The 228,145-nt window shown below is 66.1% G+C and carries 204 protein-coding genes and 10 pseudogenes (1 of these 214 running past the window's edge); 94 read left to right on the top strand and 120 right to left on the bottom strand.

All coding sequences use genetic code 11. The features are described from left to right. From QE394_RS14375 to QE394_RS14365, 3 genes are all read right to left on the bottom strand, one after another. Positions 1 to 62: the beginning of an acyltransferase gene (locus QE394_RS14375; RefSeq protein ID WP_349034884.1), read on the bottom strand. 1,111 nt of this gene lie to the left of the window's left edge; the window shows 62 of its 1,173 coding nt (coding positions 1-62); the start codon lies at positions 60 to 62; its stop codon lies off the left edge, out of view. Positions 63 to 209: 147 nt separating this feature from the next. Beyond that, entirely contained in the window at positions 210 to 2,291 is a 2,082-nt protein-coding gene (locus QE394_RS14370; protein ID WP_349034883.1) for an acyltransferase family protein, read from the bottom strand. A gap of 98 nt (positions 2,292 to 2,389) precedes the next feature. After that, positions 2,390 to 3,337, bottom strand: a complete 948-nt coding sequence (locus QE394_RS14365) for a hypothetical protein (protein ID WP_349034882.1) — start codon at positions 3,335 to 3,337, stop codon at positions 2,390 to 2,392. Between the two features lie 109 nt (positions 3,338 to 3,446). Between QE394_RS14365 and QE394_RS14360 the strand changes: the two genes are divergently transcribed. The 6 genes and pseudogenes from QE394_RS14360 to QE394_RS14335 form a co-directional block, all read left to right on the top strand. Further along, complete coding sequence (locus tag QE394_RS14360; RefSeq protein ID WP_349034881.1) at positions 3,447 to 4,991, top strand: O-antigen ligase family protein; 1,545 nt, start codon at positions 3,447 to 3,449, stop codon at positions 4,989 to 4,991. A gap of 398 nt (positions 4,992 to 5,389) precedes the next feature. Continuing rightward, entirely contained in the window at positions 5,390 to 6,871 is a 1,482-nt protein-coding gene (locus QE394_RS14355) for a polysaccharide biosynthesis tyrosine autokinase (protein WP_349034880.1), read from the top strand. 132 nt (positions 6,872 to 7,003) lie between these two features. Further along, positions 7,004 to 8,521, top strand: coding sequence for an oligosaccharide flippase family protein (locus QE394_RS14350; protein WP_349034879.1), 1,518 nt, complete (start codon positions 7,004 to 7,006; stop codon positions 8,519 to 8,521). Positions 8,522 to 8,554: 33 nt separating this feature from the next. Beyond that, positions 8,555 to 9,589 (top strand): polysaccharide pyruvyl transferase family protein, encoded by a 1,035-nt coding sequence (locus QE394_RS14345; protein WP_349034878.1) that lies wholly within the window; start codon positions 8,555 to 8,557, stop codon positions 9,587 to 9,589. Further along, complete coding sequence (locus tag QE394_RS14340) at positions 9,586 to 10,605, top strand: glycosyltransferase family 4 protein (RefSeq protein ID WP_349034877.1); 1,020 nt, start codon at positions 9,586 to 9,588, stop codon at positions 10,603 to 10,605. Before QE394_RS14345 ends, QE394_RS14340 begins: the two co-directional genes overlap by 4 nt. A gap of 275 nt (positions 10,606 to 10,880) precedes the next feature. After that, positions 10,881 to 11,906: pseudogene (locus tag QE394_RS14335) on the top strand (IS481 family transposase); the annotation flags it as partial. 765 nt (positions 11,907 to 12,671) lie between these two features. Here the strand turns inward: QE394_RS14335 and QE394_RS14330 are convergent. Both QE394_RS14330 and QE394_RS14325 read right to left on the bottom strand, forming a co-directional pair. After that, entirely contained in the window at positions 12,672 to 13,961 is a 1,290-nt protein-coding gene (locus QE394_RS14330) for a hypothetical protein (protein WP_349034876.1), read from the bottom strand. Positions 13,962 to 14,584: 623 nt separating this feature from the next. Beyond that, the gene (locus tag QE394_RS14325; RefSeq protein ID WP_349034875.1) at positions 14,585 to 15,730 is read right to left on the bottom strand and encodes a glycosyltransferase; all 1,146 of its coding nucleotides are present in this window, start codon (positions 15,728 to 15,730) and stop codon (positions 14,585 to 14,587) included. A 367-nt stretch (positions 15,731 to 16,097) separates the two neighbouring features. On the opposite strand from QE394_RS14325, the gene QE394_RS14320 reads away from it, so the two are divergent. The 4 genes from QE394_RS14320 (at position 16,098) to QE394_RS14305 (ending at position 20,809) form a co-directional block, all read left to right on the top strand. Then, on the top strand, positions 16,098 to 17,534 hold the full coding sequence (locus QE394_RS14320) for a sugar transferase (RefSeq protein WP_349034874.1): 1,437 nt from the start codon (positions 16,098 to 16,100) through the stop codon (positions 17,532 to 17,534). Positions 17,535 to 17,685: 151 nt separating this feature from the next. Beyond that, positions 17,686 to 19,440 carry a DUF4012 domain-containing protein gene (locus QE394_RS14315; protein WP_349034873.1) on the top strand — a complete coding sequence of 585 codons (1,755 nt, stop codon included), beginning with the start codon at positions 17,686 to 17,688 and terminating at the stop codon, positions 19,438 to 19,440. Positions 19,441 to 19,612: 172 nt separating this feature from the next. After that, the gene (locus tag QE394_RS14310) at positions 19,613 to 20,212 is read left to right on the top strand and encodes an LPXTG cell wall anchor domain-containing protein (RefSeq protein ID WP_349034872.1); all 600 of its coding nucleotides are present in this window, start codon (positions 19,613 to 19,615) and stop codon (positions 20,210 to 20,212) included. A gap of 150 nt (positions 20,213 to 20,362) precedes the next feature. Then, positions 20,363 to 20,809 (top strand): VanZ family protein, encoded by a 447-nt coding sequence (locus QE394_RS14305; protein WP_349034871.1) that lies wholly within the window; start codon positions 20,363 to 20,365, stop codon positions 20,807 to 20,809. Positions 20,810 to 20,855: 46 nt separating this feature from the next. Here QE394_RS14305 and rfbB read toward each other — a convergent pair whose 3' ends face one another. Continuing rightward, complete coding sequence (gene rfbB, locus QE394_RS14300; protein WP_056085037.1) at positions 20,856 to 21,854, bottom strand: dTDP-glucose 4,6-dehydratase; 999 nt, start codon at positions 21,852 to 21,854, stop codon at positions 20,856 to 20,858. Between the two features lie 63 nt (positions 21,855 to 21,917). Here rfbB and rfbA point away from each other — a divergent pair, with 63 nt between their 5' ends. Beyond that, positions 21,918 to 22,787 carry a glucose-1-phosphate thymidylyltransferase RfbA gene (gene rfbA / locus QE394_RS14295; RefSeq protein WP_349034870.1) on the top strand — a complete coding sequence of 290 codons (870 nt, stop codon included), beginning with the start codon at positions 21,918 to 21,920 and terminating at the stop codon, positions 22,785 to 22,787. Positions 22,788 to 22,860: 73 nt separating this feature from the next. Here the strand turns inward: rfbA and galU are convergent, their stop codons facing one another. From galU to QE394_RS14260, 7 genes are all read right to left on the bottom strand, one after another. Next, positions 22,861 to 23,751 carry a UTP--glucose-1-phosphate uridylyltransferase GalU gene (galU, locus tag QE394_RS14290; RefSeq protein ID WP_349034869.1) on the bottom strand — a complete coding sequence of 297 codons (891 nt, stop codon included), beginning with the start codon at positions 23,749 to 23,751 and terminating at the stop codon, positions 22,861 to 22,863. Between the two features lie 79 nt (positions 23,752 to 23,830). Beyond that, positions 23,831 to 24,736 (bottom strand): nucleotidyltransferase family protein, encoded by a 906-nt coding sequence (locus QE394_RS14285; RefSeq protein ID WP_349034868.1) that lies wholly within the window; start codon positions 24,734 to 24,736, stop codon positions 23,831 to 23,833. A gap of 8 nt (positions 24,737 to 24,744) precedes the next feature. Continuing rightward, a complete protein-coding gene (locus tag QE394_RS14280) occupies positions 24,745 to 26,304 on the bottom strand; it encodes a polysaccharide biosynthesis tyrosine autokinase (protein WP_349034867.1) in 1,560 nt (519 codons plus the stop codon). Positions 26,305 to 26,379: 75 nt separating this feature from the next. Beyond that, positions 26,380 to 27,576 carry a hypothetical protein gene (locus QE394_RS14275; protein ID WP_349034866.1) on the bottom strand — a complete coding sequence of 399 codons (1,197 nt, stop codon included), beginning with the start codon at positions 27,574 to 27,576 and terminating at the stop codon, positions 26,380 to 26,382. 23 nt (positions 27,577 to 27,599) lie between these two features. Next, positions 27,600 to 27,884: a PqqD family protein gene (locus QE394_RS14270; protein ID WP_349034865.1), complete on the bottom strand. Its 285-nt coding sequence runs from the start codon at positions 27,882 to 27,884 to the stop codon at positions 27,600 to 27,602. Continuing rightward, a complete protein-coding gene (locus tag QE394_RS14265) occupies positions 27,881 to 28,174 on the bottom strand; it encodes a hypothetical protein (protein WP_349034864.1) in 294 nt (97 codons plus the stop codon). Before QE394_RS14265 ends, QE394_RS14270 begins: the two co-directional genes overlap by 4 nt. A 644-nt stretch (positions 28,175 to 28,818) precedes the next feature. Then, on the bottom strand, positions 28,819 to 29,232 hold the full coding sequence (locus QE394_RS14260) for an Hpt domain-containing protein (protein WP_349034863.1): 414 nt from the start codon (positions 29,230 to 29,232) through the stop codon (positions 28,819 to 28,821). Positions 29,233 to 29,450: 218 nt separating this feature from the next. Between QE394_RS14260 and QE394_RS14255 the strand changes: the two genes are divergently transcribed. Next, positions 29,451 to 30,695 carry a glycosyl hydrolase gene (locus tag QE394_RS14255; protein ID WP_349034862.1) on the top strand — a complete coding sequence of 415 codons (1,245 nt, stop codon included), beginning with the start codon at positions 29,451 to 29,453 and terminating at the stop codon, positions 30,693 to 30,695. A gap of 65 nt (positions 30,696 to 30,760) precedes the next feature. On the opposite strand, the gene QE394_RS14250 is transcribed toward QE394_RS14255, so the two are convergent. From QE394_RS14250 to paaA, 8 genes are all read right to left on the bottom strand, one after another. Next, on the bottom strand, positions 30,761 to 30,919 hold the full coding sequence (locus QE394_RS14250; protein WP_349034861.1) for an LPXTG cell wall anchor domain-containing protein: 159 nt from the start codon (positions 30,917 to 30,919) through the stop codon (positions 30,761 to 30,763). Between the two features lie 4 nt (positions 30,920 to 30,923). Next, positions 30,924 to 32,144 carry a glycosyltransferase family 2 protein gene (locus tag QE394_RS14245; RefSeq protein WP_349034860.1) on the bottom strand — a complete coding sequence of 407 codons (1,221 nt, stop codon included), beginning with the start codon at positions 32,142 to 32,144 and terminating at the stop codon, positions 30,924 to 30,926. 234 nt (positions 32,145 to 32,378) lie between these two features. After that, entirely contained in the window at positions 32,379 to 33,161 is a 783-nt protein-coding gene (locus QE394_RS14240; protein ID WP_349034859.1) for an enoyl-CoA hydratase-related protein, read from the bottom strand. Positions 33,162 to 33,190: 29 nt separating this feature from the next. Then, positions 33,191 to 34,429, bottom strand: coding sequence for a 1,2-phenylacetyl-CoA epoxidase subunit PaaE (gene paaE / locus QE394_RS14235; protein WP_349034858.1), 1,239 nt, complete (start codon positions 34,427 to 34,429; stop codon positions 33,191 to 33,193). Between the two features lie 9 nt (positions 34,430 to 34,438). Further along, the gene (gene paaD / locus QE394_RS14230) at positions 34,439 to 34,972 is read right to left on the bottom strand and encodes a 1,2-phenylacetyl-CoA epoxidase subunit PaaD (RefSeq protein ID WP_349035413.1); all 534 of its coding nucleotides are present in this window, start codon (positions 34,970 to 34,972) and stop codon (positions 34,439 to 34,441) included. Continuing rightward, positions 34,966 to 35,880: a 1,2-phenylacetyl-CoA epoxidase subunit PaaC gene (gene paaC / locus QE394_RS14225; protein WP_349034857.1), complete on the bottom strand. Its 915-nt coding sequence runs from the start codon at positions 35,878 to 35,880 to the stop codon at positions 34,966 to 34,968. Before paaC ends, paaD begins: the two co-directional genes overlap by 7 nt. After that, positions 35,877 to 36,272, bottom strand: coding sequence for a 1,2-phenylacetyl-CoA epoxidase subunit PaaB (gene paaB / locus QE394_RS14220; RefSeq protein WP_349034856.1), 396 nt, complete (start codon positions 36,270 to 36,272; stop codon positions 35,877 to 35,879). Before paaB ends, paaC begins: the two co-directional genes overlap by 4 nt. Beyond that, a complete protein-coding gene (gene paaA / locus QE394_RS14215; protein WP_349034855.1) occupies positions 36,269 to 37,291 on the bottom strand; it encodes a 1,2-phenylacetyl-CoA epoxidase subunit PaaA in 1,023 nt (340 codons plus the stop codon). Before paaA ends, paaB begins: the two co-directional genes overlap by 4 nt. 621 nt (positions 37,292 to 37,912) lie before the next feature. On the opposite strand from paaA, the gene QE394_RS14210 reads away from it, so the two are divergent. Beyond that, on the top strand, positions 37,913 to 39,736 hold the full coding sequence (locus tag QE394_RS14210) for a BCCT family transporter (RefSeq protein ID WP_349034854.1): 1,824 nt from the start codon (positions 37,913 to 37,915) through the stop codon (positions 39,734 to 39,736). Between the two features lie 91 nt (positions 39,737 to 39,827). On the opposite strand, the pseudogene QE394_RS14205 reads toward QE394_RS14210, so the two are convergent. Beyond that, positions 39,828 to 40,173 (bottom strand): annotated as a pseudogene (locus QE394_RS14205) (transcription initiation protein). A gap of 229 nt (positions 40,174 to 40,402) precedes the next feature. Here QE394_RS14205 and QE394_RS14200 point away from each other — a divergent pair. From QE394_RS14200 to QE394_RS14160, 9 genes are all read left to right on the top strand, one after another. Continuing rightward, positions 40,403 to 41,614, top strand: coding sequence for an alcohol dehydrogenase catalytic domain-containing protein (locus QE394_RS14200; protein ID WP_349034853.1), 1,212 nt, complete (start codon positions 40,403 to 40,405; stop codon positions 41,612 to 41,614). Between the two features lie 167 nt (positions 41,615 to 41,781). Continuing rightward, the gene (locus QE394_RS14195) at positions 41,782 to 43,062 is read left to right on the top strand and encodes a hypothetical protein (protein ID WP_349034852.1); all 1,281 of its coding nucleotides are present in this window, start codon (positions 41,782 to 41,784) and stop codon (positions 43,060 to 43,062) included. Positions 43,063 to 43,279: 217 nt separating this feature from the next. Continuing rightward, positions 43,280 to 43,984 (top strand): hypothetical protein, encoded by a 705-nt coding sequence (locus tag QE394_RS14190; protein WP_349034851.1) that lies wholly within the window; start codon positions 43,280 to 43,282, stop codon positions 43,982 to 43,984. Positions 43,985 to 44,032: 48 nt separating this feature from the next. Further along, a complete protein-coding gene (locus QE394_RS14185) occupies positions 44,033 to 44,794 on the top strand; it encodes a hypothetical protein (RefSeq protein ID WP_349034850.1) in 762 nt (253 codons plus the stop codon). A 39-nt stretch (positions 44,795 to 44,833) separates the two neighbouring features. Further along, entirely contained in the window at positions 44,834 to 46,156 is a 1,323-nt protein-coding gene (locus QE394_RS14180; RefSeq protein ID WP_349034849.1) for a hypothetical protein, read from the top strand. Between the two features lie 2 nt (positions 46,157 to 46,158). Then, positions 46,159 to 47,730 (top strand): hypothetical protein, encoded by a 1,572-nt coding sequence (locus QE394_RS14175; RefSeq protein WP_349034848.1) that lies wholly within the window; start codon positions 46,159 to 46,161, stop codon positions 47,728 to 47,730. A 3-nt stretch (positions 47,731 to 47,733) separates the two neighbouring features. Beyond that, positions 47,734 to 48,807: an aminotransferase class I/II-fold pyridoxal phosphate-dependent enzyme gene (locus QE394_RS14170; protein WP_349034847.1), complete on the top strand. Its 1,074-nt coding sequence runs from the start codon at positions 47,734 to 47,736 to the stop codon at positions 48,805 to 48,807. Further along, positions 48,807 to 49,484 carry an amidohydrolase family protein gene (locus QE394_RS14165; RefSeq protein WP_349035412.1) on the top strand — a complete coding sequence of 226 codons (678 nt, stop codon included), beginning with the start codon at positions 48,807 to 48,809 and terminating at the stop codon, positions 49,482 to 49,484. Before QE394_RS14170 ends, QE394_RS14165 begins: the two co-directional genes overlap by 1 nt. A 102-nt stretch (positions 49,485 to 49,586) precedes the next feature. Next, positions 49,587 to 50,210, top strand: a complete 624-nt coding sequence (locus QE394_RS14160) for a hypothetical protein (protein WP_349034846.1) — start codon at positions 49,587 to 49,589, stop codon at positions 50,208 to 50,210. Here QE394_RS14160 and QE394_RS14155 read toward each other — a convergent pair. Beyond that, positions 50,207 to 51,595 (bottom strand): sigma 54-interacting transcriptional regulator, encoded by a 1,389-nt coding sequence (locus QE394_RS14155; RefSeq protein WP_349034845.1) that lies wholly within the window; start codon positions 51,593 to 51,595, stop codon positions 50,207 to 50,209. The genes QE394_RS14160 and QE394_RS14155 overlap by 4 nt on opposite strands. A 169-nt stretch (positions 51,596 to 51,764) precedes the next feature. Continuing rightward, positions 51,765 to 52,715 carry a BTAD domain-containing putative transcriptional regulator gene (locus tag QE394_RS14150; RefSeq protein WP_349034844.1) on the bottom strand — a complete coding sequence of 317 codons (951 nt, stop codon included), beginning with the start codon at positions 52,713 to 52,715 and terminating at the stop codon, positions 51,765 to 51,767. A 412-nt stretch (positions 52,716 to 53,127) separates the two neighbouring features. Here QE394_RS14150 and QE394_RS14145 point away from each other — a divergent pair, with 412 nt between their 5' ends. Genes QE394_RS14145 through QE394_RS14130 form a run of 4 tightly spaced genes read left to right on the top strand, consistent with a single transcriptional unit; the run spans position 53,128 to position 56,281 of the window. Then, a complete protein-coding gene (locus QE394_RS14145) occupies positions 53,128 to 53,889 on the top strand; it encodes a phosphatase PAP2 family protein (RefSeq protein ID WP_349034843.1) in 762 nt (253 codons plus the stop codon). Between the two features lie 10 nt (positions 53,890 to 53,899). Continuing rightward, positions 53,900 to 54,610: a VTT domain-containing protein gene (locus QE394_RS14140; RefSeq protein ID WP_349034842.1), complete on the top strand. Its 711-nt coding sequence runs from the start codon at positions 53,900 to 53,902 to the stop codon at positions 54,608 to 54,610. A gap of 4 nt (positions 54,611 to 54,614) precedes the next feature. Then, on the top strand, positions 54,615 to 55,298 hold the full coding sequence (locus QE394_RS14135; protein WP_349034841.1) for a response regulator transcription factor: 684 nt from the start codon (positions 54,615 to 54,617) through the stop codon (positions 55,296 to 55,298). Next, complete coding sequence (locus QE394_RS14130) at positions 55,295 to 56,281, top strand: HAMP domain-containing sensor histidine kinase (RefSeq protein WP_349034840.1); 987 nt, start codon at positions 55,295 to 55,297, stop codon at positions 56,279 to 56,281. Before QE394_RS14135 ends, QE394_RS14130 begins: the two co-directional genes overlap by 4 nt. Before the next feature lie 118 nt (positions 56,282 to 56,399). Here the strand turns inward: QE394_RS14130 and QE394_RS14125 are convergent, their stop codons facing one another. Both QE394_RS14125 and QE394_RS14120 read right to left on the bottom strand, forming a co-directional pair. Continuing rightward, positions 56,400 to 56,744 carry a transcription initiation protein gene (locus QE394_RS14125; protein ID WP_349034839.1) on the bottom strand — a complete coding sequence of 115 codons (345 nt, stop codon included), beginning with the start codon at positions 56,742 to 56,744 and terminating at the stop codon, positions 56,400 to 56,402. A 207-nt stretch (positions 56,745 to 56,951) separates the two neighbouring features. Next, positions 56,952 to 57,368, bottom strand: a complete 417-nt coding sequence (locus QE394_RS14120; RefSeq protein ID WP_349034838.1) for an MmcQ/YjbR family DNA-binding protein — start codon at positions 57,366 to 57,368, stop codon at positions 56,952 to 56,954. A gap of 100 nt (positions 57,369 to 57,468) precedes the next feature. Between QE394_RS14120 and QE394_RS14115 the strand changes: the two genes are divergently transcribed. Together QE394_RS14115 and QE394_RS14110 are read left to right on the top strand one after the other, a co-directional pair. Continuing rightward, positions 57,469 to 57,726: a hypothetical protein gene (locus tag QE394_RS14115; RefSeq protein ID WP_349034837.1), complete on the top strand. Its 258-nt coding sequence runs from the start codon at positions 57,469 to 57,471 to the stop codon at positions 57,724 to 57,726. Further along, a complete protein-coding gene (locus QE394_RS14110; protein ID WP_349034836.1) occupies positions 57,723 to 58,214 on the top strand; it encodes a hypothetical protein in 492 nt (163 codons plus the stop codon). The genes QE394_RS14115 and QE394_RS14110 overlap by 4 nt, the downstream gene beginning before the upstream one ends. A 36-nt stretch (positions 58,215 to 58,250) precedes the next feature. Here the strand turns inward: QE394_RS14110 and QE394_RS14105 are convergent, their stop codons facing one another. Continuing rightward, positions 58,251 to 58,628: a hypothetical protein gene (locus QE394_RS14105; RefSeq protein WP_349034835.1), complete on the bottom strand. Its 378-nt coding sequence runs from the start codon at positions 58,626 to 58,628 to the stop codon at positions 58,251 to 58,253. A 118-nt stretch (positions 58,629 to 58,746) separates the two neighbouring features. Continuing rightward, entirely contained in the window at positions 58,747 to 59,646 is a 900-nt protein-coding gene (locus QE394_RS14100; RefSeq protein ID WP_349034834.1) for a helix-turn-helix transcriptional regulator, read from the bottom strand. 93 nt (positions 59,647 to 59,739) lie between these two features. Between QE394_RS14100 and QE394_RS14095 the strand changes: the two genes are divergently transcribed. The 3 genes from QE394_RS14095 to QE394_RS14085 all read left to right on the top strand — a co-directional run bounded on the left by QE394_RS14095 (position 59,740) and on the right by QE394_RS14085 (position 62,397). Continuing rightward, on the top strand, positions 59,740 to 60,624 hold the full coding sequence (locus QE394_RS14095) for an aldo/keto reductase (protein ID WP_349035411.1): 885 nt from the start codon (positions 59,740 to 59,742) through the stop codon (positions 60,622 to 60,624). 34 nt (positions 60,625 to 60,658) lie between these two features. Beyond that, on the top strand, positions 60,659 to 61,489 hold the full coding sequence (locus QE394_RS14090; protein WP_349034833.1) for an oxidoreductase: 831 nt from the start codon (positions 60,659 to 60,661) through the stop codon (positions 61,487 to 61,489). Between the two features lie 161 nt (positions 61,490 to 61,650). Further along, positions 61,651 to 62,397, top strand: a complete 747-nt coding sequence (locus tag QE394_RS14085) for an ABC transporter permease (protein WP_349034832.1) — start codon at positions 61,651 to 61,653, stop codon at positions 62,395 to 62,397. A 142-nt stretch (positions 62,398 to 62,539) separates the two neighbouring features. Here QE394_RS14085 and QE394_RS14080 read toward each other — a convergent pair whose 3' ends face one another. Then, entirely contained in the window at positions 62,540 to 62,896 is a 357-nt protein-coding gene (locus QE394_RS14080) for an SPW repeat protein (RefSeq protein ID WP_056076052.1), read from the bottom strand. A gap of 207 nt (positions 62,897 to 63,103) precedes the next feature. Between QE394_RS14080 and QE394_RS14075 the strand changes: the two genes are divergently transcribed. The 5 genes from QE394_RS14075 to QE394_RS14055 are packed head-to-tail and all read left to right on the top strand — an operon-like array spanning position 63,104 to position 66,014. Continuing rightward, positions 63,104 to 63,433: a PadR family transcriptional regulator gene (locus QE394_RS14075; RefSeq protein WP_261620175.1), complete on the top strand. Its 330-nt coding sequence runs from the start codon at positions 63,104 to 63,106 to the stop codon at positions 63,431 to 63,433. A gap of 1 nt (position 63,434) precedes the next feature. Continuing rightward, positions 63,435 to 63,806 (top strand): DUF1048 domain-containing protein, encoded by a 372-nt coding sequence (locus tag QE394_RS14070; protein WP_349034831.1) that lies wholly within the window; start codon positions 63,435 to 63,437, stop codon positions 63,804 to 63,806. After that, positions 63,803 to 64,573 carry an ATP-binding cassette domain-containing protein gene (locus QE394_RS14065; protein ID WP_349034830.1) on the top strand — a complete coding sequence of 257 codons (771 nt, stop codon included), beginning with the start codon at positions 63,803 to 63,805 and terminating at the stop codon, positions 64,571 to 64,573. The genes QE394_RS14070 and QE394_RS14065 overlap by 4 nt, the downstream gene beginning before the upstream one ends. After that, complete coding sequence (locus tag QE394_RS14060) at positions 64,573 to 65,337, top strand: ABC transporter permease (RefSeq protein WP_349034829.1); 765 nt, start codon at positions 64,573 to 64,575, stop codon at positions 65,335 to 65,337. The genes QE394_RS14065 and QE394_RS14060 overlap by 1 nt, the downstream gene beginning before the upstream one ends. Positions 65,338 to 65,384: 47 nt before the next feature. After that, positions 65,385 to 66,014 carry a CDP-alcohol phosphatidyltransferase family protein gene (locus QE394_RS14055; RefSeq protein ID WP_349034828.1) on the top strand — a complete coding sequence of 210 codons (630 nt, stop codon included), beginning with the start codon at positions 65,385 to 65,387 and terminating at the stop codon, positions 66,012 to 66,014. A gap of 41 nt (positions 66,015 to 66,055) precedes the next feature. Here QE394_RS14055 and QE394_RS14050 read toward each other — a convergent pair whose 3' ends face one another. The 3 genes from QE394_RS14050 to QE394_RS14040 all read right to left on the bottom strand — a co-directional run bounded on the left by QE394_RS14050 (position 66,056) and on the right by QE394_RS14040 (position 68,840). Beyond that, on the bottom strand, positions 66,056 to 67,045 hold the full coding sequence (locus tag QE394_RS14050) for an alpha/beta hydrolase (protein WP_349034827.1): 990 nt from the start codon (positions 67,043 to 67,045) through the stop codon (positions 66,056 to 66,058). Positions 67,046 to 67,079: 34 nt separating this feature from the next. Further along, complete coding sequence (locus QE394_RS14045) at positions 67,080 to 67,454, bottom strand: cupin domain-containing protein (protein ID WP_261620181.1); 375 nt, start codon at positions 67,452 to 67,454, stop codon at positions 67,080 to 67,082. A gap of 192 nt (positions 67,455 to 67,646) precedes the next feature. Beyond that, positions 67,647 to 68,840 carry a glutamate--cysteine ligase gene (locus tag QE394_RS14040; RefSeq protein ID WP_349034826.1) on the bottom strand — a complete coding sequence of 398 codons (1,194 nt, stop codon included), beginning with the start codon at positions 68,838 to 68,840 and terminating at the stop codon, positions 67,647 to 67,649. Positions 68,841 to 69,084: 244 nt separating this feature from the next. On the opposite strand from QE394_RS14040, the gene QE394_RS14035 reads away from it, so the two are divergent. Continuing rightward, on the top strand, positions 69,085 to 69,369 hold the full coding sequence (locus QE394_RS14035) for a DUF1540 domain-containing protein (RefSeq protein WP_056076081.1): 285 nt from the start codon (positions 69,085 to 69,087) through the stop codon (positions 69,367 to 69,369). Between the two features lie 116 nt (positions 69,370 to 69,485). Here QE394_RS14035 and QE394_RS14030 read toward each other — a convergent pair whose 3' ends face one another. Both QE394_RS14030 and chrA read right to left on the bottom strand, forming a co-directional pair. Then, positions 69,486 to 70,223: a GAF and ANTAR domain-containing protein gene (locus tag QE394_RS14030; RefSeq protein ID WP_349034825.1), complete on the bottom strand. Its 738-nt coding sequence runs from the start codon at positions 70,221 to 70,223 to the stop codon at positions 69,486 to 69,488. A 131-nt stretch (positions 70,224 to 70,354) separates the two neighbouring features. After that, positions 70,355 to 71,565: pseudogene (gene chrA, locus QE394_RS14025) on the bottom strand (chromate efflux transporter). A 119-nt stretch (positions 71,566 to 71,684) separates the two neighbouring features. Here chrA and trxB point away from each other — a divergent pair. The 3 genes from trxB (at position 71,685) to QE394_RS14010 (ending at position 73,411) form a co-directional block, all read left to right on the top strand. Next, the gene (gene trxB / locus QE394_RS14020) at positions 71,685 to 72,662 is read left to right on the top strand and encodes a thioredoxin-disulfide reductase (protein ID WP_349034824.1); all 978 of its coding nucleotides are present in this window, start codon (positions 71,685 to 71,687) and stop codon (positions 72,660 to 72,662) included. A 201-nt stretch (positions 72,663 to 72,863) separates the two neighbouring features. Beyond that, positions 72,864 to 73,088 (top strand): hypothetical protein, encoded by a 225-nt coding sequence (locus QE394_RS14015; protein ID WP_056076092.1) that lies wholly within the window; start codon positions 72,864 to 72,866, stop codon positions 73,086 to 73,088. Positions 73,089 to 73,177: 89 nt separating this feature from the next. After that, the gene (locus QE394_RS14010; protein WP_314214411.1) at positions 73,178 to 73,411 is read left to right on the top strand and encodes a hypothetical protein; all 234 of its coding nucleotides are present in this window, start codon (positions 73,178 to 73,180) and stop codon (positions 73,409 to 73,411) included. A gap of 70 nt (positions 73,412 to 73,481) precedes the next feature. Here the strand turns inward: QE394_RS14010 and nhaA are convergent, their stop codons facing one another. Beyond that, on the bottom strand, positions 73,482 to 74,855 hold the full coding sequence (nhaA, locus tag QE394_RS14005; protein ID WP_349034823.1) for a Na+/H+ antiporter NhaA: 1,374 nt from the start codon (positions 74,853 to 74,855) through the stop codon (positions 73,482 to 73,484). A gap of 193 nt (positions 74,856 to 75,048) precedes the next feature. On the opposite strand from nhaA, the gene QE394_RS14000 reads away from it, so the two are divergent. After that, a complete protein-coding gene (locus QE394_RS14000) occupies positions 75,049 to 75,489 on the top strand; it encodes a hypothetical protein (protein ID WP_349034822.1) in 441 nt (146 codons plus the stop codon). Positions 75,490 to 75,494: 5 nt separating this feature from the next. Here the strand turns inward: QE394_RS14000 and QE394_RS13995 are convergent, their stop codons facing one another. Both QE394_RS13995 and QE394_RS13990 read right to left on the bottom strand, forming a co-directional pair. Continuing rightward, complete coding sequence (locus QE394_RS13995; RefSeq protein ID WP_056076104.1) at positions 75,495 to 76,331, bottom strand: alpha/beta hydrolase; 837 nt, start codon at positions 76,329 to 76,331, stop codon at positions 75,495 to 75,497. Positions 76,332 to 76,427: 96 nt separating this feature from the next. Further along, positions 76,428 to 77,252: a PAS and ANTAR domain-containing protein gene (locus QE394_RS13990; protein ID WP_056076107.1), complete on the bottom strand. Its 825-nt coding sequence runs from the start codon at positions 77,250 to 77,252 to the stop codon at positions 76,428 to 76,430. A gap of 299 nt (positions 77,253 to 77,551) precedes the next feature. On the opposite strand from QE394_RS13990, the gene QE394_RS13985 reads away from it, so the two are divergent. From QE394_RS13985 to QE394_RS13955, 7 genes and pseudogenes are all read left to right on the top strand, one after another. Beyond that, positions 77,552 to 79,720 carry a heavy metal translocating P-type ATPase gene (locus tag QE394_RS13985; RefSeq protein WP_349034821.1) on the top strand — a complete coding sequence of 723 codons (2,169 nt, stop codon included), beginning with the start codon at positions 77,552 to 77,554 and terminating at the stop codon, positions 79,718 to 79,720. Between the two features lie 57 nt (positions 79,721 to 79,777). Next, on the top strand, positions 79,778 to 80,398 hold the full coding sequence (locus QE394_RS13980; RefSeq protein WP_349034820.1) for a DUF305 domain-containing protein: 621 nt from the start codon (positions 79,778 to 79,780) through the stop codon (positions 80,396 to 80,398). A 178-nt stretch (positions 80,399 to 80,576) separates the two neighbouring features. Next, entirely contained in the window at positions 80,577 to 81,233 is a 657-nt protein-coding gene (locus tag QE394_RS13975; RefSeq protein WP_349034819.1) for a low molecular weight phosphatase family protein, read from the top strand. Positions 81,234 to 81,331: 98 nt separating this feature from the next. Beyond that, positions 81,332 to 82,471, top strand: coding sequence for an LCP family protein (locus tag QE394_RS13970; protein ID WP_349034818.1), 1,140 nt, complete (start codon positions 81,332 to 81,334; stop codon positions 82,469 to 82,471). A gap of 83 nt (positions 82,472 to 82,554) precedes the next feature. Then, positions 82,555 to 84,253 (top strand): annotated as a pseudogene (locus tag QE394_RS13965) (alkaline phosphatase D family protein). 146 nt (positions 84,254 to 84,399) lie between these two features. Beyond that, positions 84,400 to 85,176, top strand: a complete 777-nt coding sequence (locus QE394_RS13960; RefSeq protein ID WP_200937682.1) for a histidine phosphatase family protein — start codon at positions 84,400 to 84,402, stop codon at positions 85,174 to 85,176. After that, positions 85,154 to 86,152, top strand: a complete 999-nt coding sequence (locus QE394_RS13955) for an NAD(P)H-hydrate dehydratase (RefSeq protein WP_349035410.1) — start codon at positions 85,154 to 85,156, stop codon at positions 86,150 to 86,152. The genes QE394_RS13960 and QE394_RS13955 overlap by 23 nt, the downstream gene beginning before the upstream one ends. 228 nt (positions 86,153 to 86,380) lie before the next feature. Here the strand turns inward: QE394_RS13955 and QE394_RS13950 are convergent, their stop codons facing one another. Further along, positions 86,381 to 86,803 (bottom strand): Hsp20 family protein, encoded by a 423-nt coding sequence (locus tag QE394_RS13950; protein ID WP_349034817.1) that lies wholly within the window; start codon positions 86,801 to 86,803, stop codon positions 86,381 to 86,383. A 630-nt stretch (positions 86,804 to 87,433) separates the two neighbouring features. Here QE394_RS13950 and QE394_RS13945 point away from each other — a divergent pair. The 3 genes from QE394_RS13945 (at position 87,434) to QE394_RS13935 (ending at position 91,241) form a co-directional block, all read left to right on the top strand. Further along, the gene (locus QE394_RS13945) at positions 87,434 to 89,671 is read left to right on the top strand and encodes a S9 family peptidase (RefSeq protein WP_349034816.1); all 2,238 of its coding nucleotides are present in this window, start codon (positions 87,434 to 87,436) and stop codon (positions 89,669 to 89,671) included. Positions 89,672 to 89,833: 162 nt separating this feature from the next. Then, complete coding sequence (locus QE394_RS13940; RefSeq protein ID WP_015938198.1) at positions 89,834 to 90,040, top strand: DUF2945 domain-containing protein; 207 nt, start codon at positions 89,834 to 89,836, stop codon at positions 90,038 to 90,040. Positions 90,041 to 90,044: 4 nt separating this feature from the next. After that, the gene (locus tag QE394_RS13935) at positions 90,045 to 91,241 is read left to right on the top strand and encodes an FAD/NAD(P)-binding oxidoreductase (RefSeq protein WP_349034815.1); all 1,197 of its coding nucleotides are present in this window, start codon (positions 90,045 to 90,047) and stop codon (positions 91,239 to 91,241) included. Here QE394_RS13935 and QE394_RS13930 read toward each other — a convergent pair. Continuing rightward, positions 91,225 to 91,851: a GNAT family protein gene (locus QE394_RS13930; protein WP_349034814.1), complete on the bottom strand. Its 627-nt coding sequence runs from the start codon at positions 91,849 to 91,851 to the stop codon at positions 91,225 to 91,227. The two genes, QE394_RS13935 and QE394_RS13930, sit on opposite strands and share 17 nt — an antisense overlap. A gap of 8 nt (positions 91,852 to 91,859) precedes the next feature. After that, positions 91,860 to 93,020 carry an acetate kinase gene (locus tag QE394_RS13925; RefSeq protein ID WP_268156273.1) on the bottom strand — a complete coding sequence of 387 codons (1,161 nt, stop codon included), beginning with the start codon at positions 93,018 to 93,020 and terminating at the stop codon, positions 91,860 to 91,862. 140 nt (positions 93,021 to 93,160) lie between these two features. On the opposite strand from QE394_RS13925, the gene QE394_RS13920 reads away from it, so the two are divergent. After that, on the top strand, positions 93,161 to 93,448 hold the full coding sequence (locus tag QE394_RS13920) for a hypothetical protein (protein ID WP_056076141.1): 288 nt from the start codon (positions 93,161 to 93,163) through the stop codon (positions 93,446 to 93,448). A 67-nt stretch (positions 93,449 to 93,515) separates the two neighbouring features. Here the strand turns inward: QE394_RS13920 and pta are convergent, their stop codons facing one another. Further along, positions 93,516 to 95,585 carry a phosphate acetyltransferase gene (gene pta / locus QE394_RS13915; RefSeq protein WP_349034813.1) on the bottom strand — a complete coding sequence of 690 codons (2,070 nt, stop codon included), beginning with the start codon at positions 95,583 to 95,585 and terminating at the stop codon, positions 93,516 to 93,518. A 282-nt stretch (positions 95,586 to 95,867) separates the two neighbouring features. Between pta and QE394_RS13910 the strand changes: the two genes are divergently transcribed. The 5 genes from QE394_RS13910 (at position 95,868) to QE394_RS13890 (ending at position 99,804) form a co-directional block, all read left to right on the top strand. Next, positions 95,868 to 96,338, top strand: coding sequence for a hotdog fold thioesterase (locus QE394_RS13910; protein ID WP_056076147.1), 471 nt, complete (start codon positions 95,868 to 95,870; stop codon positions 96,336 to 96,338). A gap of 7 nt (positions 96,339 to 96,345) precedes the next feature. Continuing rightward, positions 96,346 to 97,719, top strand: coding sequence for a phenylacetate--CoA ligase PaaK (paaK, locus tag QE394_RS13905; RefSeq protein WP_056076150.1), 1,374 nt, complete (start codon positions 96,346 to 96,348; stop codon positions 97,717 to 97,719). Between the two features lie 63 nt (positions 97,720 to 97,782). Then, positions 97,783 to 98,451, top strand: a complete 669-nt coding sequence (locus QE394_RS13900; protein ID WP_349034812.1) for a TetR/AcrR family transcriptional regulator — start codon at positions 97,783 to 97,785, stop codon at positions 98,449 to 98,451. Positions 98,452 to 98,540: 89 nt separating this feature from the next. Then, positions 98,541 to 98,846: a hypothetical protein gene (locus tag QE394_RS13895; protein WP_056076156.1), complete on the top strand. Its 306-nt coding sequence runs from the start codon at positions 98,541 to 98,543 to the stop codon at positions 98,844 to 98,846. A 208-nt stretch (positions 98,847 to 99,054) separates the two neighbouring features. Then, entirely contained in the window at positions 99,055 to 99,804 is a 750-nt protein-coding gene (locus QE394_RS13890; protein ID WP_349034811.1) for a hypothetical protein, read from the top strand. A gap of 263 nt (positions 99,805 to 100,067) precedes the next feature. Here the strand turns inward: QE394_RS13890 and paaZ are convergent, their stop codons facing one another. After that, positions 100,068 to 102,176, bottom strand: coding sequence for a phenylacetic acid degradation bifunctional protein PaaZ (paaZ, locus tag QE394_RS13885; protein WP_349034810.1), 2,109 nt, complete (start codon positions 102,174 to 102,176; stop codon positions 100,068 to 100,070). A 114-nt stretch (positions 102,177 to 102,290) separates the two neighbouring features. Between paaZ and QE394_RS13880 the strand changes: the two genes are divergently transcribed. Continuing rightward, positions 102,291 to 102,785, top strand: a complete 495-nt coding sequence (locus QE394_RS13880; RefSeq protein WP_349034809.1) for a hotdog fold thioesterase — start codon at positions 102,291 to 102,293, stop codon at positions 102,783 to 102,785. Positions 102,786 to 102,828: 43 nt separating this feature from the next. Then, complete coding sequence (locus QE394_RS13875) at positions 102,829 to 103,536, top strand: DUF4397 domain-containing protein (protein ID WP_349034808.1); 708 nt, start codon at positions 102,829 to 102,831, stop codon at positions 103,534 to 103,536. A 67-nt stretch (positions 103,537 to 103,603) separates the two neighbouring features. On the opposite strand, the gene QE394_RS13870 is transcribed toward QE394_RS13875, so the two are convergent. Then, positions 103,604 to 105,760, bottom strand: coding sequence for a S1 family peptidase (locus tag QE394_RS13870; protein WP_349034807.1), 2,157 nt, complete (start codon positions 105,758 to 105,760; stop codon positions 103,604 to 103,606). Then, entirely contained in the window at positions 105,757 to 106,476 is a 720-nt protein-coding gene (locus QE394_RS13865; RefSeq protein ID WP_349034806.1) for a tyrosine-protein phosphatase, read from the bottom strand. The genes QE394_RS13870 and QE394_RS13865 overlap by 4 nt, the downstream gene beginning before the upstream one ends. Before the next feature lie 158 nt (positions 106,477 to 106,634). Between QE394_RS13865 and QE394_RS13860 the strand changes: the two genes are divergently transcribed. Next, positions 106,635 to 107,522: an SGNH/GDSL hydrolase family protein gene (locus QE394_RS13860; RefSeq protein ID WP_349034805.1), complete on the top strand. Its 888-nt coding sequence runs from the start codon at positions 106,635 to 106,637 to the stop codon at positions 107,520 to 107,522. A gap of 25 nt (positions 107,523 to 107,547) precedes the next feature. Here the strand turns inward: QE394_RS13860 and QE394_RS13855 are convergent, their stop codons facing one another. Then, the gene (locus QE394_RS13855) at positions 107,548 to 108,156 is read right to left on the bottom strand and encodes a GNAT family protein (protein ID WP_349034804.1); all 609 of its coding nucleotides are present in this window, start codon (positions 108,154 to 108,156) and stop codon (positions 107,548 to 107,550) included. Positions 108,157 to 108,230: 74 nt separating this feature from the next. Between QE394_RS13855 and QE394_RS13850 the strand changes: the two genes are divergently transcribed. Then, a complete protein-coding gene (locus tag QE394_RS13850) occupies positions 108,231 to 108,464 on the top strand; it encodes a DUF6480 family protein (RefSeq protein WP_056076498.1) in 234 nt (77 codons plus the stop codon). Between the two features lie 24 nt (positions 108,465 to 108,488). Here the strand turns inward: QE394_RS13850 and QE394_RS13845 are convergent, their stop codons facing one another. The 5 genes from QE394_RS13845 to QE394_RS13825 all read right to left on the bottom strand — a co-directional run bounded on the left by QE394_RS13845 (position 108,489) and on the right by QE394_RS13825 (position 112,676). Then, on the bottom strand, positions 108,489 to 109,385 hold the full coding sequence (locus QE394_RS13845) for a 3-hydroxyacyl-CoA dehydrogenase family protein (protein ID WP_349034803.1): 897 nt from the start codon (positions 109,383 to 109,385) through the stop codon (positions 108,489 to 108,491). A gap of 7 nt (positions 109,386 to 109,392) precedes the next feature. Further along, on the bottom strand, positions 109,393 to 110,196 hold the full coding sequence (locus QE394_RS13840) for an enoyl-CoA hydratase/isomerase family protein (protein ID WP_349034802.1): 804 nt from the start codon (positions 110,194 to 110,196) through the stop codon (positions 109,393 to 109,395). After that, positions 110,196 to 111,422 (bottom strand): thiolase family protein, encoded by a 1,227-nt coding sequence (locus tag QE394_RS13835; protein ID WP_349034801.1) that lies wholly within the window; start codon positions 111,420 to 111,422, stop codon positions 110,196 to 110,198. Before QE394_RS13835 ends, QE394_RS13840 begins: the two co-directional genes overlap by 1 nt. Before the next feature lie 121 nt (positions 111,423 to 111,543). After that, the gene (locus QE394_RS13830; protein WP_268156242.1) at positions 111,544 to 112,218 is read right to left on the bottom strand and encodes a pentapeptide repeat-containing protein; all 675 of its coding nucleotides are present in this window, start codon (positions 112,216 to 112,218) and stop codon (positions 111,544 to 111,546) included. Continuing rightward, entirely contained in the window at positions 112,215 to 112,676 is a 462-nt protein-coding gene (locus tag QE394_RS13825) for an SRPBCC family protein (protein WP_261620204.1), read from the bottom strand. Before QE394_RS13825 ends, QE394_RS13830 begins: the two co-directional genes overlap by 4 nt. A 152-nt stretch (positions 112,677 to 112,828) precedes the next feature. On the opposite strand from QE394_RS13825, the gene QE394_RS13820 reads away from it, so the two are divergent. Then, positions 112,829 to 113,005: a CsbD family protein gene (locus QE394_RS13820; RefSeq protein ID WP_045729318.1), complete on the top strand. Its 177-nt coding sequence runs from the start codon at positions 112,829 to 112,831 to the stop codon at positions 113,003 to 113,005. 125 nt (positions 113,006 to 113,130) lie between these two features. Here the strand turns inward: QE394_RS13820 and QE394_RS13815 are convergent. Beyond that, positions 113,131 to 114,187 (bottom strand): annotated as a pseudogene (locus QE394_RS13815) (DNA polymerase IV). Between the two features lie 81 nt (positions 114,188 to 114,268). On the opposite strand from QE394_RS13815, the gene QE394_RS13810 reads away from it, so the two are divergent. Then, positions 114,269 to 115,003: a dienelactone hydrolase family protein gene (locus QE394_RS13810; protein ID WP_349034800.1), complete on the top strand. Its 735-nt coding sequence runs from the start codon at positions 114,269 to 114,271 to the stop codon at positions 115,001 to 115,003. A 92-nt stretch (positions 115,004 to 115,095) separates the two neighbouring features. Here QE394_RS13810 and QE394_RS13805 read toward each other — a convergent pair whose 3' ends face one another. Next, a complete protein-coding gene (locus QE394_RS13805; protein ID WP_268156237.1) occupies positions 115,096 to 116,556 on the bottom strand; it encodes an amino acid permease in 1,461 nt (486 codons plus the stop codon). Between the two features lie 271 nt (positions 116,557 to 116,827). Between QE394_RS13805 and QE394_RS13800 the strand changes: the two genes are divergently transcribed. After that, positions 116,828 to 118,078, top strand: coding sequence for an Nramp family divalent metal transporter (locus tag QE394_RS13800; RefSeq protein WP_268156235.1), 1,251 nt, complete (start codon positions 116,828 to 116,830; stop codon positions 118,076 to 118,078). Positions 118,079 to 118,182: 104 nt separating this feature from the next. Beyond that, positions 118,183 to 118,944 carry a lysostaphin resistance A-like protein gene (locus QE394_RS13795; RefSeq protein ID WP_349034799.1) on the top strand — a complete coding sequence of 254 codons (762 nt, stop codon included), beginning with the start codon at positions 118,183 to 118,185 and terminating at the stop codon, positions 118,942 to 118,944. Here the strand turns inward: QE394_RS13795 and QE394_RS13790 are convergent, their stop codons facing one another. Genes QE394_RS13790 through QE394_RS13775 form a run of 4 tightly spaced genes read right to left on the bottom strand, consistent with a single transcriptional unit; the run spans position 118,945 to position 123,908 of the window. Further along, complete coding sequence (locus tag QE394_RS13790; protein WP_349034798.1) at positions 118,945 to 120,741, bottom strand: hypothetical protein; 1,797 nt, start codon at positions 120,739 to 120,741, stop codon at positions 118,945 to 118,947. A 4-nt stretch (positions 120,742 to 120,745) separates the two neighbouring features. After that, positions 120,746 to 121,681 carry a carbohydrate ABC transporter permease gene (locus QE394_RS13785; RefSeq protein ID WP_349034797.1) on the bottom strand — a complete coding sequence of 312 codons (936 nt, stop codon included), beginning with the start codon at positions 121,679 to 121,681 and terminating at the stop codon, positions 120,746 to 120,748. 3 nt (positions 121,682 to 121,684) lie between these two features. Then, the gene (locus QE394_RS13780; RefSeq protein WP_349034796.1) at positions 121,685 to 122,632 is read right to left on the bottom strand and encodes a sugar ABC transporter permease; all 948 of its coding nucleotides are present in this window, start codon (positions 122,630 to 122,632) and stop codon (positions 121,685 to 121,687) included. A 4-nt stretch (positions 122,633 to 122,636) separates the two neighbouring features. Further along, positions 122,637 to 123,908: an extracellular solute-binding protein gene (locus QE394_RS13775; protein WP_056076207.1), complete on the bottom strand. Its 1,272-nt coding sequence runs from the start codon at positions 123,906 to 123,908 to the stop codon at positions 122,637 to 122,639. A gap of 228 nt (positions 123,909 to 124,136) precedes the next feature. Here QE394_RS13775 and QE394_RS13770 point away from each other — a divergent pair, with 228 nt between their 5' ends. The 4 genes and pseudogenes from QE394_RS13770 (at position 124,137) to QE394_RS13755 (ending at position 127,731) form a co-directional block, all read left to right on the top strand. Next, positions 124,137 to 124,577, top strand: coding sequence for a VOC family protein (locus QE394_RS13770; protein WP_056076210.1), 441 nt, complete (start codon positions 124,137 to 124,139; stop codon positions 124,575 to 124,577). Between the two features lie 22 nt (positions 124,578 to 124,599). Next, complete coding sequence (locus tag QE394_RS13765) at positions 124,600 to 125,568, top strand: 1,4-dihydroxy-2-naphthoyl-CoA synthase (RefSeq protein WP_349034795.1); 969 nt, start codon at positions 124,600 to 124,602, stop codon at positions 125,566 to 125,568. A gap of 14 nt (positions 125,569 to 125,582) precedes the next feature. Beyond that, positions 125,583 to 126,774, top strand: a pseudogene (locus tag QE394_RS13760) (AMP-binding protein). 75 nt (positions 126,775 to 126,849) lie between these two features. Then, complete coding sequence (locus tag QE394_RS13755) at positions 126,850 to 127,731, top strand: 1,4-dihydroxy-2-naphthoate polyprenyltransferase (protein ID WP_056076218.1); 882 nt, start codon at positions 126,850 to 126,852, stop codon at positions 127,729 to 127,731. Between the two features lie 47 nt (positions 127,732 to 127,778). Here QE394_RS13755 and QE394_RS13750 read toward each other — a convergent pair whose 3' ends face one another. Beyond that, complete coding sequence (locus QE394_RS13750) at positions 127,779 to 128,093, bottom strand: DUF4229 domain-containing protein (RefSeq protein WP_261620213.1); 315 nt, start codon at positions 128,091 to 128,093, stop codon at positions 127,779 to 127,781. A 62-nt stretch (positions 128,094 to 128,155) separates the two neighbouring features. On the opposite strand from QE394_RS13750, the gene QE394_RS13745 reads away from it, so the two are divergent. Beyond that, entirely contained in the window at positions 128,156 to 128,545 is a 390-nt protein-coding gene (locus tag QE394_RS13745; RefSeq protein WP_056076225.1) for a PLD nuclease N-terminal domain-containing protein, read from the top strand. Between the two features lie 5 nt (positions 128,546 to 128,550). Then, entirely contained in the window at positions 128,551 to 129,168 is a 618-nt protein-coding gene (locus tag QE394_RS13740; RefSeq protein WP_349034794.1) for a hypothetical protein, read from the top strand. On the opposite strand, the gene QE394_RS13735 is transcribed toward QE394_RS13740, so the two are convergent. The 10 genes from QE394_RS13735 to QE394_RS13690 all read right to left on the bottom strand — a co-directional run bounded on the left by QE394_RS13735 (position 129,165) and on the right by QE394_RS13690 (position 143,252). Beyond that, positions 129,165 to 130,655: a dynamin family protein gene (locus tag QE394_RS13735; RefSeq protein WP_349034793.1), complete on the bottom strand. Its 1,491-nt coding sequence runs from the start codon at positions 130,653 to 130,655 to the stop codon at positions 129,165 to 129,167. The two genes, QE394_RS13740 and QE394_RS13735, sit on opposite strands and share 4 nt — an antisense overlap. Next, entirely contained in the window at positions 130,652 to 132,502 is a 1,851-nt protein-coding gene (locus QE394_RS13730) for a dynamin family protein (protein WP_261620231.1), read from the bottom strand. Before QE394_RS13730 ends, QE394_RS13735 begins: the two co-directional genes overlap by 4 nt. A gap of 136 nt (positions 132,503 to 132,638) precedes the next feature. After that, a complete protein-coding gene (locus tag QE394_RS13725) occupies positions 132,639 to 133,808 on the bottom strand; it encodes an IniB N-terminal domain-containing protein (protein ID WP_349034792.1) in 1,170 nt (389 codons plus the stop codon). 163 nt (positions 133,809 to 133,971) lie between these two features. Next, entirely contained in the window at positions 133,972 to 136,059 is a 2,088-nt protein-coding gene (locus QE394_RS13720) for a LuxR C-terminal-related transcriptional regulator (protein ID WP_349034791.1), read from the bottom strand. A gap of 1 nt (position 136,060) precedes the next feature. Continuing rightward, the gene (locus QE394_RS13715) at positions 136,061 to 138,136 is read right to left on the bottom strand and encodes an Hsp70 family protein (RefSeq protein ID WP_349034790.1); all 2,076 of its coding nucleotides are present in this window, start codon (positions 138,134 to 138,136) and stop codon (positions 136,061 to 136,063) included. 201 nt (positions 138,137 to 138,337) lie between these two features. Next, positions 138,338 to 139,420: a c-type cytochrome biogenesis protein CcsB gene (ccsB, locus tag QE394_RS13710; RefSeq protein ID WP_261620219.1), complete on the bottom strand. Its 1,083-nt coding sequence runs from the start codon at positions 139,418 to 139,420 to the stop codon at positions 138,338 to 138,340. Continuing rightward, a complete protein-coding gene (locus tag QE394_RS13705; RefSeq protein WP_349034789.1) occupies positions 139,420 to 141,186 on the bottom strand; it encodes a cytochrome c biogenesis protein ResB in 1,767 nt (588 codons plus the stop codon). The genes ccsB and QE394_RS13705 overlap by 1 nt, the downstream gene beginning before the upstream one ends. Further along, positions 141,186 to 141,941, bottom strand: a complete 756-nt coding sequence (locus tag QE394_RS13700; protein ID WP_056076245.1) for a cytochrome c biogenesis protein CcdA — start codon at positions 141,939 to 141,941, stop codon at positions 141,186 to 141,188. Before QE394_RS13700 ends, QE394_RS13705 begins: the two co-directional genes overlap by 1 nt. A gap of 15 nt (positions 141,942 to 141,956) precedes the next feature. Beyond that, on the bottom strand, positions 141,957 to 142,535 hold the full coding sequence (locus tag QE394_RS13695) for a TlpA disulfide reductase family protein (protein ID WP_261620232.1): 579 nt from the start codon (positions 142,533 to 142,535) through the stop codon (positions 141,957 to 141,959). A gap of 36 nt (positions 142,536 to 142,571) precedes the next feature. After that, positions 142,572 to 143,252 carry a histidine phosphatase family protein gene (locus QE394_RS13690; protein ID WP_261620221.1) on the bottom strand — a complete coding sequence of 227 codons (681 nt, stop codon included), beginning with the start codon at positions 143,250 to 143,252 and terminating at the stop codon, positions 142,572 to 142,574. Between the two features lie 202 nt (positions 143,253 to 143,454). Between QE394_RS13690 and QE394_RS13685 the strand changes: the two genes are divergently transcribed. The 3 genes from QE394_RS13685 to QE394_RS13675 all read left to right on the top strand — a co-directional run bounded on the left by QE394_RS13685 (position 143,455) and on the right by QE394_RS13675 (position 145,634). Continuing rightward, entirely contained in the window at positions 143,455 to 144,003 is a 549-nt protein-coding gene (locus QE394_RS13685) for a YceI family protein (protein WP_056076251.1), read from the top strand. 154 nt (positions 144,004 to 144,157) lie between these two features. Then, positions 144,158 to 144,622 carry a hypothetical protein gene (locus QE394_RS13680; protein WP_261620222.1) on the top strand — a complete coding sequence of 155 codons (465 nt, stop codon included), beginning with the start codon at positions 144,158 to 144,160 and terminating at the stop codon, positions 144,620 to 144,622. A gap of 112 nt (positions 144,623 to 144,734) precedes the next feature. Then, positions 144,735 to 145,634: a hypothetical protein gene (locus tag QE394_RS13675; protein ID WP_261620223.1), complete on the top strand. Its 900-nt coding sequence runs from the start codon at positions 144,735 to 144,737 to the stop codon at positions 145,632 to 145,634. A 46-nt stretch (positions 145,635 to 145,680) separates the two neighbouring features. Here the strand turns inward: QE394_RS13675 and QE394_RS13670 are convergent, their stop codons facing one another. After that, positions 145,681 to 146,385 (bottom strand): redox-sensing transcriptional repressor Rex, encoded by a 705-nt coding sequence (locus QE394_RS13670; protein ID WP_056076263.1) that lies wholly within the window; start codon positions 146,383 to 146,385, stop codon positions 145,681 to 145,683. An 89-nt stretch (positions 146,386 to 146,474) separates the two neighbouring features. Then, the gene (locus tag QE394_RS13665; protein ID WP_056076266.1) at positions 146,475 to 146,729 is read right to left on the bottom strand and encodes a glutaredoxin family protein; all 255 of its coding nucleotides are present in this window, start codon (positions 146,727 to 146,729) and stop codon (positions 146,475 to 146,477) included. Positions 146,730 to 146,817: 88 nt separating this feature from the next. Between QE394_RS13665 and QE394_RS13660 the strand changes: the two genes are divergently transcribed. Beyond that, the gene (locus tag QE394_RS13660; RefSeq protein ID WP_349034788.1) at positions 146,818 to 147,636 is read left to right on the top strand and encodes an HAD-IB family hydrolase; all 819 of its coding nucleotides are present in this window, start codon (positions 146,818 to 146,820) and stop codon (positions 147,634 to 147,636) included. Between the two features lie 77 nt (positions 147,637 to 147,713). Here the strand turns inward: QE394_RS13660 and QE394_RS13655 are convergent, their stop codons facing one another. The 11 genes from QE394_RS13655 to QE394_RS13605 form a co-directional block, all read right to left on the bottom strand. Beyond that, a complete protein-coding gene (locus tag QE394_RS13655; protein WP_003792170.1) occupies positions 147,714 to 147,812 on the bottom strand; it encodes an AURKAIP1/COX24 domain-containing protein in 99 nt (32 codons plus the stop codon). A gap of 192 nt (positions 147,813 to 148,004) precedes the next feature. Further along, entirely contained in the window at positions 148,005 to 148,217 is a 213-nt protein-coding gene (locus tag QE394_RS13650) for a helix-turn-helix domain-containing protein (protein ID WP_056076272.1), read from the bottom strand. A gap of 182 nt (positions 148,218 to 148,399) precedes the next feature. Next, a complete protein-coding gene (locus QE394_RS13645; protein ID WP_349034787.1) occupies positions 148,400 to 149,503 on the bottom strand; it encodes a 3-deoxy-7-phosphoheptulonate synthase in 1,104 nt (367 codons plus the stop codon). A gap of 296 nt (positions 149,504 to 149,799) precedes the next feature. Then, a complete protein-coding gene (locus QE394_RS13640; protein ID WP_261620976.1) occupies positions 149,800 to 150,819 on the bottom strand; it encodes an acetylxylan esterase in 1,020 nt (339 codons plus the stop codon). 9 nt (positions 150,820 to 150,828) lie between these two features. Continuing rightward, a complete protein-coding gene (locus QE394_RS13635) occupies positions 150,829 to 151,482 on the bottom strand; it encodes an LUD domain-containing protein (protein ID WP_082497297.1) in 654 nt (217 codons plus the stop codon). Then, positions 151,479 to 152,951 carry a LutB/LldF family L-lactate oxidation iron-sulfur protein gene (locus QE394_RS13630; RefSeq protein ID WP_056076280.1) on the bottom strand — a complete coding sequence of 491 codons (1,473 nt, stop codon included), beginning with the start codon at positions 152,949 to 152,951 and terminating at the stop codon, positions 151,479 to 151,481. The genes QE394_RS13635 and QE394_RS13630 overlap by 4 nt, the downstream gene beginning before the upstream one ends. Further along, on the bottom strand, positions 152,951 to 153,754 hold the full coding sequence (locus tag QE394_RS13625) for a (Fe-S)-binding protein (RefSeq protein ID WP_349034786.1): 804 nt from the start codon (positions 153,752 to 153,754) through the stop codon (positions 152,951 to 152,953). Before QE394_RS13625 ends, QE394_RS13630 begins: the two co-directional genes overlap by 1 nt. Before the next feature lie 4 nt (positions 153,755 to 153,758). Then, positions 153,759 to 155,258: a rhamnulokinase family protein gene (locus QE394_RS13620; protein WP_349034785.1), complete on the bottom strand. Its 1,500-nt coding sequence runs from the start codon at positions 155,256 to 155,258 to the stop codon at positions 153,759 to 153,761. Then, the gene (locus QE394_RS13615; RefSeq protein WP_349034784.1) at positions 155,255 to 157,291 is read right to left on the bottom strand and encodes a bifunctional aldolase/short-chain dehydrogenase; all 2,037 of its coding nucleotides are present in this window, start codon (positions 157,289 to 157,291) and stop codon (positions 155,255 to 155,257) included. The genes QE394_RS13620 and QE394_RS13615 overlap by 4 nt, the downstream gene beginning before the upstream one ends. A gap of 5 nt (positions 157,292 to 157,296) precedes the next feature. Then, a complete protein-coding gene (rhaI, locus tag QE394_RS13610; RefSeq protein WP_349034783.1) occupies positions 157,297 to 158,463 on the bottom strand; it encodes an L-rhamnose isomerase in 1,167 nt (388 codons plus the stop codon). Positions 158,464 to 158,591: 128 nt separating this feature from the next. After that, positions 158,592 to 158,948, bottom strand: coding sequence for an L-rhamnose mutarotase (locus tag QE394_RS13605; protein ID WP_261620980.1), 357 nt, complete (start codon positions 158,946 to 158,948; stop codon positions 158,592 to 158,594). Between the two features lie 151 nt (positions 158,949 to 159,099). Here QE394_RS13605 and QE394_RS13600 point away from each other — a divergent pair, with 151 nt between their 5' ends. Further along, positions 159,100 to 160,113, top strand: coding sequence for a LacI family DNA-binding transcriptional regulator (locus tag QE394_RS13600; protein ID WP_349034782.1), 1,014 nt, complete (start codon positions 159,100 to 159,102; stop codon positions 160,111 to 160,113). A 6-nt stretch (positions 160,114 to 160,119) separates the two neighbouring features. Here QE394_RS13600 and QE394_RS13595 read toward each other — a convergent pair. The 7 genes and pseudogenes from QE394_RS13595 to QE394_RS13565 form a co-directional block, all read right to left on the bottom strand. Next, positions 160,120 to 160,371 (bottom strand): annotated as a pseudogene (locus tag QE394_RS13595) (DUF1961 family protein); the annotation flags it as partial. Continuing rightward, positions 160,331 to 160,783: a DUF1961 family protein gene (locus tag QE394_RS13590; protein ID WP_349035409.1), complete on the bottom strand. Its 453-nt coding sequence runs from the start codon at positions 160,781 to 160,783 to the stop codon at positions 160,331 to 160,333. The gene QE394_RS13590 and the pseudogene QE394_RS13595, both read right to left, overlap by 41 nt. A 12-nt stretch (positions 160,784 to 160,795) precedes the next feature. Continuing rightward, entirely contained in the window at positions 160,796 to 161,497 is a 702-nt protein-coding gene (locus tag QE394_RS13585) for a rhamnogalacturonan acetylesterase (RefSeq protein ID WP_349034781.1), read from the bottom strand. A 25-nt stretch (positions 161,498 to 161,522) separates the two neighbouring features. After that, positions 161,523 to 162,395, bottom strand: coding sequence for a carbohydrate ABC transporter permease (locus tag QE394_RS13580; protein ID WP_015938269.1), 873 nt, complete (start codon positions 162,393 to 162,395; stop codon positions 161,523 to 161,525). Further along, on the bottom strand, positions 162,395 to 163,372 hold the full coding sequence (locus QE394_RS13575) for an ABC transporter permease subunit (protein ID WP_056076307.1): 978 nt from the start codon (positions 163,370 to 163,372) through the stop codon (positions 162,395 to 162,397). Before QE394_RS13575 ends, QE394_RS13580 begins: the two co-directional genes overlap by 1 nt. Continuing rightward, positions 163,373 to 164,905, bottom strand: coding sequence for an extracellular solute-binding protein (locus QE394_RS13570; RefSeq protein WP_261620984.1), 1,533 nt, complete (start codon positions 164,903 to 164,905; stop codon positions 163,373 to 163,375). It abuts the gene before it with no gap. A gap of 178 nt (positions 164,906 to 165,083) precedes the next feature. After that, positions 165,084 to 165,761 (bottom strand): DUF624 domain-containing protein, encoded by a 678-nt coding sequence (locus QE394_RS13565; RefSeq protein ID WP_349034780.1) that lies wholly within the window; start codon positions 165,759 to 165,761, stop codon positions 165,084 to 165,086. A 239-nt stretch (positions 165,762 to 166,000) separates the two neighbouring features. Here QE394_RS13565 and QE394_RS13560 point away from each other — a divergent pair, with 239 nt between their 5' ends. Both QE394_RS13560 and QE394_RS13555 read left to right on the top strand, forming a co-directional pair. Then, positions 166,001 to 167,263 carry a Gfo/Idh/MocA family oxidoreductase gene (locus QE394_RS13560; protein ID WP_349034779.1) on the top strand — a complete coding sequence of 421 codons (1,263 nt, stop codon included), beginning with the start codon at positions 166,001 to 166,003 and terminating at the stop codon, positions 167,261 to 167,263. Beyond that, entirely contained in the window at positions 167,263 to 170,595 is a 3,333-nt protein-coding gene (locus QE394_RS13555) for a family 78 glycoside hydrolase catalytic domain (protein ID WP_349034778.1), read from the top strand. Before QE394_RS13560 ends, QE394_RS13555 begins: the two co-directional genes overlap by 1 nt. Before the next feature lie 58 nt (positions 170,596 to 170,653). Here the strand turns inward: QE394_RS13555 and QE394_RS13550 are convergent, their stop codons facing one another. The 6 genes from QE394_RS13550 to QE394_RS13525 form a co-directional block, all read right to left on the bottom strand. Continuing rightward, positions 170,654 to 171,940: a sugar ABC transporter substrate-binding protein gene (locus QE394_RS13550; RefSeq protein ID WP_056076320.1), complete on the bottom strand. Its 1,287-nt coding sequence runs from the start codon at positions 171,938 to 171,940 to the stop codon at positions 170,654 to 170,656. 90 nt (positions 171,941 to 172,030) lie between these two features. Continuing rightward, positions 172,031 to 173,317 (bottom strand): MFS transporter, encoded by a 1,287-nt coding sequence (locus QE394_RS13545; protein ID WP_349034777.1) that lies wholly within the window; start codon positions 173,315 to 173,317, stop codon positions 172,031 to 172,033. A 60-nt stretch (positions 173,318 to 173,377) separates the two neighbouring features. Next, entirely contained in the window at positions 173,378 to 174,010 is a 633-nt protein-coding gene (locus tag QE394_RS13540; RefSeq protein ID WP_349034776.1) for a Poxvirus protein I5, read from the bottom strand. A gap of 23 nt (positions 174,011 to 174,033) precedes the next feature. Beyond that, positions 174,034 to 174,951 carry a carbohydrate ABC transporter permease gene (locus QE394_RS13535; protein ID WP_056076330.1) on the bottom strand — a complete coding sequence of 306 codons (918 nt, stop codon included), beginning with the start codon at positions 174,949 to 174,951 and terminating at the stop codon, positions 174,034 to 174,036. Next, positions 174,948 to 175,901 (bottom strand): sugar ABC transporter permease, encoded by a 954-nt coding sequence (locus QE394_RS13530; RefSeq protein ID WP_056076333.1) that lies wholly within the window; start codon positions 175,899 to 175,901, stop codon positions 174,948 to 174,950. Before QE394_RS13530 ends, QE394_RS13535 begins: the two co-directional genes overlap by 4 nt. Positions 175,902 to 175,931: 30 nt before the next feature. Beyond that, positions 175,932 to 177,221 carry an ABC transporter substrate-binding protein gene (locus QE394_RS13525; RefSeq protein ID WP_056076336.1) on the bottom strand — a complete coding sequence of 430 codons (1,290 nt, stop codon included), beginning with the start codon at positions 177,219 to 177,221 and terminating at the stop codon, positions 175,932 to 175,934. Positions 177,222 to 177,397: 176 nt separating this feature from the next. Here QE394_RS13525 and QE394_RS13520 point away from each other — a divergent pair, with 176 nt between their 5' ends. Together QE394_RS13520 and QE394_RS13515 are read left to right on the top strand one after the other, a co-directional pair. Continuing rightward, the gene (locus QE394_RS13520; protein ID WP_349034775.1) at positions 177,398 to 179,413 is read left to right on the top strand and encodes a beta-galactosidase; all 2,016 of its coding nucleotides are present in this window, start codon (positions 177,398 to 177,400) and stop codon (positions 179,411 to 179,413) included. A gap of 523 nt (positions 179,414 to 179,936) precedes the next feature. After that, the gene (locus QE394_RS13515; protein WP_349034774.1) at positions 179,937 to 181,301 is read left to right on the top strand and encodes an HNH endonuclease; all 1,365 of its coding nucleotides are present in this window, start codon (positions 179,937 to 179,939) and stop codon (positions 181,299 to 181,301) included. A gap of 236 nt (positions 181,302 to 181,537) precedes the next feature. On the opposite strand, the gene QE394_RS13510 is transcribed toward QE394_RS13515, so the two are convergent. The 3 genes from QE394_RS13510 to QE394_RS13500 all read right to left on the bottom strand — a co-directional run bounded on the left by QE394_RS13510 (position 181,538) and on the right by QE394_RS13500 (position 185,034). Further along, positions 181,538 to 182,893: an extracellular solute-binding protein gene (locus tag QE394_RS13510; RefSeq protein ID WP_056078313.1), complete on the bottom strand. Its 1,356-nt coding sequence runs from the start codon at positions 182,891 to 182,893 to the stop codon at positions 181,538 to 181,540. Positions 182,894 to 183,158: 265 nt separating this feature from the next. Next, on the bottom strand, positions 183,159 to 184,100 hold the full coding sequence (locus QE394_RS13505) for a carbohydrate ABC transporter permease (protein ID WP_015938286.1): 942 nt from the start codon (positions 184,098 to 184,100) through the stop codon (positions 183,159 to 183,161). Then, on the bottom strand, positions 184,090 to 185,034 hold the full coding sequence (locus QE394_RS13500; protein ID WP_056078309.1) for a sugar ABC transporter permease: 945 nt from the start codon (positions 185,032 to 185,034) through the stop codon (positions 184,090 to 184,092). The genes QE394_RS13505 and QE394_RS13500 overlap by 11 nt, the downstream gene beginning before the upstream one ends. Positions 185,035 to 185,401: 367 nt before the next feature. On the opposite strand from QE394_RS13500, the gene QE394_RS13495 reads away from it, so the two are divergent. From QE394_RS13495 to QE394_RS13480, 4 genes are all read left to right on the top strand, one after another. Beyond that, positions 185,402 to 186,670 carry an extracellular solute-binding protein gene (locus tag QE394_RS13495; protein ID WP_349034773.1) on the top strand — a complete coding sequence of 423 codons (1,269 nt, stop codon included), beginning with the start codon at positions 185,402 to 185,404 and terminating at the stop codon, positions 186,668 to 186,670. A gap of 81 nt (positions 186,671 to 186,751) precedes the next feature. Further along, positions 186,752 to 187,900 (top strand): acetylesterase, encoded by a 1,149-nt coding sequence (locus QE394_RS13490; RefSeq protein ID WP_349034772.1) that lies wholly within the window; start codon positions 186,752 to 186,754, stop codon positions 187,898 to 187,900. Between the two features lie 27 nt (positions 187,901 to 187,927). Then, entirely contained in the window at positions 187,928 to 189,994 is a 2,067-nt protein-coding gene (locus tag QE394_RS13485; RefSeq protein WP_349034771.1) for a DUF6807 family protein, read from the top strand. Continuing rightward, the gene (locus QE394_RS13480) at positions 189,991 to 191,103 is read left to right on the top strand and encodes a M24 family metallopeptidase (RefSeq protein ID WP_349034770.1); all 1,113 of its coding nucleotides are present in this window, start codon (positions 189,991 to 189,993) and stop codon (positions 191,101 to 191,103) included. Before QE394_RS13485 ends, QE394_RS13480 begins: the two co-directional genes overlap by 4 nt. A 103-nt stretch (positions 191,104 to 191,206) precedes the next feature. On the opposite strand, the gene QE394_RS13475 is transcribed toward QE394_RS13480, so the two are convergent. The 5 genes from QE394_RS13475 to QE394_RS13455 are packed head-to-tail and all read right to left on the bottom strand — an operon-like array spanning position 191,207 to position 197,135. Further along, entirely contained in the window at positions 191,207 to 192,658 is a 1,452-nt protein-coding gene (locus QE394_RS13475) for an aldehyde dehydrogenase (NADP(+)) (RefSeq protein WP_261620293.1), read from the bottom strand. A 58-nt stretch (positions 192,659 to 192,716) separates the two neighbouring features. Further along, entirely contained in the window at positions 192,717 to 193,820 is a 1,104-nt protein-coding gene (locus QE394_RS13470) for a mandelate racemase/muconate lactonizing enzyme family protein (protein WP_349034769.1), read from the bottom strand. Further along, a complete protein-coding gene (locus QE394_RS13465) occupies positions 193,820 to 194,722 on the bottom strand; it encodes a 5-dehydro-4-deoxyglucarate dehydratase (RefSeq protein ID WP_349034768.1) in 903 nt (300 codons plus the stop codon). Before QE394_RS13465 ends, QE394_RS13470 begins: the two co-directional genes overlap by 1 nt. Next, positions 194,719 to 195,684, bottom strand: coding sequence for an NAD(P)-dependent oxidoreductase (locus tag QE394_RS13460; RefSeq protein WP_349034767.1), 966 nt, complete (start codon positions 195,682 to 195,684; stop codon positions 194,719 to 194,721). The genes QE394_RS13465 and QE394_RS13460 overlap by 4 nt, the downstream gene beginning before the upstream one ends. Before the next feature lie 38 nt (positions 195,685 to 195,722). Beyond that, entirely contained in the window at positions 195,723 to 197,135 is a 1,413-nt protein-coding gene (locus tag QE394_RS13455; RefSeq protein WP_349034766.1) for a Gfo/Idh/MocA family oxidoreductase, read from the bottom strand. A 359-nt stretch (positions 197,136 to 197,494) separates the two neighbouring features. Here QE394_RS13455 and QE394_RS13450 point away from each other — a divergent pair, with 359 nt between their 5' ends. Further along, positions 197,495 to 198,529, top strand: coding sequence for a LacI family DNA-binding transcriptional regulator (locus tag QE394_RS13450; protein ID WP_261620297.1), 1,035 nt, complete (start codon positions 197,495 to 197,497; stop codon positions 198,527 to 198,529). A 6-nt stretch (positions 198,530 to 198,535) separates the two neighbouring features. Here QE394_RS13450 and QE394_RS13445 read toward each other — a convergent pair whose 3' ends face one another. Further along, complete coding sequence (locus QE394_RS13445) at positions 198,536 to 199,228, bottom strand: FCD domain-containing protein (protein ID WP_349034765.1); 693 nt, start codon at positions 199,226 to 199,228, stop codon at positions 198,536 to 198,538. A 67-nt stretch (positions 199,229 to 199,295) separates the two neighbouring features. Here QE394_RS13445 and QE394_RS13440 point away from each other — a divergent pair, with 67 nt between their 5' ends. Further along, complete coding sequence (locus QE394_RS13440) at positions 199,296 to 200,663, top strand: alpha-hydroxy acid oxidase (protein WP_349034764.1); 1,368 nt, start codon at positions 199,296 to 199,298, stop codon at positions 200,661 to 200,663. A gap of 3 nt (positions 200,664 to 200,666) precedes the next feature. Here the strand turns inward: QE394_RS13440 and QE394_RS13435 are convergent, their stop codons facing one another. Together QE394_RS13435 and QE394_RS13430 are read right to left on the bottom strand one after the other, a co-directional pair. Then, positions 200,667 to 201,353: a metalloregulator ArsR/SmtB family transcription factor gene (locus tag QE394_RS13435; protein WP_349034763.1), complete on the bottom strand. Its 687-nt coding sequence runs from the start codon at positions 201,351 to 201,353 to the stop codon at positions 200,667 to 200,669. 77 nt (positions 201,354 to 201,430) lie between these two features. Beyond that, positions 201,431 to 202,600: an acetoin utilization protein AcuC gene (locus tag QE394_RS13430; protein WP_261620336.1), complete on the bottom strand. Its 1,170-nt coding sequence runs from the start codon at positions 202,598 to 202,600 to the stop codon at positions 201,431 to 201,433. A gap of 146 nt (positions 202,601 to 202,746) precedes the next feature. On the opposite strand from QE394_RS13430, the gene QE394_RS13425 reads away from it, so the two are divergent. Further along, a complete protein-coding gene (locus QE394_RS13425; RefSeq protein WP_056078261.1) occupies positions 202,747 to 204,180 on the top strand; it encodes a potassium transporter TrkG in 1,434 nt (477 codons plus the stop codon). A gap of 40 nt (positions 204,181 to 204,220) precedes the next feature. Further along, on the top strand, positions 204,221 to 204,859 hold the full coding sequence (locus tag QE394_RS13420) for a TrkA family potassium uptake protein (RefSeq protein ID WP_171059109.1): 639 nt from the start codon (positions 204,221 to 204,223) through the stop codon (positions 204,857 to 204,859). Here the strand turns inward: QE394_RS13420 and proC are convergent. The 5 genes and pseudogenes from proC to QE394_RS13395 form a co-directional block, all read right to left on the bottom strand. Continuing rightward, positions 204,856 to 205,690: pseudogene (proC, locus tag QE394_RS13415) on the bottom strand (pyrroline-5-carboxylate reductase). The gene QE394_RS13420 and the pseudogene proC overlap by 4 nt on opposite strands. A gap of 234 nt (positions 205,691 to 205,924) precedes the next feature. Further along, complete coding sequence (locus QE394_RS13410) at positions 205,925 to 206,914, bottom strand: Ppx/GppA phosphatase family protein (protein WP_015938304.1); 990 nt, start codon at positions 206,912 to 206,914, stop codon at positions 205,925 to 205,927. A gap of 7 nt (positions 206,915 to 206,921) precedes the next feature. After that, entirely contained in the window at positions 206,922 to 207,341 is a 420-nt protein-coding gene (locus QE394_RS13405) for an SseB family protein (RefSeq protein ID WP_056078254.1), read from the bottom strand. Between the two features lie 52 nt (positions 207,342 to 207,393). Beyond that, positions 207,394 to 210,141 (bottom strand): type I DNA topoisomerase, encoded by a 2,748-nt coding sequence (gene topA, locus QE394_RS13400; RefSeq protein WP_261620299.1) that lies wholly within the window; start codon positions 210,139 to 210,141, stop codon positions 207,394 to 207,396. Between the two features lie 134 nt (positions 210,142 to 210,275). Then, positions 210,276 to 211,926, bottom strand: a pseudogene (locus QE394_RS13395) (methyltransferase). 44 nt (positions 211,927 to 211,970) lie between these two features. On the opposite strand from QE394_RS13395, the gene QE394_RS13390 reads away from it, so the two are divergent. Further along, entirely contained in the window at positions 211,971 to 212,474 is a 504-nt protein-coding gene (locus QE394_RS13390; RefSeq protein ID WP_056078245.1) for a hypothetical protein, read from the top strand. Positions 212,475 to 212,550: 76 nt separating this feature from the next. Then, positions 212,551 to 213,123: a hypothetical protein gene (locus QE394_RS13385; RefSeq protein ID WP_349034762.1), complete on the top strand. Its 573-nt coding sequence runs from the start codon at positions 212,551 to 212,553 to the stop codon at positions 213,121 to 213,123. 78 nt (positions 213,124 to 213,201) lie between these two features. On the opposite strand, the gene QE394_RS13380 is transcribed toward QE394_RS13385, so the two are convergent. Next, positions 213,202 to 214,095 carry a rhodanese-related sulfurtransferase gene (locus QE394_RS13380; RefSeq protein WP_349034761.1) on the bottom strand — a complete coding sequence of 298 codons (894 nt, stop codon included), beginning with the start codon at positions 214,093 to 214,095 and terminating at the stop codon, positions 213,202 to 213,204. A 116-nt stretch (positions 214,096 to 214,211) separates the two neighbouring features. On the opposite strand from QE394_RS13380, the gene QE394_RS13375 reads away from it, so the two are divergent. Continuing rightward, complete coding sequence (locus QE394_RS13375) at positions 214,212 to 214,904, top strand: GNAT family N-acetyltransferase (RefSeq protein WP_056078235.1); 693 nt, start codon at positions 214,212 to 214,214, stop codon at positions 214,902 to 214,904. A gap of 84 nt (positions 214,905 to 214,988) precedes the next feature. After that, positions 214,989 to 217,376 carry a DEAD/DEAH box helicase gene (locus QE394_RS13370; protein WP_349034760.1) on the top strand — a complete coding sequence of 796 codons (2,388 nt, stop codon included), beginning with the start codon at positions 214,989 to 214,991 and terminating at the stop codon, positions 217,374 to 217,376. A 25-nt stretch (positions 217,377 to 217,401) separates the two neighbouring features. On the opposite strand, the gene QE394_RS13365 is transcribed toward QE394_RS13370, so the two are convergent. The 7 genes from QE394_RS13365 to ssd form a co-directional block, all read right to left on the bottom strand. Next, on the bottom strand, positions 217,402 to 217,767 hold the full coding sequence (locus QE394_RS13365) for an Rv3654c family TadE-like protein (protein ID WP_349034759.1): 366 nt from the start codon (positions 217,765 to 217,767) through the stop codon (positions 217,402 to 217,404). Between the two features lie 126 nt (positions 217,768 to 217,893). Beyond that, positions 217,894 to 218,103, bottom strand: coding sequence for a TadE family type IV pilus minor pilin (locus tag QE394_RS13360; RefSeq protein ID WP_349034758.1), 210 nt, complete (start codon positions 218,101 to 218,103; stop codon positions 217,894 to 217,896). A 119-nt stretch (positions 218,104 to 218,222) separates the two neighbouring features. Next, on the bottom strand, positions 218,223 to 218,567 hold the full coding sequence (locus tag QE394_RS13355) for a DUF4244 domain-containing protein (RefSeq protein ID WP_261620307.1): 345 nt from the start codon (positions 218,565 to 218,567) through the stop codon (positions 218,223 to 218,225). A 178-nt stretch (positions 218,568 to 218,745) separates the two neighbouring features. After that, on the bottom strand, positions 218,746 to 219,354 hold the full coding sequence (locus QE394_RS13350; RefSeq protein WP_261620308.1) for a type II secretion system F family protein: 609 nt from the start codon (positions 219,352 to 219,354) through the stop codon (positions 218,746 to 218,748). Continuing rightward, positions 219,351 to 220,166, bottom strand: coding sequence for a hypothetical protein (locus QE394_RS13345; protein ID WP_349034757.1), 816 nt, complete (start codon positions 220,164 to 220,166; stop codon positions 219,351 to 219,353). The genes QE394_RS13350 and QE394_RS13345 overlap by 4 nt, the downstream gene beginning before the upstream one ends. Further along, positions 220,163 to 221,461, bottom strand: a complete 1,299-nt coding sequence (locus QE394_RS13340; RefSeq protein WP_261620310.1) for a TadA family conjugal transfer-associated ATPase — start codon at positions 221,459 to 221,461, stop codon at positions 220,163 to 220,165. Before QE394_RS13340 ends, QE394_RS13345 begins: the two co-directional genes overlap by 4 nt. Further along, positions 221,458 to 222,657 (bottom strand): septum site-determining protein Ssd, encoded by a 1,200-nt coding sequence (ssd, locus tag QE394_RS13335; RefSeq protein WP_349034756.1) that lies wholly within the window; start codon positions 222,655 to 222,657, stop codon positions 221,458 to 221,460. The genes QE394_RS13340 and ssd overlap by 4 nt, the downstream gene beginning before the upstream one ends. A gap of 129 nt (positions 222,658 to 222,786) precedes the next feature. Here ssd and QE394_RS13330 point away from each other — a divergent pair. Continuing rightward, positions 222,787 to 224,515 (top strand): annotated as a pseudogene (locus QE394_RS13330) (bifunctional 3'-5' exonuclease/DNA polymerase). Between the two features lie 167 nt (positions 224,516 to 224,682). Next, the gene (locus QE394_RS13325; protein ID WP_056078207.1) at positions 224,683 to 224,874 is read left to right on the top strand and encodes a DUF1508 domain-containing protein; all 192 of its coding nucleotides are present in this window, start codon (positions 224,683 to 224,685) and stop codon (positions 224,872 to 224,874) included. 74 nt (positions 224,875 to 224,948) lie between these two features. Here QE394_RS13325 and QE394_RS13320 read toward each other — a convergent pair whose 3' ends face one another. The 3 genes from QE394_RS13320 to QE394_RS13310 form a co-directional block, all read right to left on the bottom strand. Beyond that, positions 224,949 to 225,626, bottom strand: coding sequence for a CoA pyrophosphatase (locus QE394_RS13320; RefSeq protein WP_056078203.1), 678 nt, complete (start codon positions 225,624 to 225,626; stop codon positions 224,949 to 224,951). Then, on the bottom strand, positions 225,623 to 226,456 hold the full coding sequence (gene nth / locus QE394_RS13315; RefSeq protein ID WP_261620314.1) for an endonuclease III: 834 nt from the start codon (positions 226,454 to 226,456) through the stop codon (positions 225,623 to 225,625). The genes QE394_RS13320 and nth overlap by 4 nt, the downstream gene beginning before the upstream one ends. A 68-nt stretch (positions 226,457 to 226,524) precedes the next feature. After that, positions 226,525 to 227,931 carry a hypothetical protein gene (locus tag QE394_RS13310; RefSeq protein ID WP_349034755.1) on the bottom strand — a complete coding sequence of 469 codons (1,407 nt, stop codon included), beginning with the start codon at positions 227,929 to 227,931 and terminating at the stop codon, positions 226,525 to 226,527. Between the last annotated feature and the right edge of the window lie 214 nt (positions 227,932 to 228,145).

Here is a 228,145-nt window from a genome sequence, read left to right as displayed (position 1 = left end):
CCGCGTATCCCGTCCAGCGAATGAATTCGGCCCCCAAAGCTAGTTCTTGTTCTCGAATTCATACTGTGATGTTAGGCGAACTCCAACTGAATGCATTCCTTCCGAGTTCCCACTCGCAGGTAGGCCGAGTTTTGTTACCGAATGAAACGCAACAGCGCCCGCCCAGATAGTGTGGGCGGGCGGTGTCACGGGGAAAGGGGCACCGGGGTCTAAGGGGCTGTGAAGCCCGCTGCGACGCTGATGTCTTTCGCAATGTAGGGCCCGAGAGTTTTGCTGTAGGTACCGGTTATGTGCGATATGCCGTCGCGGTAAACAACGACATTGCCGATAACAGCCGGGCACTCATCTGCCACGCAGAAGTACTTGACCGTACTCACCACTGCAGTGTTAGGAACCAGCGCTGCTGCCATAGAAGCTGCATCCTTGATCCTGAACGCTGCTGCTTGAGTGATGTTGCAGTTGTTATTAGTGACGTCAAAGGTCACCCGCTGCATGCATTCGAGAGCTGGCGCCACGTCGTTAGGAACGTCCTCTACAACGACAACCTTGGACCCGTTCGATGCCACGGGGCGCCACTGGGACGCGAAGGCTTCGGCCTGGGCCTCTTTGGACTCGGTGCCAGTGCCGCGATACGCAGTGGTGATCACCGCGTCATAGCGGCCCCCAAGCAGTTTCGTCTGGATGTCTGTCATCGCGGAACAAGTGCTGGTCGACCAGAGGCACCCAACGCCAACGTAGGTGTCAAGCTGCCAGTTCTGAGCCTTCGCCTGTTCGGTCAGCCCCGGAAGGAGCGCCGCCGCATGGCTGTCTCCCACGAGCGCGACCCGCTTAGTCCCTTCCCCGTACGTGCATGACTTCATAGGCTTGTCTTTGCCGAAGAAACAGTCGTAGGAGTTGCCGTGGTCATCCGCAAACGTACGCGTGGAAGGCGTGATGTCGCTGCCGAGATCACGGTCGCAATCAGCTTTAGGATCAAGGGAGGCCGCACCAAAGCACTTCACTTTGGCGATGGAAGTACCGCCTGAATTTGCGAGGGGAATCGAAACTGCACTAGCAGGGGACTCCCGCGGCATCAGGGCGGCAACCACAACAACGGCCGTGACTGCAGATAGCAGCCCGAGCCCGACCAATTTGGCGCGATTGGTTGGCACCTCACCAAATGATCCCCGTTTCGACTTAGTTGGCAATTCAAAATGCCTGGCCGGATTTTCTACCAAGTGGAAACTCAGCACGGAGAGGACGAGCATGGCGACAACGCCGACTCCGACATACTCCAGACTGTCTCCCGGGTAGATGCTCAAAAGCAGGATGGTCACCGGGAAGTGCCATAGGTACAACGAATAGGAGATGTCACCGACGTAGCGAGACACAGGATTGGTCAGCGGCCACAGGAAGCTGCGTCGCACTCCCGTTCCTCCCGCGATCAGCAGAGCCGCCGCCAGAACTGGGAACGCAGCAGACGGCCCGGGAAACGCCACGGTGTCAGTCACAACGAAGATGGATACGGTTATGCCCGCAAGACCGAGGACGGAGAGAGCGTGCCTGATCGCCACGGGAATGCGTGAGATCAGTGGTGCGTATACGGCGACGGCGGCTCCAATGCCAAGTTCCCAGGCGCGGGAAAATGTGGAGAAATAAGCCACAGAAGCATTGGTGTTCGTTTCCCATACAGACCAGACGAACGAGGCGACTGTAAGGAGAATGATGGCCATGCCGATGATTCGTCTGGCGTGCCCGGCAGCGGAGCCGCCCTTGCGATTGATGGCCCAATAGATCAGAAGCATGAGCCACGGCCATACGAAGTAGAACTGTTCCTCGACAGCGAGCGACCAGTAATGCTGGAGCGGGGATATCGCGCCGCCAAGCTGGAAGTAGTCTGTGCCGAGAATCGCGAAGCGCCAGTTGGCCCCAAAAAGGGTGGCCCACACTCCATCCCAGACCGTTGCGTTGAACCGCGTGCTGTTCAGCAGAAGGTAAGACGCTCCTACGGTGGCGAGAATAACCAGGAGAGCGGCCGGCATGATGCGTTTGGCCCTACGCAGGTAGAAGCCGGTGAAGGAGATCGTTCCCGTCCGCTCATGTTCGCGTAACAACAGGGCGGTGATGAGGAAGCCGGAAATTACGAAGAACACATCAACGCCCACGAAGCCGCCCGTAGGCCACCCGAGGAAGTGGTCGGCGATGACAGCCACCACGGCCAAGGCGCGAAGCCCTTGAATGTCCGGGCGGAAACCCTTGGATTGCGGCTTTGCTGCGGATGGCTTTGAATGCCGGAGTTGTGAGACGGCCATAGTTCCCCCGATGTATTTGTGAAAGACCCCGGCTGATTGTATTGCACCAGAGCATGCAGATTCGAAAGCAGGGAGTACGCTGGGTCCGTGACAACTGTTCACTTTGTCGGGGGACCGTTGGCCGGGCGGGTGTCATACCCGAGAGCGCCTTCAATACCGGCCTTGGTTGCGGAAAACGACTCAAACTGCGCGACCAAAAGACTAGAGCTGTCCAGCACCGGCGCGGCTGTTGGCACTGCGAATGTGTCGGTCGAGTACCGACCGGCAACACCATGAGAAATACGTGCAGCGTCTACCGCTGCAACGTTGAGGGTTCCCGAAGATGCGAACCCACCAAAGACCAGATTCCCGTCCCATGCCGTCTGCCCGGAGGAAGCACCAGCAGCGACGATCCGCGCACCGTCCACCCATAGGCCCATGGTCCGCTTCGAAGTAGCGGCAACGCGCCGGTAAACGAGCGCAACGTGATGCCAATTACCGTCCACAACGGATGGACCGGCCACCGCTGACGGATCATTCAAGAATATCTGCCCCGTGGTGTGCAGGCCGATGTAGATGCCAGGCAGCGCAACGATGACTTTGGAACCACCAGGCGCTCCCACGTGCTTCAGCGAGAACTTGACTGTGTAGTCACCATTGATATCAGGCAGCCCGGAATGCTGGATAGCAGCCGGACCGGAGGCCGCATTCCCAAACTTGCCGGCCGCGAACGTTGGAGTGCCCCGCAGCGCCGTCCGCGTCACTGTCTGCGGAACGGTAGGTGAAGGGCGCTCCACCAGCGTGATGGACAGGTTCTCCTGCACAAGCGCATTTGTCACCGCCGCAGCAGCTGCGGCCACTACATCGGGCGCCATGGACACTGCTTCAGCGACCTGGCCAGCGATGTTCGCCCGGTTGATACCATCTCGCACCTGGGCGTCCGTGGGGCCCTGCGCAAGTGCTGCAGCTGCTGCAGATGCAGCGGCGGCGTCGCGCATGCCTTTCGCGGAGGATACAAAGATCGTCAGCCCGTCGCCGACGTACTTGATGTCCTGCGAAGCCGGCATGCTGAACAACCACCCATCACCGGCGCGCCGCTTGTGACAAGGACAAGCCAAGGCGCCATAGGACTCCGTCCGGTCAGCCATTTGGCTCAGTTCTGCTAACCTGAAGCCCATGTATGGGGCCATAATAGCGGGCATATCAGCTCTAGCAATCGCGCTGATCCTAATTTTTGGACCCGTCGTTGCAGCGGTAGCCATATTCGGATTATGTGGGCTCACACTTCTTGCCGTGAAGCCATCATGGTCCTTGTACGCCACGATTGCTGTCGGACTCACCGCGTTCCCGGCCATAATCCCCTACAGCGTGCAACTGGGACCCACGACAGTTTTCTTATTCGAGCCCTTCCTCGTGATGGCAGCTGTCTGGGCCATATGGACACACCCACATCGGAGCGTGGCCAGGTTTCGTATCGGCGGGATGGTTGTACTTTTCCTCTGCGCAGCACTTGCGGGAGTTGTGAAATCGCACCCCCCACTCGAAATCATCGGTGATGGACGAGGGCTTTTTTCCACTATTTTAGCGGCTATCGTTGCATCACGCATATATGGAACATCCCATGCCGGCACGTCGTTGAAAATTATCAGGATTTCTTTGTGGGTTTCCCTAGCAGTCACAATTGCTGCTTCAATATTCAAGTTTCCCATTGCTGGCAGATCCGAAGCGGCCGCTCTCTTTCTAAACAGTTCCGGCGCAGGGGTCAGCGATGGCACTCGCTATCTGACGCCTGCTTCCCAGATGGCGGTGATTGTCGCATCGGTGGTCATCGCTCTTTTGATCACGAACAGGACCACGCTGAGGAAAGCAGCGCCCTATTTTGTTCCATCGCTGGCACTCTCTTTTTTCTCGTTCTCGCGGAATAGCTTCTTGGCGCTTGTGGTTGCTGCGCTTTTTGCAATTATCGCTGCCCGCGCCATAAGCTCGTTAGCGGTTATCGCGAGGTTATCCCTAGTTGTTGGATTCCCACTGCTGGTTTTGACATTGGCCCATTCTTCTCTCGGACTACCTGGTGGTGATTATGTTGCTTCCCAGATTAATGCCTTTTCAAGTCGCGTACTTGGAGGTCTAGACTCCGCGACTCTTGCAGATGACACGTCGGCCATCGCACGCGTCAATGAAGACTCTTATCTAACCGCTGCGATCGCCCAGTCGCCAATATCCGGGCATGGCTTTGGCTTCGCGTATAGGCCACCAACCGGCCCCCCTGGTAGCTTCTCAGCAACAAAGGGTCAATACTACGGACACAATTTTTACTTGTGGATCATGGTAAAGACGGGAATTTTTGGACTAGCCGCGTTCCTGTACTTTGCACTTTCGCCAATGCTGCAAGCGCTGAGGCAGCCGAAGAATAGTGCAGTTTTGGGCCTTGCATCAGCCAATGCGGGTCTTCTTGTCGCAATCGCTTTCGCTCCCTTTCCCAACGACGCCGGGAACGGTGGAAGTTTAGCTGTGGGCACGCTCTTCGGATTGCTCATAGCGGCTATCGCAACGAAAAATAGCGAGCACCCAGTGGCTTTGCCGCGGATACCTGGAGATACGGCCCGGTCCGTAAGAAGTGAAAGGTACGCGCGATCGGCTGAGAGCGACCCTACAGGCACTAGAGAAGCCGCCCTTAAGAAGGATGGCGTTAGTGCGGAGCCAAAGTTCGGCATGATTTAGGTCGGACGCGTGCATCGCCGCCCCGCCTGCAGAAAGCGGTACTGGGCGACTTCCTTTTTCATAAAGCCGCTGACGCCCTAACGGCTTCTCCTCGTGTTAAGTGTTTCTTGGGGCGTTGCGAGCGGAGGCTGCTGGAAGTGGGGCGCCCCGTGGAATTTGTGCACCGCCTGATATCACGGCTGTCAAGCTAGGCACGCAACAGCGGTCCCGTCTCGTCACGAACCGCGAAGAGGCTAGTCAACCGCATAACATGGGGTTTGACATTACTATTCCAAGTCCGCCTTCGGACCAATCAGGTCGACACTGAGTTCAAGGTAGGATTGCTTGGACTTCACGCACATAGCCGTTCTGGGGGCGGCTGGTCTTTCGGCCCCCTCCAACAACTAAGGGGCCCGAGCTTGGACCTACGCGAGTACCTTCGTACTTTTCGACGTAACTGGACACTGATAGTGGCTGTGACCTTGGCGGGTCTTCTCGCGGCAGGCACCTACTCGATACTCACAAAGCCGACTTACACTGCGGAAACGCAGTTATTCGTGGCCATTCAAAGCTCCGGTTCCGTGCAGGAACTTCAACAGGGCAATACGTTTAGTCAGGCCCGAGTTCAGTCGTACGTCAAGACAGTTTCTTCGCCAGTAGTCCTTCAGCCTGCCATCGACTCACTGGGATTGGCCGTCAGTCCACAAGAGCTTGCAACGCGAGTGAAAGCGACGACGGACGCAAACACGGTGCTGATTACGATCTCGGTCCAAGATGGAAGCGCCGTCCAGGCCGCAGCAACAGCCCAGGCCGTGGCAGACAGCTTGATCAGGGCCGTCGACACCCTCGAGAAGCCGAAAACCGGCGGCACTTCGCCGGTCAGCCTATCTATAATCACGCCGGCTATCGCACCAACTTCTCCCTCGGCGCCCAACACAAGAATCAATCTCGTCCTCGGGCTTCTAGTCGGTCTCGCCATAGGCGCGGGAGTGTCGCTGTTGAAGTCAACTCTGGATACAAGAGTCCGCGGTGAGGCTGACGTTCGTCGGGTGACTGATGCACCACTCCTAGGTGGCATCAGCTTCGATCCCTCGGCAAGCCGGAAGCCGCTGCTTACACAGACCGCTTCACAAAGCCCCCGGGCCGAATCCTTCCGACAGCTTCGAACGAATCTTCAGTTCGCTAATGTGACTGGTCACGCAAAATCCGTTCTCGTCACCTCCTCCCTGCCCGGAGAAGGCAAGAGCACAACGGCCACAAACCTAGCCATAGCATTGGCACAGGCTGGAAGTTCTGTCTGCCTGATCGACGCAGACCTCCGACGGCCGATGGTTCATGAGTACTTAGGCCTCGACCGGAATGCCGGCCTAACCACGGCGCTGGTGGGAATGGCTGACGTGAACAATCTCCTCCAGCCCTGGGGCGAAGACGATCTCCACGTGTTGACCTCGGGCCAGATACCTCCCAATCCAAGTGAACTCTTGGGCTCGGACGACATGGCGCGGCTTATTGCAAACCTGGAAGCGTCGTTTGACTCCATAGTGATCGATGCACCGCCTCTTCTGCCCGTCACAGATGCAGCAGTACTTTCCCGGCATGTGGGCGGCGCGGTTCTAGTTATCGGCTCTCAGAAGATTTCGCAACAGGACTTGGAGAAGTCGTTGAACGCTCTCGACCTCGTGGGCGCGACCCTTCTCGGCCTGGTGCTGAACAGACTCCCTGTAAAGGGCCCTGATGCCTACAGCTACAGCTATTACAGCCACGACCAAGACCACGAAACGCGTTTACCGCGGCGTGATTCGTCCAAAGACACGCAGGTACGACGAGCCGTTGAAGCCCCTGAAGAAGTGGAGACACGGGCGTACCGGTCCGCTAGCAAATTCCCACTTAGCCACAACTGATCATTAGATTTTCACGTCGGCAGCCGCCGCGCATGGGGCCAATATTAGTTTTATCCAAGGCTTTGGCCGGCCGACATGCCCTTCGTTCATAAAGTGAATTCTCTCTCCACCTGATTTGCAAGGAATCTACTAATGGCTGCTTTGCCCCGCACGAGTCGCGCCGCCGGCCGACGAGGCAACACGGCAAAGGGGATATCGTTCAGCGCGCTCGCGGGCGTAGCTTCCCTGGTGGCTGGTATTGTCTTGCTCCCCGTGGTTCTCACTTCCATCGGCCCCGCCGCCTATGGCACTTGGCTTTTCCTGCTCGCAGTTGCGTCCTTCTTGTTCTTCCTCGACCTCGGCGTTGGAACTGCGATAGTGCACTTCCTCGCACGTTCCCGAAGCGGTGACGATGAGACCGATCCGCACGCCGTTGCATCGACGGGTCATGCATGGGCTCTTGCAGCCTGCCTGGTCGCCATAGCCATCTTTGTCTTGGTGTCCGTCAACTACGCCGCGGAGGGGCTTCAGAGTGTAACTCCCTCGGAGTTCCTTGTAATGGTGCTAGCCGGAGTTGCTGTGTTGGCCTCCATGGCCCTGCGGCCAATGAGTTCCGTAATGTTCGGAATGGGTTTTTTGCACGTTGAACGAACCTACCAAATCATTGGAGTGGCCGTTCGAGTGGTAGGGACTCTGGCCGCCTGCTGGCTGATCGGAAGCGTCGTAGGAGTCGTTATAGCGGAAGCTCTCGCGCTCATGATTCCACCCATTATTGCTACTCTCAGGGTTCGTCGTCTAAACCTGGTAAAAATTCATTGGCGCCATATTTCCACACGTGAGCTGCGGCGAATGATGAGCTACAGCCTCGGCGCGTTCAGCGTATCGATGGTAGGCGCTTCAATTCTCCAATTCGGAACGATCATCATCGGAGTTCTAGGCAGCGCAAATCAAGTTGCATACTTCAATGCAGCCTTCCGCATTTATGCGAGTGTTAGACAAGTTGTTGGATGGCTCACAGATCCCTTCCGCTCCGTGTTGAGCCGTCTATATGTAGGCGACAGGCGCAGGGCCACCCAAGTCCTGTACGACCTGCTCTTCGTCGCTTTCATAGCATCTTCTGTAGGATGCCTCTTACTTTTGGTTACACTCCCGGTGGTTTTAAACATTTGGCTAGGTGGGACAGTACCGATCGACGAAGTGTCGGTTGCGGCGGGGGCGCTGCTGGCGGGCTTGATCCTAAACGCCCTTCACATTCCCCTCATCCCTGCCTCCGATGCGGCTGGTAGTCCTGGAGCATTCCTCCCACATCAAATATTTTGGCTCGCCTCGTATGCTGGTTTTACCTTTATTCTTTTTCCGATATTTGGCATTGCCGGTGTAGCAATGGCTTTAACGGCTCCGCTGCCAATTTTAGAGTTTATGTATCTCATGACAGCGGCTCGAACCGTAAATCTGGACTTCAGGCTATGGTTTTTGCGTGTAGCACGCCCCACCCTCCCAGTACTGCTGCTTGGACTGGCTGCGACATCATTCACGGCAATCTACACACAGCCCATCCTGGTCCTATTAGCGGCTGTTCTATTCGCCGCAGCAAGTTTTTTTGTTTTGTTTTTGACGCGAAATAGTTGGTCCTATAGGTCCGTGCTCGGTTCTCTAAAGACTGAAGCATAGCCTGGGCCTTGGGAATAGCGATAGGAAATAGTATTGGGTACAACAACGAGATCACTTCTGTCGAGCTTTCAGAGCGAAACAAAATCTGCTCTGTTCGACACTCTGAAGGGGACGGAAAACGTAGCGCTCCTTGATTTTCCATCACATATGAATGTGGGCGACGGAATGATCTGGGCGGGCGAGCGCGAGTATTTGAAGTCGCTTGATATACAGGTCCGTTATGCCTCTGACATCGAGCGCTACAGTCCCGCCGCGCTCAGGAAGTTGCATCCCAAGGGCGCCATACTGCTTCACGGTGGTGGGAACCTAGGCGACGTTTGGCCCAAGTTTCAAAGCTTCCGTGAACGAGTTATCCAAGACTTTCCGGATAGGAAGATTATCCAGCTTCCACAGACTCTCTTCTTCAACTCGACCGAGAGGGCGAGGGAAGCAAACCGTATATTCGGAAGCCACTCTGATCTAACCGTCATGTTGAGAGACGAGAACTCCATGCAAAGGGCGGAAAATCTACTCCCGTCTGTGCGAAAAATATTCGTCCGAGACATGGCATTGGGGTGGGATCCGAACGCTTCCGCATCGGATGGGAGCCGCGAGGTTCTCATCCTTGCCAGGAACGATACTGAGGCCAAGGGTTCGACGGCCAGTGCTGCAAAGGAGCTGCGCGGAATTGCTCAAGTTGAAGTCGCCGACTGGGGACTGCGCGGATTGCATTTAGCGAAATGGAAGGCCGCCAAGCTTCCCGGCCGAATCGCCAGGCAACATGGAAAACTCTTGGATGCAGGAACTACTGCCCGGCTACTCGCCTCCTCCTACGACCGGATGCTCGCGATGAACCTGAAAGCCGGCGTGGACCAGTTTCGTGATAGAAAGCTCATCATTACGGACAGGCTTCATGCTCACGTACTCGCCTCAATGATGCAGATACCGCACGTTGTCCTGGACAACTCCTATGGTAAAGTGCGCTCCATCTACGACAATTACACGCATCAATTCCCCTCAGCACATTTCGCAACGTCGCAACATGAAGCTGTGGAGCTTGCTGCAACCCTACTGAGTGGAAAGTCATGAGGTCGAATTCGATCGAGATCCTTTATCCCACCGGCCGCGACGTGCCGGGATGGGAGAAAGCACATGACGAGGGCCGGGTTCCAGATCGGTGGCCCTACGGACTCCACCGCATTCGAACTATCGTGGATAGCCCACCGCGGTATGCTGAAGCGTTTCCATGGAACCCGTTGTCCTTGGTGAAGTCAGGCAGTACCATCGCTCGAACTTGGTTTGACGATCACACAGCGATTGCCTGGGACGAAGACACTGCTATACGCCTTTTCATGCAAAGGCCAAGAGCTAAGAAGTTCGCCGGAGTCATATGGGCAACCGACCGCCTCACCCGCCGTGAGTTTAATAAGAAGGACCTGATTCTCCGTCGGATACTGCCGAAATTTGATGGCCTATGGGTGCTTAGCCGTGCGCAAGAGGACGTACTCCGCAGTTGGTTAGGGGCGGACGCGCCTCCCATCTCGTACCTCCCTTTTGGAATTGACGAAGATTTCTTTTCACCGTATCCGTACCCTGAACAGCCTCTCGTTCTCAGCGTAGGAAGGGATCGAGATAGGGATCCGGATACTCTCTTCGAAGCCCTGGAGGCCGTCAAACGAGCAAGGCCGGAGGTGGACGTAGCGGTTCAGACCATGGCGTCGATGAGACCACCGACGGGCGTTAGGACCCTGCCCATGATGCCCCATACCGAGCTTCGAAAGAACTACCAGGCGGCCTCTGTAGTCGCCGTAGCAACCCAGCCAAATGTCCATGTATCGGGGATGACCGTTGCCCTCGAGGCCATGGCCACAGCCCGACCTGTAGTAATGAGCAATACCGAAGGCATGTCCGACTACGTGGAGCACGGCGTTACCGGCCTTCTCACTGAACCGCAAGATGCAGCTTCGATGGTCACGGCCATACTCCATCTCCTAGACCATCCTGAAAAAGGCGCGGAGATGGGGAAAAAAGGTAGAGAGCGAGTCGAACGGCATCACACTACCCAGCTAATGGCCACGACTCTTTCGTCATTCATCCAGACGTAAAAATTCCTGTAGTAGGCGTTGTTGACGCCAACCGAAAATAGGGCCAGAAACGCCAACAGAAAATGTGTGGTCCTGTCACATGGCTGACAGTCCGTTAGCGGGACATCGCTGACACTCTTTATCAGATGAGAGTGATGAGCGTGAATGATCGTTGGCTCGAAATCCTGTTGGTACCCACCCGTGATGGCATTTCCGTGGCGGAAGCTTGCCGCCGGTACGGGATTTCGCGCCAGAGCTTCTACAAATACTGTCGGCGGTTGTAGGCAGAGGGAACCTCGGGTCTCCAGCCTCGTTCTCGGCGTCCTACAAACGCTCCTGGGCAAATTGCCGACGAGGTGGAGTCGCTGATCGTCCGGCTGCGGGTGGACAATCCGCGTTGGGGCGCCCGGATTCTGCAGACCAAACTCAAACAGGCGGGGCTGGATCCGGTGCCTGCCGTATCAACGGTTCATCGGGTCCTCAGCCGCCACGGACTGGTCAGCCGGCAAGAGCTCCGGCCGCCGAAGGCGTGGAAACGGTTCGAGCGGCACGCCCTGAACGACCTGTGGCAGATTGACGGCGCTCAGGTTGCCTTGGCTGATGGTTCCAAGGCCTGGATTGTGGATCTGATCGATGACCATGCACGGTTCGCCATCGGCGCCCACGCAGTCCGTCGCTTCACGGCACAGGCAGCTTGGGCGGCCATGGAGACGGCCGTCCTGGAGCACGGCGCGCCCCGGCAGCTGATCAGCGACAACGGGTTGCAGTTCCGTTCCCGCAAAGGCCACAAACCGGTCCACTTCCAGGAGCGACTCGCAGCCCTGGGCGTCAGCCAGCTGAACGCCCGGCCCCGCCATCCGCAGACCTGCGGGAAACTTGAACGCTACCACCGCACATTCAAGGAGTACTACGCCGACCACGGCCCGGCGCCGAGCATCGAGGCCCTGCAACATCTGTGTGACGCCTTCCGGTGGCACTACAACCACGCAAGGCCGCACCGTTCCTTGGAACAACAGACGCCAGCTGCCGTCTACACCGTGTCTAGGAAGGCTACGCCGACCGATGGCCGCCGCGTCCGCTCTTCCCCTCGGGTCCTGAAAGTCTCCTCAGCCGGATCTGTGAACTTCCGCAGACGCAAAACCAACATCGGTCAGGCATATAGCGGCGAACACGTCAGGGTCATCGACGGCCCGGAACAAGTCATGATCCACCACGCCGGCACCGGCGAAATCCTGCGCCAGCTTGTGCTGGGACCCGTCGGCACCTACCACGGCAGCGGTGCCAAACGAGGGCGTCCCTCCAAACCACCTGCTGATGGCTAGACTGTCAGCCATCTCCCGACAACACAGTGTCAGGGATGTCCCCGGACCACACACAATAGAACAGCAACCCGTGGCCCTGTTTTCAGTTGGCAAAACTGGCCCTATTTTCGGTTGGCCTTAACAGGCGTTCCAATATTTCACCGCAGGACCCGAAGGACCAGCAGTTTACGCCTGGTTCTAGGACACAAAGCAGTATGGACTTGCGGTGGGTCAGTATGGCGTTCTAAAAGGTTCGCGATCCTTGCGTTGAGGCTCGCTACGGCCTTCGCGAGAAAGGCCTTGCAGACTCGCTGACAGTCAAATGCCGCATATGTTTGCTGGCTTGCCAAAGGACGAGTGCGGCCGGGAGGATGCGACGTCAACTTGTCGGGAAGTGTCACACGAAATCGCTCTGGAACGAGTGGGGTGTCTGCTCCGGTGTCGACCATGCCAGTGCGGCCGGAGAAGCAGCATTCAAAATGTGCGATGGATCAGGACCGACGAAACGGCAACGGCCGCGCACATGTACACCCGCCGGTATAACGGCTTATGAACTCGCCACCAAGCAACCAACACTGGCCGCGCAAGGACGTTTGGATGAAGACAGTGGCGTACACATGCCGGCGCAGCCTACGACGCAGCTACGCAGACAAGCCCCGGTCCCAGGGCGGGACCGGGCTTGTTCGGGAGTCGTTCACTCACGACCGAGTGCGCTTCGGACGCTTACAAGTTTAACTTTCGGGGACCATACACAAATGTGCCCGAAGCACCCTGCCGGCAGGCTTCTTACCTCTCGGAGCTGGCGACCCAAGTGGATGCTTCAATCCATGCAGACCATTCTCGAATATTCCGCTCGCGCCACCCGACGCCCGCACGCCATGCTGCCTGCACACCACCCTCTATTGCGTAAGTCACTGCCCGGTTCCATCCATCTTTCGACTCTGAGTCGACGAGAAGACCTGATTCATTTCCGAGCATCTCGGCTAGCACGCTTTCTCGTGGTCCAACGAAAGGTGTCCCAACCTCCAAAGCCCGTACGGCAATTCCGCTTTGAAAAAATCTCTTGTAAGGAATAAGCACTGCCGCGCTTTCCGCCATGAGTGCATCCAACTTTTGCTCTTCGACAAATCCGTCAATGACTGTCCAGCCTTCGATCGCTGGCCATCCTCGCCCATGAACTTCGAAAATGGCTGATAGCGATAAATCCCGGCTCAGATCCTGAAGTGCCTGCAAGTCTCTATCGGCCTTGTACTGCCCAAGAACTCTCACAATTGGTAGCGGTTTAGAGCCCCTTCTGAGTTCTGCGACAGGAGGCAAAATCGGGTGCGGGAGTACAGCCACGCTGAAGGGGTAGTCAACGAGGTCAATCGCCTCCCGCGCCTGTTTACTATGTGCGACGATCTGGACACGAGACCGGAAAACGGAAGCGAATCTCTTCGCTACATCTGAGTATCCAACCGACCTCACCAGAGGCTCAGGGTCATGCAGAACTACGGCCACGTTCCGAAAACCAAGCAGTCCCACCAACACGATATCTAGGTAGCCTAAAACTGGCCAAGTTATGACAATCCTCGACGGTTTATTTAGTGAGAATCGAGCATAAACCAGGGTTTCGACGTATTTAGCCACCCATCGAATAGGGCTCTCCCGACCAGCTGATGGTTCTGAAAATCGCGCCGAGGAAACCGTGCACCCGGCCTCATGAAGCACGCTCGTCAATTCGCGTTCATAGTGAAGCAGCGCGGCACCTAACGGGTTAATAATGTGTACTGACCTATTAATCTGAGGCGTCGTCCCGGCGGAGGGGATGGGCGCCACGAGGCCACGCAAATAGTCCTTCACCCGATCGAAGCCCCTTCGACGAACAAGGTCAGCAGCAATTCTTCGCGCCACAATAAGCGGCGGCACCGCAAACGAGCGAATGAAACCACCGTGTTTTCGAAGTAGAATTCTGATATTTCTTGCGAAGTAGAAGGGCGGAATTCCTCCTGACTCCTGCCACACACGTGCTTGGGGAACCCAGAGCACTTCCTTTCCAGACTTCTGCAGGCTTAAATGCAGGTCGGTTTCTTCCATGTATAGAAAGTACTCTTCAGGAACCAGGCGTTCCGAAATGTCCATCCATCGGTACAACAAAAATGCACCGTCTAACCATGAACGTCGGACTGGGGAACTGGAGCCGTCGAGTATGCCTAAGTCTTCTTTGTGGTCATGATGACCCGGCACACCCGTAAAACTGTCTATATAGCCTCCAGTCGACCATACGTACAGTTCCTGCGTGCCTGAAATCAGAGTGGGGCCAGCTACAGCCGCTCTGGGATTTCGTTCTAGTTCCTGGTGAAGATGAGCTACGGCACCCTCCGACGGCCGGACCTCGTGGGTTGACACCAGGAAGTACTCAGGAGCTTCGGTGGAACTCGAAAAATGACGCAATGCGTGGTTAACTGCGGCGGCGTATCCACGATTCGGGGTGTAGTCAATATCCACACTCGAGGTAATCGATTGTCTGAGCCTGTTCCGGTTATCGGGCTCTTCGCTGTTATCAACAACCAAGATGTTCTGAGATGTAATACCTTGGGCGAGTAGAGCATCGACTACCCCCGCCACGGAGCTGTAGCTGCGGTGATGCACCACTACCGCTGCAACTTTGCTTAGCAAGATGTTTCCCCTTGTCACGAAATTGAACGAGCGGTCAGCGCTTAGGACGGCACGAACGCGCGGCGAGTTTTCACGGCTTGCCCAGCTTCACGCTCGTAGGCGCCGCAGACCGTTTCCCACGAGTAAGTTGTTTCGGCGCGTGACAGTCCGTTGGCGGATGCCTCTTGCTGCAGACGGGGTTCTTCCATCATTTCTACAATCGCCGACACGATTTCGCCGGGCTCGACCGTCGTAAATCGTCCTTGCTCACCCAAAACTTCTCGGTTATAAACAGTATCGCGAGCCACTGTCGGGGCACCGCATGCCATTGCTTGAACGAGTGCCGGGTTTGTTCCTCCGACACTGTGGCCGTGAAAATAAGACCCGCAGTGCTGCCAGAGAGAAAGCAATTTAGCATCATCGCTTACATGTCCTAGCCAATGAACGTTGTCGAACTGCCGGCTAAGCGCCTCTGCTTTATCGTCGAGAGGTCCACCGTAGCCGGATGAACCGACGATCACGACAGGGAACTTCTCGGCAATCTGAGGAACCGCTTCGAAAAACTCCTCAACCGAATTTTCCGGTACGAAACGGGCCACTATCAATACGTAACCTCTATGACTAAAGCCTTCGACAACTGGCAGTTTTCCAGGCATTTCTCCACCATAGGGGATGAAAACAGAGTCTCTGCCAAAGTCCTCCTGCCATCGTCTTGCAATTTCAATTGAATCAGCGATAAGTGTCTGCCCGAAAAGTGCCGTGAACTTCGCGCCCAGCCTGAAGATAAACTTTGCAAGGCGTCCCCATTTCGCTCGCTCCCACTCGATCCCATCCACATTAACCACAGCTGGAATCCCCCGAAGCCGGAGTAGAGGTAGCCAAAATCCATTGGCCACGTTCATCACAATGACCGCGTCCGGCTTTCGTACGCAAGCATGAATGACAGAAGTAAGCCCGAAAGTCAGGGTGCTTAGAGACTTCGTCTCAAGCCCGGATGTTTCGACGGTCTCCACACGGTGGTCGCGGCCCGGGTCATCCACTCGCGCGGCGCCCGGTCGCCCGTAAACGACGGTATCCCAGCCACGTTCGACTAAGTAAGGGGCCAACTTGCGAACCGCCGTCTCGAAACCACCGTAGTAACTTGGGTAACCCCGGGTGCCGATAATCGCGATAGACCGGTTGCTTCTCCGGCCAGAATTCCTTTTCATCTGTTTCCATCTTCTCGCGGTTGCCGACCGCCACCCGATGCCGCCAATTGACCATCTGGTTTGGCATAAAAGGGGGTGACGCTCAGCGGTCCTGTTGTCTCTGTATGCGGCAAATTCTTTATGAGCAGCGTCACATCGAGCGCTACTGGGCTTCCGATCACCCCGCTAACCATAACCCGCACCGGAATCCTGCCCCGTGAAGCATTCGGCAAAGAGTCGTTGCTACACTCGCAGAGCCTCAAGGCCGTAACAGTTCAGGCGGGCAGGATGCGTGCCTTCGTGCAACAATGGGCGCTGCCCTCGCGATGGGCTGTATGGTAGCGACGGGATTTTCTTCCCGAACAAACTAACTTGTAGGGATGCTGACGTGGGGACAGTACGGGATTGGCGGCAGCGGACGTCTCGCAGGCTTCGCGTCGTAGATGCGTTCGTCATAATATGGGCGATTTCCGGCGCATACATCGTTAGGTTCGGCTTCGGTCCCGGCTCGGTTGTCGAAGGACAAGACTTTTCCTACCTTGGGCTATCCGCCGCATTGGTGATTGCTTGGTGGTTGATGCTCGGCGCATGGAACAGCAGACAAAGCAGAATCCTGGGCTCGGGGGCGGACGAATATAAACGCGTGGCTGCCGCATCACTCTGGCTTTTTGGCATCGTGGCCATAGTCTCGTACGTGTTACGTATCGAAACGGCCAGAGGCTATGTCGGTATCGCCCTGCCAGCGGGGTTGCTCGGCTTGCTCCTGGCGCGTTGGCTGCTTCGACAGCATCTCTCTGTTGACCGCCAAGGCGGAGCCAGCATGTCTCGCCTGATGATTCTTGGCGGGCCAAGCGCAGTGGCGCATCTGGCTAACACCCTGGCCGGAGCGAGACACTCTGGCTACTTGCCCATTGCCGCCTACACACCGGGCGCCTTGGAGAAAAAGGATGGATCGACGATATCGGGCCTCCCGGTCCTCGGCTCAGACGTCGAGATCCCTTCCATATTGACCGCTATCGAAAAATCTGAGGCCGATGCCGTTGCTGTGTCGGCTGGTGTGCAGTTACATCCGCAAACTCTGCGCCATCTTGGGTGGGAACTGGCCGCAAGAAATGTGGGCCTCATAATGGCACCGGCTCTAACCGACATCGCAGGTCCACGCATCCATACTCAGCAAGTTGCAGGACTACCACTAATTCATGTGACTACCCCCTCGCTTGAAGGCGGACAACGAGTTGCAAAACGTCTCTTCGACATTGGGGTGTCGGCAGCACTGATACTTTGCGCAGCTCCCCTTATGGCTCTCATTGCTTTGGCGGTAAAGGTAGACAGCCGCGGTTCGATCTTGTTTCGCCAGGAGCGAGTCGGGATCCAGGGCGCACCTTTCAAGATGCTGAAGTTCCGGTCCATGGTAGTAGACGCGGAGTCACGGCTTGGAGACTTGGCTGCCCATAATGAGGGAAGCGGAGTCCTATTCAAACTAAAAAACGACCCACGAATCACGCGTGTGGGTGGCTTTCTGCGTCGCTACAGCCTGGATGAAGTCCCCCAACTATTCAACGTCTTGGCTGGTTCGATGAGCTTGGTAGGGCCACGGCCCCCACTCCCCCGAGAAGTAGAAGCCTACGAGCATGATGTGCGTCGTCGTCTGCTGGTCAAGCCGGGACTGACGGGCCTCTGGCAAGTAAGCGGTCGATCAGATCTTTCCTGGCAAGACTCGGTCCGGTTGGATCTCTACTATGTCGAAAATTGGTCCCTCGCTGGGGATCTCGTGATTCTGCTACGTACAGCGCGTGCCGTATTTCAAAGTACTGGCGCCTATTAGCCGCTGAAATGTCCCTTGCTTCAAGCCGGAAGGATGCCGTCCAATGACAGGACCTCATCAGCCCCAATCGCAGGTCCGTGATCGCAATGACTCCACGCGACAAACTCGTAGGCGACTTGCGCGTCGCCTACTGCCTTGGTCGCTCGGCTGTTTGGTTCTCATCACTATCGCGGCCTCCTGGCTCGCGTACAAGGTGACGCGCGTCGATGATGATCTGTCGGCAACGATAACCCTTGTGCAACAGCTGAAGCGCGAAGTCTCCTCGTCTGATGCGGCCGGCGCAGCTTCAAGCGCTGCTCAGATAGCAGACAAGACGGAAAGCGCAAAGAAGTCAGCGGAAGACCCAGTTTGGACGCTTGCCTCCGGGTTGCCATGGATCGGACCAAACCTTTCAGCTGTGGCAGAAGTAGCTCGGTCGGCTGATGACGTCGCTGATTTGGGCATTGAACCGCTCGTGAAAATATACGACTCCCTCGACTGGCAGGAACTCATTCCCAAGTCGGCAGGGTCGAATCTCGCCCCGCTCCAAAATGCTGCTCCAACGGTTTCCTCTGCAGCCTATGCAGTGGCAGCATCTGCCGACAGGCTAAACAACGTCAGCTCCGATAACCTTTTGCCTCAGGTGGCTGGCCCTTTAGACCGCGCTCGATCTGAGCTCCGGGATGCGGCGACGGCACTGAATACCGCGGCTGATGTGGCAACGATTGCTCCCGACATGCTCGGAGCAGACGGAACCAAGCGCTATCTGTTGATGATCCAGAACAATGCCGAGGCACGGGCTTCTGGTGGTATCCCGGGAGCTCTGGCCGAGCTCACGATCGAACAGGGAAAACTGAAACTCGGCAAACAAAGCTCCGCTACCGAGCTGGGCGCAATGACACCGGTGCTTGCAGTCGAAGCCGAGCAACGGCAAATCTTTTCAAGTCGCATCGGTAAATACATGCAGGACGTCAACCTAACGCCTGATTTTCCGACAGCAGCCTCGACAGCGAGGGCAATGTGGCAACAAAAAACCGGAGAGAGGGTCGACGGAGTAATTTCCATTGACCCTGTGGCCTTCAGCTATCTTCTGGGCGCCACGGGCCCGATCGAAATCACCAACGCGGAGGTCAAGGCCTTGGCGACCAACCGGCTACCTCTTGTCCTTACTCAAGAGAATATTGTTTCAACACTCCTTTCCGACGTCTACGACAAGATCGACGATCCTGAAATGCAGGACGCTTATTTTGCCGGCGTAGCCCAAGAGGTTTTTGGTTCGCTGTCGGATGCCGGTGGCGACGCGAAGTCCTTGGTGGCAAGCCTCACCCGGGGAGTTAGCGATGGTCGGGTCTTACTGTGGTCTGCGAGTCCGGCCCAGCAAGCTATCGTCGGGAAATACAGAGTAGGGGGCGCTATCAGTGGGCCCAACGTCCCACCCGCAGGATTTGGCGTCTACTTCAACGACGGCACCGGCGCAAAAATGGACTACTTCGTCAAGCGAACTGTTCAGCTCATTAGGGGATGTCCTCAGGACGGCTACGAGGAGACGACCGTTCGAATCGTTAGTACAAATACAGCACCGGCTGATGCGGCGACAAGCTTGCCCCCGTACGTGACTGGCGGGGGCCACTACGGCATAAGCCCAGGAACGGTTCAAACGAATATCATCGCATACGGGCCAGCCCAAGCGCACGTCGAATCCGCTACTATCGATGGGCAAAAAACGCCGTTCGCACCGTATTTCCATGCGAGTAGGCCAGTGGGGGTGCTTGCACAGCAACTCGCGCCAGGAGAAAGTACGACGGTCGAGTTCCACTTTGCCAAAATTGTCCAGCACACCGAATCTAACTTGGTAGTCACACCCACCGTCCAGCCTGTAAAGGACGTTGTCTTGCCCACGCTGGACGCTTCATGCCAAGAGGGATGATGACCGTCGCGTTAACACTATGTAAACCGATTAGATTGAGGTTGGTCCCAGACCTAGACAGGTGATACCGTCTTTTTGGGATATCTATCCGTAGTTCTGCACTCGGTCTCGTGCGGAGGGGACATGCTCCCAAATCGGGTAATCAAACTTAAACGTCTCCGGGGGGACACTCATGAAGAAAACACTCGCAGCACTCGCGCTTGCAGGCTCCATCGCTCTCGTCGGCTCGGCACCCGCCATGGCCGCTACTTACCCGGCCCTTCCGCCGCAGGCAGCCGTATCCGACGGCACTGTCGGACCGGGTGAAACCTTCATCTTCCGCGGCCAAGGCTTTCTCGCTGGCGAAGGCCTGACCATCACAGTGACACCGGGGCAGGCACCGGCGTCAAACGGGGCCGGTCTGGGCCGTTCGGTTGCAGTGAAGATTCCCGTCTTCCAGGCGCCGCAGACTCTCTCCGCGACCGCTGACGCGCAGGGTGCATTCTCCCTGCCGATCTCGATTAGTGAAGCAGGCACCTACTCTCTGACGGCAACCGGTAACACGTCCGGCGTTACCGTGGGCCCCGTCACGGTGGTCGTTGCTGCTTCGCTGGCTAACACCGGCGGTAACGCTGGCGGAGCTCCTCTGGCCAACACTGGTTCAGGCCTGGCCAACACCGGCGCTGATTCCGGCCTGGTCCTCTGGACACTCGTTGGTGCAGGCGCACTGGCCGCCGGCGCAACCTCGGTTGTGGTTGTGCGCCGCCGCGCCAAGGTAGAGGCTGCTGCATAACAGCATTATCTGATCACCAATGATGGTGGGTGATTCTCCGGTAACGGAGGATCACCCACCATCTTTTTAAGCCACAGCGGTTCCCTAGCGGAGAATAACCTTTGGCAAATCTTCGCACGGCCCCTCGGCTGTGCGCAGATTTGGGAATAGATGACGGACACTCTTGAGGCTCATTTGAAGTTCCCTGATAATCAGCGGTGCTGGCAACTGATTCTTGCGGCCATGTTTGTACTTTTAGCACTGATAGCGTTCTGGCCAACTCCCGTGGACCAACCTGTGTCTGGGCAACTAGCGAGCGTCTTGCAGTTCGTTCACAGTAATGGAGTGCCCGGATGGTTCAATTACAGGCTTGTGGAGGCGTCGGCGAATATTGCTCTCTTCGTGCCGCTGGGCTTCGTAAGTCGATTCGCGTTCGTTGGCAAGCCGCTCTGGCAGATTGGCGCATTTGGCCTCCTCGTTTCAGGCAGTATTGAGCTTGGCCAGCTATTGTTTCTTCACAACCGTTTCGCAAGCCTGTCAGATATCTTGATGAACACGACGGGCACCATAATCGGCGCACTCCTTGCAGCTATTCTGAGGAGTCATCCCGAGACTTGAGTTCCTAATGGCACTCTACTTCGTTAGCGCCAGCACTTGGGCGGTTCTACTGGCCCTGTTCCTTGTATTTGGCTTCGGTGGCGGCTTTTTGCGGGCGCCACCACTGTTCGTTGTGGCGGTACCAGTCGATGGTGTCTTCGATGCCGGCGTCGAAGTTGGAGAACTGGGGTTCCCAGCCAAGTTCGTTGCGGAGTTTGGTGGAGTCGATGGCGTACCGCAGGTCGTGGCCGGGACGGTCCACTACATGGTCGTACGCGTCCGGGGCCAGGCCCATGTGCTTGAGGATCAGTTCAACGACGTCCTTGTTGTTCTTCTCGCCGTCGGCACCGATCAGGTACGTTTCCCCGATGGTTCCCTTGGCGATGATGGCCAGGACGGCGGAGGAGTGGTCGTTGGCGTGGATCCAGTCACGGACGTTCTCGCCCTTGCCGTAAAGCTTGGGGCGGATCCCGTCGATCACGTTGGTGATCTGCCGGGGTATGAACTTCTCCACGTGCTGGTACGGGCCGTAGTTGTTCGAGCAGTTGCTGATGGTTGCCTGCAGCCCGAAGGAGCGCACCCAGGCGCGGACCAGGAGGTCCGAGCCGGCCTTCGTGGAGGAGTACGGGCTTGAGGGGTTGTAGGGGGTCTGCTCGGTGAACCGCTCGGGATCGTCCAGCTCGAGGTCGCCGTAGACCTCGTCGGTGGAGATGTGGTGGAAGCGCTTGCCGTGCTTCCGGGCCGCTTCGATCAGCGTGTAGGTGCCGATGATGTTGGTGTCCAGGAAGGGGCGGGGGTCATGCAGGGAATTGTCGTTGTGCGATTCTGCTGCGTAGTGGACCACGACGTCGGTGCCCGCGACGAGTCCGTCCACGATGCCGGCGTCGGCGATGTCACCCTCAACGAAGGTGAAGCGGTCCTCGGGCAGGCCGCGCAGTGATTCAAGATTGCCGGCGTAGGTCAGCTTGTCCAGAACAGTGACATGGTCATCAGTGTTTTCCAATACATAGTGGACAAAGTTTGAGCCAATGAAGCCGGCTCCGCCGGTCACAAGAAGTCGCTGCATAAATTCATGGTTCCATGCCGACATGATTTTGTTCAATTTCAAGTCATATCGGAAAATAGAGCTATGCGCGGAATAATCCTCGCCGGGGGAACCGGTTCACGTCTTCATCCAATAACGCTCGGAATCAGCAAGCAGTTGGTGCCTGTCTATGACAAGCCGATGATCTACTACCCGCTGTCCACGCTTATGCTGGCCGGTATTCGTGACATTCTGATTATCACTACCCCTCATGATGCCGACCAATTTCAGCGGCTCCTGGGCGACGGCAGCCGTTTCGGTGTCTCCATCACCTACAAGCAGCAGCCCTCTCCGGACGGGCTGGCCCAGGCATTTGTCCTCGGCGCTGACCACATCGGTGACGGCCCGGTCGCTTTGGTGCTTGGGGACAACATCTTCTACGGCCAGGGCATGGGTACCCAGCTACGCCGGTTCGAGAACATCGAAGGTGGAGCTGTGTTCGGTTACCGAGTTGCTGATCCGTCGGCCTATGGAGTAGTCGAGTTCGACGAAAATGGTCGGGCGATCTCTCTTGAAGAAAAACCTGCGGAACCCAAGAGCCACTACGCTGTGCCCGGACTGTACTTCTACGACAACAACGTTGTGGACATCGCCAAGAACCTGAAGCCCTCCGCCCGCGGAGAGCTTGAGATCACCGACGTCAACCGCAAATATCTCGAAGCCGGAAAGCTGCAAGTAGAAATCCTGCCCCGCGGCACCGCCTGGCTGGACACCGGGACGTTCAACGATCTCAACGACGCTTCTGAATTTGTCCGTACGGTGCAGCACCGGCAGGGGCTCTCTATCGGTTGCCCTGAAGAGATTGCTTGGCGTTTGGGATTCCTCAGCGACAACGAACTCCGCGAGCGCGCCGAGCCCCTTGCGAAGAGCGGTTACGGCAAATATCTCTTGGAACTCCTGGCAGAAAGTGCTTAAGCAACCCTTGAGCTAGCCGAAACGACATCAGGCCCATAACGAACATGATGGGCCTGATGTCGTTTTCACGGAATTATCCGACGAAGCCCTTCATCCAAGTCCTGAGGTCCTCGCCGAACTCAACACGCTCGGACGCCAGAGTAATGACGGCCTTGAGGTAACTGAGTTTGTCGCCGGTATCGAAGCGGCGGCCCTTGAACACCACGCCGTACACGCCGGATCCTTCACCTTCTCCAGCGGCCAGGGTTTGCAGCGCATCCGTCAGCTGGATTTCGTTGCCTCGGCCCGGGGCTGTGTTCTCAAGGACCCCGAAGACGGACGGGTGAAGGACGTAGCGGCCAATGACGGCCAGGTTGGAGGGCGCGTCGGCGACAGCCGGCTTCTCCACCAGGCTGTTGACGCGGACGTAGTCTTCGCCCTCTACGGCTGTAGTGTCGGCGCAGCCGTAGGCGCTGATTTGCGACGGGTCCACCTCGATCAGGGCGATCACCGAACCGCCGGTCTTTTGCTGCACCTCGATCATCGTGGTCAGCAGCGACTCAGCCTCATCAATGAGGTCGTCACCCAGCAGCACCGCGAATGGCTCGTTCCCTACGTGCTGCTTACCGCAGAGCACCGCATGGCCCAGCCCTTTGGCTTCTCCCTGGCGCACGTAGTGGATGGGGCCAAGTTCCGAAGCAGCCTGGATCGACTCAAGCCGGTCCTTGTCGCCCTTCTGTTCAAGAAGTCGTTCGAGGCCCGGTGCACGATCAAAATGATCCTCCAGAGCTCGCTTGCTCCGGCCTGTGATCATCAGGACATCGTCGAGTCCAGACTTGATGGCCTCTTCTACGACGTACTGGATGGCCGGGCGGTCAACCACCGGCAGCATTTCCTTCGGCATCGCCTTGGTGGCGGGAAGGAAACGAGTTCCCAATCCGGCAGCAGGAATGACGGCTTTAGTTACGGCTCTCCCCATAGTCATAGCTGAACTTTATAAATTCTCTGCCCATAAAGACAATCGCAAGAAGCAAGTTTCGACAGGCTCAACCACCGCGGAAGATTCAAGCACGGTAGCGTTTTAGGTCGCGTGTGATCCTGGGGACAGAACGTAGAAACCGCGCCCAGCGGGCAACATGCTGGAGGAGACGTCCTTTCAAGGACATATCTGCGTAGATGTTTCGGGTCAAGAAGACTTCACCCCGGGGGAATACCGCCCGCCACAACATCTTGGGCTTGTCCCGCCAATGAGCTTGAACAAGGGCAATGACCCGTGCGCTGCCCGGTTCCTGCGCTAGAAGACGGTTCTGCCACTCGGTCGATGGCTCCGGCCAGACAAGAGACATGTTCTTGGGGAGAAGCTTTTCAAGGAAAGGACGCGTCGCCGCCAGACTGCCCGTCGTCGTCGACAGATCCAGTACCGGCAGCGCCAGTGATTGCTGGGAAACAGCATCCGAAAGAAAGTCGAGCTCGTCTCGGCAGGCCGGCAGGTGGGGTGACCGCAGAGCGTGCAAAGCCAGAAGCAGGATAGCCAGCGGCTTGGATGGCACCGGTATGTCCTGCCCCGCCAGTACAACGCGCTCGGAGTTGTGCCACATAGTCTCAAAGCACTCGGAGGCAGAGGCTTCCATTCCTGGAAAGCGGTAGTGCACATCGATGCAGCACGGCCATTCGGCGTGGTCAAGAGTGACAGAGTGCTTGGGGAAAGTCTTGCTGTCCGGATCAACCGGTCGTTCGCGCCACCCCCTGTCCTGCAGGGCTTCCACCAGAACTTCCAGGTCTTGTGGAGCCACAAAGACATCCACATCGCCCGATGTCTTCGGGGGGCGCAGCCCTTGGAGCACGCTCACCGGACCTTTAATGAAGAAGGCTCTGATACCCAATGCATCGGCCACCCGTGCTACGAGGGCATGCCCGAGAAGCACGCCTTCAGAGACGCTCAGTTGGACGATGTCTTCCGGGTTCTCCACAGCGCCACTCAGACTCTCGCCCGGCGCCCACTAAGCGCCGCCTCAAGCGAACCCTCGCCCGCGTCGTCCTGCAGAGAAGCACTCGGCAGCTCAGGGGTGCTGCCCTGTTCTTCCGGCGCCGCCGTGTACGTCCCGTAGTAGGAGTACGAGTCCGTACCGCGGGTGGGTACATAGTTTAGGACCGCTCCGAGAACCCTGCCCTTCACCTTGTCCAGGTTCCCCATGGACTGCGCCAGTTGGTCTTGTGTGGTCCTTCCTGTCCGGATCACCACTATGGCGCCGTCCGCGACACGGCTTAGGACGGCGGCATCCGTCACTGGAAGAAGGGGCGGAGCGTCGATCAGCACGGTGGCATTCTCTGCCAAGGTTTTGAGCATGCTCTTCATGGCATTGGAGCCCAGCAGCTCGCTCGGGTTGGGCGGGATGCGTCCCGACCCCAGAACTTTAAGGTTTGGCAAAGCACTCCAGGGCTGAAGGACATCTTCCAGTTCGGCGGTCCCGGCGAGGACATCGGTGACTCCCGCTCCAGGAACCAGGTTGAACACATCCACCAGCGTCGGACGGCGGAGATCGCCGTCGACCACTACCACGTTCTCCCCCGCAGCGGCCATGGTGACGGCCAGGTTGGCGGTGACGGTGGATTTTCCTTCGGACTGAACCGAGCTGGTGACCACGATAATCCGCGGCGGCTGGTCGACGTCCAGGAAGCTGATGTTGGTCCGGAGTTCCCGGAGAGCTTCGGCCATCGCTCCCCCGGCGTCGTGGACCTGCGCCGACATGCCGGCATCCAAAACTGTGCTTTTTCCCTCCAGGCGATGGTCCAGGGGAAGGGTGCCGATGGCAGGGATACCGAAGACCTGCTCAATCTCGGCCGCGGTACGGATTCGCCGGTCGAGGTGCCTGCGGATCACCGCATACGCCACGCCAAGAGCCAATCCCACCATCGCCCCGAGTGCGAGGTTCAACTTCGTGTTCGGCGAGGTGGGACCAGTGGGGAGGACTGCCTTGCCCAACGGAAGAACGCGGACTGCTGTAGCCGTGGCACCTGCCGGGGACCCGGTGTCGGACGTGGCCTCGCTGCCCCCTACCGGCGCGGTCTCGATGGCCTCCACCTGTGCCGCCAGCCCATTCACCCACGCATCCGCCAGGCGCTGTGCCGTGGCCGGGTCAGTCGATGCGGCTGTGACACGGATCTCTGCGGTATCGAGCGGGACCTTGACGCTGATGCTGCCAAGGAGGGCGTCCGCCGTCGTCTTCAGGTCCAGGGCGGCGATGACCCGGTCCGCGACAAGACGGGACTTGGCCACGGACTCGTAATTCTTGACTTTGGCCTTGGCCAGGCTGTCGCCGGCGAGGGACAGGCTGACATTGTCCGAGCCCGGAGTCACCACGATTCCGCTGGAATCGGACGAGTAGACCTTCGGCTGGAGCACAGTCCAGCCCATGGCCGCAAGGGTGGCCAGCAGCGTGAAGCTGACGATCCCCTTCCAGTACGTCCGAATGACCTTGAGGTAATCCCTCAGGTCCAGGCCAGCGGGCGCTTCCGCGGGAGCTGCCGTGGTGCTCATAGTGGTTCCTTCCCACTCAAGATGTTTGGTTGCCGCCCCCGCTTGGGGACGTGATGCTGCACGGGCCTCCCGGTGTTAGCAGCGGCCCTGCTCAAGAACGCCTTCGGCGGCAAGTAGTTCCACGGCCTGTTCGACGGCGGCGCGGTAGCCTTCCGGCGTGCCATGCACCTTTGCGACTTTCTCGGCCAGCTGACCGGGCGTGAGAGGCTCGGCTGCGGCTTCCCAGATGGCTGGCCCAATGCCGGCAAGGTCCACGATGCCGGCATCCACCATGACGAGCAGCTCGCTACCGATCGCGATGGCATCCTTAGCCGGTGTCCGCTGGATGTAGCCCTCCCGGACCTCCCCCGGTTCCGCACTCCCACTGTCGCGTGGTTCCCAGCGGGGTTCCAGCCGCGGCTGCTCTTGGAACAGCGGGGCCAAAACTGCCGGCAAGTCAGTGGCCTCGGAGTACGTTACTTCCCACACTCCCCCGACGCTGTCGATAAGCCGGCAGAGCGACTGCAGCGGCTGCTGGAGCTCTCCCTGGGACGACGAGTCCGGGATGAGAGCCAGAAGCGCTTCCGGGAGGGGAACTCTCTCCAGCGCTGGAGGGGTTCTGCCCTCACCCGATACGCGGTTCAGGAGCACGATGGACTGAAGAAACGGGTTAGGAGGTGCTAACCGCAGCCCAAGCGCATCCGGTCCCACCTGTTTCTTGGGACGGCCGTGCCTTAGCTTCACTGACAGCGGCTTGGGATAGGGCATTACCGTTCTGTCGTGCCGGATGGCGACCGTCTCGTCGGTGACATAACCGTATGTCTTGGCCAGCACGGATGCCGCGGTGGTCTTGCCCGTTCCGGACTTGGCCACTAGCGCCACCGTCGCTCCCGTTTCCGGATCCGCGATCCCACAGGCGTGGAGCATTGTCAGCTGGCCGGCGTTGGCGAGTATGGCAGTCACTGTGAGGCGGGACGTCAAGTTCTCGGCCAGCTCTTCGAACGACGACGCCCCGAGCTCAAACTCGTCTGTCTCTTGCTGCCTTGACTGGTAGGCCACGGAAACTGCGAACGCCTCGGACGCAGCGGGCGGCGATGGGACTGCAGCCCCCGGTACCTGCTCGCTTGCACAACGGGCCCAGGCCGCCCGCATGTTTAGTTGTTGCTCCCTGGAGACACCGCTGCCCCACCGAACGACGAACTCGACGCCCAGGATCTGCAAATGCAGCAAATCAGAGCTGGTTACCAGCGCCGGTTCCTCCTGTTGCTGCACCGACACGAGAACATCCCCCATGATTCCCCTAGATCTCGGTGCCGCTACGCGGCGTTAGCCGGTTCGATGAGGCGGCGGGCTTCCAAGCTGGCCAGGAAGAGTTCTGCTTGCGCTTGCATCTGCCCCAGCTCGTCTTCGAAGGTCTCCTCAAGTTCGCTGAAGATCTCGCGCTCGGAACGGTGGCCGTCAATTAACTCCCAGATGACGGCGGCCGGGCCTTCCAACACGACTGGCTGCGCTTCATCGAGATGGAGCAGGGCGACCCGCTGCCGCCCTGTACGCGCCTCCGCCACGAGACCGCCACGCTTCCACACCACGCCTACGGTCACCCAGCCTTGGGCAGGGAAATCGACGAGGACGGAGGGGCGCTCATCTGGATCGACGTGCCGCCCTGGATATACGTGATCGCAGTGGTGACCGTGTAGGTAGCGGCATCCTGCTTCTTACCTGTGTAGCTGTACTCGCTGAAGGCAAAATCAAGAGTTGTGGCTCCTGCAGGCAAAGCAACAGCGAATTCGGCCTGAGTAGCCGTTGGCCGGGTGATGGAAGGCGTCGCTGTCCCGACCTTGACGGTCGAGAAGGAGATGATCGGCGCAGGTGACGGGGCCGAAATGGTCATTACTACCCTGACTTCCCCCGTGACGTTGCTGAGGTTCTTCAGACTCAAAGCCGCGGGGACAGTCACACCCGTACGGTTGTGTGCGCTGCTCACGGTCGATGTGACGTTCTGCGTTCCGGTGCTGATGGATCCGGTGGCGGGTGTAGGCGGCGGTGTCACAACGGGGCCAGGCGACGCCGATGCCGGCGGAGCGCCAACGGCGGTCACAAGAACCGGCACGGTCCAGACAACGCCCTTGACCACGCGCCGGCGGCTGAAAACCGCTTTCTTTCGACTCGAGCTCTTCGTTCAAAATCTCAGACAATTGTGCCCCCACAGTAGTTTTCAGCCATGGCCGACCAGTCAAAGGTCGCCAGTGAGCTTCACCGGTGATTACCGGTTGCTTCTACTGTTGCGAACACACTCAAAGATTTCTGCAAACGAGACACAAGTTTCACTCAAGACTCTCTTGATTCTTGAGCAAAAGGCACTTGACCTGCGGCGATGCGTCTGCGTCTGCATCTTTGCATCCCAGGCCAGATGCCATAGCAGGCCTTTAGGTACCGCGTCGACGCGGGATTCAGAACGGTCTGACGGCGCCATCGGTCCTGCAAAACGTGCCCTGGCCGCTTTGGCCTCGCCGCCCGGAGGCCGAGCCGCGGCTTCTAAAGGCCCTGCGCGGCACTCTCCCGGAGAACCCGGCCGGTGTGCCCGGCCAACGCAGCTATGTCCTCGAACATCTCAATCAGCTGCAGCCATTCAGGCGCAACCTGTTCCGGGCCGGCCAATACGCCCAGCCGCCCTTGCAACTGAAGGGCAAGGCCAGCGAGCCGTTCGGCGCCCACCATCTGGCAGGAGATTTTGAGGCTGAGGACGGCGTCCATGGAAACCTCGTAGTCGGCATGTGCCAGCCCGCCCCGCAGCTTCTCAATCCTGCGGGGCAAGTGGGCCAGGAAGTTGCTGAGGAACAAACGCAAGCCCTCGTCGTCGTCGAGCTCGCTGCGCAACTGTTTCAGAACGGCCGGGTCCAGGATGCAGGTGCCCGGGCCAGCAGACCCGTTGACGCAGTCCCCGCTCATGGACCGCTCCTTCCTGTGTTGGTGTTGGTGAATGTCGCAGCAGGACATTGTCTCGCCGCTGGATGCTGCATCTTCGGGTCCTTGCTAAGTTTTTGGGCAGGATTAGCGCAAGATCCGATCAATATGAGCGCACCGCCTTTACGATCAGCGTGTGCTATCCGGCACATATGGACCGTCAGCAAGCGTTGCTGCCATAACGATTCTGGGGATCGATCGCCGTGTTCAATACCTTCAAGAAGCCCCTTGCGGCAGTGGCCGCCGCCCTTGGCCTGGCCCTTGCACTCACCGTGGTGCAGCCCGCCGCAGCGCAGGCCGCGGCGGGCCAGATTTCCCTGAGCCCTGCCACCGGTCCTGCCGGCTCCGCCATCACGGTGACCGGGAGCGGCTTCAAAGGCTCCGCCACCGGAACCGTGATTATCGGATCCACCACGTTTCCCCTGAAAACCACGGCGGCCGGCGCGTTCAGTGCAGCCGCCACCATCCCGGCAACCGCCACGGGCAAAGTCACGGTGACAGCCAAGACATCCTCCGTGCAGGGCTCCGCCGCGTTCACCGTGACGGTGCCCGCACCACCCACGCCGCCGGCAGTACCGGCGGTCAGCACCGCAAAACTCCGCTTCGGAACTGCGACCGATGGCGGGCCCCTGGCCACCGCTGAACTCGACGAGGTGGCTTCCCTGGCCGGCGAAGCACCGTCCAGCGTGCTGTTCTACAAGGACTTCCTCCAGCCCGCCCCCATCACCGAAATGAACGCCGTCCGTGCGCGCGGCGCCGTGCCGCTGGTGACCTGGGAGCCGTGGGCCTGGGGCGGTGGCGTCAGCCAGCCCGCCTACAGCTTGGACAGGATCGCCGCCGGCGACTTCGACTCCCACATCGCCCAATGGGGGCAGGCGCTTGCCGCGTGGGGCTACCCGGTCCAGCTGCGATTTGCCCACGAAATGAACGGCGACTGGTACCCGTGGGCGGAAAGCGTCAACGGCAACCAGCCCGGCGACTACGCCCAGGCATGGCGGCACGTCCACGACGTCGTCGGGGCCCAGGGAGCCACCAACGTGTCCTGGGTGTGGAGCCCCAACGTCCCCTACTGGGGATCCACCAGCCTCGCCGGACTCTACCCGGGCGCCGGCTACGTGGACATCGTGGCCCTGGATGGCTACAACTGGGGCACATCCGCGTCCTGGAGCGGATGGATCTCCCCGCAGGACCTGTTCGCACCCGGCATCGCCGAGCTCCGGGCCCTGGCTCCGGGCCTCCCTGTCCTGATCGCCGAAACCGCGTCCAGCGAAGCCGGCGGCGACAAGGCCGCCTGGAACACGCAGCTGATCTCCTACCTCGCCGCGCAGCCGGACGTCGTGGGGTTCGTGTGGTTCCACATTCAGAAAGAAGCTGACTGGAGGATTAACAGCAGCGCAGCCTCGGCCACTGCCTTCAAGAACGCACTGCAGGCACGCCGCACCTCGTGACGGATTGCCTGCTGAGCAGGCCGCCGGCCCGGCCGAAGATTCCGGCCGGGCCGGCAGCCTGTGCATCAGGGCCTGGCTTTGCTGTTCTTGCGCAGCAGCGAGAGCATGGCCACCCCGATGAGCAAGACGCCCAGGGCCGTCAGCAACGACGAGCCAACGTTAAGGCCTGTGTAGGCCAAGGCTGCTGCTCCGGAGGCGGGAAGGGCGGCATTCATTCCGTACATGTTTCTAGATATCCTCTGCTGTGTATTGGGCTTCCCAGCGGTCGATTCGCTGCCGGGTGATCTTGGTTTTCAGGACTGCGCACCAGGAGGCCAGGAACCAGCCCGAGCGCAACCACATGAACAGTTCCTGGGGGAAGAAGGCTGCGGCCAGCACAATGTCCTTCCAGTCCCGGTGCGGGATCCGCATGGCGCGCTTGATGTCCAGCGCCACGAAAAGCACGGGCACCAGCCACCAGAACAGGATGAACTTGAAGACGCCCAGCGCGAGCGACAGGACCATGACGGCGATCCACAGGGCCTTCAGGAACACGCCCAGCAGCCCCATGGCCTGCTGCCCCCAGTCGCGCAGAGTCAGCCTGTTGACGCCGAGGTCCAGGAGGTCCTCCACGGTGCCCACCTGCCACTTCATCCGCTGGCCCCACAGCGCCTTGATGGTCTTCATCGAGTCCGTGTAGGCGCGGACGTCCGGGGAGACCTGGCAGATGTAGCCCAGTTCCCGGATACGGTAGGTCAGCTCGAAGTCCTCCACCTGCGAGGTGTAAACCCAGGGGCCCTCGCGGTCATCCCGGGCCGCGATCTCCCGCAGGACCGCATTGTTGATGGCGCAGCCTGTTCCTGCGAGGACGCTCGTTTCCCGGCGCCGGAGCGCGGTGTCCGTCCAGGTGGCGAACTCGGCCTTCTGCAGCCGGCTCAGGAAGCCGGGGTCCTGCATGGTGAATTTCGACGACGACCCGCCCAGCCGCGCGGACCGCCGCCCCGCGAATTCCCGCTCCCACGCCTCGAGGGCGTTGGGCGGCAGCACCGTGTCAGCGTCCAGGCAGACCAGCACATCGGCGTCGTACGCGTACTGCGCCCACGCCCGGTTCAGGGCCTCGGACTTGCGGTGCTCCAGCCGGGGCAGCTCCATCACCGTGACCGGATACTTCCGGGCCTCCTCCGCGGTGCCATCGGTGCACCCGTTGGGCACCACCACCACCAGGTCCGCGAGGCGGGACTGAAGCATCAGGCCGTCCAGGGTGGCCCCGATGGAAGCGGCCTCGTTGTACGCCGGAACCAGGACCACTACCCGCAGGATCCCCTGGTGCGTGGGAGTATGGCGGGCCTCGCCTAGAGCCGGGGTGGTTTCCCGGCTGGCCCCGTTGCCGGAGACACCGGAGGTGTCTGTTGGGGTTCGGAGCAGGGCTGACTGCATGGAGGTCTCCTCGAATGTTGTGAGGCCCCCCATTGGGCCGCACCTTCATTCTTCAAACCGCTTCTCAGCTTTTGCCCCGCCGTACAGTCAAGGTTGCGCCAAGTTCTCCTCTGTTTCTTGAGCTTTCAACCAGCCTCTGACCTGCGGAAACATTCCCGAAGCCCAATTCTGTTGCCTAAATCACTCTTCCGCCCGCCATCCAGTCGGGCATGAAAATGGCCCCGCGGGAGCTACCCGCGAGGCCGTTCTTCAGCAGTTGCTGCTCACTCACCGTCCGGTGAACGTCGGCTCCCGCTTCTCCTGGAACGCAAGGAAGCCCTCCGCGTAGTCGTCGGTCTTGCAGAGGCGCGCCTGCTCCCCGTTCTCCTCCTGCATGGACGCCCACAGCCCCAGCCGCTGGTCGCGGATGTGCGCCACCAGCTCCTTGGACGCCACAAACGCTCCGGTGGCACCGGTGGCCACCCGCTCCACAATTACCCGCGTGGACTCCAGCAGCGAGTCGGCCGGCATGGCGCGGCTGAACATCCCCTGCGCCACCGCCTCAGCGCCGGAGATCAGGTCCGCCGTGTAGATCAGGTCCAGCGTCCGGTGCATGCCCAGCCGCTCCGTGAAGTACCAGTGCCCGCCCGAATCCAGCGTGGCGCCCAGCTTGGCAAACGGCGAGCCGAACTTCGCGTTCTCCGCCACGTACACCACGTCCGTGGCCAGCAACAGACCCAAGCCCACGCCGAGGCAGGCACCCTGGGCGGCGGCAAACGTCGGCGCCGGGAACGCGGCCATCTTCTTCAGCAGCGGCTCCACCAGCCCGCCCAGATATGCGGCGGCGTCGTCGCTCTCCGGCGTGACCCCGGCAATGTCGCGGCCCGCGCAGAAGGCCCGGCCCTCTCCCCGCAGCAGCAGCGCCCGCACCTCACCGCGGGAGGCGGCGGCAGCAGCGTCGTCGTACGCCTGGGTTAAATCGCGCAGCGCCTGCTCGTCCAGCGAATTCAGCTTGTGCGGAGCGTTGAGGACAACCTCGGCGATGCCGTTGCTGATGGAAAGGGAAATCATGGAACTCCTCCGTTGAAGCTGCAAATTACCTACACGTCGAAGTCGACGGTGACTTCCTTGCTGGTGGGGTGGCTCTGGCAGGTCAGCACGTAGCCCTTGTCCAGCTCATCCTGCTCCAGCGCGTAGTTCTCGTCCATGGTCACGGTGCCGGTGACCACCTTGGCCCGGCACGTGCCGCACACTCCCCCGGCGCACGCGAACGGCACGTCCGGCCGCACCCGCAGCGCCGCGTTCAGGATGGACTCGCGCGCATGCGTGGGGCTGGCCACCTCGCCCTGCAGGCCGTCCAGCTTGAACGTGATCTTGTACGTCTCCTTGGACTCGTCCACCACCACGGGACGGCCGGCGTTCCCCTCCGGGCGGTCCGGCTTGCCGGAGGTGAACAGCTCGAACCGGACGTTCTCCGGCTTCACGCCGCGCTCGGCCAGGGTGTCCCGGCACAGCTGCACCAGCTCGAACGGCCCGCACAGGAACCACTCGTCCACATCGTCCGCGTGGATGGCGGTGCCCAGGAGCTGCTGGAGCTTGTCGGCGTCGATCCTGCCCGAGAGCAGCGGCGCGATCCGCTGCTCGCGGCTCAGCACGTGGTGGATGGCCAGCCGCTGCGGGTACTTGTCCTTCAGGTCTGCCAGCTCCTCGAGGAACATCACGTCCATGGCGGCCTTGTTGGCGTAGATCAGGTCGAACCGGGTCTCCGGGTTGGCGGCCAGCAGCGTCCGGGCGATCGCGATCACCGGGGTGATGCCGGAGCCCGCGGCGATGGCCACGAAGCTGCCGGCCTCCCCCGCCAGCTCGGTTGCCATGTCCTGGGGACGGTTCATGGAGTTCATAACGTTCTGTTCCACGGCCACACCGTCGCGGCCGTGCTTGGACACGAATGCGCCCATGGGGCTCATCACGTCCAGGGTGTCCCCCGCCTTCAGCTCGGCGTTGGCCCACGTGGAGAACAGCCCGCCCAGGTCCTTCTTCACGGCCACGCGGATCTCGCTGCTGCCGTCCTCGAAGCTGCGCGGCTCGGCGCAGATGGAGTAGCTGCGGCGCACCTCGTGCGGCTCGCCGTCGGCGTCCGGCAGCGTGGTGCGCAGTGCCACGTACTGGCCGGGCAGGTAGTCGAACTTGCCGGCGAGCTCCGCGGGCACGTGGAAGGAAACCTCGATGGCGTCCTCGGTGAGCCGGCGCACCTCCTTCACCGCAAGGGTGTGGAAGGACGGACGACGGCGGCCGGTGGCCTGCGCCTCCTCGGCGGCGGTCTGGCGGACAACAGTCATGGCGGTTCCTTAGAGGACTTTGAAGTAGTCGAACGGTTCCTTGCAGTCCTGGCACACATACAGCGCCTTGCAGGACGTGGAACCGAAGCGGGTGAGTTCCTTGGTGTGCAGGCTGGAGCACTGCGGGCACTTCACGGCCATCTGCAGCCTGATGGGCCCTGCGTGCCGGGCGGCGTCGCTCTTGCCGGTGGGCGGGGCGATGCCGTACTCCCGCAGCTTGGCCTTGCCGGCCTCGGTCATCCAGTCAGTGGTCCAGGCCGGCGCGAGCACCAGGTCCACCGTGACGTCCGCGTAGCCCTCTTTGGCGAACGCGGTTTTCACGTCGTCACGGATGGCGTCCATGGCCGGGCAGCCCGAGTACGTGGGCGTGATGGTTACGGTGATCCGGTCCCCCTCAGCCACCTGTACGTCCCGCAGGATGCCCAGGTCCTCGATGGTCAGCACGGGGATCTCCGGATCGCACACCGTGGCTGCGATGTCCCACGCGTTCTGCCGCGGGGTGCGGGTCCGGGTTTCGAAGTCCGAAATGTACACGGTCACCAGCTCGCCCCGGGATGTTCGCGGGCAAGCACCTGCATCTCCGCCAGGAGGTAGCCGAGGTGCTCCGAGTGCCTGCCCTCGCGGCCGCCGCCGGGGGCCGCCGGAACGTCCGGCACCTCCAGTTCGGCCTCATTGAGGACTTCGCCGGTGAGGTGATCAAAGTCTGCCCTGAGCGAGGAAGGCGCGACGGCGGCACCCGCCTGGGCGAGCCTTTCGGTCAGTTCGTCGTCGCGGAACAGTTCGGCAACGTACGGCCACATGGTGCGCAGGCCGTGGATCATCCTCTTGCGGGATTCGTCCGTGCCTCCGGCCAGGCGCAGGACCCACTGGGCGCTGTGGTCCCGGTGGTAATCCACTTCCTTCACGGCCTTGGCGGCGATGGCTGCCAGGGTGGCGTCCGTGGATTCGGTGAGGCGGCGGTACAGCTCAAACTGGTAGTAGCTCACCACGAACTGCCGGGCGATGGTGGCCGCGAAGTCCCCGTTGGGCTGCTCGAAAAGCTGCACGGAGCGGAACTCGTGCTCGCGGCGGAAGTAGGCCAGGTCATCCTCGGACTTGGCCGTGCCGTCCTCGTTCAGCATGGCGCCGCCGGCGTAGGTGAGGAAGCTGCGGGCGTGGCCCAGCTGGTCCAGGGCGATGTTGCCCAGGGCGATGTCCTCTTCCAGCTCCGGGGCACGGGAGATCCAGTGGCCCAGGCGCTGGGCGAGGATCAGGGCGTCGTCACCGATCCGCAGGGCGTATTCCGCCACGTCTTCGGTGGGCTTGGCCAGGCCTGTTTTGATCTCGAGGGCGATGTCCTCCGGACGGAGGGCGTTGCCGGGGGTGATCCTGGTGGCGGAGGCGTTGGAGTCGCCGCCGGCCACACCGGTGGAGATGTCGCCGTGGCCTGTGGTGGTGTCGGGGGTGCTCACAGGTGCTTTACCCCTTCGCTCTTGGTGTAGTACGTGGCGTGCCGGTAGTCCTTGCCCTGCGGGGACTCGAAGAAGGAGCCCTTGGAATCGGGATCGCTGGCGGCGATGGCGTCCGCCGGGACAACCCAGATGGAGACGCCCTCGTTGCGGCGGGTGTAGAGATCGCGGGCGTTGCGGAGGGCCATGGCGGCGTCCGGGGCGTGCAGCGAGCCGGCGTGCACGTGGCTCAGGCCGCGGCTGGACCGGACGAAGACCTCCCAGAGGCCCCAGGCGCTCCGGTCGTGGTGCTCGGCCGGTGCCGACTGCTCGGGTGCCGGGCTGACCTTGGGGGCTTCGCGGTTGATTTCTGCGGCGCCGCTTGCGGGGGCTTCCGGGTTGCCGTGGGGGCTCATGCTGCGTATTCCTTCTGCTTGTTAACCTGTTTGGCCGCATACGCCGCCGCTGCCTCGCGGACCCAGGCGCCGTCGTCGTGCGCTTCCCGCCTGCGTTCCAACCGCTGGGCGTTGCAGGGACCGCGGCCGGCGAGCACTTCCTGGAACTCGTGCCAGTCCAGCGGGCCGTGCTCCCACTTCCTGGTGTCCTCGTTGTAGCGGACCTGGTCATCCGGGAGGGTGAGGCCCAGGACCCGGACCTGCTCCACCATCATGCCCACGAAGCGGCTGCGGAGCTCGTCATTGCTGAACCGCTTGATGTTCCAGGCCATGGACTGCTTGGAGTTGGGCGAATCGTCATCCGGCGGGCCGAACATCATCAGCGCCGGGGCGTACCAGCGGTTCACGGCGTCCTGCGCCATCTGCTTCTGCGCTGCCGTTCCGTTGGAGAGCTCCAGGAGGATCTCGAAGCCCTGGCGCTGATGGAAGGACTCTTCCTTGCAGATGCGGACCATGGCGCGGCCGTAGGGGCCGTAGGAGGCGCGGCAGAGCGGGACCTGGTTGCAGATGGCTGCGCCGTCCACCAGCCAACCGATGGCGCCCATGTCCGCCCAGGTGAGTGCGGGGTAGTTAAAGATGCTGGAGTAGCGGGCCTTGCCGGCGATGAGGTCGTCCATCATCTTGTCCCGGCTCTGGCCCAGGGTTTCGGCGGCGCTGTAGAGGTAGAGCCCGTGTCCGGCCTCGTCCTGGACCTTGGCCATCAGGATGGACTTGCGCTTCAGGCTGGGGGCCCGTGAGATCCAGTTGGCTTCCGGCTGCATGCCGATGATCTCGGAGTGGGCGTGCTGGGACACCTGGCGCAGCAGCGTCTTGCGGTAGGCGGCCGGCATCCAGTCCTTGGGCTCAATGCGTGAATCTTCGGCGATGACGCGGTCGAAGTGGGCCTGGCCGGCTGTGTCCGCTTCTTGCTGGGCCGCCTGGGCCTGGGTCTGATCGGCTGTGGGCTCAGCGGGCACTGACTGCAGGTTCTGCGCTGCCATGGTTGCTCCTATGCAATGACCTTCCGGGACGGCGCGGATTTATTTACCGACCGTTCGTTCAGGATATGCGGAAGCGTTTGGGGCGTCAAGCGTGCCGCCCCTTTTCGACGCGCGCTCACTCGCGGCGAGGCGCCGGCGTCGTACGCGTTATTAGGTTCAATGGTTGCGGGTGAATTCGCTGGCGAGGACAATGACCTCAAGCCTGAACACCTCAACGGGCGGACCCATCGCAGGCCGTCGCGGCGGAAAAGCACCGCGAGAACCGGATCCGCGCAACTGCGCTGACGGTGATGCGCTGCGACGGGGCGGAGCTGATGGAACCGGGAACGCTGGAACGCAAGCTGGCAGCGGCGGGCCTGTCCCGGCGTCGTGCGCGCTTCGGAGCCCGCAAGGCGCTGACCCTGCCATGAACCTGGGACTTTCGGCGACCCAGCTCACAATGGCGGCTTGCCACGTTTCGATCCCGTATCGATGCAGCACCTCAGGGATTCTGATATCCGGCCGAGCCGCTGCCCTCCGTAGACTGCTGGTTGCACTCGACAATCCAGCACCAGACGACCGTAAACGTACATAACGAACCAAAGCAGTCTGAGCGCCACAGGCGCATAAGGGGTATCACGCATGTCCGCCACATCCGGCACAAAGAAGACCGACCCGCCGCACGGGGAGGCACCGCCCGGCAGCGCAGGCCGGAGCAAAGACCAGGCCGCCGCCGACGTCCACAAGGTGGCACCTTGGGTATTCTGGCCCGCCGCCGCAATCATCTTCGTCTTTGTCCTCTTCGCAACCATTTTCCCGGGCGCTGCAACGGACCTGTTCGGCTCCGTCCAAACGAACGTCATTAAGTGGTTCGGCTGGTACTACGTGGCCGCCGTCGCCCTCTTCGTCGTGTTTGCCCTGTGGATCGGCATCAGCCGCTACGGCGACATCAAGCTCGGCAAGGATGAGGACGAACCGGAATTCAGCATGATGTCCTGGTTTGCCCTGCTCTTCGCAGCCGGCATGGGAATCGGGCTGGTCTTCTTTGGAGTGGCCGAACCGCTCAGCCACTTCTCTTCGCCGCGGCCCGGCGTCGAGGGAACGCCCACCGTCCTGGCCCAGCAGGCCCTGACACAGACCTACCTGCACTGGGGCCTGCACGCCTGGGCCATTTATGTGGTGGTGGGCGTTTCCATCGCCTACGCCGTGCACCGCAAAAACCGCCCCATTTCCATCCGGTGGACCCTTGAGCCGCTGCTGGGACGCAAGCGCGTGGCCGGCGGCTGGGGCAACCTGATCGACGTTGTGGCCCTGGTGGGCACGCTCTTCGGCGTGGCCACATCCCTGGGGCTTGGCGTCCTGCAGATCTCCGCCGGACTGGAGCACGCCAACATTGCCCAGGCCACCACCATGACGCAGATCGGCCTGATCCTCTGCATCATTACGCTGACGATCGTTTCGGTGGTCTCCGGTGTAGGGAAGGGCATGAAATGGCTCTCCAACACCAACCTGGTCCTGGCCGGGCTGCTGATGCTGGTGGTCCTGTTCACCGGCCCCACCCTGTTCCTGCTCCGCGAGTTCGTGCAGTCGATTGGCAACTACCTCCAGAACGTCATTGGGCTGACCTTCAACACCCTGGCGTTCTCCGGCGCCGAAGGCGAAGCCTGGCAGGCCGCCTGGACCACGTTCTACTGGGGCTGGTGGATTTCCTGGGCGCCGTTCGTCGGCATCTTCATTGCCCGCATCTCCAAGGGACGCACGGTCCGGCAATTCGTGGCGGGCGTCCTCCTGGTGCCCACCGCCATGGGATTCCTCTGGTTCTCCGTGCTGGGCGGCGCAGCCATCCACCGGCAGCTCTTCGGCTCCGGCGGCCTGGTGGCCGAGGATGGCAGCGTGGACACCGAGGGCGCCCTGTTCGACCTCCTCGGCAACCTCCCCGGAGGCGTAGTGCTCACCATCGGTGCGCTCCTCCTGATTGCCATCTTCTTCATCACCTCCGCAGATTCCGGCGCGCTGGTGATGGGCATGATCGCTACCGGCGGGGACGTGGAACCGCGGAACTGGCTGCGCATTTTCTGGGCCCTGGCTGCTGCGGCCGTAGCCATCGCCCTGCTCCTGGCCAACGGACTTGAAGCCATCCAGACCGCCGCGATCCTCACGGCGGTGCCGTTCAGTGTGGTCATCATCCTCATGTGCGTTGCCACGGCCAAGGCCTTCCATCTGGAACACCGTGCCCTGATGCGTGCGCAGCGCAAGCTGGCCCGGGACCAGATGGCAGCCCACGTGACCGAACACGTGGCCGAGCACGTCCAGGACACCATGGCCGGTTCCGTCCAGGAGCACTACCAGGAACACCTGGCGGACCAGGTCAACGAGGCCGTGGAAGCCCAGCTCAGCGAACGGTTCACGGACGCTGACGACGCTGCCACCTCCCCCGCCGCCGCCCCCGCCCAGCGGGAAAAGTAACACCGCACGCTCAGAGCGCCCGGTTCCCTTGGTGGAGCCGGGCGCTTTGTGCTTTCTTCGTCCGGCGGACTTCTTCAGCCGGCGGATGCCCTCAGCTGGCGGGGTCGTACATGAACTCGCGCAGCTCCTGCGCGCAACGGCACGCCACGGCGATCTTCCGCGCCCATTCCTCAGCATCCTCGCGGGTGGGCAGCTCCAAGCACGGTGAACCCGCCGGTGATGTCCGAGCCCGCATAGATGTCCCTGCCCACCGAGCCGTCGGCCTGCACCAGCACCGGTGCCACATCCTCGGCGATGCCGCCGCCGAAGACGTAGACGCCGGCGGCCTTGGCCTCTTCAATGACGCCGTGGGATTCGGCCACGACGGCGGGAAACTCCTCCTCGGTGAGCTTCATGGCTTGGCCCTTGCCCGGGAAGGAAATCAGGTACTTGGTCATCCTTGATGATGCCACTCCGGCAGCGCGCCGCGGGAGTGGCCTGGCCTTGGCAACAGCGGTTCTTCAGACACTGCTGCCCCGCTGACGGCCCTCTGGTTCGACGGCAAAATAGGCAGTAGGCTTACTATCTTGCAGCTGGGCGCTCCCTCCAGCGGTTGATGAAGCGCCTGATGACCGGAACCCACCAGACGGCTTTGCGGTAATGCGGAGCCGCGTAAGGAGTCACATCATGAAAGCTCTTGTATGGCACGGCGAAGGCGATATCCGGCTGGACACCGTGGACGATCCCACCATCCTCGACCCGAACGATGCGATCGTCCGGATCACCCGCAGCGCGATCTGCGGCACGGACCTGCACTTCATCCGCGGCACCATGGCCGGCATGAAGGAAGGGACCATCCTCGGCCACGAAGCGGTGGGCGAGGTGACGGCCGTGGGCAAGGCCGTGCGCCGGTTCGCGCCGGGCGACCGGGTGATCGTGTCCTCGACCATGTCCTGCGGGGTGTGCTGGCACTGCCGTGCAGGGCACACGGCCCAGTGCGATACCGCCAACCCGAACGGGCCCCAGGCCGGCACCTGTTTCTTCGGCGGTCCGGAGACCACCGGTCCCGTCAACGGCCTGCAGGCTGAGTATGCCCGCATCCCCTGGGCATCGAACACACTCACGGCCATCCCGGAGAACGTCAGTGACGAACAGGCGATTCTGCTCTCGGACATTTTTCCCACCTCATGGTTCGGTGCGCAGCTGGCGGGTGTCCGGCGCGGTGACACCGTGGCCGTCTACGGGGCGGGCATCGTGGGGCAGCTGGCCATCGCTTCAGCCTTCCGGCAGGGCGCATCCCGGGTGTTCGCCATCGATGGCATCGAGACCCGGCTGGTCCAGGCCCTTGACCAGAACGCGGACGTCATCAACTTCAACAGCGAGGACCCGGTGGAGGCCGTGAAGGAGGCCACACTCGGCATCGGGGTGGACGCGGTGATTGATGCCGTGGGCGTGGATGCGCAGCGGCCCTGGGCCGGACCGGCGGCCGCGAAGGGCGAGGAGCAGGCCGAACAGTTCGCCCAGGAGGTTGACGCGGTGGCGCCCACCACCAACATCCAGGGCGACAACTGGGTGCCCGGCAACGCGCCGTCGCAGGTTTCGCAATGGAGCGTGGAAACGGTGCGGAAGTACGGCCGCATTGGCATCATCGGGGTTTACGGGCCCACCATGACCTCCTACCCAATTGGCCAGGCGATGAACAAGAACCTGACCCTCCGGATGGGCAACTGTGATCACCGCTCCGTCACCCCGCCGCTGGTGGACCTGGTGGCCTCCGGTGTGTTCGACCCCACCCGGTTCATCACCCAGCATGAGCCGATCACCGATGTGGTGGACGCCTACCTGAACTTCGACCGCCGCGAGGAAGGCTGGCTGAAGACGGTACTGACCACGGCTTAGCCCCGGCATACCCGCTCGAGCCTGCAGTCCCCTACCCCTGCCACCTGCACGGGCGTAAGCTCAGTGCGCGCCGGCTTGCCAACCGGTGGGCGGGGGGAATGGCCGGAAGGACAACCGGCTGCAGGGTCCCCTTGCATGACGGGCGTTGGGAGGGGCTGGAGGGCGCCATGGCTACCGGACGGACCGGGCCCGGCCTGCAGCTGCAGGTGGGAGTCAACACCGAACTCCGCGCGCTGCCCGGACTGCTGAATGCCATGGGCATGCTGGCCATGACCCACGACGAAGTGGCAGAGGCCACCGAGCGCGCCCTCGCCCAGAACCCCGTCCTGGAGCGGGCCGACGGGCACCCCTGCCCGGGCTGCGGGCGGCACGTAACTTCGGGTATGTGTTCCCGCTGCCGCGGGCACCCCGGCGTGTCCGCCCTGCGCGACGGCCCTGAGCAGGGGGTGGACCCCTTCGCAACGCTGGAAGCCGACGCCGGCCTGGACATCAGGGCCGACTGCAGGCACGCCCTTGGACAGGTTCTCGCCCACCTGACAGCACGTGGCCTCCTGGACTGCGGACCCGGGGAAATTGCCGCCGCCGAAGGCCTGGACCCCGGGCAGGTACACGAGGCGCTGCGGGCCATCCGGGCCGTCGGGCCACCCGGCATCGCCGCCACCAGCGTTACCGAACTGCTGGCTGCCCAGGCTGGGGTGCTGGCCGACGCCGGCCTGGCCCCGCCGTGGCTCCCCCGCCTTGTCCGCGAGCACCTGGGCGACCTTGCCGCGGGAAGCACCGGCGTCGTCGTCCGCGCCATGGGCTTGACCGCGGACCAGGTCCTGGCCGGGCTGGACATCATCAGGGATCGGCTGAAACCGTTCGCCGCGTTCGTGGCGAACGAGGCAGAAGCCCCTGCCCCGACGGCCGACGTGTTCCTGTACCGTCGCCCGGACGGGTCACTGGAGGTGGAGGTTCCCGCCAGCGCATGGTTCGGGCTCCAGGTGGCGGATCTCGCCGCGGGGGTGCCGGCAGCGTCCGGGGCGAAAGAATGGCTGGCCGGCCACGAACATGCTGCCCGGCGCCTCCTGTACCAGGTTGACCGCCGCGCCGGTGCACTGCTCCGGATCACCGAATGCGCAGTCGCCCATCAGAAGGCCTTCCTGGAACATGGCCCCGGCCACCACCACCCCCTGACCCGCACCGCCGTCGCCCAGGAAATCGGGCTGCACCCGTCCACCGTAAGCCGTGCCGTCAACGGCAAGCGGCTCCGTCTCCCCACCGGGTCCGTCACCGACCTTTCATGCCTTTTCGGAAAAGGCCTCGCGGCCCGGGCTGTGCTGCAGAAGGCCCTCACGGGCGGCGCCGCCTCGGACCAGAAGCTCCGTGAAGAGCTGGCCCGCAACGGTTTCGCCCTCGCCCGGCGGACGGTGAACAAGTACCGGCGTTCCCTGAACCAGGACGTCTAGCCGCGCCCCGCGAATCCCCCTTCGCGGCCGCGAAACTGCGTTCGGGCCTGCGCCGCCCCGCGGCCCGGACGGCCCGCGCCGCACCCCGGAAACCCGGCCCCCAGACCTGCCGGAGCCCAGCCGCCAAAGGTGGCACGAATTGTGCAGTAAGAGGGTATGCGGTGTTCCGCGATGGTGCCTCCCACGGCGCCTGCAAGACTCCGGAAAGGAAATACTCATGCACGACATCGATAGGGCACTGTTCGAGGGCCAGGACGAAGGCACCTGGGGCGAGGTGATGGAACAGGAGTCCGGCTACTCCTACGAGGACGAGTCACCGTTCCACGGCGAAGACGCCGGCGAGGCCGGGGGCCTGTGGGGAGAGGCGGACAGCCGCGAAGCCGACGAGCTCGCCCTCGCCGCGGAACTGCTCGAAGTCAGCGACGAGGACGAACTGGACCAGTTCCTCGGCGACCTGGCCAAGAAGGCCTTCTCCGCCGCCCGCGACTTCGCCGGCAGCGCCGCGGGACAGGCCGTGGGCAACGTGCTCAAGTCCGCTGCCAGGAAGGCCCTTCCCCAGCTGGGACAGGCGGTGGGCAACTACTTCGTCCCCGGCGCCGGCGGCCAGGCCGGACGACAGGTGGGCAAGTGGCTGGGCAGCAAGTTCGAATCCGGCCTGCAGCTGGAGGGCCTCTCCGCCGAGGACCGCGACCTGGAAACCGCGCGCGCCTTCGTCCGCTTCGCCACCGACACCGCGCAGCGGACCGCCGCCACGCCCAAGAGTGTGCCCGCCGTCCAGGCAGCGCAGCAGGCAGCCACCGCCGCGGCCCGGCAACACCTCCCGGGCCTCCTCAAACGCCCCGGCCAGCCCGGCCAGTCCGGACGTTCCGGCGGCCGGTGGATCCGCCGCGGCCGCAACATCGTCATCCTCAACGCACGCTAACCCGGCACAACCCACCCCCGAGCACCACCCAACCCAAAGGACATTGCCATGAGCACCTACTACGAGACCGAGTCCGCCAGCCCCTGGGCGCAGGAAGAAGAGGACGAAGGCGGCTTCAGCGGCTACGAAGGCGAATCGGACCACGAGGGGAACCTCGAAACCGAACTGGCCATGGAACTCCTCAGCGTCAGCTCCGAGGAGGAACTGGACCAATTCCTGGGCAGCCTGGCCCGCAGCGTGGTCCGGGGCGCCTCCAAGTTCATCAAGTCCCCCATCGGCAAAGCACTGGGCGGCGCGCTCAAATCGGTGGCCAAGACGGCGCTGCCCATCGTTGGAGGCGCCATCGGCTCCTTCGTGGCTCCCGGCGTCGGGACAGCCATCGGCAGCAAGCTCGGCTCCATGGCCGGCGGCCTGCTCGAAGCCGACGAAGCCGAGTCCATGGACGAATCCGAGGCCGAGGAAGAAGCCGCCCGCCGCTACGTCCGGTTCGCCCGGGCCGCCTACCGCAACGCCGCGCGGACCCCGGTATCAGTACCGCCCGATGCAGCCGCAAGGGCTGCCGCCACCGCTGCTGCGCGCCGGCACGCCCCGTCCCTGCTCCGCTCCCGCCAGGCCGCAAGGCGGGGCAACCGCCGCTCCCGCGGCGGCACGCGCGTCTACAACAATCAGTACGCGGGTGCGGTCTGGGGTGCTCCGGATGAAGGGTGGGACAGCCAGCAGAACGGCGACGGCGGCGGTACCAACGGCGGCAGCGCTGACGAGGGCCGCTGGATCCGCCGCGACGGCCGCGTCATTCTGCTCGGCATTTAGGCACGCGAACGGCAGATGGCAGACCGGCAGGCGATACGGATGGGCACAAAAACCTTCAGTACTTCGCTGATCGAGAGCGAGGCGACCGGGCTGATGTCCCGGCTGGACCAGATCAAGCCATTCGTCATGCACGAAACCATGGTCCTCGCCGCTGCCCTCCCCCGCGACGCACAGCTGCTGATCGAACGTTTCCTCCACACCGGCCGCCACGAGCTCCGGGTCCAGATCGCCGAATTCATCGACTGGCTGCACGCGGACGGGCAGACCGCCACCCCGGCGCAACAACAGCACCGGTTCGTCCTCATCCGCCTCCAGTTCAACGTGGTCCTGTCCCAGTTCGACATGTTCACCGAGGTGGTCACCCAACGCAGCGAACACTCCACCGGCGTGTGGCTTTCGGGGCTGGATATTCTCGCCCAGGACGCGCTGCGCCTTGGAGCGTCCGACGACGGCGACGCCCGGTTGGTGGTCTACCTCGCCCGGGGTGCGGGTGCTGCGATCCGGCGGGCCAAGACGCGCCTGCCCGGGGGCAAGCCCAACCCGGTGGGCATCATCCGGCTACCACGCGAACGGATGGTGGGCAGCGGAATCGCCTCTTCCCTGGCACACGAGGTGGGCCATCAGGGGGCCGCCCAGCTGGACCTTGTCACTTCACTTCGGGCCGAGCTGGACCGGCGGGCAGCGCAGGACCCGGACGGCGGCTGGGACGTGTGGTCCCTCTGGATCAGCGAAATCGTGGCGGACATGTGGTCCGTGGCCACGGTGGGTATCACCTCCACGGTGGGCCTGCTGGCGGTGGTCAGCCTTCCCCGCTATTTCGTCTTCCGTCCCGGCGGCTCCGACCCCCATCCCATGCCGTACCTGCGGGTGCTGATTTCCGCAGCCATCGGCGACGCCCTTTACCCCCACCCCCAATGGCGCGAACTGGCGGATGTGTGGCGGGCCATGTACCCATCCGCCGGGCTGGCCCACGACCACCTCGCCTGGGTCAGGAAACGCGAAGCCCGCATCAGCGATCTGGTGGAGGTGCTCATAAACCACCCTGTTTCCCCTGCGGGCGGCCGGAAACTCGGCACCATCTGGCCCGTCCGCAACCGGCAGCCCGACCGGCTGCTCCGCCTCCACGAAATGTGGGACGGGGACCTCGGGATCATGGCCCGGCAACGGCCGGCCCTGGTGTTCGCCGTCCTGGGCCAAGCCAAGGCTGCTGGCCGCATCACCGCGGAGGAGGAAAGCGGGCAGCTCTCCTCGCTGCTCACCGCGTGGGCCGTGCGCAGCAGCCTGGACGTCATGGGCTCCCCTGCTCCGCGCGGCATCACGTCACCCCAAAACCCCACAGCAGCACTAACAACAAGGAGATAGCCATGGAATTCACTCGACAGCCAATATCGCCGGTCTTTCCTCGTCAGGAAGTATCATTTACGTTCAAGCTAGAAGGCTGGGAAGATAAACCCGAGACCTATGAATTCCGCATCATCGACAGCGCCGGCAAGGCAGTCGGCTTCGCTGACAGGGCAGGAAGCTCCGGCGGTACACTCACTCACCGAATGACCAAAAACACGGTTTTCCAACCAACAGCACGGTTTCCTGGGCCAGGCGACTATCGAGTGGAAACATCTATAGCCGGCACCAACAATTGGTTTGATCTTGACAGGATTACCGTCGATCCGCCGGAGGACGCTCCAGAGGTAAAGATTTCGCTTCAGGCGACAGCAAGGCCTAACAGCAATCAGGCTGACCTGTGGCAGTTTATTCGTGATGTTAGTCGAAACCTCCGGTTCAGTGGTTTTGCCCGCTTCACGAAGGAAAATCCTACTGAGCTCCGGACCGCAGCAGCTTATGGTTCTACCAGCTATGACGCGCTGCATGAGCTGTCAGAAATGTTTGTTACTGGCGGCGCCCTGGGCTTCAAAAACCGCAAGCCCACTAGCAGTTCTCCAGGGTGGGGTCCTGGAAAGAACGCCGCCAAGGCACTGCCCCTGTCGTACGTCCGGCGGCAAAGGAAAGCGCCGTACAAAGCCTTCTATCCGAAAAGTATTTCAGATGGCACGTTTCCCCTCGGCGAAGTGCCTTTCGTGGAGCTGATATACGTCTACTGGATGGAGGAGGCCATGCTTTTTCAAACACTTAATCATGTTATTGCACGCTTCCAAAACCGCCGATCACCGGGCGGCACTGATCCTCTTGCGAGGCTAGCCGTCAACCCCTTGATGCCGCTGCGTGGAATCCTGTGGGGGCTGGCCGAAGCGGAAAAAGACCGATTGTCACTTCGGCGACGCGCAGTTGAATACGAGTACCAGTATGGTTTGCAGCTCATTGGACGAGCTGTTCCTCCAACGGATCTTCTCGTTGAGAGGCGAACTCAATTTTTGGAAGCGTTTCATAGTTTACTGAACGCATGCCGTCGCTACTACAGGGAACTCGACGACAAAACTGTTGACGCTGATGCATTCCCATTACTGAGTCATCTACAAGAGCTCCATCTAGTACTCGCAAGAGGCGCAAATAATCAGTTCGCTGACATCGCTGTCATAGCGAGGATCGAAACGCTAGATGTCCAGTGGATGCTGGCCCAGCCCGAGATGCACCAGTTCCTTGGGGGCCCAACAATGGTGCCCTACGAGGAGAAATGGATGGATCGAGTGGACACGATGAAGACCATTCAGGGATGGTCGGAGGCCAGCGTGACCCATTTCTACGATCTCGCCGTACATGGGGAGCAGCTGCTTTTGTCCGTCCGCCATGGCCGCTGGAATGACTCCAACATGGAGGGAGATGATGCGAAGAACTGGGCCATGACTTGGAGGCCGTCCGTCCAGCGTTACATCCACGCTTACCGGGCCGTCACCGGGGTGGACCTCAGCGAGCGCGTGGACACCACCATGCCGTCAACTTTGCTGCAGCGCCGGCTTGCCCGGAAACTCGTACGGTACTAGGAGATGGCCGGGTCACACAGGCCTGCTGACTTCACGTCCGCACTGTTCCTGGGCCAGCACCACCCCAGCGCCTCGCTGGCACCCTGGCGGGAGTTCACCACCGGGGTCCCGGCGGCGTTGCGGGCGTTGCCAGCCGCCGCGGAACTGGCATCCGCGGTGGCCAAAAGCCAGGATGCGAGTGCCGCCCTAGTGTCGAGGTCAGCCCTGCACGGAATGATGGACGTCCTGCAGTCGCTCCCCCGCCCCGGTGACCTGCTCCTGGTGGATGAGGGCGCCTACCCCCTCACCCGATGGGCCTGCAGGGCCTCCGTTCCCCGTGGCGTGCGGGTGGTTACATACCCGCACTTCCAGCCGCCCGCCGTCATACCTCCTTCTAGGGCGGCTCATTCCGCCCGGACCTGGCTGGTTACCGACGGCTGGTGCCAGGGATGCGGACAGCCCGCACCCCTGGCCCGGCTAAAGGAACTCGCCGCATGCACCGGCGGGCAAGTAATAGTGGACGATTCGCTGGCCTTTGGCGTCCTGGGCCGGCGGCCTGAACCGGGCAGCTTCGGCGACGGGTCCGGGACGCTGCGCTGGCAGGGACTGGAGCACGACGGCGTGGTTTGGCTTGGGTCACTGGCCAAGGCCTACGGAACACCTGTCGCAGTCATCACCGGCGACAGTCCAACGATCACGCGGCTGGCCCGGCACGGAGAGAACCGGATGCACAGCAGCCCGCCCTCCGCGGCGGACCTGGCCGCCGGGCTGAGCGCCCTCCGCGACCTCCGTGTCCCCCGCCTCCGCACCCGGCTGTGGCGGCTGACCCGCTGGCTCCGGCAGGCGTTCCAGGGCTTGGGCCTACCGCTTGTCGGACTGCCGTTCCCCATCGTGGGCACCCACATGGGCTCGGCGCGTCTGGCACGGCAGTGGTGGTCCGCACTGTCAACACGCGGCGTCGAGACGCTGGTCCAGCTGCCCCGCTGCCGACCGGGCGCCCTGCTCTCAGCAGTGGTGCGGGCCGACCATAGCCAGGTCGATCTGGACCGGCTGGTCCGGGCGCTGGAAGCAGTGTCACGGGACAGGCGGGCGGCGTGATGGACATCGTGGACTCGCACGTCCACGTCGGCACCGCGGGCGTCCCGCTGGGTCCGGCCCACTCCGATGCCAACTTTGCGCTGTGGCGCAAGCGGGCCGCCGGCGTCGGAATCCACCGTGCCGTGCTGATGGCCGCACCCGTGGGAGACTATTCGGCTGCCAACCGGATGGTGGCCGCATTGGCGCGGCAAGCTCCGGGCCGGTGGCTCTGGTACGTGTTCGTCAACGCTGTAACGGAGCGGGGACGGGTGGCGGACGTGGTGGCGGAAGCTCACGCGCGCGGTGCCTGCGGGATCAAGGTGCACTGGTCTGACGGCCCTGCCACCGATGAGGTGGGCATTGCCGCGCAACGCCACCGGATGCCGGTGCTCTTCGACCCCGGAGGGGACGTGCAGCGGGTTGTGGACCTCGCCGGGCGCCACCCCGACGTGGCATGGATCGTACCGCACCTGTCCGCCTTTACAGATGACTGGCGCGCCCAGAGCCGGCTCACCGACGCGCTGGTCCGGGCGCCCAACATCTTCGCCGACACCTCCGGCGTGCGGTACTTCGACCTGGTGGAGGAGGCAGTTGCCCGGGCGGGCTCGCGGAAGGTGCTCTTCGGCAGCGACGGCCCCTACCTGCACCCCGGCCCCGGAGCTGGCCAAGATCTTCGCGCTGACCCTGCCGCCTGCTGACCGGGCCCTTATCCTGGGCGGCAACGTCCTGCGGCTGACCCGGCCGGCGCGCAGATCGGGCAGGCGCCCAAACTACACACCACAAGTCAGGAGGACGGAAGCATGGGCATCACGGGACAGGGACCGCTGAAGGGTCCCGGACTGGCCGAGATCAAGCCGGAAAGTCCGGCGGGTATCCGCGCCGGACTGGACCAGCTGCGCGATTACGTTTGGCAAAGCAAATACGCACGCGGAACAAAGCCCTCGTTGGCCGCTTTGAAAGCCGGCAGGGGGCGCTGGGGTGCCTGGGCCAGAGGCAAGGAACCCGACCGCCAAGAAGTCTGGCTCATCACCTATCTTCCGGTGCCGGACAGGCTGTCACCAACCCATGTGCGCGTCGCCGCGCACGAAGTGGACAGGAACAAGCTGCCGGAAGTGGGACCACTGCCTCCCACCCAGAGTTTGGTGCTGTACAAGCGCACGCTCGGCGACATCAAGCTCGACAAGTTCATTCCGTTCCCGTCACCACAGAAACAGCCAGACATGTTCGGTCTGGCCGTAGAAGATCTCGTCCGTAAAGAATTCGGCAAGGTCTACAAACGCGCGAACTACAGGGGCCGAATTCCGGGGCGGAAAGGTCCGGACGTCCTCTGGCACGAGCTTGGGGACCTGTTCCGGGAACTCGCCGAAGAAACAGGTGACGGGTACTGGCACGACGTGGCCGACGAGCTCATGCAAGGTGCTTAGCTTTCCGCACCTGACTTGCGGGCCTGCCGCTGCTGGACGGCGCGGTCCGTGAGCCCCAGCATGGAGGCGGCCGCATGGACGTTCCCGCCGCTGCGCTCCACCGCCAGCGCAACGGCTGCCTCCGCGGCGCGCTCCTTGATCTCACGCAGCCCCAGGCCCGCGTCAACGGCCCAAGCCACCGCGGCGGTGAGCGGATTCGCGGCGGAGGTCCCGCCGTCGTACGCTTCTTTGCCCAGCGGCGCCCGGGATGGTTGCGGCCTGTCATCGCGGGGAACGTCGCCGGGGGTGATGGCGCCGGGGCCCACGTGCCGGGCGGCGATGCGGAAGGCGAGCTGCCGGAGGTCGCGGAGGTTGCCGGGGTAGCTGCGGCTGACGAGGGCGTCCTGGACCGCCGGGTCCACCTCGGGATCGGTCCGGGCCCCAGTGGCTTCGCGGCAGAACCTGGCGAACAGGCAGAGGACGTCCCCCAGCCGGTCGCGGAGGGGCGGCATGGTGACCACGGAGGCGGCGATGCGGTGGTACAGGTCGGTGCGGAAGCCGCCGCCGGCCACTTCGCTGAGGAGGTCGCGGTTGGTGGCGCAGATGAGCCGGAACTTGCTGTGCAGCCACCTGTCGCCGCCCACCCGCTTGTATGTGCCCTCCTGGACCACGCGGAGCAGTTCCGGCTGGAGCTCCAGCGGGAGCTCACCCACCTCGTCCAGAAACAGGGAACCCTGGTCCGCGCCGGAACACGCACCGGTCCGCACGCTGACCGCACCGGTGAACGCGCCCCGCTCGTGGCCGAACAGTTCGCTGCCCATAAGTGTGGGGACGATGGTGGTGCAGTCCACCACCACCAGGTTTCCACGCTGGCTGCTGACCGCATGGGCCACCCGTGCCGCGAGCTCCTTGCCCGTGCCCGTCTCGCCCTGAATCAGGATGGGCGCGTGTCCGAATTTCGCCGCCACCACCAGCTCTCGCAGGGCTGTCCGGAGCGCCGGGCTCTGCCCCGCCAGCTTGTCCCGGACCGGCAGGGAATCGATCACCGATTCGACATCCTCCACCCGCTGCAGCCACGCCGAAACCGCCGCCGCCTGCTTGTGCCATGCCACGCATTCCGCCGCGCCCGCCTCCAGCACCGGCCACGGCCGCAACGATCCGTCCGGCGGCCCGATCACCATCACCCGGCACCGGCCGTGCTCCGCAGCCGCGAGCGCCGCCTCCAGGTCCCGGGTCAGTTCCTGCGCCACGATCAACCCCGCTGCCGCACCGCTGCCCGGCGCCTCAACGGGATCCAGCGCGATGTCCCCGGCACGGAGGGTTGCTATCGCCTCCCCGGCCCAGGCCTGCCGGCCACTGAGGTCCATCACCCACGGCATCGAGCCCCTCGCAGTTCCGCCGCCCACGTTGCGACCGCCTGAGGAAGGAGACCACGGCCGGCGTTACTGCCCCGTTACCGGTGCGTCCCGTCGCGCGGACCGGCTGCGCGGGTGTGCCGATCTTGCGTCAATCTTTCCGTAAAAACAGCGGGTTGCAGACGGTTCCTGCAGCATGATCAGGGCTACAGAGAAGGAGTCAGGTGACAGCATGATCGACGACAGCGCCCCCGCCGGTTCCGCCGCTCCCGCCAGCGGCGGGACGCTGGTCATCCGCACGTGGATCGAGGCCGACGGCGACCCTGCCTTCCGTGCCCGGGTGACCTTCAGCGAAGGCCCCGGACGCCACGGCAGCCTCGCCGCCGCCGACCGGGAGGAAGTGGTCCAGGCCGTGCGGGAGTGGCTGTGGGACCAGAACGGCTGAATAGTCCACCGGTGTTTTCCGGCCGCTGTGCACCTGCGGATGGACCGGGCCCTGGACTTCGTCGATAAGTTTCACGAGTTCCTCGGAAGGCACCACGCCCATTTCCTGCCACAGGCTCACCGCATATTTTTCATACGCCAACAGGCCTGAGGCGGAATTTCCCATCCGTATTTCGGCGATGACCAAAGCCCGCACTGCGCTCTCATAAAGCGGTTCAATATCCAGAGCGGCCACCGCGGCTTCCGCCGCGCCTTCACAGTCACCTGCCGTCAGCAGCGAGCGGGACAGCGTGGTCAGGGCCCAGAGCCGGGACTGGCGCAACCGGCCTTCCTCAAAGACCACCCAGTCCTCGTACCACCCGGGCAGCAGCTCGGCCCCGCGCAAGTCCAGGAGCGCCCGGGCGGCCTGCCCGAAGCCGGCGGAGCCGTCCTGGAGCAGGGCACGGACCCGATGCAGGTCAACCTGCACCGCAGGGTCCAGGGCGAGCATCGGTCCGTTTTTTGCCAGCAGCCCCGGCACCTGGCGTGTCACCAGATGGGTGCTGACCCTCAGGCTTTCCAGCGCCCTCGGCTCAGGGCAGTTCGGCCACAACAAACCGGCCAGATAGATCCGCAGGCTGGGCCCGTGGACGGCAAGCACGGCGATGAGACGCTGCTGCCTGGCGGCAACGCGGACAATTTCTCCGTCACGGCGCAGTTGCCAATACCGGAGCAAATTCAATTCCAAATGTCCACAGACGCCATTGCCCACGGGACACCTCAACCCGTTTGAATTACCTGAAACACGTAGGAACGAGCATCCCCAGCTTGAAATGGAAAGTCAATGAACGTTAGCCCCTAATCAGGTTGGGAGGGCTGTCTCTCATAATTGGCAAAGAACGTCAGCGCTTTGCTCATCCGGACGGCACCCCCACCGTGCGCTCCCGCCCGGTTACAGGTTCCCGCCCAGCCACGACTCGCAGGCCAACCGGCGTGTTGGGGGTTCCCGGGCGCCGTCCGCCGAAAGTAACTGGGCGGGAGTGCACACCCATCCCCACCACGGGAACAGGGCACAGGAGTTCTTAAGCCTTTCTTAAGGACGCCTTGGGAGGGTTGAATGTGGGCCGGACAGCGGCCTGATCCCCTCTCCAAGGAAGCCGATGCACCAGCCACCAGACAACTCACGCGGTCAACAGCACCCCGTCCCCATGGCTTCCCCGGCCGTCGGCACCCGGTTCCGGGCACTCCCCCAGCCCCGACACTGGCTGCCGGTGGGAGCGCTGCTGTGCGCCGCCGTCGTGGTGATTGGCCTGGCCGTGCAGCTGCTGCCCGGCGATACCGCTGCGGAACTGGGCTTCGACCAGGCCCTCAGCCTGCACCACGCCGCCGCGCTGACTGCCGTGGCCATGGGGATCAACCTGCTGTTCGGGCCGGTGGCGGGACTGCTGCTCATCGCCGCGGCCGCACTGGCCATCTGGGTGTTCCGGCGCGATCTGATAAACGCTGTGGCGTTCGGCCTCACGGCATGCTCGGGCTGGGTGGCCAGCGAGGCCTTCAAGCTGATCTTCGCCCGGCAGCGGCCCAACCCGGCGCTGCTTTTCGACCCCCTGGCCCCGGAGACCGGCTCCAACAGCTTCCCCAGCGGCCACACCTGCTTCGCCGTCGCCCTCGCGTTCGCACTGTATTTCCTCTTCCGCGGCACCCGCTGGGCCAAGACCGTGGCCGTGGCCGGTGCGGTGATGGCCGTGGTGGTGGCCTGGTCCCGGCTCTACATCGGCGTGCACTACCCCACTGATGTGGCCTCGTCCTTCCTGGCCGCGAGCGCCGCAGCGGTCCTGCTCGCCGGGCTCTGGAACCGCTACACCCCGCGGCTCCTGGAACGCCTGCCTGCCGCCACCATGCGCCCCTCGGGCCGGATCTAAGGGACCAGACATGCACACCATTCTTGCTTCAGGCGTGGTTCACGCCGCCGGTTCAACGTCCCTGCTGGACCCGGCCAGCCTCCTGGAGGGCCTCGGGCCGGCGGCGCTAAGCGTGATCGCGGCGATGGTCTTCATCGAATCCGGCGTCCTGTTCCCGTTCCTGCCCGGCGACTCGCTGCTCTTCACGGCCGGGCTCCTGCACCAGCAGCTCCAGCTGGCACTGCCCGTGCTCATCGGTGTGATCACCGCGGCCGCCATCGCCGGCGACCAGGTGGGCTACCTCATAGGGCGGAAATTCGGCCGCCGCTGGTTCAAGGACGATGCCCGCATCCTCAAAACGGCGCACCTGACCGCCACCGAAGACTTCTTCCGCCGCCATGGAGGCGCCGCCGTCGTCCTCGCCCGTTTTGTGCCCATGGTGCGCACCTTCGCGCCGCTCACCGCCGGGGCCGCCCGCTACGAATACCGGTCCTTCGCGCTGTGGAACATCGTGGGCGCGGCGGTCTGGGCGACGTCCGTGACGCTCCTGGGCACGTGGCTGGGGCACTACGAGATCGTGGCGAAAAACATCGACGTCATAGCCGTAGTGATGGTGCTGGTCTCCGTGGTGCCGTGGGTGGTGGAGTTCCTGAAGCGCCGCCGCAAAGCAGCCGCCGCGGACAGCGCCGCTCCTGGCACCGCCACCGTTGACCCCACCGCCGGGCCGGCTGCGAAAGAATAGGCGCATGACAACCGCGGAACGGCTGGCCCTGCTGCTTGTTGAGGACGATCCTGTGCTGGGTCCGCTGATTGCCGAGCTGCTGGAGCCGGACTACGAGGTCCGGCTGGCCGCCAACGGTCAGGAGGGCCTGCACCTGGGGCTGACGCAGCCGTGGGACGTGATGGTGATTGACCGCGGCCTGCCCGTGATGGACGGGGTCAGCGTGATCGCAGCCCTGCGGTCCAAGGGCGTGGCCGCACCGATCCTCATCCTCACCGCGCTGGGCGACACGGACCAGAAAGTGCTGGGCCTGGACGCCGGTGCCAACGACTACATGACCAAGCCGTTCGACGCCGGCGAGCTGGCCGCGCGGCTGCGCGCCCTGACGCGAACGTACAGTATGCCCGACGACGGCGGCACCGCCTTGGTGGGCATCGGCACCTGGGAGCTCGACCCGGCGTCGCGCGCTGTCCGGTCCGTGTACGGCGACACCGTCTCGCTGACCGCGAAGGAGGCCGAGGTTCTGGCGGCCCTCGCGGCCGAACCCGGCCGGGTGTTCACCCGCGACGAACTGCTGGCCGACCACTTCCACCCCACGGACCAGCCCGGGGTGATCGACACCTACGTCCACCATCTGCGGCGGAAGATTGACCGGACGGTGGTGCGCACCGTGCACGGCGTGGGCTACCAGATCGGCGACCCGTCATGACGCCGGCTCCCGCATCCGGCGACGCCGAGACGCTCCGGCGGGCCTCGCTAAAAGTGGCCCTGCGGATCACTGCAGCGTGCGCGGTGCTGGTGCTCTGCCTCCTCGCCGCCGCCACCGCCTTCCTGATGTACAAGCTCGCCAACCCGGTGCTGCCCGGGTCCACGGCGCCCGGGAAGGACTACACGTACCTCGATTCGAAGGACCTGATCGAGGGCATGATCCTGGCCGGGCTGGCAGGCGTTGTGCTGGCCGGCGTGGTGGGGTGGCTCAGTGCCCGCAGCGCCATCCGCCCCCTGGGCGAGGCGCTGGCCCGCCAACGGCAGTTCGTGCAGGACGCCAGCCACGAACTGCGAACGCCCCTCACCATCCTGGACACCCGCATCCAGCTCGCCCAGCGCAAGGCCGACCCCGCTTCCGAAACCGGCCAGGCCCTGGCGCGGATCAGGGAGGATGCCGGCACCATGACCGGAATTGTGAACGAACTCCTCCTGGCTGCCACCGGGGGTGCTGCGGAGGCTGCCGATCCCGTGGATGTGGCCTCCGTGGGCCGCTCTGTGACGGCCGGCCTGCAGGACCTCGCGGAGCAGCAGGGGGTCCGGCTTACCTTCACGTCCAGCGGCGCGTCCTCCGCGAGGATTGATCCCGGTTCCCTGCGCCGCGCAGTGCTGGCCCTGGCGGACAACGCGCTCACGCACACGCCCGACGGCGGGACCATCACCATCAGCGCCTCGGCGGAGGGTTCCTTCGCGGTAGTCCAGGTAACGGACACCGGCACGGGAATCACCGGCGTTGACCCGGACCGGATTTTCGACCGCTTTGTCCGTGCACCCGGGCCCGGCAACGCCCCCGGCAAGCGAAGCTTCGGGATCGGCCTGGCCCTGGTCCGGGAGATCGTCTCCGGGGCAGGGGGCACCGTGAAAGTAGCCCGCACCGGACCGGACGGGACCACCATGCGGCTCGCCCTGCCGGTGGCCCGGGACTGAGACCGAGCCTGTCCCGACGCTGATCTCCGTTGGCGACGCCCATCCTCGATGACGCACCGGCTATACCCGGGGCGTCCACGAATGTGCGCGTCGAAAATGAAGGTGCGCAGCGGGGCTGTCAGCTGGCGGGGTCGTACATGAACTCGCGCAGCTCCTGGGCGCAACGGCACGCCGCCGCGATCTTCGCAGCCCATTCCTCGGCCTCCGCCCGGGTGGGTACCTCCAGCACGGTAAACCCGCCGGTGATGTCCGAGCCCGGGTAGGTGTCCGTGCCCGCGGAGCCATCGGCCTGCACCAGCACGGGAGCCACATCCTCCGCAATCCCACCGCCAAAGACGTACACGCCGGCAGCCTTGGCCTCCTCGATCACCGCATGGGACTCCGCCACCACGATGGGAAACTCCTCTTCAGTGAGGTTCATGGCTTGGCCCTTGCCCGGAAAGGAAATCAGGTACTTGGTCATGCCTCGATAGTGCCACTCAGGCGGCCCGTTGGCACCGCAATTTTCCGCTCCGGTGCCGGGCGGGCGGAACGGTGCCGGCCGCCGTCGTGCACTCCTGCCCAGTTGCTGGATCCCCACCCCTTTCGACACGCCCTCGACGGCGGCGTGTTAGAGATCCCGGGCCCGGGTCCCCGCAAGCAACCGGGCGGGAATGCACGCCACAACCGGTTATTGGCCCGCGAAGAACTCCGCGGCCAGCTTCTTCGGCGCCCGAGTGGCCCAGGCGTCCACGAGGATCTCCGCCAGTTCGTCCCGGGCGATCTCACCGAGGCGGGACTCCTGCACCAGGACGGCGTTGTACCCGTTGAAGTGCGGGACGGTGAAGAACGGCAGGGAATCGTCCTCCACCAGGGCGGCCTTGGCGGCATCGTCCGGAACCATGATCACCAGCAGGTCCCGGTACTGCTCCCCCGTGTCCGGGTCCACCGCCGTCTTGTGCGGAGCCCGGTACAGCACGAAGCCCCGGCCCTTTGGTCCGCGCGGCACCTTGTAGGTGGGCCGGTCACCCCAGGAGATGCCGAGCTCCACTTCCGGCAGGCCACGGCAGATGGCATCAATGTCTTCGGGCGTGGCCTTCCGTTCCATCGCCACAACGTAGCCCCGCTGCCCGGAAGGCGGCAATACCCAGTGCCGCCGCATACCAGTCCGGTAGGCTCGGGGAACCAACGCCTGAGGGGGCAGACGCATGGAACAGGAACGCTTTAGCGACGACACCAAACCACCGGCACACGCGAAGAGCCGGGACGAGCAGGTCAACATCAGGTTCTCGGCCTGGGCATCCAGCCTCGTGGCCCTTCTGGTCATGGCACCGTCCATCTACCGCCTCGCCACCGGGGCGTTCGCTTGGTGGGACCTCGCATTCATCGCTGTGGGCATCGCGCTTATCACCTTCCACATGGTGCGTTTGGTCCGACTCCGCAACGAACAGGGGCGCACACAGTGAGCACGTCACTGGCTGCGGGCAAGACCCTGAAAGTGCCGCTTTTCATCATTCTCGCGATCGTCGCGGCCCTGGCCCTTGGGGTGCTGCTGAACCCGCTTCCCAAACCCGTCGAGTTAGCCGTCCTGGACCGTCCTGCCACGGCGGCAGACACTCTCCCGGAGGGTGTCTCTGCGCAGCAGGGCTCCGGCTACAGCGTCCGGCTCGCCGCGCACGACGACGGCATCCGGTACTTTGTCAGCGGGAATCAAGACCGGCAGAATCTGTGCGTCACAGTGGTCCCGGACAACCACCCCAATCAGTGGTCCAGCGGCTGCGCGTCCGGCGCCAACAGTGACCGGGAGATTGTGCGGACCGGCGTGAACGGCATCGTCTCCGCCGTCCTGGTTCCGGACGGCTACAACACCGCCGAGCTCGAACAGGGCGGGTTCAAGAAGGTCCACGACAACGTCTACGCCGTCAGGACCGAACGGGTTCCGGGATCACGCTGAGAAGCACGACGGCGGGACGGCCCTTGCGGAGTTCCGTTACCGCGGGTAGCTGCCGGATGCCCTCGCGGCCCAGTATTGCGCAGTGGCAAGGGACTCGTACCCGAGGATACAGCTGATGACCATGAGTCCCAGGGCAAGCACCGCCACCAGTCCGCCGCCAATGATGCGAACCGGACGGCGGGGCAGGGCGAACATCGACGCGGCCGCGGTTGCCAACGAAGCGGCGGGAACGGCAACTCCGATAGCCAAGATCCGCTGGCGCGTGGGGATCTCCGCTTGCCAGTAGGCGACCGAACGATCATCCGGCTCCCAATCGAAACCGTAAAAGAACACAAAGAACGTGGACGCCGCCGCAAGGAACAGCAAAGTGACGGCAAAGACCATCAAGACGCCGCCATCCAACCGTTTCCCCATGCCAACCATCCAACCACGGCCCTGGCACGGCCCTGGCCCGCCCTGACCGGCAGCTGACCGGGCGTGACCGCGAAACTGCCCTCCCGCCGTCGTACGCGGTCTGCCGGAAACAGCCGGCTCAGGGCCGAAGCTGGTCCTGCGCCCCATGGGAAGGCCGGGCAGCCCCGTCCATGCTCCGCTGCGTGGCGGCCCAGCTGGCCAGCACCTTCAGCGCATCCTCCGACGGCGAGGCGGGCTCGGCCGTGTACACGTTGATCCGCAGGCCCGGATCGGCAGGGAGCTCAAGCGCCTCGTAGGTCAGGTCCACGTCCCCCACCACTGAATGGTGCAGCCGCTTGCGGCCGGTCCGGTGGTATTTGACGTCGTGCTTGGCCCAGCGGGTGCGGAACTCCTCGCTGCGGGTGGAGAGCTCGCCGATCAGGTCCGTGAGGTCCTTGTCGAAAGGGTTCTTCCCGGCAGTGGACCGCAGCACGGCCACGATGTCGTCGGCGGTGCGCTCCCAGTCACGGAAGAACTCCTGCGCTTTCGGGTTCAGGAACGTGAACCGCGCACTGTTGGGCGGACCGCCGGCGGCCATCATGTCCTGGTACAGCGCCCGGCCCAGCTCGTTGGCGGCCAGGACATCGCCGCGGTCGTTGCGGACCCAGGCGGGCGCCGTCGTAATGGAATCGAGGATGCGCTGCACGCTGGGCCGTACCGTCTGCGGGCTCCGCTTGCGCCGCACCCGGGGCGCCGCCGCGGACGCCCGGGCCAGGTCGAACAGGTGGGCCGTCTCGGCGTCGTCCAACTGCAACGCCCGCGCCAGGGCTTCCAGCACGCTGTCCGACGCGCCGGAGAGGTTTCCGCGCTCCAGCCGGATGTAGTAATCAATGCTCATCCCGGCGAGCATCGCCACCTCCTCGCGGCGCAGCCCCGCCACCCGCCGGTTCCCGCCGTAGGCAGGCAGCCCGGCCTCCTCCAGTGTGATCCGGGCACGGCGGGAGGTCAGGAACTTCCGCACGTCGTCGCTGTATGTCATGGCCTCCACGGTACGCGCAGGCCCGGCACCGAAGGGAGGTACCGGCGCACCCTCCCACAACCGCGCAAACCGAAATACCGTGAAGGCATGACCATGGAACTAACCCTCAACAACGGCGTCACCATGCCCGCCCTGGGCCTTGGCGTCTTCCAAAGCCCACCGGAACAGACGACTGCGGCAGTCCAGTCCGCGCTCGAGGCCGGCTACCGGCACATCGACACCGCCGCCGCGTACGGCAACGAGCGCGAGGTGGGCGAAGGCATCCGCCGCTCCGGCCTGGACCGCTCCGACGTGTTCATCGAAACCAAAGTGTGGGTCAGCGACTACGGCTACGACGAAACCCTGCACGCCTGGGACAAGGCCGTGGGGAAGCTCGGGGTGGAGCAGCTGGACCTGCTCATCCTGCACCAGCCCGCGCCGGACCGGTTCACCAAGACCATCGCCGCGTACAAAGCCCTGGAGACCCTGCTTCAGGACGGGCGTGTGCGGGCCATCGGCGTCAGCAACTTCATGCCGCACCACCTCGAGCAGCTGCTGGCGGAAAGGTCAGTGGTTCCGGCCGTGAACCAGATCGAGCTGCACCCCTACTTCGCCCAGCCGGACGTCCAGGCAGCCGATGCGGCCAGCGGGATCCTCACCCAGGCGTGGTCGCCCATCGGCGGCATCACGTTCTACCCCGGCTGGGGCGATGAGCACCGCCGGAATGTCATGGAAGACCCGGCGATTGCCGCCGTCGGGCAGGCCCACGGCAAGTCGCCCGCCCAGGTGATGCTCCGCTGGCACCTGCAGCAGGGCCGCTCCGCCATCCCCAAGTCCACCAATCCGGGGCGGATCACCGAGAACTTCGACGTGTTCGACTTCGAACTGAGCGCCGGGCAGCTCGCCGCGATCGATGCGCTGGACTCCGGGGTGCGCAGCGGGCCGGACCCGGACGAAGCACGCCTGGACCGGTTCGCGATGCCCATCCCCGAAGCCTGATCCCGCCCGACAAACACTTCGAAAGGAAAACCCCATGGCAACGTGGCTCATCACAGGATGCTCCACCGGACTTGGCCGCGCCCTGGCCCAGGCCGTGCTCGAAGCCGGGCACAACGCCGTCGTCACCGCCCGGAACGCCGCCTCGGTGGAGGACATCGCAGCCGCCCACCCGGACACCTCGCTGGTCCTGCCCCTGGACGTTACGGACTCGGCCCAGGTGGCCGAGGCGGTGCGGCAGGCTGAGGAGCGTTTCGGCAGCGTGGACGTGCTGGTGAACAACGCCGGCTACGGGTACCGCGCGGCCGTTGAAGAAGCAGACGACGGCGACATCCGGAGTTTGTTCGACACGAACTTTTTCGGCGCGGTGGACATGATCAAGGCAGTCCTGCCCGGGATGCGGGCACGGAAATCCGGGGCGATCTTCAACATCTCCTCCATCGGCGCGCGCATCACCCCGGCCGGTTCCGGCTACTACTCCGCCACGAAGGCCGCACTCGAGGGCATGTCCGGCTCGCTCCGCAACGAGGTGCAGCCGCTGGGCATCAGCGTCACCGCCGTGGAACCTGGCGCCTTCCGCACCGACTTCGCCGGCCGCTCGCTGACCCAGTCCGCGACGCCGATCGGGGACTACGCGGACACGGCCGGGAAGCGGCGCAAGGAGAACGACACGATGGACGGCAATCAGGCCGGCGATCCCGTGAAGGCGGCCCACGCGATCATCACGGTGGCGGAGTCCGCGAACCCGCCGGCCCTGCTGCTCCTGGGCACTGACGCGTACGGCGCCTTCGGCATGGTGGCCGACGCCCAGCTGGCCGAGCGGGAGCAGTGGAAGGACCTCAGCACCAGCACGGACATCACCTGCTAAACGCGTCTCTGCCCGGCGTTCCCCTCCCCGCCCACCCCGCCGTCCCGCCCGCACCCCGCCCTACCTTGCCGCTGAACCCAACTGGGTAGCAGTAGATGTCGTTTTGGGGGCCCATAACGACATCTACTGCGACCCAGTTGGGGGCGGGATACGCTGGCCTGATGCCCCACCTTGCCGACCTGCTGCCCACCCTGGCGGCGCTCGCCATCCTGGTGGCACTCACGGTGGGCGTCCTCTGGGGCTCCCGGACGCCGCAGTACCTCGCCCCCGCCGTGGCCATCCTCCGCGGCGCCGCCCAGCTGGCGCTCATCAGCCTCATCCTGGGCGGCATCATCAGCGATCCGCTGTGGGTGGGCGCGGCGTTACTGGTCATGTTCAGCGTGGCGGCCACGACGGCGGCGCGCCGGCTGGGCTGGTCCTGGCACCGGTTTGCCGTGGTGGCCGGAACGATGGCGCTGGGCATCACGGTGACCCTGGGCGTCGTGTTCGCAACCGATGCAATCGAGTTCACGCCGCGGTACGTGCTGGCGGTGGGCGGGATCGTGATCGGCAACTGCATGACCATCGCCGTGCTGGCCGGGCGCCGGTTCTACGAGGCCGTCAATGAGCAGTGGGACCAGGTGGAAGGGTGGCTGGCGCTGGGTGCCACCGCCGGTGTGGCCACACTGGCGCAGGCCCGGCAGTCCGTGCATTCAGCGCTGATCCCCTCCACGGACCAGACCAAAACCACCGGCCTGGTTACCCTCCCCGGCGCGTTCGTGGGCGCCATCTTCGGCGGCGCCTCACCGCTGGAGGCGGGCCGGTTCCAGGTGGTGGTGCTCGCGTCGATCATGGCAGCTGGGTCCGTCACCGCCGTCGTCCTTCTCCGCTCGCTGCGCGGCGTGAAGGTGCGGCCGGCGGTTCCCTAAGCGCCCCGGGCACCCGGACTCCCGGAAAGAGCGGCAGGAAGTGCTGCCACACATAGCTCCGCCACGGCCTCGGCGGCTGCCGGAGGTCAGGAGTTCGGATCTCCCTATCCTTCGACCGCTCCGGCCATGGCGGAGTGTTTTGCTAATGCGAGACGCGGTACGTGTGGCGGACATCGGTGCTCGGCTTGATGGCTGCTGCTGTAACCACCAGCGCCGCGCCACCTGCGATCCACGATGTCAGCGCCGCTCCCGTGGCGCCTGTGTAGGTCCCCAGCCATGGCGAGAGGACCAGCCCTGCGGCGAGGATTGCCTGGACGTATTCCATGGCCGGCATTCCGGGCATGGCCAGGTTGATCAGGCCACTGACCACCAGCAGCCCGCCGAAAACGAGCATGCAGGTTGTGGACAAGTTGAGCTGCCGGGTCCACAGGACCGCGACCGCAGTGAAGAGTCCGGCGGCGACTGTTGCCCAGTCCTGCCACCGATACCACTTAGTCACTGAATTTCCTTTCTGTCCGGAACGGTGGGGCCCGCTGCCTTTCCGCCCCGCGGACACTGCTGCCCGCAACTTAAGTCAACGCCTCACTGACGCCTTCTTCAAGGGCAAAAGGGCCCTCCGTAGAAGCCCGGAAAAACCCCTTGCACCACCGGTACCCAGTGTTACTATGTACTGGTAGTCAGCAACACTAAGTAGCAGGAGCAGCACATGGGCAAACAGATGACGGAGATGCTCAAAGGCACGCTGGAAGGCATCGTCCTGGCCATCCTGGCCACCCAGCCCGCCTACGGCTACGAGATCACCACGCGGCTGCGGGACCAGGGCTTCGCGGACATCGCCGAGGGGACGGTGTACGCGCTGCTGGTCCGCATCGAACAGCGCGGCCTGGTGGACGTGGAGAAAGTCCCGTCCGAGAAGGGCCCGCCGCGCAAGGTGTACTCGCTGAACAGCACGGGCACGCAGGAACTTGCAGAGTTCTGGAGGACGTGGAGCTTCCTCGCAGAACGTATCGAACAGCTCCACCAGGAAGGTAACTGACATGGCCGCCAAATGGATCGAAGCACTCACCGGACCGCTCGAACAGAAGAAGCAGTACAAGCAGGCCAAGGCACGCCTCGATGCGCTCCCCGAGCCCTACCTCACCGCCGCCGCGGCCTTCAACAGGTACCTCATGTACTACGGCGGAGTCACCGAGGGCGACACCATGGTGCAGATGATCTCCGACCTTGCCGACCTCTGGGAACGCGCCGCCGTCGACGGCACCCCGGTGGGCGACATCGTGGGCAGCGACCCCGTGGAGTTCGCCGAATCGTTCGCCCAGGCGTATGGGGGCAAGCGCTGGATCGACAAGGAACGCGCCCGGCTGATCGAGGCCGTGGACGATGCGAAGAGGAAGGAATCCCGGCCATGACCACGGCAGCCGGCTGGGAACCCGCCATCCGGGTGCGGGGCATCGAAAAGTCCTTCAAGGACCTCCACGTGCTGCGGGGCGTCGACTTTGACGTGGCGCCCGGGACCATCTTCGCGCTCCTCGGCTCCAACGGCGCCGGCAAGACCACCCTGGTGCGCATCCTGTCCACGCTGCTGGCAGCGGACGCGGGCACCGCCACGGTGAACGGGTACGACGTCGGCGCGGAGCCGGCCGAAGTGCGCGGGTCCATCAGCCTGACGGGACAGTTCACCGCGGTGGACGAGGTGCTCACCGGGCGGGAAAACCTGGTGCTGGTGGCCCGGCTGCGCCACCTGACCGAACCACGTGCCATCGCGGATGAACTCCTGGCCAGGTTTGCCCTCACCGAGGCGGGAAACCGCAGGGCCGCCACCTACTCCGGCGGCATGCGGCGCCGGCTGGACATCGCCATGAGCCTGATCGGCAACCCGCCCGTCATCTTCCTCGACGAACCCACCACAGGCCTGGACCCGCAGGCCCGCCTGGAGGTGTGGCAGACCGTCCGGCAGCTCGCCGGCCAGGGCACCACCGTGCTGCTCACCACGCAGTACCTTGACGAGGCCGAGCAGCTGGCGGACCGCATCGCCATCCTGCACCAGGGCACCATCATCCGGAACGGGACACTGGCCGAACTGAAGCAACTCCTGCCACCGGCCACTGTGGAATACGTCGAGAAGCAGCCCTCCCTCGAGGACGTCTTCCTGGCCCTCGTTGGAAAGGAACTGTGATGACCACCCACGTCCTCAGCGACACCCGCGTGCTCACCGGCCGCTCGCTGCGCCACATCCTCCGCAGCCCGGACACCATCATCACCACGACGGTGACCCCGGTGGCCATGATGCTGCTGTTCGTCTATGTATTCGGCGGGGCCATCAGCACCGGCACGGGCGGGCCGTACGTCAACTACCTGCTGCCCGGCATCCTGCTGATCACCATTTCCTCCGGCGTGGCCTACACCGCGTACCGGCTGTTCCTGGACCTGCAGGGCGGCATCTTCGAACGGTTCCGGTCCATGCCCATTGCCCGGCCCAGCGTCCTCTGGGCCCATGTGCTCACTTCGCTTGCCGCAAACTTTGCCGCCGTGGCGATCGTGGTTGGCGTGGCCCTGGTGATGGGCTTCCGGTCCGGGGCGTCCGTGGCGGCGTGGCTCGCCGTCGTCGGGATCCTGGCGCTGTTCACCCTGGCGCTGACGTGGATCGCGGTGATAGCGGGCCTGCTGGCGAAGACCGTGGATGGGGCCAGCGGCTTCAGCTACCCGCTGATCTTCCTGCCGTTCATCAGCTCCGCGTTCGTCCCCACCGGCTCCATGCCCGGCCCGGTGGCCTGGTTCGCCGAAAACCAGCCGGTCACCTCCATTGTGGACACCCTCCGCGCACTCCTCGCCCAGGAACCGGTGGGCAGCGGCATCTGGACGGCGCTGGCCTGGCTGGTGGGCATCCTGGCCGTCGCCTACGGGTTTGCGGCGGCCATCTACCGCCGGAAAGCCAACTGAGCCTGTTGCCTGGGTGCACCGCAGCCGCCCGCCGGGATACTTAGATGGTGGAGACCATCGCAACCTGGCGCCCGACGCCGGCCGACCGGATCACCTTGGTCCGCGCCGCCCTCGCCGCCGCCTGCGCCGTGCTGGCCGTCCCGCCGCTGTTCACCGGGCAGGCAACCGGCCAGGGTACCGGCCTGCTCCTGGTGGTCCTGGGCGGCACGGCACTCCTGCTCGACGCGGTGGACGGCCGTGTGGCCCGGCGGACGGGAACCGCCTCGGAGGCGGGAGCCCGGTTCGATTCCGCCACGGACGCCTTCCTGGTGCTGGTCCTGTCCGTTGCGACGGTGGCGGTGGTGGGCCTGTGGACGCTGGCCATCGGGGCGATGTATTACGTGGTGGCGGCGGCCGGGCTTGTCCGGCCGCACCTTCGCCAGCCGTTGCCGCGCAGCACGGCGCGCAGGGTGATCGGCGCCGTCCAGCCGCTGGCCCTGCTTGTTGCCTTGGTCATGGCCCTGGTCCCGGGCATGCCGCCCGCCTTTGCTGCCGCCGCTCCGGCCGTGGCACTCCCGCTGCTCCTGTTCTCCTTCGGCCGTGACGTCGTCGCGCTTGAACGGCTCCACCATGCGTCCGCGACTACGGTTCCGAGCGCGGCCACGCAGGCGGCACCCGCACGCGGCCCCGCAACCTGACCCGCCGCCTGAGCCTAAAACGCAGGCTTTCCGCCCGTGAACTATCCGCCAGTACCGAGGAACCCGCGGATAGCGTCGGCCATCCGCGGAGCCTGCTTCCAGTGCAGGTAGTGGCCGCCCTGAAGGGGCAGGACCTGGTGCCGCGTCACGTTCCTGAGCAGGGCCTCCGCCGCTGAGACCTTCTCCGCCGTCCGGTCATCCCCTTCGTCGGCGATGAACGCCAGGACCGGCAGGTCATCGGGGTACGTGACGCCCCGCAGCGCCGCTGCGTTGTTGGCGATCCGGGCAGTCTCATCGGCAACGGCTGGGTTGCCGAAATTCCAGGACGACATCATGCGCATGCGCGTCAGTTCGTCGTCGGTGAAGGCGCTGCTGTCCGGATCCACGACGGCGGGGGCCACCGCTGCCACGGCCCGCACCAGGCCGGTGGCGGCCAGGGCCCTGGCCCAGTTGATGCCCGGCTCCGGCTCCGCGACGGGCCCGTCCCCGGGCTTGGGAATAGTGGCGTCAATGCCCACCACAGCCGCCACTTCGCTGCGGTACCTGTTCGCGTAGTCCAGCAGATAGAACCCGGCGATCGAGTGGCCGGCCAGGACATACGGCCGTGGAACCTTGAGCATGGCCAGCGCCTGGTGGAGTTCGTTGCTGATGTTCTCGTTGCTCCGCGGGCCGGCCTCCGCATCGCTGTAGCCGTAGCCGAACCCCTCCACCACCGTGACATCGAAGCCGTTGAGTTCACGGACCAGCGGCTGGAAATCCAGGCCCGGGGCCGGGGTTCCCAGCCCGCTGAGGAGCACGATGGCCTGGCCCTGCTGCCCGTTCCGCACCACATTCAGGCTGCCGCCGGCCACCGCCACCCGCTCCCCGTACGGCTGGACGGTGGCCCGCTCCCGGGACTCCAGGAACAGGTTCAACAGCGTGGAGGCCAGGACCAGGCCCACGACGGCGAGCAGGGCGAACCCGGCGCGGCGCCACCCGCGCCGGGGCTTCTTCCGAAGCCCGGCGTCGGTGTTTTCCTTCCAGCGGAACATGCGCGGCAGCCCGGTGAGCGGGATCAGAAGCGGTTCACTCGGGCTTGGCGTACGCGGCTGCGCTCAGGAGCTCGTAGCCCACGAAGGTCTCATCGCCTTCCACCCAGGCGTCATGGCCCGGCGGAATGGCGTAGGCGTGGCCTGCGCTGACGGTGGTCCGCGTGCCATCGTCCATCTCGACGGTCAGTGTCCCCGAAGTGCAGATGCCTACGTGGTTGACCTGGCAACTGTCCGTGTGGACCACGGTCTTGACAGTCTCGGACCAGCGCCAGCCACGTTCGAACGTGAGCCGGGCCAGAGTGGTGCCGCCAACGTGCACCACATCCACCACGGTGTTCGGGGGGCGGCGCTTCTCGTCGGGTTCATCAAAGGATTTCGCTTCAAGCGCTGTGGCAGTTTCTCCGGCCATTTCATTCTCCAGACAGGGAGCATATTCAACTGTTCGTCCGGGGCGCCGGGGCAGCTCCGGGATGGTTGGCCGCCCGCCCGTGGGGTTCAACGCCACGGGTCCCTGCCGCGATTTCCAAACAGCCGCGCCGGGGTCCAGGCCGCACCAATGCTGGCCCCAGCGGTATCAGCGTGCGCCCGGGAGGGGCCGCTGTCAATCCCCCGGCAGCCCCCGCTGCGCACCCTGGATTTCAGAGCCCGCAGTGCAGTTGGCGGCGTCGTCCACCACGTCCTCCAGGTCGCCGGTCCGGTGCAGCACCTCGAGCTGGCGGACGGCTCCTGTGCCGGTGTGCAGGAGCTGGTCCGTCAGTGCCTCCACCCGCTGCAGATCGCCCATGTCCTCCAGCGCCGCGCGGATGTGGTGCAGGAGGGAATTGACGACGCCGAGGGCCGGCCCGGGCCTGCTGGTCACCGGATCCAGGAGTTCCCCACGCAGTCCCCAGCGGCTGGCCTTCCAGCCCGCCAGCCGGAGCAGCGCCGTGGGCACCGGTGCCGGCTCAATTCCGGCTTTCCATTCCCGGGCAGCCGTTTCCACCAGCCCGCGGACGATCCCGGCCAGCAGCACGGTGTTTTCCGGCATCATGCAGACGTCGGCGATCCGCACCTCCACGGTGGGATAGTGCCGGGACAGCCGGGCGTCGAAGTAGATCATGCCTTCATCCATGGCGACGCCGGTGCTCACCATGTCGTGCACCAGCTGGTGGTACGCGTCCGGGCTACCCAGGATGTCCAGCGGCCCGGCTGACGGCCACCGGCTCCACACCTGGGACCGGTAGCTGGCGTATCCGGTGTCCTCGCCATGCCAGAACGGGGAGTTGGCGCTCAATGCCACCAGCACCGGCAGCCAGTTCCGGATCCTGTCCAGCACCCCCACCGCTTCTTCATCGGACTCCACCGACACGTGGATGTGGGTTCCGCAGGTCAGCTGTTCCCGGGCCGTGAGTCCGTACTCCTCCACCATGGCGGCGAACCGGCGCAGCCGCACCGGGTGCGGATCGCTCGGCAAGGGCGAGGTGCCCAGGGCGGCCACCCGGACGCCCACATCCTCCGCGGCCTGCCGGGCGATGTCCCGCCCCGCCACGATGTCCGCCTGGAGCCCGGCGAGCGTGGAGTGCGGCGGGGTGACCACTTCGATCATTTCCTGCTGGAACTCGGCCGTCAGTACCGGCCCGGCACTGGATTCGAACGGCCGGACGTAGAGGTCCAGCAGGGCGCCGGCCATGGGCACCGCGTCACCCCTGCCCGGGTCCACCAGCAGCAGTTCCTCTTCAACCCCGAACGTCCTGTTTTTGAAGCTCCCGGTGCCGTCATTCGGGACGATGTCCATCGCCATGTCCTGCCCGTCCATGCCAGCCCTCCCGTTGGCCACGCCGTGGGTATCTGCTGGCGGTCGCTGCTTGCCGCCGAGGAGTACAGGATAAGCACCCGGATCGGCCGGCGGGAAGGGCGCACCGGTCAGGGCAACCCTGGGCGACGAACGCGGTCAGCGGCCAATTAGGCAAGACAATTGGGTCTTTTTGATTGGCCCACCCGGGTCTACGGTGGACAAACGGAGCTGCCCGCCCGGGGTGGCCGGCCAAGGAGGACTTTCCATGACAACGCACGTCGCGGACTGCAGCGTAACGAACTGTTCCTTTAACGACCACACGAACTGCAACGCCGCCGCCATCACCGTGGGCGGGGACGAAAACCACGCACAATGCGCCACGTTCATCGAGATCGGCGTGCACGGCGGCCTGCCCAAGGTGCTGGCCGACGTCGGAGCCTGCCAGCGCAGCGAATGCGTCCACAACGATCACCTGATGTGCAAGGCGTCCGAGGTCCATGTGGGCCCGGGCCGGGACAACGCAGACTGCCTCACCTACGCACACGCCTAGACCCGACAAGTCCGTCACATGCACCCGGAGCGGCTTCCGTTCCGGGTGCATTGCTGTCCACCCCTCCCCCTCTGCACAGGCCGGCGTCGTACGTCCTGCCGTGCATGACCACGGTGTCAGGCGTCGAAGTGCGTGCTGACGGTATCGTCGGGGGCCACCGAGGCAATCACCCGGGCAGCAACGTCCCGGAGCTTGATGTTGCGGGTGCTGGAGGCGCTTTTGAGGATGGCCATGGCCGTCTCCTGGGTGCACCGGTTCTGGCCCATGATGGCCCCGGCGGCGAGGTCGATGGTGGTGCGCGAGGCCATGGCGGCGGCAAGGTCGTCGCGGGCATCGGTCAGCTGGGCGATCCGCAGCGCCAGCCGCAGTGACTGGCTGGCTTCCCGCGCGAACCGTTCGGCGGAGGCCACCGAGTCGGCGGGGAACGCGTCTTTGCCGTCGGAATAGAGGTTAAGGGCCGCCCGTGCATCATCGTCCACCGGGACGGGCACGGCCAGGATGGATTTGAGGGTTCCTTCGTTCACCGCCTCCAGGTACTCCGGCCAGCGGCTCTCGTTGTGCAGGTCCGGTACATGGATGGTGGTGGCCAGGCGGATGGCCGAAAGGCACGGGCCGTCATTGAAGGCGTATTGCACCTCGTCCATGGCCCGGGCGCGTCCATCGCTGCTGGCCGCCGTTGCGGACTTCTTCCGACGCACCACGGTGATGGAACAGGACACCTGCTGCCCCGTCGACGAGAGCTCCGTTGCGGCCTCAACGGCCAGGTCATGGAGGAATTCCGCAACATGGGAACTGGTGAGGACCAGTTCGCCGAGGCGCTTGGCTACCGGCTCGTCGGTTCTGTCTGTGGCCATGGAGGGCTTCCTGGTACTGCCCGGCACAGCCACCCACGGACTGAACCGGGACCCGAGCCGCCCAGGACCGGACGGCAATTCCAGCCTACTCCCACGGCAACGCTACGGGCCCCGCCGCCGGCACCACGGACTCAGCCGGCGAGCGCCAGCAGCACTCCCCCGGCCGCGCCCACCAGCACCACGGCCCAGGGCGGCGCCTTCCACGCGATGAGCAGCACGAAGCAGACCAGTCCCAGGCAGAACGGCCCCGGCCCGGTGATGGCAGTGGTGAACAGCGGGTTGTACAGGGCTGCGGCCAGGATGCCCACCACGGCGGCGTTGGCACCCCGCATCAGGGCCTGGGCTCCGGGCCGGGACCGCCACGAGTTCCAGAACGGCAGCACGCCGGTGAGCAGCAGGAACCCCGGCAGGAAAATGCCGGCGAGCGCGACGGCGGCGCCCGCCACGCCGCCCGGACCGTATCCTGCCGCCGCGCCCAGATAGGCCGCGAACGTGAACAGGGGTCCCGGCACTGCCTGCGCGGCGCCGTAGCCGGCCAGGAACTGCTGGCTGGTCAACCAGCCCGGGTCCACCACGCCGGCCTGGAGCAGGGGCAGGACCACGTGCCCGCCGCCGAACACCAGCGCCCCGGAGCGGTAGAACGCCTCGAACACGGCAATTCCGGCCGAGCCAGTGGCCAGCGCCAGCACCGGCAAGCCCAGCAGCAGCAACATGAACAGGGCCAGGCAGATGATGCCCGCGGTCCGGCTGACGGGGAAACGCATCTGGCCGGTGAGTTCTGCGGTGCCCCGCCGGCAGACCAGCAGCCCGGCGAGCGCGCCGAACAAGATGGCCGAAATCTGGCCGAATGAACCGGCCAGCAGAGTGGCGGACAGGGCCGCGACGACGGCGATCGCCGCCCGTTCGCGGTCCGGGGTGAGGGCCCTGGCCATGCCCCACACGGCCTGGGCCACGATGGCCACCGCCACGATCTTCAGTCCGCTGAGGATCCCGGACCCCACGGCGCCCTGGAACAGCGCGGCTCCCAGCGCAAAGGCGACCAGCAATGCAGCGGACGGGAGGGTGAAGGCAAGGAACGCGGCCAGCGCGCCGAGGGGGCCGGCGCGGTGCAGCCCCATGCCGAAGCCCACCTGGCTGGAAGCAGGCCCGGGAAGGAACTGGCACAGCGCCACCAGGTCCCCGTATCCCTGTCGTCCACCCACTTGCGCCGCCGGACCAGTTCGTCGCGGAAGTAGCCCAGGTGCGCGATGGGGCCGCCGAACGAGGTGACACCCAGTTTGAGGAACACCCGGAAGACCTCCCAGGCCGAACCGCGGGCCGCGGCTGGCGCCTCGCCGGTCATGGGGCTGCCACGGAGGGCTGCGGTGGGGTCATGGGCCCATTATGCAGCGGATTGACAGGGGCCGATGACCATTGCTCCACTGGTAGGGCGCGCAGCCCGTAACCTCCAAGGAGAACCCCATGAGCAACGAACAGCTGATCATCATCGGCTCCGGCCCCGCGGGCTACACCGCCGCCATCTACGCGGCCCGGGCCGGCCTGGCCCCGCTGGTGCTGGCCGGTTCCGTCACCGCGGGCGGGGCGCTGATGAACACCACCGAGGTGGAAAACTTCCCCGGTTTCCCCAGCGGCATCCAGGGCCCGGAACTGATGGACGGGCTGCAGCAGCAGGCCGAGAAGTTCGGCGCCAAGGTGGTGTTCGACGACGCCACGTCCGTTGACCTGAAGGGTTCCGCCAAGCGCGTGGTCACCGGCGCCGGGGAGACCCACGAGGCACCCGCGGTCATCCTGGCCACCGGCTCCGCCTACAAGGAACTGGGCCTGCCCGAGGAGAAGAAGCTCAGCGGCCACGGTGTGTCCTGGTGCGCCACCTGCGACGGGTTCTTCTTCCGCGAGCAGGACATCATCGTGGTGGGCGGCGGCGATTCCGCCATGGAGGAAGCAACCTTCCTGACCCGCTTCGGAAAGTCCGTGACCGTCGTCGTCCGCAAGGGCGAACTGCGCGCCTCCCGCATCATGGCGCAGCGTGCCAAGGACAACCCCAAGATCCGGTTCGAATGGAACTCCGCCATTACCGCCATCCACGGCGACTCCAAGGTCACCGGCGTCACCCTGGCGGACACCCGCTCCGGCGAAACCCGGGAACTCGGCGCCACGGGGATCTTCGTGGCGATCGGCCACCTGCCGCGCACCGAACTGCTGACCGGCCAGGTGGACCTGGATGACGAGGGCTACATCAAGGTGGACTCCCCCACCACGTGCACCAACCTCTCCGGCGTCTTCGCGTGCGGCGACGCCGTGGACCACCGCTACCGCCAGGCCATCACCGCTGCCGGCACCGGTTGCGCCGCGGCCCTGGATGCCGAGCGGTACCTGGCTGCCCTGGACGACGCGTCGAGCATCGCCACCGCCCTGGTGGAGGAACCCACCCACGGCTGACCCGCCCAAGTAGGTAGCAGTAGATGTCGTTATGGATGCCCATAACGACATCTACTGCTACCCAGTTGGGCCGGAAAAAGGCCTCCTGAAAGCCTTGCCGCCCACGGACTTATAAGTACACTTAGTACATTCATCCGATGGGCTTGGGAGAGGCTGCTGCTCCTCCCCGGGGAGGGCTCCCAGCACAAAGGCGGCACCCCCATGTCCGGCAAACCCAAAACTCCGCTGTCCGTCACTGAGGAAGTGGCGCTCCTGGACCTCCAGTTGCAGGCGCTGGAAATCATCGAGGAAATCATGAGCGGCACAGACCCCGCGGAAGCCGGTGCCCGCGCCTCCCTCAGCCTGTTCGTGGACCGCAATCCGGGCCAGCCGCAGCGCGCCCTGCTTCTCCACATGCTGAGCACCCGGCGCACCAACCTCAGCTGACACAGGAATAACACCCTGCGGAAACACTCCTGCAACCTCGCTGCGGCAAGCTGGGCGTACGGGGACACAACCAGCAGGAGGCAGCCCGCATGGAGGCACAGGGAGTCAGTACCGCTCAGCTCCGCATTGGAGACAACATCGAGGCGTGGCATCGGGGCAAGCTGTTCCACAGCGGCCGGGTGACCGGGGTGGTGCCCGCGCTGGACCTGTTCTGGATCCTGGACGCACGGACCGGCGCACGCAAGCTGCTGGACCCGGAGGCCCTGGAGATCCGGCACATGGAGGCACCCGCGGAACCTTTGCTGGGACTCTCCCCGGCCTAGCCGGCCACAGACAGACCACGACGCCGGCACACGTGTAAGTGCCGGCGTCGTGCGTCCCTGGATAATCCGGTTAAGCGCGGTTCTGGTAGACGTCCGGGATGCCGTCCTGGTCAGCGTCCACTTTTTCCAGTTCCTCGGCCTGCCGGTACTGCCGGTTCCGGGTGCGGAGGATAACGCTGGCCAGTAAGGCAGCGAGCAGCGACGCGGTCAGGATGCCCACCTTGGCATGGTCGTCGTGGAGGCTGCCCTGGCCGAAGCTGAGCTCGGCCACCAGCAGGGACACGGTGAAACCGATGCCGGCCAGCAGGGCCACGCCAAAGATGTCGATCCAGCGGTAGGAGCTGTCCAGCTTGGCCTTGGTTGTTTTGGTCAGGAGCCAGGTGGCGCCGAGGATGCCAATGGGCTTGCCAAGGACCAGTGCCAGGATGATGCCCAGCGCCACCGGGTCCGCGAGCGCCGACACGAACCCGTCCCATCCGCCGATGGCGACGCCCGCCGAGAAAAAGGCGAACACCGGGACGGCAATGCCTGCGGAAATCGGCCGGAACCGGTGCTCGAAAATTTCTGCCAGACCGGGCCCGGCCTCCGGGCCTCCACTGGCCTGCGACCGGATTACCGGGACGGCGAAGCCCAGCAGCACTCCAGCCACCGTGGCGTGGATACCGGAGGCGTGCACCAGTGCCCAGGTGGCGAAACCCAGCGGCAGCAGGATCAGCCAGGCCGCCGCCGCATGGGTGCCGAAGAACCGGCGGTACTTCTGGACCAGGAACGTGAACACGGCCAGCGGAATCAGGGCCAGCAGCAGCGGAGTGGGCTGGAGGTCGCTGGAGTAGAAGAACGCGATGATGCTGATGGCAATCAGGTCGTCCACCACGGCAAGGGTCAGCAGGAAGATCCGCAGGGCGCTGGGCAGGTGCGATCCGATGACGGCCAGCACGGCCACGGCAAAGGCGATGTCCGTGGCCGTGGGGATGGCCCAGCCGCGGAGCGTGTCCGGGTTGGAGAGGTTCACGACGGCGTAGATCACCGCCGGGACCAGCACACCGCCGGCGGCGGCCAGCACCGGGACGATGGACGTACTGATCTGGCGCAGGTCTCCCGCCACGAATTCGCGTTTGAGCTCCAGGCCCACCAGGAAGAAGAAGACCGCGAGGAGCCCGTCAGCCGCCCAGGCGCCGAGGCTTAGTTCGAGGTGCCAGGGTTCGTAGCCGACGGTGATGTCCCTGAGGGCAAAGTAGCTGTCCGACGCCGGCGAGTTGGCCCAGATCAGGGCGATCACCGCGGCGGCCACCAGCAGGGCACCGCCCACCGTTTCCTTGCGCAGGATCTCGCCGATGCGAAGGGCTTCCGAATAGGAGCCCCGGGCGAGGATGGAACGGCGCGGCTGGGGTTGGGCCTGGTGCTTGTTTGGGTGCTTGTGCGGGGGCTGCGGGGCGGAGGTCACGGCAGGGTCCTGACTTTGGGGGTCGACGAAACTATGCCGACCAGACTTCCCGGCGCACCTTCATCCATCCTACCGGCACGGCAGCTTCCCCTTCTACGGACACAGGCGCTGGGGCCAACTTCGGTATGACAAGACCCGCCGGGAACACTCCGGTAGCGTCATGGGCACGGTATTCACAACCTGGGGGACACGGATGATGAAGCTCAAACCCGCGGCAACGCTTGCAGCGCTGACGGTTCCGCTGCTGCTCGGTGGCTGCGCCAGTGACGGGTACGGCATTGATGCGCTGAAAGCCCCCGCAGGACCCGAGGATGCCTTCCCCGCCGATGCAGGCTTCCTGGAACAGGTCGATCCCACCACCCTGCGTTTCCTGGTCGAAGATGGCGGCCGGAAGTTCTTTGCAGCGCAGAGTTCTGATGGCGCACAAGCCTGCCTGGCGGTGGTCAACGTGGATCAGCAGGTCACCGATTACGCGGGATGCGGCGTTGCAGCCGGCAGCTCCAGCAACAAGATCGTGACCGTCAGCGGGTCCGACAGAAGACCCGCCGCCCTGGTGCCGGACTACGCCGACGCCGTCCAATTGGAGTCTGAAGGCTTAAGGCGTATCCACCAGAACGTGTACGTCGGCCCGTAGCCTGCCTACTTCGCCAGGAATTCGATCACCACGCTGTTCCACTCCTCTGCGTGGCTCACGTTGCAGCCGTGCGGCGCGTCCTTGATGACGTGGACCTCACTGTCCGCCAGTGCGGCGTGCGTCCGCTGGCCGGACCCCTCGAACGGCACGGTCGCGTCGCCGTCGCCATGAATCACCAAGGCCGGGACGGTGACATCGGCGAGGTCGCCCCGGAAGTCGGTTCCGCCGAAGGCCGCCATGCAGGCAAGCGCCGCGTTCTTGTTGGCCTGCCCGCACATGGCACCGGCTTCCTTGCGCTGCACCTCGCTGACCTTGAGGACCCCGTCCACGGAGAAGAAGTCGCGGGTGAAGGAATCGTAGAAGGCTGCCTCGTCCGTGACGAGGTCCTCCGCCATGCCGTCCGCCTGCTCCGGGGTCAGGGGCCCATCCGGATTGCCGTCCGTCCGCATGAGGTAGGGCGTCACGGCGGAGGCGAAGACCACGCTGCGGATACGCGCCGGTCCGTACAGGCCGAGGTAGCGTGCCACCTCACCGCCGCCCATGGAGAACCCCACCAGGGTCACGTCGCTGAGGTCCAGCTCCACCAGGACCTTCTGCAGGTCCTCGGCCAGAACATCGTAGTTGTAGCCCGCCTGGGGCTTGCTGCTGAGGCCGAACCCCCTGCGGTCATAGGTAATGGGCCGGTATCCGGCCTCCTGCAGCGCCGGTATCTGCTCCTCGAAGGATTTCCCGGAGAGCGGCCATCCGTGGATGAGGACCACCGGGCGGCCCGCTCCGCCGGCATCGTCCACATGCAGGTTGGTGTCCTTGAACAGCCCGTGGTGGGCAGTAACTTCGGTCATGGCTGACCTTCCGATATGCGGTTACCGGGCCTCGGTTGACGCCCGAACACCAGTCATTCGGCAGCATGCTGACTTCTGGATGGGTCCCGCTGGGCGTCAGCCCGTGGGGCGGCGGCCGGGACCCGGGCGTCCCGTGGGAGGACGGGGCGAGGGTCCGGGGACGGCGGAGCGTCCGGCAGCTACCGCGGACGGACCTGCGGCGGTCCGGCGTTCAGGTGCTGCCCGGTGGTCCCGGGCGGCCTGGTGTTCCCTGGACTTGCTCCGGTCCCCCGAAACTGCCGGCGCCCGGTCAGCTATGGCCCTGACGGCCCTGACCAGGTACTCCCGGGCGTCTTCCGAGTTGGCCAGCTGCACCAGTTCCGCTGCCACTGCCACCAGCTTGACGTTCCGGTAGCTGCTGGTTGCCACCAGCAGCTGGAAGGCTTCATCGGAGCCAATGCCGAGCAGTCCCATGAGGATGCCCCGCGCCTGGTCGATGACGGTGCGGGTGGACGTAGCCCCGGCCACCGCATCACGGGCGGTCTGCTCGGTCTCGCGCTGCAGGGTTGAGGTGAGGTCCACCATCACGCCCTCGATCACCGTGACCTTGCCGTCCGGGCCGATGATGCCCTCGCCGGAGGACAGCACCCGTTTGGTTTTGCCCCTGGAGTCGATGATCCGGTGGTACATGCAGAAGTACCCGCCGGTCTCGGCAACCTGGGCCACAATGGCTTCGCAACGCGGCCGGTCCTCGGGATGCTTGTGCGCGAACAGCAGTTCCAGGGTGGGGACCACGTCGCCGCGGCGGTAGCCGTGCAGCTGGTACATCCCGTCGGACCAGGAAAGCTTCCAGCCATCCACCTCTGCCGTGTAGGTTCCGGCGACGCAGTCGTCATCCCCCAAGGCACTCGAGTAGGTGTAAGGGCCGCGAACGTCCTTCACAGGGCCACCTCCATGTAGCATCCGTTCCGCCCGCACAAGCATGCTCTGCCCGTGTGGGCCTTTATACAAGTATGACGGGAGCAAGATTAAGTTGGTAGCCCGGGCTGCTAGCTCTCCCCGGTCACAAGCCGCGCCGAACTCTTGACGACGATACCCCCTAGGGGTATATTAAAGGTGTTGTCAGTGAAGTGGTATGTCCCGGCCGGCGTTTCCAAGCGCCCCGCTTTCACAGCCGTTCAACCCCAGCGCCTGCTTGTCCACAAGGATTCTTCCTTCGCCAAGAAACGGACCTGACTCCCATGCAAGACCATTCCCATCACCATCACGACGGCGGCCGCCAGTCCGCGGGCGGGGTCACCGACGCTCCGGCTGCTGCCGCCCCTGCCGGGCAGGGCCACGCTCCCGGCCACGCGCACACCGCGGCCCCCCTGCAGCACGGCGCCCACATGCACCACGATGACGGCCACACCGTGCACACGTCCGGCCAGCACGCCGGGCACAGCACCGCCATGTTCAAGAACAGGTTCTGGCTCACGCTGGCCTTATCTCTTCCCGTGGTCTACTTCAGCCCCATGGTGGGCCACCTCCTGGGCTACATGGCGCCCGTGTTCCCGGGCTCCGCCTGGATCCCGCCTATATTGGGAACCGTTATATTCCTGTACGGCGGCCAGCCGTTCCTCAAAGGCGGCCTGCAGGAACTGAAGGACCGCCAGCCCGGCATGATGCTGCTGATCGCCATGGCCATCACGGTGGCGTTCGCCGCCTCCTGGGTCACCAGCCTGGGCCTGGGCGGCTTCGACCTCGATTTCTGGTGGGAGCTGGCGCTCCTGGTGGCCATAATGCTGCTGGGCCACTGGATCGAGATGCGCGCCCTCGGATCGGCACAGGGAGCGTTGGACGCCCTCGCCGCGCTGCTGCCGGACGACGCCGAACGCGTCACAGCTTCCGGCACCGAGACAGTACCCGTGTCCGGGCTGAGGCCCGGCGACCTCGTCCTGGTCCGCCCCGGCGCCCGGATGCCCGCCGACGGCACGGTTGCGGAGGGCCGCGCCGAGTTCGACGAATCCATGATCACGGGCGAATCCAAGACCGTTCCGCGCGGGCCCGGTGACGCCGTGGTGGCCGGCACCGTGGCCACGGACTCCGGGGTGCGCGTCCTCGTCACAGCAGTGGGCGACGATACCGCCCTGGCCGGCATCCAGCGGCTGGTGGCCGAGGCACAGGCATCGTCCTCCCGTGCCCAGGCACTGGCCGACCGCGCCGCTGCCTTCCTCTTCTATTTCGCCGCCGGAGCGGGTGTGCTCACGTTCATCGCCTGGACCCTGCTGGGCAGCGTGCCGGAAGCGGTCACCCGGACGGTGACGGTGCTGGTGATCGCCTGCCCGCACGCCCTGGGCCTGGCCATTCCGCTGGTGATCGCGATCTCCACCGAACAGGCTGCCCGCGCAGGGGTGCTGATCAAGAACCGGATGGCCCTGGAGCGCATGCGGACCATCGACGTGGTCCTCTTCGACAAGACAGGCACCCTCACCAGGGGCGAACCCGAGCTCCGGGACATCGCCACAACCGGGACCCTGGATGCTGACGGCCTGCTGTCCCTGGCCGCCGCTGTCGAATCCGACAGCGAGCATCCCGCAGCCCGGGCCATCGTCCGTGCTGCGCGGAGCCGTAGCCTCACCGTTCCTGCCGCGTCCGGGTTTTCGGCACTGGCGGGCCGCGGCGTGCAGGCAACCGTGGACGGCCGTCCGCTGCACGTGGGCGGACCCGCGCTCCTTCGCGAGCTTGGCGTCGTCGAACCTTCCGGCCTGGCTGAGGCCACGCGCAGCTGGCGGGAGCGCGGCGCGTCCGTCCTGCACGTGCTCGACGGCGGCCGTGTCCTGGGTGCCGTGAGCCTGGAGGATGCGGTGCGGCCGGAGTCCCGGCAGGCGGTGGCGGCGCTGCAGAACCGCGGCGTCAAGGTGGCAATGATCACGGGCGACGCGCGCCAGGTGGCGCAGGCCGTGGCCGCGGACCTGAAGATCGACGAGGTGTTTGCCGAGGTGCTGCCGGCGGACAAGGACAAAAAAGTGGCGGAGCTGCAGGGCCGCGGGCTGAAGGTGGCCATGGTGGGCGACGGCGTGAACGACTCCCCCGCCTTGGCCCGCGCCGAGGTGGGCATCGCCATCGGCGCCGGGACGGATGTGGCGATGGAATCCGCCGGCGTGGTGCTGGCCGGCAACGATCCGCGTGCCGTGCTGTCCATGGTGGACCTGTCCCGGGCAAGCTACCGCAAGATGTGGCAGAACCTGGTGTGGGCCACCGGCTACAACGTCCTGTCCGTGCCTCTGGCCGCCGGGGTGCTCGCATTCGCCGGGGTGGTCCTCTCGCCGGCCGCCGGCGCCGTCCTGATGAGCGCCTCCACCATCGTGGTGGCGCTGAACGCCCAGCTGCTGCGGCGGCTCAAACTCAACCCCGCCGATGTGCGCTGACACCGCCACATCCACAAACACTCCATTGCCAGCTACTTTCCTGAAGGACGTTCAACCATGACCACCAAGACCAAAACCCTGATGCTCGCCGTTGCCCTCACAGCCTCCCTTGGCCTGGCAGGCTGCGCCGCCGGTTCGGGAAGCTCCGGTGGAAACACCATGCCCATGAACCACGGCAGCTCCGCACCGATGTCCAGCATGATGCCGGACGCAAACTCCGACCATAACCAGGCCGACATCATGTTTTCCCAGATGATGATTCCCCACCACCAGCAGGCCGTGGAGATGAGCGGCATCATGCTGGCCAAGCAGGATACGCCCGCCCCGGTGGCCTCGCTCGCCACCCGGATCAGGGACGCGCAGACGCCGGAAATCAAACTCATGACCGGCTGGCTGGAGGGCTGGAACGTGCCCACCATGATGAGCGACCAGTCCGGCCACGGGATGGGCGGCATGGTGGACGGGGACGGCATCGCCAAACTCAAGGCCGCGCAGGGCACCGAAGCGGCCAGGCTCTTCCTCCAGCAGATGACCGGGCACCACGAGGGCGCCATCGACATGGCCCGCCAGGAGATCAGCTCCGGCAAGTACCCGCAGACCATCCAGCTGGCCCGCGACATCATCAAAGCCCAGGAAGCCGAGATCGCGGAGATGAAGGGGCTCCTGGCCGGCCTCTGACCCCCCACCACCGAAACGCGCGCCCACCATTCCAGCGCGAGGTGAGCGCGCGTTGGCCCCCAGGCAACCAAAGGTGAGCTCGCGTGCGGGGTGGGGCGGCCTCCGTCGGGCGTGTGCGTGTTAAGTTGAGAGGCACGGACTGTACGGTCCCGGCACCGGCTGGAAAGAGTAACTTCCCTTGGATATCCCCGCACCAGTAAGAATCCTGACCGTCTGCACGGGCAACATCTGCCGTTCGCCCGTGGCCGAGAGGCTGCTGCAGACAGGACTCAACCAGGTGGTGCCCGGCGGGTTCGAGGTGGCCAGCGCCGGAACCAGGGCCATGGTGGGCGATCCCATGCAGCCGATTTCGGCGGAAATCGTGCGGACCTACGGCGGGGACCCGGACGGCTTCGAGGCCCGGCAGCTCAACTCCAAGATTCTTCGCGGGGTGGACCTGGTGCTCACCATGACTTCCGGCCACCGCGGCGAGGTGCTGCAGCAGGACGCGTCGATGCTGAAACGGACGTTCACCATCCGCGAGTTCGCCCGGATGCTCGACGTACTGGACGGCCGCGCCACGGAAGCCCCCGCCGAGGATCACGGTGACGCCGACCCGTTGGCCGCGAACACAGCCTACTGGCGGAGCCTCCCGGCCCGCGCTGCAGGTGTCCGGCACCTGGCCCTGCCGGCGGATTCCTCGGAGAACGACATCATTGACCCCTACCGGCGCTCCCCCGAGGTGTACCGGCAGATGGAGGACGAGCTGGCCCCCGCCATCGTGTCCATCCTGCGGCATGCCCGACTCAACTCGGTGCCATCACGACGGCGGCACCCGGCGGTGTCCGGCCCGTGACCACCGTGCAGGTGACAGTTTGGCCACGGCTGTAGCCAACCGGGCACCGGCGGGCGGACACTGATCCCACCACAGTCACGGTGAGGTGAGGGGCCACTATGAGCACACCAGGCGGTTCGGACCCATCCGGTCCTGCGGGACCCGCTTCCCCGGGCGCCCACCCGCACGGGCGCTGGATGGTGGCGCACGGCCGCCGCCGCTGGATCGCGGCGCTGCTGGCCCTGGTCCTGGTGGCTGCCGCCGTCGTGGCCGTCGTCAGCCTCAACCGCGCGGGCACCGTCACGCCGCCGGCCGCCCAGGGCACGGCGACCCAAAGCGAAACCACCACCCCCACGCCGTCGGAGACCCCGTCCGAAACGCCCCCGCCACCGGCACCAGCGGCTCCTCCGCCGCCCCCGCCCATCGCGGAACTGCCTCCCGGGGCCATGAACGTCCTGGTGATCGGCAGCGACATCCGCGGCGGCACACCAGCAAAAGATGCCGCCGCGCACACGGCAGCCACCGGTGAAGCGCAGGACCACCGGGCGGACACCCTGATGGTGGTGCACGTCCCCGCTGACCGCAGCACGCTCTACCTCATCTCGATCAACCGCGACACGTGGGTGAACATCCCCGGCTACGGTGGCGCCAAAATCAACGCCGGGTTGGAATACGGCGGCATCGACATGCAGACCGCCGCCGTCCAGGAGCTGCTGGGAATCACCATCAACCACACCCTGATGCTGGACTTCGGCGGGTTCAAGCTCCTGGTGGACGGCCTGGGCGGCATCGACGTCAACGTGCCCATCGCGTTCCAGTCCACCATCGAGACCCAGCATGTGTTCCCCGCCGGCATGAACCACCTGGACGGCCAGGCGGCGCTGGAGTTCTCCCGGGAGCGGTACGCCTTCTCCGACGGCGACTTCCAGCGGGTCCGCGACCAGCAGATCATGCTCCGCGCCATCCTGGCCCGCCTCACCGCCGGCGGGGCGCTGAACGACGTCACGGCCGTGCGGTCCCTCGTGGAGTTCGCGTCCTGCTGCCTCACCGTGGACAAGGGCTTCGACCCAATCCAGGCCGCCATCCTGGCCTACAGCCTGCGGAACCTGGATGCCAACGCAATCCGCAGCATGACGCTTCCGACGGCGGGGTCCGGGTTCATTGCCGGGCAGTCGGTGCTGTTCCCGGATTACGGCGGCATCGCGGCGGTGGGTGCAGCCCTGCGGGAGGGCCGGATCGGCGAGCTCGCGACGCAGTAGTCAGGGCGCTGTTCAACCCGGGCTTACCCGCAGTTCACCCTGCCGAAAAGACCTGTGTGCACGGCGCCTGAAGGGTGGAGGGCATGACTGACATCTCGCGCCGCACCATCGTCAAGGGCTCCGTGCTCGCCGCCGCACTTGCCTCCGCCCCGACCGCAGCGAACGCCGCCAACACAGCCACGCCCGCCGCACCCACCCGGTCACCGGCCGGAGTGGCCCTGGTCCGCAACCGGCTCACGCTCCCCAGCGGCATCGCCACCGGCGACGTCACCTCCGATTCGGCCGTCCTGTGGTCCCGGTCCTCGGAGGCTGGCCGCATGACGGCGGTGCTGCGGGCAGTGGACGACGGCGGCGCGGTCCTTCGCGGGCGGGGCGCCTTCGAGCGGGTCATCCGCGGGCCCCGGGCTACCCAGGCGTCCGACTTCACCGCGAAGATCCATGCAGGCAACCTCCCGTCCAAACACCCGCTTCGCCCTGGAGATCAGTTTCGAGGACGACGGCGGCGCCACCAGTGAGACGGTAGGCGGCACCTTCCGCACGGCGCCGGACAGGGGCGCGGTCAACGGCAAGGGACGCACCGGCGGGACAGGCAACGGCGGCGACGTCCCGGCGTCGTACGCGCAAAGCTTCGTCTGGACCGGCGACACCGCGGGCCAGGGCTGGGGCATCAACGAGGAGGTGGGCGGCATGTTCGGCTACCGGGCCATGCACCAGACCCGGCCGGACTTCTTCATCCACTCCGGCGACACCGTGTACGCGGACGGCCCGCTCACCGAAACCGTGGTGGAAAAGGACGGGCAGGTGTGGCGGAACCTGGTCACCGAGGAGGTGTCCAAGGTGGCCGAGACGCTCACCGAATACCGCGGCCGGCACCGCTACAACATGATGGACGCCAACATGCGGGCCATGTTCGCGGACGTCCCGGTGATCGCCAATTGGGACGATCACGAAACCACCAACAACTGGTACCCCGGCGAGGTCCTGGACGATCCCCGCTACACGGTCCGGGATGTCAACACCCTCGCCGCCCGCGGCCGGCAGGCCTGGCAGGAAAACATGCCCATCGCGGACAGTTCAGCGCTGTGGCGCCCGGGCACGTTCGACGACGGCGGCCAGTACCAGCCGGCCCGCATCTACCGGAAGATCTCCCGCGGCCCGCAGCTGGACATCTTCTGCCTGGACATGCGCACCTTCAAATCCCCCAACACGGACGGCAAGGAGGCGTACACCACCAACATCCTGGGTCAGGAGCAGGTGGACTGGCTGATCCGGGAGGTCTCGAAGTCCAAGGCCATGTGGAAGGTCATTGCCGCGGACCTGCCGCTGGGCATCATCGTTCCGGACGGTGCGGTGAACCAGGAGAGCCTGGCCAACCGCGACGACGGCGCTCCCCTGGGCCGCGAGCTCGAGATCGCCGGGGTGCTGAGCGCCTTCAAGAAGAACCGGGTGAAGAACGTGGTGTGGCTGACCGCCGACGTGCATTACTGCGCGGCCCACCACTACTCCCCCGAGCGCGCAGCCTTCACCGATTTCGACCCGTTCTGGGAATTCGTGGCCGGCCCCATCGCCGCGGGCTCGTTCGGACCCAACTCTATGGACGGCACCTTCGGCCCCGAGGTGGTGTTCGCCAAAGCAGGCCGCTTCCCGGGCGAATCACCGCGCGACGGCGAAAACCAGTTCTTCGGGCACGTCCAGCTGGGCGAGGACAACAGTTTCACCGCCAGCCTCCGGAACGCCAACGGCGCCACGGTGTTCTCCAAGGTGCTGACCCCGGAGCGGTAGGACGCACGACGCCGGCCGGGGCACCCTGGACTCCGCCACCGGGGCACCCCGCCGCGCCCGTCCGCCCGTTTATCTTTCCGGCCCCGTGGGTACGGCCGCTGGTAGTGTTCCGGATTCGGCACGGACGCGGACGGGGAGTGATTTTCATGAACGACGACGGACTGACGGAAGCGGTGCAGGAAGCCGGCGCGGTGGAACTGCTGCTGATCCGGCACGGCGAGAGCGAAGGCAACGTGGCCGCCACCGAGGCCCACCTGGCGGGTGCGGAGATCATCGAGGTCCCGGCACGCGATGCCGACGTGAACCTCTCTGACGTGGGCCAGGACCAGGCTGCGGCACTGGGGACGGCTTTGGCCCGGATCGCCGAGGACTACCGGCCGGACGCTGTGGTGTCCTCCCCCTATGCCCGGGCACACCAGACGGCGGAAATCGCCGTGGGAACTGCCGGCTGGTCCGTGAAGGTGCAGGTGGACGAGCGGCTGCGTGACCGTGAGCTGGGCATCCTGGACCGGCTGACCCGGGTGGGCGTTGAGACGCGCTACCCGGAGGAAGCCGAACGGCGGTCCTGGCAGGGGAAGCTGTACTACCGTCCGCCGGGCGGGGAGTCCTGGGCTGATGTGGCGCTCCGGCTCCGCTCCGTGCTGGCCGAGCTGAACAACCTCGGCACCGGGCACCGGGTGATGCTGGTCTGCCACGACGCCGTGATCCTGCTCTTCCGCTACCTGCTGGAGGGCATGACGGAGCAGGAGCTGCTGGACCTCGCGGCCAGTACCTCGGTGCTGAACGCGTCGATGACCCGGTATGTGCGGCCGTCCGGTGCGGGGCCGTGGACGCTGGAGAGCTTCAACGTCGCTGACCACCTGGCCGAACAGGGCGTCGAAGTCACCGAACATGCCGGAGATGCCAGTGTCCGCCCGCGGTGACTCCGGCCCCGAGCTGGTGACGCCCTCGCTGCTGCGGGACTGGCGGCTGCCTTCCCCGGGCGAGGACAAGTATTCGCGCGGCTCGGTACTGGTGGTGGGCGGTGCACGCGCCACCCCCGGCGCTGCGCTGCTGGCCGGCACCGCCGCGCTGCGTGCCGGCGCAGGGAAGCTGACGCTCGCCGTGGCCGAATCCGTGGCGGTCCAGGTAGGTATTGCCCTGCCCGAGTGCGGTGCCATCGGGCTGCCGGAAACCGTTGACGGCTCGGTCACCGCGGAGGGCGTGGACCGGATGGCGGCCAACCTGGACTCGGCCGACGCCATCCTGGTGGGGCCCGGGCTCGATGATCCGGACCTGGCACGGGAGCTTCTTGAGGCCCTCCTGGCACGCGAAGAGGCAGCCGGCACTTCAGGAGGGGACGCTGATGGTGACGGGCAAGCCGGCGGGAAGCCCGACGACGGCGGCGCAGGCCCCGGCGCGTCCGGCCGGGAAGGAGGTCCCGCCGTCGTCCTTGACGCGTTTGCGCTGGCCGCGCTCGCGGAGCTGGAGGACCGGGTAGGGCCGTGGCGGGGCCGGCTGATCCTGACCCCGAACCCCACCGAGGCCGGCATCCTGCTGGGCCGGGACACTGAGGAACTGGAAACGGACGTGGCCGAAATCGCCCGCAGGTTCGGCGCGGTGGTGAGCTGCCAGGGGCTGATCGCGCGGCCGCCAGGCGTTGGCCCGGAGGAATCCGAGCTGTGGAAGATCACCACGGGATACGGCGGGCTGGGGACCTCGGGCAGCGGGGATGTCCTGGCCGGGGCGATCGCCGGTGTGCGCGCCCGCGGAACCACCGGCGCGCAGGCCGCCTGCTGGGGCACGCACCTGCACGCGGCAGCGGCCGACCGGCTGGCCAGCAGGATGGGACCACTCGGATTCCTGGCCCGCGAACTCGCCGACGAACTGCCGGCGCTCATGCTGGAGCTCGGCACCTGACGATGCCCCGGCACGCGGATGGCCCCCCTGCATCAACGCGGAGGGCCACCGTCTCGGAGGGGATCACTCGCAACTGCCGATGCGCTACCGGCGCTGTGGCGTTCCATAGTGGCAATCGCCCGAAACTGGCAGATACAACGCGTTCGGATCCTCCCGGTATCCCCCGTTCTACACCGCGGGGACGCCCATCACAAGGCATCCCCGCCGGTAACTTGGACGGCGCAGAACCTAAGCTGCGATTTCCTGCTTGGCTCCCTTCATCTCGATTTCGATCTTGCGCGGCTTGGCCTTCTCGGCAACCGGGATCCGCAACGTCAGGACACCGGCGTCGTAGCGGGCCTTCACGTTTTCCGTGTCCAGGGTGTCGCCGAGGATCAACTGGCGGCTGAAGACACCGCGCGGCCGTTCGGAGGCGATCAGTTCGGTGTTGTTGGCGGCGGGATCCGGGCGTTCGGCGCGGACGGTCAGCACGTTGCGTTCCACATCCAGGTCCACGGACTCGGGCGAAACTCCGGGCAGGTCGAAGGCGACCACAAAGTCATGGTCCTCCCGCCAAGCGTCCATCGGCATGGCTGCCGGACGGGCTGCCGTCCCGAGGACCTGCTGGGCCAGCCTGTCCAGCTCGCGGAACGGATCGGTTCGCATCAACATGGCATCCTCCTCATTAGGGTGGTCCAACACTGTGTAAGTTTTCAGCCGATCTATGGTGGCTGATATAGATTTTTTAGCACCGGCAGCAGAGGTATGCAAGCCCGTCCGGCGAAAATTTTCCGGCGGTTCAGTGCACGCTCCGGGACAAGCCAAAAGGGGCCCTCCGCACATCTGCAGAGGGCCCCTTCGACGGGTTCGTTCTGGCGCTAATCCCGCGTGGGATCAGGGCGGAGGGGTGCCGGCCCCGGGTCGGGGACAGGCAACGGACCGGGCGGCTCGGGGGTGGGGAACGGGCTGGGCGCCGGCGAGCCGGGGTGGCCGGGCTGCGTGGGATCGGGCGATGTTGGATCCGGACCGGGCTCCGGCGGGAACGGCGACGGTTCGTGCACTGGCGGGATGGTCATGGATCTTCCCCTCTCACGCTGGGCGTAGGTGCCTTGAACTGAACACGATACGCCTGCCACCCCCGGCCGGACAGGCCTTACTCCCCACAACGCGCGCCCACTCCCCCTCTGCCGGAAATCCGCGTCAGCCAGAAATCCCCGCTGCCGGTGGCGGAAGGAATCAGGGGTTTCTTCCCCGGTAGCGAACGCCGGCCACGGTGAAGTGCCCGGTCTATATATTGAGTCCATGACCTCCACTCCGCTGCAGAACTCCGCCAGCACGCCAGCGTCCGCCGCCACCCCGCCCGTGGCCAAGAAGGTGCCCACCGAAAGGACGCACCATGGGGACACCTACGTGGACAACTACGAGTGGCTGCGGGACAAGGAGTCCGCCGAGGTGGTGGAGCACCTGAAGGCCGAGAACGCCTACCAGGAAGCGGTCACCGCCCACCAGGAGCCCCTGCGCGAAGCCATCTTCCAGGAGATCAAGGGACGCACCCAGGAAACCGACCTCTCCGTCCCCCACCGCAAGGACGGCTGGTGGTACTTCAGCCGCTCGGTGGAGGGCAAGGAGTACGGCATCCAGTGCCGCGTCCGCGCCAGCGACACCCATGACAGGATCGCCGACTGGACCCCGCCGGCCGTGGAACCCGGCGTCGAAATCCCCGGCGAAGAAGTCCTGCTGGACGGCAACATCGAGGCCGAGGGCAAGCCGTTCTTCTCCGTGGGCGGCACCGCCGTGACAGTGGACGGCAACCTCTACGCCTACGCCGTGGACAACTCCGGCGACGAACGCTTCACCCTCCGGATCAAGGACCTCCGCACCGGCGAACTGCTGCCGGACGTCATTGAAAACATCTTCTACGGAGTGTCCTTCTCCCCCGATGGCACCCGGCTCTTCTACACCGTGGTGGATGACTCCTGGCGCCCGTACCAGGTGAAGGCGCACGTCCTGGGCACCCCGGTCAGCGAGGACACGGTGATCTACCAGGAGGACGACACCGCCATGTGGCTCGGTTTCGAGCTCTCCTCGGACCGGCGTTACCTGGTCCTGGGCATCGGCTGCTCCGAGTACAGCGAAACCCGGCTGCTCCGCTTCGACGACCCCGCGCAGGAGGTCACCACTGTTATTTCGCGGGACGAGCGCGTCCTGTATGAGGCGGAGCCGTTCCTGCTCGAAGGCCCGGACGGCGTCAAGGCAGAGAAGATCCTGCTCACCCACAACCGCGGAGCCATCAACTCCATGATCTCCCTGGCGGACCCCGCCGAGCTGGCAAAGCCGCTGGCGGAGCAGGCCTGGCAGACCGTCGTCGAGCATTCCGACGACGTCCGCGTCAACGGTGCCAGCGTCACGTCCACGCACCTCATCGCCTCCATCCGCAAGGACACCATCGAGCGCGTCCAGGTGATGGGGCTGGCCGGGCTGGGCACGCCGGCGCAGCAGGCTCCGGTGGAACCGGCGTTTGACGAGGAGCTGTACACCGCCGGGGTGGGCGGCTCGGACTACGAGGCACCCGTCATCCGGCTGGGCTACACGTCCTACTTCACGCCGTCGCGCATTTACGACTTTGTCCTGCCCACCGCGGAGCAGCCCGCCGGCGAGCTGCTGCTGCGCAAGGAAAGCCCCGTCCTGGGCGGCTATGACGGCAGCGACTACGTGGCCACCCGCGAATGGGCGACAGCGGCGGACGGCACGCGCATCCCGCTGTCCGTCCTGCGGCATAAGGGCATCAAGCAGGATTCGACGGCGGCCGGCCTGGTGTACGGATACGGCTCCTATGAGCTGAGCATGGACCCCGGGTTCGGAATCGCGCGGCTCTCGCTGCTGGACCGCGGTGTGGTGTTCGTGATTGCCCATATCCGCGGCGGCGGTGAACTGGGCCGGCACTGGTACGAGGACGGCAAGAAGCTCACCAAGAAGAACACGTTCACGGATTTCGTGGACGCCACAGACTGGCTGGCCAATTCGGGGTGGGTGGACCCTGCACGGATCGCGGCGCTGGGCGGCTCGGCGGGCGGCCTGCTGATGGGCGCCATCGCCAACATGGCGCCGGAGAAGTACGCGGCCGTCGTGGCCCAGGTGCCGTTCGTGGACCCGCTCACCAGCATCCTGGACCCGGACCTGCCCCTCTCCGCCCTCGAGTGGGAGGAATGGGGCAACCCGATAACCGACGCCGACGTGTACGCGTACATGAAGTCCTACTCGCCCTACGAAAACGTGCGGGAAGTGGCCTACCCCAAGGTCGCCGCCGTGACGTCCTTCAACGACACCCGCGTCCTCTACGTGGAGCCCGCCAAGTGGGTGCAGGAATTGCGGAACCGCACCACCGGATCCGAGCCGGTCCTCATGAAGATCGAGATGGACGGCGGCCACGGCGGCGCGTCCGGCCGGTACGTGCAGTGGCGCGAACGGGCGTGGGACTACGCGTTCATTGCCGACTCCCTGGGCGCCACCGAACTGCTGCCGGGGGCCGGACTCAAGTAGGCCCTCCTGAAGCGGGGCGTACGACGGCGGCCCCGCGCCGCCGTCGTACGTCCCGCCTTCCTCCCGCGCCTGGATGCCCCCTCCATGGGTATCCAGAAATGATCACCATGCTTACTATTGTTGGGCAGTTGTTTTCCGCCACCGGATGCCGAAGGAGCAGCAATGTCACTCAGCAAGGGAACGCACGTGGAGTGGAACACCTCCCAGGGCAAGACGCACGGCAAGATCGTGGAGAAGAAGACCAGCGATTTCGAGCTGGACGGCAACACCCACCGCGCCAGCAAGGATGAACCGCAGTACGTAGTGGAATCAGACAAGACCGGTGCCCGGGCGGCGCACAAGGCGTCGGCCCTGACCGAGAAGAAGTAGCGCCGTGGCCGCTTTGCATGAAGTGGTCATCATTGGCGGCGGCAACGCGGGAGTGTCGCTGGCGGCGCGGCTGGAGCGGTACGGGGTCAGGGACGTGGCGCTCATCGAGCCCAAGGACCACCACTTCTACCAGCCACTGTTCTCGCACATTGCCGGCGGCCGCGCGCAGGCGAAGGAGGCAGTCCGGAGCCAGGCCGCGGTGATCCCGCCCGGAGTCGAATGGATCCGGGACGCTGCCGTGGACGTGGACGCGAACACCAACACGGTCACGCTGGCATCCGGCTCAACTGTTGGCTACGGGCAGCTGGTGGTCTGCCCTGGGCTGCAGTACGACTGGGACGCCGTGCCGGGCTTGGCCGATGCTGTCCATTCGCCGTACGGCGCCACGCACTACGAGTTTGAGCTGGCATCAAAAGCCTGGACCCTCCTCAGCGGCCTGACCTCGGGGACGGCCGTGTTCACCATGCCTGCCGGCCCCATCAAATGCGGCGGAGCCAGCCAGAAGCCCATGTACCTGGCCTGCGACTACTGGCGGCAACAGGGCGTCCTGGACCAGATCCGCGTGGTGATGGTCCAGCCCTACCCCACCGTGTTCGGTGTGCCCGAGGTGGACCGCGAACTGGACCGGAAGATCGCCGAGTACGGCATCGAGCTGCGGACGGACAGCGAACTGGTGTCCGTGGACGCAGCCCGCCGGGAAGCGACCATCCGCAGCCTCGGCTCAGGCAGCCAGGAAACCGTGCAGTACGACGTCCTCAACGCGGTGCCGCCGCAGTCCGCCCCTGACTGGCTGAAGGCCACCGACCTCCCGGCCCCGGCGGACAAGGGCGGTTTCGTGGAAGTGGACCGGCAGACCCTCCGCCACCTGCGGTACCCCAACGTCTGGTCGCTGGGTGACGCCGCAGGCACTACCAATTCGAAATCCGGCGGGGCGCTGCGCAAGCAGACCAAGGTTGTAGCCAAGAACCTGGTGGCCGCCCGGAAAGGAAAGCCACTCACGCAGAAGTACAACGGCTATTCGGTCTGCCCGTTCACCGTCTCACGCGACACCGTAGTGTTCGCCGAGTTCGACGACCGGTACCGGCCCATGCCCACCATTCCGCGGATCCCCACCTGGAACGAAAGCAAGGCGTCCTGGGTGGTGGACCGCGACGTCTTCCCGCAGGTCTATTGGAACCTCATCCTCAAGGGCCGGGCGTAGGGACCCCGCCGGACCCGGCCCGCCCGTCGGCGGACACCGGCACATCGCCGGCCCGCCACTGGCCGGCCCGCCACTCGTCCGCGAGGACCGCGTAGATCATCTCCGTTGCCCACTGGTCCTTGTAGAACCATTTGTCCACGTGGCGGCCCTCCAGCCGCATGCCCAGGCGCCGGCAGAGCGCGGCGGAGGCAGTGTTGAGTTCGTCCAGCCGTGCTTCGATCCGGCGCAGGCCAAGCTCCCCGAAACCAAGGTCCAGGACCGCTGCCGCCGCCTCGGTGGCGTAGCCCTTACCCCGCGCCTGCGGTGCCATGGACCAGCCCACTTCCGCCTGGCCGCGGCCCGGAAGCCACTTGAGCACCACTTCCCCCAGCAGGCCCGGCTCCCCTGCGGCTTCTATGGCCAGGCAGAGCCAGTCGCCTTCCTTCTCGTAGACGAAGTTGGCGTATTTCCCCACCGACTCCATGGATTTGGTGTAGCTCTTGGCCGGCCCGGGCAGGAACCGGGCGGTCTCCGCCAGCGAGTGGTAGGCGTGGAACGCCTCCAGGTCTCCGGCCTCGAAGCGCCGCAGGACCAGGCGCCCGGTACGGATGGGCAGCGCGATGTCCGGCATTGGGGCGGCTACCGGCCGGAACTTACGACGGCGGCCGTCGCCTCCGCGATGGCGCGCTCCTCGTCGGTGGGAACCACCAGGACGGGGATGGCGGACTGCGGCGTGGAAATAACGCGCGGTTCCTTGGACCGGGCGGCATTGAGGCCGGCGTCGACCTCTATGCCCAGCGCACCCAGGCGGTCGGCGACCAGCGCCCGGAACTGGTGGGAGTTCTCGCCGATGCCAGCCGTGAACACCAGCGCCTTGGCCCCGCCGACGGCCACATGGTAGCCGCCGATGTACTTGGCCAGCCGGTAGGAGGTGACGGCGAGCGCCATGGCGGCTTTGGCGTCGCCGTCCTCGGAGGCCTCCACCACGGAGCGCATGTCATTGTTGCCGGCCAGGCCCTTGAGCCCGGACTCCCGGTTGAGCATGGAGTCCAGGTCCTCGGGTGTCCAGCCGGCGCGGCCCAGGAACACCAGGATGGATGGGTCCAGGTCGCCGGAGCGGGTGCCCATCACCAGGCCTTCAAGCGGGGTGAAGCCCATGGAGGTGTCCACGGAGTGGCCGCCCTGGATCGCCGTGACGGAGGCGCCGTTGCCCAGGTGGGCGATGACGGCGTCGAACTCCTCCACTGGCAGGTCCAGCAGTGCAGCAGCACGGCGCGCGACGTACTCGTGCGAGGTGCCGTGGAAGCCATAGCGGCGGATGCCGTGGTTGGTGTAGAGCTCGTCCGGGACGGCGTAGCGCCAGGCGTGCTCGGGAAGGGTCCGGTGGAAGGCGGTATCGAACACGGCCACCTGCGGCATGTCCGGCCATTTCCTGGTGATGGCGCGGATGCCCAGGACGTTGGCGGGGTTGTGCAAAGGTGCCAGCGGGTTGAGGCGCTCGATGGCGCGGGTGATCTCGTTGTCGATCAGTACCGGCTCAGCGAACCGCTCCCCGCCATGCACCACCCGGTGCCCCACGGCCCCGAGTTCCAGGTCGCCCAGCTCTTCATGGATGGCGGCTTCCACCTGTTCCAGCGCCTCGGCATGGTCCCGCGGGCCCACGATTTCGCCGTCCCCGCCACCGCCGTTGCCCATGCCGATCTTCTCGATCAGCCCCTCGGTCAGCACCGTCCCGGCGGCCACATCGCGCACCTGGTATTTGAGCGAGGACGAGCCGGAGTTGATGACGAGCACGAGCATGCGGGGCCTCCTGGGGCTTGCTTCTGCAGTTCAACCCCCACTATAGGTGGCAGCACTGACAGGAGGGTTTCCTTGCGCATGCAGCCCGGCTGTGCCTATGGTCGGCGGACAGGCTGGACCACGTCGAGAGGACTGTCCCAATGACGAACGACCCCACTTCCAACGAAGAGAAGGATCCCACCAACACCGGATCCAGCAGCACCGCGCCGCTTGGTTCCGAGGGGGGCTCCGGTTCCAAGGACCCTACCGGTGTGGAGGGCTCCAACCCGGCGCTGGACGATACCGGAGACCTCAAGGCCGCCGAAACCGGGGACTCCCCCGAGGCGCCCGAGGACCGTGAAGGCCTGGACCTGACCCCGCAGGGGCTGTCCGATGAGCCGGCCAAGGAAGAGGACGACGACAGCCTCGCCAAGCCGGACAACAGCTAAGCATCACAAAAAGTACGACGGCGGCACCAGGCTTTTCGCCAAAGCCGGGTGCCGTCGTCGTGCTTCCCTAGGCCTGGGCCTGGATGGCTGTGATGGCCACCGTGTTGACGATGTCCTCCACTGTGCAGCCGCGGGAAAGATCGTTGACAGGTTTCCGCAGGCCCTGCAGGACGGGCCCCACGGCGACGGCCCCGGAGCTCTGCTGCACCGCCTTGTAGGTGTTGTTGCCGGTGTTCAGGTCCGGGAAGATGAAGACGGTGGCCTGCCCTGCCACGGATGAACCGGGCATCTTGGATTCCGCGATGGAGGCGTCCACGGCGGCGTCGTACTGGATGGGCCCTTCGACGGCGAGGTCCGGGCGGCGCTCCCGCACCAGCTCGGTGGCCTGCCGCACCTCGTCCACGGCCTCGCCCGAACCGGAGCCGCCGGTGGAGTAGGACAGCATGGCCACCCTGGACTCCACCCCGAACTGCGCCGCCGTCTCCGCGGACGCAAGCGCGATGTCCGCCAGCTGCTCCACGTTGGGGTCCGGGTTCACGGCGCAGTCACCGTATACCAGCACCCGGTCCGGCATGAGCATCAGGAATACCGAGGACACAATCTTCACGCCCTCCCGGGTCTTCACGAATTCCAGGGCCGGCCGGATGGTGTGGGCGGTGGTGTGCGCGGCGCCGGAGACCATGCCGTCCACCACGCCCAGTTGGACCATCATGGTGCCGAAGTAGCTGACGTCCTGCATGATTTCGAGCGCCTTGGCCAGGTCAACGCCCTTGTGGGCGCGGAGTTCGGCGTACTTTTCGGCGAACTGCTGCCGCAGCTCCGAGGTTGCCGGATCCACGATGTTGATCCCGGTGAGATCGATGCCCCGGGAGGCCGCCAGTTCGCGCACGTCCGTTTCGGGTCCGAGGACCGTGAGGTCGCAAACGTCGCGGCGGTGCAGGATCTCGGCGGCGCGCAGGATGCGGACGTCGGTTCCCTCCGGCAGGACCACGTGGCGGCGCTGGGCACGGGCACGTTCGATCAGGTCGTGCAGGAACCGCAGCGGCGTCATCCGTTCCGGCCGGGGCAGGTGCAGCCGCTCCATCAGCTCTGCTTCGTCCACGCGCCGGGACCACAGTCCCAGGGCGGAGGCCACCTTGCGGCGGTGCCCGGACCAGATCTCGCTGCGGACCTCGGACACGCGCCGGGCGGTGGTGTAGGTGTCCGCCCCGGCGGCAAAAACGGGGAAGGGTGCCTGGGCAAGGAGCGGGTAGATGTTGGCGTCCGGGGCGAGCCCGCCGGTGAGGATAAGGGCGGAGGCCACCGGGAACTCCGGCGAGAACGAGGACGCCAGGCAGGCCACCATCACATCGGCCCGGTCCCCCGGCACGATCACCAGGGCGCCCTCTTCCAGGACATTGAGGAAGTTGCCCACGTTCATGGCGGCCACCTTGATGTCCTTCACATCCCGCTCCATGTCCGCCCGGCCGGCGATCTGCCGGACGCCCAGGGCCGCGGCCACCTCGCCGGTGGTGGGGCGGGCGATCTCCTCCAGCTCGGGCAGGACGTAGACGGGACGCTTGGAGGCACCGGGCTTGATGGCGGCGGCGATAGCCTCGACGTCGTCCGGGTCCGCCCGGTTCACCAGGATGGCCAGCAGCGAGCATTTCTCGGCGGCGAGTTCCTTGCGGGCAACCTCGACGGCGGCAGCGGCCTCCGCGACGGTCCGCCCCTTGGCACCCACCACGGCCACGATGGGGGCAGCGAGGTTGTTGGCCAGGCGCGCGTTGAGGTCGAATTCGACGGCGGCGTCCTGGCCCGTGAGGTCCGTCCCCTCCACAATCACCACATCGCAGTACCGGGCAATGTCGGCGAAGATTTCCACGCAGCGGGCGTCGATCTCCTCGCGCTGACCCTCGGCCAGCAGCGTCCGGACCTCCTCGAAGGTGAGGCCGCCCCGGCAGCGTTCATCCTCCAGGGCAAACCGGGACTTCATCAGGGTGACCATGGGGTCCTCGCCGGCCACCGGGCCCTGGACCACGGGCTTGAAAAAGCCGATCCGGTCCGCGTGCCGGTGCAGGGTGTCCGCCAGTCCGAGGGCCACAAGGGACTTGCCCGAGCCCGGGGTGGTTGCGCTGACGTAGATGCCTTTGGCCATGGTCCGCCCTTTGCTGTTTTGCTGGTGCCGGTCCTCCCATCCTTGCACCTCCGGCGCCCCAAGTGACAAAGGTGCGCGCCGCCGTCGCGCGTTCCCGCCCGGTTGCTTTTCCATCCACCGTGCGGCGCGCCGCGGACGACGGCGTGTCCCCCGGTTCGGTGCGCGGAGCGGCGAAGTAACCGGGCGGGAAGGCCCGGGCCGGGCGGCCCCACCCTTGACACCGGACCCCCTTATGGGATTACCTAATGAACATTCGGTAAATAAAGCTGGAGGCAATGACGCATGGCTGAAGCAACACTCTCCGGGGCCACCCACCCCATCCTGGAAAACGACTATGCCTCCGAGTGGATGGGCATCGAGGTCTTGGCGCTCAGCGACGGCCACGCCACCATCCGGATGACCCTCCGGCAGGAAATGCTCAACGGCTTCGGCATGGCCCACGGCGGAATGATCTTCGCCTTCGGCGACACCGCCTTCGCCCTCGCCTGCAACCCGATCAGTCCCGCGCCCGCCGAGGAAAACACCATCACCGTTGCCTCCGGCGTCGACATCAATTTCCTCAAGCCGGCGTTCCGCGGCCAGGTCCTCACCGCCGTGGCAGACCGCCGGTCCAGCGCCGGCCGCAGCGGCCTCTACGACATCCAGATCTTCGCCACCGACGCCCACACCCCCGGCGCGGACCCCGGCACCAGCACCCCGGGCGAGCTCATCGCCGAGTTCCGCGGACGCAGCCGCACCATCCCCAAGAAGTAGGAAAACCATGACCCTGCATGCCCCCGAAACCCCTGCCGCCGCGTCCGTGGACACCGCAGCCATCGGCACCGACGCCGTCCTGGACCGCGAGGAGACCATTTCCCGCGACGAACTCGAAGCGCTCCAGCTCAGCCGCCTCCAGCACACCGTCTCCTACGCTTACCAGCGCGTGCCGCTGTACAAGCGCAAGTTCGACGACGCCGGCATCCACCCGAACGACCTCCGCGAACTGGCCGACCTCGGCAACTTCCCCTTCACCACCAAGGACGACCTGCGCGCCGAATACCCGTTCGGCATGTTCGCCGTGCCGCAGAGCGAAGTAGCCCGCATCCACGCCAGCTCGGGCACCACCGGCCGGCCCACCGTCGTCGGGTACACCAAGCAGGACCTGGCCGACTGGGCCAAGCTGGTGGCCCGCAGCTTCCGCGCCGCCGGCATCCGCCCCGGCATGAAGGTCCACAACGCCTACGGCTACGGCCTGTTCACCGGCGGCCTTGGCGCGCATGCCGGCGCCGAGGCCCTGGGCTGCACCGTGATCCCGATGTCCGGCGGCCAGACCGAACGGCAGATCCAGCTGATCCAGGACTTCAAGCCGGACGCCATCCTGGCCACGCCCACCTACCTGCTCACCATCGCCGACGCCATGGCGCACATGGGCATCGATCCCGCCTCAACGTCACTGAAGTTCGCCGTCCTGGGCGCCGAGCCGTGGACGCAGGAGATGCGGCACGAACTCGAGGTCATGATGAACATCAAGGCGTGCGACATCTACGGCCTGTCCGAAGTGATGGGCCCGGGCGTTGCCGGCGAGGCCGTGGAGACGCAGGACGGCAGCCACATCTGGGAGGACCACTTCCGCCCCGAAATCATCGATCCCTTCAACCCCTTGGCGGGCAAGGAAAACGTCCTGCGGGACGGCGAGCACGGCGAACTTGTCTTCACCTCGCTTACCAAGGAAGCCCTGCCGATCATCCGCTACCGCACCAAGGACCTCACCCGGCTCCTGCCCGGCACCGCCCGCCCGGCACACCGCCGGATGGGCCGCATCACCGGCCGCAGCGACGACATGATCATCCTGCGCGGCGTGAACCTCTTCCCCTCCCAGATCGAGGAAATCGCCCTCCGCATCCCTGAGCTCAGCCCGCACTTCCAGCTCGAGCTCACCCGCCCGGAAGGGCAGCGGATGGACCAGCTGACCGTCCGGATCGAACGGCGGGACGCCGTCACGCTTGAGCAGGGCACGACGGCGGCGCGCGCCTTGAAGGAGCAGATCAAGATCCACGTGGGTTCTTCGTGCACGGTGGACGTGGTGGATCCCGGATCGCTTGAGCGCTCCAACGGCAAGCTCCGCCGCATCTACGACATGCGGCCCAAGGGATAGACGGAGCCGGCGGGCCCGGGCCCCGGTCCGGGCCGACCGACCGTTCATGAGAAACTAGCCACTATGCCCAGCCAGACCACCAGCACCAACGGCGCAGCCGCCAACGGATCAGCCAAGCGCGGCCGCCCCGGCTATGACCAGCAATCCGTGCTGCGCATCGCCGTCGACGTTTTCAACCGCCATGGCTATGACGCGACGTCCATGGGGATCCTCGCTGACAACCTGGGCATCTCCAAGTCGGCCATCTACCACCACGTGCCGTCCAAGGGCGACCTGCTGAAGCTCGCCCTGGACCACGCGCTGGGCGGGTTGGAGTCCATCCTGGAACAGCCCGAGGCCGCCGCAGGCGCCGCCGATGCCCGGCTGGAGTTCGTGCTGCGCCGCACCGTGGCGGTCCTTGTGGAGCGGTTGCCGTTCGTCACGCTGCTGCTGCGACTGCGGGGCAACACCGAGATCGAGCGCAACGCGCTGGAACGCCGCCGTACCTTCGACCACAAGGTTGCCGCACTGATTTCCGCCGCCCGGGATGAGGGTTCACTGCGCCAGGACATCGACCCGCGAACGGTTACCCGCCTCCTGTTCGGCATGATCAACTCCATTGTGGAGTGGTACAAGCCCGGCGGTTCCCTGAGCCCCGGGAAGCTCGCGGACGACGTCATCACCATGGCCTTCGACGGCCTGCACGGGCACACGGCCCCCCCGCCTGACCCGGCGGTCATCGCCACGGCCTGACGCACCCCCAAGTAATAAGGGTGCTTGGTATTTTCCCTGCTTCGAGGCTACGGTGGTAGAAAGCCACTGATTACAGGGAGGTAGGGCAGATGAGCACCCACAAAGAAGAGCCCGACGCAGGATTCATCGTCCCGGATCCGTCCAAGATCCGGGAGGACGTCCCCGGGGATGCGGGCGACGAAGCAAACGTTATCCGCTTCAGCGAGGAGCAGGCCCTGATCGAGGAGCAGTCGCACGGCATCCGGCCGGACACCTACAGCGTCCCCGCCGGCGGCCCCACCATGGACGAGGCCCGCGGCAACATGGACCTCTCCGACCGCAGCGAGTCCGGTAAGGGCACAGGCCGCGAGGACGACAGCAGCGACGACGGCCTGCACGGCGGCGCGGAGTCCTGACGCTCCCGCACTGAACCAGGGGCGGCAATCCGCCCAAGCGCGCAGCAACTTCCAGGCCCGGCGATGGGCAGCCCTGCCCATCGCCGGGCCTGTTCTTGCGCCGTACACTCGAAACCACCAACCGCAGAAAAGCCTTGGCATCTCTGCGGCCCAATAAATCCATACGTTATAGTTACTCGAGTTCGCATCACATCATCAGGGGGAAATCATGATCAGTAACCGCACTTCTTCGCGCCCATTTACCGCCTTGGGCGTCGCCGCCGTCCTGGGGCTGGGCCTGTCCGCTTGTGCAGCAGAGGCGCCTGCGGCCTCCGAAACCCAGCCGTCAACCGAAGCGGCCACATCGGCTTCGGCGTCACCCAGCGGCTCCGCCAGCGAGTCCTCCAGCGCTTCTGCTGCCTCGCCTGCCGGCGCCTCCGGAACCGCGAAGGACCTTACGGCTCCCGGGACAAAGCTCGGCCTGGGCGAAAAGGCAGTCACCCACACCAACACGGGCAAGGATCCGGCTGACGCCAAGTACACGGTAGCCACCTACACCACCAGCGTCACGAAGATCACGGCCGGAGCCGAAGCCGATCTCGCCGCCCTGAAGGATGCTGCGAAGTTCGCCGGGCAGACGCCGTACTACGTCTTCACCGAACACACCCTGGACAGCCTGAGCAAGCCCTCCGCCGGCATCAGCGAACCCCGCCTGAACGCGCAGCTGAAGGATGGGACGGATGCCCAGAAGCTCATCATCATCGGCTCCCTGGACCAGTGCCCCACCAAGCGGTTTGAAACCACCGGCTCAAGTGACAACCTGAGCTACAAGGTGGGCAGCACCATGACCTCGTGCCAGGTCTTCCTCGCACCCGCCGGGGACGAGATCGTCTCCGCGGACTACGCCGATTCCGGCTTCAGCTACGCAAGCTCCAGCGACAACCCGTACCGCAAGAACCCGATCGTCTGGTCCAAGTAGGGACCGGCCCGCCCGGCCAGCGGGCCGGGCCGGCAAACCGACGCAGGGGCGCCCCGATCCGACCGGAGCGCCCCTGCTGCTGTTAATGCTTCCTAGACCTGGTAGTCGGCTGGCCGTTCAGCCGCTCGTTGACGCAGAGGTGGTTGTGGCTGTGCTCATCTTGAGGGTCATGCGGCCACCTCCTACGAGGCAAAATTTTACGCCGGGGCCCCGCGAAACACCCTCCCCCTTTTGCCCCGCACCCCCTCCTGGATTGGGGGCGGCTACTTCTCGACGAGGGTGAGGACGTCGTAAGTGGCCACGATATCGTCACTCTGGTTGGTGAGGACGGCGTCCCAGGCCACCTCGCCGTATTCGTCCGTTTCACGCGGCGTGATCTTCTTCGCGGTGAGGGTCACCCGGATGGAGTCGCCGGCGGCCACGGGCGTGATGAAGCGCAGGTTCTCCAGCCCGTAGTTGGCCAGGACGGGGCCCGGTGCAGGCTCCACGAACAGCCCGGCGCCCCAGGCCAGCAGGAGGTAGCCGTGCGCCACGATGCCCGGGAAGAACGGGTTGGCCTCGGCGGCTTCCTGGTTGGTGTGGGCGTAGAAGGTGTCCCCGGTGGAGTTGGCGAACGCCGTGATGTCCTCCAGGGTGACCTGCCGCAGGTCCGAGCGGACGGCATCGCCGATGCGCAGGGTCTCCAGGTGCTTGCGGAACGGGTGCGTCCCCTCAGTGTGTACCGTGAAGTTGCGGTCCGCTCCGGTGTGCCAGACGCCGGTGACGGCGGTGAGCATGTTGGGCGAGCCCTGGATGGCGGTGCGCTGCATGTGGTGCAGGACGGAGCGGATGCCGCCGAGCTCCTCGCCACCGCCGGCGCGGCCGGGGCCGCCGTGCACCAAGTGCGGAACGGGTGAGCCGTGGCCGGTTGAGGTGCGGGCGTCTTCGCGGTTCAGCATGAGGACGCGGCCGTGGTGTGCGGCAATGCCGGTGACCAGTTCGCGCGCCACGTCGGGATCGTTGGTGCACACGGAGGCCACCAGCGAGCCGCCGCCGCGGGCAGCAAGCCGGACGGCATCGGCGAGGTCCGTGTAGCCCACCACGGAGGAGACCGGGCCGAAGGCTTCGAGGGAGTGGAGCGCCTCGGCTTCGGGATTGTTCCAGTTGAGGACAACGGGGGCCATGAAGGCGCCGGCGTCCACCACTCCGGTGGTTCCGTCGGCGGAGGTGACCGACGGCGAATCAAGGGTCCCATACGCAAGCTCACCGCCGGCGTCGAGCATGGACTGCACGGCCGCCCGGACGTCCTCCAGCTGTTCCACGGACGCCAGCGCACCCATGGTGACGCCCTCGGCGCGCGGATCGCCCACCACCACACGCTCCTGGATGCGCTTGCCGATGGCGGCGGATACCGCGGGCACCAGCTCCTGCGGCACGATGGCGCGGCGGATGGCGGTGCACTTCTGGCCCGCCTTGACGGTCATCTCGGTGACCACGGATTTGACGAAGGCCTCGAATTCCGGGGTGCCCTCCACCGCGTCCGGGCCGAGGATGGCGGCGTTGAGGGAGTCGGTTTCGGAGGTGAACCGCACGCCGCCCTCCACCACGTTAGGGTGCGCCTTCAGGGACTTGGCGGTGGCGGCGGACCCGGTGAAGGACACCAGGTCCCGGTAGTCCAGCACGTCCAGCAGCCCGCGGACAGAACCGGAAACCAGCTGCAGCGACCCCTTGGGCAGGATGTTGGACTCCACGATGGCCTTCACCACGGCGGCGGCAACGTAGCCGGTGGGGGTGGCGGGCTTGACGATGGTGGGCACGCCGGCGATGAACGCGGGGGCGAACTTTTCCAGCATGCCCCACACCGGGAAGTTGAAGGCATTGATCTGCACTGCGACGCCGGGAATGCGGGTGTAGATGTGTTCGCCGGCGAAGGATCCGTCCTTGGACAGCACCTCCATGGGCCCGTCCACAACCACCTGCGAGTTGGGCAGTTCGCGCCGGCCCTTGGAGCCGAAGGTGAAGAGCACGCCGATGCCGCCGTCGATGTCCACCATGGAATCGATCTTGGTGGCGCCGGTCTGGTAGGAGAAGCCGTAGAAATGTTCACGGCGGGCGTTCAGGTACTGCGCCAGCTCCTTGAGCTTGAGGGCGCGCTGGTGGAAGGTCAGCTTGCCCAGCTCGGCCTGGCCGGTGGTCCGGCCATATTCCACGGCCGCTGCGAGGTCAAGTCCCTCGGTGCTCACCTTGGCCAGGAGCTCGCCCGTGCTGGCGTCGCGCACCGGGGTGGCAGCGGCGGAGCCGGTTTCGGGCGTCCACCAGGAGTCCATAATGAAGCTGGGCACCGTCTCCACGGTATCGAGCGTGGCGTGGGGCGCTGTGGCAGTGGTGGTCATCGTTGACGGGTCCTTCCAACAAAAGGGGCAGACAATCGGCGCATCATTACTGACCGTCCGTTCGGTAATATAAGTACCATACAGGAATGTCCCCGCACCGCACTAGGAGAGCACATGAGCGACGCCGCCCCGCACCACTCCCCCACAGAGCATGAACTGTGGAAGATCACCCTCGGTGAGCTCGACGAGAAGATGGGGGTGAAGATCCTGGAGGAGTCCGTGGAGCGGGTGGTCGCCACCATGCCCGTGGAGGGAAACCGGCAGTCCTTCGGCCTGCTGCACGGTGGCGCTTCGCTGGCGGTGGGTGAGGCCGTGGGTTCGTGGGCGGCAGTCATCCACGCGAGCACCATGGGCAAGACGGCGGTGGGCATCGACGTCTCCGCAACGCACCACCGCTCCGCCCGGGAAGGCCAGATCACCATCACGGCCACGCCCATCCACCTGGGCGGCACACTGACCACCCACGAAGTACTCATCACCAACGAGGCCGGCCAGCGGCTCTGCACCCTGCGCATCACCAACCTGCTGAGGAAGCACAAACACCAGGCAACAAAGATTTTTCCCGGCCCTGCATCCAAGGACCCCCTCCCCGGGGTATTAAGCGCGTAAGCACAAACAGCCCGGCCACCGGGCATCCTTCAAGGAGTTTGATATGCGCAAAATCAGCTACGCCGCCGGAGCACTTTCACTCGCAGCCTCGTTGGCCTTCGCCGCCCCCGCCCAGGCCGGCGGATGGCACCATGATGACGACCCCGCCCTGCTGTCCGTACTGCATGGCGTTCCGGACCTGACCGTGGATGTGTGGGTCAACGGGGCCCTCACGCTGGATGACTTCACGCCCGGCACCCTGGCGGGGCCGCTGGAACTGGCCGCCGGTGACTACCAGATCGCCATCACCGCCGCCGACGCCACCAGCGCCGACAACCCGGTCATCGGGCCCGTGGACGTGGAGCTCGAAGAAGGCGGCAACTACACCGCCGTGGCCCACCTCAATGCCGACGGTGCCCCCACCGCCACGCTCTTCACCAACGACACCAAGGCTCCCCGCAACGACCGCAAAGGCAAGCTGACGGTCCGGCACGTAGCGGCAGCTCCCGCCGTGGACGTTCTGGCCGGTGGGAAAGCGGTCATCGAAGGCCTGAGCAACCCGGACGAGGCCACGCTGAAGCTCAAGGCCGGCACCTACTCTGCTTCGGTGGCTGCAGCCGGAACCACCGATCCTGTGATCGGCCCGGCGGACGTCACCGTCGAGGGCGGGAAGAACACCATCGTTTACGCGTGGGGAAGCCTCGCTGACAAGACCTTGAAAGTGGCTGTCCAGGTGGTTGACGGCGCGAACAGGTGGCACGGCCACCACTGACCGCCGGCCACGCCGCTTTCCTGCGCCGGAAGGGCGGGACGCTTTCCGCGTCCCGCCCTTCCGCTGTCTATTTGGCCGAACGCCGGCTCCGGCGGCGCACCAGGACTGTCAGGATGATCCCGACGGCGAGCGCCGCGGCCGCTGCCATGGCTGCGGGAACCAGCCCCGAGGGTCCGGTGTTCGCCAGGTCGGCGGGTGACGTACCGGCATCGAAAGGTACGACGACGGTGCCGGCGTCCGCGGGCGGTTGCGGTGCCGCGGGGGCGGGCGCAGCCGGGACGGGCGCAGCCGGGTCTGCGGGGACGGCCGGAACGGGTGCCGGGTCCGCGGGCACGACGGGATTGGGTTGCTCCGGTGCGGGCGGTTCCGGGGCAGGGTTGCCGGGGGCAGGCTGCTCCGGCGCAGGCGGCTCCGCAGCTGCCCGGGCAAACTCAAACTCAACTCCCCCCGAGGTGCTGAAACCGTTAGCCGTCTCCGCCGTAAAGCGGAGGGGCCCGTTGCCCTCGGGAGCGGTGAAGCTCCACGTTCCTGCGGCGTCCACCGGGACCTCCACCGGGTCCTTGCCCTCCACCGTGATCTTGACCGTGGAGCCTGGGGCGACGGCGGAGGCGGGGGCTGCCGGGACGTTTCCGCTGATGGCCTGCCCGGGTTCGTAGGTTCCGCCGGGCGCGGGCGAGCTGACGGCCGGCTTGTTGAGGAACAGTTCCAGCTGGTAGCCGGGAAGGACCGCCAGGCTTTCGGAGAGGGTGGCGCCCACCGCGAAGTTGGCGGGTGCCGGCTCGCCGGGCGCGGGAGGCGCGTCACCCGCGGCGTGCGTTCCCACGGCGTAGTTGCCGCTCACGTACGGGCCTCCGGAGTCGCCGCCGCTGGACTGGACGCCATAGGAGAGGAATCCGCGGAAGGCACGGAGGTCTGTGGGGTCTGCGGCAAAGTCCGGGCCGGGCACCACGTAGATTCCCACGGCGTCCACGGTGCCGCAGGACCAGGCCGAAGTCCGGCCGGACCGGCAGATGGGCATGCCCAGGACCGGATCGGCGGTGCCGATGATCTTCACATCCGGGCCGGGCTCCGAGGGATCACCCCAGGTACTGGCGGCGGGCAGCGGATCGAGTCCCTCCGGAATGTTGTGGATCACCGAGATGTCAGTGCCCACGTTTCCGGGGTTCTCGGGGTCCGCGGGGTTCTCAATGATGCGGGAGTTGCCGGGGCCGCCGAACTGGCTAAATCCGAACTCGCCCAGCTGGTCCTTCCGGACGAACTGGAACTCGAGGGTTGCCGTTCCCGCCTGCCCGTCCGAGGCGCAGTGCCCTGCGCTGAGGACGGCAGGCAGTCCCGCGGGATCGAAGGCGGAGAACCCGGTGGAGCAAATCCAGCCGGTATCAGCGATGTAGCCGACGCCGCCGGGAACGTCGGCCTCGGATCTGAGGGGGGCGGCGCCGTCGAGCTCCACGTTGGCGTACCGGGCCACGAAATCGGCCGGCGATACCCTGCCGGAGCCGCCGGCCGCCGTCGTTCCTGTTGCCGCTCCTGCCGTGGCTCCGCCAGCGGTTCTTGCGGCAGCGGTTGTTGCGTCAGTGGTTGTTGCGTCAGCCGCCGCCGTGCCGGACGGTCGGGCCGACTCGGGTGCGTTCAGCGCCCCGGTGCGGATAACGAACTTCCCGTCCGCGGCCATGACTGCCTGCAGGCCTTCGGGGCCGACGTCGCGCACGTATGCCTGGAAGAGCTGCTCGGTGCTGACCGCCAGCTGTGAACCCTCGCCGGCTTCCCCGCTGGATTGCGCGCCGCCGCCGGCACGCCGGGCCTGCGGGGCCTCTACGGCGAGGTCCGGAAGGGTCCCGGCCAGCGCTGCCACTTTGGCGAGGAACTCCGGACCGGATCCGGTGACCACCACGTGCCCGTCGTCCAGCCGGATGCCGGCGTAACCGGGGACGTCACGCAACTGGGCGGCCGCGGCTGCCGCCTGGGCACCAAGCCCGCCCGCCGCGGTGAACTGCTCCCGGGTGAGTCCGAGGTCCCGCTGGACGGCGTCGTCGAGGGCGGCCTCCGACAGCCCGGAGCCCTGTGTTCCGGCGACTGGTGTTCCGGCGGCGGGGGCCTCCGGGGACGCCGTGGCTGCGGCCTGGCCGTCGGCGGCCCATGCCGGCGCAGCCACGTAGGCCGACGAGACCAGAATGCCTGCAACGGCACCCAGGGAGAGATACCTGCGCGCTGACGCCGGGCTCATCGGGCCACACCCGCCCCACACAGGGACAGCACTGCGTCGAGTTCGGCCCCGCTGAGTCCGTTCTTCAGGAGGTAGCTACGGCTGTCCAGGGTCCGCACGAAGTCCACCACGGCTTCCCCGCGCCGCTCCAGCAGCGGCGCCAGTTCGTCGTCGGCCAGGTAGCGTTCCCGGTCATGCGGCGGCCCATGGGTCCGGTACCGCTCGTTGATGCCACGCGCTGCGCGCCGGTAGCCCTCGGCGATCTGGTGGTCCGAGTCCCCCGCGAGGTCCTGCACCATGGACGCCACCAGGCCGCTGCGGTCACGTCCCGCGGCGCAGTGCAACACCACCGCTCCCCGGCCTGCGGCGTCGGCGAGGGCGCGAAAGACTGCCACGATCCTGTCCGGGAACAGGCGGGCGTTGTCTGCGTAGTAAGCAGGATCGTTCAGGTAGGGGCCGGTCAGTGCGGCGAACTGCTGGTGGTTGGCTTCCTCCGTGGGAGCCGACACCACGGCCAGGCCGTGCAGCGCGGCCGCAGGCACCACGGGATCGGTGTCCCGGCGCCGGGCTTCCGCCGCGTTACGGAGATCCACTACCGTGCGGACGCCGTCGTCGTACGCCTGCCGCCAGCCGGTTTCCGTGAGCCATTCCCGCCGGCCCATGCGGTACACACCGCCGGCAACATGCCAGGCATTGACAGCACCATCCCAGTCCATGGACCCGCCCGCTTTCTCCATCCGCACAGCTAACCACAAGCCTGTGAACCCCGCATGTCACAGACGGGTACCGGGACGGCGAAAGCCGCGTACCCTTCACCCGTGCAAACGGGGTTCTCCGGAGGTACCGTCGGACCTGTCTGCCCTCAGCCCGAGGTCCTGTTCAAGGGAGAATTGCGATGGGTACTACAGCATTACGACGGCGGCTCCCGGCTTTTGCAGCCGGCCTCGCCACCTTGGCCCTGGCTCTTGGTTCCACGGCACTGCCCGCGGGCGCGGCACCGCCCGTCAAGGATGTCGACCTCGTAGCGGTCGGTGACTCCTACACCGCCGGGGTAGGGGCGGGTGACTACGTCACACCCCTACCTTGCCTGCAGACCAAGGAAGGATATGTAAACCTGCTCATAGAAGAGCTGCCGATCGTGGACGGCAACAGCACCAACGCTGCCTGCGCCGGGGCCGTCATTGTCGACCGGCCGTCCGACACCGCGCCCAGCGTGCTGGAGCAAATTACGGCTCTGACGGCGTCCGGCACACTTTCCGTCCGGACCGAACTGGTCACCCTGACCGCGGGCCCGAATGACATCAACTTCACCGCACCGCTAACCGCCTGTGCACGATTTACGCTCGACGTCTGCGCCCAGGCAGTCCAGGCAGTCCGGGACAAGTTTCCCGCCCTGCAGGCCGACCTGGTGGAAGCCCTGATTGCCATTCGCAGAACGGCGCCCCATGCCACGGTAGGGGTCTTTGGGTATCCGCTTCTTTTTGATCCCGCAGGCGGACCCGCCCTGCTGACCCCGGAGGCGCAAGAGCTGGTCAACGCGGGCACCCGGGCCCTCAACAACGTCATAGCGCAAGCGACGGATGCCCCCAGAGTGAAGGCCAAGGCCGTGTACGTCGACGTCACGGAGGCATTCGCGGGGCACGCCGTGAACTCCGAGCGGTCGTGGATTCACCTTGGGTCGCTGGAGGACCCCCAGAATTTCCACCCCACCCCGTTAGGGCATCAGGCCTACGCAGATGCCCTTCAAGACGCTGTGAACCTTAACAAGCTGGCACGGCCGTAACCGCCACCCCTCCCCAGCCTGGGGTTTACCCGCGCCGGTCCAGGCGGTACTCCAGGCCGGCGCGGACCATGGGCCATTCGTGTTCCAGGATGGAGAACACCACGGTGTCCCGCAGCAGGCCGTCGCTGGTCCGGGAGTGGCTGCGGAGGACGCCGTCCTGCTTGGCGCCGAGCCGGGCGATCGCCTCGCGGGACTGGTGGTTCAGCCAGTGTGTGCGGAACTCCACGGCCGGGCAGCCCAGCGCCTCGAAGGCGTGCTGCAGCAGCAGGAGCTTGGAGTCCGGGTTTGTTCCGCTGCCCTGTACTGACGCCGCATTCCAGGTGGAGCCGATCTCCACGCGGGGAGTGCCGGCGTCGACATTCATATAGGTGGTCATCCCGATGACCCGGCCCGGCCCGCCGGTCTCCGTGTCGATCAGCCGTGTGGTGAACGGCAGCATGGACCCCTGCTCCTGCAACGCCAGGCGGCGGCGGATCTCGGCCGCCATCCCGGCGGGAGACGGCACGGAGGTGTACCAGAGTTTCCACAGCTCGCCGTCCTCGGCCGCCTCCACCAGCCCGTCGTGATGGGTTGGGTCGAGGGGCTCGAGGATTACGTGCCGGCCGGTCAGGGTAAGGGGCTCAAGGAAAGTCACTGCACCAGCCTAGGACCAAACACCGGGGCCGGTTACGCTGGGGAAAGCCCCAGACCGCGAGCAAGGGAGTTAACGTGTCAGGAACCAATCCGGACCCGGAGGACGACAAGATCACAGGCCTGGAACCCGGCGGCGGAGTTCCCCCGGGTGAAACCCCGCCCGGGGAAGGCTCGGTGGCGGGCACCCAGGAGCCCCGGCAACCTGGTTCCGGAAGGGGCCAGCAGATCTTTTGGCTTGGAGCCATCGGCGCAGGCGTCCTGCTGTTCCTGCTGTATTTCATCGGCTACATCGTCGGATTCTTCGACTAGTCACCGCACCTCTCCAGGACTGCCTTAGCTGGGCCAGTCGAAGAAGCCTTTGCCGGTTTTGCGGCCGAGTTCGCCGCGGGCCACCTTGTCGCGCAGGATCTGCGGCGGGGCGAACCGCTCACCAAGGGTGGACTGCAGGTACTCGGCGATCCCCAGCCGCACGTCCAGGCCCACGATATCGGTGGTGCGCAGCGGCCCCGTCGGGTGCTTGTAACCCAGGACCATGGCGTTATCGATGTCCTCCGCCGACGCCACACCCTCTTCAACCATCCGCATCGCCTCCAGGGCGATCGCCACACCCAGCCGGGACGACGCAAAGCCCGGCGCGTCATTGACGACGACGGCGGTCTTCCCCAGCGCCGCCACCCACTTTTTGGCGGCGTCGGCGAGTCCGGGTGCGGTGTGTTCGCCGAGCACCACCTCAATAAGGGTGGACGCCGGGACCGGGTTGAAGAAATGCAGCCCCAGGAAATTCCCGGGCCGCTGCAACTCCCTCGCCAGCCCGTTCACCGACAGCGAGGACGTGTTCGACGCCAGGTACGCCTCCGGCGCCAGCCGCTCCTCGATCCCGCGCAGCGAAGAAACCTTCAAATCCCAGTCCTCCGGCACCGCCTCAACCACCAGTTGCCGGTCCTTGAACGCGTCAAAGTCCACGCCCACCGTCAACCGGGAAGCCATCTCATCCAGGTTCGCGTCCACCACACCCCGCTCGATGCTCTTCGCCGCGGCGGACTCCACCCGCTCCCGGGCAGCCTCGGCCGACTGCTCATCACGCTCCACCACCAGCACCTCGGCGCCCTTGACCAGGAACGCATGCGCAATGCCCGCACCCATCCGGCCACCACCCAGGACACCCACGAAATGGGGCAGGTCAGTGGAAAGATCAGCGGGCCGGCCAGAAGGAATTGCAGTGTTGCTCATCGGTTTTCTACTTTCCGTCAGCGGTGTCGGAGGACGCAGCCTTCTTGGCCGCGTTGCGGTCCAGGAACTTCTGCATGCGGTCGAACTTGGCCTGCGATTCGAAGAGGATGCCCTGGGCCAGCTGGTCGATCAGCGGGTGCGCTTCCGCCGGGGCATGGAACACGGACTTGGTGATCCGGACGGCGAGGGGGTCCTGCCGGGCGATGCGGTCCGCGAGGCTGTGGGCGGCGCCCAGGAGCTCCGCGGGGCTGTGGATCTCGGTGATGAGGTTGACGGCCAACGCCTCGTCGGCGCCCAGCACTTTGCCCGAAAGGAGGATCTGCTTGGCCACCGGCTCCCCCACCAGCTCCTTGAGCCGCCAGCTGGCGCCGGCCGCGGCCAGGATCCCCAGCCCCGTCTCCGGGTTCCCGATTTTAACGTCCGGAGTTCCGATGCGGAAGTCAGCCGCGTAGGCCAACTCCGCGCCGCCACCCAGGCAGTACCCGTCCACAGCCGCGATGACCGGCATCGGCAGCTTGGCGATGCGCACGAAAATGGTGGAGTTGATCCCCTGCAGGGCATCGTCCCGCCGCCGCTCACGGAGCTGGGCGATGTCGGCGCCGGAGGCGAACACCCCGTCCACGCCGGCGATGATCAGGACCTTGGGATTCTGTTCCAAGGCAGCGCAGACGGTGTGCAGCTCATCCACCATCTGCTGGTCGATGGCGTTGCGCACCTCGGGACGGTTCAGCAGGACAACCACGCGGTCGCCCTGCTCCTCCACCAGGAGCGCGGAGAACTTCTCGGCCGCCAGATCCACTGCGCCCGGCATCAGATCTTCTCCAGCAGCATGGCCGTGCCCTGTCCGACGCCCACGCACATGGTGGCAAGGCCCAACTTGGCATCCTCGCGTTCCATACGGCCGAGCAAGGTGATGGCGATCCGTGAGCCGCTGGAACCGAGCGGATGGCCCAAAGCGATGGCGCCGCCGTCGTTGTTCACAATGCCCGGGTCCAGGCCCAGCCGGCGGATGCAGGCAAGGGACTGCGTGGCAAAGGCTTCGTTAAGTTCGACGGCGGACAGGTCACCGACGCTCAGGCCGGACCGCTTCAGGATCTTCTGCGTGGCCGGGACCGGGCCGATGCCCATGATCTCGGGCTCGCACCCGGCCGAGGCGCCGTCGATAATCCGGGCACGCGGTGTCAGGCCGAGCCGCTCGATGGCCGCTTCGGACGCGATGATGATCGCGGAGGCGCCGTCATTCAGCGACGAGGAGTTCCCGGCGGTGACTACCGATCCGCCATGCGCCACGGGCTTGAGCTTCGCCAGCACCTCGGCGGTGGTGCCGGCGCGGGGACCCTCATCGGTATCCACCACGGTTTCTGCCTTACGGGTTTTGACGGTGACCGGGACGATCTCGTCCTTGAACCGGCCGGCTTCGATCGCGGCAAGTGCACGTTCGTGCGAGCGGACGGCAAAGGCGTCGGCGTCCTCGCGGGAGATGCCGTCCACCCGCGCCACTTCCTCGGCGGTTTCAGGCATGGCATAGGTCATCTTGCCGTCCCGGGACAATGCGCCGTGCTGGAACTGTGGGTTGGTGAAGCGCCACCCGATGGAGGTGTCGAAGATCTGCCCGGGCTTGGCAAAAGCGGCACTCGGCTTCTCCTGCACCCACGGCGCCCGGCTCATCGACTCGACGCCGCCTGCGATCACGATGTCCGCGGCGCCGGCTTTGATCATGTGGCTGGCCTGGATGATGGCGCTCAACCCGGACGCGCAAAGCCTGTTGACGGTAATTCCGGGGATGTGCACCGGCAGCCCGGCCAGAAGGACGGCCATCCGGGCGACGTTGCGGTTCTCTTCACCGGCGCCGTTCGCGTTGCCGAGGATCACTTCGTCGATGCTGTCCGGGTCCAGGCCGGCGCGTTGCACGGCTTCACGGACCACCAGCGCGGCCAGGTCATCGGGCCGGACCGCCGAGAGCGCACCTCCGTACCTGCCCACCGGAGTCCGGACTCCGCCTACCAGGAAAGCCTGCGGACCTGCGCTTGCAGCCATGGAAACACCCTTCACGCGATTAACAGCACTGTCACCGGCGGCCGGCAGGGCGACCTGCGCCACTTACCGACCGTTCGTTCTGTAAATAGTACACGGCAGGCCCGGCGGCGCGTAGCCCCACTTAGATGACGGTGATACCCAGGTGTGCGGCCAGCAGCGGCGCCAGCAGTCCCAGCTGGTATTCGTCCATGACGACGCCGGCCATGTTGCCGATGCCGCTGACGCTGCGGAAGTCAGCGCCGCGGAGATCGAAGTCTTTGAGTTTGGCGCCGGTTAGGTCCAGCGCTCCGATGGTGCAGCCCTTCAGCGCCACCCTCATTGCCGCTGCCGAGCCGAGGTCCAGTTCGTTGATGATGCAGTCGGTGATCAGCACGTCCGTCAGCTTCGCCCCGCGCAGGTTCAGGTAGTCCAGCTTGCCGCCCTCGATCCGGACGGACTGCCATCCGCTTTCGTAGAGTTCGGCCGAACCGAGCCGGGGGTTGCTGATCTCGACGTCCCGCCAGGTGCTGCGGGCGGCCCGGAAAACGGGGGCATACAGCTCACTGATGACCGTGTCGCGGAATCCGGCGCCCCGGAGTTGGGCTTCGTTGAAGGAGACCCCCTGAAGTTCGCACTCAGAGAAGTCGGCGCCGGAGAGCTCCAGCCCGTCTGCGTCCAGGCGGCTGTAGCGGGCACCCTCGTGGCGTCCGCCGCGGCGGAAGTCCAGGCTGCGGTCCTCAAGGTCCTCAAGCCGGACCGGCGAAAGCCGCGGGGCAGTAACGGCGGCCTTGGGCCGCCGGGTTCCGGACCCGGTCACGGGGTGGATTCCGCTTTGGCCGCGATGTCCGCCAGATCCTTGGCGAGTGCTTTGCGGCTTGCCGCCATGCCCAGCCTGCCGAACACTGCGGCGAGGACCCGGCTGGCCGCAGTGGGCTTGGAGATCTTGGCCCCAAAGGTCAGCGTCAGGTCCGTTCCGCCGTCGCGGTTGGCCAGGCTGAACCTGGTGCTGTAATCCGCCCCGCCCTGGGCGGCCTTAATGGTGGTGCTGCGCGGCGGTTCAGCGCTGTCCACCCACATCTCCACGGTTTCGGACCTGCCGAACATCTTCCGGGTTTCCTTCCAGCGGGTGCCCTCACCATAGGCACCGTCCGTCAGGAGCTGCACCGCCTCCACCCCGGACAGCGTTCCGGGTGCGTTCCGAATATCCGTGATCACGGCCCACACCGTTTCCGGCGAAGCATGAATGTGCTGGGTCAGGCTGAGGCTTTGGTCCATGATCCCGAGCCTATCGCCGCGGGCGGACAAAGGCAGGGCGGCCGACCCGCCCGCGGCACTCCCGCGGCCTGCCGGGCTTGAACTAGTAAGCATGCTTCGTGTTAGTGTGAAAGGGCATTGTTTGATCGACGGAAACGAAAGGAGGCCACACCATGGGCCTCGGAGACAAGATCAGTAACGCAGCAGAAGATATGGGCGGTAAGGCCAAGGAAGCTGCGGGCAACGCAACCGACAATGACCGCCTGAAGGCAGAAGGCCAGACCGACCAGGTCAAGGCTGATGCCAAGAAGGTCGGCGAAAATGTCAAGGACGAGTTCAAGCGCAACTAGTCCTTTGCCGGGGCGGCCGCAGCGAACGGCATGCTGAACCGGTAGACAATGGCGGCGGATCCCCCGGATCCGCCGCCATTTTGCTGCCCGGGCGCCTACGGAACAATCGATAGGGACCTGGTGGGTCACCAGCCACTGCGGGTTGGCGTATGCCCCTGCCTCGAGTCGTCCGGCATGGTCATTTCAGCCCGCAGCCCCAGTAGCCGGATGGGCCGGTCCGGTTCAACCCTGCCCCTGAGGTCGAGGGCGCAGGCCAGTACCTCCGCGGGGTCGTCCGTTTCGGGAATCTTGCGGGCATAGGTTTTGGTGGTGAACGGGACGTACCGGACCTTGAGCGTCAGCCCCACCACCGGGCGCCCGTCAGCGGCAACATCCTCCAGCACCGCCGCCACCAGTTCCCGGACAGCTTCATCCACCTGCACCGGCTCGGTGAGGTCGCGCTGGAACGTGGTTTCCCGGCTGTGGCCGCGCGCCACCCATGGGGTGTCATCCACCACCGAGGAACCGTCCCCCCGCCCAAGCTGTGCGTACCAGGGCCCCATTTTGGGACCGAACTCCGAAACAAGGGAGTCCGGGTCCACTGCCGCCAGCTGGGAAACCGAGGTGATCCCCAGCGTTGCCAGCCGGCGCGAGACCTTGGTGCCCACTCCCCACAGGTCAATGGTGGGCCGGTTTCCCATGACGTCCAGCCAGTTCTCCGCCGTGAGCCGGAAAACACCGGCCGGTTTGCCGAACGTCGTGGCCACCTTGGCGCGGACCAGGGTGTCACCGATGCCCACACTGCAGTGCAGCCCGGTGGCCTCAAACACCGCATCCTGCAGTTGACGGGCGTAGGCCTCCGGATCACTGGACTGCACGCCGACGAATGCCTCGTCCCAGCCGAGCACCTGGACGACGGCGCCGGGCCGGGAGCGCAGTACGCCCCATCACCTCCCCCGAGGCCTGCAGGTAGGCCTCCTGGTCCACGGGCAGAATGACAGCGTCAGGAACTTTCCGCGCGGCAATGCGCAGCGGCATCCCGGATCCGACGCCGTAGGCCCGGGCTTCGTAGGAGGCGGTGGAGACGACGGCCCGTTCGGTGGGATCGCCACGGCCGCCCACGATCACGGGCTTGCCGGCCAGCTCAGGGCGGCGGAGCACTTCCACGGCCGCGATGAACTGGTCCAGATCCACATGCAGCACCCAGGGTTCGCCCACATGCCCCAGTCTGCCCCGCGCCGCCGCACGGCACCAGTATCCCCCGCGTGCGGCTAGCCTTGGGCCATGACGAACGTGGACCTGAGCACCGAGAGCATGGCCGCCGGCGGATCACCCTCACTGGGCGGCTACCTGGCTGTACCCGAGGGCGAGGGCCCCTTCCCCGCCGTCGTCGTGATCCATGAAGCCTTCGGCCTGGATAACCAGACCCGCCGGCACGCGGACCGGTTGGCCCGGGCCGGCTACCTTGCCCTGGCCCTGGACCTGTACAGCGACGGCGGGGCACGGCGGTGCCTCGTGGGAACCATGCGCGCCATGGCAGCCCGCACGGGCCGGCCCTTCACGGACATCGCCACGGCCCGCACCTGGCTTGCGGAATCGGAGCTCAGCAACGGCAGGACCGGGGTGATCGGGTTCTGCATGGGCGGCGGGTTCGCCCTGCTGGCCGCCAAGGACGGGTTCCAGGCCGCATCGGTCAACTACGGACGGCTCCCCAAGGAGCAGGAGGACCTTGTGGCTGCCCTGCGCGGCGCCTGCCCCATCGTGGCCAACTACGGCGGTGCGGACATGTCCCTGAAAGGAGCGGCCGCGCGGCTCGATTCGGCCCTCGACGGGCTGGGCATCGAGCACAGCGTGCAGGAATTTCCCGGCGCCGGCCACAGCTTCCTCAATGACGTAGAGATGGGCCCGGCACTCCTCCGGCCCCTGATGCGCGTCATGGGTGTCGGCCCCGATCCGGAGTCCGCCCCGGAGGCGTGGCGGCGGATTGAGGACTACTTCGCGCGGTACTTAAGGGACTGACCCGAGGACTTGCGCAGGACGGCGGCCCGCCCTCTGAGCCTTTCGGGACTCAGGGGCGGGCCGCCATCGTGCGTATCCGGCAGTCCGCAGCCTTAGCTGAAGAGCTCGCTCTTGGGCGCGTTATTCTTGACCTTCTGCCAGCCCAGCCAGAGGACCACGGCGAAGAACGGGATGGTGGCCAGGGTCCACAGCCCCAGGTAGAACACCTCGCCGTCCTTGCTGGTCATGGTGTCGAAGCCGATGAGGACGGCGATGACGAGCAAGGCGATGAGGCCGGCCCAACTGGTCCACGGCGAGCCGGGCATGGGCAGGGTGGAAACGTTGCCCTTCTTCTTCCGCAGCGCAATCTGGCTGGCGAAGATGGAGCCCCAGGTGAAGATCACGCCGATGGAGGCGGTATTCAGGGCGAGGTCGAACGCGTGCGAGCCGCCCAGCCAGATGTTCAGCAGGATGCCCACGAGGTAGACGGCGCCGATGGCGAGGATGGCCATGTACGGAACCCGGCGGGTGGACATGCGGGTCAGCCACTGCGGTGCGTGGCCGTTGTTGGCCATGGTGCGGAAGATTCGGCCGATCGAGTAGAGGCCCGAATTGCAGGAGGACAGGGCGGCGGTGATGACGATCATGTTCATCACGTCGCCCATCCAGCCCAGGCCCATCTGGCCGAAGACGGTGACGAACGGGGACGTCCCGGCCTTGTACTGGTCCGAGGGCAGCAGCATGGCCAGCAGGGAGACGGAACCGACGTAGAAGACCACGATGCGGACCACGACGGCGCGGATCGCCTTGGGGACTTCGCGTTCCGGGTTCTGCATTTCGCCGGCGGTGATGCCCACCAGTTCGATGGCGTTGTAGGCGAAGATGACGGCGTTCAGCACGAGGATCATGACCAGCGCGCCCTTGGGGAACATGCCGCCTTCGTCATGGAAGAGGTTGGCCACGGAGGCGTGCCCGTCGCCCACCTTGGCGTTGGTGACCACCATGAAGGTGCCCACGGCCAGGAAGATGACAATGGCGGCCACCTTGAGGCAGGAGGCCCAGAATTCGAATTCCCCGAAGGCCTTGACGCTGAAGAGGTTCACGGCCACCAGCAGCACCAGCGCGGCGATGGCGGACAGTTCAACGGGGACGTTGGGGAAGAAGAACTGGAAGTAGAGGCCGATCGCGATGAGTTCGGCGATGCCGGTCATGGCCCAGTTGATGAAGTACATCCAGCCGGACAGGAAGGCGCCCTTGCGGCCGAACATTTCACCGGCGTAGCTGACGAACGAGCCGGAGGTCTGGCGGTACATGATGAGTTCGCCCAGGGCCCGCATCAGCAGGTAGGCGATGACGCCGGCAATGGCGTAGGAGAAGATGAGGGCCGGGCCGGTGGAGGCGAGGCGGCCGCCGGCTCCCATGAAGAGGCCGACGCCGATGGCGCCGCCCATGGCGATCATGGTGACGTGGCGCCTTCCCAGCGTTTTGCTGTAGCCCTCGGCGCTGAGGGACGGGTCGACGGCGGTGGATGCTGCCGTGCTGTTCTTGATTTCGGGCGGGGTACTTTGAGGCACAACGGTTCCTTGTGGGTTGGGGGTTGGCCGCATCCGGAAGCGAATGATCCAGCTCACATAATTCGGCCTTCAGCCGTGGGGACGGCCGTTTGTGAGCGTAAGTCTTCGTCTTGCCGAAGCTTCGCGCGGCCTATCCATCGTACAAGATCCATCCGGGTGCCACGTGACGCGCACTACACCAGCCGCACTACGGCTTCCCGTAAAGACACTTTTCGGTATGCCTAAATTTGCGGTAGTCTCGTGTCATTACCGCAATGGCGAGGAGATGATCATGGCAGCACCCACCCTGCAAGTACGGCCGGCCGCAGGCAAGCTGTGGTCACGGCTCCTGCTGCTGGGCCCGGCGTTCGTCGCCGCCATCGCCTACGTGGATCCCGGAAACGTCGCCGCAAACCTGACCGCCGGCGCGAACTACGGCTACCTGCTGGTCTGGGTGCTGGTGATGGCCAACGCCATGGCCGTCCTGGTGCAGTACCAGTCCGCGAAACTGGGCCTTGCCACCGGCCTGAGCCTGCCGGAAATCCTTGGCAAGCGGCTGGGAACCCGCTCCCGGCGCCTCTACTGGGTGCAGGCCGAGGTGGTTGCCGGCGCCACCGACATGGCCGAAGTCATTGGCGGCGCCGTGGCCCTGAACCTGCTGTTCGGGCTGCCGCTCCTGCTGGGCGGGGTCATCATCGGCATCGCGTCCATGCTGCTTCTGGCGCTGCAGACCGCCCGCGGCCAACGGTCCTTCGAATACGCCGTCCTGGTCCTCCTCGGAGTGATCGCCGTCGGCTTCATGTCCGGCCTGTTCGTCAACCCGCCCGACGCCGGCAGCGCCCTGGGCGGACTGGTTCCGCGTTTCGAGGGAACGGACACCGTCCTGCTCGCCGCGAGCATGCTCGGCGCCACGGTGATGCCGCACGCAATCTACCTGCACTCCGCGCTGGCCCGTGACCGGTTCGGCTTCTCCCCGGACCCGGCCGTGCGGACCCGCCTGATCCGGGCCACCCGGTTCGATGTGCTGGGCGCGCTGCTGCTGGCCGGCGTGGTCAACATCTCGATGCTGCTGCTGGCCGCATCCAGCCTGCGCGGCATCGAAGGAACGGACACCATCGCCGGAGCCCACGCCGCCGTCTCCGCCGCCTTGGGACCAGCCATCGGCGTCGTGTTCGCCGTCGGGCTCCTGGCATCCGGCCTGGCCTCCACCTCGGTGGGCTGCTATGCCGGCGCAACCATCATGGGCGGCCTGCTGAAGGTCCGGATTCCGCTGCTGGTCCGGCGGGTCATCACCCTCATCCCCGCCCTGGTGATCCTCGGGGCAGGAATCGAGCCGACGCTCGCCCTGGTCCTGAGCCAGGTGCTGCTGAGTTTCGGCATTCCGTTTGCGCTGATCCCGTTGATCCGCCTGACCGGCAAACGCGAGATCATGGGCATCCATGTTGACTCCCGCGCGCTAAAGATCGCCGGTTGGACCAGCGCCACGCTGATCGTCGGATTGAACTGCGTGCTGATCGCCCTGACCATCGCCGGGCAGTCCTGATCACCACGCCAATCCTGAAAGCCGGGGCAACAATCATGACCGGGCAATCCCGGGGCCTGATTCCGGCAGCCCACCCGGGGGCATCCGGAAGCTAGGCTGAAACCATGGCCACCACGCACCGCCGCCCGCCCGCACCACAGCCGGAACTGTACCGGTTCGCTCCCCTGGACTTCGCCGCCCTGGCCACATATGTGGCCATTGCCGGCATCTTCACCGTGGCCGGCGAACTCCTGGCACCGGCGCTTCAGCAACTGGCCCCCTCCCCGGCGGCGGCGTCCTACCTGGTCAACCTGGTCTTCTACGGAACCGTGGCGGTCCTGGCGTTCCTGGCCGCCCGGCGGGTGGTGGTGCGCGACCTAAGGGTCCTGGCCACCCGCCCGTGGTTCACCCTGCTGATGGTCCCGGCGGCCGTAATCGTGATGATGATCCTCACGGCCGTGGTGGTGGCTGCCGGCGGGGAGGCCCAGACCTCCGCCAACCAGGCCGGCCTGCAGTCGCTGATGCAGCAGGTCCCTGCCTGGCTGATTGTGCCCGTCCTGGTGGTGGTGGGCCCGTTCGTGGAGGAGTACATCTTCCGGCACCTCCTGATCGGCAAACTCAGCAGGCGGCTAAACATCTGGCTGTGCTGCGCCCTGTCCGTGGCGGTGTTCGCCGGCATCCATATCGCCGGCCAGGAAGCCATCACCCTGACGGCGCTGCTGCCCTACCTGGCCATGGGCGCCACCCTGGTATTCGTCTACGTCTGGACCGGCCGGAACGTGATGTTCTCCTATTTCGTCCATGCCGCCAAGAACCTGCTGGCGGTGGTTTTCATCTACGCCATCCCGCCGGAGCTGTTTGAACAGCTCCAGCAGGCCCACGCCTGATTACTGGCGCGCCCCGGTGCTCCCCCTCAGGACCAGGCGGTGGCTGCCGGCGGTCCGTCCCGTGATGAACACCTTGACCCCCTCCGAGGCGTTGGTCCCCGCCAGGTAGCGGTAGTTTTCCCCCGGGTTGTAGGCGGGTGGAGTGTCGGAATCAGCCGGCAGGCCCGGCCCGAACTCGATGGCGTCAGTGCCCACCCGGTAACTGCCGGTCCCCTGCACCAGCTGGAAGGCTCCCGGCGTGTCTGAAGCCGGGACCACGCCGTCGAGCACGCCCCCGGGCCGGAACGTCAGTTCCAGCGCAAAGGCGGTGTCAGCACCGTCGAAATCCAGCTCCAGGACGGTCTGCCCCGGCTCGGCCCGGACGGCAATCTCCGTGCCCAGCCGGTGGACCACCGTGGGCCTGCCGGGAAAGTCCATGCTGGCGCTGAACCGGCCCTCGTGGCCCAGCGCGTAGACGCCGTCCTCCCGCCTGCGGGCGGCGGGCAGTGGCAGGTAGAAGTTCGCTGAAAGCTCCTCGGACAGCCGCACCGTGGCGCCGTCACGCACCGTGTGCTGGCTGCGGAACGGGCCCAGGTCGAAGAAACTGCGGGACAGCCGCACTCCGGAGAGGACCGCTGCTCCGTGTGCGAACCGCAGGAACGTGGGGTTGCTGGCCAACCCGGACACCACGCCCGGGACCAGGCCGTCACAGCCGCCGTACACAGTGGTCACTGCTCGCCCGGCCCGGAACCGGTAGGCGCCGCAGGTTTCCAGTGCGGTGCCCGCCGGAGCGAGGGGAACGGGCAGTGTGCTGTCCGGTGCCGCGGCTGCTGCCGTCTCTTCCGGGAGGGCGGCGTGCAGCCAGGGGTCCAGCCGCAGCAGCGCCAGCAGTTTGGCGGGTTCGTGCAGCGGGAGCGTCCCCAGCCACGCGGCCGCGGCGGCAAAGTCCGGGTTGGCGTCCTGGTTGGCCAGCCGCCGGTAGAGCGGAAGGAAGGGGGCGGCGTTGAAGTCCATCCACTGGTCCTGCCGGCGGGAGAACACGGACTCCAGGGTTCCGTCCGGGTTAAACCAGGGCAGGAACGCCGTGAGGTTCCGGCGGACGTGGTCCAGCAGTTCAGGACGGCCTGCATGGTCAGCGATGGCCAGCAGCGACGGGTTGGTCACGGCCGAGGCGTACAGCGCGCTGCGTTCGGAATACATGCCGTCCGGCAGCTGGTCGATGCCTTCGGCCAGCCATTCGGTGATCCTGTCCGCGATGTCCTGCCGCGGCTGCAGCGCGTTGATCCTTGCCAGGGCGGCGCACAGTTCCCAGCGGTGGTTGGGGGTGTGGACTCCCCCTGCCACCAGCGCGTCGGTGGCGCGGGAGATGATGCCGGCCAGCCGGGCCCCCGCGTCCGCGAGCGCCTTCCCGGGCGTTTCCAGGGCACTGATGACGCCCAGGGCGATGCACGCATCGTTGAGGGTGAAGGCGGAATCCGGCGGGGAACAGAGGTTGGTGCCGTCGAACAGGCCGGTGGGGCCCTGCAGGTGTTCGAGCCGGTCCAGGCACCGGCGCATCGCGTCACCGGTGCCATCTGCGGCGGAGTCTCCCCCGGCGACACCACCGGCGCCGTCGCCGGCGCCATCCGCGCCGGAGCCGTAAAAGGCGGAGCCGGGCTCCGTGGTGACCGCTGCCAAAGCCAGCAGCCTGCCCATGGCAGCGCGGTGCGGAAGTGCCGCGGCGTCGTCGTCGTACGTGGCCAGGAACTCTGCCACGCTCCTGTCCGCCGCCTCCACCACCCGGGCGCGGAAAGCCGTGTCAGTCGTTGTCGTTTCCATGGCCCTAGTCCTTCAGTCCGGCGCTGACATCGGCGTTGAGCACGTACTTCTGGAACACAAAGAACACGAACACCAGCGGCAGGAGGGAAATCACCGAGGCCCCCAGCAGCACCGGCCAGTCGATGTTTTCCGCGCCAACGATGCTGCGCAGCGCAACCTGCAGCGTGTACCACTTGGGGTCGTTGAGCACGATCAGCGGCCAGATGTAGTCGTTCCAGCGCCATTGGAAGGAGAAGATGGCCAACGTGAACAGGATGGGCTTGGACAGCGGGAGCATGATCCGAAAGAAGATGGCCAGCTCACTGGCGCCATCGATCCTGGCCGAGTGCAGCAGGTCGTCCGGGACGGTCAGGAAGAACTGCCGGAACATGAAGACGCCGGTGGCCGTCAGCACGGAGGGCACGATGATGCCGGCCAGCGAGTTGTAGAGGCCCAGGTCCCGGATGACCGAGAACGTGGGGTTCAGGATGACTTCGGTGGGCAGCATGGTGGTGGCAAGGATGCACACGAAGAACAGCCGGGTGCCCTTGTTGTTGTACTTGGCCAGGGCGTATCCCGTGCAGGCACTGAAGAAGACCGTGAGGACCGTGGTGACGATGGAAACCGTCGCCGTGTTCAGGAAGTACTGGGCGAAGTCCACCCGCTCCCAGGCGTCCACGAAGCCCTGGAAGGTCCATTCGCGCGGAATCATGGACAGCGGGTAGCTGAAGAGTTCGCTGCCGGGCTTGAAGGAGCTGAGCAGGAACCAGAGCAGCGGGAACGCGTAGATCGCTGCGATCAGCCAGGTCACCACGGTGAGCGGGACGGATGCCTTGGCGCGGGCCTCCCGGTTTCCCCGCGGCTTCTTCCCCGGGGAAGCGGGCGGGGAAGCGGCGGTCTTTCCCGCCCCGACGGCCGCTTCATCGGCGACGGCGGGAGGCAGGTTTGCAGCTGTTGCCATGGGTCAGCCCTTCTTCCGGTTGAACCGCAGCTGGATCAGCGCGATGGCCAGCAGGACCACCATCAGCACCATGGAGGCGGCGCTGGCGTAGCCCACCTTGGACTGCTCGAAGCCGGTCTTGTAGATGTACTGCACAATCAGGGTGTTCTCCGTTCCAGGCCCGCCGTTGGTGAGTGCCTGGATCATGGCGAACTCCTTCATCGCATGGATGGTGGAGAGCAGGATGACCATGAATGACGTGGGCGCGATGGCCGGGAGCGTGACGTGCAGGAAGCGCTGCCACGCGTTCGCCCCGTCCAGCTCGGCTGCCTCCAGCAGGGCCTCGGGGATGTTCTTCAGCGCGGCGATGAAGAGGAGCATGTTGAACGCGGTGCCGCCCCAGGCCGAGGCGAAGATGACCACCGCGAGGGCCAGGTTGCCGTTGCTGGACCACGGGACGGGGCTGCCGCCCAGCAGGGAGATGATGAAGTTGACGAAGCCGAAGTCCTGGCCGAACAGCCACTTCCAGATCACGCCCACCACGATGGGCGAGATCAGCCAGGGCAGGAAGATCACCATCTTCGCCGCAGTGCGGCCGCGGACGGCCTTGCTGACCAGCAGCGAGGCCACCCCCAGCGAGCACACGTACACCAGCGGCACGGACAGGACCGTGTAGGCGAAGGTCCTGCCCAGCGCCGCATAGAACGTGCTGTCCGCGAGGAGCTTCTGGAAGTTGGCCAGGCCGATGAAGTGGAGCTTGCCCACCCCGCGGTAGTCGGTGAACGAGTACAGCATCCCCAGGGCGCCCGGCCAGACGAAGAAGACCAGGAAGAGCACTACGTTCACGCCCACCAGGACCAGCGGGGCTATGACGTAGCGGTTGCGGCGCTTCTGCTGCGACTTGCTCCGGACCGCCCCCGTGGGGGGCGGCGTTTCGGGAGCCGCAGTAGTGCTGATGGTTGGGTTGGCCACTGGCTTAGGCGCCGTTGTAGAGCTTCACGATGTTGTCCACCGTGGTTTTGGCATCCTGGCTGCCGGAGAGCATCTTCACGGTCTCTTCACGCAGCGGGTCCCCGGAGAACGGGGTTTCGGCGTAGGCCTCAGCCACCACGCGCTTGATGGCGTTGTCGCCCTTGGCGTCGTTTTCGGCGATCTGCTTCTGGTACAGCTCAAAGGACGGCTGCTGGAACTGGTACTCCACCTTGAGGTCCTTGGCCGGCAGGTAGCCGCCCAGCTGTGCGAACTCGGTGTAGTTGGCGTCCTCGTAGAACCAGTCGATGAACTTCTTGGCTTCCTCGTCCGCGCCCGTGTCCTTGAAGGCCACCATGAAGCCGCCGCCAAGGTTGGTGGCGTTGACTTCCTTCTTGGGCAGCGGCACCGAGAGCCACTCGAAGTCCTTGATGTTCTTGTTGAAGTCGGCCACCTGCCAGCTGCCGGAGTAGTACGCCGCCACCTGACCGCTCTTGAACATGGCGTTGCCGTCCTCGCCGCTGAGCCAGACGGACTTGGGCATGGTCTTGTCGTCATTGATCTTCTGGAAGTACTCCAGGGTTTCCACGGCCTTGCTGTCGCCGGCGTACTTGCCGTTCTCCTTGGCGAAGGCGGTGCTGCCGAACTCATACATCATGGCGCGGAGGCGGTGCCCGGAGCGGTCCATGACAACGCCGTACTTGGCACCGGCTTTTTCGCGGACTTCGGTGACGGCGGCAATGAACTCGTCCCAGGTCCAGGTGCCCTCGATGGCTGTGGGGTATTTGACGCCTGCCTTGTCGAACAGGCTCTTGTTGACGAACAGGCCCACTGCGGTGAGGTCCGAGGGGATGGCGGGAATGATGCCGTCCGGGGATTCCTGCAGGTACTTTTCATCGATGCCGTGGGACTTGGCGATGTCAGAGAGGTCCTGCAACTGGTTGACCCACAGCGGGTCGATGCTGGTGACGCGTGCCAAGGCCGGAAGGTCGTTGGCGGTAGCGGCGTTCTTGAGCTTGGTGGTGATGTCCGCGGTGGGCACGTCCACCACCTCGATGGTGATGCCCGTGGCTTCCTTGTACTTCTTGGCCGCCGCAGCGAAAGCGCCGCCCTGGTTGGTGTCACCGGAGAGGACCAACTGGAGCGTCTTGGACCCGGAGTCCGAGGAACCACCCCCGCCACCGCAGGCAGTCAGGCCGGCGGCAAGGGCTGACAGTCCAAATGCGGTCAGGCCGAACTGGCGGCGGGTGATGCTTGAGATTCTTGTCTTCTCTGACAATGGTCTGTCCTGTCTCTCAGTGCTCCTGGCCTTGCAGCAAGGCCTTTGCCGATGGTGAAAGCTAAGCCCATTCCGGCAGCATTGCCGACGAGGAAAAGCCTTTCCGGACCCAACTGTGACTTATGTCATGACATATTGTCAAGAGCACTTTTCAGCGTTGTAGATCCTTCTCGATCGCGGGAAAGCGCACCCCTACCGCTCGGGCGCATGCGCCTTTAACGTTGTGGGATGGGACTGAATATCCAGATTGTCATCGACTGCCGCCGGCCGCACCAGCTTGCGGACTGGTGGGCCGAAACCCTCGAATGGTCGGTTGAGCCGCAGGATGCCGGGTTCATCCGCTCCATGATCGAGCAGGGCTTCGCCACCGAGGACCAGACCACCACCCACCACGGGAACCTGGTGTGGAAGGACGGGGCAGCCATCCGCCCGCCGGATGAAATCGAGTCCAAGGCGCCCAGCCGCCGCCTCCTGTTCCAGTCCGGCGAGGAGGAAAAGGTGGTCAAGAACCGTGTGCACTGGGACGTCAACCTCGCCGGACGGGACAAGGACGATGTCCGGAGCGAGCTGGAAGCGCGGGGCGCCACGTTCCTGTGGACGGCGCGTCAGGGACCGCATTCCTGGCACACCATGGCGGACCCCGAGGGGAACGAGTTCTGCATCAGCTAAGCACGATTACTAGACTTGGACGGTGAGCAACCAAATTCCCGCCCCGGTGTCCGATATCTTCGATCCCACACGCTGGCGGGTGGTTGCCGGTTTCGAGGACTTCCAGGACATGACCTACCACCGCCAGGTGGAGCGGGACGCCGACGGCGGCTGGGTGCGTGACCTGCCGACGGTCCGGATTGCCTTCAACCGTCCCGAGGTACGCAACGCCTTCCGCCCCGGCACCGTGGACGAGCTCTACCGTTCACTGGACCACGCCCGGATGACCCCGGATGTGGCCACCGTCCTGCTCACCGGCAACGGCCCCTCCCCCAAGGACGGCGGCCACTCGTTCTGTTCCGGCGGGGACCAGCGGATCCGGGGCCGGGACGGGTATCGGTACGTAGTACAGAACACAGCCGACGGCGAGACGCAGGAGACCATCGACCCCGCGCGCGCCGGCCGGCTGCACATCCTTGAAGTCCAGCGGCTGATGCGCACCATGCCCAAGGTGGTCATCGCCGTCGTCAACGGCTGGGCGGCCGGCGGCGGGCACTCGCTGCATGTGGTGGCAGACCTGACCATCGCTTCCCGGCAGCATGGCAAGTTCAAGCAAACCGACGCCACGGTGGGCAGCTTCGACGCCGGCTACGGCTCGGCCCTGCTGGCCCGGCAGATAGGGCAAAAGGCGGCCCGTGAGATTTTCTTCCTGGCGCGTGAATATTCCGCGGAGGACATGGTCCGGATGGGTGCCGTCAACGAGGCCGTGGACCACGACCGCCTCGAGGACGTCGCCCTGGAGTACGCCGCGGACATCGCACGGCAGTCACCGCAGGCCATCCGGATGCTGAAGTTTGCGTTCAACCTGGCCGATGACGGCCTGGCGGGCCAGCAGGTCTTCGCCGGTGAAGCCACCCGGCTGGCCTACATGACCGATGAGGCGGTGGAGGGCAAGGAAGCCTTCCTGCAAAAACGGGACCCCGACTGGTCCGGCTTCCCGCACTACTTCTAAGGCAGGAGCGGTATATGAACAGCACCTCCCCCAACACCAGCCACCTCAACATCGAGCCCGTGCTCAAGGCCCTGGCTGCCGCGCTCCACGGCGAGGGTCCCGCCGTCGAACTTTCCATCGGTGCCGACGGCGCCCTCGTGGTGGGGCACATCGAAACCCCGGGCTGCGACGACGCGGTGGCAGTGGTCCGCACCTCCGGTTCCACCGGTGCGCCCAAGGCCACCGTCCTGACCGTGGAGTCCCTGGCGGCCTCCTCGATGGCCACGGCACTGGCGCTCAAGGGCGAAGGCCAGTGGCTGCTGGCCCTCCCCGTGCAGTACGTCGCCGGGATCCAGGTCCTGGTGCGCTCGCTGTTCGCCGGGGACCCGGCCGTGGGTGATGGACATGTCCGGCGGCTTCACGCCCGAGGCCTTCACCGCCGCCGCCCTGGAGCTCACGGACAAGATCCGGTACACGTCCCTGGTCCCCACCCAGCTGCAGCGGCTCCTGGACGATCCTTCCCCTGACACGCTCGCCGTACTCCGCCGCTTCAACGCCATCCTGCTGGGCGGCGCCCCCACCCCGCCCGCGCTGCTCGACGCCGCCCGGGAGGCCGGGGTCCGCGTGGTCACCACCTACGGCTCGGCGGAAACCTCCGGCGGTTGCGTCTACGACGGCTACCCGCTGGAAGGCGTGTCCGTCCGGGTGGCCCCGGACGGCCGCATCCACCTGGGCGGCGACACCATTGCCGCCGGCTACATCGAGGCCCCGGACGAGGAAACCGGCACCTTTTTCGAAGAGGACGGCGTCCGCTGGTACCGCACCAGCGATATCGGCAAGATCGACGACGACGGCCGCCTCACCGTGCTGGGACGCGCCGACGACATGATCATCACCGGCGGCATGAAGGTTTCCGCTGCGGACGTCCAGGAAAAGCTGGAAAAGTCCGACGGCGTTGCGGCGGCTTTCGTGGCCGGCGTTCCGTCCGAGGAATGGGGCCAGGCCGTGGCCGCCTACGTGGCGCTCGCCGCGGGAGGCGCCACGGACGACGATAACGCGGGTCCTGCCGCCGACGTCGACGGCCTCCGGAACTCCTGGCACCGGGAACTGGGCTTTGCTGCGCCAAAAACTGTCCTCACCGCGCCTGCCCTGAAGATGCTGCCGAACGGGAAACCGGACCGGATGGCCATGACCGCCGAACTCAGCGCACTGCACCGGGGAAAGTAGAGTGGACCTGCACTACTGCGGCGCATGCCTGCCTGGCATCCTGCCGCTTACACGAAACAACATGAGGTACTGACCGTGGCAACAGCCGCCCAATGGATCCAAGGCGCACGCCTGAGGACGCTTCCCGCCGCGATTGCGCCGGTGCTCATCGGCTCCGCCGCCGCCTATGCGATGGATTCATTCCTTCTGCCCAACGCCATCCTGGCAGCGCTGGTGGCCCTCCTGCTCCAGGTGGGCGTGAACTTCGCCAACGACTACTCGGACGGCATCCGAGGAACGGACGACGACCGCGTGGGTCCGCTGCGCCTGGTGGGCTCCGGAGCGGCCAAGCCGGAGCACGTTAAGCGGGCTGCGTTCGCAACCTTCGCCGGAGCCATGGTGTTCGGGCTGGCACTGGTGGTCATCACCCAAAGCTGGTGGCTCATCCTGGTGGGCCTCGGCTGCGTCATGGCCGCCTGGGGCTACACCGGCGGCAAGAACCCCTACGGTTACATGGGCCTGGGCGACGTCTTCGTGTTCGTGTTCTTCGGCCTGGTGGCCACCCTGGGAACCACCTACACCCAGGCCGGGCAGGTCAGCCTGCCCGCCGTCATCGGCGCCATCGGTACCGGACTGATTGCCACTGCCCTGCTTATGGCCAACAACGTCCGCGACATCCCCACGGACATGCAGGCAGGCAAGAAGACCCTCGCCGTGCGGCTGGGAGACAAGCATGCCCGCGAAAGCTACGTGCTGATGCTGGCTGTCGCCATCCTGTTGGTGGTCATCCTGGCTCCGGGACGTCCGTGGATGCTCATTGTCCTGCTGCTGATCCCGGCCTGCCTCATGCCGGCCTGGCTGATGATCAACGGCCGCAAGCGCAAGAGCCTGATCCCGGTACTCAAGCAGACAGGGCTGATCAACCTTGGCTACAGCGTCCTGTTCTCACTGGGACTGGTGCTCAGCCACGGCTTCTGAGCCGTCTATTACCGGCCACGGATAACCGCCCTGGCCCGCTGGCCGCGTCAGTTCTGCGGCTTGGGGTTCCTGGCGTCATTGTTGATGGCGACGTCCGGGTTGGCGTCCAGCAGGGCGTCCTCGGCGTTGGCGTCCTGGACCTCGCCCGCGGAGCGCAGCGGCTTGGCCTTGCCGGAGAACCGGTGGTGCAGGTTTGCCGTTGCAGCGTCCCGCTGCTTCTGGAAGAACAGGTAGCTCACGGCGAAGGCGATCACTCCGGCGAAGACCACCGACATCAGGGCACCCAGCTGCAGGAGCATGAAAACGACGAACAACGGCACGAAGAGCGCCAGGCGGATCAGGGAATATTTCAAAAAGGCCACATTCAAGTTTAGCCGTCTCCGGCCCGCGACCCCCTGCGCCTGCGGACGATAGACTTAGTGGCATGCTTCTCCGTGTGGCTTTGGCCGTGGCAGTCCTCGTCATCTTTGTGTATGGCCTCGTGGACGTGATCCGCACCGATGGCCGTCTCACCCGCGGAATTTCCAAACCCGCCTGGATCGTGGTCATGATCATCCTGCCGGTGCTGGGCGCGATTCTTTGGCTTCTCATTGGCCGTCCCCGTGCCGCCGCACCGCAGCAGCAGGGTTACCGCCACCCCACCGCACCGGACGATGATCCGGAGTTCCTCCGCAATCTCGAGGTCCGCCGCCGCAACGAGGCAGAAGCCGCGCGGCTGAAGAAGCTCAAGGACGATCTCGAGGCCAAGGCCAAGGAATCCGACGGTAACAAGGGCAAGCACGAAAACGACCACGACACCGACGGACTGAAGTAGGGCCCATGGCTTATGACCCTGACGGAGAAGAACGGCTGCGCACCACGCCCACCGGTACAGCCCCGCCGTCAGGGCCAGACGCCCAACCTTCGCCGCCGCCCCGGCCAGGCCTGTCCTACGCGGCCCCGGCGCCCATCGCCGTCGTCCCTCCCGTCCCCGGTGCCGTGCGGCTTGCCCGGGCCCTGTGGCTCCTCAGTTTCGTAGCGGGGCTGACCGTCCTGGTGGGGTCTTTCCTCCGCCGCGACGGGCATCTGGAGCGCCTGCGCTCGGTGGTGGACGGGATGGCCCCCGGCGGGGATGCGGAGGCCGTCAGCACCGCCAGCGGAATCGTTTTTTGGGGCAGCGTGGGGGCACTACTGTTGGTGATCCTTCTCGAGGCCGCCCTCCTCGGCGCGGTCCTGGCACGGCACAACTGGGCACGCTGGGCGCTGGTCCCGCTGCTGGCGGTGCATGCCGTGGCAACGCTGCTCGCCACGGCATTCCTGATGCCGGAAGGTGACAGTGCCAACTACGTCATGTTGCTCTGGGGAGCCCAACTGCTCCTCACGCTGGTGGGGCTGGTCCTGCTGTTCCTCCCGGCCTCCAACGCCTGGCTGAAGAGCCGCCGAACAGTCCGCCGCTAGGCGGTGCGCTGCCGCTGAAGAGCTGCTGACTCCGCCAGCACGCCCTCGCAGCTGCGGATCACCACACGGCAGGCGTCGATGGCCGAGCGTTCCGTGAGCGGATTCTCGGCAAGGGCCCGCCACCGCAGCAGGCACCGCCGGGCCTCGTCGGAAAGCTCATCCGGCGTGGCGTCCGCCTCCAGGCCCAACCGCACGTGGGTGGCGGCACCCAGTCCGCCGACGAGGCGTTCGGCGTCGGAGGCAAGATCGGATTTCAGGGACACACCGGTGGTCCGCAGTGTTGCCAGCAGCCGCAGTTCGCGGAATTCATGGGCATTGGCCTGAAGGCGTTCAAGGGAGCCGGCGAGTTCTTCTGTCCCTTCGCGCGGACTGGACCGCAGGAGCGCCTCGACCCCCACCAGCGCCGTACGCGCCTTGAGGGCCCCGGCGCGGGCCTGGAACTGCCGTTCCAGCAGTTCCAGCAACGGATCCAAGCCGCTGCGCCGGGCAAGTTCGTGGGCCAGGGGGGTGGGTTCATTGAACCCGTTGCGGATAAGGACCACGGCAAGCCGGATGCCGAACAGACCGAACCTGGCAAGCAGCGAAGCCCTGGCCTCGGATGTCAGCCGTTCGGGTTCGGAGCCGCGGAGGAACCGGTCCGCCGAGAGCATCATCCTTTCGCGGGCCGCACGGTCCAGCCCCGCCAGCAGCTGAAGTGAGGCGAAGTCCTGTTGCCGGAGGCTGCGGGCGGTCTGGGCGAGCAGGCCCGCCACCGGAACCACCCCCAGCGCGAGCTTCCGGAGGTTGTGGTCGCGCCGGTACCGTTCGGCGATATCTCCGGCTGAGAGCAGCGAGTCAATGCGGCCGGCGCCCACCTCATCGGCCCGGGACAGCACGGCCAGTGCGTTGACGGTGCCGGACCTGCCTGACTCGGTGTCCTTGAATGATTCCAGGAACCGCAGGTCCGAAGCGTGCATATGCCGCATAAGGTATACGATTGCGTCGGCCTGCGACGGCGTATCCGCAGGAGTAAGGAATCCGGTCGCCACGGCTGACACGTCCTCGGAAAGCGACGCGATGCCGGGGGTGTCGATCAGTGTCATGGCCCGGAGCGTGGGCGAGGGCCACTCGACGTCCAGCCGCTCGGCGTCTTCGGCGCGGACATCACCCAGGACGAAGACCAGCCGCCCATCCACGCGTTTCAGCGGCAGCGGACGCGGTTCGCCGTCCCGCAGGTGAAGCATGATCCTGGGTGTCCGGCCATACCGGTACCACGTGACGATCCGGGTGCACTCGCCGGTGTCCGTGGGCGCGATTTCCTCGCCGATGATGGCGTTCAGCAGCGTTGACTTGCCGGCCTTGACCATGCCGGCGATGGCAATGCGGAGGGGCTCTGCCAGCCGCTGCCCGTACCCCTGCAGCAGGGCCACGGCAGCGGCGTCGTCAGCGTAGACGTCCAGGGCGTCCCGGACCAGGCCCGCGGCCCCGGCAACGGTATCCGCAGTCATCCGGCCGCTACCGGCGCGAGGGGCCGGGACGCGGCCACTTCAGCCGCCACCGCGGCCGCTGCGGCGTGCAGGGCGTCCACCTTCTTGAGTTCGGCCTTGATGTCCCTGATCCGGACGTCCTTTTGCAGGGTGAACGTGGTGGCTGCTTTCTGCGCCACGGCCACGGAGTCGGACAGCGACCTGTGGTGCTCCTCTGCGATCTCGGTGAAGTGGTCCCGGATGGACCGCTGCACCAGCCGCAGGCGGTCCTTGAGCTGCTTGCCCACTTGGAATGTCACGTCGTCGATTTGGCGCCGGACCAAAGCTTTGGCCTCGCCCTGCCGCCGCTTGAGCCGGGCTTCCCGGTCCTCCCGGTAGGCCTTGCGTCCCAGCAGCAGGCCGGCGCCCACGGACAGCGGATTGATCAGCGCCATGCCGAAGATGCCGGTCAGCAGGCCAAACATCAGCACACCGCCGTACGAACCGCGCATGCCGATCAGGACTTTCTGCATGGGATTGATGCGGCCAGGGTCAAGGGCCGGCATCTCCTCCACGGGGTCCAGGGCGTCGCCGGTGTCGGAAACCCTCAGGGCCGGGATCCTCACCTCGTCGGCGGCAAAGTGCTCGGCCACCTGCGAGGCCAGCCAGTGCGCCCGCTCGCTGGTCCACACGAAGGTGTCCGAGATGGCTGCGGCGGAGCATTCCTCCAGCCACTTGGAGAATTCGTTCCACGTGGGCCCGGGATCGCCCTGGTCAATGGCGGCCTCGGCTTCCCTCTGGATCCGGCGGAGCCGGTCGCGGAGGTCGTACTCCATGTCCGCAATGAGGTCGCTGATGCCGTCGCTGAGTGTGACCTGCCAGCGGGCCGAACGCTTCCGAAGATCATCGGCTTCGGTTTTGGCCAGTTCCAGGCCCGCGATCATCCGGGGTGTGCCGGCGGGGTTCTCGAGGGCATCGAGTTCGGACTGCAGGGACAGCCGCAGGTTTTCGGTGACCGAGAGCAGGTCCTGGCTGACGTGCCGGCGCTGGAGCCGCTCCGATTTGCCTACGATTTCGTTGCGCAGGTGCCGGACCAGTGCCGGGAACCCGGACTCGCCGTTCAGCTCGGCGTCCTGCAGCCGGCTGGCCTCGAGCCGGAGGTCCGAGGACAACGGGAAGAGCGGGATGTCCGGTGCAACGGTGTCCAGGCGGGACCGGTCCATGTCCGCCACACGCCGCCACTCCGGGTAGAGGTCAGTCTTGGACAGGACACCCACCACGCTGGGGGTGATCCGCATTGCCTGGCGGAGGAAGCGAAGCTCGGGTTCGGTGTATTCCTGCGAGGCATCGGAAACCAGCAGCATGGCATCGGCCGTTGGGAGGGCCGTCAAGGTGGTGAGCGTGTGCGAGGATCCCATGCCGCCCACACCCGGTGAGTCGATGACCGTCAGCCCGCCGGTGAGGATCTTCCGCGGCAGGTACACCTCGGCGGCCACCAGTTTCTTGCTGTTGCCGGGATTGCCCTGCTCGGAAACGTACGCGGCGATGTCCTCGATGGGGATCGGCTGGCGTTCAACGCTTCCCTCTTCGCCGCCGTCGGAATCCGCCTTGGGAACAAGGATGGTGGCCGAGGCCGGTTCGCCGTGGCGGACCACTGTGGGCACTGAGGTGGCAATGTCATCGTCCACCGGGCACACCGGCGCGTTCACCAGGGCGTTGATCAGCTTGCTCTTGCCCTGTTTGAACTCCCCCACCACGATGACGCGGACACTCGGGTCCCGCAGCCGTCCCGCGGCCTGCTCCAGGCGCTTGCGGAGGTCGGCGCGGTCTGCCGTCTGGGCCAGTTGGAGGCCGTGCTCCACCAGCTTGATCAGCTGTCCCGCTGTCATTGGTGTTGGTTTTGCCAGTCCTGCTTCTGCCACAGTGTGTCCTTTGCGTCGGGCTCCGGGTTGGAAGGCGGGCTAAGCCGGGGATAGCCCGGCAGGAGGGTTTCCCCTCCTGCCGGGCTTTCTGCCCGGACCGGGCCTAGAGGATCACGGTGTTGTCCTCTACTTCGATGTCGGTGTTGATCTCGGAGTTGTCCTGGAAGGAGTCCTCGACCTGCAGCGAGTTGTCCTGGAAGGAATCCTCAACCTCCACCGAGTTGTCCTGGAACGAATCCTCGACGTCCACATCCGTGTTGATCGAGTTGTCCGAGTTATCGGTGGTGCTGCTGGAGTTGTCCGAATTGTCGGTGGTAGTGGTGTTGGCCACGTTGTCCAGGTCAACATCCAGGTTTGTGGAGTTGTCCGAGTTGTCCTGGAAGGAATCGGCGATGTCCACGTCCGTGTTGATCGAGTTGTCCGAATTGTCGGTGCTGGTGGTGTTCCCCACGTTGTCCAGGTCGACGTCGATGTCTGTGGAGTTATCCGAGTTGTCCGAATTGTCGGAGTTGTCGGAATTGTCGTTGTACGAGCCGTTGATGGAGTTGTCCGAGTTGTCGGAATTATCCGAGTTGTCGTTGAACGAGTCGTCCACGTCGAGGTCCACGTCGGTGTTGAAGGAGTCGTCGATGTCCGTCTCTTCGTTGCCGATGTTGACGTCGCCGCCGGCTCGGATGGAGTTGTCGGTGGAGTTATCCGTCGAGTTGTCCGAGTTGTCGTTGTAGGAGTCCTCGATGTTGTTGGAATCGTCCACGTCGGCGTCGTCACCGGCAGCGATGGAACGGTCGCCGGAGGCGATCACGGAATCGTTGTCGAACCACTGCTTGACGTCGCCGTCGGCCCAGATGTTCTGGTTCACGGACTGGTCAACGATGTTGTCCCGGTCGTCCACCGTGGAGGTGTACGAGTAGTTGTTCACGATGTGGTGCAGCTGCTGGATCGCGTGCCCGTGGTCATCGTGGTCATGGTCGTGGTGTCCGCCGTTATCGCCGCCGGCCGGGGGCGGGGTTACTGCGCCACCGCCACCGCCGTTGTGGCCGGTGTCGGCGCTGTTGCCGCCGGTGCTGTACTCGCGGTCGAAGCGGGAAGCGTTGACCGTGATGGGGGCGTAGTCCAGCACTACGGGCATTGCGGCATCCACGTCAGCTGAGCACACGCCGCCCAGGCCGTGGTCTTCCAGGACGCGCTCCGGATCGTCCAGGAATTCCTGGGCCGCCTGGCGGTCGCCGAAGAGGCTCATCAGGAACTGGACGAGATCATTTGCGAGTGTCATTTCGTGGTCCTCAATCTTCTCTGTATTGCGGATCACCGGGCATCGTTGCCGGGTTGGAACCAACGTACGGGCCCCATACCGGCCCGGGCATCGGGCCGGTTCCCCCTACCGGCCGGTGCACCGCCGGGGAACAGCGCTGCCGTCCGTTAGGGGCATTAGGGGTTTACTCCTGCGGGGGATTCTCGGCGGCCAGGGCGAGCCGCAGCCGGGCCAGGAGGTCCGACCGGTTCTCCGCCCCCAGCCGGCGCCGCATCCGGGCAATGTGGTGTTCGGCGGTGCGCGGAGAAATGTAGATGGCCTCGCCGATCTCGCGGTAGGTCTTGCCCTCAAGGACCAGCCGTGCCACCTCTTTTTCCCGCTCGCTCAGGCCCGAGCCGTCCGGGTGCAGGCCGTTGCCGGACTCGGCTGTGGCCGCTGCCCGCGGTTCGCCCGTTCCGGCGCTCCCGTTGCCGGGTGCGTTTCCCTGCGGGTGGAGGTCCCTCGCACAGGACAGCAGGCGGACCATGTCCTTGCGTTCCACAGCGCGCGCGGCCGCGTGGCCGGCGAGCCTGGCACCTTCCCAGGGCATGCCCATCCGGCCCAGGCCCCGTGCCGCCGCTTCCACATCGGCGGGCTGGAAAGAACCGGCAAGGACGGAAACCCAGGCTTTACCGGCGCCGGCCAGCACGGTGGCAAGGTGGCTGTTTCTGGCAGCCCGGGCCAGGGCCGTCGCATGGGGCGCAAGTGCGGCGGGGTTTTCGCTGAGGAGCGCAGCCTGCACCGCGGCCCAGTGGAACGGCACGGCCCACAGCGCCGGGCTTCCCAGCCGTTCGAGCAACTGGTTTGCCTCGTCGAAGTAGTGGGCGATCCGCCTGGTCTCCCGGAGCCGGGCAGCGGTGATTACCAGTTCACCCCACGGCAGCAGGCTGTAGAGGTCAACCGAGATGTGCAGCATTGCCTCACGGGCGCGTTCCCAGGCCAGCACCAGTTCCGCAATTTCGCCGTTGCGCCTGGCCAGCCCCACTTCCAGCGCAGCGCGCAGGAACTCGTCACGCGGAACGAGGGGCCAATGGTTGGCTTTGGACGCTTCGTTGACGGAGAGCCGCGCGTCCTCCAGTTTGTCCTGCTGCATGGCAGACCACGCCTGGAGCAGGAAGAGCCTCGGTTTCGCCGCGTTCCCGCCCTGCCCCGCAGCGGCCGCTGCCCGGCACACAGTCTCCGCCAGGTAGGGTTCCCCGCTGTGGAGGGCCAGGAGCGCGGCCAGGGCAGCAGGGGTGTCCGGCAGCGGCAGCGCAGAGCCGACCGCATTCAGCATGTCTGAGGCGTGGATCAGGATGGGAAGGGCCTGTTGCGGATCGTCGGCGAGGGATTCCAGTATCCCCTTGCCCGTGCCGGCCAGCGCGGCTGCCAGCAGCGTAGGCGATTCCGGTGTGGAGTCGGCCCGGAACAGTGCATCCGCGTCGGCGCGGTTGCCGCAACCCACCATCGCGACTGCGGCCAGCGGCGCCGAGGACCCCAGCCTGGGAGCGCCCAGCCAGCTGTAGGCATCGGCACTCCGCGCCAGCATTCCCCTGTGCGCCCAGACCGCGGCCGCCACGTCCACCCCCCGGCGGACGTCAGGCGGGTCGACGCTCACCAATAGGGTGTCGATGATCCGGGTGGCCGAGTCCAGGTCGCCATTGGCGGCAGCCGCCTGGGCACGGCGGGCAGCGGTTGCGGTTTCGTCCGCTCCCGCCAGCAGGGCTTCGTCGTAGAGCCTGCAGGCCAGGGCCGGGTCGTGTTCGAGGGCCTTGTCCGCAGTATGTTCAAGTTCCGCGGCCACGCGCTGGTCAGCCAGGCCGCCGCGGGCAAACTCCCGGGCCAAGTCGCCCAGCGGCTGGCCGTCCGCGGCGTAGTGGGTGACCAGTTCACGCTGGAGTGCATGCACCTTGGACGTGGGCGCTGCCGCCAGCAAGGCGTTGCTGGCGGGCCCGGCTACCGTTCCGTCCGTCAACAATCCTGCCTTCTCGGCCTGGCCGATCAGCACATCAAGGCTTTCCACCTCTCCAGCGTCGATCCTGCGCTCCAGGTCTGCGGGCAGGGGTCCGGGCAGGACGAAGCCCACTGACAAGGCAAGGAGCAGTTCCCGGACGGCGGCGTTCTCACCTTTGAGTTGCCGGGCCATGGCCTCGGCAGCGTGGGGCGAGGGTTCGCCGTGGTTAAGTCCCGAATGGTTGAGCCGGGTGTCCAGGAGTTGCGCCGTATCCTGGGGCCGCGACTGGAAGCTTGCCATCCTAGGCCGCCGGATCCGTGATGGGAGGCTCGGACCCGGGGGCAGGGGTAGGTGCGGGATCCGGAACAGGTGTGGGGTCCGGCACGGGAGCGCTGCTGGGTGCCGGTGTCTCGGGCGCAGGCGGGTTCGTCGTCGGGTCCGGCACCGGCGGATTCGTGGTGGGATCCGGCGCCGGCGGGTTGGTCGTCGGGTCCGGCAACGGCGGATTCGTGGTCGGATCCGGCAGCGGCGGATTCGTCGTCGGACCGGGGACGGGCACCACGGTGGCGGGGTCGGTGGGAACAGGTGCCGGCGTACCCGGGGCCGGATCCACTGTCCCGGCTCCCGTGGTGGGCGTCACGGCAGGAACCGTGCCGGTTCCGGAGCCGGTTCCGGAGCCCGTGCCGCCTCCGGTGGTCCCGGGTACAGTGCCTGTTCCCGCGGCCGGGGCCGGTCCGCCCGCTGCGGGACCCGGCGAGCCGTCCGGAGCCTTGGTAGCCGCTGCGGATGGCTTGCTGGTTGGTGAGGCCTCAACGTTCAGGCCGGGACCGGCGTCGGACTTCCTTTTCTGTACGCCGGCGTCGATGCCTGCCAGCGGCTGGGCGTCACCGGCAGCGCCGGCGGCCGCGGCACCTCCGCCACCGGTCACCGATCCGGTCCCGCCCGCCTGGGCCGGCGGACCGCTGTCGGCGCCGGCCTGGGGAACAAACACCGATGTGAGGTCGCTGAAGCCGCCCGGGCTCTGGGCAGCGGTGGCGGACAGCACGGTGAACAGGGCGGCCGCAGCCGCGATGGCGGTGAGCCGCACCGTCGGCTTCGGCGCGTGCGCCCCGCCGTGGCTGTGGCCCGGGCCGTGCCCCAGCGCTGCAAAGGCGCCGGCCGCCGTCGTACTCTTCCGGGACCAGCTGGCCAGCCGCGCGGGAACGTGTCCACCGGTGTCCAGCGGCTCATCGCCGGACGCCGGCACCGGCAGCTTCGCGTCCTCGGAAGCAGGAGCCGCGGCACGCTCCGCGGCCGCACGGGAATGCACAGCTGATACCGCTGCACCAAGGCAGATGGACGATTTGGGATCGGCGTCCACGGCGATGGGGCGGTCCAGCTGCTCGGAGATGAGCTCCGCCACGAGTGGGATCCGCGATGAACCGCCGATCAGCAGGACGGCGGTCAGGTCCGCCGGAGCCAGCTTCAATTGCGCGAGCGATTCCTCCAGCGCATCCACTGTTTCCCGGACGGGTTCCTCGATCAGGGCTTCGAACTCGGACCGGACCAGGCGTACCTGCTGCTGGTAGCCCGGCAGCAACACCGGGATGGTGGTCTCGCTGTCCGATGAAAGCGCTTCCTTGGCCTCCACGCATTCGCGCCGCAGCCTGGACAGTGCGGCCAGGACGTCCGGGTCCGCAGGGTCCAGGTCCGCCAGGGCTCCCCCGGTGTGTTCGGCGACGTAACGGAACACGGCGGCGTCGAAGTCCGCGCCGCCGAGGTCGTCAATGCCCTCCGGGCGCCCCACTGCTGCAAACCGGTCATCGCCCGCCTTGGTCAGCACGGCGGTATCGAACGTGCCGCCGCCGAGGTCATAGACGGCGATGGTGCTGCCTTCCTCAACCCGCACCTGGGACGCGTAGTGCAGCGCCGCAGCCTCCGGTTCGGCCAGGAGCGTCACATCATGCAGGCCCTTGGCCGCCAGCGCTTCCAGGACGGCGGAGGTGCGGTGGCTGCCCCACGCTGCCGGGTGGGTGAGGATGATGTCCGACGGCGCTGCCCCCTCGCGCTCGGCCGCCCGGTCCGCCACCCAGCGGGCAACGGTGGCGAAGACCTCTTCGGGGCGGACGGACAGGGTGCCAAGGGCAATGGGCACGGCATCGCCGATGCGGCGCTTGAACTCCCGCACAACGCGTTCCGGCGTTGCGAGCCCGCGGCGCTCAGCGGCCTCCCCCACCAGGACGGGACCCTGCTCGGGGTAGTACACCACGGAGGGCACTGCGGTGCCCCGAAGGCCCAGCGGCAGGCACTCCGGGACGGGTGGAACTCCCTGGTTGAAACGGACAACCGCGGCTGCGGTGAAACTGGTCCCGACGTCTACGGCGAGAACGTAGGTCATTGCTACCTCGGAAAACTGGTGTTTCGCCAGCAAGCTTCATCACAGGCGAACGTCACCAAAGTAGCATCACCAACAGGACCCGGAACAGCCCTGTTGCTACATCGAATGGTTATTTACCGGGGATGCCCCCGGCGTTTCAGCGGGACCCCGAACAAAAGCCCTGTTCAGGGCCGTAGAAGCCAGGCGTGGCCTCTACGGGTGTCAGAGGCCCGAGTAGGAGTGCAGGCCATTGAAGAACTGGTTCACGATGGTGAAGTTGAAGACCACGCACAGGTAGCCCACGATCGACAGCCAGGCCGCGCGCGTTCCTGTCCAGCCCCTGGTGGCGCGGGCGTGCAGGTAGCCGGCGTACACCACCCAGATGACGAAGGTCCAGACTTCCTTGGTGTCCCAGCCCCAGAACCGGCCCCACGCCTTCTCGGCCCAGATGGCACCGAACATGAGTGTGAAGGTCCAGCCGATGAAGGCGATGGCGTTGATCCGGTAGGACAGGTTTTCCAGGCTCAGGGCTGACGGAACCAGGCGCATGAAGCCCAGTTTGTCCTCGCCACCGGCGGCCACGGTCTTCTGCCGGTGCGACTGGACCAGCTGCAGCGCGGACATGGCGAAGGTGAGGGTGAACAGGGCCGAGGACAGCACGGCGATGGAGACGTGGATGATCAGCCAGTAGCTCTGCAGTGCCGGGACCAGGTGGCCCACCGGGGTCCAGTACGCCACCGAAGCCGCCACCAGCATGATGATGGCCAGGCCCACCACGAAGGTGCCCAGGAAGCGGAGGTCGCGGCGGATCAGGACCAGCAGGAACACGGCAATGGCCACGAAAGCGCCCGTGGTGAGGAACTCGTACATGTTGCCCCACGGCACGCGTCCGGCTCCCAGTGCCCGGGTGACCACGCCGGCGCCATGGATCAGGGCGCCCAGGACGGTGAGGGCCACCGCAACGCGGGCGGGGGCGCGCCTGGCCGCCGAGTATTTCATGTCGGCGCCGGCGGTGACGATGCCGCCGCCCACCGGGGTGCCAGATGCCGCGGACGACGACGGACGCTCGGCCCGGCCGGCCGGCCCGCCAACGCTGGACTCGGCACGGTTGCCGGCGCCGACAGCGGCGGGAACCTTGGCCGGTTCCACGGCCTGTGCGGCCTTGAGGTCGATGGCCTGGAGTGCCCGGCTGCTCTTGGCCAGGTCCCAGGCGAAGGCAATGAAGGCTACGGTGTACGTGCCCGCCGCCAGCAGCATGAAGAGCTCGCTGTACTGGCCCATGGTTTCGTTGATTCCAAACGGCATTACTGGTCCTTTTCGGGCCCTGCGGGGCTTGCTGGGGTGGGGGTGCCTGCGCCATTATCGCCGAGGCTGCTGGGAGTTTGCTGGGACTGGGTGGAATCTTCCTGCCGGTCGCCGTCCTGCTGCGGATCGGCCGCGAGGCCCCATTCCTGGGCCAGCAGGGTGCGTATGGCTGCAGCTTCCCCGGCCAGGCGGTGGTCCTCGCCGCGGGCCAGGAGGCCGTACTCCACCATGGTCCGGCCGTCCTCGTGCGTGCCGGTGCGCACCCAGGCGCGGCGCCGGTTGACGTACAGGGAGAGGATCAGGCCGGCCACTGCCAGGAGCGCGAAGATCAGTGCGTACAGCTGGCCGGGGTTGTGGTGGATGTCCACGCCTACGTACCGCTTGACGCCGTCGAAGCTGATGGAGCCCTTGCCGTCCGGCAGCGTGTAGGTGGCGCCGGGTGACAGGGTGATGCCGCCGGAGTCGAGGTTGCGGGCGTTCAGCGGCGTGAGGTCCTTGACGTCGATCTCGAAGACGTTCTGCGGCGAGCCGGTGTCCAGTCCCAGGTCGCCGTAGTAGGAGTTCAGGGACAGCTGCGGGTTGAAGAGAGCGGGGTCGCCGCTAAAGGACACGCCCTGCTCCGTAACGAAGGCCGTCGGCAGGAAGAAGCCCTGGAATCCGAGCTGGTCCGGCTTGGCGTCGGGGACCTTGATGACCACCGAGGAGTAGTAGTTGTCGCCCTGCAGCTTGGCCACCACGGGGCCCTGCATGGCCACGTTGCCGTCGCCGTCGCGGATGGTCACCACCGGGGCGTAGCCGTTGCCGGTGAGGTAGATGCTGGTGCCGCCCAGGGTGATGGGGTCGTTGACCTTCAGCGTCTCCTTCTTGGCAGGCGCGTCGGGGTTTTCCTTGGTGGTGACAGCTGCCGAGAAGTCGATGGGCTGGCCGAACTTGCCCTGCGATTCGCGGTCAAAGGTGATGTCGAACTTGTCCAGCTGCACCGAGTAGGGCTGCAGTTGGCTGGACTGGAAGTTGGTGCCCGGCGTGAACTGGTCATAGCCCACCAGGGTGTTCACGAAGGTGTCGCCTTCCACCAGGATCCGCTGGCCGCTGTAGCCGAAGAGGCCGCCGAGGGCCACTGACACCAGGACCCCGATCAGGGAGGTGTGGAAAATCAGGTTTCCCACTTCCTTGGAGAGCCCGCGTTCTGCGCCCAAAGACGGCCGCGCGCCGTCGGCGTCCCTTACCTCAACGCGGTAGCCGCGCTTCCTCAGCAGCCCCGCGGCACCGTGGATGGCGTCCGACGCCGGGATCCCGGCGTCGGCGGGAATGACCAGCGTGCCGTACTCGGGGAGGCGGGAGAGCCGCTTGGGCGTCCGGGGCGGTTGGGAGCGCATGGCCTTGTAATGGGCGATGGCCCGGGGCACCACGCAGCCGATCAGGGAGATGAACAGCAGCAGGTAGATGGCGGAGAACCATACCGAGGAATAGACGTCGTAGAGCTGCAGGCTGTCCAGCAGCTTGCCGTAGTCTGGGTGGTCTTTGATGTATTGAGTGACAACGGAGGGGTTGGCCGGGCGCTGCGGAAACAGCGATCCCGGAACCGCGGCCACCGCCAGGAGCAGCAGCAGGAACAGCGCGGTGCGCATGCTGGTCAGCTGGGTCCAGGCGAACCGCAGCATCTCCTTGGCGCCCAGCGCTGGCAGCGCGGCGTCGGCCTTTGCCGCTGACACCTTGTCCGCATCCGGGGCGGGGGACTTCTTCTTTACGTTCACACGCTCGCTCATCAGATTGGCAACTTCACGTCGGTTTGGAACCAGTACTGCAGCTCGGTCACCCAGGTCCCCCAGACGCCGGTGGCCATCAGCACACCCAGCACCACCAGGATGCCGCCGCCGGTCCGCTGGATAGCGAGCCGGTGCTTGCGGAAAAATGCCATGACACCCATGCCGCGGCGCACGGCGAGCGCGATCAGCAGGAACGGGATGCCCAGGCCAAGGCTATAGACAAACGCCAGGAAGGCGCCCTTGGCTGCTGACGAGCCGCCGGAAAGGCTGAGCAGCTGGACAGCGGAGTAGGTGGGTCCGATGCATGGTGCCCAGCCCAGCCCGAAGGTCAGGCCGAGCAGTGGCGCACCCCACAGGCCGGCGGGCGGCTTGGCGTGGATCTTGGCGTCGCGCTGCAGCCAGCCCAGGCCGCCCATGAAGACCACTCCCATGATGATGACCAGCACGCCGAGGACCTGGGTGATCCAGGCGTTCTGGGATCCGGTGATCAGGGTGCCCAACTGCCCGAAGGCCCCGCCCAGCAGGACGAAAATCACGGAGAAACCCAGCACGAACAGTCCGATGCCCACGAACATCCGGCCCCGCCGCTGCTTTTGCAGGTCCACGCCGCTGAGCCCGGTGACGTAGCCCAGGTAACCCGGGACCAGGGGCAGCACGCAGGGAGAGAGGAAGGAGACCAGGCCGGCCAGCAGCGCCACGGGGATGGCGAGCAGGAGCGATCCGTTCAGGATGGTTTCGGCGAAGGGGCTGTTCACGGGAGCGTGCCGCCGCTACTCGGCCACGGCGGCGGTGATCAGGGCTTTCAGGGTGCCCTTCTGGATTTCGCCCAGGACGCGGGAAGCCACGCGGCCCTGCTTGTCCAGGACAAGGGTGGTGGGGACCGCGCCGGGAGGAACCAGGCCGGATACGGACAGCAGCACGCCGCCGTCCTTGTCGTCGAAGCTGGGGTAGGTGAGGTTGAACGTCTTATCGAACGCTTCCGCGGTTGCCTTCTCGTCGCGGAGGTTGACGCCGTAGAACTGCACGCCCTGGTCCTTGAACTCCTGGTGGAGCTCCTCGAGGATGGGGGCTTCCACCCGGCACGGGGCGCACGCGGCGAACCAGAAGTTCAGGATGGTCACCTTGCCCTGGAAGTCTGCCGGGGTCACCGTGGTGCCGTTGAAGAGGGTGCCGTTGACCTGGATGGCGTCCTTGCGGTCCGCTACGGCGAACTCGGTGACGGAGCCGTCGCCCGCCACATAGTTCTTGTTGTCCCCGGCCCTGGCCTGCTTCGCCAGGGCGTCTTCCTGGGCGCAGCCCGATAGTCCCATGGTGAGCGCGGTTAGGGCGAGGCCGCCGGCAGCCAGCACGCTCCGGCGCGGGGTCAGGTTGTTGTGGGTCACTGCTTAGGCTCCAGGGGTGCTGGCGGCACCGGGAAGAAGGGACGCCGCCGGTTCGCTGTACTGGACGCGCAGGAGGCTGCCGTCGTCGTCGAACACCAGGGACGTAATGGAGGTGAGGGTGCATTCGCGTTTCCGCGGGTCATGCCAGAGTGGTTTGCCCTCCGCGCTGAGGCGGGTGGCCCAGATGGGGAGCTGGTGGCTGACCATGATGGCTTCGGGGCCGTTGGTGCCGTAGTCACCGCCGGCGAAATCGATGGCGCGCAGGCGTGCTTCCTGGACCGCCGCCATGACGCGGGATGCCTGCTGCTTGTACGGCTCGCCCCAGGAGGGCCGCAGCGGGTTGACCAGCCGCGGCCAGTGCTTCGGCCGGCGCAGTTCGGCCTTGGTGACCTTCATGCCCTCGAAGTAGTTTTCGGCTTCGATGATGCGTGCGTCGGTGTGGATCTGCAGGCGCAATGCTTCTGCCGTGGGGGCTGCCGTTTCCTGGGCCCGGTCCAGCGGAGAGGCAGCAAGATAGGTGATCCTGGCGCCGGCTTCTGCCTGTTCCCGGAAGTGCCCGGCAAGCATGCGGGCCATCTCCCGCCCCAGTTCGGAGAGGTGGAATTCGGGCAGCCGTCCGTACAGAACGCCGTCGGGATTATGGACCTCGCCGTGGCGGAGCAGATGGACAGTGGCTTGGGGCATGTTTACCAGTTTCTCAAAGATGGCCTGCGATCCGAAATCTTCTACAAAGAGTAGAACTGAAGTTTTTGAAGAAATGTTCCGCTGACGGGAACAAAAGATGCAAATGCATGTTTATACTGGATGCAGCAAGTTAGTTGAGACTTCAACCGATGAAGCTTCAACAGCAGAATCCCGCAGGCACGCAGACACTAGGAGCAACACCATGGCACTTCCCGCAGACGTCACCACCGGCACCTGGACCCTCGACAACTCCCACAGCGAGATCGGCTTCACTGTCCGGCACGCCGGCATCAGCAAGGTGCGCGGGCAGTTCACCGACGCCAACGCCACGCTCGAGCTCGCCGAGGACGTAGCCCAGTCCAAGATCGCCGCCACCATCAACACCGCCAGCTTCGACTCCGGCGACGCCAACCGCGACGGCCACGTCAAGGGCGAGGACTTCTTCGACGTGGAGAAGTTCCCGGAAATGTCCTTCGTGTCCAACGGCCTGGTGGCCAAGGGCAACAGCTACGAACTGACCGGCGACCTCACCATCAAGGGTGTCACCCGCCCCGTGACCCTCGAAACCGAGTTCAACGGCGTGGCGGTTGATCCCTTCGGCAACACCCGCGCCGGCGTCTCCGCAGAGACCACCATCAGCCGCAAGGACTTCGGCCTGACCTGGAACGCCGTCCTGGAGACCGGCGGCGTGCTGGTCAGCGACAAGGTTGCCATCAACCTGGAACTCGCGTTCATCGCCCCCGCCGCGTAAGCAGCGAATCCTTCGGGCGAAACCCCGGCGCCGCCCTCAGGGCGGGCCGGGGTTTCCCGTTTAAGCAGGACCCCTTGCGCAGTTCCCGGCCCAGCCCTGCGGCACGGGAGCGTGAGGCCCGGCCAGGCACGACGACGGCGCTACAGTGAACGCCATGAGCAACTCCCCCAGCGCTCCCCGCAGCGGGGCTGCCGCGATGTTTTCCCTCGCCGGGCTGCCCCTTGAACTGAAGGTCTCCTTCTGGATCTGGTTTGTGGGCGGAGTCCTGTCCCTGCTGGGAGGCCTGCTGGGAATGCTGGCTTCGCTGGTCCTGTTCGCCGCGGCACCGGCGGCTGCCATGGGCGTGGTGGTGCTGATGCTGCTGGCCGCCGCGGTGGGGGCGGCCCAGATGGTCTTCGCGCTCAAGATGAAGGCAGGGCGGTCCTGGGCGCGGGTGGCCCTCACTGTGCTGGCGGCCATCACCCTTGGCCTCGCCGTGGTGAATGGCTCCGCCGGCACCGGCCAGGCCGGGAACTGGGTGGCGTTCGTGGTGGCGCTGGCTGCAACCGTCCTGATGTGGTTGCCGAAGGCGCAGGCCTGGTTCCGCGGAAGTCCGCGCCGGAATACCTCTTCCGAATGATCCCCAAGGGCGGCGGCCGGGGGTACGGTGGTCTTAAGTCATGCTGGGGGTAGGGGCACTGGACCGATCCTCGGCAACCCACCTGTAACCCGACATGAATAGAGGACCGCTCATGAGCACTCCCCCTGTCCCGCCGCCGGGATCCAACGATCCCCACTCCGGCAGTTCAAACACCGGCAACTCGAACACCAACGGCGATGCCGGCAACCAGCCGCCGCGCTTTGGCGAAAACGCCCCGCAGTATGGCCAGAACGCACCCCAGTACGGGCAGAACGCGCCGCAGCAGGGCCAGGACCAGCCGCAGTACGGCCAGAACGCTCCGCAGTACGGGCAAAACGCGCCGCAGCAGGGCCAGCAGTTCGGTTCGCAGCCGCCGGCTGCCCCGCAGTACGGGCAGAACGCACCCCAGCAGGGCCAGCAGTACGGCCAGGGCTATGGCCAGCAGTTCGGCCAGAACGCTCCAGGTAACGGTCAGCAGTTCGGCCAGTCGCCGTACGGCCAGTCCCCCTACCCGTCTGAGCAGCCCCAGCCGGCCGGCAGCAACGGGGTTCCACAGCTGGTCAACATTTCCTTCTGGCTCCTGCTCGCGGCCGCAGCCATTTTCGTGATTTCCATGCTGACGGGCCTCGGCCAGTTGAACGACCCCGTGTTCCGCCAGACATTCGAGGACCAGATGGAGTCGAGCGGCGCCACCGGCGTGACATACGACGACGTCCAGGGCTTCATTGGCGGAACCCTGGTGGTATTCGCCATCCTGGGCGCCGGCCTGTACTTCCTGGTGGCCTTCTTTGTCCGCAAGGGCAAGAACTGGGCACGCATCCTGGGAACGGTCTTCGCGGGCCTGTCGGTCTTCGGGCTGTTCGGTATCCCCACCTTCGGTACGCTCGGCACCGTCCTGGGCATCGCGGCCATCGTGCTGCTGTACCTGCCGGCCGCTGCGCCGTACTTCCGGAAGCAGCAGCCCTTCGCCAACCCTTACGGTGGCGGTTTCGGCAGCCCGTACGGCCGCTGACCCTTAGCTCCACTCCCGCGGGCGCGGGTTCCGGACCTGCCGGTTTTCAGGCAGTCTGCTCCGGGGCCTGCGCCCGTTGTGCGTGGTAGGCAAGGATCTGAAGCTCGGTGGCCATGTCCACCTTGCGCAGGTTGACGCCCTCGGGGACCTGCAGCATCACAGGGGCGAAGCTCAGGACGCTCCGCACGCCGGCCGCCACTACCCGGTCGCAGACCCCCTGGGCTACGGATGCCGGCAAAGCCAGCACCACCATGTTGGCCCCGGTCCGGTGCAACACCGCTTCCAGGTCCGCGACATCGCTGACCCGCAGCCACCCCACTTCGTTTCCCACCACCATCTGGTCGGCGTCGAAGATGGCCACTACGTCGAATCCCCTGGACTCGAACCCGCCATACCGGGCCAGGGCCTTGCCCAGGTTGCCGGCGCCCACAATGGCGACCTTCCAGTCGTGCGTCAGGCCCAGTGCGGCAGCGATATGGCGGCTCAGGTACTGGACTTCGTAACCCACCCCGCGGGTGCCGTAGGAACCTACATGCGAAAGGTCCTTGCGGAGCGTGGAGGAACTCACGCCGGAGGCTTCGGCCAGTGATTCGGAGGACACCCGCTCGATGCCGTCGGCCAGGAGGGTGTTGAGGGCGCGGAGGTAGATCGTCAGCCGTGCCACCGCTGCGGGCGGAATCTGCTTGGCCGGCGTACCCGTGGCGTCCGGCAGGTCCGGGACGGCCTGGGGAGTTGAGTCCAGCGAAGTCACCAGCCCTCCCTTGCATCGCGTTGTGCCTCCACTCTAGAGCCCCATCGCCGGTGCCAACAAAGCAGGTACCGTCACGTCGGACCGCGCCCCTACTGCGCCATGGCCCGTTGCAGGACGCGTTCCAGCCGGGCTTCGTCGATCTTCCAGAAGTCGCGCTGCACACCGTCCACGAGGACCACGGGGATTTCCTCCGCATAGCGTTCGCGCAGTTCCGGTTGGTTGTCCACCAACTCTTCGCTCCACTTAAGGCCCAGGGCGGCAGTGACCCGGCCGACGGCGTCGCGCGCGTCTTCGCACAGGTGGCAGTTCGCTTTGGTGACCAGTACAACATGGGGTGTGGGCATGCTTTAACGGTAGCGCCGTTGAAGCACGCCTACACCCCGCCCGGCATGCCGGCCGCGGCCGCCCGGTGAATTGACTAGACTCAAGTCCATGCCCGAGGAGAAATACGTCGCCGTTGTGACCCGGCCGGTCGCTGCGCCGCAGCCGGGCGAGGCGGCGTTTTTCGATGTGGACAACACCCTCATGCGCGGCGCCAGCCTGTTCCACGTGGCCCGGAAGATGCACCAGCGGGGGGCATTCACGCTGGCGGAGGCAGCCGGTTTCGCCTGGAAGCAGTTCAAGTTCGTGGCCCGCGGCGAGAACATCGACGACGTCCACGCTGTCCGTGATTCAGCGCTCACCCTCGCTGCCGGCATCGCAGTGGAGGACATCAAGGCGCTGGGCGAAGAGGTCTACGACGAGATGATCGCCTCGCGGATCTGGCCCGGTGCCAAGGCACTGGCCGAACAGCACCTCAGGGTGGGCCGCCGCGTCTGGCTGGTCACCGCCACCCCCATTGAAGTTGCGACAGTCATCTCCACCCGGCTGGGCCTGACCGGGGCGCTGGGAACGGTGGGCGAGGTCTCGGACGGAATGTACACCGGCAGGCTGGTGGGAGACATTCTGCATGGCTCTGCCAAAGCGGTGGCGGTGCAGGGCATCGCTGACCAGGAGGACCTGGACCTTAAGCGCTGCTGGGCCTACAGCGACTCCTACAACGACATCCCGCTGCTGTCCCTGGTGGGCCATCCGGTGGCCATCAATCCGGACGCCAAGCTGCGCCGCCACGCGCGCGACAACAACTGGCCGGTGTACGACTTCCGCGCCGGCCGCCGGGCTGCGACGTTCGGCCTCAAGGCCGCAACCATGGGCGGCGCCGTGTACGGCCTCTGGAAGGGCTTCGCGAGGATCCGCGGCCCCCGGGCCTAACCCGGCGCTTCTGAGGGCAAAAGAAATGCCCGCCACCTTGGAAGGCGGCGGGCATTTCCACGCTTTTCGAAGTATCTCTACTTCTTATTGCGGCGCTGGTGACGGGTCTTGCGAAGCAGCTTGCGGTGCTTCTTCTTGGCCATACGCTTGCGACGCTTCTTGATAACTGAACCCACGAAAGTTCCTTACAAACTAGATGCAGTACCTGTCTGATGGAAATGGTCCGCGGACAAAGCTACGAACTGAACAACTGACAGATTCTTACAATGACGTAAAACGTTCCTTAACAGCGTACCGCTTCCGGGGGGCGGCATCTAACCGCCGCCGCGGACAACCGGCACAAGTACCGGATTTACGGCGCACCCGGCTCAGGCGGTGCCTGCGTGCCCGTCCACCACGGCGCCCCTGAGGTACTGGTCCACCGCAGTCTCGGGCACGCGGTAGGAGCGGCCAAAGCGGACTGCTGGCATTTCACCGGAGTGGACCAGGCGGTAGACGGTCATTTTGGAGACGCGCATGACCTGGGCAACTTCTGCCACGGTCAGGAACTTCGCGTTCGAGAAGTTCTGTTCTGCGGACATTTCCCTATTTTCCTTTGCTGACGGATGGACACAGTGGACCCCCGGGTCGTACCAAATGCGGTGTTCCGATGCTGAGCCATCCACCAACCACCTATCCAGATACTCTAGATGTTCCTGTGGCAGAAGTGAAAGTAGTGGGGTCCCCCTATTTACCCGGCGCCCCACCCCTCCCGTTGACCCCGTCAGCCCCTGCGCTTGCGGGCTGAGGCGGCCAGCTGCTCCAGCACCGACGCCGAGACGTCCCACTCCATGCACGCATCGGTGACGCTCTGCCCGTAGACCAGCTCATCCCGGCCCGCAGCGTGCTCCACGACATCCAGGTCCTGGGCGCCTCCCACCAGGAAGCTTTCGAGCATGACGCCGGCGATCGCCTGTGCGGCGGGGCCACCCTCTTCGAGCTGCGCACCGATTTCCAGGGCAACCTCCGCCTGCCGGTGGTGGCTCTTGCCGCTGTTGGCGTGGCTGGCGTCCACGATCAGGCGCGGGTTCAGTCCCTTGCCTGCCAGGGTGGTGGAGGCGGCTTCGACGTCTGCCGTCGAGTAGTTGGGGCCCTTCCGTCCGCCGCGGAGGATGACGTGCGTGTCCGGGTTGCCTGCGGTGGTCACCAGCGCGGCCCGGCCATCACCGTCGATCCCCAGGAACGCCTGGGCTGCCGCAGCGGCACCGCAGGCGTCGATGGCAACCTGCAGGCCGCCGTCGGTCCCGTTCTTGAAGCCGATCGGCATGGACAGGCCGGACGCCAACTGGCGGTGGATCTGGCTCTCGGTGGTGCGGGCCCCGATGGCGCCCCAGGAAATGAGGTCGGCCATGTACTGCGGGCTAATCGGTTCGAGGAACTCGGTGGCGGTGGGCAGTCCCAGGGCGGTGACCTGCTGGAGGAAGTGGCGTGCGGTCCGCAGGCCGGTGACCATGTCGTGGCTGCCGTCCAGCCGCGGATCGTTGATCAGGCCCTTCCAGCCCACGGTGGTGCGCGGCTTCTCGAAGTACGTCCGCATGACGATCAGGAGGTCTTCCTTGTGCTTTTCAGCCTGGCTGACCAGCCGGCGGGCGTATTCCAGCCCGGCCTTGGGATCGTGGATCGAGCACGGGCCCACGATCACCAGCAGGCGGTCGTCCACGCCGTCCATGATGGCGCGGACTTCATCGCGGCCGCGTTCGACGACGGCGGCCGCCTGTGCGTCGAGGGGCAGGTCCGCGATCAGTTCGGAAGGGGTGGGCAGCGGGGTGAATTCGCTGACGCGCAGGTTCGAGGTGGATTGTGCTGCTGCTGCTGTTGCGGTGCTCATGTTCGGGTCCTGTTCCAGATGGGAAGCGGGCCCGGATTTCAGAACCCGCCGGAGAAACGGCGAAGGGCAGAGAATAATCTCTGCCCTGTTGGCTCTGAAGGAAAGTTGGATGCGTGTCAGTTAGACGCGGGCCCCTCCAGAGCCAACGAAAAATACGCATACCAACGGTTAGTCATGGGAAGACCATAGGCTCACGCCAGCCGAACCGCCAAATCGCCTCCCAACTAGGTAGCAGTAGATGTCGTTTTGAGGCTCCAAAACGACATCTACTGCTACCTAGTTGGGGTGGGGGCAGGTCAGCCCAAGATCTTGCGCAGGAACACCAGCTGCCTGATCCACTGGTGCTCCTGGCCACCTTCGTGGTTGTTGAACCGGTAGACCTCGATCTCCTTGGCCGCTCCGGTTCCGGAAGAACCGGCGTCTCCCCCGCCGTAGGCGTTGAAGCTGGCGAAGACCGTGGACGGCGGGCAGACGTCATCCATTTGCGCCACCGAGTAGAGCGCCGGCACCGTTGCCCAGCGGGCCAGGTTGACGCCGTCGAAATACCGCAGGACTTCGAGGATGGAGTCATAGCGGTCGCGGTGGCGGCCAAGGAACTGGGCGATTTCGGGGTAGGGGCCGCGGGGTGTGATGTCGATGGCGCGCGGGAAGTCCTGCAGGAAGGGAACGTCGGGCAGCGCGGCGATGACGCCGTCGAGCCTTCCGGCCGCAAGGCCTGCCGTGGCCACCACAATGCCGCCGCCCTGGCTGACGCCCGCCAGCACCACCTTGGTGGGGTCGACGCCGGGATGGGACTGGGCGGCTTCCACGGCCCGGAAGGCGTCCACGTAGACACGCCGGTAGTAGTAGTCCTCCCTGCTTCCGGCGCCCCGGGTCATCAGGCCCGCGTGGGCTACGTCCCCGGCGGAGGGGTGCGGGTCCGGAGTGTCGCCGATGAGGCCACCGTAACCCTGTCCCCGCGTGTCCATGATGAAGTGCGCATAGCCCGCCTGGGCCCACCGGGTGTCCTGGTTAACCAGGCCGCGGCCACCGGAGTAGCCGGCGTACTGGACCACTACGGGCAGGCGTGCACCCGGTTCGCGGTTGGCCGGCAGGTGCAGCCAGCCTTTGATCGGGGCCCCGCCATAACCGGCAAACGTGGCGTCGAACGTGTCGATGAGGGTGAGGTAGTTCTCGACAGGTTCGAAGGCGGCCTCCAGCGGGAAGGCCCGCGCCTCTTCGATGGTCGTGTCCCAAAACGTTGCAAGGTCGTTGGGCGGTGTCACGTCGGAGGTGTAGCCGCGGAGCTGGGCCAGGGGAAGGTCAAAGAGGGGCATGGCTAGATCCTATGACGCGGGAAGCTTCCCGGACTGTTTGGTGATGATGACGTCCAGCCGGCGTGGCCCGTGGACGCCTTCGACGCGTTCGAGTTCGATGTCCGAGGTGGCGCTGGGGCCGCTGATCATGGTGAGCGGGCGGGTGCCGTCCAGGCGGCGGAGGGCTTCGGGGAGGATCTGGGTGATGTCGCGGCTGTGGACCACGCAGATGTGGTGGTCCGGGATCAGCGAGATGGCGCGGCGGCCCTGGTCGGGGCTGCCGTCCAGGATGATGGTCCCGGATTCGGCGACGGTCACCGCACTGGAGGTCACGACGGCGTCGGTTGCGTCGAGTTCGGTGACGGACCGCGCGCCGTGCCCGCCGCCGTCGTACTTCACCCTGGAAGGTTCCGTTTCCCAGGCGAGCCAGGCCGGGTCCAGCCCGGCGGGCACCACGTAGGAGCGCGCGCCGGCGAGCAGGCCCTGGATGGTGGCCGGAATAGCGGCTTCGTCCACCACCGTCACGCCGGCTTTGTAGTCCTCCAGCCGGTCCACCAGCACGTCGATGCGTTCCTCCGCGTTGAGGTTTCCGTCCTGGCGGTAGGTCCGTGGAATGTCCGGAACGGCCGGGGCGTCCTGCAGCGCGGTGCGGACGGCAGCGAGGATGTGTTCGCGGGTGCTCATGATTCCTTGTGCTCCTTGGCCCACCAGTCGCGGAAGGACTGGGACGGGGGCGCGGGGATGTCGCGGCTCTGGGTCCAGCCGGCGGCGATGCCGGGCAGTTTCTTGATTTTCTTGTCCTTGCCGGCGGCGGCGCGGCCCAGGGGCAGGAGCTTTTCGACGGCGCCCAGCCGGCGTCCGTCGGACAGCGCCCATGAGGCCGCCTTGAGCCCGACGTCCAGTTGGGACGGGAGTCCGCCGCGGTGGGCGTCCACGTCCTTTCCGCGGAGGTGGACCAGGATGTCCGGGATGTTGATCTTGACCGGGCAGGCGTCGTAGCAGGCCCCGCAGAGCGAGGACGCGTACGGCAGCGACCCGTTCTCCTCGGCTTCGACGCCGGTCATCAGCGGCGACAGTATGGCGCCGATGGGGCCCGGGTACGTTGAGCCGTAGGCGTGGCCGCCGGTGCGTTCGTAGACGGGGCAGACGTTGATGCAGGCGCTGCAGCGGATGCAATGCAGGGCCGAGCGGCCCATCTCATCGGCCAGGGCGTTGGTCCGTCCGTTGTCCAGCAGGATGACGTGGAACGTGGAAGGCCCGTCTCCTTCGGTGACGCCGGTCCAGAGGGAGGTGTAGGGGTTCATCCGCTCGCCGGTGGAGGAGCGCGGAAGGAGCTGCAGGAACACCTCAAGGTCCGAGAAGGTGGGCAGCAGTTTCTCGATGCCCATCACGGTAATCAGGGTCTCCGGCAGCGTGAGGCACATGCGGCCGTTGCCCTCGGACTCCACCACGCTGAGGGTCCCGGAGTCCGCGATGCCGAAGTTCGCCCCGGAGATCGCCACTTTGGCGGTGAGGAACTTGGCGCGCAGGTGGGCCCGGGCGGCCATGGCGAGGCGGCGCGGTTCGTCCGTGAGGTGGGGATCGACGCCGGGCATTTCCTTGAGGAAGATGTCGCGGACCTCGGTGCGGTTCTTGTGGATCGCCGGGACCAGGATGTGGCTGGGCTTGTCATGGTCCAGCTGGACGATGAGTTCGGCCAGGTCCGTTTCGTAGGCGGCAATGCCGTGCTCTTCGAGGTATTCGTTCATGCCGATTTCCTGGGTGGCCATCGACTTGACCTTGACCACCTCGTCCACGCCCTCGGCTTTGACAAGTTCGTGGATGATGCGGTTGGCCTCATCGGCGTCGCGGGCCCAGTGCACCGTGCCGCCGCGGGCGGTGACGTTGGCTTCGAAGGCTTCCAGGAGTTCGGGCAGTCGCGCCATGACGGAGGTCTTCAGGGCACTGCCGGCGTCGCGCAGTTCCTCCCAGTCGGGCAGTTCCCCGGTGACGTTGAGGCGCTTGGTGCGGATGGTGGAGGTGGCGTGCTTCAGGTTGCGGCGGAGCTGGCTGTTGCCGAGCTCCCTTCGGGCCGCTGAGGGAAACTTTTCCTCAGCGAAGAGGTTCCCGGAGCCGGGCCGCAGGCCGGGCATTCCCAGTGCGGTGCGGGACATTATTTGACCACCACTTTCACGGTTTGTCCGGCAGGTCCTGGAACGGCGACCGGCTCGGCTTCGGTGCTGGCGAGGATCTCGGCCAGGTGCAGCGTGGCCACACCGGACTCCTGCCGGGAGAGGCCGCCGCCGATGTGCATCAGGCAGGAGTAGTCCCCGCCGGCGCACACCGACGCCCCGGTGCTGCGGATGTTTGCCGTCTTGTCCGCCAGCATCGCCGACGAAACGTCGGCGTTCTTCACGGAAAATGTGCCGCCGAACCCGCAGCACTGGTCTGCCTCCGGCAGGTCCAGCAGCTCCAGGCCCTCCACGCCGCGGAGCAGGCCGGCCTGCCGGTCGCCGAGCTTGAGCAGGCGCATGCCGTGGCAGGAGGGGTGGTAGGTCACTGTGTGCGGGAAGTAGGAGCCCAACTGTCCGGCAGGGTCGGTGACGCCCAGGACGTCCACCAGCAGTTCGGACAGCTCGTAGGTTTTCTTCCCGACGGCGGTTGCCCGCTCCTCGAGCCCGGCATCCCCTGCGCGGCGGGCCACCATGGGGTGCTGGTGCTTCACGGACGCCACGCAGGACCCGGACGGCGCCACCGCGACGTCGTAGTCCTCCGATTCGAAGGCCCTGACGTGGTTGGCCACCACTGGCAGGGCTTCCTTGAAGTAGCCGCTGTTGACGTGCATCTGCCCGCAGCAGGCCTGCCCCTTGGGGAAGACCACCTCGTGGCCCAGCCGTTCCAGGACCGCCACCGTGGCCTGGGCAGCCCGCGGATACATGCCGTCCACGATGCAGGTGGCGAATAGTGCGATTTTCATAGTGTCAATTCCGGGAGGCGGTAACGGGGAGGTCGAGGGGCTCGTAGCGGTGCAGGCTGGCTCCGGCGGCGATGAGCCGGCGCAGTTCGGTCAGGCCGCCTGCCACGGCGCCTGCCGCCCGGGCCTGCACGAGCACATTGCCCAGGGCTGTCGCTTCCACGGGCCCGGCGATGACCGGGCGCCGGGTGGCATCGGCCGTGAGCTGGCAGAGGAGGGCATTCTGCGATCCGCCGCCCACCACGTGCACCACGCCCACGGAGCGGTCCGCCAGGCGTTCGGCATCGGCCAGGGTCCGGGCGTATCCGGCAGCGAGGCTGTCCATGATGCACCGGGTGATGGCTGCAGGATCGTTCGGCAGCACCTCGCCCGTGCGCCGGACTGCCGCACGGATGCGTTCGGGCATGTTGTCCGGGGCAATGAAGTACGGATCATCCGCATTGATTTGCGGTCCGCCGGCGGGCAGCGCGGCGGCAGCGGCCAGCAGGGCCGTCAGGTCCGGCTGGAACCCTTCCGATGCCCAGGTGCGCTGGCATTCGCTGAGCAGCCAGAGCCCCCCGATGTTGCGCAGGTAGCGGATGGTGCCGTCCACGCCGCGTTCGTTGGTGAAGTTCGCCTCCCGGCTGGCTTCGGTGAGGACCGGGTGCTGCAGTTCCAGGCCCACGAGGGACCAGGTGCCGGAGGAGACGTAGGCGAAGTCGCCGCCGTCGCCCTCCGTATCAGCCGGGACGGCCGCGACGGCGGACGCGGTATCGTGCGAGCCCACGGCCACTACGGGGGTGCTGGAGGGCAGGCCCACCTCCTCGGCAATGGCCGGGAGGAGGGTGCCGAACGCTTCGCCGGGCTGGATCAGCGGCGGGAACAGGTCCTTCCGCAAGCCCAGCGCCGCCAGGAATTCGGTGGCCCACTCCCCCGCCACGGCGTCAAACAAACCGGTGGTGGAGGCGTTGGTGGCCTCGGTCCGGCGGGCGCCCGTGAGCAGGAAGGCGATGAGGTCCGGGATCAGGAGGGCCTGCAGCCCGTCGAGTTCCCTCTCGGTGGCCAGCTGGTAAATCGTGTTGAATTGCAGGAACTGCAGGCCGGTGGTGGCGTACAGCCGCTCCGGGTCCAGTTTCCGGTGGACAGGCTCCACGGCGGACCGGCTGCGGTCATCGCGGTAGCTGAACGGCTGGGCCACGAGGTTCCCGTCAGCGTCCACCAGGCCGTAGTCCACGGCCCAGGTGTCGATGCCGATGCTGGCGATCCGTTCGCCCTGCCCGGCGGCCACCGTCGCGGCAGTACGGAGGCCTGCAAGCACCTCCGCGAAGAGCGCGTCGAAGTTCCAGCGGAGGCCGCCGTCGATCTCCACCACGCCGTTGGGGAAGCGGTGGACGGTTTCCAGGGCCACCCCGGACTCCGGTGAAACACGGCCGAGCATGACGCGGCCGGACGAGGCGCCGATGTCGACGGCTGCGAACACGCCAGAGGCCGTGTCCGCGCCGTCGGCATCGTTGATCAACGTGCTCACCGGAGGAAGGCTGCGGCCACTCCGGCGTCCACGGGGATGTGCAGGCCGGTGGTGTGGGACAGTTCGTTGCTGGTGAGGACGGCGGCGGCGTTGGCCACGTGCTCGGGCAGGACTTCGCGCTTGAGCAGGGTCCGCTGGGCGTAGTACTCGCCCAGTTTCTCTTCGTCCACGCCGTACACGGCGGCGCGCTTGGCGCCCCAGCCGCCGGCGAAGATGCCGGAGCCGCGGACCACACCGTCGGGGTTGATGCCGTTGACGCGGATACCGTGCTCGCCCAGTTCGGCGGCGAGCAGGCGGACCTGGTGGGCCTGGTCTGCCTTGGTGGCGGAGTAGGCGATGTTGTTGGGGCCGGCGAACACGGAGTTCTTGGAGGAGATGTAGATGATGTCCCCGCCCAGGCCCTGCGCGATCATGACCTTCGCGGCGGCCTTGGCCACCAGGAAGGAGCCCTTGGCCATGACGTTGTGCTGCAGGTCCCAGTCCTTTTCCGTGGTTTCCAGCAGCGGCTTGGAAATGGACAGGCCGGCGTTGTTGACCACCAGGTCCACACCGCCGAACGCGAGCACTGCGGCGTCGATCGCGGCCGCAACCTGCGCTTCGTCGGTAACGTCGGCCTGGACGCCGATGGCGACGTCCGGGCCGCCGAGCTCTTCGGCCACCTTTTCGGCGTTCTCCAGGTTCAGGTCGGCGATGACCACGCAGGCGCCTTCCGCGGCGAGGCGGGTGGCGATGGCCTTGCCGATGCCCGACGCGGCGCCGGTCACCAGGGCGATGCGGGTGGCGTGGGACTTCGGCTTGGGCAGCCGCGCCAGCTTGGCTTCCTCCAGTGCCCAGTACTCGATCCGGAACTTCTCGGATTCCTCAATCGGGGCGTAGGTGGAAATCGCCTCGGCGCCGCGCATCACGTTGATGGCGTTGATGTAGAACTCGCCGGCAACGCGGGCGGTCTGCTTGTTGGCGCCGAAGGAGAACATGCCCACGCCGGGCACCAGGACGATGGCCGGGTCCGCGCCGCGCAGCGCCGGGCTGTCCGCATCCGCGTGGCGGCTGTAGTACGCCCGGTAGTCCTCGCGGTATGCCGTGTGGAGTTCTGTGAGCCGTGAGACCGAGTCCTCGACCGAAGCGTTGGCGGGCAGGTCCAGGATCAGCGGCTTGACCTTGGTGCGCAGGAAATGGTCCGGGCAGGAGGTGCCCAGGGCGCCCAGGCGCGGGTGCTCGGCGGCTTCGAGGAAATCGAGGACGACGGCGTCATCGCTGAAGTGCCCCAACTGCGGTTTGTCGGTGGAGGCCAGGCCGCGGATCACCGGTGCCAAGGCTGCGGCCTTGGCACGGCGCTCTGCCTCCGGCAGCGCACCGTATCCGGGCAGCTTGGGCCCGAAGGGTTCGGCCGCGCCGTTCTCGGCGATGTACTGCTCAGCCTGGTCGATGATCCACAGCGAGTTGGCCTCGGCCTCTTCGCTGGTGGCGCCCCAGGCGGTGATGCCGTGGCCGCCCAGGATGGTGCCGATAGCCTGCGGGTTGGCGTCCTTGATCGCGGCGATGTCCAGGCCCAGCTGGAATCCGGGGCGGCGCCAGGGAACCCAGACCACCTTGTCACCGAAAATCTTGGTGGTGAGCGCTTCGCCGTCCACCGCCGTCGCGATCGCGATGCCGGAGTCCGGGTGCAGGTGGTCCACGTGCGCGGCGTCCACCAGGCCATGCATGGCGGTGTCAATTGACGGCGCGGCACCGCCCTTGCCGTGCAGGCAGTAATCGAAGGCGGCCACCATTTCGTCTTCGCGCTCGACGCCCGGGTAGACGTTCTTCAAGGCGTTCAGCCGGTCCAGCCGCAGCACGGCAAGGTTCGCAGCCTTCAGCGTGCCCAGGTCACCGCCGGAACCCTTCACCCAGAGGAGTTCGACGTCCTCACCGGTGACCGGGTCCTTCTCGGTGCCCTTGGCGGAGGTGTTGCCGCCGGCAAAGTTGGTGTTCCGCTTGTCCGCGCCGAGGCGGTTGGAACGCGAAACCAGGTCTTCAACAGTCTTGTTGCTCATAGGAATTAAGCGCCCCATCCGGCTTGCTGGCCGCCTGCGCGGTCCTCGTTGATCTGTTTCTGGTAGCCGCTGGCCTTGTAGGCGGCCATCGGGTCGGCGGGAAGGCCGCGGGATTCACGCCACTCGGCCAGGGCGGGGCGGACGTCCGTGTAGAAGGCGTCGTTGAAGATGCCGTTGGCGGCCAGGACGTCCCCGGCGCGCTGGGCCTCGGTGAGGGCCGCGGTGTCGATCAGCAGGGCGCGGGCCGTCATTTCCTGGACGTTCAGCACGGACCGGATCTGGCCCGGGATCTTCTCTTCCAGGTTGTGGCACTGGTCCAGCATCAGCGCCACACCGGATTCCTTGCCGAAGCCGCCACCGCGGATCACCTCGTGCATGATGCGGAAGAGCTGGAACGGATCGGCGGCACCCACAATGAGGTCGTCGTCGGCGTAGAAGCGCGAGTTGAAGTCGAAGGAACCCAGCTTGCCCAGGCGCAGCAGCTGCATCACGATGAATTCGATGTTGGTGCCCGGGGCGTGGTGGCCGGTGTCCAGGCAGACGAACGCCTTCTCACCCAGCGCCAGAGTCTGGGCGTAGGACGTGCCCCAGTCCGGAACATCGGTGTGATAGAACGCCGGCTCGAAGAACTTGTACTCCAGGACCAGGCGCTGCTCGTCACCCAGGGCGGCGTAGATTTCCTGCAGGGACTCGGCCAGGCGGTCCTGGCGGCCGCGGAGATCATCCTGGCCCGGGTAGTTGGTGCCGTCCGCCAGCCAGATCTTCAGGTCGCGTGAGCCCGTAGCGTGCATGATGTCGATGCAGTCCAGGTGGTGTTCAATGGCGCGGCGGCGGACGGCCTCGTTGGAGGACGTCAGGGAGCCGAACTTGTACTCGTCATCCTGGAAGGTGTTGGAGTTGATGGTGCCCAGGCCCACGCCCAGGCCGGCGGCGTACTCCTTGAGGGCGGAGTAGTCGTCCACCTTGTCCCACGGAATGTGCAGCGCCACGGTGGGCGCAAGGCCGGTCAGCTCATGGACCTTGGCCGCATCGGCCAGCTTCTCCTGGACCGTTCGCGGCGTGCCGGGCGTGCCGAACACCTTGAACCGCGTGCCTGAATTTCCATAGGCCCACGAAGGGACCTCGATGGCAAGCTCTCCGAGCCTGCCCAGCGCCTTTGCTACGTCATTCATGATGGTGGTTCTTTCCGGTGTCTTGTGCTGCTGTGGTCTGTTGGGTACTGCCCCGCTGCAGGAGCTGGGTGTCGCTGTAGTTACCGGGGTATGGAACTACTGGACTGTGGAACTACAGGACTGTGGAACTACTGGGGCGTGGAGCCTGCTGCCGCAAGCTGGCCGTCAAGGTTGAACACTTCTTCCAGGACCTGGAACCCCTCGTCGGGCGCCTGGCCGGTGTTTTCTGTGTCATCGAACAGAGAGGCCATCTCGGCCTGCCATCGCGCGTTGACTTCGGTCAGGGCCATGCGGGCACGCACGGCGTCGAAGTCGTCGCACTCGACGTAGCCCACCAGGAGCCCGTCGTCCGCCAGGAACAGGGAGTAGTTGTTCCAGCCCGCTTCCTTCAGGGCAAGAAGCATCTCCGGCCACACCGCGGCATGGCGCCGCTTGTACTCGTCGATCAGCGCCGGCTGGATCGAGGACCGGAAGCACACCCTCATCTGGAACTCTCCTGAACTCGCGGAAATTTGAATCGTTTCATTGGTACGATTCAAAGTACTCTTGAACCTGAGTAGGTGTCAAGCATTTCCACCCGGCCCCGGCAATTGGGCCGCGGAAGTCAGGGCATCCGTACCAGCAGCTCGGAGAATCATGAACCGCACCGCCAGTATCAAGGACGTTGCCAACCACGCCAGCGTTGCCGTGGGCACCGTCTCCAATGTGCTGAATTACCCGGACAGGGTGTCCCAGCGCACCAAGGAACGCGTCTTGAAAGCCATCGACGAGCTGGGGTTCGTCCGCAACGACGCGGCCCGCCAGCTCCGCGCCGGCCACAGCCGCACCGTGGGGCTGATTGTCCTTGACGTGGGCAACCCGTTCTTCACGTCGGTGGTGCGGGCGGCAGAGGATGCCGCCAGCGTCCACGGCAGCGCGGTGCTGCTGGGCGACAGCGGGCACGACGCCGGCCGCGAGGCGAATTACATCGATCTTTTCCAGGAGCAGCGGGTCCAGGGCCTCCTGATCTCGCCCGTTGGCGACGTCACCGAGCGGCTGGACCTCCTCCGCGAGCGCGGCGTGCCCACGGTCCTGGTGGACCGCCTCGCGGACGAGTCCAGGTTCAGTTCAGTTTCCGTTGATGACGACGCCGGCGGGTACCTGGCCGCGCGGCACCTGCTGGACACCGGCCGCCGTCGGCTCGCGTTCGTGGGCGGCCCCACGTCCATCCGCCAGGTGTCAGACCGCCTGCAGGGGGCGCAGCGCGCCGTCAAGGAGGAGCCCGACGCAACACTGGAAGTGCTGACATCGGAGGGGATGACCGTCCTGGCCGGACGCAGCGTGGGGAACATGCTGGTGGAACGCGGGCCGGAGCAGCTGCCGGACGGCATCTTCTGCGCCAACGACCTCCTGGCCCTCGGCGTCATGCAGTCCCTCACCATGACCCACACCTTCCGCATCCCGGAGGATGTGGCGCTGATCGGGTATGACGACATCGACTTTGCCGTCTCGGCAGTGGTTCCGCTGTCCTCCATCCGGCAGCCCACCGAGGCGCTGGGCCGGACCGCCATCGAGCTCCTCACCGAGGAAGTGGAGTCCCAGAACGCCACGCACCGTGCGGTGGTGTTCACTCCGGAACTCGTAGTCCGGCAGAGCACCGGCAAGGCGTAGGACGCCTCAGCGCAGCTTCTCCACCACCAGGTTCCGGTAGGCGGCCCGCAGCGGGGCCATCTGCCGGAACCCGATACGGCCGCCGCCGAGCACCCTTCCCGAGGAGTCTGTCCACTCGAACAGGGTCAATCCGTTGATGGCAAAGGACACCTGGGGGCCGTCCTTCACCACTTCCAGACGGTAGAAATCCACCGCGTCTTCCGTGGGCGGCAGCGGGTCAGCGCCCTGCGCCACCAGTTCGAAGCCGGCGCTCTTGCGGAGGTTGCACGTCCGGAAGGCCCGCTCTGATTCGTACTTGTGCCGGAAATACGAGACGTGTCAGGGCATCGATGTCCCCCGAATGGTACTGCGGGTAGAACCCGGTCCGCGGGGCCAGATCAGGGCTGAAGAGATCCAGCCCGCCCTGGCCGGCCGCAGCGAAGAACAACATCGCCAGGCCCGGCTCTTCGAGCGGCCGGAACTCCCAACTGATGCGGATCCCGTCCGGAAACTCCTCCGGGCACCAGAACGTCCAGTGGGCGTGGTCACCGAAGTCCGCGTCGTCCAGTGCGCCGGACAGCTCCAGCGTCCCTTCATGGCCATGAACACTCAGCGGCCCTTCCGGCACCCAGTCCGCGACGTCCGCCGGGCCACCCAGCGCGTTGCTGTACAGCACCCCGGCGCTCCGCATGGCGGTGCCCACTCAGGCGCGTTCCGCCGTCGTACCTGCAAAAGCCGGGGCTGCGAGCCCAAGCTCCGCAAGCTCGGCTGCCACGTGCTCAGCAACCACTGCAGCACCTTCATGGGAGAAATGCGTGTTGTCCGCCAGCCCGTCCGGCCAGTAGGCATGCTCCCCCGGCGCGAAGTGGCAGAACAGCGCCACGGATTGCTCCCGGCCCAGGCGGACGTACAGGTCCCGCGTCCAGGCGTTGAGGTCGATCACCGGGACTCCGAGTTCCAGCCCCAGTTCCCGCACCACCTCGGGGTAGTCCTCCAGGCTTTCCTCCAGCACGTCGCCCATGCCGGCGGACGACGACGGCGCGTCCCGGAAGTGCCGCCGTTCCACGGAGGTGCACAGCACCGGAGCCGCGCCCAGGGCACGTACCTCGCCCACCATGGTGCGCAGGTTGGCCGCGTAGCCGGTGCGCGCTGCGAGGTGCTGCTTCTTCTGGTCGTTGTGGCCGAACTGGATGAGGACAAGGTCGCCTTCGCCGGCCTCTCCCAGCAGCGCCGTCCACAGCCCTTCGTCGCGGAAGGACCCGGTACTGGCCCCACCCTTGGCGAAGTTGTGGACCGCTGCACGCCGGTAGACGTGCGGGGCCAGCTGCGCGCCCCACCCGCTCATGGGGTACTCGTGCGTGGGGCAGTTGGCGACGGTGGAATCACCGGCGAGCAGGATCTTCATGGTCTTCTTTCTCTGAGTGCGGTTTCTAGCCCTTGACGGAGCCGATGAGCATGCCTTTGGCGAAGTGCTTCTGCAGGAAGGGGTAGAAGATCAGGATGGGCAGGGTGGCCACCACGATCACTGCGAATTTGATGCCTTGTTCCGGCGGGATGTAGTTGGGGTCAACGTTGCCGGTTCCCAGCAGGTCCGAGGCCGCGGTGACCTGGCGCAGGTACATCTGCAGGGTCCACTTGGAGTTGTCGCTGAGGTAGAGCAGGGGCGACATGAAGTCGTTCCAGATGCCCACGGCGTAGAACAGTGCGAACGTGGCCAGGACGGGCTTGGACAGCGGCAGCAGGATCCGCCAAAGGATGCCGATCTCCGTGGCGCCGTCCATCTTGGCGGATTCCTCCAGCTCCGCGGGAAGCTCCTGGAAGAAGTTCTTGATGATGATCAGGCTGAACGGGTTAATCGCCGCCGGGAGGATCAGGGCCCAGTAGGAGTTGAGCAGGCCCAGGTCCTTGACCAGGAGGAAGGTGGGGATCATGCCGCCGGAGAACACCATGGCGAAGACCACCAGGGACAGGATGAGCTTGCGTCCCCGGAGGGTCTTCTTGGCCAGCGGGTAGGCCATCGTCACCGTGAACGCCAGCTGGACAACCGTTCCGACGGCGGTGACCAGGATGGTGGTGATGAGCGCCCTGGTGAAGGCCGGCGTCGAGAAGATGTACTCGTAGGAACCCAGGCTGAACTGCTCGGGCCAGACGAAGAACGCCCGCCGGGTGATTTCCGCTTCGGTGGCGAACGAGCCGGCGAAGACGTAGACGAACGGCAACAGGGTGACGATGCCCACCAGGGACAGGAAGACGTAGTTGGCGGCGTCGAACACCCGGCCGCCGGTGGTGTTGTGGATCTTCATTAGAACAGTCCGCTCTGGTTGAACCGCTTGGCCAGCCAGTTGGTGCCGAAGATCAGCACCAGGCCCACCAGGGATTTGAACAGGCCCACCGCAGTGGAGTAGGAGTAGGCGCCCTGGGTGATGCCCACGAAGTACACGTAGGTGTCAAAAACATCCGCGACGTCCCGGTTGAGGGCGTTGGTCATCAGGTAGATCTGTTCGAATCCGGTGTTGAGCATCTGCCCGATCGCCAGGATCAGCATCACGATGATGGTGGACCGGATCCCGGGCAGCGTGATGTGCCAGACCCGCCGGAAGCGTCCGGCGCCGTCGATGATCGCGGCCTCGTACTGGTCCTGGTCCACGGTGGACAGGGCAGCGAGGAAGATGATGGTTCCCCAGCCGGTGTTCTTCCAGATCTCCTGCAGCACGATCAGCGGCCGGAACCAGGCGGGATCGGACAGGAAGTCGATGTTGGTGCCCATCACGTTGTTCAGGAACTGGAACATCGGGCCGATATCCAGCGCGAACAGCAGGAAGCTCAGCGACGCCACGATGGTCCAGGACAGGAAGTGCGGGATGTACACCAGGGTCTGGACCGTGCGCTTGAGGACGGAGAGGCGGACCTCGTTCAGCAGCAGTGCCAGCACGATGGTCAGCGGGAAGGCGATGCCCAGGTTCAGGAACGCCAGGATCAGGGTGTTGCCCAGCAGGCGCGGGAAATCCGGGTTGGAGAAGAAGTCCTCGAAGTGCTGGGTCCCCACCCAGCGGCTGCCGTTGACGCCCAGGAACGGGACGTAGTCCTTGAAGGCGATGGACACGCCGTACATGGGGCCGTAGCGGAACACCGCGAAGTACAGCACGCCCGGCAACAGCAGCAGGTACAGCCACTTGTAGTGCGCGAAATGGACGGAGAACTTGGCGTTCTTCCGCTCCCGGGCGGGCGGCCGGGTGGCCGCCCGCCCCGAGGCCTCAGCCTCGACGACGGGGGCTGCCATTTACTTGTTGTCCTGCCAGAGCTTGTTGATCTCTTCCTTGACCTTGTTGCCGCCGCTGGTGTCCCAGAGCTTGATGGCGTCCTTCAGGCCCTGCTCATCGATCTGTCCGGCAAGGTACTTGATCCGGGCGTCGGCCACGATGTTGTCCAGCTGCGCGCCCTTGGCCACGTAGGTGGCGGAGACATACGGGGCGGCGGGGTTGTACACAGCGCTCTTGAGGTCCTCGGCCATGACCTCGGTGCGCTTGTCGAAGACCTGCTGCTCGTAGTCGCTGGCCTGCTTTACGGGGTAGAAGTTGTTGCCGGCCACGTTCATTCCGAGCTGCGCGTAACTCTTGATGTCCGTGCTGACTGCCTTGCCCTCGCTGGTTTCAGGCTTGATGGTGGCGGCCTTGCCGTCCTCCACCGTGAAGTTGACCCCCTCGATGCCGTTGTTCAGGAGGGTGGCCACCTCCTTGCCGTTCAGGGTGTTCAGGACTTCGAGGACCTTGTCCAGCTCGGCCTCGGTGCGGACGCTGGACTTGGGGACGGCCAGGAAGCCGGAGTAGCCGTCGGTGGGGTGCGCGTGGAGTTCGCCGTCGGGGCCTTCGAGGTTGCCCACGAAGCCCACCTTGTTCTGGAAGTTGTTGGGATCGGCCTGCTTGAAGAGGTTGACCAGGACGCTGACGCGGGAATCGACGTCCACAATGATGCCGCCCTTGCCGTTGAAGAACGGTTCGTTCCACTTCGTGCCGTCGAACGTGGCGAAGTCCGGGTTGATGAGCTTCTCGTCCACCATCTTCTTCACGAACCGGTTGGCCTCAAGGAACTCGTCCGTCTCAAAGCTGGGGATCAGCTTTCCGTCCTTCTCGGTCCACCGGTTGCCGGCGCCGTACCATTCCTCGATCAGGTCGTAGGGGCTGTTGGTGCCCAGGGCGCCCCACTTGGGGATGGTGATGCCCCACGTGTCATTCTGGCCGTTGCCGTCCGGATCCTGCTCGGTGAACGCCTTGGCCACCTTGTAGAGGTCCTCGGTGGTCTTGGGCGGCTGGAGTCCCAGCTTGTCCAGCCAGTCCTGGCGGAACATCACCGCAGCGCGCATGGGCGCACGGCCACGGTAGACGCCGTAGACCTTGCCGTTGATGCTGGCGTTCTCCTGGATGTCGGGGAACGTGGTCTTAAGGTTCGGGTACTTGTCGAGCTTGTCAGTCAGGTCCCAGAAGGCACCCGCTTCGGCGTTCTTGACGAAGCCGGGGGTCTTGCCCTGGATGACCATGATCTGCGGGATGTCCGAGCCTGCCAGCGTGATGTTGGTCTTGTCCTCGTACGAGGAGTTGGGCGTCCAGTTGATGTTGATGTCCTTGCCGGTGAGTTCTTCCAGCTTCTTCTGGACGGCGCCGTCAGCGCTGGGCGGCTGGGCCTCAAGGAACGGGGCCATGATGGAGACGCTGGTGAGGTCCGCGGCGGGTTCATTGCCGCCGCCGCTGCAGGCGGTGAGGGACAGGGCGGAGACGGTGACGACGGCGGCCGCCAGGGTGAGTTTCCTACGGATCATGGTTTTTCCTTTTCCACTTCTTCGGGGTTCGTTGGTCGTTCAGATGAGGTTGATACGTTTCATTTACTGCAGGCAGGCACGCCGAAGGCGCGGGGTTGGGCTGGTTCGCCGGACAGGCGTTCCGGTGGACCCCACCGGAACGGCAGCCGGGCCGGGGGCCGCACCGACTGTCAGCCGGTCAAGCGCTGGAGACGGCGGCGGGCACCGGCCCGGCACCTGCAGCGGCCGGCTCGGCGTCGGCGGCAACCGACTCGTCATTGGCGGTGAAGAACCGGTCGCAGAGCCAGCCCGTGGTGTAAAGCCACGCGCCGGCACTGAAGAACGGAATGAGCCCGGGAACGGTGGTGCTGGCGTACACCACCGCCGCCGAGACGAACAGGAGGATGACCGTCCCGGCCAGGTGCCGCACGGCAAAGCGGGACGAGAGCATCAGGTACTGCCGCAGGGGCAGTTCGTAGCGGGCGTACATGGGGAACACGTAGCATGCGGCCCCCGCCAGGAAGATGGCTGCCACAAAGATCCCGGCCGCCATCAGCTGCGAGATGAGGTCCCGGCCGCCGGAGAAGAAGTTCCAGTTCATGGCCAGCGCCACGGCCACTGCCAGCAGCGGCAATGCAAGGATGTTGGCGCGGCCGAAGTTCCGGAAGTACTCCGCCGTGAACCCGCGCAGCAGTGGCGCCGCTTCCCCCCGGGCGCGCTTGCGCACCAGGATCTGCGCCGCGGCAGTGGCAGGTCCGACCCCGGCCACGCCCAGCCCGAGCAGGGTGAACACCAGCCACAGCACATTGAGGCAGGCGATCCACAGAAGGGTGTCAAAGAACGAATAGGCCCGAGCGGCGAAGGTTCCGGACAGCATGGCACTTCCCTTCCGTTTCTCCATCGTTGCAGAGGCGAAGGCGCAAGTGGTCCGCGTCACGCCGGTAATCGGTTTCTCGAAAATCTAGACCCAACTTGAGGGTGGGGTCAAGCCATTTTTTGAATCGTTACATAACTGGACTCTGCAGCTCCGGGTGGCGCACACTAATGGTTGGAAAGCGCTTGCTGCACCAAGCCCGCGCCCCTGTAAGCGTGCCCTCGAGGGCAGAATGGAGAACCATGGGAACGTCCGCTGGCACCCACCTTCCCGACGTTTCCGCCGGTAACGCTTCTACCGGTGAAGCGGCCGAACCGGCAGGACTCCGGAACGGGCCGCAGGGCTCCGGCCCGGCAGCCCGGATCGCGCTGGTAGGCGTGCACGGCTTCGGCACCCACCATCTCCGGAACCTTGAGCGGCTGCAGGCAGCCGGCGCCGTCGAGCTGGCGGCCGTCGCGGACCCGCAGCCTCCGGCACCCGGCTCCGTGCCGCCGTCGGCCGCTGTGCACCGGGGCCTGGACGACCTGCTGGCCGCAACGGCCAACCTGGACGTCGTCATTGTGGCAACCCCCATCCAGACGCATGCCCCGCTGGCGCTGGCTGCCCTGGCCACGGATGCCGAGCTTTACCTGGAAAAGCCGCCCGTGGCCTCTTTGGCGGACTTCAACCGGCTGTGCGACGCCGCAGCAGCTTCCGGGCACGGCGTCCAGATCGGTTTCCAGAGCCTCGGCTCGCATGCGCTGGCGGCAATCGCGGAACTCCTGGCCGCCGGCACCATCGGAACCCTTGAAGGGATCTCCGCAACCGGCCGCTGGGTCCGGGACAGGGCCTACTACAAGCGGTCCCGCTGGGCAGGCAAGCGCAGCATCAACGGCGTGGACGTGGTGGACGGCGTGGCCACCAACCCCCTCGCGCACGCTGTGGCAACTGCGCTGCGGATCGCCGGCGCCCGCACCGTTGCGGATGTCGCGTCCGTGGAAACCGAGCTGTACCGGGCCAATGACATCGAATCGGACGACACCTCGGTGATCCGCATCCGCACCACGGCCGGCCTGCCCATCACCTGCGCCCTGACCATCTGCGCCACCGAATCCGTTGAACCGTACGTGACCCTGCACGGCTCCGCCGGCAGTGCGGCCTTCCATTACACCGAGGACCGGCTGGTGGTGGAAACGGCTTCCGGCAAGACCGAGCAAACCTACGGCCGGGACGACCTCACCGAGAACCTGCTCGAGCACCGCAACGCAGGAACAGCGTTGCTGAGTTCCCTGCCGGACAGCGGGGCGTTCATGCTGGTGCTGGAGGCAGTCCGGACTGCGCCGCTGCCCGCGCCGATCGACCCCGCCTACGTGCAGTGGCAGGGCGAGGGCGAATCAGCCCACGCCGTGGTGGCCAACGTCGAGGACGCGCTGGAACGTGCCGGCCGCGAGCATGCAACGTTCAGCGAGCTGAGGCTCCCCTGGGCCACGTCCGCACCGGTTTCCTTCCCCGTTCCGTCCGCCTGATGTCTCCGTCAGGCGGCACGGCCCCCACGTCAGCGGACACAGCACGGGAAGCCGCCGGGGCTCTGCTCGCCACCGGCCTCCTGACCGACGGCCTGGCCGAATGCCTTACGGCCTCCGGGCGGCCCACCTTCAGCTGGCAGCTGGACCAGCCGGACCGCGCCGATCCCTCCCGGGCCAGCCAGACGGCGTACGAACTCTCCGTGCAGGACGCCGGCGGCCGCCAGGTGTGGAGCTCCGGCGACGTACCCTCAGCTTCGCAGCGCGGTACCTATGGCGGGCCCGTGCTCGACGACGACACGGACTATGGCTGGCGGGTGCGCCTTCGCGACGCAGCCGGCGCCCCGGGCGCGTGGTCCGGCTGGCGCACCTTCGGCACCGGGCTTTCGGACTCCGCCTGGGAGGCCGACTGGATCAGGCGCGCCCCGGGCGGCCGCGCCCCGCTGGAGATCCTGGACAACGCCCTCCGGGTCGCGGGGTCCCCCGGGCTGCCCCTTCCGTGCCCGCCGGTCCGCGGCTTCCGGCTGGAGGCGCGGGTGCGGCCCGTGATGGGATGGACCGGCCTGATCATCCGCAGCACCGGTCCGGGAACCGGGCTGCTGCTCGAACTCAACACGGCCGGCGAACTGCTGCTGCGGCAGGTGCCGCAGTGGGACATTCCCGCCGCTGCGGCCCCGGACACCCCCGTCCTGGCCAGGGCCAGCGCAGACCGCACCCACACCGTCCGGCAGGAACGCCTCCCGGGCAAGGACCTGGTTCCGGGCACGTGGCAGGACCTGACAGTCACCGATGACGGGCAGACCATCCGCGCCTCCCTCGAGGGCGAAGAACTGCTGGCGTTCGAGGAGCCGCTCCCCGCCGGCACTACCGGCAGGCTTGCCCTCCACCAGGGCCCGCGCAGCCAGGCCGAGTACGCGTGCCTCCGGGTTTCCGAGCCTGGCACCAGCGCAGGCACCGGAACCGTCCTGTTGGACCACCGGTTCGATGCCGGCGAAGACCACGCACGCGCTGCCCTGGCGCACTGGGCCCGCACCACCGCGCACCGCCAGCCGGACGAATGGACCCTGTTCCGCACCTCGGTCCGGCTCAGCGGCACCGTGCGGCGGGCGCGGCTCTACGCTGCTGCCCAGCACCATGCCCAGCTGTCCCTCGCCGGCACCCCCTGCCTCGCCACCACATCCTTCGGCTACCCCGGTGAGGGCTACTACGATGCCGCGGACGTGACGGAGTTGCTGGCGGCCCAGCCGTCCGGACCGGACGGCGCGGACGTTCCGCTGGCGGCCCTGCTGCACTGGTACGGCCCGGGGCAGGGACGGGCCGCGGGCCTTCCCGGCCTCCTGGTCCGGCTGAGCGTGGACTATGTGGACGGCCGCCGCGACGTGTTCGGTTCGGGGCCGGGCTGGCGCGCCGCTGAAGGCCCGTACCGCCAGTCCGGGTACCGGAACGACGAAGGCGACCCCGTTGAACACCTGGACGGGCAGGCCGCCGCCGCGCTGGCCGCCACTGCCCTGCAGGACCTGCCGCCCGCCGTCGGCTGCGGGAGCCACCCCACCCCCGAAATCCCCGCGCTGCATCCGCGGCGGACGTCCATGTCGGAGGAATTCGTTGCGCCCCGCGCGTTCCTGACGGCTGATGACGGCACGCTGGTGGCGGACTTCGGCCAGGTGCTTCCCGGCCGGCCCGAGGTGGATTTCCTCGACGGCGTGGCCGGCCGAACGGTGATGATCCGTGCCGGTTACACGCTTCGGGACGACGGCCGCGTGGATACCGGCAAGACGCCCACCCAGAACACCGACATGTCCTTCCCGTACACCCAGGCCGCCGGGCCGCAGCAGTACCGGGCCACCGTGCACCTTGGCTTCCGCTACCTGGAGCTTCCCGGGGTGGACGCCGCGGACGTGTCCCGGCTCGGCGCCGTCGTGGTTCACGGCAAACACCCCGGCGAAGGCAGCTTCAGCAGCTCGGACCCCACGCTGGACGCCGTGTTCGGCCTGTTGCGTCACTCGGCGCTGTACGGCGTGCAGGAGCAGTTCGTGGACACCCCCACCCGGGAAAAGGGCCAGTTCCTGGCGGACGCCGTGAACATCTCGTACGCCACCATGTCACTTTTTGGCGAGCACGCCTACACGGCGCAGGCGCTGCGGGAGTTCGGCTGGTCGGCGGGCAGGTACTGGGCCGAAGGCGAGGACAAGGGCCGCTACAACGCGGTCTACCCCAACGGTGACGGCAAACGCGACATCCCCGATTTCTCCCTGATGCTGCCCGAGTGGGCCGAGGAATACCACCACCGCACCGGCGATCTGGCCCTGATCCGGGAGCTGCTGCCGCACCTGTGCGATACGGCCGATTACGCGCTGCGGTACATTCCGGCGGAAGGCCCGACGGCGGGACTGGTCACCAGGCTGGGCGGCGGCTCCGGCCCCTACCTGCACGGCATCGTGGACTGGCCGGCACCGGGGCGTTTCGGTTACGACATGGAGTGCACCGCCAAGACCACCGTCAACGTCCAGGCCTACTCCGCTCTGTTGTCCACCGCCCGGCTCTGCGGCTTCGCGGGCGAGCACGAAACCGCCGTCCCCTATGCCGAGGCCGCCCGCACGCTGGCGGCCGCCATCCGTGCCCGGCTGCGGGTGGATGGCGTGATGGTGGACGGGCTCCACGGCGACGGCTCCCCCAGTGCCCATGCCTCCCAGCACGCGGCGTCGTTCCCGCTGTCCCTTGGCATCACGGACGCCGGGTGTGCTGAGGCCGACGCCCGGCGGATAGCGGACCTGGGGATGCAGCAGGGGCCACTGACGGTCCACCGCCTGGTCCGGGCGCTGCTGGCACAGGGCAGGACAGACTCGGTCCTGGACCTCCTGACGTCGCGCGACCAGCCCGGCTGGGCGCAGCTCCTGGAACGGGGCGCCACGTTCACCTGGGAGGCCTGGGACCTGGAGCCCGGTACCGACTACAGCCAGTCCCACGCCTGGTCCGCCTCGGTGGTCAAGGAGATCCTCGAGCACCTTCTGGGCATCCGCTTCCAGTCCCCCGGTGGCGGCGAACTGCTCATCGAGCCGCCATGGTGCCGGCTGGAGCACGCCCGCGGCAGTGCCCCGGTGGCCAGCGGCTACGCGGAGGCCAGCTGGCGCCGCAGGGACGGCCTGGTGGAGCTGGAATGCACCGTCCCCGCCGGTGTCACAGCGGTGGTCCGTTTGCCCGCCGGCACCTACGGAATTAAGGGACCGACGCCGGATGCCGCCGTCGTGCGTTCCCTCCCGGACGGCGCGAACACCGGCGCGACGCGCGACTTCCGCGTGCAGACCGGCACCTGGAGCTTCGAACCGCAGGCCTAGCCGATATCCCGTGGATGAGCCCCGCAAACACGCGGGTGTTTGCGGGGCTCAACCACCGTTAGAGCAGCGCGCTCTTGGCTTCTTCCAAGGCCTTCTTCGCGGCGTCCTGCGGGGACAGCCTGTTGAAGTGGACTTCCAGGGAGTAGCGGGTAAGGGCTTCCACCGCTGCACTGCCTCCGGCTGGCGGAACCGGTACGGCGCCGCCCAGTTCGCTGGAGATCTCATCGATGAACTTCGCGGTCTTGGCATCGGCCGGAGTCAGCTTGGAAACCACTGCCGCACGGATATCGGAGTTTGCGGGGATGCCGCGGTCTGCCAGCCCGATTTCGCCGGCCTTGGCGTTGTTGGTCACGAAGTCGATGAACTTCTGGGCCTCGGCGGGGTGCTTGGTGCGTGAGCTGGCAGACCAGAACATGGATGACTTATAGAACTGCTGCGCATCGGCTGCTTTGCCGTCCACGCTCGGCGGCCGGCGGATTTCCAGGTCCTGCCCGGAGGCCTTGCTCAGGGCACCCAGCTGGTTGGACCAATACATGTTCATGGCGAACTTGCCGGTGGACAGTCCCTGCTGGTCGATCGAGGCGGTAGCGTCTTCGGTGATGACCGATGCCGGCGGGACGGCCTTGGAGTCCCGCATCGTGGCCTGGTATTCGTACCATTCGGCCAGGTCCGACTCATCGAAGCCGAGCTTGCCGTCGCTGGTGAAGAGTGACTTCCCGTGCTGCCGGAACCACAGGTTGGCGGCAGCGTCGGAGTTGACCTGGCCGGTGCCGTACACCTTCCCGCCACTGGCCTGGGTGATCGCGGCAGCCGTGTTGTCCAGCTCGTCCCAGGTCCAGGTCTTGTCATCGGGAAGGGCCACGCCGCTGGCCGATACCAGCGCCGGGTTCGCCATCACCACCATGGCGTTGACGCCGCTGGTCACGGCGTACTGCTTGCCCTCCACCTTGCCGGAATCGGCCACGGGCTGGTCAAACTTGGAAAGGTCAACGTCCTTGAGCTCCAGCAGCGCGCCGCGCCCGGCATACTCGCCAAGGTATGCGGCGTCCATCTGGATGATGTCCGGGGCATCCTGCGACGCCACCTGGGTGGCCAGTTTGTCCCAGTAGCCGCTCCAGTCGCCGTACTCCCCCTGGACCTTGATATTGGGGTTCTCGGCCTCGAACGCCTCGATCAGCTTTTCGGTCATCTTGTGCCGGGTGTCCGAGCCCCACCAGCTGAAGCGCAGGGTCACCGGGCCGTCCGAAGCCTGCGGCGATCCTCCGCAGCCTGTCAGCGTCAGGGCGAGGACGGCCGCGGCGGCGGCCGCTTTGGGCAGCAGGGGCTTTCGGGCGCGAAACATCATCGTTTGTCCTTTGGCGTCGGGATGCTGGTAGCCGATAGAAACCGGTTTCCCACAGCGTAGGTGTGATCCCGCGCACGCGTCAAGGACTGCTCAGGACTCCGTCAACCCGGCCTCCCGGGCCTTCGCAGCCCTGCCGTGCCGCCACAGCAGGAAGCCGATGGCAGCGGCGGACAGCATCCCCAGTCCACCCGTAACCACCAGTCCGGCGCGGACACCGAACTGTTCGGTCAGCCACCCGGCCAGCAGGCCGCCCAGGGCGTGCCCGCCCAGCAAAAGCGGCAGGTAGAGCGCCATCACCCGGCCGCGGATGGCGGGGCCGGCTTCGAGCTGGACGGCCGTGGCTGCGCTCGTCAGGAACAGGAGTGTCATGAGTCCCACCACCACCAGCATGGCGATGAACAGCGGAAGCGTGGGCATGAGGGCCGCAACCAGTTGGGACAGTCCAAAGAGTCCGGCCGCGGCCACAATCCCGCGGCGGCCCATGTTCCGGAGCCGGGCCGCGAGCAGGGCACCGGCAAGCGCACCCACGGCACTGACGGTATTGAAGAGGCCGAAGCCTTCAACGCCGTTGTGCCACACACGCTCGGCGAAGGCTGCGAGGACCACCGGCCCGTTCATACCGAAGGCACCCAGCAGGCCCGCCAGCAGGATGAGGAGCAACAGCCGGGGCCGCTCCCGCACGTACGCGAAGCCGGCCAGCAGCTGTCCGCGGCCCCGGGCAGCAGGAATGCCGGGAAACAGCTCAGCCGTACGGATGGCCGCGATCAGGCCGAGGACCAGCACGCCAATGGCTGCGTTCGCGGCGAATGCCGCAGCGGGGCCGGCCTGCGCGATCAGCACCCCGCTGAGGGCGGGCCCTGCCATGGCACCGAGCTGGCTGAGCGCGTTGTTGAGGCCGATGGCCGGACGCAGGGCGGCGTCGCCCACCACTTCGTTGACGAACACCTGTCGGGCGGGGCTGTCGATGGCGGAGGTAATGCCCAAGGCGACGCAGCTCGCGTACACGGCCCAGACGGTGATGGTTCCGCTGGCCACCCACGCGGCAAGGCCCAGGGCGAGGACCACGATCACGGCCTGGCAGACCATCATGATCCGGCGCTTGGGGAACAGGTCCACCACCAGCCCGGACAGCGGCCCGACAATCAGCATCGGAAGGAATTGGAGGGCGACGGCGACGCCTACGGCCGCGGGACTGCCGGTCAGCTGCAGCACCATCCAGTCCTGGGCGAGGCGCTGCATCCAGACACCTACGCTGCCCGCTACCTGCATGCCCAGGAAGAGCCTGTAGTTGTGCCTGGTCAGCGGCTGGTACCACCGCGGTTGGCTGTCGTGGGAAAGATGGACGGACTGCTCGGAATTCGGGCGGTCGGAAGGCACGTCTGACTCAACTCGGTTGTGGGGCGGAAGGTGTGGTGGTGCGGTTGAGCCGGTGGTGGATCAGGTGTGGCGGGCCGAGCGGATCTTTACCGCTGCCGAGGCGAGGACCAGGGTGCCCGGGACCACCACGAAAAGGGCCACGAGCATCCAGACGAACACCGCGGCGCCGAACAGTGCGGCTGCGAGCAGGGCCGAGCCGGACCAGTCCTTGAGGGACAACGCGCGGCCCGTTCCCAACGCGGACGTCCAACGCTCCTTCGCGTGCGTGCGGTCACCCGGAAAATCGGACCAGGCCGCGGCAGTACGCAGCAGCAGGATGGCGCCGCAGGCGGCCAGGATCAGCGTGGCCGGCAGCACCACTTCGCGGCCAGGCAGCTGGCCCACCCAGGCCAGCAGCAGGTTCAGCACAATGACGACGGCGGCTCCGGCCGTCAGCGCGCCAAGTTTCCAGCTGCCGGGCAGGGCAGCTTTGAAGGTTCCCCACAGGCCGCGGACTGAATCGTCCCGGCCGTCGAGGTGCCGCTCGAGGTGGGCGATCCCCGCCGCGTAGGCCGCGGGGATCGTCACCAGGGGCAGGGACAGCACCAGCACCAGCACCCCTGCCAGGAGGGTTTCGGAGAACAGGGCGAACCGGTTTACCGGAATGGGTTCGTGGTGGTTCGATGCGGGTATGGTGCGGTCCATGATGCTCATTTCCGTCGTGCTCCCTTGTCCCGTTAGCCCTTGAGGCCCTGGGTGGAGACGCCTTCAACAATGTAGCGCTGGAAGATCAGGAAGAAGATCAGCACCGGGAGCAGGGCCAGGACGGACATGGCGATCATGGCGCCGTAGTCCGAGGACTGGGTCTGGTCCTGGAAGAGCCTCAGCGCGAGGGGCAGCGGGTATTTTTCCGGGGTGTTGAGGTAGAGCAGCGGGCCGAGGAAGTCGTTCCAGCTCCAGATGAAGGAGAAGATCGAGGTGGAGATCAGGGCCGGTTTCATCAGTGGGAGCATGATGGAGCCGAAGATCCGTACGTGCCCGGCGCCGTCGATCCGTGCCGCTTCGTCGAGCTCTGCGGGCAGGCCGCGCATGAACTGGACCATGAGGAAGACGAAGAACGCGTCGGCGGCGAGGAACTTGCCGATCAACAGCGGAATGTAGGTATCCACCAGCCCCAGCTGCTGGAAGATGATGTACTGCGGGATGATCACCACGTGGAAGGGCAGCAGGAGGGTGGCGATCATCATGCCGAAGAACACGCTCCGGCCGGGGAACTTGATCCGGGCGAACGCGTAGGCCGAGACGGACGCGGAGAGGATGGTGCCCACCACCGCGCCGAGGGCCAGGATCAGCGAGTTGGTGAAGAACTGCATCGTGGAGACCCCGCCGATGCCGTCCAGGGCCGTGACGAAGTTATCGAGGCTGAAGTTCTCTGACCACAGCGAGGTGTTTCCGCCGCCGATCTCGGAGTTCGGTTTGAACGCCGAGGCGATCATCCACAGGCCCGGGTACAGCACGATGCCGGTCAGGACGAGGGCCGCGAGGTGGAAGACGGTGCTCTTGGCCCGTTTGGCGCCGACAGACTCGGATTTCGGGTTGTATACCGGGGCTCCGGTCTCCGGTGCGGACTGGGTAGGCGTTGCCATGGTTGTCATTTCGAATCACCGCTGTAGTGGACCCAGGACTTGGACGTTTTGAAGAAGATCAGGGTAATGATGCCCACCACGATCACCAGCAGCCAGGCCATCGCCGAGGCGTAACCCATCCGGAAATCGCTGAAGCCGCGCAGGTACAGGTAGAGGGTGTAGAAGAGGGTGGAACCGGCCGGGCCGCCTTCACCGTTGGAGATGATGAACGCTGACGCGAAGATCTGGAACGCGTGGATGGTTTCCATCAGCAGGTTGAAGAAGATCACCGGGGAGAGCATGGGCCAGGTGATGTTGAAGAACTTCCGTACCGGCCCTGCACCGTCCATGGACGCTGCCTCATAGAGTTCGTTCGGGATCTGCTTGAGCCCTGCGAGGAAGATGACCATCGGTGCACCGAACTGCCACACCGTGAGCAGGATGAACATCGGCATGGTCATGGTGGGGTTGCCCACCCAGCCGCCGAGGTTGATCCCGAAGAAGGACAGGCCCTGGTCCACCGGGCCCGAATCGCCGAACATCGCCTTCCACACGATCGCGATCGATACCGAGGCGCCGATCAGCGAGGGGGCGTAGAACGCGGAGCGGTAGAAGCCCTGGCCGCGGCGCTTGCTGTTGAGCAGCATCGCCACCGCCAGCGCGGCGGCGAGCTTGAGCGGGGTGCCGAAGACCACATAGCCCACGGTCACCCCGACGGACTGCAGGAACCGTTCGTCCTGGAACAGGGTGATGTAGTTATCCAGCCCGATCCATTTGGGCGGCTCGAACAGGTTGTAGTTGGTGAAGGACAGGTAGAGCGAGGAAATCATCGGCCCAACAGTGAGGGCAATGAATCCCAGCAGCCAGGGCAGCAGGAAAGTGTAGCCGGCGCGGGCATCCACCCCGCCCCGCCTCGACTTGCGAAGCGGGGCAGGACCGGATTGCGTCGATCGCCTGCTCAGGGTTGGGCTTTGAGTCACGAGTTCAGTCCGTCAGTTGTGAAGCCCGTATCAGGCATTCTGCTTGATAAGGTCTTCGGCTTCCTTGAACCAGGCGTCGGTGGCACCGTTGATGTCCAGCTTGCCGTAGTTCAGGTCCGAGGCGATGCGCTTGAAGGAAGTCTCCAGCGTGCCGAAGCCGACGATGGGCGGCTCGGGAGCGTCCTTGAGGTACTGCGAGATGGACGTTTCGTAGTCGACCACAACCTTGTCCGTACCCTCGAAGGTGGTGCCGTCGCGCTGCGTCTTGGACGCGGGGACGCCGCGGGAGGTCTTGAAGATCTGGCCTACTTCGGGGTCGTTGACCATGAAGTCGATAAAGCGGGCAGCAGCGTCCTTGAACTTGGTCTTGGCGCTGGCCACCATCAGCATGGACGGCTTCAGGAACAGGCCCAGGTTGTCCGCGTCATCGGAGGGGACCGGAACGAGCTTGAGTTCCTTTGCGCCGCTGTCGCCGAGGTAGCCGGCCATGAAGTTGTCCCAGGTGACCTCGGTTGCGGTGACGTTGGAGCCGAACGGCGACTTCGGTGCCAGCTGCGTGACGCGTTCTTCGGAGACGATCGCGGGGGTGCCGCGAAGATCAGCGGTGAGGTTCCACCACTTCTTCAGGTCGTCCTTGCTGAAGCCGAGCTTGCCCTCGGAGGTGAAGGCCTCGATGTTGTTCTGCCGCAGCCAGACGTTGAACATCCACCAGACGCCCGTGTAGTCAGTGCCGCCGAAGAGGGCACCGTTGCTCTTGCTGCCCACCTCGGTGAGGAAGGTGTTGAATTCCTTGTAGGTCCAGCTTCCGTCCGGCTCGGCGATGCCCAGGGAGGCCAGCTTGGCGGGATCGTAGTAAACGGCGAACGCGTTGGTGCTGGTGGGGATGCCGTAGGTCTTGCCCTTGATCTGGCCGGAAGGCAGCAGGGACTTTTCGAAGGCATCGGTGTTGATCTTGACCGTGCCCAGGTCCAGCAGCTGGTTGCGCTGGCCGTAGTCGCGCAGGTAGGACAGGTCCCACTGCATGACGTCGGGCAGGCCGCCGCCGGCAGCTTCGGTGGCACGCTTCTGCCAGTAGCCGGCGAAGTCGGTGAAGTTGCCGTTGACCTTGATGTCCGGGTTCTTCGATTCGAACAGGGCAATGGCCTTGCGGGTGCGCTCGGCACGGTCGTCGTTGCCCCACCAGGTGTAGTTGATGGTAACGGGGTTGTCCGCCGAACCGGTTTGTCCTGAGGTGCTGGATCCGGTTCCGCAGGCCGCCAGTACGCCGGCAGATGCGGTGCCGACGGCTACGGTTGTAAGGAAATGCCTTCTGTTGATCACGGGAGCCTCCTTGCTCAATGTGTGCAATCCCTGATCTCATCTACAACGTAAGTAGTGAGCTGGCTTACACGGCTTCTGAAACGATACAATATCGGCATTCCGGGAATTGGGCAAGCGTTTTCCAATCCACAGGTTTTCCCATCCCGTTCCACTGGTTCAGCAGACATAGGAGTCCCATGGCAACGCAGGAAATTAACGGTCCGGCAAGTGTTTGGAGCAACGTCGAAGGCCTCGGATTCGGCGGCGATTACAACCCCGAGCAGTGGCCCGTGAGCGTCCGGCTGGAGGACCTTGAGCTGATGCAGGAAGCCGGCGTGAACTTCCTGAGCGTCGGGATCTTCTCCTGGGCACTGCTGGAACCGGTTGAGGACCAGTACGATTTCGGCTGGCTTGACGAGGTGCTGGACAACCTCGCAGGCATCGGCGTCAAGGTCGCCCTCGCCACAGCAACCGCCGCTCCCCCTGCGTGGCTGGTCCGCAAGCATCCGGAAATCCTGCCCGTCACGGCTGACGGAACCGTGCTGGGACCGGGCTCACGGCGGCACTACACACCGTCGTCGGCCGTCTACCGGCGCTACGCCACGGGCATCACGCGAGTCCTTGCCGAACGCTACAAGGACCACCCTGCGCTGGCGCTCTGGCACGTGGACAACGAGCTGGGTTGCCACATTTCCGATTTCTACGGCGAAGAGGACGCAGCCGCCTTCCGCCGCTGGCTGGAACGGCGCTACGGCACCATCGGCGCCCTCAACGCGTCCTGGGGCACCGCGTTCTGGAGCCAGAACTACGCGTCGTTCGAAGAGATCCTGCCGCCCTCAGTTGCCCCCAGCACGCTGAACCCCGGGCAGCAGCTGGACTTCCAGCGCTTCAATTCCTGGGCCCTGATGGACTACTACCGCGAACTCGTGGCCGTACTCCGGGAGGTGACCCCGCGCATTCCCTGCACCACCAACCTCATGGCCTCCAGCGCCACGAAATCCATGGACTACTTCAACTGGGCCAAGGATTTGGACGTCATCGCCAACGATCACTACCTTGTGGCCGCCGACCCCGAACGGCACATTGAACTCGCGTTCAGCGCGGACCTGACCCGGGGCATTGCGGGCGGCGACCCGTGGATCCTGATGGAACACTCGACGTCGGCCGTCAACTGGCAGCCCCGCAACCAGCCGAAGATGCCCGGCGAAATGCTCCGGAACTCGCTGGCGCACGTGGGCCGCGGTGCGGACGCCGTGATGTTCTTCCAGTGGCGGCAGAGCTTCGCGGGGTCAGAAAAATTCCACTCCGCCATGGTGCCGCACGGCGGCCGGGACACACGGGTATGGCGCGAGGTGGTGGACCTGGGCGCGGCGCTGAAGCTGCTCGAACCGGTCCGCGGTTCCCGGGTGGAGTCCCGGGCGGCCATCGTTTTCGACTATGAGGCGTGGTGGGCCAGCGAGATCGATTCGAAGCCGAGCATCGACGTGAAGTACCTGGACCTGCTCCGGGCGTTCCACCGGTCCCTGTTCCTGAAGGGCGTCTCTGTGGACATCGTCCACCCGTCGGCGCCGCTCGAGGGCTACGACCTGGTGCTCGTCTGCACGCTTTATGCCGTGTCCGACGCCGATGCCGCCAACATCTCCAAGGCGGCCTCCGCCGGCGCCACGGTCCTGGTCAGCTACTTCAGCGGGATCGCGGACCCGCAGGACCATATTCGGCTCGGCGGGTACCCCGGAGCTTTCCGGGACCTGCTGGGCGTGCGGGTGGAAGAGTTCCACCCGCTGCTGGCCGGATCGCAGTTGAAGCTCGACGACGGCACCGTCTCCTCGGTGTGGAGCGAGCACGTGCACCTGGCCGGCGCCGAAGCGGTTCAGGCCTTCACGGAGTATCCGCTGGAGGGGGTACCAGCCCTGACCCGCCGGTCCGTGGGCAGCGGCGCCGCCTGGTACCTTGCCACCTTCCCCGACCGCAACGGCGTCGACGCACTGGTGGACCGGCTGCTCGCCGAATCGGGTGTCTCCCCCGCGGCCGCCGCCGACGCCGGCGTGGAGCTGGTCCGTCGGCGCTCGGACGACGGGCAGGGCTTCCTGTTCGCCATCAACCACACCCGCTCCACCGCCGCCGTTTCGGCCACCGGCACCGATTTGCTGACCGGCGAGCCCTTTGGCGGCTCCGTTCCGGCGGGCAGCATTGCGGTGATCAGGGAGGGCTAGGCACCTTCGGTCCATACATACGTACGACGGCGGTGCCTTCTTGGGCGCCGCCGTTCTGCTGTGGCGGAGGTACTTGGCCGTCGTCATCTGCCGCCCCTTTCCTTGCTGCACGTGCCTGCCTTGAGATCGTCGGGAGGTTTCCACATAGGGCTTTGGGGCCGTCGGAAATGTCGGTGGGTGCTGGAAGACTTTGGTCATGGAGACGGTTGGCGTGGCGGGAATGGAGGCGGGGCATGCAGCTGCCACCGCGCCACCTGCTTTGGAGAGCATCTCTGGCCTTGCTTCAGTTGCCCGTATCCCATTTAGTGCTCACGCCCGCCCAGCTGCCGCGCCCGCTCCGGTTGCGGATGTTCCTTCTCCTGCCGGCGCACCGCAGGCCACCGCCCTTGTCTCGGCTGCCCATGTTTCCTCGCGTGTGGGGCGCCGACCTGTTGCCGACCATCCCTCGGGTGGTGGTGCCCTGAGTGTTGCTGATGTGTTGAGGGTCCTGGCGGTGGTGCCGGTTGCTGGTGATGGTGCGGGGATGATCGATCAGCTCCGGCAGTTTGAGGATGTGAAGGCTGTGGCGGCGGCGAGGCAGGCCGAGATCACTGTGGCTTTTGACTTGGCGCAGCGGCGGGAGCAGGCTGCCGCCGGTGTTCCCGCTGATCAGCTTGGCGTAGGGGTCGGGGCGCAGGTGGCGCTGGCGCGGCGGGAATCCCCGGCCCGGGGCGGGCGGCTGCTGGGACTGGCGAAAACCTTGACCGGGATGCCCCACACCTTCGCCGCGTTCCGGTCCGGGCGGTTGAGTGAGTGGCGCACCACCCTGGTCGTGAGGGAAACCATCTGCCTCTCACCCGAGGATCGGGCGGGGGTGGATGCGGAACTCGCGCCCGATAGCGGCGTCTTCGATGGTGCCGGGGACCGGACCATCATCTCCGCGGTTAAGGCCGCCGCGTACCGGCGGGATCCTGCGTCGGTGGCCCGGCGGGCCGCCACAGCCGTGGGGGCAAGGACGGTCAGCCTGCGCCCGGCGCCGGACACCATGGCCCGCCTGACCGCGCTGCTGCCCGTTGCCCAGGGCGTCGCCGCCTACGCGGCCCTCACCAAAGAAGCCGACACCCTCCGCGCCTCCGGGGACGGACGGTCCAAGGGCCAGATCATGGCCGACACCCTCGTCGAACGGGCCACCGGGACCCCGGGCGGGATCAACGGGATTCAGGTCCAGCTCCTCATGACCGACCGCACCCTCCTCCAGGCCGACACCGAACCCGCCCGACTGACCGGCTACGGCATCGTCCCCGCCCAATGGGCCCGCGAACTGATCACCGGAGACCAGCCCGGGTCCGGGTTGCCGGTCTGGGTCCGGCGGCTCTACACCGCCCCCGGCAGCGGGGAGCTCGTCGGTTTGGACGCCAAGGCCAGGCTCTTCCCGGCAGGACTCAAACGCTTCCTCCAGATCCGCGACGACACCTGCCGCACCCCGTACTGCGACGCACCCATCCGCCACCACGACCACATCACCCCCTGGCACCACGGCGGCAACACCACAGCCTCCAACGGCCAAGGACTCTGCGAAGCCTGCAACCACACCAAAGACAGCCCCGGCTGGAGTTCAACACCCGTCCCAGTACCCGTAACGGCGCCGCTGACGGACCCCACATGCTTCCCTGACGGACCACCCCGGGTCAGGCACGTCACGCGCCACACCGTAAAACTCCGAACCCCCACCGGCCACACGTACCACTCCACCGCACCACCACTCCCCGGGACGCCCTTCACCCACGCCAGCAGCCCGGGCAAACGCGCAGGGCCAGCACGAGCCCCCACGCGGGCACCCGCCAACCAGCCACCCCCACAACCATCCGTCCAAGTCCTCGGCCGCGTCATCCAAACCGGCGTTCCCTGACACAGGAACACACTGACTGAATTTCCAGGGCGAGCCAGCGCGCAACACGTCAAGGGGCCCTTCGGATAGCCGACGACGACCTTAACAGCCCCGGCTTAAACAGCTCCGCCCCGGGAGAAACCAAAGGTTCCTGCCGGGACGGAGCTGCCACCCGCCGTCGGACGCCTGGCCGGAGGAGGCTTCCTGCCAGGCTGTCCAGAGCCGTGTTGGCGGCGTGAAATCTGGTTGTTGCGGGATTAGCTGCTGATGGCCGACTTCATCTCGTCGACGGCCTTCTTGCCTGCTTCATCCGTGGACAGCCGTTCGAAGAGCACCTCGGAGGTGTACCGCTTGATGATCTCCTGGATGGCGCCTGCACCCTTCGGCGGCGGGGCCGGAGCTTCACCAAGTTCGTCCTTGATCTGGTCGATGAACTTGACCACCTTCACGTCGGCCGGAGTCAGCTTGGATTCGATCGCAGCACGGACTTCCGCGTTGGGGTATACGCCACGGTCAGCCAGGAGGGTCTCGCCTGCCTTGACGTTGTTGGCCAGGAAGTTGATGAACTTGGCGGTCTCCTCAGGGTGCTTGGTCCGCGAAGAGGCGGACCAGAACTGGGATGCCTTGTACCAAAGCCCGGCGTCGGCCGAGGATCCGGTCTTGGAGGGGAACCGCAGGATCTTCAGATCCGCACCGGATGCCTTTTCAAGGGCAGGCGCCTGGTTGGACCACCAGAAAGCCAGCCCGTTCTTGCCGGTGGCCAGGCCGCTCTGGTCCAGCGGTGCTGCCTCGGCCTCAACCACCTCGGAGGCGGACGGCACTGCCTTGTTCTTGCTGAGCTCTTTCAGGAATGCCCACCATTCGCTGATGTCGCTGGGCTCGAAGCCGAGCTTGCCGTCGGAGGTGTACAGGGACTTGCCGTTCTGGCGAAGCCAGACTCCCAGCGAAGCCTCATCGGTGCCGTAGGCTGCGGCTCCATACGTGCCCTTGGGCGACTTCTCGGTCACCTCGGCGGCGATGCGGCCGAAGTCTTCCCACGTCCATTTGGAGTCATCCGGCAGCGGAACACCGGCGGCTTCGAACACCTTGGGGTTGGCCAGGATGGTGGCGGCGTTAATGCCGGCGGGGATGCCGGTCAGTCCGTCGTCGCCCTTGCCGGCGTTGAGGGCGGCTTCGTCCAGCTTGGACGTGTCGATGTCGTATTTGGACAGGTCCAGCAGCGCGCCGCGGCTGGAGTATTCGGTGATGTACTTTTCATCCATCTGGATGATGTCGGGAGCATCGTTGGCGGCAACCTGGGTGGCCAGTTTGTCCCAGTATCCGCTCCAGTCGCCGAACTCCGGCTTGATCTTGATCTTGGGGTTCTCTGCTTCGAACTGCTTGATGGCTTCCTGGGTCAGCTGGGCACGCTTGTCGCCGCCCCACCAGGAGAACCGGAGCTCGACCGTTCCGTCGGCGCTCTGCGGGGCGGATCCCCCGCCGCATGCGCTAAGGGCCATGACGACGGCGGCTGCCGCGGCGACGGCGCCCGTCTTGCGGAAGCGGCGGGCCGGGCGGGAGGAAGGGGTCTCTGCAGGCTGCCGGGCAGCTGCAGGACGGGGGAATAGCGGCACTGGGTACTCCGATCTTCGTTGATCTGTGGTGCTGGGGATGATGCTCGTAAGTGCTGTGATGCGAGCGGAAGGGCGTTTTCGGGACTCAGGACTGACGTCCGGGAAAACGCTTTCTAGATGCAATGCTACAAGTGCATAACTTGTAGTACAAGATGTCGGGCCAAGATCTTTTGTCTCAATTCAGTAGCGGGTTGCGGCGGGCAACGGCGAACGGCCCGCCACAGAGGGGCGGGCCGTTCCGAGGTAGTGCGTGAACCGTGTGCGGTTACTTGATGCCGGTCGTGGCGATGCCCTTGATGAGGAACCGCTGGCCGAAGAGGAACACCAGGAACACCGGGAGCAGGGACACGATGGACATCGCGAACAGTGAGCCCCAGCTGGTGGCGGACTGGGAGTCCACGAACGCTCGCAGTGCCACGGGAACGGTAAACATATCGGGGTCCGTGAGGTAGATCAGGGCGCCGAAGAAGTCGTTCCAGGTCCAGATGAAGGTGAAGATGGTGGTGGTGGCCAGGGCCGGGACCATCAGCGGCAGGATGACCCGGAGGAAGATCCGGGGGTGGCCGGCGCCGTCGATGCGTGCAGCTTCATCAAGGTCCTTCGGGATGCCGCGGATGAACTGGACCATCAGGAACACGAAGAACGCGTCCGTGGCCAGCAGCTTCGGCACGATCAACGGCCAGAACGTGTTTACCCAGCCGATCTGGGAGAACAGGATGTACTGCGGCACGATGATGACGTGGAACGGCAGCATGATGGTCAGCAGCATGATGCCGAAGAACAGCTTCTTGCCGGTGAACTGCAGCCGGGCGAAGGCATACGCGGCCATGGAGCAGGAGATCAGGTTGCCCAGGATGGATCCGATCACCACGATCGCGGAGTTGATCATGTAGTGGCCGAACGGGTGGGTCAGCGCGGACCAGCCCGAGGTGTAGTTGCTCATCTCCAGGCTGTTGAGCCAGAGTCCCGGTTCGCGGAAGATCAGCTCGTTGGGCCGCAGGGATGAGACAACCATCCAGAGCAGCGGGTAGATCATCAGGCCGCCGGCCAGGATCAGGATGGCGTGCTTCGTCAGCGCTTTGGTCCGCTGCGCCCGGCTGAAGGCCAAGGTGCCGCGGGACTCGCGGGGCTTGCGGTGGTTCGTAGGCTTACCGGCCCCTGCGGACTTCTTGTCCGAGGCGGGCAGCGTCTCCAGGTTAGTCGTCATAGAAAACCCAATACTTAGAAGCGATGAAGTTGATGGCGGTGAAGACGCCGATGATGAGCAGCAGCACCCACGCCATGGCGGACGCGTAGCCCATGTCGAACTGGCCGAAGCCCTTCTGGTACAGGTACAGCGTGAAGAACATCGTGGAGTCCGACGGCCCGCCGTTGCCGCCGGAGACGATGAACGCCTGCGTGAACGACTGGAACGAACCGATGATCTGCAGGACAAGGTTGAAGAAGATGATCGGGCTCAGCATCGGCATCGTGATCCGCCAGAACTGCTGGAGCGTGGAAGCACCGTCCACCTTGGCGGCCTCGTAATACATCACAGGGATCTGCCGCAGGCCCGCCAGGAAGATGATCATGGGCGCACCGAACGTCCAGACGTGCAGCAGGATGATGGACCCCAGCGCGGTACCCGGATCCGAGATCCAGCCCGGACCCTCGATCCCGAACATGGCCAGGACCTGGTTCACCAGGCCGGTGGTGCCAAAAATCTGCTTCCACAGGATGGCCACAGCCACGGAACCGCCCAGCAGGGACGGCAGGTAGAACACCGAGCGGTAGAACGGCAACCCACGCAGGCCCTTGTCCAGCACCAGTGCGATCAGCAGCGCCACCGCCAGCTGCAGCGGGACACCCACGAACACGTAAGTGAACGTCACCCGCAGGGAGTTGTGCAGCCGGGCGTCACTGAGCATCCGGATGAAGTTATCCGCCCCGGTCCATTCCGGCGGCTGCAGCAGGTTGTAATCCGTGAAGGACAGGTAAAGGGACATCACCATGGGGCCGATGGTGATGGCCACCAGGCCCACCAGCCACGGCAACAGGAAGATGTACGCGGCCTTGTTGTCCCGGCCGTTCGCCTTCTTCTCCTCCGCGGTGGCCTTGCCCTTACGCCGACTAAGGGAGCTCAGCTCACTGATGGCGCTCATCGCTGCTCCCCCGCTCCATGCGTCAGGCCCGGCGCAACCGGCATTCCTGCCGGGCGCGGCGCCCTGGGTATCTGCTTTGCGGCCATGTGGTCTCCTTTGGTCATCGTGGCCTCCACGTATTGGGTCATCGCCGGGGCGATGAGTGTCAGCACCCCGCGCCGTCCTGGAACCGTTGTGGAAACCGGATGGGACCGGCCGCTGGAGGTGCTGGATGAAAAAGCGGCTCCGTACCAAAGTAAACGGTTTCTTGACTCCTGTATAGCCCTTTGTTAGTTTTTGAGAAAGCGTTTTCTGTAACGGGCATCACTCAACTGTAGAACACCACCTGAGGGGCAGGACAATGAGGTTTCGTCGGAAGAAGTCTGTAATGGGGGCGGCTGCTGCAACAGCCGTACTGGCCTTGGCGCTCACAGGTTGTGGCAGCAGTCCGCAGGCCGGAAAAGTCGGCACGGCGGAGGATCCCGCGACCATCCGTTTCGCCTGGTGGGGCAACGATTCCCGCGCCAAGACCACCCTTGAAGTCATTAAGGACTTCGAAGCGGCCAACCCCACCATCAAGGTGCAGGGCGAGAACACCGAGTTCAGCTCCTACTGGGACAAGATGGCCACGCAGATTGCCGGCGGCACCACCCCGGACGTTTTCGCCATGAGCGGTTCCTACCCCAGCGAATACGCGTCGCGCGGAGTGCTGCTGGACCTGGACAAGGTCAAGGACCAGATCGATACTTCGAAGTTTGCCGACGGAACCGTGGAACTCGGCCAGCTGGACGGCAAGCAGTACACCATCACTGCTGGCGTCAATGCCATGTCCATGGTCCTTGATCCCACAGTGTTTGAAGCCGCCGGCGTCCCACTGCCGGACGACGAGACCTGGACCTGGGACGACTACGTCGATATTGCCGCCAAGATCAGCAAGAACTCCCCTGCCGGCACGTTTGGCACCACGCCGATGTCCAATGATTCGTTCGTTGCCGTGTGGGCGCGCCAGAGCGGCGAAGAGCTATACACGGATGACGGAAAGAAGATGGGCATCAGCGAGGGCACCCTCGCCAAGTGGTTCGAGTTGAACAAGGAGCTCATGGATACCGGCGGCGCGCCTTCCGCTTCGCAGACCGTCGAAGACGGCTCCGCCCAGCCGGAACTGACGCTCATGGGCCAGGGCAAGCAGGCCATGAAAGTCTCCTGGAGCAACCAGATGACCTCATACTCGGGTGCTCCGCTGACCATGGTGAAGCTCCCCGGCGAGAGCAAGCAGCCGGGGACCTGGCTGCGGTCCTCCATGGAATACGCCATCTCGGCCAAGTCGGCCCAGTCCAAGGAAGCTGCGCTCTTCATCAACTACCTGGTGAACAACATGGACGCCGCCAGCAAGATCAAGAGTGACCGCGGCATGCCCGCCAACACCGAACTGAAGGCCGGCATCACCCCCCTGCTGAAGGAAACCCAGCAAAAGGAAGCCGGCTACCTGGACCGCGTTGCCGAGCTCAACGTCCAGCCGCCCAAGCCGTTCCCGGCAGGTTCCTCCTCAACGCTGGAAGTTTTGAACCGATACAACACCGATGTACTCTTCGGAAAGATTTCACCGCAGGATGCGGCGAAGGGCGTCATCAGCGAGGTCAACTCAAACCTGGGCTAAGCCCGGTACCGGCCGCGGTCAGCCAGACCGCGGCCGGTTCCTCTTCACCCAACGGCACTACAGCAGACAGGAGGCAGGCCAGTGGCAGCCGGTACAAAGGATTCCAGGCCCAGCGCCATCGCCGGCTACGAGGACTGGCCTGCCTATGTCCGCGATCATCCGCGGTACACCGCAGCCACCCCCGCCGCGCAGGACCTTGCGGACGCACTGGGGGTCCCCGGTGCATCCGGCCGGCCGGACGTCACGGTGCACTGGGAGGTAACGCACGACGATGTCACCACCTCCCAGCTCAGCTGGCAGTTGGGCTTCGGCCCGCGGACCACGGGCTGGCTGGCGCGTCCGGCCGGAAGTACAGAGGCCCTGCCCGGCGTCCTGGCCCTGCACTGCCACGGCGGCAACAAGTTCGGCGGAGCGGACCGGCTGATGGATCTCCCTGACAGCCACCCGTCCGCTGCCGCCGCCCGCGCAGGCCACTATGACGGCCGGGCCCTCGCCTCCGAAACCGCCCGCCAGGGTTTCGCCGTGCTGGCCCATGACTCCTTCGCCTGGGGCAGCCGCCGCTTCGACCTCTCAACGCCCCCGTGGCGCACCGCCTCCGCGCTCGAGGCGCGGCTGGCGCAATGGCGGCAGGACGGCGTCGTACCTTCCGAATCGGACCACTACAACGCGGCCGCCGGGTTCCATGAGGACACCGTGGCAAAGACCGCCGGACTGCTGGGCACCAGCCTGGCCGGCATGGTGGCCCACGACGACCTTGCGGCCTTGGACATACTCGCCCACCTCCTCGGCGTCGATGCGGACCGCCTGGGCTGCGTCGGCTTTTCCGGTGGCGGCGGCCGGTCCCTGACCCTCGCCGTCCTGAGTCCCCGCATCCGCGCCTCGGTGGTGACCTGCATGATGACCACCTTCGAATCCCTGCTGCCCGCCTACCTGGACGCCCACTCCTGGCTTTTGCAGACTCCGGGCCTGTGGAAGCTGGGCGACTGGCCGGAACTCACGGGCCGCTCCGCCGCCCGGTTCCTGGTGCAATACGCGCTGGCCGACGAACTCTTCCCGGAAAGCGGCATGCGCCGGGCCCACCAAATCTTGGAGGCCCTGAACGCCGGCGGCCGCTACACCGGAAGTTTCTGGCCCGGCGGGCACGTCTTCACTGCGGCCATGCAGGATGAAGCCATCGGCTTCCTGGCCGCGTCCCTTGCCCTTGCAGCATCACCCGCCACCGCCTCCTGACCACCCCGACCCCACAAGGACCCCTTGATGATTTCGCACTCCGCCACCGTGGAACCGGGCAGCCGCCCCGAGCACCGTGCCGCTGCCGGCACCGCAGTCCCCCGCATTGCCCTGGTGGGCGTCCACGGTTTCGGTGAACGCCACCTTGCCAACCTCGCCCGGCTGGAAGAGGCAGGGGCACTGGAGCTCGTGGCCGTCGCCGATCCCAACCCGCCGGCGGGCGGCCGGCTCAAGGAAACGGTGGCTGTCTTCCCGGACCTCAACAGCCTCCTTGCAGCGCAGGCAACTGCCGACGCCCCCGCGGACATCGCCATCCTCGCCACCCCCATACAGACCCACGCGCCGCTGGCCACTGCCGCCCTCGCAGCCGGGCTGGATGTGTACGTGGAGAAGCCTCCCGTGGCGTCCCTGGCCCAGTTCAACGATGTTCTGGCCGCGGCAGAGGCCTCGGGCCGGCTGGTTCAGGTGGGCTTCCAAAGCCTCGGTTCGCATGCCCTCCCGGCCATCAGGACTCTCGTGGAGTCCGGCGGCATCGGCGAGGTGCTGGGCCTCAGCGCCAGCGGCCGCTGGGTGCGGACCAAGGCCTACTTCAAGCGCTCCCGGTGGGCCGGCAAGCGCAGCCTGGACGGCATCGACGTGGTGGACGGCGTAGCCACCAACGCTCTGGCCCACGCCGTAGCCACCGCCCTGCACATGGCCGGGGCGCACACCCTGGCCGATGTGGCCTCCGTGGAAACAGACCTTTACCGCGCGCACGAAACCGAGAGCGACGATACGTCGGTGATCCGCGTCCGGACCGCCCACGGCACCACGCTGCTGTGCACCCTCACCCTATGCGCCCCTGAGCAGGTAAACCCGTCCGTCACTGTCCACGGCACCCGCGGCGAGATCACCTTCTTCTACACCGAGGACGAGGTAGTGGTCAGCACGCCCGACGGCGAGCGCCGGGAGAAGTACGGCCGCACCGACCTGCTGGAAAACCTGCTCGAGGCCCGTTCCACCGGAAGCCCGCTCCTGTCCTCAGCGGCGGACACGGGCGCGTTCACCTCGGTCCTCGAAGCCATCCGCACGTCACCTGCGCCGGAGCCGATTGGTTCCGCGCACATCACGTGGGAGGGCGACGGCGACGACGCCCACCCCGTGGTGCACGGCATCGTGGAACTCTTCGACCGTGCTGCCAAGGCTCAGGCCACCTTCGCCGAACTCGGCGTTCCCTGGGCGCGGCAGCTTCCGCCCGTCCGGACCCTGACCGTGGACGGGCACCCCGTGGCCGACTACCAGGACGGCAGCCACATCCGCGCCGTCTCCTCGCCGCGCCCCTACCTGCACCCCGTCCGCACCCTGGCCGGGACCGTGGTGACGGACCACCAGCCGTTGGACCATGTGTGGCACCTCGGCGCCGGCGTGGCCCTGCAGGATGTGGACGGCGTCAATTTCTGGGGCGGACGCACTTACACCCGGGAAGCCGGGCAGTACGTCTGGCGGCCCGACCACGGCAGCATCGCCGTCACCGGCACGGACGCAGGGCAGGAAGGCCGGCTTGAGGAACGCCTGAGCTGGAACGGGCCTGACGGCGGCCCGGTCCTCGTGGAGGAGCGCCGCTGGAGCTGGACGGGAGTCAGCGCCTCGGCCTGGCGCCTGACCCTCGACTTCGCCCTTTCCCCCGCCGGGGAGCAGCCGGTCAGCCTGGGCAGCCCCGGTTCCAATGGCCGCTTCGAGGGCGGGTACGGCGGATTCTTCTGGCGCCTCCCGGAATGCGGTGGCGCAAGGGTGTGGTCACCGGCCGGAACCGGTGAAGCAGGGGTCCACGGCACGGTGTCCAGATGGCTTGCCTGGACGGGAACGTTCGGTGCGGGAACGGACCGGGCCGGCGATGCCACCCTTGTTTTCATTGCCCCGGAATCCTCCACCGATCCCTGGTTCGTCCGGGTGGACGGCTACCCCGGAGTGGGCCAGTCCCTCGCCTGGGACTCGCCTGTTATCGCAGAACCCGGCAGCCCCGTGCGCCGGAGCATTTCCGTCCTGGTGGCCGACGGCATCCTGGGCACAACCGACATCGAAGCACTGATCACTCAACAGGGGGACCTCTCATGACCCAGACAACAGCTGCACCGCCGCAGGCTGTCCGCACTGCCCCGGCCTCGGTCCGGGACCGCGCGGTGAAGCGCCGGCGAGTGCTGGACATCCTGGACGCATCGGGCAAGGACGCCCTGCTCCTCACCACCCACACAGCCCTGACCTGGTACCTGGACGGCAGCCGCGTGCACATCAGCCTCGCTGGTGATCCCATCGCCGCGCTGCTGGTGGACCGCTCCGGCGACCACCTGGTGACGTTCAACAACGAAGCCGGACGCATCGCGGCAGAGGAACTGCCCGAAGGCGTGGCCCTCCACAGCGTGCCCTGGTACGGGAACCTCCACCAGGCCGCGGCCGCCGTCGGAAGCGTTCCCGGCGGATCCCTCCTGGCCGAAGCCGACGCCGCCACCGAGCTGCGGGCGGCACGCCAGCAGCTGCTCCCGGCCGAGAGCGGCCGCTACGCCCGGCTGAGCGCCGACGTCGCCGCCATCATGACCGATGTGCTGTCCTCGGCACGCCCCGAGACCACGGAGTTCGAGCTGGCGTCGGCGCTGGCCGCCCGGGTGGTGGCCGCCGGCGCTGAGCCCCTGGTGCTGCTGTGCAACGGCAGCGGCCGCAGCGGGTTCCGGCACCCGCTGGCCACGCACGCGCCACTGGGCCGCCGCGCCATGGCGGTCATCTGCGCGCGCCGCGACGGCCTGGTTGCCAACATCACCCGCTGGGTAAGGTTCGACGCCGGCACCCCCGAAGAGCGCGACGCAGAGTCCCGCATCGCGGCAGTGGAGGCGGACATTTTCGACGCGACGGTTCCCGGTGCCCGGCTGGACCGCATCTTCACCGAGATCCAGGCCGCCTACACCCGGCACGGCTTCGGCGCCGACCAGTGGGAACAGCACCACCAGGGCGGGCCCGCCGGCTACGCAGGCCGTGATCCCCGGGTCACCGCCGCCGCCACGGACATTGTGGTTCCCGGCCAGGCCTTCACGTGGAACCCTTCCGGCCCGGGCGTCAAGATCGAGGACACCGTGCAGCTCACGGACAACGGGCTCCAGGTCCTGACTGTCGATCCCCGCTGGCCCGCCACCACCGTGAACGGGCTGGACCGGCCCGCGACGCTGCAGCTGTAGGGCAGCACGCCCTCTGGCAAACCGGGCAATCCAGCCAGACAAGGGCAAACAAGGACAAACAAAAAACCCCGGGACCGCGGTCCCGGGGTTTTTTGTTGGTTGGCTACGGAAGCACCAGTTCACCGTTCACGCGGCGCGGAATGCCCAGCGGGTTGTCCTCCCGCAGGGCGGGGTGGAGCACCGTTTCCGGGGCATCCTGGTAGGCGACGGGGCGCTGGAAGCGGCGGACCGCCGTCGCGCCCACCGAGGTGAACAGGGACGTGGTGGCCGGGTACGGGCCGCCGTGCTGCTGCGCCCAGTTCACTGCAACGCCCGTGGGCCAGCCTTCGAACAGGACCCGGCCGGCGAGCCCGGAAAGCTGCTCCACCAGGGCAGAGATCTCCTCGCCGGGCTGGGCCTGGAGTGTGGCGGTCAGGCTGCCCGGCACCTTGGCCAGGACCGCTGACAGTTCCTCCTGGTCCGTGTACTCGATCAGCATGGTGGTGGGGCCGAAGCACTCCTCCAGCAGCTGCTCCGGGCGTTCCAGCACCTTCGCTGCCGTGGTGGAGAAGACCACCGGCGCCGCTCCGTTGGCCGCAGCGTCCTGGTCCACCGTGCCACCCACCACGTCCACGCCGTCCACCGACGCAAAGCTGCGCAGGCCGTCCGGGTAGGCCTCGGCGATGCGGCTGGTGAGCATGCCGTGGGCCGGCTTGTCCTTGCTGGCCTCGGCCACGTCCGCGGCGAAGGACGTTCCGGCCGGGATGAACACCAGGCCCGGCTTGGTGCAGAACTGTCCGGCGCCCAGGGTGAAGGAGCCCGCCAGCCCGGTGGCGAGTTCATTGGAGCGTTCCTTCAGTGCAGCGGCCGTGATGACCACCGGGTTGAGGCTGCCCAGCTCGCCATAGAAGGGAATGGGATCCGGACGCGACGTGGCGAGGTCGAACAGGGCCCGGCCGCCGGGGATGGAGCCGGTAAAGCCGACGGCCTTGATGGCCGGGTCCTGCACCAGTGCTGTCCCTGCTTCGCGGCCGCTGACCAGGGCAAAAAGGCCTTCCGGTGCGCCGGCGCCGCGGAGGGCGTCAGCGACGATTTCCGCCGTACGTTCCGAAAGCCGTACGTGCCCGGAGTGGGCCTTGACGATGACGGAGCAGCCAACAGCCAGGGCCGAGGCAGTGTCGCCGCCTGCAACGGAGAAGGCGAACGGGAAGTTCGACGCCGAGAATACGGCCACGGGGCCGATGGGCTTCAGGATGCGGCGCAGGTCGGGCTTCGGCGGGGTGGAGGACGGGTCCGCGTGGTCGATGATGGCCTCGAGGTAGGAGCCCTCGGTAATGACGCGCGCGAACAGGCGCAGCTGGCCGGTGGTGCGGGCCACCTCCCCTGTCAGCCGGGCAGAGCCCAGGCTGGTCTCGGAATCGGCGATCTCCACCAGTTCCGCGGCGTTCGCGTCCAGGGCGTCGGCCACCGCATTCAGCCAGTCGGCCCGCTCGGCGTCGGAGGCCGTTGCCGACGTGCGGGCGGCCTCGGTAGCCGCCGCGGTCAGCTCGGACAGGGAAAGCGTTGCAGTTGTCACGTCAGGTACCTGTTCTGTTTATGTACGTTTTTCGTTACAGTGCGTTGTTGCTGTGTGCTCACACAACATCCCGGAAGCGGAAGCCCAGTCCGGGCCGGCCCGCCAGGGTGACCCTGCTGTTGCTGAACCGGACCGGCGACGGCCCGTCCAGGATGCCCAGCTGCTCGAAGGACGCCTCTTCGACGTCCTCCACCAGCGTGGGCTCCGCCAGGGTCAGCGCCAGCTGCCCGGACAGTTCCGGCAGCAGGTGCGGCATCACCTTGATGCTGTTGGTCCGTGCCAGCTCCACGATCCGCCGGAACGGGGTGATCCCGCCAACCCGGATGATGTTGGGCTGGATGATGTCCACCGCCTCCGCCTCAATGAAATCGCGGAACCGGTAGATGGTGTGCAGGTTTTCGCCGAGGGCGATGGGCACCGGTGAGTGCTTCCGCAGCCGGCGGTAGGCCCAGAGGTCGTCCGCCCGGAGGGGTTCCTCCAGCCAGTCCAGCCCGTATTCGGAGAGCACCTCCAGTGCCCGGAAGGTAGTGGGCAGGTCCCACCGCTGGTTGGCATCGATCATGAGCCGGCGGTCCGGTCCCAGGACGGAACGGACGGCGGCCACGCGCTCAGCATCCTCGCGGAGGTCCGGTTTGCCCACCTTGATCTTCACTGCCTGGTGGCCGGCGGCCACCCAGCGTTCGGTCTGGGCTACCAGTTCGTCAAGGGTGTAGTGCAGGTTCACCCCTGATCCGTAGACTTCGGCGGACTCCTGCCGCTGGCCGATCAGGCCGGTGACCGAGGTGCCGGCGTTGCGCGCCTGCAGGTCCCACAGGGCGAGGTCGAGTCCGGCCATCGCGATGGTGGTCAGTCCCCCGCCGCCGGCCTCATGCAGCCGCTTCCACACCGCGTCCCACACCGTTTCCGGGTTGGCGGGCAGGCCGGTGGCGAACGGGGCGATGTCGTAGTCCAGCAGCGCCTTGACCGCCTGCGGACCAATGGTGGGGGTCCAGGAAAAACCGAGCCCCGCGCCGCCGTCGTCCGTGTGGATCTCCGTGGCGATCACGTGGTTCTCCGGCGCCTCCGCACCCCAGTGCCGGCGGAGCGGGACGGTCAGGAGCCGGGTGGTCAGCCCGGTGATCCGGGGAACGGTGCGGACGGCAACGGCTGCGGGGGCACTCATCAGCCGGCCAGCTCGTAACCCCTGGCCAGGATGGCCTTGAGCTCCACCAGCTGTTCCTCGGTGGGGTCCACCAGCGGCGGACGGACCGGGCCCACGGGCAGGCCGCCCAGGCGCAGGCCCGCCTTGATCAGCGAGACACCGAAGCCGGGGGTCTGATCGCGCAGGCGGACCAGGGGCGCGTAGAAGCCTTCGAGCAGCGCGTTGCGCCGGTCCTCGTCACCGGAGACGTATGCGTCGTAGTAGGCCTTGGCGATCTCCGGTGCCATGGCGAACGCTGCCGAGGAGTAGAGCGGAATGCCCAGGCCGCGGTAGGCGCCCTGGGTGAGCTCTGCGGTGAGCAGGCCGTTGAAGAAGGCGAAGTCTTTGCGTCCGGTGGCTTTGACGGCCGAGACGATCTCCTGCGCCAGGCCCACATCGCCCAGTCCGTCCTTGAAGCCGACCACCTTGGGGTTGGCGGCCAGGCGCACCATGGAGGCGGCCGTGAACTTGGCGTTGCCGCGGTGGTAGACGATCACCGGCAGGCTGCTGGCGTCGGCAACGGCTTCGATGTAGGCCACCAGGCCGTCGGTGGGGCCGGTGACCAGGTAGGGCGGCAGGACCAGGAGGGCGTCGGCCCCTGCTTCCTCGGCTGCCTTGGCGGCGGCGAGTGCGTGGCCCAGCGGCCCGCCGGCACCGGCAACCACCGGAACCTTGCCTGCCACGACCTCGACGGCGGCCGTCACCACGGTGCGGACCTCCTCGATGCTGAGGGCGTGGAATTCGCCGGTGCCGCAAGCGGGGAAGACGCCGCCGGGGCCGAACGGGAGCCGTGAAGCTATGTGCTCCTTGAGCAGGTCCACGTCAACGGCGCCTTCGGCCGTGAAGGGTGTGACGGGGAAGAAGAGTACGCCGTCGAATTTCATGATGTCTCCTTGGTTCCGCTGCCGGCGGTCACCAGCGCGGAGGTCTCGTCGTTGAGGGTTTGGTGGGACTTGAGTTCGGTGCGCCAGCTGCGCTTGGGCTGCCAGCCCAGCAGTTCCTGCGCCTTGGCGATGGAGAAGGCGGGGCTGGTTCCGGTGAGGCCGCCGCTGATGGCGTCGCTGCCGGGCAGGAACCGGGGCATGAGTTCTGCCAAGGGCGCGGTGGCCAGGGCATCAGCTGCGCCCACAAAGAAGGTCTCGCCGTTCGGGATGGACTCCATTCTTTCCAGCAGCAGGTCCAGGAACTCCGCCACATCACGGGCGTCCACGTAGTTGAACAGGGCTGGCGCGGACAGGGCGGGATCGGCAAGCCGCTCGGCAAGGGTGTGGCCCTGCTGGGTGGGTGCGCCTTCCCATTCCTCAGGGGAAATCACGAAGCAGGGGCGGAACGCCGCATAGCGGATCCTGTCCCCCTGGGCTGCGGCGAACATCTGGACCGTCTGCTCCGCAATGAGCTTGGACAGGGCATAGGCGTTCCACGGCTTGGGAGGCGTGCGCTCATCCAGCGGGAACGACGGCGGGAGCCAGCCCGCCGGCGACCCGTAGCCGAGCACAGTAGGGCTGCTGGCGGTGATGATTTTCGGCACGCCCAGCTCCGTCGCGGCGCTGATGACGGCGAAGGCGAGCCGCGTGTTCGTGGCGAAGATGACGTCCTCGGGTGCGCTGAAAGGCACGGCGATCGCGGCCAGGTGGATGACGGCGTCGGGACTGGCGTCCCGGAGGAGGCGAAGGGCCTCCCCCGGCGCCAGCAGGTCCGCGGTTGCCTGTTCAACGCCCGCCGGCATCAGCCCGGCCGGCAGGGCGTCGCGGTCCACCGAGATGACGTGGTGGCCGGCTTCGGCGAGCCCCGCCACCACACTGCGTCCCAGCCGGCCGGAGCCGCCGGTGACAAAGATCCTGCTCATGGTTGTTCCTTAGGGTCCGGTGATCGTGGGTGCGGGCATCAGGGGGCGCGACGGAGGTCGACGCCGAGGTCCAGGTCCTCGATGCGCACGGGCAGTGATGATTCGAGCGAACGGTTGCCGGCGATGCCGACGGAGACGGAGCGGAGGCCGTCCAGGTAGCCGGAGGGCCGGCCCAGCGGGTCCTCGCCGGGGCCGTTGAACAGGTCGGAGAGCAGGAGCGCGTCGCCGCCGCCGTGGCCGCCTTCACCGTTGACGATGGGCACCTCGTAGGCAGGCTCCCAGTGGCGCTGGACCACCAGGCGTTCACCGTTGCGGCGGACGGCGTCCTCTTCCTCGACAGGTGTGGCGCTGGGATCAACAACGGTCTTCTTGTCCGTGCTGTGCAGGACGGCGGCGCGTTCCACCACCTCGAGTTCGGCGCGGCCTTCGGTGCCGTTGACCGCCACGCGGTAGCCCTCCCAGGGGCTGTGGGCGTTCAGGGAGTAGCTCAGGCGGGGGCCGCCCTGGTATTCCACCACCAGTGCCAGGTTGTCCTCGATGGTGATGCCGCCGGTGAAGACGTCCTGGTCGCGGCGGTAGCCGTCGTAGTGCTCGTTGTCCAGGAAGAGGGCCTTGAGCCGCTCATCCTCGCGCAGGTCGAGGGCGAACGGATCGCGTTCGCCGGCGGGGGTGTCCGCAGCAGGGGTGCCGCGCTCGGGACGGGCGCCGAGTCCCCGTTCAGCCGCGTTCGTGTCGCCGTAGAACTTCAGGCCGCCGGAAGCGAACACGCGCTCGGGGACGTCGTCGATCCACCAGTTGACCAGGTCGAAGTGGTGGGAGGCTTTGTGGATGAGCAGGCCGCCGGAGTTCTTCTTTTCCCGGTGCCACCGGCGGAAGTAGTCGGCGCCGTGGACGGTGTCCAGGACCCAGCTGAAGTCAATGGAGGTGACCTTGCCGATCACGCCGCTCTGGATGATTTCCTTGAGGGCGCTGTTGCGGGGCGAGTAGCGGTAGTTGAAGGTGACCACCACGTTGCGCCCGGTCTCCTGCACGGCCTGGGTGATGCGGCGGCAGCCTTCGGCGTCAATGGTGAGCGGTTTTTCGACGACGACGTCGGCGCCGGCGCGCAGCCCCTCCACAATGAAGTCGGCGTGCGTGTAGTCCGGCGTGGTGACCACTACGCGGTCAATGTTGTTGGCCTGGACGAAGGCCGTCAGGTCCTGGGGGTCGAACGAGGCGATGGGTCCCGGGGCGCCGAGTTCCTGGATCAGCTTCTGGTAGAACTCCACCCGGCCGGGGTTGACGTCGGAGAAGGCCACGAGCTCCGCGGTGTCGGCGTGCTTGCCGAAGATGGCGCGGATGTACATCTCGGAGCGTCCGCCGGTACCGATGAGGGCAAAGCGGGCCTTGCCGCCGTTTCCGGGGCGTGCTCCGGTGGCCACTGCTGGACTCGATTCGGCTGTGTTGACCATGGGGGTCCCTTTCGAAGACTGGTGCCCGGCCTGGTGGGTGATCCGGGGAGGTGGCGCCGGCGCACTGCAGCACCGCTGAGAAAGCGTTTTCTCGGTTCGCTATATGATTTGTATCAACAGCAACCTGCTTCCGTCAACCATTATGGGCACTGGGAGAAAGCGTTTTCTACCCGCGGCATGTGCGGTCGATCCCGGAAAAGCGGGAAAAGCGTGGGAAAACACGGGAAAACAATAGAAATCGCTTTCCCATAGCGTTATATGCTGTCACTCAACACACCGCCATCAGGCGGCCGGAAGCTGCTGCAGCGCTGGCAACCCGGCCGTGGACCCGAAGTCCGTGGCGCTAGGAAAGGTTCCCTATGGTCAGGAAATCGGCAACGGGCCGAATCGGCATCGCGGATGTCGCCGTGAAGGCGGGCGTCTCGCACGCCACGGTTTCCCGCGTCATGAACGGCAACTACACGGTGGACCCGGAAATTGCCTCCCGCGTCCGCGCGGCGGCAGCCGAGCTGAAGTACCAGCCCAACCCCGTCGGGCGCAGCCTGGCACTGGGCAAGACGGATACCATCGGGATTGTTGTGCCGGACCTGGCCAACCCCACCTTCCAGGCGATCCTGCGCGGGCTGAGCCGCGCCGCCGCCCAGGACGGTTACCGCGTTCTGATTGCCGACTCCTTCGAGGTCTCCAGCGAGGAGTCCATCCTGGCAGGCGAGGCACGCCGCCGCTGTGACGGCCTGGTCCTGTGCGCGCCCCGCATGACGGATGCCGAGCTGGAAGAAATCGCGCCGTCCCTGCACCCGCTCGTGCTGATCAACCGCACCACCGCCACTACTGGCGTGCCCAGCCTGGTGGTGGACTACGGGCAGGGCGTCCAGGACCTCGCCGAACACCTGGTGGAACTCGGCCACACGCGGTTGGCCTTCCTGGCAGGGCCGCCGCGGAGTGCCTCCAACGGCATGCGCCTGCAGGGCCTGGAAACGTTCAAGGCCGCCCACCCGCAGGTGGACGTCACCATGCTTGAAGGCGGCTCGGACTTCGATACCGGCCACGAGGCTGTGGATGCGGTCCTGGAATCAGGCGCCACGGGCATCCTGGCCTTCAACGACCTCGTGGCCATGGGGCTCATGAGCGGCCTGCATGAACGCGGCATCGACGTCCCCGGCGACATGTCCGTCACCGGTTTCGATGACATTCCTTTTGCAAAATACACAACGCCGGCCCTCACCACCGCCGCGGTGCCCATCACCGAACTGGGTGAGCAGGCCTGGCGCCAGCTCCGGGCGCTCATCCGCAAAGAGGAGAACGACGCCCCGGGCAGCAGGTACCAGCCACGGCTTGAGGTGCGCTCCAGCAGCGGCCCCGCCAGGGCAGCGCGGACCGCTGTCCACGGCTGAGCGGGGTCAGCGGTCCGGGGCCAGCCCGGCTTCCTGGTAAAACCCCTCAATATGGGAAGCAACCAGCCGCGCCGCGGTCCCGCCGTCGCCCGCCCTGATGGCGGCAAGGATGTCCCGGTGCTCCGTGCGCAGCCGGCATGACGTGGCTTCCCAGTCCGGCAGGTTGGCGGTGAGATCGGCCGCGTACCCCTGGATCGATTCCCGCAGCGAACCCATCATGGCGCTGACCACCGCGTTTCCCGCGGCGTCGGCAAGCGCCAGGTGGAACCGCACGTCGAGGGCCAGGAAGTCGTTGACGGGGAGGTTTTCCGCCGCCATGGCCTCCACCAGTGCCGCAGCCTCATCCAGCATCGGCGCGTCCGGGACCGCCTTGGCGACCGCCCATGACTCCAGCAGCACGCGGGTCTCAACGATGTCCGCCACCGGCAGGTGCCTGGTGGCCACATGCAGCCGCAGCGCGGAGCCAAGGGCCGTTGCGGGGTCCGAAATCACCACGGTGCCTGCCTCTGGCCCCGATCCCACGCCGGCCCGCACCACCCCCATGGCTTCCAGGACCCGGATGGCTTCACGCACCGACGTCCGCGATACCTTCAGCTGCTCGGCGAGGCTGCGCTCGGCCGGCAGCCTGCCGCCCACGGCCAGCCTGCCGGCTGAGAGTTCGTTCTCGATCCAGTGCAGGACCAACTGGTGGGTGCGCATGGATGAATAGTACTTGATGTGGTTGGACCACAGCGTTTAGAGTGTGGTTAGACCACAGGAGGACGACATGACCCACACCATCCAGCCCAACAATCCGGAGGCCACCCCGGCACCGGATGCCACGGACATTCCCGCAGCCCAGGCACCTGCCGGTGCTCCGGCGTCGTCCGCTTCTGCCGGTCCCGCCCCCGCCCCCGCTGCCGTGCCTGCGGCACTGCGCCGCCGCGTCCCCAAGTACTCGGACCTGGCCCCGCTCATGCAGTTCAAGAAGCCGGACTTCAGCAGGGACGCCCGGCTCAAGCGGGCCAGCACCATCTGGGAACTCCGCGACATCGCCAAGCGCCGCACGCCGCAGGCGCCCTTCGATTACACCGACGGCGCGGCCGAAGGGGAAATCACCCTCCGCCGCGCCCGCCAGGCCTTCCTGGACATCGAATTCCGGCCGGGCATCCTGCGGAACGTGTCCGCCATCGACCTCAGCACGGACATCCTGGGCAGGCCGTCCCGCCTCCCGGTGGGCATCGCCCCCACCGGCTTCACGCGGATGATGCAGTCCGAGGGCGAATACGCCGGTTCCCAGGCGGCCGAAGCCGCCGGTATCCCCTACACCCTGTCCACCATGGGCACGGCCTCCATCGAGGACGTGGCGGCTGCAGCGCCGAACGGCCGCAACTGGTTCCAGCTCTACCTGTGGACGGACCGGGACCGGTCACTGGAACTCATCGAACGCGCCGCCAAAGCCGGAAACGACACCCTGATGGTCACCGTGGACACCGCCGTGGCCGGGGCCCGCCTGCGGGACGTCCGCAACGGCATGACCATCCCGCCGGCACTGACCCTGAAGACCGTCCTGGACGCCTCCTACCGGCCCGCCTGGTGGTTCAACTTCCTCACGCATGAGCCGCTGACCTTCGCCTCGCTCTCCCGCTACACCGGCACCGTTGCCGACCTGATCAATTCCATGTTCGACCCCACGCTAACGTTCGAGGACCTTGACTGGCTCAGGGAAACCTGGAAGGGCAAGCTGGTAGTCAAGGGCATCCAGACCGTGGAGGACGCCCGCCGCGTGGTGGACCACGGCGCCGATGGGGTGGTCCTGTCCAACCACGGCGGCCGGCAACTGGACCGGGCCCCCATCCCGTTCCACCTGCTCCCGGAGGTCAAGCAGGCCTTCACCGCCGACAACTCGGACGCGGCCATCATGCTGGACACCGGCATCATGAGCGGCGCGGACATCGTGGCCGCACTGGCCCTGGGCGCCGATTTCACGCTGATCGGCCGGGCCTACCTCTACGGCCTGATGGCCGGCGGCCGGGCCGGGGTGGACCGCACGCTGCAGATCCTGGAGAAGGACATGGCCCGCACCATGGCGCTGCTCGGCGTCAGCCGGATCGCCGACCTGACGCCGGAGCACGTCCGGCTGCTGGGGAAGTAGGCCCTACTTCTTGCGTCCGAACTTCGGCAGGTTGGGGAGGTTGGCCAGCAGGTCGGCGGCCCGGGTTGCGGCACGCCCCACGGACCTGCCGATCTGCTGCGGAACGCTGTCATCGCTGAGCGGTGCCGAGGTGCCGCCCGGAATGACGACGGCGGGACTCAGCTCAGCGCCCTCCCGTTCCAGGACGTCAGCGGACACGGCGCCGGCGGGGACTGCTTCGGGCGTCCCCTCACCAACGGTGGCTGGTTTGGCGGCAGCCGATTCGGCGGCAGCGGATTTAGCCGGGACAGATTCAGCGGCGGCAGGTTCCGGGGCAGCTGTGGCCGCGGCCGGCTTGTCCGCGGTCGGCTTGTCCGCGGCAGGGCCGGCGGGCTTAGTGTTGGCTGTAGCTTCAGTCGCGGTGGCGGCTTCGGGCACCGCGAGGGGGGCACCGACGTCGAACATCCCAAGCCAGCTGGCCACGCCCTCAAGCGGCTTCCGGTTCAGCGCGTAGTAGCGCTTTTGTCCCTGCGCGCGCATGCTCACCAGTTGCGCCTCGCGCAGGACTTTCAGGTGCTTGGAAATGGTGGGCTGGCTTGCTGCCAGTTCTTCCACCAGTTCGCCTACGGCTTTGTCCCCGTTGCACAGCGAAACCAGGATCTCCCGCCGAGTTGATTCCGCAATGACGGCAAATACGTCGTCTGTCACCATGCCTCCCACCCTAACGACATATACGCCGAAAGGCATCAACTATTTCGGGCTCCAAAGGGAATGGGACGGAGGCCACGTCAGTCGAACCAGGGGTCCAGGCCATGCAGCGGAAAAACGGCCTTGCGGGTGGCCATCACGGTGCGGTCCACTGCGTCATTGGGGTCGAACCCGACCTCCCAGGAGCGCCACCACAGCTCAACATCGTCGCCCATCAGCTCCGGCGCGGTGGCACCGTATTTGGCTTCGACGTAGTCGCGCCAGTCCTGCGGCACCGGCGTGCGGAGGGGCACGGGCCGGCCCGCCGCGATGGCCACCAGGTGGCTCCAGGCGCGGGGCACCACGTCCACCACGTTGTATCCGCCGCCGCCGGTGGCGATCCAGCGTCCGCCACAGAATTGCGCGGCAAGGTTCCCGACGGCGGACGCGGCCTCACGCTGGCCGTCCACGCTGAGGTTGAGGTGCGTCAGCGGATCCGTCCGGTGCGAATCGCAGCCGTGCTGGCTGACAATTACCTCCGGCCCGTAGGCTGCCACCACCTGGGGAACCACCGCATAGAACGCCCGCAGCCACCCGGCATCCCCCGTTCCCGAGGGCAGGGCCACGTTCACTGCCGTCCCCTCGGCGTCCGGGCCGCCGATCTCGTTGGCGAAGCCTGTACCGGGGAAGAGGGTCATTCCCGATTCGTGCAGCGAGAGAGTCAGCACGCGGGGATCGTTCCAGAAGATGCTTTCCGTTCCATCGCCGTGATGGGCATCGACGTCGATGTACGCCACCTTGCGGACCCCGCCGTCGAGCAGCTTCTGCACGGCCAGCGCGGCGTCGTTGTAGATGCAGAACCCGCTGGCCCTGTCCCGGGCGGCGTGGTGCATGCCCCCGCCGAAGTTGACGGCATGCACGGCCGAGCCGTCGAGGATCCGGGAGGCCGCCAGCAGCGAGCCGCCCGCCAGGCGGGCGGCCGCCTCATGCATGCCGGCAAAAGCGGGGTCATCCTCGGTGCCCAGGCCCCTCGATTCATCAGGGGTGGACGGGTCGGCGCTGACCTTCCGTACCGCTGCCACATAGTCCGCCGAGTGCACTGCTTCGAGTTCGCTGTCCGTTGCCACGCCCGGCGCTTCCACCGCCACGTGGTCCAGGTCGAACAGACCCAGGCTTGCCGCCAGGCGCGCGGTGAGCTCCATCCGCGCCGGCGCCATGGGGTGCCCGTGGCCAAAGTTGTACGCCGTCATGTCAGCGCCCCATGCCACCATCGTTGGCGGCGCGGGCTGGCGGAGGCCGGGCAGGTATGTCATCAATCACAGGCTACCTGAGCGCGGCACCCTGCCGGCCCGGCCATGACGCGGCCTTTAGTGGTTTACTACTGGGGGAAGCAGATTCGACCGAGGAAAAGCCACACATGACGCAAAGCCAGTCGAGGCCCCGGACCCCGGCCAGCTGGCACCCCCCAGCGCAGGAGCGGGAGGGCCTCTGGATCTTTACCCGGTTGCGCGACTTCATCGACGACATCGCCAACACCTCCCCTGCCCGGCTTGCCCTCAGCGCGTTCGCTGCGGTGTGCCTGGTGTTCACCTTCCTGCTGTCCCTTCCGGTGTCTTCTGCCTCAGGCACAGCCACTCCGCTGCACCAGGCCCTGTTCACGGCCGTCTCTGCAGTCTGTGTCACCGGGCTGACGGTGGTGTCCACCGCGGTCCACTGGTCCTTCTTCGGACAGCTGGTGATCCTGGTGGGCATCTTCATCGGTGGTTTGGGCACCCTCACCCTGGCCTCGCTCCTGGCGCTCATGGTCAGCAAGCGGCTCGGTGTGCGCGGCAAGATCATCGCCGCCGAGTCCATGAACAACGCAGGGCGCCTGGGCGAGGTGGGCACACTGCTCCGCATCGTCATCACCACGTCGGTGGTCATCGAAGGCATCCTCGCCCTGACCCTGATCCCGCGCTTCCTCACCCTCGGCGAGCCCTTCTGGCAGTCCGTCTGGCACGGCATCTTCTATGCCATTTCAGCGTTCAACAACGCCGGCTTTACCCCGCACTCGGACGGCATCGTGCCCTACGAGACGGATTTGTGGATCCTGATTCCGCTCATGGTGGGAGTCTTCCTGGGCAGCCTCGGCTTTCCGGTGGTGATGGTCCTTCAGCAGAACGGGCTGAACTGGAAGAAATGGAACCTGCACACCAAGCTCACCATCCAGGTCTCCTTCATCCTCCTGGCCGCCGGAGCGTTCCTTTGGGCGCTGATGGAGTGGGACAACGCCCGCACCATCGGGCCCATGGGCTTCGGTGACAAGATCACCCATTCGCTCTTCGCCTCCGTCATGACCCGATCAGGCGGCTTCAACCTGGTGGACCAGAACCACATGGAATCCACCACCAAACTGCTCACCGACGCGCTGATGTTCGCCGGCGGCGGCTCTGCGTCGACGGCGGGCGGCATCAAGGTCACCACCATTGCCGTCATGTTCCTGGCCATCATTGCCGAGGCGCGCGGCGACGCCGATGTAAAGGTGTACGGCCGAACCATTCCGCAGGGCACCATGCGGGTGGCCATTTCCGTGATCGTAGCCGGCGCCACGCTGGTTTCCGTCTCCGCTTTCCTGCTCCTGCAGATCAGCGGCGCGTCCCTGGACCGGGTACTGTTTGAGACGATTTCGGCCTTCGCCACCGTTGGCCTGAGCACCGGGCTCAGCGCCGAGGTGGCACCCGAGGGTGTCTACGTCCTTACTGCGCTCATGTTCGCCGGCCGCGTGGGCACCGTGACCCTCGCCGCTGCCCTGGCCCTGCGCCAGCGCAGCCAGCTGTACCACTACCCCGAAGAGAGGCCCATCATTGGCTAGTTCGTCAGAAGCTTCCCGGCGCCCCGCGCACAACGCGCCGGTGCTGGTTATCGGGCTGGGCCGCTTCGGCTCGTCCACGGCCGAGCAACTGGTCAAACAGGGCCGCGAGGTCCTGGCGATCGAGCGGGACCGGAGCCTGGTGCAGAAGTGGGCTCCGCTGCTGACGCATGTGGTGGAGGCGGACGCCACCAACATCGACGCCCTGCGCCAGCTCGGTGCGCAGGAGTTCAGCTCGGCAGTGGTGGGCGTGGGCACCTCCATCGAGTCCTCGGTGCTGATCACGGTGAACCTGGTGGACCTGGGCATCGAGCACCTGTGGGTGAAGGCCATTACGCCGTCCCACGGCAAGATCCTGACCCGGATCGGCGCCAACCATGTGATCTATCCGGAGGCGGACGCCGGTGTCCGTGCGGCGCACCTGGTGTCCGGCCGCATGCTCGACTTCATTGAATTCGACGACGACTTCGCCATCGTCAAGATGTACCCGCCGCGCGAAACGGTGGGCTTCACCCTGGATGAGTCGAAGGTGCGCTCGAAGTACGGCGTCACGATCGTCGGGGTGAAGTCCCCGGGCGAGGACTTCACCTACGCCCGCCCGGAGACCAAGGTTTCCTCCCGCGACATGCTCATCGTTTCAGGCCACGTGGACCTGCTGGAGCGGTTCGCAGCCCGCCCCTAGCCGAGCTGCCTGGTGATCTCCGCTGCCCGGTCCGCTGCAGCCCGCGCGCCGGCGGCGATGATGGACGGAATGCCCTGTTCATCAAAGGTGGCAATGGCGCGTTCAGTGGTGCCGTTGGGGCTGGTTACTGACTTGCGGAGCGCCGACGGATCCGCGCCGGGCTCTGCCAGCATGAAGCCGGCCCCCGCCACGGTCTCCCGTGCCAGCAGCACGGCGAGTTCGCGGTCCAGGCCGAGTTCCTCCCCTGCCGAGGCCATGGCCTCAGCCAGATAGAAAGCGTAGGCGGGGCCGGAACCGCTGATGGCCGAGAGCGCATCCACCTGTTCCTCGGGCACTTCGACGACGGTCCCAGCACCCTGGAAGAGGTCCTTTACCTGTTGGAGCTGGCCGGGTGTGCAGTTGGTGCCGGGCGAGACGGAGATGACGCCCCGGCCCAGTTTCGCCGGGGTGTTGGGCATGGTCCGGATGACGGGCTGCCCCGCCGGCAGTGAGGCTTCGAGCTGGGCAATGGAGACGGCTGCCGCCACGCTGACCACGATCGTGTCCGGGGTGAGCGCGGGGCTGATCTCCCGGGGCCAGGTCCGCAATGCCCACCGGCTTGACTCCCAGGATCACGACGGCGGACCCCTTCGCGGCCTGCCGGTTGTTGTCCGGTTCCTCCTCGCCTGCGATCGCGGTGATGCCGTGGTACCGCTCGGCCAGCTCAGCGGCACGCTCGGCCCGTCGGACTGTTGCCACGATGTCTGCCGGGTTGGTGCCGGCTTCCACCAGGCCGCCGAGGATGGCTTCGTTCATGGACCCACAGCCAAGGAATGCGATTCGGTTGCTCATGGCTCCATCATTGCAGGCCGCCCCCATTCACAGGCAACTCCCATGTTCAGCGCAGGGAGCGCACAACTTGCGGTCCTACTGTAGTTATTACCTCATTGAGGGTGCGAGTGATGCGGCAGGCATGGGGATGCCTGCCAGGGCACCGGCGGTGGCAACAGGTTTTCCCCCATTTTCCTGTTGCCACCCCGGTGCTTCCGCTTTTAACCGGTCCTTTTAGAATGTGGGCTGTACGGCTTAGAACGTGGGCTGCACGGCCGGCGGCGCGGCAATGTGCGGCGCAGGCTCCAGCGGCCCGTCGAACACCAGCTGGTCCAGCCGGCGCAGGATGAGCCCTTCACGAAGGGCCCACGGGCAGATCCGGAGTTTCTTGAACTTGAACAGTTCCAGGGCGGCCTCCGCCACCAAGGCACCGGCCAGGAGCTGGTGGGCCCTCGCCTCGGAGACGCCGGGCAGGTGCAGGCGGTCCTCGGCCTTCATGGCGGAAATGCGCTGCGCCCAGACGCCGAGGTCCGTGGCGTTCAGCTCCCGTTTGACGTAGGGGCCGGCGGCGCTGGGCGCCGCACCGGCAATGCGGGCCAGCGACCGGAAGGTCTTCGACGTTCCGGCCACCAGGTTGGCCCTGCCCAGGCCGTCGAACTCGCGGACGGCAGGCTTCAGCGTTGACCGGATGTACCGCCGCAGTTCCTTCACGCTCCTGGCTGAGGGTGGGTCCTCGGCCAGCCAGTCCCGGGTGAGCCTGCTGGCTCCCAGCGGCACCGAAGTTGCAACTTCGGGGAGTTCGTCCTGGCCGAAAGCCATTTCGAACGAGCCGCCGCCGATGTCCAGGTTCAGGATGGGCCCGGCGCCCCAGCCGTGCCAGCGCCTGACGGCAAAGAACGTCATGGACGCCTCTTCACTGCCGGTCAGTTCCTGGAGCGTCACAGTGGTCTCGTGCTTGACGCGCGCCAGGACCTCTGGGCCGTTGGTGGCCTCACGGATGGCCGAAGTACAGAAGGCCAGGAGGTCCTCGGCTTTGTGGCGGGCGGCGAACTCCCAGGCTTCCAGGACGAACTCGGTGAGCTCGTGCTGGCCCTCGTCGCTGATGCTGCCGTCCGGTTCCAGGTACTGCACCAGGGACAGCGGCCGTTTGTGCGAAGCGAACGGCAGTGGCCGCGCGCCGGGATGGGCATCCACCAGCAGGAGGTGGACAGTGTTGGACCCGATATCGAGGACGCCTAGCCGCATGGTGACATTATTGCTCGTCAGCGCGCTTGAAGTCGCGCTTGATGTTTGCCACGCCTTCCGGGTTGATCTCGAATCCGTAGGCTGCGCCTGGGTTGATCACCAGGCCAAGTTCCTCGCCAATGTTGGCGATGATGGCCGCGCCCTGGGTTCCCAGGACATTTGGCGCTGCTTCCAGGTACTGCTGGTCAACCCGGGTGGGGTGTGAGAAGACGGCCAGGACGGGGGCGCCCTCAGAATTGGCCAGGACCAGGGGCTCCACCTGTGAGTCCTCGCCCTCGATGCCGTCGGAGCTGATGATGTAGACCTCGCTGTTCAGGAACGACAGGATGACGTCCACTGGGTTCGCGTCAGGCTCGTTGCCCGTGGCGAGCTTCTCCTCGAGGTCGTTGAGCGGCGTGGGATCGGCGATTCCGGTCTGTTCAGTCATTCCCCTAGCCGATCACGATACGGTGGCCGGCGCAAACGCGCCGGCCCCGCTGCTACTTCTTGGCCGTAGCCTTCTTCTTGGCCGGCGCCTTGCGGGTGGCGGTCCGCTTGACCGGTCCCTTGGCGCGTTTCTCGGCGAGCAGTTCCACCGCCTGTTCGCGGGTGAGCTCCTCCAGCGAGGTGGCCCGCGGAACCGTGATGTTGGTGATGCCATCAGTGATGTAGGGGCCGAACCGGCCTTCCTTAACCACGATGTTCTTTTCCGACACCGGATCCGGACCGAACTCGGCCAGCGGCGGCACCGCGGCGCGGGCACCGCGCTGCTTGGGCTGCGAGTAGATCTCCAGCGCCTGTTCGAGCGTGATGGTGAAGATTTCCTCTTCGGTCCCGATCGAGCGGGAGTCCGTCCCCTTCTTCAGGTACGGGCCGAACCGTCCGTTCTGGACGGTGATGAGGTTTCCTTCGGAGTCCTCCCCCAGTGCCCGGGGCAGGCTCATGAGCTGCAGCGCCTCGTCCAGGGTGACGGACTCCACCGTCATCGACTTGAACAGCGATCCGGTGCGCGGCTTGGCCTTGACCGGCTTCTTTGGCGGCTTGGGCTTGCCGTTCTTGTAGTACTCCACCGGCTGGGCGGCGATCTGTTCCTCGGTCATCTCGGGAATGACCTCGGTGACGTAGGCGCCGTAGCGGCCGTTCTTGGCGACGACGGTGTGCCCGGTGTGCGGATCAGCGCCGAGGACGCGTTCCTCCGGCGCGGCGGTCTCCATGAGTTCAACAGCCTTGGCGGCGGTGAGCTCGTCCGGGGCAAGGTCCTCCGGGACGTTGGCGCGCGGGGATTCGACGATCTCGCCGGTCTTGGGATCAACCGTGGCCGCGGAGCTTTCCAGGTAGGGGCCGAACTTGCCCACCCGCAGCGTGATCTGGTCGGTGATGGGGATGGAGTTGATCTCGCGGGCATCGATCTCACCGAGGTTGTTCACGATGCTCAGCAGGCCGGGGTCCGAGTCTTCACCGAAGTAGAAGTGCCGCAGCCAGGAGGTGCCGGCGGCCTGGCCGTTGGCGATCTTATCCAGGTCGCCTTCCATGTCCGCCGTGAACTCATAGTCCACATAATCCGAGAAGTGCTGCTCGAGCAGGCGGATCACGGAGAAGGCGATCCAGCTGGGCACCAGCGCGGAGCCCTGCTTCCGGACATAGCCGCGGTCCTGGATGGTGGAGATGGTGGAGGCGTAGGTGGAGGGGCGGCCGATGCCCTTCTTTTCCAGCTCAGCCGTCAGGGACGCTTCTGTGTAGCGCGGTGGCGGCGAGGTTTCGTGGCCCACTGCCACGATGTCGGAGGCCTTCAGCGAGTCGCCCTTGGCCACGTTGGGCAGGCGGCGGGCTTCGTCGGAGTCGTCGTCGCCGCGGCTTTCGTCCTTGCCCTCCTCGTAGGCGGCCAGGAAGCCGGGGAACGTGATGACCGTACCGGAGGCGCTGAACTCGGCGTCGCGGCCGGCAGCGTCGCCGCTGACAGCCACGGCACCCAGGCGGATGGTCGCCGTCGAGCCCTTGGCGTCCGCCATCTGCGAGGCGACGGTGCGCTTCCAGATCAGCTCGTAGAGGCGGAACTCGTCGCCGCGGAGCTGGGAGGCAACCTGGGCAGGGGTCCGGAAGGAGTCACCGGCGGGGCGGACGGCCTCGTGGGCTTCCTGCGCGTTGGCTGCCTTGTTGGTGTAGACGCGGGGGGAACCGGGAATGTATTCGGGACCGTAAAGCTCGGAGGCCTGGCGGCGGGCCGCCGTGACGGCTTCGTCACTCAGCGCCGACGAGTCGGTACGCATATAGGTGATGTAGCCGTTTTCATACAGCCGCTGGGCGATCTGCATGGTGCTCTTGGAGGAGAAACGCAGCTTACGGCCGGCCTCCTGCTGCAGCGTGGAGGTGGTGAACGGCGCGGCGGGGCGGCGGGTGTACGGCTTCGTCTCAACGGAGCGCACCGTGAAGGCGGCGTCCTGCAGCCCGGCGGCCAGGGACGCGGCCAGCTCCTCGTCCAGGTGCGCCACGTTCTTGGACGTGAGGACGCCGTCGTCGTTGAAATCGCGGCCGGTGGCAACCTTGGCGCCGTCCACGGCGGCCAGCTTTGCTTTGAAGGTGGAAGCAGCGCCGGAATCCGCCCCGAACTGTCCGGTCAGGTCCCAGTAGGACGCGGACTTGAAGGCCATGCGTTCGCGTTCGCGGTCCACCACCATGCGGGTGACCACGGACTGCACGCGGCCGGCCGAGAGGCCGCGGGCCACCTTGCGCCACAGCACGGGGGAAATTTCGTAGCCGTAAAGGCGGTCCAGGATGCGGCGGGTCTCCTGGGCGTCCACCAGGTCCTGGTCCACGTCGCGCAGGTTGCCCATGGCGCGCTGGATGGCTTCCTTGGTGATTTCACCAAACGTCATCCGGTACACGGGGACCTTGGGCTTGAGCACTTCCAGCAGGTGCCACGCGATGGCTTCGCCCTCGCGGTCCCCATCGGTTGCGAGATACAGTTCGTCGGCGTCCTTGAGCGCGGCCTTGAGCTCAGTCACCTTTTTCTTCTTGTCCGGGGACACCACGTAGTAGGGCTTGAAGTCGTGGTCGATGTCCACTGCGAACTTGCCCACCGAGGTCTTCTTCAGTTCGGCGGGGAGCTCGGACGGCTGCGGCAGGTCCCGGATGTGACCGATGGAGGCCTCAACGATGAAGCCCTCGCCGAGGTACTTGGCGATGGTCTTGCTCTTGGCCGGAGACTCCACGATCACGAGTTTCTTGCCGGTTTTGGCCTTGCTTGGCACGGTGCTCCTACAGAAAAAGGTTGCTGGGGCAGATGAGCCCATACTGGCCTAGTTCACCATATTTTGGACAATCCTGCGCATTCATGTGGAAAACGGGGGGTACCAAAAGGGGCGCGGAGACCACAGGTGGCAGGTCAGTTTCCGGCCGGCAGGAGGAAGCCGTCGCGGACCAGGTTTTCGACGTCGGCCAGCAGCCTGCCGCGGAAGGAGCCCTCCCCGGAACCGTCCTCCCCGCTGCCCAGCAGCGCCTCAAGGGCTCCGGCAATCTGGCCGGCAGTCAGGTCGCCGTCGCACGCTGAGACGAACCCGGCGAGTTCGGTGCTGAGGAGGTTGGTGCGCCGCAGCCCGGCACCCTGCCGCAGCAGGATCACGCCCGGGTGCTCGGCGCCGGGCCGCTGGTGGCGTTCCTCCGTGACGTCGCCGGCCACCAGCAGGTACGTGTCAGCCACCGGGTGCGCCGCCAGCCAGTCGCTGCGTTCGACGGCGGCGCCCAGGTGGGGGCCGACAGGCTGCTCGATGGGGTAGCTGATTTCCTCGAACCGGCGCAGGACGGGCTGCCCGTCGGTAGGTTCTGCGGCCGGGCGCCGGAGCCACACCATGCCGAAGCCGATGCCTTCGACGTTCCGGGAGGCGAAGTCCGCAAGGTACGCCCCGTAGGCGTCGCGGTAGTGGTCACGGTCCCGGCCCTCGGAAGCGTCCTGCAGCCAGGTCTCCGCGTACTGTTCGGGGCTGACCTGCTCCCGCTGGATGAACCAGGCGTCGGTGCCGGTCCGCACCCATGACTGCGGCCCGTTCGTGCCATTCGGTACCGGCCGCCACTTCCCAGTTCCCAAGCATCTGTGCCGTGCCGCCCGGTGCAAGCACGGTGGGCAGGTCCGCCACGAGGGAGGCGACGATTTCGTCTCCCGGCAGCCCGCCGTCGCGGTAGGTGAACTGGTCCACGGCGGCCTCGCCGGCGTGGCGCGGGGTGATGACGAACGGCGGGTTGGACACCACCAGGCCGAATTCCTCGCCCGCCACCGGCTCCAGGAGAGAGCCGAGCCGCAGGCTGACCCGGTCAGCCAGCCGGCCGGGATCGACCGAGAGGGCCTCGGCGTTGAGCAGGATGTTGAAGCGCGTGAAGGCCAGGGCACGTTCGGAAATGTCGGTGGCCGTGACGTGCTCGCAGTGGTGCAGCAGGTGGAAGGACTGTATTCCGCAGCCGGTTCCCAGGTCCAGGGCCCGTGCAGTGTGCCGGCGGACGGTGGTCTGCACCAGGGTAGTGGAAGCCTGCCCGATGCCCAGGACATGGTCATGCCGCAGGACGCCGGCCTGCTGGTGCGCGGCGAGGTCGCTGGCCACCCACAGCTCGGCGCCGCCGCTGCCGTCTTCATTCTTCTCCCAGCCGTAGGGCCGCAGGTCCGCTTTGGCGGACAGGCGGCCGGTGCCGGGTACGGGCTGCAGCAGCCCCAGCTCTTCCAGGCCTTCCGCGCGGATCCCCGGCAGGGCGGCGTCGAGCGTTGCCTTGTCCTGCGGTTCGGCCAGGAGCCAGAGGCGCACGACGGCGGCCAGGGGCGCTGCGGCGGCGTCCTCCCGGACGGCACGGTCCACGGCCAGCATCGCCGGAATGATCTGGTCCCGGTTCAGCGCGGCGGACGCTGATGGACCCAGGAGGCCCGCGACGCCGTCGAGGGTGTAGTCCAGCCGCCGCAGGTCCGCGGCGAGCGCCCGCATCAGGTGGGGCAGGTCGCTGCGGGGAGCGTCGGGAGTGTTGCCGGCGGTGAACTCAAAGGGGGATTCAGGCACCGGACAAGTTTAGTCCGGGACCGGACAGCGGGTAGCGTTGAGGCATGCCTTCCAGCCTTCCCTTCCTGGCGCGTGCCCGCGTGCGGCCCGCCGCTCACCCTCCGGAACGGTCCGGCGGCCCGAAGCTGAAGGCTGTCACGGCTGCCGCTTCCGCGCTGGCTGCCGTGGCCCTGGCCGGCTGCTCATCCGTTGTTTCAGTGGAAAACGCCGATGTTCCGCAATGGCGTACGACGGCGCTTCCCACGGCCCCGGACTCGGTGCTTGACGACGCCGGCAAGATCCTCAACCGCGACCGCATCGTGCGTGAGGCGGCCGACGTCCCGGCAGGCAACTACACGCTGACGGCCACCTGCGACGGCGGCGGAAAGGCTTTCTTCGCGGTGGCGCTGAACGGGGCCGGGATCACCGAAGCGGGAGCTGCCTGCAACGGCAGCAAGGAGACGTCCAAGGTGGCGCTGCCCGAAGCGGGCCGGCTCGAAATCAGCACATCAAGCGTTGATGCGCCGCTCATTTACGCTTATCAGCTGGCTCCGGCGCCAGCGCGTTAATACGGTGGTTCCTGCTCTGGCAGGCGGGCGCCCGCAGGCATAAAGTCGGGATATGCCCAGTGTGCGGAGATTCTCCGTGCCGCGTCCCTTGGGAGCCCCCTGCGGAGCGACACCACGGGCGGCAGCACGGGCGACGCCAGCGCGGAAGCCGGCGGGCGCCGTCGTTGGCGTTGTGCTGGCCGCCGGCGTGGCGCTGGGCGGCTGCGAATACACGTACGACGACGGTCGGAACTACGCCGCGTCGGCGGAGGCAGAGGCGACCGCCGTCCCGGGTCCCCTGTTCACCAGGGACCCACTGACGCGCGACCCCGTGGGCCAGGATGAGCTGGACGGGTGGGTGGCCCGCACGCTGCCGGAAGCCCCGCAGCCCGCCGTCCACATCGGCGCCGGCGTGCTGGCCGCCGGCGAAGTGCGGTCGGACGCCTCGCCCGCCCTTGAAACAGGGACCTACGCGTTGACCCTGGCTTGCCGGAGCCAGCGCCGCGTTAACTTCACCGTCCGCAGCGACACCCTGACTCTGGTGGATTTGGGCTTGCGGTGCGGCATCAACCGTGAGAACGTCATCTACCTTTCGGCACCTACTCCACTGACAATCATGGTGGAGGCCAGGACCGGTGCGAACTACGCGTTCCGGCTCCGCAAGTTGTGAAAACGCAGGCTGTGGCCGGGGCGGCTGTGGCAGTGCTGGCTGTGACGGCGCAGGTGCAGGGCCCCCGGGCCCAGCCGGTCAGGCCGCGCAGCCCTCGGGGCAGCGGAGGGTTTCCGGGCTGGCGGCGCAGTCCGCGCAGTACAGTGTGAGGGTGCGGCAACTGGGATTGGAGCAGTTTTCGAACTTGCTGGTGGGTGCCTTGCAGCGGACGCATTCGCCGATGGTTTTGGCTTCGTCGCTGAATTCGAGGTGCATGCGTTTGTCGAAGACGTACAGCGAGCCCTCCCACAGGCCCTGATCCTTGAAGGCCTCGCCGTAACGGACGATTCCGCCGTCCAGCTGGTAGACCTCTTTGAATCCGCGGTTGACCATGAGGCTGGACAGGACTTCGCAGCGGATTCCACCGGTGCAGTAGGTGACCACCGGTTTGTCTTTCAGGGCATCGTATTTGCCGGAATCCAGTTCCTTGATGAAGTCGTGTGTGGTGGCCACATCCGGCACCACGGCGTCCTTGAACCTGCCGATCTGGGCCTCGAAGGCGTTGCGGCCGTCAAAGAAAACCACGTCCTCGCCGGCCTGCTTCCGGGCGTCCACCAGCTGGTGGAGTTCCTCCGGCTTGAGGTGCGTTCCGCCGCCCACCACGCCACTGGCATCGACCCTGAGTTCGCCCGGTGCGCCGAAGGAGACGATCTCGTCGCGGACCTTAACGCTCAGCCGGGGGAAGTCCTCCGCTCCGCCGTCGGACCATTTCACGTCGATGCCGTGGAAGCCCTTGTATTCGCGGGTGGTCTTGACGTACTGCTTGACCGCGCCGATCTCGCCGCCCACGGTGGCGTTGATGCCGTCCTGGGAGATGATGATCCTGCCGGTCAGGCCGAGCTTCTCGCAGAGGGCTCGCTGCCAGAGCCGCACTGCGTCGGGATCCGGGATGGGGGTAAAGCCGTAAAAAAGGACGATTCGGTTCAAAGCCACGTATTTAAGGGTATCTGCCTTTCCACGAACCGTGTCCGCGTCCGCTCCATCACGAATTGCATAAGCTCTGGGGCGTACCCTGTTGCTTGTGATCGGGCTGGCATAGTCTTCATGCCATGAGTCCGGAAACGTTGATTGAAGACATCACTGGCCTTCTTGAAGTGTGGGTGGCGGGCTGGGCCGGCTGCCGCGGGTACCAGACATCCACCGAGGGCCGCTTCCCCGCCGCGCTCCGGTCCGACACCAGCGGGGAATGGGAATACTTCGCCGCCGACCCCACTGACCAGGAGTTCGCTGAGCTGGCCGCCCGAACTGGGGAAGCCGCGCCGCGCGTCCTGACCATCCTCACCAACGACGTTCCCCGGTACACGGCGCTGGCAGCAAGGCACGGGCTGAACGTCACTTCCGGTTCCCAGACCATGATGATCGTGGACATGGAAACGCAGGATGCCGAGGACCCCTGGCTCTCCGACGACGACCTGTCCCTGACCACGTCCACCCACCATGGCGTGCACTATGCCGAGGTCAAGTCCGGTGAGGCGCTTGCCGCCAGCGGCAGGGTCTACGTGGTGGGCGAGACGGCGGTATTCGACAAGATCATCACCGAGCCTGCGTTCCAGCGCCGCGGACTCGGCAGCTTCATCATGCGGGCGCTGGCAGCGCAGGCTTTCGAACACGACGTGCAGACGGGGCTGCTGCTGGCCTCCATCGACGGCCAAAAGCTGTACTCCCACCTGGGGTGGAGCACTGTTTCGCAGGTGCTGATGCTTTCGGCGTCGCACGACGGTTCGGATCTGTCCCTGAGCTGACTTCGCCGCCGATCCGCGCGGAGTTCCTTTACCCCGATGGCGAACCCGGCCGGCGGTGTCCGTGCCGGGTGAAACAATGTTGGGGTGAATCCCCATGACTCCCTGCTCCCTTTACTGGGCCGCGGCCCGGACCCGGAGCAGCTTCGTCATGTCCGCACCATTCCCGCGCGCGCCGCGGTCCACGAGCCCTGGCCTGAGTGGGTACACCCGGACGTGGTGGCGGCGTACGGCTCGCTGGGGATCGGGGAGCCGTACCGGCACCAGGTGGAGGCAGCAGACATCGCCCATGGCGGCGGCCACGTGGTGGTGGCCACCGGAACGGCGTCGGGAAAGTCGCTCGCATACCAACTGCCGGCGCTGGACGCCATCCACCGGGCGGAGCTGCGGGTGCTGGCCGAGCCCGGGAAGATCCACGACGACGGAGCGGTCACCCTGTACCTCTCCCCCACCAAGGCCCTGGCCGCCGACCAGCTGAACGCCATCCGTGCGCTCCGGCTGCCCACTGTCCGGGCCGAAACCTACGACGGCGACACTGACCCCGCGTCCAGGCGGTGGATCCGGGACCACGCCAACTTCATCCTGGCCAACCCTGACATGCTGCATTTCGGTATCCTGCCCAACCATGCGTGGTGGGCAGGATTCTTCCGCCGCCTCCGTTACGTCATCGTGGACGAGGCCCACAGCTACCGCGGCGTTTTCGGCTCCCATGTGGCCAACCTGATGCGGCGGCTCCGCCGGATCTGCGCCTACTACGGAGCCGGCAGTTCCTTCCCTGAGCCGGTGTTCATTGCCGCATCCGCCACAGCGTCTGACCCTGACACGTCCTTCTCCCGGCTCATCGGAGCACCGGTCAAGGCCGTTTCCCGGGACGCCTCACCCCACGGTTCCACCACTGTGGCGTTCTGGGAGCCTGCGCTGACCGAGTTACGCGGTGAAAACGGGGCCAAGGAGCGGCGCACCGCTGTGGCCGAGACCGCGGACCTGCTGGCCAACCTCGTCTCGGCACAGGTGCGGACCATCGCGTTCATCAAGTCGCGGCGCGGAGCCGAAACCATTTCGACCATCACCAAACGCCTGCTGGACGAGGTGGACCCCAGCCTCCCGCAGCGGGTGGCCGCCTACCGGTCGGGCTACCTGCCGGAGGAACGCCGGGCAGTGGAGAAGGCCCTGCGGTCAGGCCAGTTGCTGGGGGTTTCCAGCACGTCGGCACTGGAACTGGGTATCGACATATCCGGGCTGGACGCCGTGCTGGTGGCGGGCTGGCCGGGAACCAGGGCGTCCCTGTTCCAGCAGATTGGGCGTGCCGGCCGGGCCGGACAGGATGCCATCGCGGCCTTTGTTGCCAGCGACGATCCCCTGGACACGTTTTTGGTGAACCACCCCGAGGCTATTTTCGACGTATCGGTGGAAGCCACGGTCTTCGACCCCGCCAACCCCTACGTGCTGGGTCCGCACCTCTGCGCTGCCGCAGCCGAATTGCCCCTCGGTCCGGGCGAGTTGGGCCTGTTCGGCGACACCGCCGAGGGGTTGCTGGACCGGCTGGTAGCGCAGGGTTACCTGCGGCGGCGCCCGGCCGGCTGGTTCTGGACCCACCCCCAGAGCGCCGCGGCCATGGTCAATTTGAGGGCCGACGGCGGCGGTCCCGTCAGCATCGTGGACGCGGACACTGGCTCGCTGCTGGGCACCATGGACTCCCCCCAGACCCACTACCAGGCGCACAACGGGGCCGTGTACATCCACCAGGGAGACAGTTACGTGGTGGAAGACCTGAATGAGGAGGACCACTGCGTGGTGGTGCGCCGGGCCAACCCCGATTACTACACCACGGCCCGGGACGTCACCCAGATCGAGGTGCTGGGAACACAGCGGACCATGCAGTGGGGCGACATCACTGTCCACTTCGGTGACGTGAAGGTCACCACCCAGGTTGTCTCCTTCCAGCGCAAGGCCCTGATCTCCAATGAAATCCTGGGCGAGGAGCCGCTCGAGCTCGGGGCAAGGGACCTGTTCACGAAGGCGGTCTGGTTCGTGGTGGACAACCGTTCCCTCACGGCCGCAGGGCTCATCGAGGCCCAGTTCCCCGGGGCCCTGCATGCTGCCGAACATGCCGCGATAGGCCTGCTGCCGCTGGTGGCGTCCAGCGACCGCTGGGACATCGGTGGTGTCTCGACGGCTCTGCACGCCGACACCGGGGTACCCACCATTTTTGTGTACGACGGGCACCCCGGCGGCGCCGGATTTGCGGAGCGCGGTTTCGAGAAGGCCAAGGTGTGGCTGGCGGCGACGCGGGCTGCCATCGAAGCCTGCGAGTGTGAGTCCGGGTGCCCGTCCTGCGTCCAGTCACCCAAGTGCGGCAACAAGAACAACCCGCTGGACAAGGCAGCCGCCATCACCCTCCTGGGCGTGTTGTTGAAGGATGCCACAGAGTCCGCGCCGGTTGAACAGACGGACTCAGGATCCCGGCTCACCTAGGTTCCGGGCCGTCGCCGCAGGCAGCCTAGGGAGGCGGTCCGGCACGTGCCCGCCCGGTTGCGGCGCCCAGCATCGACCGTTCCTGCAGTTCCGTCCGGACCTCCAGGGTCTGGCCGGGGCCCTCTACGCAGCTGAGGACCCGTGCCGCATGCCGGGATGCAGCATCGTTGGCCACCGTGCAGGGCTCGCCTGCCGAGATTCCGCGCAGGGCATCGGCCCCCGCGAGCGCTGCCAGGTCCGCGGCCGACGCCGCACGGCTGGCCTGCACTGCTGACTGGGCCAGCAGCATCACCAGAACGGCTGCCATCAGGACCACCAACGCCAGCCCGGCCGCGAGGACGGTGCCTGATCCCCGGTCCCGGTTGTCGCCAACTGGCCGGTCCCATGTCACCTGTTTCCCTTTCCGTCAGTGAGGCCGCTGCTCCCTGTTGGCGCACCGGCCGTGCGCTCCGCGCGTGTGGACGCCCGGGCAGTAAGGGTCCACGGGATGGATGTTCCCAAAGGGCCTCCCACACGGTCAGTCACGGTGATGTTGAACCATTCGCCCTCGGCCGCCCACCGTGGCGGCCGCCGTTCCACCCGCAAGGGTGCGGACGGTCTGCTCCACGGTGGCGGGGTCTTCACCCCTGGCCAGGGCCCTGGCGCCGGACCGCGCCCCTTCCTCGATCCGCAGCTGGGTGACACCGGCGGCCGCTCCTGCCAGGAGCATGGCCAACAAGGCCACCACGACGGGAAGGGTAACGGCGAACTCGGCTGTGACCGCACCCCTGCACGCGGCTGCAGCACCAGGCCGGCACCGAGCGGCTCCCCGTGCGGCCTGTGCACCTGGCACGGCCGGCGCAGCTGTCACGGCAGTGCCAGCGCCGTACGGATCAGGTTCAGCAGGAAACCCCGGACTTCATCACTGCGGAGGATGAACACCAGCAGGCCCGCGAATCCGACCGCGGCGAGGGTGGCGATGGCGTACTCGGCGGTGGCCATTCCGGCTTCCGCCCCCATTAGCCGGACCGAACGCCGCCGGCGGCGGGATGTACCGGCGCCGGGCCGCAGCTCCACGACGTTGGCCGGCAGGGTGCTGTCCCGTGCGCGGCCGATGGACTGTGGACCACCGGCGCTGCGGCCTGTGGGAGCGGGCCGGGCGGCGAGCGCGGACGTGCCGGTAAAGGAGTGATGGTGGTGGTTCATGGACATGTGGTTCTTCCTTCCGTAGCGCCGGAGGTTCTTCCGGCTGGTGATGACTCTTCCGGCGCGGGCGGCGGCCGGTAAGGTCCCTGTTTCGGTAAGTGGATAAGCTGCGGCTGCCCGCCGCTGTGGAGGACTGGACGGCGTGCTCCGGCCCCCGGAGGGCGGCCGAACCCCGCTGCTGCGGTCAGGAGCCCGAGGGCACCAGGGCCAGCAGTACCGGAACGACGCCGAGGCAGATGAAGGCAGGGAGCGAGCACAGTCCCAGCGGAATGACGAGCTTGACGCCCAGCGACGCGGCACGCTTTTCGGCGGCCCGGAACCGTTCCCGGCGGAGCCTGGCCGCCTGGGCATAGAGGATGGCCGACGACGGCGCGCCGGTCAGCGCAGCGAAGCCCAGTGCATCCCGCAACTCCAGGATGTCGGGCTGCCGGACGGCGGAGCTGCGCCAGGCCGTTTCCCAGTCGGCACCGATGGCCAGGGCTGAGACCACCGGCCGCAGTGATTCGCTGTACTTCGCCGAGGCGGACACGGAGACCAGTTCCAGGGCGCGGCCGATGCTGGAGCCGGCGTCAAGCATGGCCGCCACGAGTTCGAGCATCATGGCGGTGTCTGCAAGACCGGGTCCGGCCCGGTTACGGGGCTCCGGGACCGTGGACGGGTGGACCGGGCCCGGACCATGCAATCCGAAAATGCGGAGTCGTGTCCGGGCCTTGCCGCGTCCGGCGCAGGCCAGGAACGTTGCGGCGGCAAGGACGGCGAACAGCCACAGGGCGGCGATGCCGGGGCCCGTCACAGCTTCCCGGTTCCTGCGGCAGTTGCCACCAGGCGCGAAGACCAGAGCCTGCCTGCAACGGTCAGGACTGCGCCGCCCAGCAAGGCAGCCAAGCCCAGGGGCGTACCCAACAGCATGGCAAGCGGATCAACGCCCAGTGCCATCCCGAGCCCAAGGCCCATCAAGGGCAGCCAGGTCAGCAGCGTGACAGTGGCTTTGGGACCGGCCAGGGCTGTCTGGCGCGCCGCATCTGCGTCGGACTCCACCTCGAGCTGGGCCGCAAAGCGGGTGAGCACATCAGCGAGGGGGCATCCGCTGGCTTCGGCGATATCGAAGCAGGCTGCCAGCTCGGACCAGATCCGTGCTTCCCGGCACCCGCCGGGAAGCACCTCCGGCAGCGCCCGCCTGATGGCCGCCGACACCGGTGTGCCGCGCGCCGCGGCACCCCGTGCTGCGGCCAGGAGGGCAAGGGAACCTTCCGACAACCCTCCCCTGGCCGGACCGGCAACGGCATCCCCCACGGATGGTTGCGGGCCGTCCGTTCCATAAACGGTCCAGAGTTCATCCCACAGCCTGGCGGGTGTCCGGCCCCCTTTGAGCAGCGCAGCCAGTTGCTGCACCAGGAGTGTCAGGGGTGCCCCCACCGTTGCGTTCTTTCCCGATCCCCTTTTTCCCTTGGGGGTAAATCGCCTGCGGGCAGATCCGCCCAACAGATCGGATGTCCGGGCGGGCGGTTGGCCGGCGGCACGGCGCAGCCGTGCGGCAGCACCCCTTGGCGGCTTGAGCAGCAGCAGCACCGCCAGGGACAGGGCAAGCGCCAGCAGCACAATCACCGGTTTTCCTCCGGGTCCATGCCCAGCCGTGCTGCCAGCGCCGGCCACGCGGAGCCCGCGACACCTGCAGCAGTTTCCAGGGCCGGCACCACCGTTAGCCCCTCCGGAGAATCGACGAAAACACCGATGCACGTGACTTCGCGTCCCCGGGGGGTCCGTTCGACGTGGATGGCTACATCCAACGCGCTGGCTGCCTGCAACCGCACACCGTCCGGGCTCATCCCGGCCAGCGCCCCCAGCGCTGTGAGCCTGGCGGGAACCGAGGCTGCCGTGTTGGCGTGGATGGTGCCGCCTCCGCCGCTGTGGCCTGTATTCATGGCGGTAAGGAGCTCACGGACCTCGGCGCCGCGGCACTCACCCACCACCAGCCTGTCGGGGCGCATGCGCAGGGCTTGCCGTACCAGTTCGCCCAGGTCCACCTCGCCGCCGCCTTCCAGGTTCCCGTGCCTGGACTCCAGGGAAACGATGTGCGGGTGGACGGGGTTCAGTTCCGAAGCGTCCTCGATGAGGACGAGCCGCTCCCCCGCCGCACACAACCCCAGCAGCGTTGACAGCAGGGTGGTCTTTCCGGAGCCGGTGGCGCCGCTGACCAGGAAGCTCAGCCTCTGCTCCACTACCTTCTCCAGTACGTCCCGGACCGGCCGGCTGAACATGCCTCCTGCCTGCAGTTCGTCCATGCCGAAAACGTGCTCGCGCCTGATGCGGATACTCAACAGGGTCCCCGCCGTGGAGACTGGCGGCAAGACAGCGTGGACACGGTAGCCGCCGGGAAGGCGGACATCAACACAGGGCGACCCGTCGTCCAGCCGCCGCCCGCCCGCCGCCACCAGCCTGCAGGCGAGCGCGCGCAGCTGGGATTCACCCTCGAACGCCACCGCCACACGTTCGATGCCGCGCCCCCGGTCAACCCATACAGAGTCGGGAGCATTGGCGAAGATGTCCGTCACGGCGGGGTCCCGGGTGAGCTCCTGCAGGGGACCCAATCCGTTCAGTTCCGCGCTGATCCGTTCCACGGCGGCCAGCGCGCCCGCAGTTCCCAGCAGCTTTCCGGTGGCCTGGACCGCCGCGGCCACCCGGGACGGAGTCACGGCCCCGGCCTCGGCCATCATCGATTCGCGCACCGATTCCAGGAGGCCCGCGTCCACGGGGCGGCCCCTGGCCGGTGTCCCGCCCGGGTGGGGTCCGCGCCGCTGCCCTTCCAGGACCCGGGCACTTCGCCGGGACCGTGGCGGAAGCGCGGAAACATCAGGAGGTGCCGCAACAGCCCCGGATGCGTACCCCTCGCCCGGCGTCATACCGGTTCTCCTATAGGCAGCCCGTCACCGAGGGAATCGAGCACCGTGCCGGCGAAGCGCCGCACGCTGCGCCGCCTGCCAAGATCCAGGAGCCTGCCGGATTCCACGGCGGCCGCCATGCCGCGCAGTTCGGGCACCCGGCCCAGGACGGGAAGCCCGATGGCGTCGGCGAGGAGCGGGCCGTCAATGGCCGCCCCCGGTTTGCCCCGCACCAGCACCGACGCTTCCACTGGCGGAAATTCCTGCAGCAACCGCACCGCGGCAACGGCTGCCTTCAGCTGGGCCGGCACCACCACAAAGACGCGGTCGCAGTCCCAGGCGAACGTCTTCAGTGGCTCGGCACGGCGGCCAATATCCACCACCACCAGCTCGTAACCCCGCCGGGCAGCGTCCAGGACACCGGCGGCAGTGGGCGGTGCCACCTGGTCCGGCTGTTCGCGGCTGGCAGGCCAGGACAGGAACGAGAAACCGCCGGACACGGGCAGGGAGTCGGCCAGTTGGAGGGGGTCGATGCTGCCCCGGGCGTCGGACAGGTCCGGCCAGCGCAACCCCGGGTAGTCCTCGGCGGCGATGGCCAGTTCCAGCCCGCCGCCCCAGGGATCGCCGTCCACCAGCAGTACGCGCGCCCCCATGCCCGCCGCTGCCTGCGCAATCCAGATGGCCGCCGTGGTGGCGCCCGCACCGCCACAGCCGCCGGTCACGCCGAGAACCAAGCCACCGGGCCCCGGCGATCTAGACCGGCTCAAGTGGTCCGCCAGCCAGGCAGCAGCATCCGGCAGCACGGCGACGCGTTCGGCTCCAAGCGCGGCGGCCAGATGCCACAGGCTGTCCCCCTCGCCGTCCAGCCCGACGAGGACGGCAGGTGCCCGCCGCCGGGGCGGCAACTCCCGGATGTCACTGCCCACCAGCACCGCTGCCGCCCCGTCCCAGTGACGGCCGCCCTCTGCGGCATCGGCGGCCACCCGCAGGCGTCCGCCGGCGGCAGCAACAATCCGTTCCACCTCCGAGCGGAGGAAAGCCGAGGCCGTCACCAAGAGCACTTCGCCGGATGCGTCAGGCAGCCACGCGTCAGTGGACCCGTCCGCTGGTCCGGCGGATGCGCGCGACGTTCCTGCCGGCGGGGAGCCCGGGGCATGGCCGGCGGACCCGGCGGGGCCCTGCCCCGACGGCGGAGGAAGTATCTGGTGCCTGCTCATGAAACCACTCTCCACGCCGGCGCGGCGGCAGGTAAGGTCCGCCGGCGGCTATGTGGATAAGGCTGGTGTGGAGACGGTTGACGTGTCCCGCCGTACGGAAGCGTCCCGCCAAGCGTGCACAATTGGAGCATGTATGTCCTGCTCGCCGCCCACCCCTCAGGGGCCGCGCTGCAGGAGCTCACCCCGGCAGGCGAACCCGGGCCGGCCAATCCTGGAGTCCGCGTCGTCAGCACCGGCGACCTTCCCGCCGTCGTGCGCAAACTGGAAAGCCGCCCCCACGCCGCCCCGCTGGATCTGGCACCGTACCCAGGACTGGTACCCGGCGCTGCTGCGGGCCGGCGTGGAACTCGAGCGCTGCTACGACCTCACGCTCTGCGGCAATATCCTGGCCTTTTCGCAGTTCACCGCCCACACCGAGTACGCCCGCACGTCGGACAGGACCCCGGTGGACGATCCGGTCCTGCCGCCAAAGTCGTTGCTTCCCCCTGCTCCCCCGGCGGACCAAGGCGCCCTGTTCGAGGACCCGGGCAGCGCCCCGCCCCTGCGCCATACCCCGGAAGAGCTGCGGACCGAGTACGCGGCACAGCAGTCCGCCCTGGCCGGTGCCGGCACCAACGGCAGCATGCGCGGCCGCCTGCAGCTGCTGCTGGCCGCTGAATCAGCGGGCGCGATGATCGCCGCCGAGATGCAATACGCCGGGGTGCCGTGGCGGGAGGATCTGCACGAGGAAATCCTGGCTGGCTACCTTGGCCCGCGTCCGCCCGCCGGGCAGCGGCCGGCACGGCTGGAGGCGCTGGCCGCCGATCTGCGGCAACTGCTCGGCTCCCCCACGCTGAACCCGGACTCGCCGCAGGAACTCATCCGCGCCCTGCACCGCAACGGCATCGAGGTGAAGAGCACCAGCAAATGGGAGCTGAAAGACTCTCCCCATCCAGTCATCGGCCCGCTGCTGGAGTACAAGAAACTGTCGCGGCTGCACACGGCGAACGGCTGGTCCTGGCTCGATGCCTGGGTAGCGGGCGGGAGGTTCCGGCCAGAGTACGTGGTGGGCGGCGTAGTGTCCGGCCGCTGGGCATCACGGGGCGGTGGCGCACTCCAGATCCCCCGGCAGATCCGTGGTGCCGTGCACGCTGATCCTGGCTACAAGCTGATCGTGGCCGACGCCTCGCAGCTTGAGCCGCGGGTTCTGGTGGCCCTGGCCCGGGACTCGGTGATGGCCGAAGCCGCGCGGGACCAGGACCTCTATGCGGGCATCGCCGCCAAGGGCTTCGGCGGCGACCGCGCGAAAGCCAAGGTGGCCCTGCTCGGGGCGATGTACGGTGCCACGTCCGGCGAATCCGGCCGCCTCATGCCGCAGTTGGCGCGGACGTATCCGCGGGCTGTGGACTTCGTGGAACAGGCCGCCCGTGCCGGCGAGGCCGGCGGCACGGTAACCACCCGGCTGGGGCGCAGCAGCCCGCCGCCGTCGGAGCGCTGGTACCAAAGCCAGCGCTCGGCCACCGCTGAGGAGCAGCGCCGTGCCGAGTCGATTGCCAGGTCCCGGGGCCGGTTTACCCGCAATTTCGTGGTCCAGGGCTCGGCTGCGGACTGGGCTGCGTGCTGGCTGGCGGAATTACGACGGCGGCTGCGCACCCTCCGCGCGGACGGCACCGGCGCAGGGCCTGGCGGTACCGGTCCGGAACTGGTGTTCTTCCTCCACGACGAAGTCATGGTGCACGCCCCGGCGGGTGCGGTGGACGAGTGCATCAGGGCGATTGAGGACGCCGCCGGTGCCGCGAAGGACCTCCTGTTCGGTCCCATCCCGGTGGAGTTTCCCGTCAGCGTCGCGGTGGTGGACTCCTACGACCTGGCCAAGTAAGCCTCCCAGCGCGGACCGGCCAACCCCGATTCCTACCCATATGACGGAGAAAGTAACCTACCGGGCAGTAGTTCGACGCGCCGCGTGACGCGGATTACAGTCTGTAGCGGCGACTGATGCAGACCGGTCGGACGGCTGATGCGACGAAGCACACCAGGAGGTCCGGCATGGCGGGCAGATTTGAGATTCACCGGGCAGGAGACGAGTCCTACCGGCTCCGGCTAACAGACGCTGAGGGCAACATCGTTGCCGTTTCACCAAGCTTCAAATCCTTGAACAAACTGATGGACGGCGTCAACGCGATGCGCGAGAACGCCGCGACAGGAATTGTGGTCGACCTGCGGCAGCAGCAGGCCTGACCCATTCATAAGGCCTGAGAAGGCCCCAACAACCGGGTGGCCGCGCTCAATGGCGCGCGCGGCCGCCCTAATACCTACACACCGATGGGGTGCAGCCGGGTGCTGTCCCAGGGCACGGACCAGCCCAGCTGGTCGAAAAGGCCGCTGAGCACAATGCCGGTGAAACCCCACACCACCACACCGTTCACCGTAAACGCGGGGCTGTCGAACGTACGCCCGGCGCGGTGGACGGTGGCCATGACCCGGTTGTCCGGGTCCAGCAGATCACGGACGGGGATCCGGAAGACCTGGGCGGATTCCGCATAGTCCACCACGCGCACCGGCGACGGCGACGCCCACCAGCCAAGCACGGGGGTCACCAGGAAGTTGCTGTGGGCCAGCCCGAGCTGCTGCAAGGTGCCCAGGACTTCAACACCGCCCGATTCCAGGCCGGTTTCCTCCTCGGCTTCACGGAGGGCCGCATCCACGGCGGATTCACCCGCATCCAGGCTTCCGCCCGGGAAGGCGACCTGGCCGGGATGCGAACCGAGCGTGTGGGCCCGTTCCAGGAGCAGCACGTCGAGATCGGCGGGGGCCAGCGGCTTGCCCGAGACCGCGGGGACGTCATCAAGGGCGCCGAACAGCATCAGCACGGCCGCCCGGCGGGCCAGGCTCGCGTCGACGGTCAGGGCGGCCCACCGCGGGTCCGGGGTGGTATTGGATCCGGACGCCGCACGCCGCGCCAGCCCCAGCAGATCCTCCCTGGCGCTCACAGGTCCTCCCCAGCGGTCACGGGTCCTCCCCGGCGCTCCGGGGGCCGCCGCTGCGATGCCATCCGGATCTCGGCGGCCCGGTGCGTCTCGGCCTGCAGCTGCTCCAGCAACGCCTCGTTGCCCGGTGCGAGCTCATATTTGAGGAGCTTTGCGGCCTTCACGGGATCCAGTTCCCCGAGCCCGTAGCTGGGGCACCAGTTGGCCACGGGGCAGGCGCCGCAGGCGGGCTTCCGGGAGTGGCAGACGCGCCGGCCGTGGAACACCACCCGGTGCGAGAGCATGGTCCAGTCGCGCGGCTCGAACAGTTCTGCCACGTCCGATTCGACCTGCACAGGATCGTCCGACTGCGTCCAGTTGAACCGCCGCGCCAGCCGCCCGAAGTGGGTGTCCACCGTGATGCCGGGGATGCCGAAGGCGTTGCCCAGGACCACGTTGGCAGTTTTGCGCCCCACGCCGGGCAGCGTGACCAGGTCCTCGATCCGGCCGGGGACCACGCCGTCGAACTCGTCCACCAGGCGGGTGGCAAGGGCCAGCAGGTTCCGCGACTTGGCCCTGAAGAACCCGGTGGGCTTGAGGATTTCCTCGAGCACGGCCGGGTCCGCTTCGGCCATGGCACGGGCGTCCGGGTAGCGTCCGAAGAGCACCGGCGTGACCAGGTTGACGGTGACGTCGGTGGTCTGGGCCGAAAGGACCGTGGCCACCAGCAGCTCAAACGGGTTGGTGAAGTCCAGTTCCGCGTGTGCGTAGGGGTACTTTTCGGCCAGCGCCCGATTGATCCGCCGGGCACGCCGCTTCAGGGCCAGCGCCGACTCGGAAGACACCACCGGCATGCCTGAAGCCTGCCCACTGGGCACGGCCTGCCCGCCCTTTCCGGCGGCCCTCGGCGCGGCCATGGGGGCTAGCCGCGCTCGATGTTGCTGAGGTCGCGGAGGACCCCAAGGCGTCCGTCCGTGTGCTGCACCAGGAACTCGTGCCCGCGGTCTTCCAGGGCCAGGACCCAGCCGCCGGGCTCGATGACGAAGGCGGGGGAACCGCTGTGCGGATCGAACGCGGTGCGGTGCTGGGCCACGGCAAACCAGAAGGCCTCATGCACGGGATGCTCGTCCCCGGCGTCGTGGCTCGACGGATCGACGGTGGCGCCGATCGGCTCTTCGACCCGTACCTGCTGGTGCACAGCGGTTGCGGCCGGCGGCTCCCACGTGCGCTGCGGAGCGGAGGCAGCCGGGGAGCTGACGACGTCGTGCGTTGCCGTCTGCTGGCCCGTGGAAGCGGCGGGAAGGTTGGCGCGCTGCGTTTCCTCTGCGGCTGGTGCCTCAGCAGGGCGGACGACGTCGGCGGCCTGGGTTGGCGGGCCGGCGTCCACCTCGGGAGCGTGGTCGGCTGCTTCGGGCGCGGTGGATACGGGAGTGCCCGCAGCGGCTCCTGCTGCCGGAGCCGGAGCCGCGGTGGGAACGGCAGCGGTGGCGGGTGCCACGGCGTCCGCCGGGCGTGCTGCCGGTGCGGTGGCCGCCGCCGGCGCGTGGTGCGAAGGCTCAGGCGCATGGTGCGAAGACCCTGGCGTTACTGCTGAGGATCCGGCCCCCGCTCCGCCGAACAGCTTGCCGCCCAGCCGGGACTTGGGGGTGGCTTCATGCTTGTGGTGGGAGTCCGCTTCCGGGTGGGACCCCGCCTTGGCCGCCGCTTCAGGCTTGGGCTGCTTCGGTGCACGGGGCGCCGGTGCGGGTACTGCGGACTCGCGGGCCGCCACGTGTGCCGGCGCTTCGGCGCGGCCCAGGAAGTCGCTGGAGAGATAGGGCACGAACCGGCCCAGGACGGTGGCGACGAACAGGATGATGGAACCGATCAGGCCCACCAGCAGGCTGGGAACATAGGCCCCGGCAACGGAGATGAAGAAGAACGCCACAGCGAAGCACGCGGACACCGAGGCGAACTGGTCAACTGAGAGGGAGCCCACGCGGATCTTCGTGGCGGGCGCCAACCGGCGGGCGGCGAACAGTGCGCTGACAATCAGCGGCAACAGGATTCCGAGGCCAAGGAAGAAGAGGTTGTTCAGGTTCCACAGGTTGTAGCGTGCGCCGAAGATGGGCAGCAGCGAAGCAACGAACAGGACAATGGTGGCCACGAAGACCGTCAGGTCCCGCACGGTGAAGGGGCCAAGCACTGCCTGGTTGGAATCCTTGGCGAGGCGGAACGGCGTCCCGGCGCCTTGAGGCGCGGCCTGCTGGCCTGCCCCGGCGGCGCCGGTCTGGCCGGCACCCGTTTCCGTGGCGGGGCCGGTTTTCTGGCCGTAGCTGGGCTGGTTCATTCTGCTCTCCTTAGCATGGCGGCACGGAACCGGCCTGGGCCGATCCACGATGTGCCGTCGAAACACCGTTCCCCCGGCCGGGCCCGGAGCCCGGCCCGCGGGCCCGAAGTAAAGTCACAATTTCATTTCAGCCTAGTCAACAGCCCGGCTGATCACTAGCTGAAACGGCGGCAGGGGGACCTCGCCGGACTGCCACAGAAACCATTCACCGCAC

This window comes from Pseudarthrobacter sp. SORGH_AS 212 (genome assembly GCF_030818145.1).
Taxonomy (GTDB): domain Bacteria; phylum Actinomycetota; class Actinomycetes; order Actinomycetales; family Micrococcaceae; genus Arthrobacter.
This window is presented reverse-complemented; position numbering and strand designations above follow the sequence as displayed.

Excerpts from the sequence above, each read along its gene's own strand:
- QE394_RS14370 (WP_349034883.1), bottom strand. The coding sequence starts at position 2,291 with ATGGCCGTCTCACAACTCCGGCATTCAAAGCCATCCGCAGCAAAGCCG.
- QE394_RS14365 (WP_349034882.1), bottom strand. The coding sequence starts at position 3,337 with ATGCCGGCTTCGCAGGACATCAAGTACGTCGGCGACGGGCTGACGATC.
- QE394_RS14360 (WP_349034881.1), top strand. The coding sequence starts at position 3,447 with ATGTATGGGGCCATAATAGCGGGCATATCAGCTCTAGCAATCGCGCTG.
- QE394_RS14350 (WP_349034879.1), top strand. The coding sequence starts at position 7,004 with ATGGCTGCTTTGCCCCGCACGAGTCGCGCCGCCGGCCGACGAGGCAAC.
- QE394_RS14340 (WP_349034877.1), top strand. The coding sequence starts at position 9,586 with ATGAGGTCGAATTCGATCGAGATCCTTTATCCCACCGGCCGCGACGTG.
- QE394_RS14330 (WP_349034876.1), bottom strand. The coding sequence starts at position 13,961 with ATGGAAGAAACCGACCTGCATTTAAGCCTGCAGAAGTCTGGAAAGGAA.
- QE394_RS14325 (WP_349034875.1), bottom strand. The coding sequence starts at position 15,730 with ATGAAAAGGAATTCTGGCCGGAGAAGCAACCGGTCTATCGCGATTATC.
- QE394_RS14310 (WP_349034872.1), top strand. The coding sequence starts at position 19,613 with ATGAAGAAAACACTCGCAGCACTCGCGCTTGCAGGCTCCATCGCTCTC.
- QE394_RS14305 (WP_349034871.1), top strand. The coding sequence starts at position 20,363 with ATGACGGACACTCTTGAGGCTCATTTGAAGTTCCCTGATAATCAGCGG.
- rfbB (WP_056085037.1), bottom strand. The coding sequence starts at position 21,854 with ATGCAGCGACTTCTTGTGACCGGCGGAGCCGGCTTCATTGGCTCAAAC.
- rfbA (WP_349034870.1), top strand. The coding sequence starts at position 21,918 with ATGCGCGGAATAATCCTCGCCGGGGGAACCGGTTCACGTCTTCATCCA.
- galU (WP_349034869.1), bottom strand. The coding sequence starts at position 23,751 with ATGACTATGGGGAGAGCCGTAACTAAAGCCGTCATTCCTGCTGCCGGA.
- QE394_RS14280 (WP_349034867.1), bottom strand. The coding sequence starts at position 26,304 with ATGAGCACCACGGCAGCTCCCGCGGAAGCGCCCGCTGGCCTGGACCTG.
- QE394_RS14275 (WP_349034866.1), bottom strand. The coding sequence starts at position 27,576 with ATGGGGGATGTTCTCGTGTCGGTGCAGCAACAGGAGGAACCGGCGCTG.
- QE394_RS14265 (WP_349034864.1), bottom strand. The coding sequence starts at position 28,174 with ATGACCATTTCGGCCCCGTCACCTGCGCCGATCATCTCCTTCTCGACC.
- QE394_RS14260 (WP_349034863.1), bottom strand. The coding sequence starts at position 29,232 with ATGAGCGGGGACTGCGTCAACGGGTCTGCTGGCCCGGGCACCTGCATC.
- QE394_RS14250 (WP_349034861.1), bottom strand. The coding sequence starts at position 30,919 with ATGTACGGAATGAATGCCGCCCTTCCCGCCTCCGGAGCAGCAGCCTTG.
- QE394_RS14245 (WP_349034860.1), bottom strand. The coding sequence starts at position 32,144 with ATGGGGGGCCTCACAACATTCGAGGAGACCTCCATGCAGTCAGCCCTG.
- QE394_RS14240 (WP_349034859.1), bottom strand. The coding sequence starts at position 33,161 with ATGATTTCCCTTTCCATCAGCAACGGCATCGCCGAGGTTGTCCTCAAC.
- paaE (WP_349034858.1), bottom strand. The coding sequence starts at position 34,429 with ATGACTGTTGTCCGCCAGACCGCCGCCGAGGAGGCGCAGGCCACCGGC.
- paaB (WP_349034856.1), bottom strand. The coding sequence starts at position 36,272 with ATGAGCCCCCACGGCAACCCGGAAGCCCCCGCAAGCGGCGCCGCAGAA.
- paaA (WP_349034855.1), bottom strand. The coding sequence starts at position 37,291 with ATGGCAGCGCAGAACCTGCAGTCAGTGCCCGCTGAGCCCACAGCCGAT.
- QE394_RS14210 (WP_349034854.1), top strand. The coding sequence starts at position 37,913 with ATGTCCGCCACATCCGGCACAAAGAAGACCGACCCGCCGCACGGGGAG.
- QE394_RS14200 (WP_349034853.1), top strand. The coding sequence starts at position 40,403 with ATGAAAGCTCTTGTATGGCACGGCGAAGGCGATATCCGGCTGGACACC.
- QE394_RS14195 (WP_349034852.1), top strand. The coding sequence starts at position 41,782 with ATGGCTACCGGACGGACCGGGCCCGGCCTGCAGCTGCAGGTGGGAGTC.
- QE394_RS14190 (WP_349034851.1), top strand. The coding sequence starts at position 43,280 with ATGCACGACATCGATAGGGCACTGTTCGAGGGCCAGGACGAAGGCACC.
- QE394_RS14185 (WP_349034850.1), top strand. The coding sequence starts at position 44,033 with ATGAGCACCTACTACGAGACCGAGTCCGCCAGCCCCTGGGCGCAGGAA.
- QE394_RS14180 (WP_349034849.1), top strand. The coding sequence starts at position 44,834 with ATGGGCACAAAAACCTTCAGTACTTCGCTGATCGAGAGCGAGGCGACC.
- QE394_RS14175 (WP_349034848.1), top strand. The coding sequence starts at position 46,159 with ATGGAATTCACTCGACAGCCAATATCGCCGGTCTTTCCTCGTCAGGAA.
- QE394_RS14170 (WP_349034847.1), top strand. The coding sequence starts at position 47,734 with ATGGCCGGGTCACACAGGCCTGCTGACTTCACGTCCGCACTGTTCCTG.
- QE394_RS14165 (WP_349035412.1), top strand. The coding sequence starts at position 48,807 with ATGGACATCGTGGACTCGCACGTCCACGTCGGCACCGCGGGCGTCCCG.
- QE394_RS14160 (WP_349034846.1), top strand. The coding sequence starts at position 49,587 with ATGGGCATCACGGGACAGGGACCGCTGAAGGGTCCCGGACTGGCCGAG.
- QE394_RS14145 (WP_349034843.1), top strand. The coding sequence starts at position 53,128 with ATGCACCAGCCACCAGACAACTCACGCGGTCAACAGCACCCCGTCCCC.
- QE394_RS14140 (WP_349034842.1), top strand. The coding sequence starts at position 53,900 with ATGCACACCATTCTTGCTTCAGGCGTGGTTCACGCCGCCGGTTCAACG.
- QE394_RS14135 (WP_349034841.1), top strand. The coding sequence starts at position 54,615 with ATGACAACCGCGGAACGGCTGGCCCTGCTGCTTGTTGAGGACGATCCT.
- QE394_RS14130 (WP_349034840.1), top strand. The coding sequence starts at position 55,295 with ATGACGCCGGCTCCCGCATCCGGCGACGCCGAGACGCTCCGGCGGGCC.
- QE394_RS14125 (WP_349034839.1), bottom strand. The coding sequence starts at position 56,744 with ATGACCAAGTACCTGATTTCCTTTCCGGGCAAGGGCCAAGCCATGAAC.
- QE394_RS14120 (WP_349034838.1), bottom strand. The coding sequence starts at position 57,368 with ATGGAACGGAAGGCCACGCCCGAAGACATTGATGCCATCTGCCGTGGC.
- QE394_RS14115 (WP_349034837.1), top strand. The coding sequence starts at position 57,469 with ATGGAACAGGAACGCTTTAGCGACGACACCAAACCACCGGCACACGCG.
- QE394_RS14105 (WP_349034835.1), bottom strand. The coding sequence starts at position 58,628 with ATGGGGAAACGGTTGGATGGCGGCGTCTTGATGGTCTTTGCCGTCACT.
- QE394_RS14100 (WP_349034834.1), bottom strand. The coding sequence starts at position 59,646 with ATGACATACAGCGACGACGTGCGGAAGTTCCTGACCTCCCGCCGTGCC.
- QE394_RS14095 (WP_349035411.1), top strand. The coding sequence starts at position 59,740 with ATGGAACTAACCCTCAACAACGGCGTCACCATGCCCGCCCTGGGCCTT.
- QE394_RS14090 (WP_349034833.1), top strand. The coding sequence starts at position 60,659 with ATGGCAACGTGGCTCATCACAGGATGCTCCACCGGACTTGGCCGCGCC.
- QE394_RS14085 (WP_349034832.1), top strand. The coding sequence starts at position 61,651 with ATGCCCCACCTTGCCGACCTGCTGCCCACCCTGGCGGCGCTCGCCATC.
- QE394_RS14075 (WP_261620175.1), top strand. The coding sequence starts at position 63,104 with ATGGGCAAACAGATGACGGAGATGCTCAAAGGCACGCTGGAAGGCATC.
- QE394_RS14070 (WP_349034831.1), top strand. The coding sequence starts at position 63,435 with ATGGCCGCCAAATGGATCGAAGCACTCACCGGACCGCTCGAACAGAAG.
- QE394_RS14065 (WP_349034830.1), top strand. The coding sequence starts at position 63,803 with ATGACCACGGCAGCCGGCTGGGAACCCGCCATCCGGGTGCGGGGCATC.
- QE394_RS14060 (WP_349034829.1), top strand. The coding sequence starts at position 64,573 with ATGACCACCCACGTCCTCAGCGACACCCGCGTGCTCACCGGCCGCTCG.
- QE394_RS14050 (WP_349034827.1), bottom strand. The coding sequence starts at position 67,045 with ATGTTCCGCTGGAAGGAAAACACCGACGCCGGGCTTCGGAAGAAGCCC.
- QE394_RS14045 (WP_261620181.1), bottom strand. The coding sequence starts at position 67,454 with ATGGCCGGAGAAACTGCCACAGCGCTTGAAGCGAAATCCTTTGATGAA.
- QE394_RS14040 (WP_349034826.1), bottom strand. The coding sequence starts at position 68,840 with ATGGACGGGCAGGACATGGCGATGGACATCGTCCCGAATGACGGCACC.
- QE394_RS14035 (WP_056076081.1), top strand. The coding sequence starts at position 69,085 with ATGACAACGCACGTCGCGGACTGCAGCGTAACGAACTGTTCCTTTAAC.
- QE394_RS14030 (WP_349034825.1), bottom strand. The coding sequence starts at position 70,223 with ATGGCCACAGACAGAACCGACGAGCCGGTAGCCAAGCGCCTCGGCGAA.
- trxB (WP_349034824.1), top strand. The coding sequence starts at position 71,685 with ATGAGCAACGAACAGCTGATCATCATCGGCTCCGGCCCCGCGGGCTAC.
- QE394_RS14015 (WP_056076092.1), top strand. The coding sequence starts at position 72,864 with ATGTCCGGCAAACCCAAAACTCCGCTGTCCGTCACTGAGGAAGTGGCG.
- QE394_RS14010 (WP_314214411.1), top strand. The coding sequence starts at position 73,178 with ATGGAGGCACAGGGAGTCAGTACCGCTCAGCTCCGCATTGGAGACAAC.
- QE394_RS14000 (WP_349034822.1), top strand. The coding sequence starts at position 75,049 with ATGATGAAGCTCAAACCCGCGGCAACGCTTGCAGCGCTGACGGTTCCG.
- QE394_RS13995 (WP_056076104.1), bottom strand. The coding sequence starts at position 76,331 with ATGACCGAAGTTACTGCCCACCACGGGCTGTTCAAGGACACCAACCTG.
- QE394_RS13985 (WP_349034821.1), top strand. The coding sequence starts at position 77,552 with ATGCAAGACCATTCCCATCACCATCACGACGGCGGCCGCCAGTCCGCG.
- QE394_RS13980 (WP_349034820.1), top strand. The coding sequence starts at position 79,778 with ATGACCACCAAGACCAAAACCCTGATGCTCGCCGTTGCCCTCACAGCC.
- QE394_RS13970 (WP_349034818.1), top strand. The coding sequence starts at position 81,332 with ATGAGCACACCAGGCGGTTCGGACCCATCCGGTCCTGCGGGACCCGCT.
- QE394_RS13960 (WP_200937682.1), top strand. The coding sequence starts at position 84,400 with ATGAACGACGACGGACTGACGGAAGCGGTGCAGGAAGCCGGCGCGGTG.
- QE394_RS13955 (WP_349035410.1), top strand. The coding sequence starts at position 85,154 with ATGCCAGTGTCCGCCCGCGGTGACTCCGGCCCCGAGCTGGTGACGCCC.
- QE394_RS13950 (WP_349034817.1), bottom strand. The coding sequence starts at position 86,803 with ATGTTGATGCGAACCGATCCGTTCCGCGAGCTGGACAGGCTGGCCCAG.
- QE394_RS13945 (WP_349034816.1), top strand. The coding sequence starts at position 87,434 with ATGACCTCCACTCCGCTGCAGAACTCCGCCAGCACGCCAGCGTCCGCC.
- QE394_RS13940 (WP_015938198.1), top strand. The coding sequence starts at position 89,834 with ATGTCACTCAGCAAGGGAACGCACGTGGAGTGGAACACCTCCCAGGGC.
- QE394_RS13930 (WP_349034814.1), bottom strand. The coding sequence starts at position 91,851 with ATGCCGGACATCGCGCTGCCCATCCGTACCGGGCGCCTGGTCCTGCGG.
- QE394_RS13925 (WP_268156273.1), bottom strand. The coding sequence starts at position 93,020 with ATGCTCGTGCTCGTCATCAACTCCGGCTCGTCCTCGCTCAAATACCAG.
- QE394_RS13920 (WP_056076141.1), top strand. The coding sequence starts at position 93,161 with ATGACGAACGACCCCACTTCCAACGAAGAGAAGGATCCCACCAACACC.
- pta (WP_349034813.1), bottom strand. The coding sequence starts at position 95,585 with ATGGCCAAAGGCATCTACGTCAGCGCAACCACCCCGGGCTCGGGCAAG.
- QE394_RS13910 (WP_056076147.1), top strand. The coding sequence starts at position 95,868 with ATGGCTGAAGCAACACTCTCCGGGGCCACCCACCCCATCCTGGAAAAC.
- paaK (WP_056076150.1), top strand. The coding sequence starts at position 96,346 with ATGACCCTGCATGCCCCCGAAACCCCTGCCGCCGCGTCCGTGGACACC.
- QE394_RS13900 (WP_349034812.1), top strand. The coding sequence starts at position 97,783 with ATGCCCAGCCAGACCACCAGCACCAACGGCGCAGCCGCCAACGGATCA.
- QE394_RS13895 (WP_056076156.1), top strand. The coding sequence starts at position 98,541 with ATGAGCACCCACAAAGAAGAGCCCGACGCAGGATTCATCGTCCCGGAT.
- QE394_RS13890 (WP_349034811.1), top strand. The coding sequence starts at position 99,055 with ATGATCAGTAACCGCACTTCTTCGCGCCCATTTACCGCCTTGGGCGTC.
- paaZ (WP_349034810.1), bottom strand. The coding sequence starts at position 102,176 with ATGACCACCACTGCCACAGCGCCCCACGCCACGCTCGATACCGTGGAG.
- QE394_RS13880 (WP_349034809.1), top strand. The coding sequence starts at position 102,291 with ATGAGCGACGCCGCCCCGCACCACTCCCCCACAGAGCATGAACTGTGG.
- QE394_RS13875 (WP_349034808.1), top strand. The coding sequence starts at position 102,829 with ATGCGCAAAATCAGCTACGCCGCCGGAGCACTTTCACTCGCAGCCTCG.
- QE394_RS13870 (WP_349034807.1), bottom strand. The coding sequence starts at position 105,760 with ATGAGCCCGGCGTCAGCGCGCAGGTATCTCTCCCTGGGTGCCGTTGCA.
- QE394_RS13865 (WP_349034806.1), bottom strand. The coding sequence starts at position 106,476 with ATGGAGAAAGCGGGCGGGTCCATGGACTGGGATGGTGCTGTCAATGCC.
- QE394_RS13860 (WP_349034805.1), top strand. The coding sequence starts at position 106,635 with ATGGGTACTACAGCATTACGACGGCGGCTCCCGGCTTTTGCAGCCGGC.
- QE394_RS13845 (WP_349034803.1), bottom strand. The coding sequence starts at position 109,385 with ATGAGCAACACTGCAATTCCTTCTGGCCGGCCCGCTGATCTTTCCACT.
- QE394_RS13840 (WP_349034802.1), bottom strand. The coding sequence starts at position 110,196 with ATGCCGGGCGCAGTGGATCTGGCGGCCGAGAAGTTCTCCGCGCTCCTG.
- QE394_RS13835 (WP_349034801.1), bottom strand. The coding sequence starts at position 111,422 with ATGGCTGCAAGCGCAGGTCCGCAGGCTTTCCTGGTAGGCGGAGTCCGG.
- QE394_RS13825 (WP_261620204.1), bottom strand. The coding sequence starts at position 112,676 with ATGGACCAAAGCCTCAGCCTGACCCAGCACATTCATGCTTCGCCGGAA.
- QE394_RS13820 (WP_045729318.1), top strand. The coding sequence starts at position 112,829 with ATGGGCCTCGGAGACAAGATCAGTAACGCAGCAGAAGATATGGGCGGT.
- QE394_RS13810 (WP_349034800.1), top strand. The coding sequence starts at position 114,269 with ATGACGAACGTGGACCTGAGCACCGAGAGCATGGCCGCCGGCGGATCA.
- QE394_RS13800 (WP_268156235.1), top strand. The coding sequence starts at position 116,828 with ATGGCAGCACCCACCCTGCAAGTACGGCCGGCCGCAGGCAAGCTGTGG.
- QE394_RS13795 (WP_349034799.1), top strand. The coding sequence starts at position 118,183 with ATGGCCACCACGCACCGCCGCCCGCCCGCACCACAGCCGGAACTGTAC.
- QE394_RS13790 (WP_349034798.1), bottom strand. The coding sequence starts at position 120,741 with ATGGAAACGACAACGACTGACACGGCTTTCCGCGCCCGGGTGGTGGAG.
- QE394_RS13785 (WP_349034797.1), bottom strand. The coding sequence starts at position 121,681 with ATGGCAACAGCTGCAAACCTGCCTCCCGCCGTCGCCGATGAAGCGGCC.
- QE394_RS13770 (WP_056076210.1), top strand. The coding sequence starts at position 124,137 with ATGGGACTGAATATCCAGATTGTCATCGACTGCCGCCGGCCGCACCAG.
- QE394_RS13745 (WP_056076225.1), top strand. The coding sequence starts at position 128,156 with ATGCTTCTCCGTGTGGCTTTGGCCGTGGCAGTCCTCGTCATCTTTGTG.
- QE394_RS13740 (WP_349034794.1), top strand. The coding sequence starts at position 128,551 with ATGGCTTATGACCCTGACGGAGAAGAACGGCTGCGCACCACGCCCACC.
- QE394_RS13735 (WP_349034793.1), bottom strand. The coding sequence starts at position 130,655 with ATGACTGCGGATACCGTTGCCGGGGCCGCGGGCCTGGTCCGGGACGCC.
- QE394_RS13730 (WP_261620231.1), bottom strand. The coding sequence starts at position 132,502 with ATGACAGCGGGACAGCTGATCAAGCTGGTGGAGCACGGCCTCCAACTG.
- QE394_RS13725 (WP_349034792.1), bottom strand. The coding sequence starts at position 133,808 with ATGACACTCGCAAATGATCTCGTCCAGTTCCTGATGAGCCTCTTCGGC.
- QE394_RS13720 (WP_349034791.1), bottom strand. The coding sequence starts at position 136,059 with ATGGCAAGCTTCCAGTCGCGGCCCCAGGATACGGCGCAACTCCTGGAC.
- QE394_RS13715 (WP_349034790.1), bottom strand. The coding sequence starts at position 138,136 with ATGACCTACGTTCTCGCCGTAGACGTCGGGACCAGTTTCACCGCAGCC.
- ccsB (WP_261620219.1), bottom strand. The coding sequence starts at position 139,420 with ATGCCGTTTGGAATCAACGAAACCATGGGCCAGTACAGCGAGCTCTTC.
- QE394_RS13705 (WP_349034789.1), bottom strand. The coding sequence starts at position 141,186 with ATGAGCGAGCGTGTGAACGTAAAGAAGAAGTCCCCCGCCCCGGATGCG.
- QE394_RS13690 (WP_261620221.1), bottom strand. The coding sequence starts at position 143,252 with ATGCCCCAAGCCACTGTCCATCTGCTCCGCCACGGCGAGGTCCATAAT.
- QE394_RS13685 (WP_056076251.1), top strand. The coding sequence starts at position 143,455 with ATGGCACTTCCCGCAGACGTCACCACCGGCACCTGGACCCTCGACAAC.
- QE394_RS13680 (WP_261620222.1), top strand. The coding sequence starts at position 144,158 with ATGAGCAACTCCCCCAGCGCTCCCCGCAGCGGGGCTGCCGCGATGTTT.
- QE394_RS13675 (WP_261620223.1), top strand. The coding sequence starts at position 144,735 with ATGAGCACTCCCCCTGTCCCGCCGCCGGGATCCAACGATCCCCACTCC.
- QE394_RS13665 (WP_056076266.1), bottom strand. The coding sequence starts at position 146,729 with ATGCCCACACCCCATGTTGTACTGGTCACCAAAGCGAACTGCCACCTG.
- QE394_RS13660 (WP_349034788.1), top strand. The coding sequence starts at position 146,818 with ATGCCCGAGGAGAAATACGTCGCCGTTGTGACCCGGCCGGTCGCTGCG.
- QE394_RS13650 (WP_056076272.1), bottom strand. The coding sequence starts at position 148,217 with ATGTCCGCAGAACAGAACTTCTCGAACGCGAAGTTCCTGACCGTGGCA.
- QE394_RS13645 (WP_349034787.1), bottom strand. The coding sequence starts at position 149,503 with ATGAGCACCGCAACAGCAGCAGCAGCACAATCCACCTCGAACCTGCGC.
- QE394_RS13640 (WP_261620976.1), bottom strand. The coding sequence starts at position 150,819 with ATGCCCCTCTTTGACCTTCCCCTGGCCCAGCTCCGCGGCTACACCTCC.
- QE394_RS13635 (WP_082497297.1), bottom strand. The coding sequence starts at position 151,482 with ATGAGCACCCGCGAACACATCCTCGCTGCCGTCCGCACCGCGCTGCAG.
- QE394_RS13630 (WP_056076280.1), bottom strand. The coding sequence starts at position 152,951 with ATGTCCCGCACCGCACTGGGAATGCCCGGCCTGCGGCCCGGCTCCGGG.
- QE394_RS13625 (WP_349034786.1), bottom strand. The coding sequence starts at position 153,754 with ATGAAAATCGCACTATTCGCCACCTGCATCGTGGACGGCATGTATCCG.
- QE394_RS13615 (WP_349034784.1), bottom strand. The coding sequence starts at position 157,291 with ATGAGCAACAAGACTGTTGAAGACCTGGTTTCGCGTTCCAACCGCCTC.
- rhaI (WP_349034783.1), bottom strand. The coding sequence starts at position 158,463 with ATGAATGACGTAGCAAAGGCGCTGGGCAGGCTCGGAGAGCTTGCCATC.
- QE394_RS13605 (WP_261620980.1), bottom strand. The coding sequence starts at position 158,948 with ATGAGGGTGTGCTTCCGGTCCTCGATCCAGCCGGCGCTGATCGACGAG.
- QE394_RS13600 (WP_349034782.1), top strand. The coding sequence starts at position 159,100 with ATGAACCGCACCGCCAGTATCAAGGACGTTGCCAACCACGCCAGCGTT.
- QE394_RS13590 (WP_349035409.1), bottom strand. The coding sequence starts at position 160,783 with ATGCGGAGCGCCGGGGTGCTGTACAGCAACGCGCTGGGTGGCCCGGCG.
- QE394_RS13585 (WP_349034781.1), bottom strand. The coding sequence starts at position 161,497 with ATGAAGATCCTGCTCGCCGGTGATTCCACCGTCGCCAACTGCCCCACG.
- QE394_RS13580 (WP_015938269.1), bottom strand. The coding sequence starts at position 162,395 with ATGAAGATCCACAACACCACCGGCGGCCGGGTGTTCGACGCCGCCAAC.
- QE394_RS13575 (WP_056076307.1), bottom strand. The coding sequence starts at position 163,372 with ATGGCAGCCCCCGTCGTCGAGGCTGAGGCCTCGGGGCGGGCGGCCACC.
- QE394_RS13570 (WP_261620984.1), bottom strand. The coding sequence starts at position 164,905 with ATGATCCGTAGGAAACTCACCCTGGCGGCCGCCGTCGTCACCGTCTCC.
- QE394_RS13565 (WP_349034780.1), bottom strand. The coding sequence starts at position 165,761 with ATGCTGTCCGGAACCTTCGCCGCTCGGGCCTATTCGTTCTTTGACACC.
- QE394_RS13560 (WP_349034779.1), top strand. The coding sequence starts at position 166,001 with ATGGGAACGTCCGCTGGCACCCACCTTCCCGACGTTTCCGCCGGTAAC.
- QE394_RS13555 (WP_349034778.1), top strand. The coding sequence starts at position 167,263 with ATGTCTCCGTCAGGCGGCACGGCCCCCACGTCAGCGGACACAGCACGG.
- QE394_RS13550 (WP_056076320.1), bottom strand. The coding sequence starts at position 171,940 with ATGATGTTTCGCGCCCGAAAGCCCCTGCTGCCCAAAGCGGCCGCCGCC.
- QE394_RS13540 (WP_349034776.1), bottom strand. The coding sequence starts at position 174,010 with ATGAGCATCATGGACCGCACCATACCCGCATCGAACCACCACGAACCC.
- QE394_RS13535 (WP_056076330.1), bottom strand. The coding sequence starts at position 174,951 with ATGACAACCATGGCAACGCCTACCCAGTCCGCACCGGAGACCGGAGCC.
- QE394_RS13520 (WP_349034775.1), top strand. The coding sequence starts at position 177,398 with ATGGCAACGCAGGAAATTAACGGTCCGGCAAGTGTTTGGAGCAACGTC.
- QE394_RS13515 (WP_349034774.1), top strand. The coding sequence starts at position 179,937 with ATGATCGATCAGCTCCGGCAGTTTGAGGATGTGAAGGCTGTGGCGGCG.
- QE394_RS13505 (WP_015938286.1), bottom strand. The coding sequence starts at position 184,100 with ATGACGACTAACCTGGAGACGCTGCCCGCCTCGGACAAGAAGTCCGCA.
- QE394_RS13500 (WP_056078309.1), bottom strand. The coding sequence starts at position 185,034 with ATGAGCGCCATCAGTGAGCTGAGCTCCCTTAGTCGGCGTAAGGGCAAG.
- QE394_RS13495 (WP_349034773.1), top strand. The coding sequence starts at position 185,402 with ATGGGGGCGGCTGCTGCAACAGCCGTACTGGCCTTGGCGCTCACAGGT.
- QE394_RS13485 (WP_349034771.1), top strand. The coding sequence starts at position 187,928 with ATGATTTCGCACTCCGCCACCGTGGAACCGGGCAGCCGCCCCGAGCAC.
- QE394_RS13480 (WP_349034770.1), top strand. The coding sequence starts at position 189,991 with ATGACCCAGACAACAGCTGCACCGCCGCAGGCTGTCCGCACTGCCCCG.
- QE394_RS13470 (WP_349034769.1), bottom strand. The coding sequence starts at position 193,820 with ATGAGTGCCCCCGCAGCCGTTGCCGTCCGCACCGTTCCCCGGATCACC.
- QE394_RS13465 (WP_349034768.1), bottom strand. The coding sequence starts at position 194,722 with ATGAAATTCGACGGCGTACTCTTCTTCCCCGTCACACCCTTCACGGCC.
- QE394_RS13460 (WP_349034767.1), bottom strand. The coding sequence starts at position 195,684 with ATGAGCAGGATCTTTGTCACCGGCGGCTCCGGCCGGCTGGGACGCAGT.
- QE394_RS13455 (WP_349034766.1), bottom strand. The coding sequence starts at position 197,135 with ATGGTCAACACAGCCGAATCGAGTCCAGCAGTGGCCACCGGAGCACGC.
- QE394_RS13450 (WP_261620297.1), top strand. The coding sequence starts at position 197,495 with ATGGTCAGGAAATCGGCAACGGGCCGAATCGGCATCGCGGATGTCGCC.
- QE394_RS13445 (WP_349034765.1), bottom strand. The coding sequence starts at position 199,228 with ATGCGCACCCACCAGTTGGTCCTGCACTGGATCGAGAACGAACTCTCA.
- QE394_RS13440 (WP_349034764.1), top strand. The coding sequence starts at position 199,296 with ATGACCCACACCATCCAGCCCAACAATCCGGAGGCCACCCCGGCACCG.
- QE394_RS13435 (WP_349034763.1), bottom strand. The coding sequence starts at position 201,353 with ATGGTGACAGACGACGTATTTGCCGTCATTGCGGAATCAACTCGGCGG.
- QE394_RS13430 (WP_261620336.1), bottom strand. The coding sequence starts at position 202,600 with ATGGTGGCATGGGGCGCTGACATGACGGCGTACAACTTTGGCCACGGG.
- QE394_RS13425 (WP_056078261.1), top strand. The coding sequence starts at position 202,747 with ATGACGCAAAGCCAGTCGAGGCCCCGGACCCCGGCCAGCTGGCACCCC.
- QE394_RS13410 (WP_015938304.1), bottom strand. The coding sequence starts at position 206,914 with ATGCGGCTAGGCGTCCTCGATATCGGGTCCAACACTGTCCACCTCCTG.
- QE394_RS13405 (WP_056078254.1), bottom strand. The coding sequence starts at position 207,341 with ATGACTGAACAGACCGGAATCGCCGATCCCACGCCGCTCAACGACCTC.
- QE394_RS13390 (WP_056078245.1), top strand. The coding sequence starts at position 211,971 with ATGCCTTCCAGCCTTCCCTTCCTGGCGCGTGCCCGCGTGCGGCCCGCC.
- QE394_RS13375 (WP_056078235.1), top strand. The coding sequence starts at position 214,212 with ATGAGTCCGGAAACGTTGATTGAAGACATCACTGGCCTTCTTGAAGTG.
- QE394_RS13355 (WP_261620307.1), bottom strand. The coding sequence starts at position 218,567 with ATGTCCATGAACCACCACCATCACTCCTTTACCGGCACGTCCGCGCTC.
- QE394_RS13340 (WP_261620310.1), bottom strand. The coding sequence starts at position 221,461 with ATGACGCCGGGCGAGGGGTACGCATCCGGGGCTGTTGCGGCACCTCCT.
- ssd (WP_349034756.1), bottom strand. The coding sequence starts at position 222,657 with ATGAGCAGGCACCAGATACTTCCTCCGCCGTCGGGGCAGGGCCCCGCC.
- QE394_RS13325 (WP_056078207.1), top strand. The coding sequence starts at position 224,683 with ATGGCGGGCAGATTTGAGATTCACCGGGCAGGAGACGAGTCCTACCGG.
- nth (WP_261620314.1), bottom strand. The coding sequence starts at position 226,456 with ATGCCGGTGGTGTCTTCCGAGTCGGCGCTGGCCCTGAAGCGGCGTGCC.
- QE394_RS13310 (WP_349034755.1), bottom strand. The coding sequence starts at position 227,931 with ATGAACCAGCCCAGCTACGGCCAGAAAACCGGCCCCGCCACGGAAACG.